The organism is Gordonia sp. PvP123 (genome assembly GCF_040547295.1).
Lineage (GTDB): Bacteria > Actinomycetota > Actinomycetes > Mycobacteriales > Mycobacteriaceae > Gordonia > Gordonia terrae.
This window is the reverse complement of the sequence record NZ_JBEPPN010000008.1, coordinates 56,902-287,587: the sequence shown is the minus strand read 5'-3', so window position 1 is coordinate 287,587 and position 230,686 is coordinate 56,902. Positions and strand designations below refer to the sequence as shown.

Annotated in this window: 215 protein-coding genes and 2 tRNA genes (2 of these 217 running past the window's edge); 119 read left to right on the top strand and 98 right to left on the bottom strand. The window is 67.3% G+C overall.

Annotated elements, in window-relative coordinates; translation table 11 throughout:
* Positions 1–184, bottom strand: the 5' portion of a protein-coding gene (gene rpsF / locus ABIC25_RS17990) for a 30S ribosomal protein S6 (RefSeq protein WP_004020660.1). It extends 98 nt beyond the left edge of the window; only the first 184 of its 282 coding nucleotides appear in the window; the start codon lies at positions 182–184; its stop codon lies off the left edge, out of view.
* 167 nt (positions 185–351) lie between these two features.
* Here rpsF and ABIC25_RS17985 point away from each other — a divergent pair, with 167 nt between their 5' ends.
* Together ABIC25_RS17985 and ABIC25_RS17980 are read left to right on the top strand one after the other, a co-directional pair.
* Positions 352–1,836 carry a glycosyltransferase family protein gene (locus tag ABIC25_RS17985; RefSeq protein ID WP_354562524.1) on the top strand — a complete coding sequence of 495 codons (1,485 nt, stop codon included), beginning with the start codon at positions 352–354 and terminating at the stop codon, positions 1,834–1,836.
* Complete coding sequence (locus tag ABIC25_RS17980) at positions 1,833–2,405, top strand: GNAT family N-acetyltransferase (RefSeq protein ID WP_354562522.1); 573 nt, start codon at positions 1,833–1,835, stop codon at positions 2,403–2,405. Before ABIC25_RS17985 ends, ABIC25_RS17980 begins: the two co-directional genes overlap by 4 nt.
* Before the next feature lie 7 nt (positions 2,406–2,412).
* Here ABIC25_RS17980 and ABIC25_RS17975 read toward each other — a convergent pair whose 3' ends face one another.
* The 4 genes from ABIC25_RS17975 to ABIC25_RS17960 all read right to left on the bottom strand — a co-directional run bounded on the left by ABIC25_RS17975 (position 2,413) and on the right by ABIC25_RS17960 (position 7,348).
* Positions 2,413–2,820 carry a hypothetical protein gene (locus tag ABIC25_RS17975; protein ID WP_064569645.1) on the bottom strand — a complete coding sequence of 136 codons (408 nt, stop codon included), beginning with the start codon at positions 2,818–2,820 and terminating at the stop codon, positions 2,413–2,415.
* 36 nt (positions 2,821–2,856) lie between these two features.
* Positions 2,857–4,527: a glycosyltransferase family 87 protein gene (locus tag ABIC25_RS17970; protein ID WP_354562520.1), complete on the bottom strand. Its 1,671-nt coding sequence runs from the start codon at positions 4,525–4,527 to the stop codon at positions 2,857–2,859.
* Entirely contained in the window at positions 4,487–6,829 is a 2,343-nt protein-coding gene (locus ABIC25_RS17965) for a transglycosylase domain-containing protein (RefSeq protein WP_354562518.1), read from the bottom strand. The genes ABIC25_RS17970 and ABIC25_RS17965 overlap by 41 nt, the downstream gene beginning before the upstream one ends.
* Before the next feature lie 126 nt (positions 6,830–6,955).
* On the bottom strand, positions 6,956–7,348 hold the full coding sequence (locus tag ABIC25_RS17960; RefSeq protein WP_010844588.1) for a DUF5318 family protein: 393 nt from the start codon (positions 7,346–7,348) through the stop codon (positions 6,956–6,958).
* Between the two features lie 285 nt (positions 7,349–7,633).
* Here ABIC25_RS17960 and ABIC25_RS17955 point away from each other — a divergent pair, with 285 nt between their 5' ends.
* The 4 genes from ABIC25_RS17955 to ABIC25_RS17940 all read left to right on the top strand — a co-directional run bounded on the left by ABIC25_RS17955 (position 7,634) and on the right by ABIC25_RS17940 (position 11,575).
* Entirely contained in the window at positions 7,634–8,395 is a 762-nt protein-coding gene (locus tag ABIC25_RS17955) for a PadR family transcriptional regulator (RefSeq protein WP_354562516.1), read from the top strand.
* On the top strand, positions 8,388–9,479 hold the full coding sequence (locus ABIC25_RS17950; RefSeq protein WP_004020652.1) for an inositol-3-phosphate synthase: 1,092 nt from the start codon (positions 8,388–8,390) through the stop codon (positions 9,477–9,479). Before ABIC25_RS17955 ends, ABIC25_RS17950 begins: the two co-directional genes overlap by 8 nt.
* A 222-nt stretch (positions 9,480–9,701) precedes the next feature.
* A complete protein-coding gene (locus ABIC25_RS17945; RefSeq protein ID WP_004020651.1) occupies positions 9,702–10,277 on the top strand; it encodes a TerD family protein in 576 nt (191 codons plus the stop codon).
* 143 nt (positions 10,278–10,420) lie between these two features.
* Entirely contained in the window at positions 10,421–11,575 is a 1,155-nt protein-coding gene (locus tag ABIC25_RS17940; RefSeq protein ID WP_354562515.1) for a DUF475 domain-containing protein, read from the top strand.
* 157 nt (positions 11,576–11,732) lie between these two features.
* Here the strand turns inward: ABIC25_RS17940 and ABIC25_RS17935 are convergent, their stop codons facing one another.
* From ABIC25_RS17935 to ABIC25_RS17925, 3 genes are read right to left on the bottom strand one after another with little or no spacing between them, the layout of a single operon-like run.
* Positions 11,733–12,497, bottom strand: a complete 765-nt coding sequence (locus ABIC25_RS17935; RefSeq protein WP_004021133.1) for an AIM24 family protein — start codon at positions 12,495–12,497, stop codon at positions 11,733–11,735.
* A complete protein-coding gene (locus ABIC25_RS17930; RefSeq protein ID WP_064569648.1) occupies positions 12,494–13,210 on the bottom strand; it encodes an AIM24 family protein in 717 nt (238 codons plus the stop codon). The genes ABIC25_RS17935 and ABIC25_RS17930 overlap by 4 nt, the downstream gene beginning before the upstream one ends.
* Positions 13,211–13,226: 16 nt before the next feature.
* The gene (locus tag ABIC25_RS17925; RefSeq protein ID WP_033204169.1) at positions 13,227–13,847 is read right to left on the bottom strand and encodes an AIM24 family protein; all 621 of its coding nucleotides are present in this window, start codon (positions 13,845–13,847) and stop codon (positions 13,227–13,229) included.
* A gap of 247 nt (positions 13,848–14,094) precedes the next feature.
* Between ABIC25_RS17925 and ABIC25_RS17920 the strand changes: the two genes are divergently transcribed.
* The 5 genes from ABIC25_RS17920 to ABIC25_RS17900 are packed head-to-tail and all read left to right on the top strand — an operon-like array spanning position 14,095 to position 19,691.
* Entirely contained in the window at positions 14,095–15,207 is a 1,113-nt protein-coding gene (locus tag ABIC25_RS17920) for a hypothetical protein (RefSeq protein ID WP_354562514.1), read from the top strand.
* Positions 15,204–16,421 carry an HpcH/HpaI aldolase/citrate lyase family protein gene (locus tag ABIC25_RS17915; RefSeq protein WP_248644059.1) on the top strand — a complete coding sequence of 406 codons (1,218 nt, stop codon included), beginning with the start codon at positions 15,204–15,206 and terminating at the stop codon, positions 16,419–16,421. Before ABIC25_RS17920 ends, ABIC25_RS17915 begins: the two co-directional genes overlap by 4 nt.
* Positions 16,418–17,716 carry a phosphoribosyltransferase family protein gene (locus ABIC25_RS17910; RefSeq protein ID WP_248644060.1) on the top strand — a complete coding sequence of 433 codons (1,299 nt, stop codon included), beginning with the start codon at positions 16,418–16,420 and terminating at the stop codon, positions 17,714–17,716. The genes ABIC25_RS17915 and ABIC25_RS17910 overlap by 4 nt, the downstream gene beginning before the upstream one ends.
* Entirely contained in the window at positions 17,716–18,840 is a 1,125-nt protein-coding gene (locus ABIC25_RS17905; RefSeq protein WP_248644061.1) for a cysteine protease StiP family protein, read from the top strand. Before ABIC25_RS17910 ends, ABIC25_RS17905 begins: the two co-directional genes overlap by 1 nt.
* Entirely contained in the window at positions 18,837–19,691 is an 855-nt protein-coding gene (locus ABIC25_RS17900; RefSeq protein WP_248644062.1) for an HAD family hydrolase, read from the top strand. Before ABIC25_RS17905 ends, ABIC25_RS17900 begins: the two co-directional genes overlap by 4 nt.
* Here the strand turns inward: ABIC25_RS17900 and ABIC25_RS17895 are convergent, their stop codons facing one another.
* Complete coding sequence (locus ABIC25_RS17895; RefSeq protein WP_064569652.1) at positions 19,692–20,474, bottom strand: MSMEG_1198 family transcriptional regulator; 783 nt, start codon at positions 20,472–20,474, stop codon at positions 19,692–19,694.
* A gap of 221 nt (positions 20,475–20,695) precedes the next feature.
* On the opposite strand from ABIC25_RS17895, the gene ABIC25_RS17890 reads away from it, so the two are divergent.
* On the top strand, positions 20,696–21,367 hold the full coding sequence (locus ABIC25_RS17890; protein WP_435529101.1) for a helix-turn-helix transcriptional regulator: 672 nt from the start codon (positions 20,696–20,698) through the stop codon (positions 21,365–21,367).
* 78 nt (positions 21,368–21,445) lie between these two features.
* The gene (locus ABIC25_RS17885; RefSeq protein WP_354562511.1) at positions 21,446–21,904 is read left to right on the top strand and encodes a hypothetical protein; all 459 of its coding nucleotides are present in this window, start codon (positions 21,446–21,448) and stop codon (positions 21,902–21,904) included.
* A gap of 18 nt (positions 21,905–21,922) precedes the next feature.
* Here ABIC25_RS17885 and ABIC25_RS17880 read toward each other — a convergent pair whose 3' ends face one another.
* The 4 genes from ABIC25_RS17880 to ABIC25_RS17865 form a co-directional block, all read right to left on the bottom strand.
* Positions 21,923–22,174, bottom strand: coding sequence for a DUF6480 family protein (locus ABIC25_RS17880; protein ID WP_033204173.1), 252 nt, complete (start codon positions 22,172–22,174; stop codon positions 21,923–21,925).
* A 44-nt stretch (positions 22,175–22,218) separates the two neighbouring features.
* Positions 22,219–23,220, bottom strand: a complete 1,002-nt coding sequence (locus ABIC25_RS17875; RefSeq protein ID WP_239402969.1) for an alpha/beta hydrolase — start codon at positions 23,218–23,220, stop codon at positions 22,219–22,221.
* Positions 23,217–23,627, bottom strand: coding sequence for an ester cyclase (locus tag ABIC25_RS17870; RefSeq protein ID WP_239402970.1), 411 nt, complete (start codon positions 23,625–23,627; stop codon positions 23,217–23,219). Before ABIC25_RS17870 ends, ABIC25_RS17875 begins: the two co-directional genes overlap by 4 nt.
* A gap of 94 nt (positions 23,628–23,721) precedes the next feature.
* A complete protein-coding gene (locus tag ABIC25_RS17865; RefSeq protein WP_239402971.1) occupies positions 23,722–25,023 on the bottom strand; it encodes a glycosyltransferase in 1,302 nt (433 codons plus the stop codon).
* A 189-nt stretch (positions 25,024–25,212) separates the two neighbouring features.
* Here ABIC25_RS17865 and ABIC25_RS17860 point away from each other — a divergent pair, with 189 nt between their 5' ends.
* The 3 genes from ABIC25_RS17860 to ABIC25_RS17850 all read left to right on the top strand — a co-directional run bounded on the left by ABIC25_RS17860 (position 25,213) and on the right by ABIC25_RS17850 (position 27,156).
* Complete coding sequence (locus ABIC25_RS17860) at positions 25,213–25,836, top strand: TetR/AcrR family transcriptional regulator (RefSeq protein ID WP_239402972.1); 624 nt, start codon at positions 25,213–25,215, stop codon at positions 25,834–25,836.
* Positions 25,837–26,078: 242 nt separating this feature from the next.
* Positions 26,079–26,462, top strand: a complete 384-nt coding sequence (locus ABIC25_RS17855) for a hypothetical protein (RefSeq protein WP_354562509.1) — start codon at positions 26,079–26,081, stop codon at positions 26,460–26,462.
* A gap of 181 nt (positions 26,463–26,643) precedes the next feature.
* Entirely contained in the window at positions 26,644–27,156 is a 513-nt protein-coding gene (locus ABIC25_RS17850) for a hypothetical protein (RefSeq protein ID WP_239402974.1), read from the top strand.
* Between the two features lie 35 nt (positions 27,157–27,191).
* Here ABIC25_RS17850 and ABIC25_RS17845 read toward each other — a convergent pair whose 3' ends face one another.
* Entirely contained in the window at positions 27,192–27,512 is a 321-nt protein-coding gene (locus ABIC25_RS17845) for a nuclear transport factor 2 family protein (protein WP_354562507.1), read from the bottom strand.
* Between the two features lie 29 nt (positions 27,513–27,541).
* The gene (locus ABIC25_RS17840; protein WP_086536017.1) at positions 27,542–28,318 is read right to left on the bottom strand and encodes an SDR family oxidoreductase; all 777 of its coding nucleotides are present in this window, start codon (positions 28,316–28,318) and stop codon (positions 27,542–27,544) included.
* Between the two features lie 84 nt (positions 28,319–28,402).
* Between ABIC25_RS17840 and ABIC25_RS17835 the strand changes: the two genes are divergently transcribed.
* The gene (locus ABIC25_RS17835; RefSeq protein ID WP_354562506.1) at positions 28,403–29,299 is read left to right on the top strand and encodes a LysR family transcriptional regulator; all 897 of its coding nucleotides are present in this window, start codon (positions 28,403–28,405) and stop codon (positions 29,297–29,299) included.
* A gap of 53 nt (positions 29,300–29,352) precedes the next feature.
* Here the strand turns inward: ABIC25_RS17835 and ABIC25_RS17830 are convergent, their stop codons facing one another.
* Entirely contained in the window at positions 29,353–30,525 is a 1,173-nt protein-coding gene (locus ABIC25_RS17830) for a low temperature requirement protein A (protein ID WP_354562504.1), read from the bottom strand.
* A gap of 173 nt (positions 30,526–30,698) precedes the next feature.
* Here ABIC25_RS17830 and ABIC25_RS17825 point away from each other — a divergent pair, with 173 nt between their 5' ends.
* Positions 30,699–32,090 (top strand): acyl-CoA synthetase, encoded by a 1,392-nt coding sequence (locus ABIC25_RS17825; RefSeq protein ID WP_354562503.1) that lies wholly within the window; start codon positions 30,699–30,701, stop codon positions 32,088–32,090.
* A gap of 154 nt (positions 32,091–32,244) precedes the next feature.
* A complete protein-coding gene (locus ABIC25_RS17820; protein ID WP_354562502.1) occupies positions 32,245–33,099 on the top strand; it encodes a hypothetical protein in 855 nt (284 codons plus the stop codon).
* A gap of 78 nt (positions 33,100–33,177) precedes the next feature.
* Here the strand turns inward: ABIC25_RS17820 and ABIC25_RS17815 are convergent, their stop codons facing one another.
* Both ABIC25_RS17815 and ABIC25_RS17810 read right to left on the bottom strand, forming a co-directional pair.
* Positions 33,178–34,365, bottom strand: a complete 1,188-nt coding sequence (locus tag ABIC25_RS17815; RefSeq protein ID WP_354562500.1) for an alpha/beta fold hydrolase — start codon at positions 34,363–34,365, stop codon at positions 33,178–33,180.
* Positions 34,362–35,480, bottom strand: a complete 1,119-nt coding sequence (locus tag ABIC25_RS17810; protein WP_354562498.1) for a homogentisate 1,2-dioxygenase — start codon at positions 35,478–35,480, stop codon at positions 34,362–34,364. Before ABIC25_RS17810 ends, ABIC25_RS17815 begins: the two co-directional genes overlap by 4 nt.
* Before the next feature lie 141 nt (positions 35,481–35,621).
* Between ABIC25_RS17810 and ABIC25_RS17805 the strand changes: the two genes are divergently transcribed.
* Positions 35,622–36,242 carry a TetR/AcrR family transcriptional regulator gene (locus ABIC25_RS17805; RefSeq protein WP_354562497.1) on the top strand — a complete coding sequence of 207 codons (621 nt, stop codon included), beginning with the start codon at positions 35,622–35,624 and terminating at the stop codon, positions 36,240–36,242.
* 55 nt (positions 36,243–36,297) lie between these two features.
* Entirely contained in the window at positions 36,298–36,873 is a 576-nt protein-coding gene (locus ABIC25_RS17800) for a GNAT family N-acetyltransferase (RefSeq protein ID WP_354562495.1), read from the top strand.
* A gap of 13 nt (positions 36,874–36,886) precedes the next feature.
* On the opposite strand, the gene ABIC25_RS17795 is transcribed toward ABIC25_RS17800, so the two are convergent.
* From ABIC25_RS17795 to dinB, 6 genes are all read right to left on the bottom strand, one after another.
* Complete coding sequence (locus tag ABIC25_RS17795) at positions 36,887–37,615, bottom strand: DUF429 domain-containing protein (RefSeq protein WP_180819540.1); 729 nt, start codon at positions 37,613–37,615, stop codon at positions 36,887–36,889.
* A 26-nt stretch (positions 37,616–37,641) separates the two neighbouring features.
* Positions 37,642–38,949: a TrpB-like pyridoxal phosphate-dependent enzyme gene (locus ABIC25_RS17790; protein WP_239402983.1), complete on the bottom strand. Its 1,308-nt coding sequence runs from the start codon at positions 38,947–38,949 to the stop codon at positions 37,642–37,644.
* A gap of 60 nt (positions 38,950–39,009) precedes the next feature.
* Entirely contained in the window at positions 39,010–39,675 is a 666-nt protein-coding gene (locus tag ABIC25_RS17785; protein ID WP_239402984.1) for a response regulator, read from the bottom strand.
* Positions 39,672–41,408 (bottom strand): sensor histidine kinase, encoded by a 1,737-nt coding sequence (locus tag ABIC25_RS17780; protein ID WP_354562493.1) that lies wholly within the window; start codon positions 41,406–41,408, stop codon positions 39,672–39,674. Before ABIC25_RS17780 ends, ABIC25_RS17785 begins: the two co-directional genes overlap by 4 nt.
* Before the next feature lie 113 nt (positions 41,409–41,521).
* Positions 41,522–43,126, bottom strand: coding sequence for a CitMHS family transporter (locus ABIC25_RS17775; protein WP_354562571.1), 1,605 nt, complete (start codon positions 43,124–43,126; stop codon positions 41,522–41,524).
* Positions 43,127–43,185: 59 nt separating this feature from the next.
* Positions 43,186–44,394, bottom strand: a complete 1,209-nt coding sequence (gene dinB / locus ABIC25_RS17770) for a DNA polymerase IV (protein ID WP_354562491.1) — start codon at positions 44,392–44,394, stop codon at positions 43,186–43,188.
* Positions 44,395–44,532: 138 nt separating this feature from the next.
* On the opposite strand from dinB, the gene ABIC25_RS17765 reads away from it, so the two are divergent.
* Positions 44,533–45,270, top strand: a complete 738-nt coding sequence (locus tag ABIC25_RS17765) for an SDR family oxidoreductase (protein ID WP_354562489.1) — start codon at positions 44,533–44,535, stop codon at positions 45,268–45,270.
* 82 nt (positions 45,271–45,352) lie between these two features.
* Here the strand turns inward: ABIC25_RS17765 and sigJ are convergent, their stop codons facing one another.
* Complete coding sequence (sigJ, locus tag ABIC25_RS17760; protein ID WP_004021107.1) at positions 45,353–46,270, bottom strand: RNA polymerase sigma factor SigJ; 918 nt, start codon at positions 46,268–46,270, stop codon at positions 45,353–45,355.
* A gap of 148 nt (positions 46,271–46,418) precedes the next feature.
* On the opposite strand from sigJ, the gene ABIC25_RS17755 reads away from it, so the two are divergent.
* The gene (locus tag ABIC25_RS17755) at positions 46,419–48,146 is read left to right on the top strand and encodes an FAD-dependent oxidoreductase (protein ID WP_354562488.1); all 1,728 of its coding nucleotides are present in this window, start codon (positions 46,419–46,421) and stop codon (positions 48,144–48,146) included.
* Between the two features lie 57 nt (positions 48,147–48,203).
* Here the strand turns inward: ABIC25_RS17755 and ABIC25_RS17750 are convergent, their stop codons facing one another.
* Entirely contained in the window at positions 48,204–48,818 is a 615-nt protein-coding gene (locus ABIC25_RS17750; protein WP_354562486.1) for a TetR/AcrR family transcriptional regulator, read from the bottom strand.
* A gap of 95 nt (positions 48,819–48,913) precedes the next feature.
* Here ABIC25_RS17750 and ABIC25_RS17745 point away from each other — a divergent pair, with 95 nt between their 5' ends.
* Both ABIC25_RS17745 and ABIC25_RS17740 read left to right on the top strand, forming a co-directional pair.
* Positions 48,914–50,671: a CocE/NonD family hydrolase gene (locus ABIC25_RS17745; RefSeq protein WP_435529102.1), complete on the top strand. Its 1,758-nt coding sequence runs from the start codon at positions 48,914–48,916 to the stop codon at positions 50,669–50,671.
* Between the two features lie 68 nt (positions 50,672–50,739).
* The gene (locus ABIC25_RS17740; RefSeq protein WP_354562484.1) at positions 50,740–51,582 is read left to right on the top strand and encodes a class I SAM-dependent methyltransferase; all 843 of its coding nucleotides are present in this window, start codon (positions 50,740–50,742) and stop codon (positions 51,580–51,582) included.
* Between the two features lie 126 nt (positions 51,583–51,708).
* On the opposite strand, the gene ABIC25_RS17735 is transcribed toward ABIC25_RS17740, so the two are convergent.
* The 4 genes from ABIC25_RS17735 to ABIC25_RS17720 form a co-directional block, all read right to left on the bottom strand.
* On the bottom strand, positions 51,709–52,113 hold the full coding sequence (locus ABIC25_RS17735) for a VOC family protein (protein WP_354562483.1): 405 nt from the start codon (positions 52,111–52,113) through the stop codon (positions 51,709–51,711).
* 156 nt (positions 52,114–52,269) lie between these two features.
* Positions 52,270–53,610 (bottom strand): carboxylesterase family protein, encoded by a 1,341-nt coding sequence (locus ABIC25_RS17730; protein ID WP_354562482.1) that lies wholly within the window; start codon positions 53,608–53,610, stop codon positions 52,270–52,272.
* Positions 53,603–55,744, bottom strand: coding sequence for a heavy metal translocating P-type ATPase (locus ABIC25_RS17725; protein WP_354562568.1), 2,142 nt, complete (start codon positions 55,742–55,744; stop codon positions 53,603–53,605). Before ABIC25_RS17725 ends, ABIC25_RS17730 begins: the two co-directional genes overlap by 8 nt.
* 87 nt (positions 55,745–55,831) lie before the next feature.
* Positions 55,832–56,119: a DUF1490 family protein gene (locus ABIC25_RS17720; protein ID WP_004021099.1), complete on the bottom strand. Its 288-nt coding sequence runs from the start codon at positions 56,117–56,119 to the stop codon at positions 55,832–55,834.
* A 347-nt stretch (positions 56,120–56,466) separates the two neighbouring features.
* Between ABIC25_RS17720 and ilvD the strand changes: the two genes are divergently transcribed.
* From ilvD to ABIC25_RS17705, 3 genes are all read left to right on the top strand, one after another.
* The gene (ilvD, locus tag ABIC25_RS17715) at positions 56,467–58,182 is read left to right on the top strand and encodes a dihydroxy-acid dehydratase (protein WP_239402991.1); all 1,716 of its coding nucleotides are present in this window, start codon (positions 56,467–56,469) and stop codon (positions 58,180–58,182) included.
* 175 nt (positions 58,183–58,357) lie between these two features.
* Complete coding sequence (locus ABIC25_RS17710) at positions 58,358–59,299, top strand: manganese catalase family protein (protein ID WP_354562481.1); 942 nt, start codon at positions 58,358–58,360, stop codon at positions 59,297–59,299.
* Positions 59,300–59,388: 89 nt separating this feature from the next.
* Positions 59,389–59,655, top strand: a complete 267-nt coding sequence (locus ABIC25_RS17705; RefSeq protein WP_354562479.1) for a lipopolysaccharide assembly protein LapA domain-containing protein — start codon at positions 59,389–59,391, stop codon at positions 59,653–59,655.
* 31 nt (positions 59,656–59,686) lie between these two features.
* Here ABIC25_RS17705 and ABIC25_RS17700 read toward each other — a convergent pair whose 3' ends face one another.
* Positions 59,687–60,940: an esterase/lipase family protein gene (locus ABIC25_RS17700; protein ID WP_354562478.1), complete on the bottom strand. Its 1,254-nt coding sequence runs from the start codon at positions 60,938–60,940 to the stop codon at positions 59,687–59,689.
* Positions 60,941–61,062: 122 nt separating this feature from the next.
* The gene (locus ABIC25_RS17695) at positions 61,063–61,707 is read right to left on the bottom strand and encodes a class I SAM-dependent methyltransferase (protein ID WP_354562477.1); all 645 of its coding nucleotides are present in this window, start codon (positions 61,705–61,707) and stop codon (positions 61,063–61,065) included.
* A 139-nt stretch (positions 61,708–61,846) separates the two neighbouring features.
* On the opposite strand from ABIC25_RS17695, the gene ABIC25_RS17690 reads away from it, so the two are divergent.
* The 9 genes from ABIC25_RS17690 to ABIC25_RS17650 all read left to right on the top strand — a co-directional run bounded on the left by ABIC25_RS17690 (position 61,847) and on the right by ABIC25_RS17650 (position 73,424).
* Positions 61,847–62,638, top strand: coding sequence for an LLM class F420-dependent oxidoreductase (locus ABIC25_RS17690; protein WP_101820508.1), 792 nt, complete (start codon positions 61,847–61,849; stop codon positions 62,636–62,638).
* A 57-nt stretch (positions 62,639–62,695) separates the two neighbouring features.
* Positions 62,696–64,738 (top strand): TPM domain-containing protein, encoded by a 2,043-nt coding sequence (locus tag ABIC25_RS17685; protein ID WP_354562475.1) that lies wholly within the window; start codon positions 62,696–62,698, stop codon positions 64,736–64,738.
* 221 nt (positions 64,739–64,959) lie between these two features.
* A complete protein-coding gene (locus tag ABIC25_RS17680; protein WP_239403000.1) occupies positions 64,960–67,050 on the top strand; it encodes a PhoX family protein in 2,091 nt (696 codons plus the stop codon).
* Positions 67,051–67,314: 264 nt separating this feature from the next.
* Positions 67,315–68,118, top strand: coding sequence for an SDR family NAD(P)-dependent oxidoreductase (locus ABIC25_RS17675; RefSeq protein WP_101820533.1), 804 nt, complete (start codon positions 67,315–67,317; stop codon positions 68,116–68,118).
* Between the two features lie 82 nt (positions 68,119–68,200).
* The gene (locus tag ABIC25_RS17670) at positions 68,201–69,328 is read left to right on the top strand and encodes a DUF5938 domain-containing protein (RefSeq protein ID WP_165629353.1); all 1,128 of its coding nucleotides are present in this window, start codon (positions 68,201–68,203) and stop codon (positions 69,326–69,328) included.
* A 7-nt stretch (positions 69,329–69,335) separates the two neighbouring features.
* Positions 69,336–70,868 (top strand): acyl-CoA synthetase, encoded by a 1,533-nt coding sequence (locus ABIC25_RS17665; RefSeq protein ID WP_354562474.1) that lies wholly within the window; start codon positions 69,336–69,338, stop codon positions 70,866–70,868.
* A gap of 95 nt (positions 70,869–70,963) precedes the next feature.
* Positions 70,964–71,593 (top strand): TetR/AcrR family transcriptional regulator, encoded by a 630-nt coding sequence (locus tag ABIC25_RS17660; protein WP_239403002.1) that lies wholly within the window; start codon positions 70,964–70,966, stop codon positions 71,591–71,593.
* 90 nt (positions 71,594–71,683) lie between these two features.
* Entirely contained in the window at positions 71,684–72,130 is a 447-nt protein-coding gene (locus ABIC25_RS17655; protein ID WP_354562473.1) for a MarR family winged helix-turn-helix transcriptional regulator, read from the top strand.
* Positions 72,131–72,146: 16 nt separating this feature from the next.
* Positions 72,147–73,424 (top strand): MFS transporter, encoded by a 1,278-nt coding sequence (locus ABIC25_RS17650; RefSeq protein ID WP_239403003.1) that lies wholly within the window; start codon positions 72,147–72,149, stop codon positions 73,422–73,424.
* Positions 73,425–73,427: 3 nt separating this feature from the next.
* On the opposite strand, the gene ABIC25_RS17645 is transcribed toward ABIC25_RS17650, so the two are convergent.
* On the bottom strand, positions 73,428–74,069 hold the full coding sequence (locus ABIC25_RS17645; protein ID WP_239403004.1) for a YoaK family protein: 642 nt from the start codon (positions 74,067–74,069) through the stop codon (positions 73,428–73,430).
* 68 nt (positions 74,070–74,137) lie between these two features.
* A complete protein-coding gene (locus ABIC25_RS17640; protein ID WP_239403005.1) occupies positions 74,138–74,527 on the bottom strand; it encodes a hypothetical protein in 390 nt (129 codons plus the stop codon).
* A gap of 68 nt (positions 74,528–74,595) precedes the next feature.
* On the opposite strand from ABIC25_RS17640, the gene ABIC25_RS17635 reads away from it, so the two are divergent.
* Entirely contained in the window at positions 74,596–75,513 is a 918-nt protein-coding gene (locus ABIC25_RS17635) for a dihydrodipicolinate synthase family protein (protein ID WP_354562471.1), read from the top strand.
* On the opposite strand, the gene ABIC25_RS17630 is transcribed toward ABIC25_RS17635, so the two are convergent.
* Genes ABIC25_RS17630 through ABIC25_RS17620 form a run of 3 tightly spaced genes read right to left on the bottom strand, consistent with a single transcriptional unit; the run spans position 75,503 to position 78,464 of the window.
* Entirely contained in the window at positions 75,503–76,132 is a 630-nt protein-coding gene (locus ABIC25_RS17630) for a TetR/AcrR family transcriptional regulator (RefSeq protein WP_239403007.1), read from the bottom strand. The two genes, ABIC25_RS17635 and ABIC25_RS17630, sit on opposite strands and share 11 nt — an antisense overlap.
* An 8-nt stretch (positions 76,133–76,140) precedes the next feature.
* Positions 76,141–77,028 carry an alpha/beta hydrolase fold domain-containing protein gene (locus ABIC25_RS17625; RefSeq protein WP_354562469.1) on the bottom strand — a complete coding sequence of 296 codons (888 nt, stop codon included), beginning with the start codon at positions 77,026–77,028 and terminating at the stop codon, positions 76,141–76,143.
* Between the two features lie 11 nt (positions 77,029–77,039).
* The gene (locus ABIC25_RS17620; RefSeq protein ID WP_354562467.1) at positions 77,040–78,464 is read right to left on the bottom strand and encodes an APC family permease; all 1,425 of its coding nucleotides are present in this window, start codon (positions 78,462–78,464) and stop codon (positions 77,040–77,042) included.
* A gap of 215 nt (positions 78,465–78,679) precedes the next feature.
* Here ABIC25_RS17620 and ABIC25_RS17615 point away from each other — a divergent pair, with 215 nt between their 5' ends.
* The 3 genes from ABIC25_RS17615 (at position 78,680) to ABIC25_RS17605 (ending at position 82,450) form a co-directional block, all read left to right on the top strand.
* Positions 78,680–79,789, top strand: a complete 1,110-nt coding sequence (locus ABIC25_RS17615; RefSeq protein WP_354562466.1) for an FAD-dependent monooxygenase — start codon at positions 78,680–78,682, stop codon at positions 79,787–79,789.
* Positions 79,790–79,904: 115 nt separating this feature from the next.
* Positions 79,905–80,567: a GntR family transcriptional regulator gene (locus ABIC25_RS17610; protein ID WP_239403011.1), complete on the top strand. Its 663-nt coding sequence runs from the start codon at positions 79,905–79,907 to the stop codon at positions 80,565–80,567.
* Between the two features lie 71 nt (positions 80,568–80,638).
* Positions 80,639–82,450, top strand: a complete 1,812-nt coding sequence (locus ABIC25_RS17605) for a gamma-glutamyltransferase family protein (RefSeq protein WP_239403012.1) — start codon at positions 80,639–80,641, stop codon at positions 82,448–82,450.
* A gap of 24 nt (positions 82,451–82,474) precedes the next feature.
* Here the strand turns inward: ABIC25_RS17605 and ABIC25_RS17600 are convergent, their stop codons facing one another.
* Positions 82,475–82,969 carry an Lrp/AsnC family transcriptional regulator gene (locus ABIC25_RS17600; RefSeq protein ID WP_239403013.1) on the bottom strand — a complete coding sequence of 165 codons (495 nt, stop codon included), beginning with the start codon at positions 82,967–82,969 and terminating at the stop codon, positions 82,475–82,477.
* Between the two features lie 143 nt (positions 82,970–83,112).
* Here ABIC25_RS17600 and pdhA point away from each other — a divergent pair, with 143 nt between their 5' ends.
* The 6 genes from pdhA to ABIC25_RS17570 all read left to right on the top strand — a co-directional run bounded on the left by pdhA (position 83,113) and on the right by ABIC25_RS17570 (position 89,872).
* Positions 83,113–84,204: a pyruvate dehydrogenase (acetyl-transferring) E1 component subunit alpha gene (pdhA, locus tag ABIC25_RS17595; protein ID WP_354562464.1), complete on the top strand. Its 1,092-nt coding sequence runs from the start codon at positions 83,113–83,115 to the stop codon at positions 84,202–84,204.
* Positions 84,201–85,190, top strand: a complete 990-nt coding sequence (locus tag ABIC25_RS17590) for an alpha-ketoacid dehydrogenase subunit beta (RefSeq protein WP_239403015.1) — start codon at positions 84,201–84,203, stop codon at positions 85,188–85,190. The genes pdhA and ABIC25_RS17590 overlap by 4 nt, the downstream gene beginning before the upstream one ends.
* Positions 85,191–85,207: 17 nt before the next feature.
* Positions 85,208–86,569: a dihydrolipoamide acetyltransferase family protein gene (locus ABIC25_RS17585; RefSeq protein ID WP_354562462.1), complete on the top strand. Its 1,362-nt coding sequence runs from the start codon at positions 85,208–85,210 to the stop codon at positions 86,567–86,569.
* 31 nt (positions 86,570–86,600) lie between these two features.
* Positions 86,601–87,983, top strand: coding sequence for a dihydrolipoyl dehydrogenase (gene lpdA, locus ABIC25_RS17580; RefSeq protein WP_354562461.1), 1,383 nt, complete (start codon positions 86,601–86,603; stop codon positions 87,981–87,983).
* A 34-nt stretch (positions 87,984–88,017) separates the two neighbouring features.
* Entirely contained in the window at positions 88,018–89,112 is a 1,095-nt protein-coding gene (locus ABIC25_RS17575; protein ID WP_239403018.1) for a Glu/Leu/Phe/Val family dehydrogenase, read from the top strand.
* Positions 89,113–89,185: 73 nt separating this feature from the next.
* Positions 89,186–89,872, top strand: a complete 687-nt coding sequence (locus ABIC25_RS17570) for a hypothetical protein (RefSeq protein WP_354562459.1) — start codon at positions 89,186–89,188, stop codon at positions 89,870–89,872.
* 9 nt (positions 89,873–89,881) lie between these two features.
* Here ABIC25_RS17570 and ABIC25_RS17565 read toward each other — a convergent pair whose 3' ends face one another.
* The 15 genes from ABIC25_RS17565 to ABIC25_RS17495 all read right to left on the bottom strand — a co-directional run bounded on the left by ABIC25_RS17565 (position 89,882) and on the right by ABIC25_RS17495 (position 105,691).
* On the bottom strand, positions 89,882–90,529 hold the full coding sequence (locus ABIC25_RS17565) for a helix-turn-helix domain-containing protein (protein WP_374206393.1): 648 nt from the start codon (positions 90,527–90,529) through the stop codon (positions 89,882–89,884).
* Between the two features lie 69 nt (positions 90,530–90,598).
* A complete protein-coding gene (locus ABIC25_RS17560; RefSeq protein ID WP_239403021.1) occupies positions 90,599–91,792 on the bottom strand; it encodes an NAD(P)/FAD-dependent oxidoreductase in 1,194 nt (397 codons plus the stop codon).
* Between the two features lie 57 nt (positions 91,793–91,849).
* Entirely contained in the window at positions 91,850–93,097 is a 1,248-nt protein-coding gene (locus ABIC25_RS17555) for an allantoate amidohydrolase (protein WP_239403022.1), read from the bottom strand.
* Positions 93,094–93,738 carry a HutD/Ves family protein gene (locus ABIC25_RS17550; protein ID WP_239403023.1) on the bottom strand — a complete coding sequence of 215 codons (645 nt, stop codon included), beginning with the start codon at positions 93,736–93,738 and terminating at the stop codon, positions 93,094–93,096. Before ABIC25_RS17550 ends, ABIC25_RS17555 begins: the two co-directional genes overlap by 4 nt.
* A gap of 148 nt (positions 93,739–93,886) precedes the next feature.
* Complete coding sequence (locus tag ABIC25_RS17545) at positions 93,887–95,218, bottom strand: FMN-binding glutamate synthase family protein (protein WP_239403024.1); 1,332 nt, start codon at positions 95,216–95,218, stop codon at positions 93,887–93,889.
* A gap of 213 nt (positions 95,219–95,431) precedes the next feature.
* Positions 95,432–96,190: a GltB/FmdC/FwdC-like GXGXG domain-containing protein gene (locus tag ABIC25_RS17540; RefSeq protein ID WP_239403025.1), complete on the bottom strand. Its 759-nt coding sequence runs from the start codon at positions 96,188–96,190 to the stop codon at positions 95,432–95,434.
* Positions 96,178–97,074 (bottom strand): class II glutamine amidotransferase domain-containing protein, encoded by an 897-nt coding sequence (locus ABIC25_RS17535; protein ID WP_101820493.1) that lies wholly within the window; start codon positions 97,072–97,074, stop codon positions 96,178–96,180. Before ABIC25_RS17535 ends, ABIC25_RS17540 begins: the two co-directional genes overlap by 13 nt.
* A gap of 66 nt (positions 97,075–97,140) precedes the next feature.
* Positions 97,141–98,499, bottom strand: coding sequence for a type III glutamate--ammonia ligase (glnT, locus tag ABIC25_RS17530; RefSeq protein WP_373194789.1), 1,359 nt, complete (start codon positions 98,497–98,499; stop codon positions 97,141–97,143).
* A 229-nt stretch (positions 98,500–98,728) separates the two neighbouring features.
* Positions 98,729–100,099, bottom strand: coding sequence for an ammonium transporter (locus ABIC25_RS17525; RefSeq protein WP_101820492.1), 1,371 nt, complete (start codon positions 100,097–100,099; stop codon positions 98,729–98,731).
* A 64-nt stretch (positions 100,100–100,163) separates the two neighbouring features.
* Positions 100,164–101,195: a heme-dependent oxidative N-demethylase family protein gene (locus tag ABIC25_RS17520; RefSeq protein ID WP_354562566.1), complete on the bottom strand. Its 1,032-nt coding sequence runs from the start codon at positions 101,193–101,195 to the stop codon at positions 100,164–100,166.
* A gap of 2 nt (positions 101,196–101,197) precedes the next feature.
* The gene (locus ABIC25_RS17515; RefSeq protein ID WP_354562456.1) at positions 101,198–102,199 is read right to left on the bottom strand and encodes a PDR/VanB family oxidoreductase; all 1,002 of its coding nucleotides are present in this window, start codon (positions 102,197–102,199) and stop codon (positions 101,198–101,200) included.
* A complete protein-coding gene (locus ABIC25_RS17510; protein WP_354562454.1) occupies positions 102,196–103,734 on the bottom strand; it encodes a heme-dependent oxidative N-demethylase subunit alpha family protein in 1,539 nt (512 codons plus the stop codon). The genes ABIC25_RS17515 and ABIC25_RS17510 overlap by 4 nt, the downstream gene beginning before the upstream one ends.
* On the bottom strand, positions 103,731–104,732 hold the full coding sequence (locus ABIC25_RS17505) for a PDR/VanB family oxidoreductase (RefSeq protein ID WP_354562453.1): 1,002 nt from the start codon (positions 104,730–104,732) through the stop codon (positions 103,731–103,733). Before ABIC25_RS17505 ends, ABIC25_RS17510 begins: the two co-directional genes overlap by 4 nt.
* Positions 104,729–105,298: a dimethylamine monooxygenase subunit DmmA family protein gene (locus tag ABIC25_RS17500; RefSeq protein ID WP_354562452.1), complete on the bottom strand. Its 570-nt coding sequence runs from the start codon at positions 105,296–105,298 to the stop codon at positions 104,729–104,731. The genes ABIC25_RS17505 and ABIC25_RS17500 overlap by 4 nt, the downstream gene beginning before the upstream one ends.
* Before the next feature lie 9 nt (positions 105,299–105,307).
* Positions 105,308–105,691, bottom strand: a complete 384-nt coding sequence (locus tag ABIC25_RS17495; protein ID WP_101820487.1) for a cupin domain-containing protein — start codon at positions 105,689–105,691, stop codon at positions 105,308–105,310.
* Between the two features lie 308 nt (positions 105,692–105,999).
* Here ABIC25_RS17495 and ABIC25_RS17490 point away from each other — a divergent pair, with 308 nt between their 5' ends.
* Together ABIC25_RS17490 and ABIC25_RS17485 are read left to right on the top strand one after the other, a co-directional pair.
* Entirely contained in the window at positions 106,000–106,353 is a 354-nt protein-coding gene (locus ABIC25_RS17490) for a WhiB family transcriptional regulator (protein ID WP_239403034.1), read from the top strand.
* A gap of 83 nt (positions 106,354–106,436) precedes the next feature.
* Entirely contained in the window at positions 106,437–106,811 is a 375-nt protein-coding gene (locus tag ABIC25_RS17485; protein WP_239403035.1) for a hypothetical protein, read from the top strand.
* Here the strand turns inward: ABIC25_RS17485 and ABIC25_RS17480 are convergent.
* Positions 106,808–108,283 (bottom strand): MDR family MFS transporter, encoded by a 1,476-nt coding sequence (locus tag ABIC25_RS17480; RefSeq protein WP_354562451.1) that lies wholly within the window; start codon positions 108,281–108,283, stop codon positions 106,808–106,810. The genes ABIC25_RS17485 and ABIC25_RS17480 overlap by 4 nt on opposite strands.
* Positions 108,284–108,405: 122 nt before the next feature.
* On the opposite strand from ABIC25_RS17480, the gene ABIC25_RS17475 reads away from it, so the two are divergent.
* On the top strand, positions 108,406–109,029 hold the full coding sequence (locus ABIC25_RS17475) for a TetR family transcriptional regulator (RefSeq protein ID WP_275448019.1): 624 nt from the start codon (positions 108,406–108,408) through the stop codon (positions 109,027–109,029).
* 84 nt (positions 109,030–109,113) lie between these two features.
* Here ABIC25_RS17475 and ABIC25_RS17470 read toward each other — a convergent pair whose 3' ends face one another.
* The gene (locus tag ABIC25_RS17470; protein ID WP_354562450.1) at positions 109,114–110,403 is read right to left on the bottom strand and encodes a DUF1214 domain-containing protein; all 1,290 of its coding nucleotides are present in this window, start codon (positions 110,401–110,403) and stop codon (positions 109,114–109,116) included.
* Between the two features lie 82 nt (positions 110,404–110,485).
* Between ABIC25_RS17470 and ABIC25_RS17465 the strand changes: the two genes are divergently transcribed.
* Together ABIC25_RS17465 and ABIC25_RS17460 are read left to right on the top strand one after the other, a co-directional pair.
* Positions 110,486–110,857, top strand: a complete 372-nt coding sequence (locus ABIC25_RS17465) for a YidH family protein (protein ID WP_354562448.1) — start codon at positions 110,486–110,488, stop codon at positions 110,855–110,857.
* An 11-nt stretch (positions 110,858–110,868) separates the two neighbouring features.
* Positions 110,869–111,231, top strand: a complete 363-nt coding sequence (locus ABIC25_RS17460; RefSeq protein WP_239403645.1) for a DUF202 domain-containing protein — start codon at positions 110,869–110,871, stop codon at positions 111,229–111,231.
* 48 nt (positions 111,232–111,279) lie between these two features.
* Here the strand turns inward: ABIC25_RS17460 and ABIC25_RS17455 are convergent, their stop codons facing one another.
* On the bottom strand, positions 111,280–112,353 hold the full coding sequence (locus ABIC25_RS17455; RefSeq protein WP_435529100.1) for an ABC transporter substrate-binding protein: 1,074 nt from the start codon (positions 112,351–112,353) through the stop codon (positions 111,280–111,282).
* 84 nt (positions 112,354–112,437) lie between these two features.
* Between ABIC25_RS17455 and ABIC25_RS17450 the strand changes: the two genes are divergently transcribed.
* Positions 112,438–113,841 carry a DUF1254 domain-containing protein gene (locus tag ABIC25_RS17450; protein ID WP_354562447.1) on the top strand — a complete coding sequence of 468 codons (1,404 nt, stop codon included), beginning with the start codon at positions 112,438–112,440 and terminating at the stop codon, positions 113,839–113,841.
* A 13-nt stretch (positions 113,842–113,854) separates the two neighbouring features.
* Here the strand turns inward: ABIC25_RS17450 and ggh are convergent, their stop codons facing one another.
* Positions 113,855–115,195 carry a glucosylglycerate hydrolase gene (gene ggh, locus ABIC25_RS17445; protein WP_004021049.1) on the bottom strand — a complete coding sequence of 447 codons (1,341 nt, stop codon included), beginning with the start codon at positions 115,193–115,195 and terminating at the stop codon, positions 113,855–113,857.
* A gap of 85 nt (positions 115,196–115,280) precedes the next feature.
* Between ggh and ABIC25_RS17440 the strand changes: the two genes are divergently transcribed.
* Positions 115,281–115,961 (top strand): SDR family oxidoreductase, encoded by a 681-nt coding sequence (locus tag ABIC25_RS17440; protein WP_064572123.1) that lies wholly within the window; start codon positions 115,281–115,283, stop codon positions 115,959–115,961.
* Positions 115,962–115,964: 3 nt separating this feature from the next.
* On the opposite strand, the gene ABIC25_RS17435 is transcribed toward ABIC25_RS17440, so the two are convergent.
* Positions 115,965–116,354 carry a nuclear transport factor 2 family protein gene (locus tag ABIC25_RS17435; RefSeq protein WP_064572124.1) on the bottom strand — a complete coding sequence of 130 codons (390 nt, stop codon included), beginning with the start codon at positions 116,352–116,354 and terminating at the stop codon, positions 115,965–115,967.
* 146 nt (positions 116,355–116,500) lie between these two features.
* Between ABIC25_RS17435 and ABIC25_RS17430 the strand changes: the two genes are divergently transcribed.
* The 6 genes from ABIC25_RS17430 to ABIC25_RS17405 all read left to right on the top strand — a co-directional run bounded on the left by ABIC25_RS17430 (position 116,501) and on the right by ABIC25_RS17405 (position 123,817).
* Complete coding sequence (locus ABIC25_RS17430; RefSeq protein WP_354562445.1) at positions 116,501–117,643, top strand: glycerophosphoryl diester phosphodiesterase membrane domain-containing protein; 1,143 nt, start codon at positions 116,501–116,503, stop codon at positions 117,641–117,643.
* Positions 117,640–118,320, top strand: a complete 681-nt coding sequence (locus ABIC25_RS17425) for a DUF4129 domain-containing protein (protein ID WP_239403641.1) — start codon at positions 117,640–117,642, stop codon at positions 118,318–118,320. The genes ABIC25_RS17430 and ABIC25_RS17425 overlap by 4 nt, the downstream gene beginning before the upstream one ends.
* The gene (locus ABIC25_RS17420; RefSeq protein WP_354562443.1) at positions 118,317–119,582 is read left to right on the top strand and encodes a DUF4350 domain-containing protein; all 1,266 of its coding nucleotides are present in this window, start codon (positions 118,317–118,319) and stop codon (positions 119,580–119,582) included. Before ABIC25_RS17425 ends, ABIC25_RS17420 begins: the two co-directional genes overlap by 4 nt.
* A complete protein-coding gene (locus ABIC25_RS17415; RefSeq protein WP_354562441.1) occupies positions 119,579–120,661 on the top strand; it encodes an AAA family ATPase in 1,083 nt (360 codons plus the stop codon). Before ABIC25_RS17420 ends, ABIC25_RS17415 begins: the two co-directional genes overlap by 4 nt.
* Positions 120,661–121,953: a DUF58 domain-containing protein gene (locus tag ABIC25_RS17410; protein ID WP_354562439.1), complete on the top strand. Its 1,293-nt coding sequence runs from the start codon at positions 120,661–120,663 to the stop codon at positions 121,951–121,953. The genes ABIC25_RS17415 and ABIC25_RS17410 overlap by 1 nt, the downstream gene beginning before the upstream one ends.
* 184 nt (positions 121,954–122,137) lie before the next feature.
* Positions 122,138–123,817: an HNH endonuclease signature motif containing protein gene (locus ABIC25_RS17405; RefSeq protein WP_354562438.1), complete on the top strand. Its 1,680-nt coding sequence runs from the start codon at positions 122,138–122,140 to the stop codon at positions 123,815–123,817.
* 13 nt (positions 123,818–123,830) lie between these two features.
* Here ABIC25_RS17405 and ABIC25_RS17400 read toward each other — a convergent pair whose 3' ends face one another.
* Complete coding sequence (locus ABIC25_RS17400; RefSeq protein WP_354562437.1) at positions 123,831–124,241, bottom strand: RidA family protein; 411 nt, start codon at positions 124,239–124,241, stop codon at positions 123,831–123,833.
* 81 nt (positions 124,242–124,322) lie between these two features.
* On the opposite strand from ABIC25_RS17400, the gene ABIC25_RS17395 reads away from it, so the two are divergent.
* A complete protein-coding gene (locus ABIC25_RS17395; RefSeq protein WP_354562436.1) occupies positions 124,323–124,706 on the top strand; it encodes a winged helix-turn-helix transcriptional regulator in 384 nt (127 codons plus the stop codon).
* Here ABIC25_RS17395 and ABIC25_RS17390 read toward each other — a convergent pair.
* Both ABIC25_RS17390 and acnA read right to left on the bottom strand, forming a co-directional pair.
* The gene (locus tag ABIC25_RS17390) at positions 124,703–124,996 is read right to left on the bottom strand and encodes a hypothetical protein (protein WP_354562435.1); all 294 of its coding nucleotides are present in this window, start codon (positions 124,994–124,996) and stop codon (positions 124,703–124,705) included. The two genes, ABIC25_RS17395 and ABIC25_RS17390, sit on opposite strands and share 4 nt — an antisense overlap.
* A 94-nt stretch (positions 124,997–125,090) precedes the next feature.
* Complete coding sequence (gene acnA / locus ABIC25_RS17385) at positions 125,091–127,685, bottom strand: aconitate hydratase AcnA (protein WP_354562434.1); 2,595 nt, start codon at positions 127,683–127,685, stop codon at positions 125,091–125,093.
* A 106-nt stretch (positions 127,686–127,791) separates the two neighbouring features.
* On the opposite strand from acnA, the gene ABIC25_RS17380 reads away from it, so the two are divergent.
* From ABIC25_RS17380 to ABIC25_RS17355, 6 genes are all read left to right on the top strand, one after another.
* Entirely contained in the window at positions 127,792–128,472 is a 681-nt protein-coding gene (locus tag ABIC25_RS17380; protein WP_354562433.1) for a GntR family transcriptional regulator, read from the top strand.
* Positions 128,473–128,728: 256 nt separating this feature from the next.
* Positions 128,729–129,775 carry a Bug family tripartite tricarboxylate transporter substrate binding protein gene (locus tag ABIC25_RS17375; protein ID WP_354562432.1) on the top strand — a complete coding sequence of 349 codons (1,047 nt, stop codon included), beginning with the start codon at positions 128,729–128,731 and terminating at the stop codon, positions 129,773–129,775.
* A 58-nt stretch (positions 129,776–129,833) separates the two neighbouring features.
* On the top strand, positions 129,834–130,232 hold the full coding sequence (locus ABIC25_RS17370; protein WP_354562431.1) for a universal stress protein: 399 nt from the start codon (positions 129,834–129,836) through the stop codon (positions 130,230–130,232).
* A complete protein-coding gene (locus tag ABIC25_RS17365) occupies positions 130,222–130,785 on the top strand; it encodes a tripartite tricarboxylate transporter TctB family protein (protein WP_354562430.1) in 564 nt (187 codons plus the stop codon). Before ABIC25_RS17370 ends, ABIC25_RS17365 begins: the two co-directional genes overlap by 11 nt.
* Positions 130,785–132,290 carry a tripartite tricarboxylate transporter permease gene (locus ABIC25_RS17360; protein ID WP_354562428.1) on the top strand — a complete coding sequence of 502 codons (1,506 nt, stop codon included), beginning with the start codon at positions 130,785–130,787 and terminating at the stop codon, positions 132,288–132,290. Before ABIC25_RS17365 ends, ABIC25_RS17360 begins: the two co-directional genes overlap by 1 nt.
* Positions 132,290–132,961 (top strand): RraA family protein, encoded by a 672-nt coding sequence (locus tag ABIC25_RS17355; protein ID WP_354562427.1) that lies wholly within the window; start codon positions 132,290–132,292, stop codon positions 132,959–132,961. Before ABIC25_RS17360 ends, ABIC25_RS17355 begins: the two co-directional genes overlap by 1 nt.
* A gap of 229 nt (positions 132,962–133,190) precedes the next feature.
* Here the strand turns inward: ABIC25_RS17355 and ABIC25_RS17350 are convergent, their stop codons facing one another.
* From ABIC25_RS17350 to ABIC25_RS17330, 5 genes are read right to left on the bottom strand one after another with little or no spacing between them, the layout of a single operon-like run.
* Positions 133,191–133,937, bottom strand: coding sequence for a TetR/AcrR family transcriptional regulator (locus tag ABIC25_RS17350; protein WP_354562426.1), 747 nt, complete (start codon positions 133,935–133,937; stop codon positions 133,191–133,193).
* A complete protein-coding gene (locus ABIC25_RS17345) occupies positions 133,934–135,565 on the bottom strand; it encodes an FAD-dependent monooxygenase (protein ID WP_354562425.1) in 1,632 nt (543 codons plus the stop codon). The genes ABIC25_RS17350 and ABIC25_RS17345 overlap by 4 nt, the downstream gene beginning before the upstream one ends.
* A gap of 10 nt (positions 135,566–135,575) precedes the next feature.
* Positions 135,576–137,291 carry a (2,3-dihydroxybenzoyl)adenylate synthase gene (locus ABIC25_RS17340; RefSeq protein WP_354562423.1) on the bottom strand — a complete coding sequence of 572 codons (1,716 nt, stop codon included), beginning with the start codon at positions 137,289–137,291 and terminating at the stop codon, positions 135,576–135,578.
* Positions 137,288–139,609, bottom strand: a complete 2,322-nt coding sequence (locus tag ABIC25_RS17335; RefSeq protein WP_354562421.1) for a hydantoinase B/oxoprolinase family protein — start codon at positions 139,607–139,609, stop codon at positions 137,288–137,290. The genes ABIC25_RS17340 and ABIC25_RS17335 overlap by 4 nt, the downstream gene beginning before the upstream one ends.
* Positions 139,610–139,643: 34 nt before the next feature.
* Positions 139,644–141,752 (bottom strand): hydantoinase/oxoprolinase family protein, encoded by a 2,109-nt coding sequence (locus tag ABIC25_RS17330; protein ID WP_354562420.1) that lies wholly within the window; start codon positions 141,750–141,752, stop codon positions 139,644–139,646.
* A gap of 265 nt (positions 141,753–142,017) precedes the next feature.
* Here ABIC25_RS17330 and ABIC25_RS17325 point away from each other — a divergent pair, with 265 nt between their 5' ends.
* Genes ABIC25_RS17325 through ABIC25_RS17310 form a run of 4 tightly spaced genes read left to right on the top strand, consistent with a single transcriptional unit; the run spans position 142,018 to position 144,963 of the window.
* Positions 142,018–142,773 carry a maleate cis-trans isomerase family protein gene (locus ABIC25_RS17325; protein WP_354562419.1) on the top strand — a complete coding sequence of 252 codons (756 nt, stop codon included), beginning with the start codon at positions 142,018–142,020 and terminating at the stop codon, positions 142,771–142,773.
* Between the two features lie 29 nt (positions 142,774–142,802).
* Entirely contained in the window at positions 142,803–143,465 is a 663-nt protein-coding gene (locus ABIC25_RS17320; protein WP_004021023.1) for a VOC family protein, read from the top strand.
* Positions 143,462–143,707, top strand: coding sequence for a hypothetical protein (locus tag ABIC25_RS17315; RefSeq protein ID WP_004021022.1), 246 nt, complete (start codon positions 143,462–143,464; stop codon positions 143,705–143,707). Before ABIC25_RS17320 ends, ABIC25_RS17315 begins: the two co-directional genes overlap by 4 nt.
* The gene (locus tag ABIC25_RS17310) at positions 143,704–144,963 is read left to right on the top strand and encodes an alpha/beta hydrolase (protein ID WP_354562417.1); all 1,260 of its coding nucleotides are present in this window, start codon (positions 143,704–143,706) and stop codon (positions 144,961–144,963) included. Before ABIC25_RS17315 ends, ABIC25_RS17310 begins: the two co-directional genes overlap by 4 nt.
* A gap of 80 nt (positions 144,964–145,043) precedes the next feature.
* On the opposite strand, the gene ABIC25_RS17305 is transcribed toward ABIC25_RS17310, so the two are convergent.
* The 3 genes from ABIC25_RS17305 to ABIC25_RS17295 form a co-directional block, all read right to left on the bottom strand.
* Positions 145,044–145,319, bottom strand: coding sequence for a DoxX-related protein (locus tag ABIC25_RS17305; RefSeq protein WP_004021020.1), 276 nt, complete (start codon positions 145,317–145,319; stop codon positions 145,044–145,046).
* A gap of 84 nt (positions 145,320–145,403) precedes the next feature.
* Positions 145,404–146,381 (bottom strand): alpha/beta fold hydrolase, encoded by a 978-nt coding sequence (locus ABIC25_RS17300; protein WP_354562415.1) that lies wholly within the window; start codon positions 146,379–146,381, stop codon positions 145,404–145,406.
* A gap of 8 nt (positions 146,382–146,389) precedes the next feature.
* On the bottom strand, positions 146,390–147,385 hold the full coding sequence (locus ABIC25_RS17295; protein ID WP_354562413.1) for a stage II sporulation protein M: 996 nt from the start codon (positions 147,383–147,385) through the stop codon (positions 146,390–146,392).
* Between the two features lie 111 nt (positions 147,386–147,496).
* Between ABIC25_RS17295 and ABIC25_RS17290 the strand changes: the two genes are divergently transcribed.
* Together ABIC25_RS17290 and ABIC25_RS17285 are read left to right on the top strand one after the other, a co-directional pair.
* Positions 147,497–148,339 carry an RDD family protein gene (locus ABIC25_RS17290; protein WP_239403631.1) on the top strand — a complete coding sequence of 281 codons (843 nt, stop codon included), beginning with the start codon at positions 147,497–147,499 and terminating at the stop codon, positions 148,337–148,339.
* Positions 148,340–148,678: 339 nt separating this feature from the next.
* Complete coding sequence (locus ABIC25_RS17285) at positions 148,679–149,644, top strand: lipase family protein (protein ID WP_354562412.1); 966 nt, start codon at positions 148,679–148,681, stop codon at positions 149,642–149,644.
* 30 nt (positions 149,645–149,674) lie between these two features.
* Here ABIC25_RS17285 and ABIC25_RS17280 read toward each other — a convergent pair whose 3' ends face one another.
* Entirely contained in the window at positions 149,675–150,868 is a 1,194-nt protein-coding gene (locus ABIC25_RS17280) for an acyl-CoA dehydrogenase family protein (RefSeq protein WP_354562411.1), read from the bottom strand.
* Positions 150,869–150,940: 72 nt separating this feature from the next.
* On the opposite strand from ABIC25_RS17280, the gene ABIC25_RS17275 reads away from it, so the two are divergent.
* Positions 150,941–151,273: a TfoX/Sxy family protein gene (locus tag ABIC25_RS17275; RefSeq protein ID WP_064572148.1), complete on the top strand. Its 333-nt coding sequence runs from the start codon at positions 150,941–150,943 to the stop codon at positions 151,271–151,273.
* Between the two features lie 134 nt (positions 151,274–151,407).
* On the opposite strand, the gene leuS is transcribed toward ABIC25_RS17275, so the two are convergent.
* Positions 151,408–154,290 (bottom strand): leucine--tRNA ligase, encoded by a 2,883-nt coding sequence (gene leuS / locus ABIC25_RS17270; protein ID WP_354562409.1) that lies wholly within the window; start codon positions 154,288–154,290, stop codon positions 151,408–151,410.
* Positions 154,291–154,398: 108 nt separating this feature from the next.
* On the opposite strand from leuS, the gene ABIC25_RS17265 reads away from it, so the two are divergent.
* Both ABIC25_RS17265 and ABIC25_RS17260 read left to right on the top strand, forming a co-directional pair.
* Complete coding sequence (locus ABIC25_RS17265) at positions 154,399–154,908, top strand: SdpI family protein (protein ID WP_004021012.1); 510 nt, start codon at positions 154,399–154,401, stop codon at positions 154,906–154,908.
* Positions 154,909–154,951: 43 nt separating this feature from the next.
* Positions 154,952–155,959, top strand: coding sequence for a bile acid:sodium symporter family protein (locus ABIC25_RS17260; RefSeq protein ID WP_004021011.1), 1,008 nt, complete (start codon positions 154,952–154,954; stop codon positions 155,957–155,959).
* Between the two features lie 44 nt (positions 155,960–156,003).
* Here the strand turns inward: ABIC25_RS17260 and ABIC25_RS17255 are convergent, their stop codons facing one another.
* From ABIC25_RS17255 to ABIC25_RS17240, 4 genes are all read right to left on the bottom strand, one after another.
* Positions 156,004–156,399: a hypothetical protein gene (locus ABIC25_RS17255; protein ID WP_354562408.1), complete on the bottom strand. Its 396-nt coding sequence runs from the start codon at positions 156,397–156,399 to the stop codon at positions 156,004–156,006.
* Positions 156,400–156,590: 191 nt separating this feature from the next.
* Positions 156,591–157,679: an AAA family ATPase gene (locus ABIC25_RS17250; RefSeq protein WP_354562406.1), complete on the bottom strand. Its 1,089-nt coding sequence runs from the start codon at positions 157,677–157,679 to the stop codon at positions 156,591–156,593.
* 428 nt (positions 157,680–158,107) lie between these two features.
* Positions 158,108–160,159 carry a CocE/NonD family hydrolase gene (locus ABIC25_RS17245; protein WP_354562405.1) on the bottom strand — a complete coding sequence of 684 codons (2,052 nt, stop codon included), beginning with the start codon at positions 160,157–160,159 and terminating at the stop codon, positions 158,108–158,110.
* A gap of 148 nt (positions 160,160–160,307) precedes the next feature.
* Positions 160,308–160,901, bottom strand: coding sequence for a YqgE/AlgH family protein (locus ABIC25_RS17240; protein ID WP_354562403.1), 594 nt, complete (start codon positions 160,899–160,901; stop codon positions 160,308–160,310).
* A gap of 145 nt (positions 160,902–161,046) precedes the next feature.
* Between ABIC25_RS17240 and ABIC25_RS17235 the strand changes: the two genes are divergently transcribed.
* Positions 161,047–162,381, top strand: a complete 1,335-nt coding sequence (locus ABIC25_RS17235) for an MFS transporter (protein WP_354562402.1) — start codon at positions 161,047–161,049, stop codon at positions 162,379–162,381.
* On the opposite strand, the gene ABIC25_RS17230 is transcribed toward ABIC25_RS17235, so the two are convergent.
* Positions 162,362–162,919 (bottom strand): hypothetical protein, encoded by a 558-nt coding sequence (locus tag ABIC25_RS17230; RefSeq protein ID WP_354562400.1) that lies wholly within the window; start codon positions 162,917–162,919, stop codon positions 162,362–162,364. The genes ABIC25_RS17235 and ABIC25_RS17230 overlap by 20 nt on opposite strands.
* Positions 162,920–163,039: 120 nt before the next feature.
* On the opposite strand from ABIC25_RS17230, the gene ABIC25_RS17225 reads away from it, so the two are divergent.
* A complete protein-coding gene (locus ABIC25_RS17225; RefSeq protein WP_354562399.1) occupies positions 163,040–164,131 on the top strand; it encodes an aminotransferase class V-fold PLP-dependent enzyme in 1,092 nt (363 codons plus the stop codon).
* 31 nt (positions 164,132–164,162) lie between these two features.
* Here the strand turns inward: ABIC25_RS17225 and ABIC25_RS17220 are convergent, their stop codons facing one another.
* Together ABIC25_RS17220 and ABIC25_RS17215 are read right to left on the bottom strand one after the other, a co-directional pair.
* Positions 164,163–165,692, bottom strand: a complete 1,530-nt coding sequence (locus ABIC25_RS17220; protein ID WP_354562398.1) for a glycerol-3-phosphate dehydrogenase/oxidase — start codon at positions 165,690–165,692, stop codon at positions 164,163–164,165.
* Positions 165,693–165,728: 36 nt separating this feature from the next.
* Positions 165,729–166,325 carry a TetR/AcrR family transcriptional regulator gene (locus tag ABIC25_RS17215; protein WP_033204208.1) on the bottom strand — a complete coding sequence of 199 codons (597 nt, stop codon included), beginning with the start codon at positions 166,323–166,325 and terminating at the stop codon, positions 165,729–165,731.
* A 49-nt stretch (positions 166,326–166,374) separates the two neighbouring features.
* On the opposite strand from ABIC25_RS17215, the gene ABIC25_RS17210 reads away from it, so the two are divergent.
* Complete coding sequence (locus tag ABIC25_RS17210; RefSeq protein WP_239403621.1) at positions 166,375–167,283, top strand: diacylglycerol/lipid kinase family protein; 909 nt, start codon at positions 166,375–166,377, stop codon at positions 167,281–167,283.
* Positions 167,284–167,311: 28 nt separating this feature from the next.
* Here ABIC25_RS17210 and ABIC25_RS17205 read toward each other — a convergent pair whose 3' ends face one another.
* The gene (locus tag ABIC25_RS17205; protein ID WP_354562563.1) at positions 167,312–168,778 is read right to left on the bottom strand and encodes a CCA tRNA nucleotidyltransferase; all 1,467 of its coding nucleotides are present in this window, start codon (positions 168,776–168,778) and stop codon (positions 167,312–167,314) included.
* A gap of 207 nt (positions 168,779–168,985) precedes the next feature.
* Here ABIC25_RS17205 and ABIC25_RS17200 point away from each other — a divergent pair, with 207 nt between their 5' ends.
* The 14 genes from ABIC25_RS17200 (at position 168,986) to ABIC25_RS17135 (ending at position 189,460) form a co-directional block, all read left to right on the top strand.
* Positions 168,986–170,233 (top strand): NUDIX hydrolase, encoded by a 1,248-nt coding sequence (locus ABIC25_RS17200; RefSeq protein WP_354562397.1) that lies wholly within the window; start codon positions 168,986–168,988, stop codon positions 170,231–170,233.
* A complete protein-coding gene (locus ABIC25_RS17195; RefSeq protein WP_354562396.1) occupies positions 170,124–172,958 on the top strand; it encodes a DUF6049 family protein in 2,835 nt (944 codons plus the stop codon). Before ABIC25_RS17200 ends, ABIC25_RS17195 begins: the two co-directional genes overlap by 110 nt.
* 359 nt (positions 172,959–173,317) lie before the next feature.
* Positions 173,318–176,974: a murein biosynthesis integral membrane protein MurJ gene (gene murJ / locus ABIC25_RS17190; RefSeq protein ID WP_354562561.1), complete on the top strand. Its 3,657-nt coding sequence runs from the start codon at positions 173,318–173,320 to the stop codon at positions 176,972–176,974.
* Positions 176,975–177,185: 211 nt separating this feature from the next.
* Positions 177,186–178,385 carry a TetR/AcrR family transcriptional regulator gene (locus tag ABIC25_RS17185; protein WP_354562394.1) on the top strand — a complete coding sequence of 400 codons (1,200 nt, stop codon included), beginning with the start codon at positions 177,186–177,188 and terminating at the stop codon, positions 178,383–178,385.
* 602 nt (positions 178,386–178,987) lie between these two features.
* On the top strand, positions 178,988–179,845 hold the full coding sequence (locus ABIC25_RS17180; protein ID WP_354562393.1) for a glycosyltransferase family 2 protein: 858 nt from the start codon (positions 178,988–178,990) through the stop codon (positions 179,843–179,845).
* The gene (locus ABIC25_RS17175) at positions 179,766–180,950 is read left to right on the top strand and encodes a glycosyltransferase family 4 protein (RefSeq protein ID WP_354562559.1); all 1,185 of its coding nucleotides are present in this window, start codon (positions 179,766–179,768) and stop codon (positions 180,948–180,950) included. Before ABIC25_RS17180 ends, ABIC25_RS17175 begins: the two co-directional genes overlap by 80 nt.
* On the top strand, positions 180,947–181,972 hold the full coding sequence (locus ABIC25_RS17170) for an NAD-dependent epimerase/dehydratase family protein (protein ID WP_354562392.1): 1,026 nt from the start codon (positions 180,947–180,949) through the stop codon (positions 181,970–181,972). Before ABIC25_RS17175 ends, ABIC25_RS17170 begins: the two co-directional genes overlap by 4 nt.
* Before the next feature lie 7 nt (positions 181,973–181,979).
* Positions 181,980–182,747: a glucose-1-phosphate cytidylyltransferase gene (rfbF, locus tag ABIC25_RS17165; RefSeq protein WP_239403615.1), complete on the top strand. Its 768-nt coding sequence runs from the start codon at positions 181,980–181,982 to the stop codon at positions 182,745–182,747.
* Positions 182,744–183,925, top strand: a complete 1,182-nt coding sequence (locus ABIC25_RS17160) for a DegT/DnrJ/EryC1/StrS family aminotransferase (protein ID WP_354562390.1) — start codon at positions 182,744–182,746, stop codon at positions 183,923–183,925. The genes rfbF and ABIC25_RS17160 overlap by 4 nt, the downstream gene beginning before the upstream one ends.
* Positions 183,926–184,030: 105 nt before the next feature.
* Complete coding sequence (locus ABIC25_RS17155) at positions 184,031–186,136, top strand: hypothetical protein (protein WP_354562389.1); 2,106 nt, start codon at positions 184,031–184,033, stop codon at positions 186,134–186,136.
* Entirely contained in the window at positions 186,133–186,327 is a 195-nt protein-coding gene (locus ABIC25_RS17150) for a hypothetical protein (RefSeq protein WP_354562388.1), read from the top strand. Before ABIC25_RS17155 ends, ABIC25_RS17150 begins: the two co-directional genes overlap by 4 nt.
* The gene (locus ABIC25_RS17145) at positions 186,324–187,157 is read left to right on the top strand and encodes a glycoside hydrolase family 16 protein (protein ID WP_354562387.1); all 834 of its coding nucleotides are present in this window, start codon (positions 186,324–186,326) and stop codon (positions 187,155–187,157) included. Before ABIC25_RS17150 ends, ABIC25_RS17145 begins: the two co-directional genes overlap by 4 nt.
* 24 nt (positions 187,158–187,181) lie before the next feature.
* Positions 187,182–188,177, top strand: a complete 996-nt coding sequence (locus tag ABIC25_RS17140) for a glycosyltransferase family 2 protein (RefSeq protein WP_354562386.1) — start codon at positions 187,182–187,184, stop codon at positions 188,175–188,177.
* A complete protein-coding gene (locus ABIC25_RS17135; RefSeq protein WP_354562385.1) occupies positions 188,174–189,460 on the top strand; it encodes a polysaccharide biosynthesis protein in 1,287 nt (428 codons plus the stop codon). Before ABIC25_RS17140 ends, ABIC25_RS17135 begins: the two co-directional genes overlap by 4 nt.
* Here ABIC25_RS17135 and ABIC25_RS17130 read toward each other — a convergent pair.
* Positions 189,374–190,375 (bottom strand): sterol desaturase family protein, encoded by a 1,002-nt coding sequence (locus ABIC25_RS17130; protein ID WP_354562384.1) that lies wholly within the window; start codon positions 190,373–190,375, stop codon positions 189,374–189,376. The genes ABIC25_RS17135 and ABIC25_RS17130 overlap by 87 nt on opposite strands.
* 103 nt (positions 190,376–190,478) lie before the next feature.
* On the opposite strand from ABIC25_RS17130, the gene ABIC25_RS17125 reads away from it, so the two are divergent.
* From ABIC25_RS17125 to ABIC25_RS17085, 9 genes are all read left to right on the top strand, one after another.
* Positions 190,479–191,195, top strand: coding sequence for a TetR/AcrR family transcriptional regulator (locus tag ABIC25_RS17125; RefSeq protein WP_354562382.1), 717 nt, complete (start codon positions 190,479–190,481; stop codon positions 191,193–191,195).
* A gap of 165 nt (positions 191,196–191,360) precedes the next feature.
* Positions 191,361–192,218 carry an SH3-like domain-containing protein gene (locus ABIC25_RS17120; RefSeq protein ID WP_354562381.1) on the top strand — a complete coding sequence of 286 codons (858 nt, stop codon included), beginning with the start codon at positions 191,361–191,363 and terminating at the stop codon, positions 192,216–192,218.
* On the top strand, positions 192,215–192,931 hold the full coding sequence (scnC, locus tag ABIC25_RS17115) for a thiocyanate hydrolase subunit gamma (RefSeq protein ID WP_354562379.1): 717 nt from the start codon (positions 192,215–192,217) through the stop codon (positions 192,929–192,931). Before ABIC25_RS17120 ends, scnC begins: the two co-directional genes overlap by 4 nt.
* A 4-nt stretch (positions 192,932–192,935) precedes the next feature.
* Complete coding sequence (locus ABIC25_RS17110; RefSeq protein WP_354562378.1) at positions 192,936–193,304, top strand: thiocyanate hydrolase; 369 nt, start codon at positions 192,936–192,938, stop codon at positions 193,302–193,304.
* Between the two features lie 97 nt (positions 193,305–193,401).
* Positions 193,402–193,968, top strand: coding sequence for an RNA polymerase sigma factor SigM (gene sigM, locus ABIC25_RS17105; protein ID WP_004020981.1), 567 nt, complete (start codon positions 193,402–193,404; stop codon positions 193,966–193,968).
* A 147-nt stretch (positions 193,969–194,115) separates the two neighbouring features.
* Positions 194,116–194,910 (top strand): anti-sigma factor family protein, encoded by a 795-nt coding sequence (locus ABIC25_RS17100; protein ID WP_354562377.1) that lies wholly within the window; start codon positions 194,116–194,118, stop codon positions 194,908–194,910.
* A 142-nt stretch (positions 194,911–195,052) separates the two neighbouring features.
* The gene (trxB, locus tag ABIC25_RS17095) at positions 195,053–196,069 is read left to right on the top strand and encodes a thioredoxin-disulfide reductase (RefSeq protein ID WP_064571929.1); all 1,017 of its coding nucleotides are present in this window, start codon (positions 195,053–195,055) and stop codon (positions 196,067–196,069) included.
* 58 nt (positions 196,070–196,127) lie between these two features.
* Entirely contained in the window at positions 196,128–196,466 is a 339-nt protein-coding gene (gene trxA / locus ABIC25_RS17090; protein WP_064571930.1) for a thioredoxin, read from the top strand.
* 270 nt (positions 196,467–196,736) lie between these two features.
* Positions 196,737–197,915, top strand: coding sequence for an N-acetylmuramoyl-L-alanine amidase (locus ABIC25_RS17085; RefSeq protein WP_239403604.1), 1,179 nt, complete (start codon positions 196,737–196,739; stop codon positions 197,913–197,915).
* Here the strand turns inward: ABIC25_RS17085 and ABIC25_RS17080 are convergent.
* The 9 genes from ABIC25_RS17080 to rpmH form a co-directional block, all read right to left on the bottom strand.
* Complete coding sequence (locus ABIC25_RS17080) at positions 197,860–198,699, bottom strand: hypothetical protein (protein WP_354562375.1); 840 nt, start codon at positions 198,697–198,699, stop codon at positions 197,860–197,862. The two genes, ABIC25_RS17085 and ABIC25_RS17080, sit on opposite strands and share 56 nt — an antisense overlap.
* A 148-nt stretch (positions 198,700–198,847) precedes the next feature.
* A complete protein-coding gene (locus ABIC25_RS17075) occupies positions 198,848–199,918 on the bottom strand; it encodes a ParB/RepB/Spo0J family partition protein (RefSeq protein ID WP_101820447.1) in 1,071 nt (356 codons plus the stop codon).
* Between the two features lie 61 nt (positions 199,919–199,979).
* Positions 199,980–200,933, bottom strand: coding sequence for a ParA family protein (locus ABIC25_RS17070; RefSeq protein ID WP_354562557.1), 954 nt, complete (start codon positions 200,931–200,933; stop codon positions 199,980–199,982).
* 169 nt (positions 200,934–201,102) lie between these two features.
* On the bottom strand, positions 201,103–201,810 hold the full coding sequence (rsmG, locus tag ABIC25_RS17065; RefSeq protein WP_354562373.1) for a 16S rRNA (guanine(527)-N(7))-methyltransferase RsmG: 708 nt from the start codon (positions 201,808–201,810) through the stop codon (positions 201,103–201,105).
* Positions 201,811–202,557: 747 nt separating this feature from the next.
* Positions 202,558–203,229: a Jag family protein gene (locus tag ABIC25_RS17060; protein ID WP_354562372.1), complete on the bottom strand. Its 672-nt coding sequence runs from the start codon at positions 203,227–203,229 to the stop codon at positions 202,558–202,560.
* Between the two features lie 45 nt (positions 203,230–203,274).
* Positions 203,275–204,483 carry a membrane protein insertase YidC gene (gene yidC / locus ABIC25_RS17055; RefSeq protein ID WP_004020971.1) on the bottom strand — a complete coding sequence of 403 codons (1,209 nt, stop codon included), beginning with the start codon at positions 204,481–204,483 and terminating at the stop codon, positions 203,275–203,277.
* A 27-nt stretch (positions 204,484–204,510) separates the two neighbouring features.
* On the bottom strand, positions 204,511–204,933 hold the full coding sequence (gene yidD / locus ABIC25_RS17050; RefSeq protein ID WP_435529099.1) for a membrane protein insertion efficiency factor YidD: 423 nt from the start codon (positions 204,931–204,933) through the stop codon (positions 204,511–204,513).
* A gap of 2 nt (positions 204,934–204,935) precedes the next feature.
* Positions 204,936–205,361 (bottom strand): ribonuclease P protein component, encoded by a 426-nt coding sequence (gene rnpA, locus ABIC25_RS17045; protein WP_354562371.1) that lies wholly within the window; start codon positions 205,359–205,361, stop codon positions 204,936–204,938.
* A 46-nt stretch (positions 205,362–205,407) separates the two neighbouring features.
* On the bottom strand, positions 205,408–205,551 hold the full coding sequence (gene rpmH / locus ABIC25_RS17040; protein WP_004020968.1) for a 50S ribosomal protein L34: 144 nt from the start codon (positions 205,549–205,551) through the stop codon (positions 205,408–205,410).
* A gap of 500 nt (positions 205,552–206,051) precedes the next feature.
* On the opposite strand from rpmH, the gene dnaA reads away from it, so the two are divergent.
* From dnaA to ABIC25_RS16995, 9 genes are all read left to right on the top strand, one after another.
* Positions 206,052–207,560, top strand: coding sequence for a chromosomal replication initiator protein DnaA (gene dnaA, locus ABIC25_RS17035; RefSeq protein ID WP_354562369.1), 1,509 nt, complete (start codon positions 206,052–206,054; stop codon positions 207,558–207,560).
* Positions 207,561–208,204: 644 nt separating this feature from the next.
* Positions 208,205–209,374, top strand: coding sequence for a DNA polymerase III subunit beta (gene dnaN / locus ABIC25_RS17030; RefSeq protein WP_064571351.1), 1,170 nt, complete (start codon positions 208,205–208,207; stop codon positions 209,372–209,374).
* Between the two features lie 42 nt (positions 209,375–209,416).
* Complete coding sequence (gene recF, locus ABIC25_RS17025) at positions 209,417–210,655, top strand: DNA replication/repair protein RecF (protein WP_239403598.1); 1,239 nt, start codon at positions 209,417–209,419, stop codon at positions 210,653–210,655.
* Positions 210,648–211,235 (top strand): DUF721 family protein, encoded by a 588-nt coding sequence (locus tag ABIC25_RS17020; protein WP_354562368.1) that lies wholly within the window; start codon positions 210,648–210,650, stop codon positions 211,233–211,235. The genes recF and ABIC25_RS17020 overlap by 8 nt, the downstream gene beginning before the upstream one ends.
* Before the next feature lie 342 nt (positions 211,236–211,577).
* Positions 211,578–213,641 (top strand): DNA topoisomerase (ATP-hydrolyzing) subunit B, encoded by a 2,064-nt coding sequence (gene gyrB, locus ABIC25_RS17015; RefSeq protein ID WP_004020963.1) that lies wholly within the window; start codon positions 211,578–211,580, stop codon positions 213,639–213,641.
* A gap of 46 nt (positions 213,642–213,687) precedes the next feature.
* Entirely contained in the window at positions 213,688–216,177 is a 2,490-nt protein-coding gene (gyrA, locus tag ABIC25_RS17010; protein ID WP_101820438.1) for a DNA gyrase subunit A, read from the top strand.
* A gap of 117 nt (positions 216,178–216,294) precedes the next feature.
* Entirely contained in the window at positions 216,295–217,254 is a 960-nt protein-coding gene (locus tag ABIC25_RS17005; RefSeq protein ID WP_354562367.1) for a DUF3566 domain-containing protein, read from the top strand.
* A 66-nt stretch (positions 217,255–217,320) separates the two neighbouring features.
* A tRNA-Ile gene (locus tag ABIC25_RS17000) sits at positions 217,321–217,394 on the top strand.
* A 61-nt stretch (positions 217,395–217,455) separates the two neighbouring features.
* Positions 217,456–217,531 (top strand) — tRNA-Ala (locus ABIC25_RS16995).
* Between the two features lie 71 nt (positions 217,532–217,602).
* Here ABIC25_RS16995 and ABIC25_RS16990 read toward each other — a convergent pair.
* Complete coding sequence (locus ABIC25_RS16990) at positions 217,603–218,166, bottom strand: helix-turn-helix domain-containing protein (protein WP_354562365.1); 564 nt, start codon at positions 218,164–218,166, stop codon at positions 217,603–217,605.
* Between the two features lie 68 nt (positions 218,167–218,234).
* On the opposite strand from ABIC25_RS16990, the gene ABIC25_RS16985 reads away from it, so the two are divergent.
* On the top strand, positions 218,235–219,197 hold the full coding sequence (locus ABIC25_RS16985; RefSeq protein WP_354562364.1) for an NAD(P)-dependent oxidoreductase: 963 nt from the start codon (positions 218,235–218,237) through the stop codon (positions 219,195–219,197).
* A gap of 8 nt (positions 219,198–219,205) precedes the next feature.
* Here the strand turns inward: ABIC25_RS16985 and ABIC25_RS16980 are convergent, their stop codons facing one another.
* Positions 219,206–219,772, bottom strand: coding sequence for a dihydrofolate reductase family protein (locus ABIC25_RS16980; RefSeq protein ID WP_101820436.1), 567 nt, complete (start codon positions 219,770–219,772; stop codon positions 219,206–219,208).
* Between the two features lie 73 nt (positions 219,773–219,845).
* On the opposite strand from ABIC25_RS16980, the gene ABIC25_RS16975 reads away from it, so the two are divergent.
* Positions 219,846–220,415 (top strand): TetR/AcrR family transcriptional regulator, encoded by a 570-nt coding sequence (locus tag ABIC25_RS16975; protein ID WP_101820435.1) that lies wholly within the window; start codon positions 219,846–219,848, stop codon positions 220,413–220,415.
* 24 nt (positions 220,416–220,439) lie between these two features.
* On the opposite strand, the gene ABIC25_RS16970 is transcribed toward ABIC25_RS16975, so the two are convergent.
* Both ABIC25_RS16970 and mrf read right to left on the bottom strand, forming a co-directional pair.
* Positions 220,440–220,700 carry a type B 50S ribosomal protein L31 gene (locus tag ABIC25_RS16970; RefSeq protein WP_239403593.1) on the bottom strand — a complete coding sequence of 87 codons (261 nt, stop codon included), beginning with the start codon at positions 220,698–220,700 and terminating at the stop codon, positions 220,440–220,442.
* A gap of 30 nt (positions 220,701–220,730) precedes the next feature.
* On the bottom strand, positions 220,731–222,086 hold the full coding sequence (gene mrf / locus ABIC25_RS16965) for a ribosome hibernation factor-recruiting GTPase MRF (protein WP_354562362.1): 1,356 nt from the start codon (positions 222,084–222,086) through the stop codon (positions 220,731–220,733).
* 104 nt (positions 222,087–222,190) lie between these two features.
* Between mrf and rpmB the strand changes: the two genes are divergently transcribed.
* From rpmB to ABIC25_RS16940, 5 genes are all read left to right on the top strand, one after another.
* Positions 222,191–222,427 carry a 50S ribosomal protein L28 gene (gene rpmB / locus ABIC25_RS16960; protein WP_004020952.1) on the top strand — a complete coding sequence of 79 codons (237 nt, stop codon included), beginning with the start codon at positions 222,191–222,193 and terminating at the stop codon, positions 222,425–222,427.
* Entirely contained in the window at positions 222,427–222,591 is a 165-nt protein-coding gene (rpmG, locus tag ABIC25_RS16955; RefSeq protein WP_004020951.1) for a 50S ribosomal protein L33, read from the top strand. The genes rpmB and rpmG overlap by 1 nt, the downstream gene beginning before the upstream one ends.
* Positions 222,591–222,896 carry a 30S ribosomal protein S14 gene (gene rpsN, locus ABIC25_RS16950; protein ID WP_354562360.1) on the top strand — a complete coding sequence of 102 codons (306 nt, stop codon included), beginning with the start codon at positions 222,591–222,593 and terminating at the stop codon, positions 222,894–222,896. Before rpmG ends, rpsN begins: the two co-directional genes overlap by 1 nt.
* A gap of 28 nt (positions 222,897–222,924) precedes the next feature.
* Positions 222,925–223,188 carry a 30S ribosomal protein S18 gene (rpsR, locus tag ABIC25_RS16945; protein ID WP_004020949.1) on the top strand — a complete coding sequence of 88 codons (264 nt, stop codon included), beginning with the start codon at positions 222,925–222,927 and terminating at the stop codon, positions 223,186–223,188.
* A gap of 390 nt (positions 223,189–223,578) precedes the next feature.
* Entirely contained in the window at positions 223,579–224,643 is a 1,065-nt protein-coding gene (locus ABIC25_RS16940) for an IS110 family RNA-guided transposase (RefSeq protein ID WP_239404135.1), read from the top strand.
* 117 nt (positions 224,644–224,760) lie between these two features.
* On the opposite strand, the gene ABIC25_RS16935 is transcribed toward ABIC25_RS16940, so the two are convergent.
* The 3 genes from ABIC25_RS16935 to ABIC25_RS16925 form a co-directional block, all read right to left on the bottom strand.
* Positions 224,761–225,480, bottom strand: a complete 720-nt coding sequence (locus tag ABIC25_RS16935) for a type 1 glutamine amidotransferase domain-containing protein (protein ID WP_004023331.1) — start codon at positions 225,478–225,480, stop codon at positions 224,761–224,763.
* Between the two features lie 87 nt (positions 225,481–225,567).
* Positions 225,568–226,401 carry an SDR family NAD(P)-dependent oxidoreductase gene (locus tag ABIC25_RS16930; RefSeq protein WP_064571344.1) on the bottom strand — a complete coding sequence of 278 codons (834 nt, stop codon included), beginning with the start codon at positions 226,399–226,401 and terminating at the stop codon, positions 225,568–225,570.
* Positions 226,401–226,649: a hypothetical protein gene (locus ABIC25_RS16925; protein ID WP_004023329.1), complete on the bottom strand. Its 249-nt coding sequence runs from the start codon at positions 226,647–226,649 to the stop codon at positions 226,401–226,403. Before ABIC25_RS16925 ends, ABIC25_RS16930 begins: the two co-directional genes overlap by 1 nt.
* Positions 226,650–226,727: 78 nt before the next feature.
* Here ABIC25_RS16925 and ABIC25_RS16920 point away from each other — a divergent pair, with 78 nt between their 5' ends.
* On the top strand, positions 226,728–228,212 hold the full coding sequence (locus ABIC25_RS16920) for a DHA2 family efflux MFS transporter permease subunit (protein WP_354562358.1): 1,485 nt from the start codon (positions 226,728–226,730) through the stop codon (positions 228,210–228,212).
* Between the two features lie 301 nt (positions 228,213–228,513).
* Here ABIC25_RS16920 and ABIC25_RS16915 read toward each other — a convergent pair whose 3' ends face one another.
* Together ABIC25_RS16915 and ABIC25_RS16910 are read right to left on the bottom strand one after the other, a co-directional pair.
* The gene (locus ABIC25_RS16915; RefSeq protein WP_354562357.1) at positions 228,514–230,214 is read right to left on the bottom strand and encodes a dipeptide ABC transporter ATP-binding protein; all 1,701 of its coding nucleotides are present in this window, start codon (positions 230,212–230,214) and stop codon (positions 228,514–228,516) included.
* Positions 230,211–230,686, bottom strand: the 3' portion of a protein-coding gene (locus ABIC25_RS16910) for an ABC transporter permease (protein WP_354562355.1). 436 nt of this gene lie beyond the right edge of the window; 476 of the gene's 912 nt are visible here — the last part of the coding sequence; the start codon falls outside the window, past its right edge; its stop codon occupies positions 230,211–230,213. The genes ABIC25_RS16915 and ABIC25_RS16910 overlap by 4 nt, the downstream gene beginning before the upstream one ends.

Below are 230,686 nucleotides of genomic sequence, written 5' to 3'. Positions count from 1 at the left end.
CGGCGTAGATGCCCTCGTTGTGCTTGAGGATCTCGTAGGCAAGACGGCGCTTGCCCCAGATGTCGACGCCGTCCACCGAACCGCCATCCTTGCGGACAACATTGAGGAAAGTATCAAGTGAGGGTGCGACGGTGCGCTCGTCCAGATTCGGATCGAGGATGACCATCAATTCGTAGTGACGCATAAGACCACATCACCTCCTATGGGCTAGGTCGGCCACGGACTGTCCGTGGCAGGAGGGTCGCCTGCGTCGGCAACCGGTCCAAGATACATGACCTGCCCGTTCGCAGTGAAATCCGTGGTCACGGGTCGCTGCGGCGACCTACTGCCGGACCACCTACGCTGTTGCCCATGTCGGAGCGGCGGACAACCCCGGGAAGGTGGTCCGCACGGTTGTCCGGCCGTGGCGAGACGGCCGTCATCGTTCTGGTCTCGGTGCTGGCGACCGCGGCCACGATGTTCTGGAGCTTCCAGGCCAAGCTCCGGTGCGGCGGCGCCCCCTTCGACGAGTACGGGCGCAGCGACAACTGGCCGACGGGTGATCCCGACGCGGTGATCCCCTGCTACTCGGACCTGATCTACCTGTGGCTCGGCCGCGACATCAACACCCACGTCTTCCCCTACATCCACGGCGGGATCGCCTCCGACGGCACCCTGTTCGGCGGCGTCGTCGAGTACCCGGTGCTCTCCGGCGTGCTCATGTTCTTGGGCGCGAGCGGGGCCGACACCGACACCGACTTCTTCATCCAGTCCGCACTCCTGTTGGCGCCGTTCGGTTTCGCGATCACGGTGATGCTCGCGCTGATGGTCCGATGGTGGGCGTTGCTCTGGGCCGCGACACCCCCGCTGGTGCTGTACTCCTTCCACAACTGGGAACTGCCGGTTGTCGCGACGGCCGTCGGGGCGATCGCCGTGATGGCCTGGGGCGCGTCCGTCCAACCCGGTACAGATCGACGACGGCTGCCGCTTCGCACGTCCGCGGTCATCGCGGCAGTCCTGCTCGCGGTCGGCTTCTGCCTCAAGCTCTACCCCGGCATCCTCGTATTGCCGCTCGCCGCATACGTTCTCACCCGCGGCGCCGGTGGTGCACGCACAGGCGGGCAACGACGGCGCGGTGGAAGCGGCCTGGACTGGACGGGCGCCGGTTGGGTTGGCGGCGCCGCCGTCGTGACGGTGGCCGCGATCCAGTTGCCGTTCATGGTCCTCGGATTCGACGGATGGAAGGCGGCACTGTCCTTCCAGGGCCGCCGCCGAGCCGACGTCGACACCAATTCCATCTGGTACTGGGGTCTGCGCTACCTCACCGGGACCGGAGACACCTACAACTCGGTGGTCAGCGTGCTGTCCCCGCTGCTGATCCTTGCCTCGTTCGCTGTCGCGATGTATCTCGGGTGGCGCCGGTTCGAGCGCGTCGGCATCTTCCCGTGGATCGGCGTGAGCGGCGCGATGCTGGCGGGTTTCATGCTGTTCCACAAGGTGCACTCGCCGCAGTACACGCTCTGGATTCTGCCGTTCTTCGTCCTGATCAAAGTGCGCTGGCCGGTGATCCTGACCTACCTGCTCGCCGACCTCGCCCTCGACCTGACGATCTTCCGCCTGTTCCCGATCCGGGATGCCGGCGATCCGCTGCCATGGTGGATCGTCACCGGCGTCGCCGGTTCGGTGTGGGTGCACGCGGTTCTGCTCGCCTACCTGATCGTGACCTTCGTGGGCACCCCGCTCCGTGAGCCGCTGGCTTCCCGAATTGCCGCACGGGTTCCCGGTGCCGTCGATCCGTCCTCCGACGGCGAGCGGTTCCGTTCACCGCGCGACACGATCACGAGAGGTTCGGCATGAGTACATGGTTGGCGACCGGCCCACTGATGCACGATCGAGTCACCCTGCGGCCGATCGGCATCGAGGACATCGGACCGTTGGCGCGCGTCGTCGACGACCCCACCCTCTTCCAGTGGGTTCCGGGCGTGCCGACCGATGAGGACAGTGCGCGACGGTACGTCCGGTCGGCTCTCGACTCACGCGTCGCCTTCACCGTCGTCGACAACGCCGACGGCAGCGTGGTCGGGTCGACGAGTTACTACGAGATCGACGAGACCAATCGGTCCGCGTGCATCGGTTACACGTTCTACAGCGAACGCGTCCAGGGGACCGCGGTGAATCCCACCGCCAAGTACCTGTTGATGCGCCACGCATTCGAGGAGTGTGGCGCCGTCCGCCTGACGTGGCACACCCACGAGAGCAACGCGCGGTCGCGCGCCGCGATCTCGAAGCTGGGTGCGAGCTTCGAGGGTCTGCTGCGCAAGCACCGCCGATTCGGCGACGGCTGGCGCACGACCGCCCTGTACGCCATGACCGATGACGATTGGCCCGCGGCCAGAGATCGCCTGCTGCAGCGGATCACCGTCTGAGCGAGACCTACGGGTTCTTGGTGTGTTCTGAATGTCCCCGGGTGCGCCGATCTTCTTTCATCCGCGCCTCGTGCACGTGCCGCTCGCCGTCGGTCAGATCGGCTCGCACCCGGTCGACGTACTCGCGCAACGGGCCCCAGTAGGTGTCGTCGAATTCCTCGACGACCTGGAACGTCCAGCGACCCTCCAGCACATTGCGACCCACCAGCTCGGTGGACAGCTCATCGGCGAACTCGGCATGGCCCGCCTCGCGCAGTTCGTCGACGGCCTCCCCCAGCAGCAGATCGCCACGCCCGATGAGCTGATGGAAGGAGTAGAGGTGGCCGCGGGCGCGCTCGATGTACTCCAGCGCCTCCCCCACCTTGCCGACCGCCTCCGCGGTGTCGTCCGAGATGTGTGGTGCGGTATCCGACATGACCGGTCATTACCCAGGGACGCGGTCACCCAATCGTCAGGAGACCTCGAACGTGCGTGACCGCTGACCGAGCACCGGCTCCGGTTCTCGCGCTGTGTCTGCCGCCCTGGTCGTCGGCGACCGTCGACCGATCCGGTCCGGCGCGCCGTCGAGGACGCCACCCGCCGGATCGTCGTACCACTTTCCGCCGTTCCCGCGACGGACCAGATCGTCACGTGGGTGCCAGATCTGCCACAGGACGACGGCGCAGAGTGCGAGCACCATCAGTCCGCGGAGCACCACGGCGGCGGTGAACCACTGGTCCGGGAGCCAACGACGCTCGGCATCGAGGAACAGACTCATCCGCGGCACCCAGATGAGCGCGTCGACCGCCATCCAGGCCAGCAGCAGGCGAGCGTGTGGAATGGCAAGTACCGCAAGTGGAACCAGCCACAACGAATACTGCGGACTCCACACCTTGTTCACCAGCAGGAAGCCGGCCACGGCGAGGAACGCCAACTGCGCCACACGAGGCCGGTACGGCGCCAGGACACCGATCGCGGCCACCGCGGCGATCACGACCACGGTCAACCCCACCGACAGCGCATTCAGATAGCCGGTGTTCCAGGTGAAACCGGCGGCGTCGGCGACGACCCGGTAGATCGTGTCGGGGTCCGCGGACCGGTCGCCGTTGAACCGGAAGAACTCCCACCACCCCGACGGGTACGGGATCAGGATCGGCAGATTCACCGCGAGCCAGGCGGCGATCGCTGTCGCGGCCACGACGCCGAACTCGCGGACCTTCCCGGTTCGCAGGCACAGCGCGCCCAGCACCACCAGCAGCAGCGCCGGATACAGCTTGGCCGCGGCGCCGAGTCCGATGAAGACACCCGCCAGCCAGAAGTGCTCCCGCGACCAGGCCAGCAGCGCGACCGCCACCGCCGCGGTGGCGATGGCGTCGAAGTTGGTGAACGCATGCACGAAGACGAGCGGGGACAACGCGGCCAGCCACACCGACCACATGCGGGTTCGCGCGGTGAGCGCGGTTGCCCAGATGGTCACCAACCAGAATGCCGCCAGTCCCAACGCGACGATCGTGAAGAACAGCACGACGTCGAGCGCCCCGGGCACGCCCCAGTGGGTCTCGGCCCAGAGCCACCCCTGGGTCAGCTGCGCCGCGCCGTACATGAACATCCCGGTGAGGACCGGGTACTCCATGTACCGCTTGATGGTCTGTCCCGCGGAGTCCTCCTGGAACCAGAAGTCCCGGTAGGGCAGCGCGCCCTGGTTGAGCCGCTCGGCGCCGAACAGGCTGATGACGTCGGAGTAGCAGAGGTTGGTGAACTGGCGCTGATCGTCCCAGTCGAGCCGCATCTCCGCGCCCGCGGTGGTGCCGCCGTCAACCGGTGCCTGTTGCAGGCACGCGGCTTTGCCGAACCATCCGAGTGCGAGTCCGCACAGCGCCAGGACGAAGAGCACCCGCAGGGGTGTCAGATGCCGGCTCCGGCCGATGACAGCGTGTGCTCCCACCGGTCCACCGACGAGCGAACTCGCCTCGCGCACCATGCCGTCCGTGCGTGTCGGCAGAATCCGCGCGTCGTCGACACGCTGATCACTCGCAAGGGGTGCAGGGCTGTCCCAGACGGGGTCGGGGCCGCTCGCCGCGGAGTCGGCCGCCGAATCCGGGTCAGCCGATGGGCGGTTCAGGGACTCCTCCGCCTCCGTCACCGCCGCCGGGTACACCGTCGCCGGAGTCGCCGCCGCCGTCACCGCCGTCGCCGGGGGCCAATCCGCCGCCGCCCGGGCTGTTGCCACCGCCGCCACCGCCGCCGTTCCGCGGGGCGCCCGGGATGGGGATCGTCACGCCCGGAGCGAGGGTGAGGTTGCCGTCCCCGCCCTGGTCGGGGATGTCGAAGGTCGGCACGGAGGGTCCGCGGGTCCGCGTGGGCGCCTCGGTGGTGACAGGGGCCTCATAGGGCACGCCGGCCACACCGCCGACCGATTCCGGCTCGGGGAACTGCTTGATCTCCTTGCCCTCGAGGGCGGCGTCCATCGCCGACTTCCAGATCGACGACGGCAGCCCGCTGCCGTAGATCGAGGCACCGTTGTAGTTGGTCAGGGCCGTGCCGTCATTGGTACCGACCCACACCGCGGTCGACAACTGCGGTGTGTAACCGACCATCCACGCGTCCTTGTTCTGCCCGGTGTCGCCGAGCTGGACGGTGCCGGTCTTGGCGGCCGAGGGACGCGAGCCGAGTGACGAGTCGTACAGCGAGTTCCCGTTGGAGTAGGCCGCGATCGGCTGCAGGGCGGCGCTCACGTTGTCGGCGACCTTCGCGGGGAAGACGCGCTTGCCCTCGGTCTTGCGCTCGTAGAGGACCTGCCCCTCCGAGTCGACGACCTTCTGGACGAAGTACGGCTCGTGATAGACGCCCGACGCCGCGAGGGTGGCGTACGCCGAGGCCATGTCGATCACCCGCGACTGGTACTGACCGAGCACCACGCCGCCCTCGGGCTGTCCGTTCGCCTCCTGCAGCGTCTTCTCGATGTTGCCGAACGACTCCGCGACACCGGCCTTGTGCGCGGCGTCGGCAACCGCCCGGGCACCACCGTCGAGATCCATCATCAGGCGGTAGTACACGGTGTTGAGCGACATCTTCATCGCCGTGGCGAGGTTGCAGGTGCCGCAGCTCTCACCGTCGGAGTTCTCGACCGTCAGACCACCACTGGCCTCGAACGGCGCCGAGCTGTAGGTCTTCGACAGCGGGATGTCCTGTTCGAGCGCCGCGACGAGTGCGAACACCTTGAACGACGAACCGGTCTGGAGACCGGCCTGGGCGAGGTCCCAACCGCCCGGGTTGTCGCCGCCGTAATAACCGCGCACACCACCGGTCTGCGGATCGATGGACACCGCCGATGCGAGCAGATCGTCGGGCTCGCCGTTCAGTTCACCGTTCGGGCACTTGTAGATCCGGTTCTTGCGACAGGCTGCCTGCACGACACCGTTCTGAACCTGCGGATCGATCGTGGTGCTGATCTTCAGGCCACCGGTGCGCAGCTGCTTGTCGGTGATGCCGATGCGGTTGAGCTCGGCGAGCACCTGCCGCTTGATGAGCCCGTTCGGGCCGGGGGTCTCGTCGGAATCGCTGACGCGGGCCTTGACCGTCTTGGGGAAGACGGCGCTGTCGGCCTGCGCACGGGTGATGGCACCGGTGGCGACCATGCCGTCGAGCACGTAACGCCAGCGCGCCTCGGTGACCTCGCGGTTGGTGTCGGGATCGTAGTACGACGGCGCGCGGATGACGGCCGACAGCAGCGCTGCCTCCTCGAAGGTCAACGGATTGCGCTCGGCGCGACGCTTGTCGGTGATGGACTTGTTGAAGAACTTCTGCGCGGCGACCGCGACGCCGTAGGCACCCCGGCCGAAGTAGATCGTGTTGAGATAGGCCTCGAGGACCTTCTCCTTGGACCAGCCGTGCCGGTCGTTCATCTTCGCCGCGATGGCGAGTTCTTTGAACTTGCGGTCGAAACTGCGCTCGTCACCGACGATCGCGTTCTTGACGTACTGCTGCGTGATGGTCGAGCCACCGCCGGCGGTCTGGTTGCCGGTGATCTGCCCGATCGCCGCACGGGACAGACCGCGCGGCGAGAATCCGTTGTTGGTCCAGAATTCGCGGTCCTCGGCGGCGACGATGGCCTGTTTCATCGTCTCGGGGATCTCGTCGAAGGGGACGACCGTGCGGTTGCCGTCCGGCGAGGTGACATCGGCCAGCGTGCGTCCGGAGGTGTCGACGATGGTGGCCTTCTGGCTCACCTCGGGTTCCGGGATCTCGGCGGTGAAGTAGGTGAACGCGAACGCGACGATGAGCACCAGCACGATCGCCGGGACGATCGCGCCCACGATCCCCAGCGCCCATGCGAACCGCCGATGTCTGGTCGCCGTCTCACTTCTGTTCTGACCGCCACCGCCCGGACCGGGTCGGATGCCGGTGCGCCGGGGCGTGGGCGAAGACCCGCGTGCCTCGCTCATCGTCCACCTTCCTACCGGATCGGGCGGACGTCATCGTCCGTGGATCTCGGTTACCTTCTCTGGCCTCGTGCCGCTCCACTGTGACAGCAGGCAACGGCCCGGGCAAAAAAACCGCAGGCCGGCGCCCTACTTGGCGACGCGTCGGGAGCGACGCGTGGACTGGGGCGGCAGCCCGGCAACGTATGACTGGACCAGATGGTTCCAACTACAGGTCCGGCACACCTCGACGACATGTACCGAGAACTCCTCGGCGGTCGTCGCGAGTCGCGCGATCTCCTCGTTGCTCCGTGCCGAGCCGCTGACCTGGCCCAGACGTTCGCCGAACACCCATGACACCAGGGTGACCTGCTCTTTTCGGCAGATCGGGCACATCGTGGTGCTGGGCCGACCATGGAACTTCGCCGCGCGCAGGAGGTACGGACTCGCGTCGCAGACCTCGGCAACGGCGGTCCGGCCCGCATGGACCGAGGACAGCCGAGCGCGCCGCTGCAGGGCGTAGTCGACGATCTGGCGTTGCACGGTTTTCAGGGTACGTGGTCTCTGCCGGGGCGTCGGCGCGACGGGTCCGGCGAGGAGGCCCCGGAAACCGGCCCGTGCGCGTCCCGAGATGTCCGTCACGCCACCGCCGGATGCCCTCCGGCCATCTGTCCTTCTCCTGACCGACCGCTCGTGGACACCAGTTATATCGGTGCGATACATTGGCAAATACATCGGAATGAGGTGTCGGCGCGTCAGAGCGCGTCGGTACATCAAGTCCGAGGAAGAAGTGACAGATCATCGGCAGGACGTGAAGGGGGTGGCGAAGTGCTCGAGCTGGCCATTCTCGGATTGCTTCTCGAATCCCCCATGCACGGCTACGAGTTGCGCAAGCGACTCACCGGCCTGCTCGGCGCCTTCCGTGCGTTCTCGTATGGATCGCTCTACCCGACGCTGCGTCGCATGCAGGCCGACGGCCTCATCGATGAACCCGAGACGCCCCTGGGCGTCAAGGTGCGGCGTGGCCGGCGTGTCTACCAGCTCACCGACGCAGGCCGGGAACGGTTTGCCGAGCTGGTCGCCGACACCGGACCCCAGAACTACACCGACGACGGTTTCGGTGTGCACCTGGCGTTCTTCAGCCGCACCCCCGCGGTTGCGCGTATGCGCATCCTCGAGGGCCGCCGCCGGCAGGTGGAGGAGCGTCGGGAGGGGTTGCGGGAGATCGTCGGACGGTCCAACCGGACCGTCGACCGGTACACCCGTCAGCTGCATCAGCTCAGCCTCGAGTCCAGCGAACGCGAAGTCCGCTGGCTCAACGAGCTGATCGCGGCCGAGAGCTCCCAGCAGGGCGGGGCGCCCGACCCGTTCGACACACAGTTCGACGACGACCTCGCCGACAGCGAACGGTCACAGTTCGATTCGGGGAAGCCCACGGCCTCCACCGGACGAGCCGATGACGAATATCAAGACCCGGACTCGATGCAGAGCCGGGACGCACAGCTCGACGAACCCGAGCAACGGAAAACACCGGTTGCGCAGCGAACGACTGCGATGCCGCGAGAAGAAGGAGAACCCGACCATGGGTGAGCCCAATAAGGTGCGCGTTGCCATTGTGGGCGTAGGAAACTGCGCTTCATCCCTGGTGCAGGGCGTGCAGTACTACAAGGACGCCGACGAGAACTCCAGCGTTCCCGGCCTGATGCACGTGAAGTTCGGCCCGTACCACGTCCGCGACGTCGAGTTCGTCGCCGCGTTCGACGTGGACGCCAAGAAGGTCGGCTTCGACCTGTCCGACGCGATCTTCGCGAGCGAGAACAACACCATCAAGATCGCCGACGTCCCGCCGACCGGTGTCACCGTCCAGCGCGGACACACCCTCGACGGTCTCGGCAAGTACTACCTCGAGACCATCACCGAGGCCGACGGTTCGGGTGTCGACATCGTCCAGGCCCTGAAGGACAACGAGGTCGACGTCCTCGTCAGCTACCTCCCGGTCGGCTCGGAGCAGGCCGACAAGTTCTACGCCCAGTGCTGCATCGACGCCGGCGTCGCCTTCGTCAACGCACTCCCCGTGTTCATCGCCTCGGACCCCGAGTGGGCCCAGAAGTTCGCCGACGCCGGTGTCCCGATCGTCGGCGACGACATCAAGAGCCAGGTCGGTGCCACCATCACCCACCGCGTGATGGCGAAGCTGTTCGAGGATCGCGGCGTCACCCTCGACCGCACCTACCAGCTCAACGTCGGCGGCAACATGGACTTCAAGAACATGCTCGAGCGTGAGCGTCTGGAGTCCAAGAAGGTCTCGAAGACCCAGGCCGTCACCTCCAACCTGACCGGCTCGCTCGCCGGCAAGGTCGAGGACAAGAACGTCCACATCGGCCCGTCGGACCACGTCGCGTGGCTCGACGACCGCAAGTGGGCCTACGTCCGCCTCGAAGGCCGCGCCTTCGGCGACGTGCCGCTGAACCTCGAGTACAAGCTCGAGGTCTGGGACTCCCCCAACTCGGCCGGCATCATCATCGACGCCGTGCGCGCCGCCAAGATCGCCAAGGATCGCGGCATCGGCGGACCGGTCATCCCGGCCTCGGCCTACCTGATGAAGTCCCCGCCGAAGCAGCTCGCCGACGACGTCGCGCGCGCCCAGCTCGAGGAGTTCATCATCGAGGCCTGAGCCTCGTAGAACGCAACCCGGCGGCGCTTCCTGATCTGATCAGGGAGCGCCGCTTCTGTTGTCGCCGTCCCGCCACCCCACTCGACGGAAACCGCAGGTCATCCAACCAAATCAGTGACCGCGTCAAACCCTTCACATAGAGTGTTGTCGATTGCTCCGAGTGGCCCGGTATCGGGCACATCGGACATCACGAGACCCCGTACCAACAGAAAGGCGCAAACCATGGGCGTGAGCCTGAGCAAGGGCGGCAACGTTTCCCTCAGCAAGGAGGCTCCGGGCCTGACTGCGGTCTCCGTCGGCCTCGGCTGGGACATCCGGACCACCACCGGAACCGACTTCGACCTGGACGCCAGCGCCATCGCGCTCGGTACCGACAAGAAGGTCGTCTCCGATCAGCACTTCGTCTTCTTCAACAACCTGCGTTCGCCCGACGGCTCGATCGAGCACACCGGCGACAACCTGACCGGTGAGGGCGAAGGCGACGACGAGGTCATCAAGGTCGACCTCGCCGGCGTGCCGCCGAACATCGACTCCATCGTCTTCCCCGTCTCGATCTACGACGCCGACGCACGCTCGCAGTCCTTCGGTCAGGTGCGCAACGCGTTCATCCGCGTCGTGAACCAGGCCGGCGGTGCCGAGATCGCCCGCTACGACCTCAGCGAGGACGCCTCCACCGAGACCGCGATGGTCTTCGGTGAGCTGTACCGTCATGGGTCGGAGTGGAAGTTCCGCGCGGTCGGCCAGGGCTACGCCTCGGGTCTCGCAGGCATCGCCCGCGATTTCGGTGTGAACGTCTGAGTCCTCTCGGACTCCGGCTGTCCGCCTGACATGCCCGTGGATGCCGCACTCGCCCTACTGGCGGGTGCGGCATCCGCATGTCACACTCCTCTCCGACGATGCGGTCGGCTGGACCACACGCACCCTAGAAAGGCCACAATCCGGTGGTAGTAAGAATTTTCGGCCTCTCGGTCGTCGTGACGATCGTGTCGCTGATCATCGCGTTCCTCTATGGCGGTGTCGAAGCGCTGATCCTGACCGCCATCCTCGGCGTCTTCGAGATCTCGCTCTCCTTCGACAACGCGGTCATCAACGCCACGATCCTCCGTCGGATGAGCGAGTTCTGGCAGAAGATCTTCCTCACCATCGGCATCCTGATCGCCGTCTTCGGCATGCGCCTGGTGTTCCCGCTGGTCATCGTGTGGCTCGCCTCGGGCCTCAATCCCGTCGATGCACTCGACCTCGCACTGAACCCGCCGCCCAACGACGCGGCGTACTTCGCCAACGGCGATCCCAGCTACGAGACGATCATCACCGACGCCCACCCGCAGATCGCGGCGTTCGGCGGCATGTTCCTGCTGATGCTGTTCCTGGGCTTCGTCTTCGAGCAGAAGGAACTGACCTGGCTGACCTGGATCGAGCGTCCGCTCGAGAAGATCGGCAAGCTGGAGATGCTCGAGGTCGTCATCGCGATCACCCTGCTCGTGCTCACCGCGAGCTACATCGCCGCGCCGGACGAGCAGTCGACGGTCATGATCGCCGGCTCGCTCGGCATGATCACCTACATCCTGGTCAACGGCCTCGGCGAGTACTTCAACGTCGAGACCGGAGAGGACGACGAGGCGGCCGAGCCGGGAACCGATGCGGCCGAGAAGTCGGCGGTCGAGAAGTCCGACGGCAAGTCCGGCCCGTCGGATCTGGCCAAGGCGACCGGTAAGGCGGGATTCTTCCTGTTCCTCTACCTCGAGGTGCTCGACGCGTCGTTCTCCTTCGACGGCGTCATCGGCGCGTTCGCCATCACCGCGGACCCGATCATCATCGCCCTCGGCCTCGGCCTCATCGGCGCGATGTTCGTCCGTTCGCTCACCGTCTACCTGGTGCGCAAGGGCACGCTGTCGGAGTACGTGTACCTCGAGCACGGTGCGCACTGGGCGATCGGTGCGCTGGCGTTCATCCTGCTGTACTCGATCGGGACACACGTGCCGGAGATCATCACCGGCCTGATCGGCGTCGCGCTGATCATCGCCGCGCTGATCTCCAGCATCATCCGCCGCAACCGCCTCGCGGCGAGGGGCGAAGTGGAGAAGGTCGAGGTCTGACCTTTCGTGACGCTCGCAAGCTCGCTCCTCAAGGAGCGGTGAGCGCCCTCCGCACGCTCCAGGCGCTCCTCAGGGAGCGGAGGGCGGGAACGCGTGAGACAACTGCGCCGCAGGTCCTCGACGGACCTGCGGCGCAGTCTTTTTCGACGGACCGGACTCAGCCCTGTTGCTGACCGAGTTGCTGGCTGATCTGCTGGTTGATCTGCTGCAGACCAGGGACCGACATTCCGGGTAGGTGGCCCTGGATGGTACGCACGATGGACGAGTCGTCGCGCACCTTCTCGCTGGACTGGACCAGAACGGTTCCGGCGCCGGTGAAATCGAACTGACGCTCCTCGCCTGAGTTCAACCCCATCCGCCGGCCCGCGGCGGCGATGAACCCGTTGACCCACGCCTCGTCGTAGTGGTGACTCGGTGACGGGCAATCCGACCACCCGACAAGGGCTTCCGGGTCGACGCGCACGGGCGGTTCGACGAACATGACCGGACCGTTCGACGACGCGAGGAACTTGCCGGTGCCGATGAGCGTCAGAAAACCCGGCACGATGGATTGGTTCAGCGACAGGTTCGGCTGGAACGCAAGCAGATTGGCTGCTCGGATGGTGAGGTTGCCGTCTTCGAGGTCGTAGGCGTTGATGTCGTAACCGCGGTCACCGATGATCAGCTTGCCGTGGCCCTCGGCGACGACATAGTCACCGAGGTACAGCGGGGCGGAGAACTGCTGGGCCACCATCTGCAGCATGTTGCCCTGCAGCCCCTGCGTGAGCGCGGTGAACTGCATCTGACCGTAGTAGGCGATCATCGCGCCCTTGGACATGAACCAGGGCTGGTTGAGATCGATGCAGAACGAGTAGTTGTTGTCCGGAACGTTGTCGTCCGATGGCAGATTCATCGGACTCCACACGGTGTTGAGTTGGCTCACAGCTTCTCCTCCGATGCCTGCACGTACACGATGCCCTGTCCGGAGCACTCCAATTGCATTGCCTCACCGCCGGTTCGGCCGACATTCCGCCAGCTCATCGACGATCGCAGAGTGGTGTTGACCTGCCCCGCCGATCCGACGAAGGCCTGAGGATCGACGCTCACCGGCGGCTTCTGCGGCGACACCTCGAGCTCGAAGACCCCGCCGTGCCCGAGGAGGACCGCCGAGCCGGGACCCGACAGCTGCGTCGTGAACATGCCCTGGCCGGTCACTGCGCCGGCCGCCGCGTTCCGCAGCGCCCCGAACAGCCCGCCGCCACCGCCACCGCCGCCGCCCTGTGACGCGACCGAGACGACCGACGCCTGCAGGTTGGCCCCGTAGGCGAGCAGGCGTGATGCTTCGACGCGCATCATCCCGCCGACTGCGCCGAGATCCACGACGTGGACCTCGATCCCGAGGAAGCCGTAGTGCACCTCACCGTGCCCCTGGGCGATCATCGTGGACTCGTGCTCGCCGGCGAGCATCCGACCGGCCATGCCGCCCATCCCGCCCAGTCCCGGCATCCCGCCGCCCATGCCGCCGGCACCCGCGATCTGGTGGGGCTGGAAGTGCACATCGCCCTTGTAGAAGAGCATCGCCCCACGTCGAGCGATGACCGGACCGGTCCGACCGATGTCGACGGAGACGACCTTGCTGTTGACCTTGGTGAACATTCTCGCTACCTCACCCTCACCGCTCGGCCGGCTGGATCGACACGACGCCGCTGCCATCCCAGCGCAGCGAGAACGCTTCCCCGCCACCCTGTCCCAGCGCCGACCGCCAGGACACGTCGGTGACGAAGGACTGACTCAGCTGCCCACGGGCGCAGACGAACGCGTCCGGATCGACCACGAGGGGATACTGCGGTGACACCTCGAGATGGATGAGCGGGCCGCCGTTGGACAGCAGCGCGATCTGTCCGTGGCCACTCACCGTCGTGGTGAACAGGCCCTGACCCGACGACGCGCCGCGCAGACCGGCGAACGTGACGTTGGTCTGCAGGTTGCCGTTGAGCACCATCAGCTGCTCGGACTCCACCTGCAGCGTCTCGTTGTTCAGCTCGATGACCGTCGTCTCCGCAGCGTTGTGCGCGAAGTAGACGATGCCGTTGCCCGACGCCTCCATGAGCGACAATGCCTCCCCGGTGGCACGCTGCTTGAGGCCCGCGAGCACACCGTCACCGCCGCCGAAGCCCGCCGATTTGAAGGTGACCTGTCCCTCGTAGGCGACCATCGACCCGCTGATCGCGCGCACCGCAGAATTGTTCAGCCTGGCTTCCACCACGCGTTTGGACCGTTGTACCAACTGCATTCGACGTGCCTCTCTCGCGCCGCGGGGAGGTCGCCGATCGACCGTCCCTCGTTCGTCTCCCGACGCCATCCCCGCACCACGGCACCCGCAGGCGACCGGCATCCCAGCCCGCCGTGCGCCGGGGAATCCGGCCTCATACGGAGATGAAAATAGCCGATAGCATCGTGTGGTGCCCGGAAACTTCGTACGTCGATGGTTCGGGAACGATTCACGCACGAATTCCGCACCACCTGCATCATCGGAACAAATGACAGCGGCGTTCCTGGAGTCCGAATCCGTCCTGGCCGAGATCGATCCGGCCGTCGGTGTGACCGCCACCCTGGACCCGCGATCGCGGCTTCGCACTGTGTGGTCGGAACTCCGTGAGCAGCACGCCCAGGCGACGTCGGACTATCTCAGCCTGGTGTCGCCGCCCACCGGCACACGTGTCGACCCGCAGGATCTCGAGCGCTCGACGCAGGCGTTGCGGGCGATCACCGCGTCGATGCGCGACTTCGCCCAGACCAACGCCGGCACCCTCGAACGGGCGCGGGCCACGATGCGCGCCGCCGACGTCCAGGACCACGAAGCCCGGGTGGCGGCCAACCGGGCGATGACCGCCCTGGAGGGCGCGACCCCGGCGGTGGCGCGGCTGCAGTCGGTGTCGGAAGCCACCGATGAACTCGCGCGGGCGCTCGCGGGTTTCGACCAGGGCACGGGCCTGCGCGAACGGCAGTCCGCCGCGGCGGCCGTACTCGGCGCGGCGCGGCGCCTCGAACAACTGCTGGCCGAAGCACCCGCGTTCGCCGAGCGGGCACAGCAGGTCATCCGTTCGGTGGAAACCCGCCGCAGCGCGGTGTCGACCCGCAGCGCGCAGGTCCCCGACACGCTGTCGGCCCTGCGCCGGGAGTTCAGTGCCGACTGTTCTCTCGATCTCCAGCGCAACGGCACGGTCGTCGACGAGCGACTCGTGCATGCCGACGCCGAGCTGGCGGCCGCACGCTCGATGGTCGCCGACGCCCCCGACCAGGCCATCGATCGCGCCGATGCGGCCCGCGACGACCTGGCGGTGGCCGAGAAGGCCGTCGACGCGGTGCTCGACCGGCTGCGCCTGCTGCGGGAGGTCCGGGCCGACCCCAAGGGCGCCGAGCAGCGGGTGCGCTTCCGTCTGCGTGACGCCCAGCTCTTCGCCGTGAACCACACTCTGGTTGACGAATGGGGTTCGGTCCTCGATGCTCAGGCCGACCGGATCGAGCGCGCCGAGGGGGAGCTCGACCGCATCCACCCCGACTACTGGAGCTATCTGACCCAGCTGCGTGCGGTGGACGACCGGATCACCGAGATCGTTTCGCGGATGAGAGGACAGGTGGCCGCAGGATGACCACCACTGCACGACACGACGCCACCGGTCTCGAGCCCGGGACGATCCGGCACTTCGACCACCTGGAGCCGTCGGTCGCCGAGCACCTGTTCTACCGGCAGCCCGAGCCAATCGAGCCGACCTGGCCCGCCCAGCGTCTCGCGGTCGCCCTCGGTGCCACCCTGTATGTCCCGGCGACCCGCCCCGATCTCGCCGACGTCATCCGCCGACGACGCGCCGAGGGGGTCATCTCGATGGTCATCGACCTCGAGGACGCGGTCGCCGACGACGAGGAGGCCGAGGCGATCGACCATGCCGTGGCCGCATTGCGCAGCATCGCCGAGAACCCGGGCCGGCCGATGCTGCTGTTCGTCCGGCCGCGTTCGGCCGATCGGATCGTGCCCATCGCCGAGGCCCTGAGCACCCCGTCGGTGCTCACCGGGTTCGTCATCCCGAAGTTCGCCTCGGACACCGCGGCCGCGGCCCTCGATGCGGTGACCCGGGCGAGCGAGATCCTCGGCAGGCACCTCTGGGTGATGCCGGTCCTCGAGTCGGCGTCGGTCGTGCACCGCGAGACCCGCGACGACGAACTGACCGCCCTGGCGTCGCTGCTCGGCGAACACCGGGACCACGTGCTGGCGGTTCGCATCGGGGCCACCGACATCTGTGGCCACTTCGGCATCCGCCGGGATCGGGACCTGACCATCTACGACGTCCGGGTGGCTGCCGACGTGATCGCCGGCATCGTCAATCATCTCGGCCGCAGCGACGAGAGCGGCTTCGTCGTGACCGGCCCGGTCTGGGAGTACTTCGCGGATCACGAACGCATGTTCCAGCCTCTGTTGCGGCACACGCCCTTTCGCGAGAGCGACGCCGTCTACTTCCGGCAGCAACTGGTCAGCCGCGACATGGACGGCCTCCTGCGCGAGATCACCCTGGACCGCGCCAACGGGCTGCACGGCAAGACGGTCATCCATCCGGCGCACGTCGCGGCGGTGCACGCACTGTCGGCGGTGACCCATGAGGAGTATCACGATGCACTCGACATCCTGGCCGGGGAGTCCGGCGGGGTACGGGCCTCGTCGTACCGCAACAAGATGAACGAGCTGAAGCCGCACCGCAACTGGGCGCTGCGTATCGTCGACCGCGCTGCCGCCTTCGGGGTGACCCGGCAGGGAGTCTCCTTCGTCGACCTGCTCACCGCGCTCGCCTCGCCCGGATCGGCGGCCTCATGAGCGACCCCGGCGCCGTCGGTGTCGACTGGGTGACCGCGCGTTTCGGTGTCGAGATCGTCGCCGCCGACGACACTCCCCGCGTACACACCGTGCACGATCTCGTCTCACTCGGGTTGCGCCACAATCGACGCCGTGCGCATCTGCTGGTCTCGACCGTCCTGGGCAAACACATCCCGACATCGCCGGCGATCGTCCGCCGCGCCGCCGATGACCTCGGCGCGGCGATCATCGCCGAGATCGGGGCGGATGCGGCGCGCGATGCGGTCGTCTTCGGTTTCGCCGAGACCGCGACGGGTCTCGGACACTGTGTGGCCGAGCGAATCTCCGCGTCACGCTATCTGCATTCGACGCGGCGCCGACGACGCGGCGTGACGGTGTCGGGCACCTTCGAGGAAGGGCACTCGCATGCGACGACGCACCTGCTGCAGCCCAGCGATCCCACGTTCCTCGACGCGACGACGCCGCAGGAGGTGCTGATCCTGGTCGACGACGAGGTCTCGACCGGAAAGACCGCACTCGGCGCCATCGAGGCCATCGTCGCCGACCGGCCCCGCACACGATTCGTCGTGGCGTCCCTGGTGGACATGCGAACCGCAGCCCAGAAGTCCGAATGCGAGTCCTTTGCAGCGGAATCGGGTGCCGAGATCGCCTATGTGTCACTCGCCCACGGATCTGTCTCGCTTCCGCCAACCCTCCTCGAGGACGTGTGGGAGCTCGAGTCCGACGATCTCAATCCGGTGGCACCCCGCCGCGGCGACCAGGTCGCGGTCTCACTCGACTGGCCCCGGACGGTTCCCGACGGAGGCCGGCACGGAATCCTCCGCGCCGACTCGACGCACTTCCACCGAGCCGCGGCCGATTCCGCGGACACCGTGGCGGCACACCTCGATCCGCGGCGTCCGGTCGTCGTGATCGGGCACGAGGAGCTCATGTACGCGCCGCTGTGCATCGCCGAGGCGCTGGAGCGTCGCGGTTTCGCCACCGCGTATCAGACCACGACGAGATCACCGGCCCACGTGCACGACGTCCCGGGATACCCGCTCCGCCGCGGATTCCGGTTCATCGCACCAGAATCCGACCCGGCCACCCCTCGGTTCGTCTACAACGTGTCCTCCGTCGAACACCCAGACCCCCAGGTCGTACTCGTGATCGACACACCGGCCGACACCGACGAGTTGCGTGCACCCGGCGGACTCGTGGACGTGCTCACCGCCGCCGGACATCCGGTCGTCCTGGCCGTTCTGCCCGAGACCCCCCAGCGTTCGCTGACCCAAGCGCGGGAGGCGGTGCGCTGATGGACATCGCCGCCGCCACGCCGCCACTGTGCGGACCGGAGTTCGGTTCGTACGGGGCCGACGAGGTCACCTGGCTGCTGAAGGACTTGTCCGATGTGGCGCTGGAAGGTGAACTGCGCGAACGGGAACGCCGTATCCAATCCGGGCAGGCGCATTACGCCGAATCCCTGCCGATCGAGTATCAGCCGGGGCACGAGTACCAGGAGTTGTTCCACGCGACCCTGCGATCCTCGGCTCAGCGCCTCGCCGAGGCGGTCGGCGTCGTGGCCGAACTCATCCTGGCCGAGCGTCACTCCGCTCCGACGCTGGTATCGCTCGCCCGAGCGGGGACCCCGATCGGCATCCTGATCCGACGATGGATGCTCGCCGTCCACGGCGTCGAACCCCGGCACTACACGATCTCGATCGTCCGCGGCCGCGGGATCGACACTGTAGCACTCGATCACATCGTGGCACGTCACCCGGCCGAGTCGGTCGTCTTCGTCGACGGCTGGACCGGCAAGGGCGCCATCCAGCGCGAACTCACCGCCGCCGTCGACCAGTACGCGCGGTCCGGCCGGCCGCGATTGCACGACGAACTCGCGGTCCTGGCCGATCCCGGTTCCTGCACGACCCTGTACGGGACCAGAGACGACTTCCTCATCGCGTCCGCCTGCCTGAATTCCACTGTGTCCGGCCTGGTCTCGCGCACCGTCCTGAATGCCGACCACATCGGTCCCGGCGAGTTCCACGGCGCCAAGTTCTATCGTCATCTCACCGACTTCGATGTCTCGGGAGTGTTCCTCGACACCGTCAGTGCGGAGTTCGACGCGGTGGCCGACCGGGTGCAGGCGATGATCGCATCGATGACGCCCGGGTCGCGCCGGCCCGACTGGTCCGGCTGGCGGTCCGTCGAGCGAATCCAGGCCGAGTACGGTTTGTCGTCGATCAACCTGGTCAAGCCCGGTGTCGGCGAGACGACGCGAGTCCTGTTGCGCCGCGTGCCATGGCGGATCCTGGTGCGTGCCGACGACCTGCCCGAGCACCGTCACATCCGGCTCCTCGCCGCCCAACGGGGTGTGCCCGTGGAAGTCTCGCCGGATCTCGCATACTCGTGTGTCGGGCTCATCAAGGAGGACTCGTGAACGCCCTGGTCGCCACGGATCTCGACCGGACCATGATCTACTCCCGCTCTGCGATGGGCGAGGAGCAGTTCGCGACCCTGGAGACGGTGTGCGTCGAGATCTACCGTGATGCGCCGCTGTCGTACATGACCCAAACCGCCGTCGAGCTGATGACCCGGCTGGCGCACGAGGCCGTCGTCGTACCGACGACCACCCGCACCCCGGCGCAGTACGCGCGAATCGCCCTGCCGGGCAGACCGTTCCGCCACGCCGTGGTCAGCAACGGTGGTCGGATCCTCGTCGACGGCGACGACGATCCCCGGTGGCGTGCGCACATCGACCGAGAGGTGACCCGTGCGGGCGCCACCCTCGAGCAGGTCCGGGACGAGCTCCGCACACGCATCGACGACTCCTGGGTCACGGCGTTGCGTACGGCCGACGATCTCTTCTGCTACCTCGTCGTCGACCCGTCTGCCCAGCCACCGGAGTTCCTCGAGCGATGGCAGGCGTGGTGTGACGCGCGGGGCTGGACAGCATCCCAGCAGGGCCGGAAAATCTATTCGACCCCGCAGCCGGTGACCAAGTCGGCGGCCATCGCCGAGGTCCGGCGCAGGCTCATCGAAGACGGGACGCTCGACGACTCGGCGACCCTCTGCGCGGCCGGCGACGGCTGGCTCGACACCGATCTGCTGCTCGCCGCCGATCACGCCATCCGCCCCCGGCACGGCGAACTGGAGTCGCTCGGGTGGTCGGCGCCGGGGCTCACGATCACGGCCGAGACCGGGGCCCTCGCCGGTGTCGAGATCCTGCGGTGGTTCGGCGAGCGGAGCGGCCTGGACGAGAGCCGGGACGCCCGAGTCCACGCACGCTGATCACGCGGGCGTTGGCCCGAGGACATCGGAATGCCCGTGGCGTCGGCACCAGCTGATCAGGTACCGGGCGTGCAGGCCACACCACCGGTAGACGGCGGCCTGTGTCATCGGCAACGATGCCTCGTGCTCACCGCGCTCGACGATGATCGGTCCGAGGTAGTGACTCGTCACCTTGTTGGCGGTGTTCGGCGACACGGTCGCCACCCGGGCGAGTGACGAGTTGTCCGACGCGCTGCCCGAGGCGATCGCCCCGGCGAGTCGACCTGCGGTGTGGCCGCGACGCCCGGTGAACAGCTCGTAGAGCGGTGGGCGTGGCCCGTCGGGCGTCTTGTCCGGCAACCCCTGACCGTGAGCCACCGATCGCACGACGCCGACCAGCGTGGCGAATCCGTCGGACCTGGCGATGATGCCCACCACCTCGTCCCGCAGTCGGGCCTCGTCGAGATGATCCTGTTCCATGCCGAGGCCCTGGGTCACCAGGACGACCGGGGCGTGCCGATCGTGCTCGTCGAGGACGTCGATGACGTCGAGCCCGTCGAAGGTCCACTCCACATCGGGCCGATTCCAGACCAGATCCGCGACCACGACATCGAATCGCACGTTGCCGGCGACGCAGTGGACGAACTCGTCCCGACCCGCGGCAACGGTGACCGTGGCCTGATCGAGCGACTTGGCCAGCGGCACGGCGATCACGTGCCCCAGCGGCGAAGCGATCAGTACCCGCAAATGGTTCGGCACAGCATGATCATGCTCGAACCACTGGTGGTGTGCGCGATTACGCATGTTTTTCACCGAGTGCGTACGTATTTACCCGGATGAGCCCACATCCGGTCCGAGATACCGGTGACAAATCGTCTCAACTTCGTAGGCTGGAGAAGTCGACGTTCGGGAAATGCACATTCTCGGCGTCCGATCGCGAGCCAGGTCGATCACCCGAAGGAACCCGCCGACGTCCACATCGGACTCGCGCGGTTCGAAACGAAGTCGACGAGGAGAGCCGGCCTGTGTCCGTACCCCTGAACGACGTCCGCCGATCGGCCCCATCATCCGACAGCATGCCCATCGGGCGAGGGTCGCAGACGCCTCGCCCCGAACTCGCCGTGACCTCGGGCCCGGCACCGCGCGTCACGGCCGTCGTCGCCGAGGGCGACATCTTCGACGCCGCCCTGGTCGCGCTCGTCGAGAGTGCCGGATACGAGGCGACCGTCGTCGAGCCCGCTCAGCTCGCCGCGCTGCGGAACCCGGCAGCGATCCTGGTCCGGTCCGCCGCGATGCTCGGGTTCGTCCGCCGCGTGCCGGCGTTGCGTTCGATCCGGGTCATCTTCGTCGGCAGCGGGGTCGCGGGGTTCGAGCACATCCGGATCCCCCCCCGCGCCGCGAGCGCCGAGGAGGCGCTCCAGCGGGCGTTGGCAACGGTCGCGGGCCCGCCGACGCCGCAGTCCCCGCCCGAGCTCGCGAACCGGGTACGACTCACCGACCGAGAGCTGGAGATCCTGCAGACCTATACGCTCGGGGCCACGCTGCGTCAGACGTCGCGCGTCCACGAGATCGCGGAAAGCACCGTGCGCGAACACTATCGGCGAGTTGCGCGACGTTACGAGGAAGCCGGGCGGCCGATCGGGAACAAGGCCCAACTGCTCGTCGAATTGATGAACGACGGGTGGGTGCGACCCTGAGCTCGCCACGACCGGAGATGAATCCATGATGTCTTTCGCCTCACGACACGACGCCCCATCTGCGAGAGACTGTGGAGCGTGACCACGACCTCTGACATCTCCGGCGACGGCAATCACCGGCTCGCCAACCGACGGACGGTTGCCGCCTGGGCGCTCGCGGTCGTCGAGGCCGTTGTCGCATTCGCGGCCGTCGCCGGCGGGCTGGCTCTCATCGGCGACCAGTGGGCGATGTCGCGGGAGTGGCTGCACAACACGCCGTTCAACACGTGGACCGGTCCCGGGATCGCGCTGATCGCCGTGATCGCGATCCCGCACCTCGTCGCAGTCGCGGCGATCGCCGTGCCCTCCGCACCCGCTCGTCTTGGCGTCCTCGGCGGCCTGCTCGCCGGCGGATCGCTGATCGCGTGGATCGTCCTCCAGCTCGCGCTGCTCCAGGTGTTCTTCTTCCTACAGCCGGTGATGTTCGTGGTCGGAATGGTCGAGGTGGGGCTGGCCTTGTGGTGGCGCCGCGGCGTCGAGACCTCCGCGGCGCGGTGAGGGACGCGGGGTTCGCGCCTAGAACAGTCCGACCGCACGCCCGATCAGGCCGAGCGCGACCAGCAGGAAGATGACCGCGGCGATGGCGATGACGATCACACCACCGGCCCGCCTGCGCTGAGGCGGCTCGTGCTCCTCGCCGCCGACGGCGGATTCGGCGGGCGGGGTGTCACCGGGCGCGACACCGCCTCCGGGCTCGAGGCCCGGTGTACTCGCCGGGTCGGGGTTCTGCGGATTGAACGGTTTCCGAGCGGGGTCGTTGTCTGCCATGGGGGTCGGTGTACCCGGAATGGCGGGAACTCACTCGTGGTCGATCAGAGACCCGTCGCGAGCACGGGGTACATCACGGTCAGGTCCTGCGCCCAGTAGGGCCACGCATGGGTTCCCACCGCCCGGAAGTGGGTGACGGGCCGCAGACCGTCCGCCCGCATCGCTCGCGCGAACTCCGTCGAGCACGCGTTCACCGAGCTCTCGAGCACCGCCCCCGACGCGATCTTCTCCGCGCGGTGGCGACCCGGGTCGAGCCTGGTCTCCTGGTCGAGAGGGCCGGGCACGCCGGTCCCGGACGCGAGGAACACACGCTTGCCCGTGAGGGCCCGGAGCCGACGGCCCGGGTCGTGGTCGGCCCATCCCGGCGCCCCCCACGGTCCCCACATCTTGGTGGGGTCCCCGCCGTCTCGGGTCACCGCGGCACGGATCTGGGATTCGTGCAGCACACCGGTGGTGAACGGACATGCGCTGATCGACCCGACGCCCGTGTAGAGCCCGGGTCGGCGTGTCGCGAGGGTGAATGCGGCTTGCCCGCCCATCGAGAGCCCGGCGATCGCGTTCTTGCCGTTGCCGTGGAACCGACCGTCGATCAACGGCGGGAGTTCGACGGTCAGGAAGGTCTCCCACTGCGGACGGCCGAAGGTCGCGTCGACGTTCTGCCAGTTCGTGTAGAAGGCGCCTTGACCGCCGGGCAGGACCACGTTGACGTCCTTGTCGCCGAAGTACCGGTCTGCGCGGGCGTCGCCGATCCAGTCACTGACCGCCGTCTTGCGACCGCCGCCGTCCAGGAGGTACAGCGTGCCGCGGGGTCGGGCGTGAGCCGGATGCAGCACGGTCACCGGCACATCCCGGCCCATCGCGGGCGAGCGGATCCACAGGTCATGGCGCTGGTGCCCCACCGCCGCACTGCCCACCACCCATGCCATCGACGGGCTCGCCCGCGTGGGCGCCGACGATGCGATCCCCGGCTGCGCGACCCCGACGATCATCCCGGCGGCGATCGTCGTCGACAGAAGCCGGACGACCAGGCGCCACGCACCACTCATCCCGGGAGGACGCCCAACTGCCCGAGGAAGTCGAGCTGGTCGAAGTAGAGGTGCTCGGAGAGCAACTGGGATCCCGCCACAAGGTAGGTCGCGCTCCACCGGAACGAGACCGTTCGCCCGGTGGGTTCGATCGGACCCGACGGACTCTGCAGCACTCCGTCGTGCACACCGTCGAAAGTGCCCTCCACCGAGGCGTTGTCGGCGTCGATCACAGATGAGCCGACAGTGAGGCGACCATCGGAGAATGCACCCTGAAAAACCGAGAGGAAACCGAGGACGCCCTCGCGACCGGTGAACACCCCTCCCGGTGAGACCAATTCGGCGTCCGCCGCCCAGGGTTCCTTCTCCGGGGTGCGATTGTTGAACGCGTCGATGTGCGCGTCGATCACTGCTCGGGCATCAGTCATGTCGGGTTCTCCTTCGGGTTGTCTGCGGTAGGCGTCACGATGCAGTCGGGGGGTGGTCGGCTCGGCGCTCGGCCATGCCTGGAGGGATGAACTCTCAACTCTCCGAGCGGCTTCGGTCACAGCTGCGGATCACGCGATCGAGCTCGCCGAGCAGGGTCGCGGCCGTGTCGTACTCGGCCATCGCGCGCGCCATCCGCCGGCACCGGTCGGTCACAGCGTCGTCGGCGAGAACGCGTAGCACCGCGTCGGAGACGGTCTCGGGAGTCGGGCGTCGGGTCCGCAGATCGATCCCGACCCCGAAGTGTGCGACCCTCGCGGCGACTTCGGGCTTGTCCTCTCCGCCCGGTGCGACGATCACCGGCACTCCGGCCCGCAACGCCTGGAGCACCCCACCGTAGCCTCCGTTGGTGATCAGGACCGACGTCCGCGGCAACAGTTCGTCGTAGTCGAGATACCGCGCGACCCGCGAATTCGCTTCGTGCGGAACTGGTTCCGGGTCGGCACCTCCGGTCGTGACGACGACCTGGACATCGTGCTCCGCCAGCCCGGCCACCGCGGGTTCGACCAGTTGCGAGAAATCGTCGTTGTCGAGCGTGCCCTGGGTGACGTGGACGACCGGGCGGCCGTCGGCGAGCATCTCCGGCCACCACGACGGTGCAGCCACATCACCGCCCCCCGCGAACACCGGACCCGCGAAGACCGTGTTCGGGTCGAGATCCGACCGCGGATACTCGAATTCGGACGGCCCCAACTGAACGAACCGGTCGAACGCCCGGGAGATGTCGAGGACGAAGTGGTCGAGGGTGCCCCCGGCGCGTCGAACCAGACGTCGCGCGGACCTCTGCGTGGATGCGAACAGCACACGCCGCACCGCGGTGTGGGCCAATCGGTTACGCACCCGTCCCAGCCGACCGGCCATCGGGGGCAGGCCGCTGTTGAACGGCGCGACGTCGACGCTCGTCTGCGCGAGTGGCATGGTGCCGATCCCGATGACGGGTGGACGCCGACCGGGAGGCCGGGACAGCAGGGGGATGATGCCGGCGAAGGTGCCGTCACACAGGATCGCGTCGACCGCGCGACTGCCGACAACCGATTCCACAGCGGCCGCCTGCTCCGGCAGCGGCGTGATGAACGTCCGCTCCACCTGGTAGCGCGACAGCGCCAGTCCGCGGTACCGGTGCCGGTCCGGGGTGAAACTGTCGGGATCCCGTTCGTCGAGATCAGCAGCGCCGCCCAGAGGTACGAGAGCAAGCCCGGCGTCGGCAACCCGGTCGGCAAACCGTGAGCCGGTCACCATGATCACCTCATGGCCCCGTTCGGCCAGCACACGTCCGACGCTGGTGAGCGGTCCGACGTGCCCGGCCAGCGGCGTGGCACACAGCAGAACGGTCGCCATCGCGCCTCCAATTCGATAGACCCAGACTCTATCGAATTCAGGGGAAAGCCGCGCATCTTCCACCGATCGGTCTCATCTTTGCAGTTCGAGACCGGTTCGGTTCCCGCGACGGAGGATCTGGGTCTACAACCAGTTCGTCGTCGACGCTATTATTGATGCTGTTGGAGTCCGATCCAAGCGGAGGCCGGCGTGACCAAGCGCCCCTACACAGCGCGTAAGCGCGCGATCAGCGCGGCGCAGACGCGCACGCGCATCCTCGACGCGGCGCAGGCGTTGTTTGTCGAGCACGGGTACTCGCGAACCACAGTGCAGCAGATCGCCCAGCACGCCGGCGTCGCTGTGGGCACTGTGCACCAAGCGGGGTCGAAGGCGTCGCTCATGATGGCTGTTCTCGAGCGCGGGTTCACGGGTGACGAGAAGTTCGTGTCGCTGCTCGAGCGCCCGGAGTTCGTCGCCATCATGAACGACTCCGACACCGACCGCGCCATCGGCCGGTACGTCGACCACATCATCGCGGCGAACAGTCGGATCGCGGACCTGTGGCACGCGGCGACGCTGGCGGCCGACACCGACCCCGCCATCGGCGAACAGCTCGAACGATCCGAGCTCCGGCGACTCGACGACGTGCACACCGGGTGCCATTGGTTCGTCCACCGCGGCCTCATCGCCGACACCCGGATCGACGAGTTCGCCGACATCCTGAGCTATCTCACCAGCCCCGTCACCTACCGCTATTTCACCGTCGAGCGGAACTGGACCGCGGCGCGCCTACGGAGCTGGTTGCTCACCAGCATCGCGGCAACCATGCACTGAACACCGAGGCTCACAACGAATCTGAGTGTCGGCGTTGTCAATTGCGTTGTGCGCGACGCGTACACTCGGCGCGGAAGCTCGACGAGGCCTCCTCGATCCGGTCGGTCACCCCGATGACCCGATCGAAGTGGTCGGCCCCCTGCCGCACGCACCGCGGGAGGCCACGCACTGCGATCCCTCGATGTGACAACGGACCCGTGAACCGGTAGACGATCGCCCCCACGTGACAGCGGACGGTGGACGTGCCGGACAAGTTGGTTCGCGCTCTGAGAAGAGTCGTCGTGGTGCTGGTGGTCGCGCTGGCCGTCGTGATCGCCAGTCCGGCCTGGGTGGTCGTCCTCGCACGATTCGACGACCATCCCGTGTCGGCCGGCTTCGCCGTGCTCGCCAACCTCGTGACGATCGCCTTCTTCGGTGTGAACACAGCCCTTTTCGCACTGTCGGCCGGCGCGGCGGTACGCACCTCGACCACTGAGGCACCACAGAAGCGGGAGACGCGGGTCGTCACGGCCGTCATCGGTGCGATGACGGTCGTGATGTCGGTGGGAACGGTCCTCGCAGCGATCGTGTTGGTCACGCTCCTGACGTCCTCGAGCGCCTCGCTGGCACCGTGGTCGGGGCCCTGACCCCGCCGATCTGAGTCGTAGGGGCCGCAATCAATCCTCGCGACCTGAGCCCAGCCTTACCCGCTCGCCTCGATTCCGCACTCGAGCGAAGAACCGCCTTGTTCGCCACACTGATCAGCCGGGAGTTCTGTGCTTGAGTGAACACACGCATGGATAAGGAAAAGAACGGAGAGGATCGATGATGCAACTCGCGAAAACCGGAGCAAGGATCGCCGCCACAGCAGCCGCTGTGCTGGCCATCGGAAGCCTTCCCGCGCTGGCCGAGGCCGCACCACGCGCGGTGCCGACCCTGCCCGATCTTGACCTCGGGTCACTGTCTCCGGCCACGCAATCCGAGCTGTGTACCTTCACCTTCTACCAACCGGGCGGCACCGAGCGAACCGAATCGGCGCAGGTGAGCGTCTCGTCCGCGGGCGAGGGGAAAACGACGTTCGTCTTCCGCACCGAGTCCGTGGCGACTTCGCCGTACACCCAGGCCGCCGCAGTGACGTGGAGCAATCTCGACACCGGGCTCAGCGGCGGCGGTTACGACTCCCGCACCGAGGCGCAGGTCGAGGCAGGCACGACCACGATCACGCTCCCCGCCCAGAACGTCGGCAAGGGGCGCGTCACCGTGGTCGCCAGCGTGTCGAATACGCGAGGCAGCACCGCAACGTCCTACGACGACTGCACCGCCGAATACACCGCCCCCTGACCCCGGACCTCGCGCAGCCATTCACCGGTACACGGCTATTCGCGGATGGTCATCTGGGTCACCTCGTCACCGTCGATGGTGAATGTGAATGTCGAAGGGCCGTTGAAGCCGTGACCGCCCACCGTGGCGATCATGGTGACCACTTCGGCGTCACGGAGCGCCGCGAGGGGAGCCAGGGTGGCTTGCTTGCCGATGAGTTCGGCATCACTCCAGCGCCTGATCTCCTCACGACCGGTGAACAGCCGGCCCCAGTCATCGACACGACCGGTCACGCCGAACGCTGCCAGAAAGGCGTCCGTGTCGCCGTTGTTGACGGCGTCGAGTAACCGCTGCACTGCTGCAGGTACGTCGACCATGGACTGCCTCCTCTCGTCGTCGGCGGGAATCAGCGTGTGGTGTAACCGCCGTTGGCAAAGAGTGTTTGTCCGGTTATCCACCAGCCCTCGGTGCACAAGAACGTGACGATCGGCGCGATGTCCTCGATCTTGGTCAGCTGATCGCCCATGGCCTGCGACTTGTGGAACTCGACGCGCTCGGGCGTTTCCTGCGGATAGAAGAACGGCGTGTCCATCGGGCCGGGTCCGATCGCGTTGACCGAGATGCCACGGTCGGCGAACTCCTTCGACGCCGCGCGATTGAAGTGCTCCACCGGGCTCTTGCCACCCGCGTAGGTCGAGTACCCGTCCGTGTAGGCGGCGAGCAGGCTCGTGACGATCGTGATCACCTTGCCACCCCGTTCGAGGTGCGTCCCGGCCTCCTTGAGGAAGAAGTACGCGGCCTTCGAGTTGATGGCGAACATCGCATCGTACTCATCCTCGGTGGTCTCGAGGATCGGCTTGCGCAAGACCTTGCCGACGGTGTTGATCGCGATGTCGAGCCGACCGAGATCCCTGGTCGCGGTATCGAACAAGTCTGTGACCGACGACGCCGTCGTGAGGTCGCCCTGATAGGCGGCGGCCTCCACACCCAGCGCACGGATCTCTGTGACCGTCTCGTCTGCAGCTGTCTTCGTCGCGTCGCTGTTGTAGTGGACGAACACGTTGGCGCCCCTACGCGCCAGATCCAGGGCGACAAGCCTTCCCAGGTTCTTCGCGCCGCCCGCTACGAGAGCGCTCTTGCCATCGAGCCGAGTGGATTCTGTTGCTTTCTCCTGTGTGGTCATGCCCCCAGTGTTGGAGCACAACGCACAAAGTTCAATCGATAATGCATGGTGTTATCACAAACCACACTTGTATGATCGATTCTCATGACACCACCAGACCTCGAATTGATCGATACGCGACGACTCCATCAGTTCGTGGTGGCGGTCGAATCCGACACATTGTCCGCTGCGGCCCAACAGCTCTACCTCACCCAGCAAGCCCTGTCCGCGTCGATCCGTCAGCTCGAGCGCGAGGTGGACGCCGCAGTCTTCGATCGCAGCCGGCGCAAGTTGCACCTGACCGACGCCGGAAACGCGCTCTACTCGGGCGCCAAGTCCCTACTTGCGGGCAACAGCGCCCTCCTCACCCACGTTCGCGAGTCCGCTCGTGGCGTGGTCAGACCTTTCGTCGTCGGGCACTCTCCCGCCATCTCGGGCGAAGAGGTCTACCACCTCATCACCCCCGCAATCGAGTCGATGCCGCACCAGCCGATCACGGCCCGGCAAGTCTTTCCCGGGCAGCTCCACGAACTGCTGTTCGCCGACGAGATCGACGTCGCACTCCGCCGCGGCGTCGATTCGCCGGCAAATCTGACCTCGGCCGTGTTCGCCTATCACGAGCTGCGCATCGCGGTCGTCGCCGACCATCACCTCGCCAACCGTAGCTCCGTCAGTGCGCCCGACCTCATCGGCACTCCCATCGTGGTCTGGGCACCCGAACGCCGGTCGTTCTACACCGACTTCCTCATCTCCTACTGCCGCCGTAAAGGCTTCGAGCCCACCCTCATCGTGAACCCGATCCAGGGAACACCACCTTTCACCGCGGTCCAGCGATACCCCGAGGCATGCGCTTTCGTCACCGACGTTCCCGGGGACCTACAGGGCGGAGCGGTCCGTGTCGTCGCCTTCGACGATCCGCCGCTAGCCCCCGTGCAGGCGATGTGGTTGCCGCACACTCACTCCGCTGTCCGTGATGCGATGGTGCGCGGGGCCGGTGTCTGACAGTTCCAGCAGTCGTCCGTCCACACCACTTCAGCGTCGTGATGGGCGTCAGTTCACCCGTGCGCGCCGCCTTCCACGCTCAGCGGCGGCCGCAGGACCAGCACGACGACGATCGCGATGAGGAACACCGCGGTCAACGCGAACGGAACCGGGATGACCGGGTCGAGCAGCACGAGCAGCGCGCCCACCGGGACCACGGTGTTGACCACGCGATCGGCATTGGCGCGCAGGGCGATCCACCAGATGCCGATGATGAAGACCGCGATGGGGATCGTCACGGTGAACGACGCCTGGGTCTCGGTGAGCTCACTGTGGTGCGTCAAGACGTCGATCTCGACTTCGATCCCGGCCGAGAACGCACCCGCCGCGGCGAAGACGAAGTAGTGCACGTATCCGTATCGGAGTGAATTGGCGAGCATCCCGCCGATGGCCCGGTGGTGCGGGGGCCAGAAGTAGATCCACCACAGCGCGGCGGTCGCGATGAACGTGAGGATCGCGATCGAGATGAGTGGCGCGAGTTCCTGCTCACTGTGCAGCGCCTCGATGATCGCGTTCGACGAGGCCAGCAGACTCTCGCCGAGCAGGATGAGCGTGAACAGGCCGTACCTCTCGGTGATGTGGTGCGGGTGCCACGGTGTGTTCCCCTGCCGTTCGGCGATCACGGGCACCGCGAGCTCGGCACCGACGAGCACCACGAACCCGACCGTCGCCGCGGCACCCGACGGGACGAGCAGCCAGAGCAGCCAGAGAACCTGGACGAGCGCGATCCCGGCAGCGTAGATCTGGGTCGTCCGGCGACGGTCACCGGCCGAGCCGGAAGCGCGCAGCCACTGGGCGACCATCGCGACGCGCATGATCACGTAACCGACGACCACCAGCCCGAACTCGTGGTCGACGAAGGCGGGCTCGATCCCCGCGGCCAACACCAGCACGCCCGCCATCTGCACGAAGGTCAGGACCCGATAGAGCCAGTCGTCGGTGCCGAACGACGTCGCGAACCAGGTGAAGTTCATCCACGCCCACCAGATGGCGAAGAACACGAAGGCGTACGACACCACACCGTCGACGATGTGGTCCTCGGTCAGTGCGTGATGCAGCTGGACCGCCGCGATACTCACCGCCACCACGAAGACCAGATCGAAAAACAGCTCGAGCGTGCTCGCGGCCCGACCCGGTTCGGCCGGGTCCCGCGGGCGCATGGTGCTCAGGTGAAATCGCGTGGACATCGTTGCCAACCCCCGATCGGTCACTGCGTGTGGACGAGATCATGCCACCGGAGCCTCAGCGGACGCGGGTGCGGCGCCGTGGGGCGACGGCTCGGCAGTCGGCGCACGCCGCGTGACCTCGACGATCAGTGCAGGTGACGGGGAGAATCGCCCCGCCGTGGCACAGTGAAGACGTGCTGCTGCCCACCCTGACCCCCACCGCGCCGGACGACCCTGCCGTGATCCGCGTCGGCGACGACAAGCTGTCGCGCGAAGACCTGGTCGGGGCGGCGACCGCGGTGGCCGAACGGATCGCCGGCGCGCGCACCGTCGCAGTCCTGGCCACGCCGACCGTGGAAACCGTGCTCGCGGTGGTCGGCGCCCTGATCGCCGGAGTCCCGGTCGTCCCCGTTCCGCCCGACTCGGGTCCGCGCGAGTTCGAGCACATCCTCGCCGATTCCGGCGCCCAGGCCTGGCTCGGGCAGGCCCCGGCCGAGCCGACCCTGCCGGTCATCCCGGTCCGGCGGTACGCGAAATCGTGGCACCGACACCCCGAACCGCACGCCGACTCGACGGCGCTGATCCTCTACACGTCCGGAACGACCGGCCTCCCCAAGGGCGTGCCGATCACCCGCCAGAGCATCGCCGAGGGGCTCGATGCACTCGCCGACGCCTGGCTGTGGACAGCCGACGACACTCTGGCGCATGGCCTTCCGCTGTTCCACGTCCACGGACTGATCCTGGGGGTCCTCGGCCCGCTGCGGCGCGGTGGGCGACTGATCCACACCGTCACGCCGACGGCCGACGCATACGCCGCCGCTGCTGGTGCAGGCGCGAGCATGTTCTTCGGGGTGCCGACGGTCTGGAACCGCGTCGCCGCCGAACCTGCTGCCGCGCAGTTGCTCTCGTCGGCCCGGGTGCTCGTGTCGGGAAGCGCCCCGCTACCCGTTCCGGTCTTCGACCGCATACGCGAACTCACCGGGCACCAGATCGTCGAGCGCTACGGCATGACCGAGACGCTGATCACCGTCAGTACCCGCGTCGACGGGGAACGACGCCCCGGGTGGGTGGGAGTGCCTCTCGCCCATGTGGAAACCCGACTCCTGGACAACGGCGAGCCACTACCGCACGACGGCGAGAGCGTCGGCGATCTCCACGTCCGTGGGCCGATGTTGGCGTCGGGGTATCTCAATCGCCCGGATGCCACCGCCGAATCATGGCTTCCCGACGGATTTTTCGCGACCGGGGACGTCGCCGTCATCGGCGCGGACGGAATGCACCGGATCGTCGGCCGACGTGCGACCGACCTCATCAAGTCCGGCGGGTTCCGCATCGGAGCCGGTGAGATCGAGACCGTGCTGCTCGCCCACCCGGCGGTCCGCGAGGTGGCCGTGATCGGCGTACCCGACGACTACCTGGGACAGCGCATCGTCGCCTATGTCGTCGGCGACGAGGTCGCCGGCACCGAACTCATCGAGTTCGTCGCCGGCGAGTTGTCGAATCACAAACGGCCGCGCGAGATCCGGTTCGTCGAGTCCCTTCCGCGCAATGCGATGGGCAAGGTGCAGAAAAAGCTGCTGGACTGAGCCACTCGTCTCTGAAAACCGCCCGGTGGGCCCGACCCGGCAACGCGCTGCGGGGTGTCCGTTTTCCAGGGGTGGTTTTCAGATCGCGATGCAGTTGTCCACAGGCGCCGCCGGCCCCGATCGCTGACCGGCGACATGATCGACACTGTCTCGCATGGACTTCGACGAGCTCATCGAGCGGTTCGGCGGCGTGGTCGCCACCCACCAGCTCCTCGCCGCAGGTGAGACCACCGCGTCGATCCGAGATGCCCACCGTTCCGGCAGGCTCACGTCCATCCGGCATGGGTGGTACCGCACTCCCACCGCCGATCCGGAAGTGGTCGGCGCCGTCGCGGATGACGGCGTCGTCTCCTGTGCGAGTGCGCTGCGGCGCCATGGCCTCTGGATACCCGAACATCCCACAGCGCTCCACTCTCGTGTGACACGCCATCAGCGTCGACGGTCCCACGACCGATGCCGCCGATACGGCCGGCCCACCCCTGCCCGCGGCGCCGTCGACGATGTGGCGACAGCACTGCAGTACGCCGCCCGGTGTTTCGACGTCGAGGGTTTCGTCATTCTCTGCGACTCCGCGCTCAACAGCGGCAAGATCACACCCGAACGCCTCCGTGCCGAATTCGACGACGCGCCGATGTTCATCCGGCGCGCGATCGGCAAGACCAATCGCCTCGCGGCGTCGGGAACCGAGACCGCGGCCCGACTACGGCTCGAGAGTGCCGGACTGCGGGTCGCTGTCCAGCATCGGGTACCCGGGGTCGGTTGGATCGACCTGGTGGTCGGACAGCGCCTCGCGCTCGAGTTGGACAGCGTCGAACACCACACCGGTGTCGAGAAGTACGAAGAGGATCGTGCCCGAGATCGCAAGTTGATCGCGCACGGTTACTTTCCGTTGCGACTCACCTACGCGCAGGTGTTCAGGGACTGGGCCACCACCTACGCCGACATCGCGCAGATCATCGCGGGCGGCTATCACCGCAGCCGATCACCGGCCTGGCGGACGCCCCACTGAACTCCGCCCGTCAGAAACGGACAGTCTGCGATGTGTCGCCGAGAGCCTCCCGGCGGGCGGTTTTCAGAGGCCCCGACGTCACTGAGCCCACGACCGTTCGGCCAGCCACTCCGTGATGATCGCGACCGCCTCCTTCAGGTGCGGGATCTGTTCGCGCCCCGAGTAGTAGTGCGTCGCACCGACTATGGTGTGCAAGGTCTTGTCGGGATGACCCACCGCGTCGAACAGGCGGCGGGTGTGACTGGGCGTGCAAGCATTGTCGGCGGAGTTGCCGATGACGAGTGTCGGGATCGCGAGGTCGGCCGCGCAGCGCGGGCCGTCGCCGTAGGCGTCATCGAAACTCCACTGCGACAACCAGCTTCGCAGGGTGGTGAACCGGGCGAGGCCGACGGGACCCATGTTCACGATCCGCGGATCGCCCAGGTAGCAACCGAGCTCGCGGTCGTTGGGGTCGACGGTGAGATCCAGCCACCGCGGATCGGCCATCGTTCCGTGGACGATGAACCCGCGCTCCATCAGCGGTTCGCCGTGATCGCGGAGGTCGGCGAGTTGTTCCTTGACCCAGGCGGTGATCCGGCGGTTGCGTGCGATCTGCGCAGCGCGGTACCGGTCGAGGAACTCCGCCGAATACGGCGGTTGATTCGGATTCGACGGATCGTACAGATCCAGCTCCGGGTCGCGGTGGTGTGGATCCGACTCGTCGAGAATCGACGGATCCATCCATTCGGTCAGGGTTCCGTGTCGCGACACGTGCGCGGCGAGCAACATCATGCCGTCCGCGGCGGGCAGGTCGAGGGCGGTCAGGTCGGGCGGTTCACCGGCAGGCGTCTCGGTCACCGTCGCGTGCTGGGCCTGCTGCTGGTAGTAGAGCGACAGCGCCCCACCACCGCTCCAACCGGCGAGGATCACCTTCTCGTAGCCCAGCCGTTCGCGCGCATCCCGTACACAGGCACCGAGATCTTGCACCACCTTCTCCATGATCAACGCACTGTCGACGCCGCGATACCGGCTGTTGCAGTAGATGACGTGATGGCCGGCACGGGCGAGCGCATTGGTCATCGGCAGGTAGGCCCCGCCCCCGATCGGATGCATGAAGACGATGACGTTCTTCGACGGCACACCCTTGGGCCGGAGCAGGTAGCTCTCGAGAACCACGCTCTCGGTGACCCCGCCATAGGTGTCCTGGTATGCCGAGAGATCGTCGAAGACAACCAGATAGGGGATGCGGTCGTATTCATGCCGGGTCGGGTCGGTAGCGGCGCTCATACTCGCGACCCCTCGCCGGACTGAGCGGCGTCGGGCAGGCTCGAGGCGAGCATCGCCGGTGCGGCGATGAGTCGACGACGCGTGTCGATCGAGATCACCTGCCATTCCACCCGATCGAACTCGTCGAACTTGCGACGGGACCGTTCCCGCGCCCGCTCGGGGATGCCGTGGTGCATGCCCTGGGGTGCGTGGGAGATCAGCCCCGGCGGCATGCCGACGCCGAACATGCTGCCGCCGTGGAAGAATGCGATCTCGTCGAAGTCGGTGTTGCGGTGGTACCAGGGCAGTCGTTCGGCGCCCTTGCGCGCCTCGGCCGGGCGCGGCAGGAAGTTCATCACGTACACCCCGGTCGCCTGCATGAACAGATGGACCGTCGGCGGTAGGTGCACGGTCTCGGAGGTGATGACGTCGTAGTCCTCGATGTTGAAGGCAAACGGGAAATTGTCTCCGCGCCAGCCCTCTACGTCGAGCGGATGGAAGGGGTAGAACAGCGAGGTCTGCCCCTCACGCTGGCGGAAGCGGACCTCGTACTCGTCTCGACCGTCACCGTCGAAAGCCTCGGCTTCGGGAACGACGACGAGCGACGAATCAAAGGGAAAGAACCTGCCGAGGACGCCGGGCTCGGGGACCCGGAACTCGTCGACCGCCTCGATGATGAGCAGCAGCGACGGGCCATCGGGTATCTGGCGGTAGGTGCATCCCTTCGGGATGTACACGTAATCACCGGGGCGGTAGGACAGTCGGCCGAACTCGGTCTCGAAGTAGCCGGAGCCCTCGTGGACGAAGACGAGTTCGTCACCGTCGACGGGCCGAAACCAGAAGGGAGCGGCTTCGTTTCGACGACTCAACGAGATTCGGCAGTCCTCGTTGTGGAACATCAGGAGCGGTTCGCCGGCGGGGTCGGACTGATCGGTGGGTGTGAGGTCGGTGACGATCCGGTCGACGCCGGTGTGTGTGCCCACCGCGCGGAACTGCGTCGGGTCGTTGCGGCGGTACAGGTGCGCCGTGCGGCCGGTGAATCCATACCGACCGAGCTCATCGTCTTTCAGATCGTCGACATCTCGGTGCACCTGCCGAGGCGTACGCCCCTTGCGGTGCTGGATGAACGATTCCATGCCGAACTCCTGTCTCTGCGATTTTCTGATGCTAGATTCAGTTTCAGGGGATGACAAGGGTCACACTCGTTCGAGATCCACGTGCCGCGACCGTCGGACCACGTGGTTCGATGAGGAACCGGTGCGTGGAAGGAGCTCACGGTGCCGCCGACCAACAAGGGACGCCAGACCGAGGCCGCGTTTCTCGACGCGGCGCGTCGGACGTTCGCCGAAAAGGGCTACCTGAACACCAAGATCGCCGACATCTCCGCGGCCGCGGGACGTTCGACGGGTTCGTTCTACAACTATTACGACAGCAAAGATCGGTTACTCGAAGCCCTCCTCGACCAGTTCTCCGAGGAAGTGGTCGAGCAATCGCTCGCGACCAGACACACCGACCCGGAGGCGAGCGTCCGCGCGGCCGTGACCGCGTACTGGACGACCTACAAGAAGTACTTGCCCGAGATCATCGGGCTGTTCCAGATGTCGATGCTCGACGACGACTTCCGCGCCCGATGGCACGCCAACCGCGTGTCCGGCGTCAAACAGGTGCTGTCCGGACTGCGCGGCGCCGAACGCGCGGGCTACGCGGTCGGTCTCCCGCTCGAGCCGCTCGCGTCCGCCCTCGTCGCGACCCTCGAGTCCACCTGCTGGACCTGGCTCGCGGTCCGCGGGGACGAGGCCGGACCCGTCCCCGACGACGACACCGCCATCGACATCCTCACCGCCATCTGGTACCGGACCGTGTTCGGGGCCGGCCCAGCCGCTGGGGCGGGCAACTGACGAAGAGGCGCCTAGCGGCTTGCCCTCCCACGGCGCGGCGGCGACGATGGAACGCATGCCCATCGAGGTCCGTCCCGCGGAGAACTTCGACGACATCGCCACGATGGTCGGTCCGAAGAAGCCGACGTCGAACGTCTGCTGGTGCCTGAGCTACCGCATTCCCAGCGCCCAGAATCAGCAGCTGGTCCGCGAGCAGCGCGGCGAGTTCGTCAAGGAGTTGTGCGACACCGGGGTTCCGCTGGGTGTGCTCGCCTACGACGACGCGGGCGAGGTCGTCGGTTGGGCGGCCGTATCGCCGCGCGCGGACACGACCTTCGCACGGACCCGGAAGATCCCACACGTGGACGACCTCCCGGTGTGGTCGGTCTGGTGCATCCGCGTCCGCCCCGGCCATCGCAAACAGGGAATCTCGCACGCGCTGCTCGCCGGGGCCGTCGACTACGCGCGGTCGAACGGTGCGCCGGCGATCGAGGGATACCCCGTCGACAACAAGGGCGCCAAAGTCGATCTGACGATGGCGTACGTCGGGACCCGCGGCCTGTTCGAGAAGGCCGGCTTCGTGCGGGCCGCCGACACCTCGTCGGTCCTCGCCGGGTTCCCGCGCGTGCTCATGCGGTTGTCGCTGGCCTGATCGAGGCCACCACTCAGATCAGGTCTGCCAGTTCGGCGGTGGGAACGTGGATCCAACCCTCCCGCGCGGCGACCGGCCGGTCGGCGGCGGCGGGTCGCGTGGTCCGGCCGAGCTCTGCGGCGCGCGCGATCAGCGCGGTGATCACGGCGTCGAACGCGTCGTCGTCGCGGGCCATCCGCTCGGCGTGATCGCCGAGTTCGAGCCACGGTGCCGCCGCCTGCAGGGCGAGCACCAGGTCGGCGAGAACCGGTGCGTTGGCGGCGCGTTTGTATCCCCGTGAGGTCAGTCCCCAACGCTTGAGTGCCCCGGCGGGATACGCCTCGACCGCCCACCCGTCGACGCGGTCGTCGACACCCAGGTCCGCGAGCAGGCCGGCGCATCGGAACGCGACATGCGCGATCTGGTCGGCCGACACACTGAGCGGGCGACCCGCGCCGTCGTCGATGATCCGAAGATCGGTGCGACGCAAAGCAAGTGGACGACGACGAGCGATGTCGTCGAGCCCCCTCCCCGGCGACAACCGGTTACCGTGATGCGCGACGACGAAGTCGACGAACTCATCGGGCCAGCCGAAGGGCGAGTCGATCCCGATCCGGGTCGCCCCGTCCGTGCGGCGCCGGATCGCGGCGTCGTCCGCGCCCACGACGAGCTCGGTCAGCACCGCCCGGCCAGAAGACCAATCCACGCATGCGACAGCAGTTTTCGCCGGTGACGCGGACAGGTCGACGCCGACCGTCCGCATCACCGGGATCACTGCGCCGGGTCGACTCAGAAGTTGCCCTCGAGGAACTCGGCGTAGGCGGGCAGATCCAGCTGTCCATGACCCGACAACCCGATCACGACGACCTCTTCCTTGTCGCTGTCGGCAACGTGCGCGGCGCAGGCCGCGATCGCGTGCGTCGACTCCGGGGCCGGGACGATGCCCTGGGTCCTTGCGAACTGCACACCCGCGGTGAACGCGTCGTGCTGGGAGATGGCGACGCCCTGCACCAGTCCGAGCTCCACCGTGTGACTCAGAGCCGGGGCCATGCCGTGGTAGCGGAGACCACCGGCATGGATCGGATCGGGCACGAAATCCATTCCGAGCGTGTGCATCTTGAGCAAGGGTGTCAACCCGGCCACATCGCCGTGATCGTAGCGGTACTCCCCCTGCGTGATCGACGGACATGCGGCGGGCTCGGCGGCGACGACCCGCGGATTCGAGCGCCCGTGCAGCTTCTCCCGCAGGAACGGGAACGACAGCCCGGCGAGGTTCGAACCGCCCCCGGCGCAACCGAACACGACGTCGGCGCCGTCGGGCTCCACAGAGTTCAGCTGGTCGACGGCTTCCTGCCCGATCACACTCTGGTGCAGCACCACATGGTTGAGCACGCTGCCCAGCGCGTACCGGGTGTCGGGATTCGCGGCGGCGACCTCGACGGCCTCACTGACGGCCATGCCGAGGCTCCCGGTCGTGTTCGGATCCTTGGCGAGCATCGCACGCCCCGACTCGGTCAGCTCCGAGGGACTCGGGTGGATGGTGCCACCGTAGGTGCGGATCAGGAACCCCCGGTAGGGCTTCGAGCTGTAGGAGGCGCGGACCTGCCACACCTCGACATCGATGCCGAACTGCGCGCCCGCGAACGCCAGCGCGCTGCCCCACTGACCGGCCCCGGTTTCCGTGGTCAGTTTGGTCACGCCGTCGAGGCTGTTGTAATACGCCTGTGCGACAGCCGAATTGGTTTTGTGGCTGCCAACCGGGCTCACGCCCTCGTACTTCACGTAGATCCGCGCCTTGGTGTTCAGCGCCTCTTCGAAACGGCGCGCGCGGATCAACGGCGACGGCCGCCACATGCGGTAGATCTCGCGCACCGGCTCGGGGATCTCGATGTAGGCCTCGGTGGAGACCTCCTGCGCGATGAGTCCGCTCGGGAACAGCGCGGCGAGATCGTCGGGACCGACCGGCTCCTTGGTGCCCGGATGCAGGTGCGGTGGGATCGGGGTGTCGAGCTCCGCCGCGAGGTTGTACCAATGTGTAGGGACGCCCACCGTGATCAGATCCGGATTCTCGGCACCGGTTCGAACATGCGTTGTCATGGGTCACCACTCTAATCCTCGCGCCCACGCCGGTGACCGGTGCCGAACGATCCCCGCGCCTCACGCCCCGGGAAGCCGATACTCCTGCCGCGGCCTGCCCGTGGTGCCGTACTGCAGCGACATCGTCAGGCGCCCGGCGGCGACGAGGTTCGCCAGGTGCCGGCGCGCGGTCGGTGCCGCGATGCCGATCTCGCGGGACACGTCGTCGGCGAACAACGACGTACCGGCGTCGAACAACGCCAGGATGCGCTGTTCGGTCGACGAGCCACTCTCCGCACGGTCCGCGGCGCGGGTGCCGAAGCGCAGTGCCGACAGCGCGGAGTCGACGGCGTGCTGGTCGACGTTCGCCCCCGCCAGCACCCGCCGGTACTGGGCGTAACCGGCGAGGCGGCGCGCGAGGTCGGCGTCGTCGAAGGGTTTGATCAAGTAGGCGAGCGCACCGGCACGCATCGCGGTGCGCACCGCTGACGCGTCGGTCTCGGCGCCGACGATGAAGCAGTCGCAGTCGAGCTCGGCGACCAGGTCGATGCCCGAACCGTCGGGCAGATAGACATCGAGGAGCGCGAGATCGATGTCGGGGTGCTCGGCCACCGCCTGCCGGGCGGCACCGATGCTCCCCGCACGCGCCCGGACGGTGAACCCCCGCACCGCGTCGACGATCATCGAATGCAGTGCGGCGACCCGGAAGTCGTCGTCGACGATCAGGACGCCGAGGTCATCGGTCATGAGAGGCCTCCCGGCTTGTCGGTGTCGTTCGATCCAGCGGTGGCGCCGAACTCGTCGAGGCCTTCGAATGCCTCGGAACCGTCCGTCGGCGCGAGGACGCCCGGCAGTCGAGCGACGAACACGGCCCCGCGCGGTCCCGCGTCACCGTCGTGAGCCGCCCCGCCCGCATCGGCGACCCACACGTCACCACCGATCCGACGCGCGATCTGGCGGGCCAGGGCGAGGCCCATCCCGCGGCCGCCGGGGACGAGCGCGCCCGACTTGGTCGTGGCGCCCTCGGCGAAGACGTCGTCCGGCTCGTCGAAGGAGATGCCCGGCCCGGAGTCCCCGACGGTGACCAGGATGGTGTCGCCGTCGGCGATCACCTCGACCTCGACCTCGCCCGTAGCGGGGCCGGGCCCGACTGCATCGACCGAACCGGCAGCCTCGATGGCGTTGTCGACGAGGTTGCCGAGCACGGTGGTGACGACGACGACGGGCTCGGTGAGGAAACCCTGCAGCCAGGTCTGGTCACCCAACCGCAGGGTGACCCGGCGTTCGCGTGCCTGGGCCGCCTTGGCGTCGAGGAAGGCGTGCAGATGTGGTTCGCGCACGTTGTCGAGCCCGGCGAGCAAGGGCCCTCCCGGCCCGGTCCCGGTGACCTCGTCCAGGTAGGCGAGCGCCTCGTCGGCGTGCCCGTGCCGGAGGAGGCCCGCGAGTACGTGCATCCGGTTGGCCGTCTCGTGGCGCTGCGCACGCAGGGCGGTGCTCATCGATCGGATCGAGTCCACCTCGCGGCTGAGCGCCTCGACGTCGGTGCGGTCGATCACCGACAGCACCATGCCGAGGTCGCGTCCGTCGGCGCGCACGCGATGTGAGCTCACCAGGACGACCCGCTCGCCGACACTCGCGGCGAGTGGCTCGTCGGTCGGCGTGGCGAGGACTGCGGCCACCCGCGGAGTGAGGCCGAGTTCGGCGGCCGGGGTGCCGACAGGCGCATCGATGTCGAGCAGTCCGCGTGCTCTGTCGTTGACGACCCGGACGATGCCGTCCGCATCGACGGCGAGCACGCCGTCGGCCATCGAATGGAGCACCGCACCCTGCTCCCGGACGAGTTCGGCCAGTTCGTCAGACTCCAATCCAAGGGTGAGCCGACGCCAGCGCCGGGCCAGCAGTGCCGAACCCACTGCGCCGATGCCGAGTGCCGTGAGTGCGAGGAGCGAGGTCGCGATGATGTCGCTCCGGGTCTCGGAGCCGAGCCGTTCGGTGGAGACCCCGACGCTGATGAACCCGACGACGGTGCCGTCTGCACTCAGCACCGGGACCTTCGCGCGGACCGACTCACCGAGGGTGCCCCGGTCGGTGTTGACCTCGTCCGATCCGGACAGCACCTTCGACGGGTCGGTGGAGACCGTCTTGGCCAGCTCCGACGCCTCCGGATGAGCGAGACGAATGCCGCGATCGTTGCCGATGACGACGAACAGGGCCCCGGTTCGGGCCCGCACCGCCGCGGCCTGCCGCTGGAGGGGTCCGTCGAGCAGGTCGGCCGCATCCACCTGGGTGCCGGGATGGGCGGCCACCTCGCTGCGGACCTCGGCGTCGGCGGCGACCGACTGGGCGATCGCCAGCGCGCGCTGGGCATACTCGTCGCGCACCCGGTCGTCGGCTCCGGCGATGAGCAGACCGAACCCGACCACGAGGCTGACCGCTATCACCGCCAGCTGCAGGAGCAGCACCTGCGTCCGCAAACGCATGACGTCAGCCTAGTGCTGTGTCGTCGGGCATGGCGGGCGCGCCGACACGGCGACCCGTCGGGGACGGATCGCCGTGTGCGGGTGGAGGTGGACCCTCGTCACCGGATGCCGGGTCAGAACGGGACGGCCCCGACCAGGACTCCGACAGCCAGCATCACGAGGGAGACGACCGTGGCCCGCCACAAGACCTTCTTGTGATGGTCGGCGAGGGTGACCCCGGCCAGCGCGACCAGCAACAGGATCGCCGGGACGAGCGGGCTCTGCATGTGCACGGTCTGACCGGTGATCGACGCGCGGGCCATCTCCGTGGGGTCGATGCCGTAGCGGGTCGCGGTCTCGGACAGCACGGGCAGCACTCCGTAGTAGAAGGCGTCGTTGCTCATCAGGAAGGTGAGCGGGATCGACAGCACGCCGATCACGATGGCCATGTGGGGGCCCATCCAGTCGGGGATGCCGTCGGCGAGCCAGTGTGCGATGGCATCGACCATTCCGGTGCCGTTGAAGACGCCGGTGAGCACGGCGGCGGCGAGGACCATGGCGACGACCGACACGATGCTCGAGCTGTGCCGGGTGATGGCCTCCTGCTGCTGCTTGATGTGCGGGAAGTTGATGGCCAGGGCGATGCCGGCGAAGACCATGAACAGTACGGGGATGGCCACGATGTCGGCGCCGAGGATGGCCAGCAGGGCGACGGTGAGGCCGGCGTTCACCCAGAAGAGCTTGGGACGCAGGGTTTCCCGGTTGGGGTCGAGGACGCCCGAGAAGGATGCGTCGCGGTCGTCGTCATCCGGGTTCGCGACGGGGCGGCGGAGGTCGTGGTCGCCGGTGGGGGCGTCGTCGTGACCGGCCGAGCCGGTGTCCGCCGAACCCGAACCACGTGCCCGACGACCTCTGGGCGGCAACCCGGTTCCGCCACCGGCGGCGACCAGCACCTCTTCCTTCGGGGCGAGCAGCGAGTCCCTGATCTCCAGCTTGCCGATGCGGCGACGTTCGAGGACACCGAGGTGGTACGCGAAGAGCAGTACGACGACGAGGGCAGCCGCCAGCGCAGGGATCATCGGGACGAACACATCGTTGGTGTCGATGTTCAGCGCGCTCGCGGCGCGGGCGGTGGGACCGCCCCACGGCAGGATGTTCATCGTGCCGTTGGTGAGTCCGGCGACGACGGTGAGGACGACGGGGCTGACACCGAGCTTCAGATAGAGCGGCAGCAGTGCGGCCGTCGTGATGATGAAGGTCGTCGAACCGTCACCGTCGAGGGATACGACGCCGGCAAGCACCGCGGTGCCGACCACCAGACGTGCCGGGTCGTCGTGCACCGCGCGGACGACCGCCCGAACCACCGGGTCGAAGAGCCCGACGTCGATCATGATGCCGAAGAAGATGATCGCGAAGAACAGCATCGCCGCCGTCGGGGCGAGGTCCTTGATGCCGTCGGTGATCATGTCGCTGATGTCGAGACCGGCACCGGCGAACAGGCCGAATGCGACGGGGACGAGGATCAGCGCCACGACGGGCGTCGCCCGCTTGGTGATGATCAGCACCATGAAGGTGGCGACCATCCCGAGGCCGAGTGCTACCAACATTGTCTTGCTCGTTTCTGAAGCGGATGTGAGGACGACCACATCGGTGGTCACAACAGAAGTGTTGGCGTAGCGGCCATCACAGTCACGCTTGAGCGCATAAGAATCGTTGTGCGCTTTTCGCGCGCCCCCGATCCGTGACTGCGATGCGTGGTCACCATGCGGACATGGCGCGCTCTGTTGCCACGAAATCCTCAGTCGGGCAGCATCGGCGCGTCGTCACCGTGGTTGCGACCGATCAGCACCGCGCGGGTGACCGAATCGCGCCCGAACCGGTCGCGCAGGAGATCCATCGTCGCGTCGAGTTCCTCGGCATGATCGGTGTCGAAGGGCAGGGCCAGCTGGATGTTGTCGTGGTCGTCGAGGTTGGTCAGCGACAGCCCGACCAGGGTACAGCCGCGCTCGCGGATGATCGGCATGGCGTCGGCGAGGAGTCCGCGCGCCGAGGCCATGACGATGTCGGTGCGGTCGGTCGGCTCCAGCAGCGTCCGGGATCGGGTGGCACGGGTGAAATCGTCGAAGCGCAATCGCAGAATGACTGTCCGACAGACCCGTTCGGCCGATCGGAGGCGTTTGCCCAGACGCTCGACGATCGCGGTGACCGTCGCCTCGAGGTCGGCCTCGGATTTCGGGCGCCGGCCGAGCGCACGTTGCGACCCGATCGAGCTGCGACGCTTGCCGGTTTCCACCCGGCGCGGGTCCTGGGCGAGCGACAGGGCGAAGAGATGCCGTCCGGCCCCTGAACCGACGATGCCGCGCAACGACCGCTCCCCCAACTCGGCCAGCTGACCCACCGTCTCGACTCCGGCGTCGTGCAGCTTGGCCTCGGTCACCGGACCGACTCCCCAGAGCCTGCGGACCGGAAGCGGATGGAGGAAGTCGAGCTCGGTTCCCGGTTCGACGATCAACAGGCCGTCGGGTTTGCCCACCGCACTGGCGACCTTGGCGAGGAACTTGCTGCGTGCGCCGCCGACCGTGATGGGCAGTCCGACCTCGTCCCGGACGCGGCTTCGGATCGTCGTCGCAACGTCGCGTGGCGTACCGCTGATGCGACCCAGCCCGCCGACGTCGAGGAACGCCTCGTCGACCGAGATCCCCTCCACCACCGGTGTCGTGTCGTGGAAGATGTCGAAGACCTCACGGCTGGCCTCCATGTAGGCCTCGAATCGTGGGGCGACCACGACCGCATCGGGGCAGAGCGCACGCGCCTCGTGGCCGGGCATCGGCGACCGCACACCCCGGGCCTTGGCCTCATAGCTCGCGGCGAGGACCACACCGCCGCCGACGAGAACGGGCCGACCACGGAGCGAAGGGTTGTCCCGCTGCTCGACTGACGCATAGAAGGAGTCGAGATCGGCGTGCAGGATCGACGCGTCACGCCGCTCCCGCCGCTCGATGTGCATAGAACACATGTTCGCATGGCGGTCGGACACGCACCAGCGTGGTGACTCACAGACCCGCCACCTGGGGCTCACATCCGAGCGGGCTGCGTCGTCAGAGACGCAGAGCATCGGACGATGCCGTGAGAGGAGTAGTGAGACGTGAGGATCTTCATCGCCGGAGGCCGTGGCCGCGTGGGCGGACCGTTGGCAGAGGTGCTGCAGCAGAGGGGCGTCGACGTCGTCCTCGGTGGCCGCAACGACGGGGTCGATGCCGTCACCGGTCACGGACTGGCCGAAGCGCTCGTCGGGGTCGACACGATCGTCAACGTGCTCAACACGAACCAGTTCGACGCCGAGGCGGCCATCGACTTCTTCGAGACGACGACACACAACCTGACCGCGGCGGGCGAGAGCGCGGGAGTCGGACGCCACGTCGTGTTGTCGATCGTCGGTGTCGGTGCGGGGGACGCTTCGGCGAACGGCTACTACGCGGGCAAGGTCGCGCAAGAACGAGCCCTGCGGGAGGGACCCATCCGCTCGACGATCGTTCGGGCGACGCAGTTCCACGGTTACATCCCGGTTCTCGCCGAGCAGTTCGTCCACGACGGCAAGGTCGTGGGGTCGCCGTCGCTCATACAACCGGTGGAGCTCTCCGAGGTGGTGGCACTCCTCGCCGAGGTCGCGACGAGTCCGGAAGTCGACGACGTCGTCGAGATCGCGGGACCGGACCGCTTCCACCTCGACGACCTGCTGCGCGCCACGCTCGCGGCGAACGGTGACCCACGCGAGGTCATCACCGCGGACGACGACGGCGCACCCGATGCTCTGGTCCCGCGCGGTCCGCATCGCACGGGGACCGTTCGCTACCCCGTCCCGGGCATCCCGACGGTCGACTGACCGCGAATGACGTTCCCGAGCCCGTCGCGGACAGTCCACGACGGGCTCGGCGAACGGTCCGCGCAACCGGTGGGTGGGCCGCTCACACGGCTTCGTGCATCCAACTGGTGAGTTTGTCCGGGTTGACGACGAACCAGACGTCGGCGATCCGGTCGGCGACGACACGGAAGTTCACCACTCCATACAGCATGTCCTCGGAGAACAATCGGTATGCGAGACCGTCGGGGGTCGCCACCGGATCGAACCGCAGGTCCGGTTGTTTGACGAGGACCCCGAGGATGAAGCGCGCGACGTTCTGTGGCCCGAGCACGGGACGACGCGCGGCGTTGACGACACCACCACCATCGGTCCGCAACTCGACGTCGGGTGCGAGCACCTCCAGCAGTTCGATGAGGTTTCCGCCGCGGCTGGCCGCCAGGAACTTCTGCACAGCCGCGTCGTGGGCGGACCTCGGCACGGCCACCGACCGCTGGGCGCGAACGTGCCGTCGCGCGGTCGATGCCAACTGACGGGTCGCGGCGGACGACCGCCCCACAATGGCAGCGACCTCGTCGAAAGGCATCGCGAAGACGTCGTGCAGCACGAAGGCCACGCGCTCCGCGGGTGTCATCGCCTCGAGCACCACGAGCAGGGCCGTGCTCACCGATTCGTCGAGGGTGACCCTCTCGGCGGGGTCCGTCAGTGGGGCGGTCCCGGCGAAGAGGTCTGCCGGGACGGGTTCCGGCAGCCACTCTCCGACGTAGCGTTCACGCCGGACTCGCGCGGAGCCGAGCAGGTCGAGGGCGACCCGGCTGCCGACTCGGGTCAACCAGGCCGCCGGATTCTCGATCTGGGCCCGCTCGTCCTCGGACATCCGATACCACCGCAGGTACGTCTCCTGCACCACGTCCTCGGCGTCGGCGAGCGTGCCCGTCATCCGATACGCCATCGCCTGCAACCGTCGACGTTCGTCCTGCACATCGCCCAGATGTGCCGGTACCGCGTCGATCCCGTCGCTCATGACCGGATCATGCCACCTCGGCGGCCGGCTGCCTCTGCCACGACGCGCCGGCCAGGCCGGTGAGGTGGGGCTACTCACAACCGCGAGGCCTCACATCCACATGCCCCACGTCGTCAGAAGTGTTGAGAACGATTCGAGGAGGGTCACAATGAAGACCAGGGAACATCAGTTGTCGACGTCGGTGCTCGTCATCGGTACCGGGGGTTCGGGTCTGCGGGCGGCCATCGAACTCGCGGAGAACGGCGTCGATGTGATCGCCGTCGGCAAGCGACCGCGGATGGACGCGCACACGTCCCTGGCGGCGGGCGGTATCAATGCTGCACTGGCAACGATGGACTCGGCCGACACCTGGCAGCAACACGCGGCCGACACCATCAAGGAGAGCTACTACCTGGCCGACCCGCAGACGGTGGAGATCGTCACGCGTGGCGCCGAGCGCGGCATCCGGGACCTCGAGCGCTACGGGATGGGGTTCGCCCGCGAGGACGACGGCCGGCTCTCGCAACGGTTCTTCGGCGCACACACATACCGCCGGACCGCGTTCGCCGGCGACTACACCGGTCTGGAGATCCAGCGAGCGCTCGTCCGCCGCGCACGGCAACTCGACCTGCATATCCTGGACACGGTCTACATCACCCGAATCCTGGTCCGCGACAATGTCGTGTTCGGCGCCTACGGCTTCGACCTCGAGGACGGGACCCGGTACCTGATCCACGCCGACGCCGTGATCCTCGCAGCCGGTGGGCACACCAGGATCTGGCGGCGGACCTCGTCGCGGCGCGACGAGAACACCGGCGACGCCTTCCGGCTCGCGGTGGACGCAGGCGCGCGGATCCGTGATGCGGAACTGGTGCAGTTCCATCCGTCGGGTCTCCTCGAACCGGAGAATGCCGCGGGCACACTGGTTTCCGAAGCAGCTCGCGGCGAGGGCGGCATCCTGACCAACGCTGTGGGCGAGCGGTTCATGGCGCGGTATGACCCGGAACGAATGGAGCTCTCCACCCGAGATCGGGTCGCGTTGGCTGCCTACACCGAGATCCGTGAGGGCCGAGGGACACCGAACGGTGGTGTGTGGCTGGATGTCTCACACCTGCCCCGGGAGACGATCATGACCCGCCTGCCCCGCGTCTATCAGGCGCTGCTGGAACTACAGATGCTCGACATCACCGAATCGCCGATCGAGATAGCGCCGACCGCCCACTACTCGATGGGCGGGGTGTGGGTACGTCCGCAGGACCACGGTACCGGGGTGGACGGTCTCTACGCCCTCGGCGAGGCCGCCAGTGGTCTGCACGGAGCCAATCGGCTCGGCGGCAACTCGCTCATCGAACTCCTGGTCTACGGGCACCTCGTCGGTCGTGCGGCAGCCGCGTACTCGGCCGGGCTCGACGCGCAGCGGCGCTCGCCGGAAGCGGTTGCCGAAGCCCGGTCCGAGATCGACGCGCTACTCGCCGCCGACGGGCACGAGAACGTGCGGGCACTGCAGCGGGCGATCCGCACGACCATGACAGACCACGCCGGCGTCGTACGAGACGAGACGGGGCTGCGAAAGGGACTGACCGAACTGGACGAGATCGAGACCCGGATGAGCGACGTCGGTGTGCATCCCGACATCGCGGGCTTCGCAGACCTCGCCCACGCCTTCGACCTGAAGTCCGCGGCACTCGCCGCGCGCGCCACGATGGAGAGCGCGATCGAACGCCGTGAAACGCGCGGGTGTCACAACCGCAGCGACTACCCGGACCTCGATCCGAGCCTCCAGATGAACCTGGTCTGGTCGCCCAATGGGATCGTGCGCGAAGCCATCGCACCGGTTCCCCCAGAGATCGCCGACCTGATCGGCGAGGTGTCCACCGTCGGCAAACTGGTCGAGTAGCGCACCCACGGAGGAACCGGGAATCCCTGCCGGCTCACACCCGGCAGGGAACGACCCTCATCCGGTCAGGTCCCCCTCGATGTAGCGCTGGAGATTCGGCGCGATTGCCGCGACCGCCTCATCAGGGGTCATCGACGCCATCGGTTCGACGGCCCAGATGTACCGCATCATCGCGAAACCCGTGATCTGCGTGGCGATCATGCCACTGCGGAGGCGGAGCTCCTCGTCGTCGGCGCCCAGACCCGACACACCCATCAGGCTTCGTTCGACGATCATCCGGAGTTTGGCCCGGGTGGACTCTTCGTGCGCGGCCGTCTGCAGCACCGCCCGAAGGATCGGTCCGATCTCCTCGTCGGCCCAGCTGTCCATCATGTAGCGCAGCAGCGTCGCCCCGAGTTCGTCGCGCGGCGCCTCCCAGGTCCGGGCGACCCCCTCCAGCCACACCGCGGGCGGGTTGGTACACGCGTCGAGCAGGCCCTCCTTGGACCCGAAGTAGTGGTACACCAGCGCGTGATCGACGTCCGCGTCCCGCGCGACTCCACGGATCGTCGTCCCAGACCAACCGGTCGTCGCGAACGCGTTGCGGGCCGCCGCCAGGATCCGGCCCGAGAGCACCCCGCGCTCGTCCCGCGGCCCGGGTGTCGCCCGGCTTCTCGACTCCGCCTTAGCCATGAGTCTCACCATAGCGTGAAATTTCTCTTGCCCCTCGTCAGAGTTTCACCGTATGGTGAGACAATCTTCCGCAACGACCACCTCCGAGGTATCCCATATCAGAGACAGCGCGGGACAGCGCCGGTACACCGTTCGCCGGGGCAGCCCCGCAGCCGGCCGACGCCGCGGCACCCGACAGACCGTGGCGCCGCCCGGGCGCCGGGCGCTACGCACTCACGCGGCTGCGTGGAATCGCCCGGCCGCCGGTCGAGGTCATCGAGCCCGATGCGCAGTCCCTGGTGGTCGAGCGGGATGTCGAGGTCGGCACACGAGACGGAACAGTGCTGCGGGCCAACGTCCACCGCCCCGTCGGCGATGGGCCGTTTCCGGTCGTCCTCTGCGCCCACCCGTACGGCAAGGACAATGTCCCGACGAGGAAGCGGTTCGGCAGGGGTTACACGTTGCCGTTCCAGTACCGCGCCCTCCGGCAGACCGCGCCGGTGCGCTTCTCTGCGCTGACCAGTTGGGAGTCACCGGATCCCGCGTTCTGGACCGCGCAGGGATATGCGGTGGTGAACGCGGACCTGCGTGGCTGCGGTCATTCCGACGGCGTCGGCCGCCCCTTCGCCGACCAGGAGGGCGAGGACGTCCACGACCTCATCGAATGGGCCGGCATCCAGCCGTGGAGCACCGGCCGGGTGGCGATGATGGGGGTCTCGTATCTCGCGATCACGCAGTGGAAGGCGGCGGCGACCCGGCCCCCTCATCTGGTCGCCATCGTCCCCTGGGAGGGTTTCTCCGATGCGTACCGGGATCTGTTGCGTCCCGGTGGAATTCGTGAGACGGGCTTCGTCAAGATGTGGAGCCGGGGCGTGAAGAGCAACCGCCTGGCCTACGACATCGGCGCCGAGTCCGCCGAACATCCCACCCGCGACGACTACTGGCGTTCTCTCGTACCCGACCTGGCCGCCATCGAGGTACCGGCACTGATCTGCGGAAGCTTCTCCGACAACAATCTCCACAGCCGCGGATCGATGCGCGCCTTCGAGAACATCAGCTCCACCGAACGACACCTGTACACCCACCGCAGCGGCAAATGGGCCACTTTCTACTCCGACGAGGCGCAGCGATCCCAGATCGACTTCCTGGCACGACATCTACGCGCAGATGACACGGCGCCTGCGTTGCCGACCGTCCGGCTCGAGGTCCGTGACAGCCGGGACTCGGTGGTCGAGGTCCGCGACGAGTCCCAGTGGCCACCGGCCTCGACGCAGTGGACATCGCTGCACCTCGGCAACTCCGGACTCACACCCGATGCGCCCGAGGCCGGTTCGGTCTTCTTCGATCCGGTGAAGACCGGAGTGCGGTTCGGAATCACGTTCGATGCCGACACCGAGATCTGCGGATCGGCAACTCTACGCCTGTTCGTCTCCGTCGACGGCGCGGACGATGTCGACCTGTACGTCGGCATCGAGAAGTGGCGCGGCGCAGAGTATGTCCCGTTCGAGGGTTCGTACGGGTTCGGCCGCGACCGAGTGACCACCGGCTGGATGCGAGCCTCGATGCGGGACCTCGACCCCGGGCTGTCGACACCCACCGCGCCTGTCCCCACCTACGAGCAGAGGCGCCCACTCGCCGCCGGTGAGGTCGTGCCGGTCGACATTCCGCTCGGCCCGTCCGCCACCCTGTTCCGCCGAGGCGATCAACTGCGACTCGTTGTCGCGGGACGGTGGTTGTGGCCGCGAAATCCGCTGACCGGGAACGCACCCGCAGCGTACGAACGCGGATCGCGCGGACGGACCACGGTCCATTGGGGTGGCGATACGCCATCACGACTGCTGGTACCGGTGACGGCGGTCCGGCCCGCGCACTGACACGACATGCGGCGTGAGACGTCGACCACTTTATCGGAAATCGTTCTCAACACGGCTACGCTGACGACATGGCCCGACCCAGCATCGCCGAGACCTTCAACTCGGCCAGTTCCGACTTCGATCTGGTGACGCCACTTGTCTGGGGCCCGGCCGGCGAGACGTTGGTCGCGCGGGGGCGGACCGCCCTGGGCGACCGGGTACTCGACGTCTGTTCCGGCACCGGAGCGAGCGCACTGGCCGCGGCGCGCGTGGTCGGCCCCGACGGACACGTCACAGCAGTCGATTTCGCCGCGGACCTGGTCGACCGCGGGCGGATCAGCGCCTTTGCGGCGGGACTGCGCAACATCGATTTCCGGGTCGAGGATGTGACGACCCTCGCCGGTCGAGGTGATGACACCGGTGGGTACGACATTCTCACCTGCGGTTTCGGGGTCTTCTTCCTCCCGGACATGGACGCGGCCGTGCGCGATCTCCTGACGCTCCTGCGCCCGGGTGGGCGGATCGCGGTCGCGGTCTGGCACGACGACGCCCTCTATGACTTCACCGGGGCCTACTTCGACGAGGTTGCGCGGGTGACCAAGACGCCTCCGCCACCGGGGCCGCGCGCACCGTCGGATGGTCCGCCGCACCCGATCACGCGCATCGACACCGAGGAGAAGATCACAGCGTGGTTGGAATCAATTGGTGCCGTGGAGGCTTCAGCATCCGTTCTGGAGTTGCGCATTCCGCGCACCGACGAGTTCTCGTGGTCGATGGTCCTGGGCAGCGGGTTGAGGGGTGCGCTGACAGGTATGGACGCCGACGCCATCGCCGACGTGCGGGCCGGCTTCCTGCAGCGTTTGGTCGACGAGGGCATCACCGAAGTCGACTGCGACACGCTGATCGGGGTCGGCCGGCGCCCCGAAAACTGATCTCGACGCGCACCGTTCCTGCCGCCTGCCCCCCCCGCTGGCCGAGCAGCGTCGGCGCCAGCTCAACCAGCAGAAGGCGACACGGCGCAACCAGCGGGGGTAGGGCCGGCTCAACCGCAGATCGTGTCACTCCGTCATGGCCGCGAGGTCCATGTAGGAGACCTCCCATGCGTGACCGTCGAGGTCGCGGAAGCTCCGCCCGTACATCCACCCGTGGTCCTGCGTGTCCTGCCACGGACTGCCACCGGTTGCAAGCGCCTTGTCCACCAGAGTGTCGACGGCGTCCCGCGACTCAGCCGAGATCGCCATCAGGACTTCGCGTTCGGTCGCAGTGTCGCTGATCCCGCCGGTGATGAAGCCCTGGAACTTGTCCGGGGTCATGATCATCATGAATGACGATTCGTTGACGACCAGGCACAGCGTGGTGTCATCACAGAAGTCGTCGTTGAACGCGAACCCGAGACCGGTCCAGAACTCCCGCGTGGCCGGGATATCGGTGGCGGTGGTGTTGACGAACAGCATGCGGGACATCGGATCTCCGTTTCGTTGAGGCGGCGCCCCGAGGTGGGACGGTCAGAACGGTAGACAGGTGCAGCGTCGAGAACTCATCGGCGACTCGACGATGGTGCGGATACGGTTTCGTCACGGGGCAGGACAAGCCTGGGGCCCTCGACGGGTCGCCGCGGATCAGGGAAAGCGGATGAGGCCGGGGACATCCGACGGCGCGGTCCACCCGTCCCGCGCGAAGTCGGCCCAGATCTGGCGCAGCCGGCTGCCGTCCGCTGCGGCCCGTTCGGCGTCGTGGCCGGCCAGGATCGGGGCGCCGGTCCAGATCTCCGGGGTCCCGAACAGCAGCGGGATGTCCACCGTGTGCCCTGAGCGCAGTGGGTGATCGGCTGCGCCCCAATCGATGACGTACTGGGCGGCCTTTCCACCGGCCCGTCGGTGACGCCGCGCGAAGCGATCGGCGGCCGACGTGTAGATGGCGCGGGTGAGTTGCTGGACGAGGCACTCGTACAACCGGGTGCCGACCACGGGGATCGCAGGCAGCGACGACACCCCACCGATCGCGGCGGTGAAGAACGCGGCCTCGCGGCTGTTCCACCCGATCAGGAGCTCGACGTCGCGGGCGCGCTGCTCCCACACCGCGTCCACCTCGCCCTCGGGCGGCAACGGATGGTGGCCGTACTGGGGACCGAAGGACATGAACGCGGGAAGGCCGTGCTGCAGCACCGCTTTGAGGCCCATCATCGATTCCTGGAGGGCCAGGACCTCGTCGACGGTCGCCGACTCCGACACCTGGTGCGACGCGGCGAACATGTCCGCATGCAGCCGCTCGCGCCGGCGGGTGATGCCGAGCGGTGCACTCTGCACGATGGCGCGGTGGAACAGACCCGACACACCGTCGGCCGCCATCAGCTGTGCGATCGCGTCTCCGCCCGCCGACTCGCCGAAGACGGTGACGGTGTCGGGATCGCCGCCGAACGATGCGATGTTGCGCTGAACCCAGCGCAGGGCCTCGATCATGTCGAGCAGGCCGAGATTCGCCGGGCGACTGACACCGTCCCCGAGGAATCCGAACAACCCCAGGCGGTAGGTCACCGATACGACGATGACCCGCTGCTCGGCCACCAGCGCCGCCGGATCGTGGCACGGCGCGTCCGCGGCGCCGATGATGTACGACCCACCGTGGATCCAGACCATCACCGGAAGCACCTCGTCGGGGCGACGGTCGGCGGGCGCGGTGACCGAGACATATTGCGCATGCTCGTCGCCGACCATCTCGCCGAGTGCGGCGTCGCCGAAGGTGCTGTGGACGATTCCCTCACCGTCGCGCTGGGGACAGGCCGGCGACCACGACGTCGCGTCGATCGGCTCGTCAGCGGGCGGCTGCGTCGACGGCGCTTCGAAGCGCGCCGCGTGCGCGTAGCGGATACCGGTGGCGCGCAGGACGTCTCCGTCCACACGAGCAATGATCGTCCCCGCGGGACACTCGACGGTCGGGCTGGTCAGCGGTAGGTCAGGCACGGTGGGACTCCTCGGTGCGGCGTGGGGTCGCCTCGACCTGGTAGCGGATGAGTCGAGAACTGTTGAGCACCACCGCAACCGACGACGCGTTGTGCAACACTGCGGCCAGTACCGGGGACAGTGCGCCGCCGGCACCGATCACCAGCCCCAGCGCGTTGACGGCGATCGACATCCCGTAGTTCTGGCGGATCACCTCCACCGTGTGCGTGCCCAGATCGCGGATGTCGAGCAACTTGCGCAGATCGTCACCGGCCAGTGCGACATCCGCGGTCTCGACCGCGACGTCCGTACCCGCCAGGCCCATGGCGATGCCGATGTCCGCAGCGGCCAGTGCGGGTGCGTCGTTGACGCCGTCACCCACCACGGCGACCACGTGACCGAGCGCCTGCAGTTCACGCACGACCGCGAGTTTGTCGTCGGGCGTGACCTCGGCGGCCCACCGCTCGATGCCGAGCTCTGCCGCGATGGTCGCGGCGGTGACCGGGTGATCGCCGGTGAGCATGGCGATCTCGGTGACTCCATCGGCGCGCAGCGCGTCGAGGACCTCGCGCGCCTCGGGACGCAGCTCGTCGGACAGGCTCACCAACCCGACCAGGGTGCCGTCGACGGCGAGCAGGAGCGGGGTCTCGCTCGCATGCCGCAGTCGATCCACCCAGTCGATGGCGGCATCGGAGATGGCGACGCCGTGCCGGTCGAGAAGCGACGGGTTGCCGAGCAGGAGCACGCGCCCGTCGTCAGCGCGGGTGCGCATGCCGAGTCCGACGATGACCTCGCACTCGGCGTGCGTCGGGATCTCGATCCGACGCTCCTCCGTGGAGCGGATGACCGCTTCGGCAAGCGGATGACGCGAATGGATCTCGGAGCTGGCGGCATACGCGAGGATCTGTTCGGGCTGCCAGGCGTCGGAGAAGGACACCACGTTCGTCACGACCGGACGGCCGACGGTCAGCGTGCCCGTCTTGTCGAAGACGACCGCCGAGATCCGCCCCGAGATCTCCAGGTGCGATCCGCCCTTGATCAGGATGCCGCGGCGGGCACCGTTCCCGATGGCCCCGCTGATGGCGGTCGGGGTGGACAGTCCCACGGCACACGGGCACGCGATGAGCAGCATCGTCATCGCTCGACGGAGATCGCGCGTCGCCAGCAGGGTCAGCGCCGACAACGCGAACGACGCGGGTACGAAGCGTCGGGAGAAGTTCTCCCCGACCGTCTGGATGGGAGCGCGGTCGCGCTGTGCTTCCTCGACCCGGCTGATGATGCGACCGATCGACGTGTCGTCCCCGACGGCGTCGGCCTCGATCACGACGCGGCCGGTGAGCACCACCGAGCCCGCCTGTACGCGATCACCGACGTGCTTGGTCACCGGAAGGTTCTCGCCGGTGAGCGCCGATTGGTCGACGACCGCCTCGCCGTCGACGACCACGCCGTCGACCGCGACGGCGACCTGCTCGTGCACGATCACCGCATCGCCGACGTGAAGGGCGTCGATGGCCACCTGCACCTCGGTGCCGTCGGCGAGGCGCACCCACGCGATGTCCTGGGTGCCGCGAAGCAGGTCGGTGATGGCGCGGCGGGTGCGGCGCAAGGTGAGGTCCTGGAGGAATTCGCCGATGTTGAGCAGCCACAGCACTGTGAGCGCGACCACGTTCTCACGAAGCAGCAGGCTCGCGATCGTGGCCGCCGAGACCAACGCATCGGTACCGGCCCGGCCCCCGCGCAGTGACCGAAGCGCACCCCGGAGGAACGGGTAACCAGAGAAGATCGTGACACCGGTGGCGACGGTGCGGGATGCCGGACCGAGCAGCGGCGGACGCCGGAAACCGTAGCGACGAAACCCGAGCAGGACCAGTGCCCCGGCGCCGATGCCCATCCGCAACAGGTCGGCGTTGGTGACGTCAGCCGAATGCGGCGCGCGATCGGGCACATTGGCGAAGTCTGCGTGCGTGGCCGCCGCGATCGCGTGATCGATGGCTTCCGGGTCGGTGTCGGCTCGGAACCACACGACGACCGAGGCCGTCCGCGGATAGGCGTGCACGGCCCGCACGCCCGCCACCCGGGCGACACTCTCCTCGACGGCCACGGCACGACGGTCCGCCGCGGCCCGATCGGGAATCCGCAGCCACGGGACCGTCATGCGGACCCGTCCCGCCGCCGACGACTCGACGAGGATGTCGATCGGTGGCAACTCCGGCGAGTACGTCGGCGCAGACGTGCTCACGACTCAGTGATCGTGATCGTGGTCGTGCGCGACCGCTGTTCCCGGCGGGGTCGACTCCTCGCCCAGGCGTTCCTTCGCCTCGGCGACGATGTCGGCGGTGTTGAGCCGCATCGACTCGGCGACCTCTTCGGCCTTACGGGTTCCGCGGATACCCCACGTGGTGGCGACGACCGCGCCTTCACGCAGCGGAGCGCGCCGGGCGACGCTGCGGACGGCGTCGTAGGCAACGGCGCCGACGAATCCCGTCGCGACCGTCGCGCCGGCCTTGGCGAGCAATGCATGAAGGGCCATGTGGAGTCCTCGCTATCCGATGTGCAGCGCACGTGGTTACCGGACACCACGCTACATGCGTGCACCGACGCTCGCCTGCATGAAGGAAATGGTTGCAAGACATGCACATTCACTTATCGATACGTGAGCTAAGCCCGGTTCGAGAGCCGGCCGCCAATTCGATGTGCACGCCCGACCGCCGCGTGCGCCCGTTGCTGCCGATGCCGCCATCGGCCGCGCAGTTGATTCTCGCACCTGCCGTGACCATCTCAGTGAGTATCGGAACGGAGCAAAAGACTCCGCAACCATCCGTCCGTTCCGGTGCGGACTCCGACCGCGTTCGAACGATCACCACTACTCTTGCCCTCATGACCAAGCGAACCGAACCGGACGCCGAGATCGACATCAAGCCCCGTAGTCGCGACGTCACGGACGGCTTGGAGAAGACCGCTGCCCGCGGCATGCTCCGCGCGGTGGGGATGGGCGACGACGACTGGGTGAAACCGCAGATCGGGGTGGGGTCGTCGTGGAACGAGATCACGCCGTGCAATCTGTCGCTCGACCGGCTGGCCAAGGCTGTGAAGGACGGCGTGCACGAAGGTGGCGGATATCCGCTCGAATTCGGCACCATCTCGGTCTCCGACGGCATCTCGATGGGGCACGAGGGCATGCACTTCTCGCTGGTCTCCCGCGAGGTGATCGCCGACAGCGTGGAAACCGTGATGAGCGCCGAGCGGCTCGACGGCTCGGTCCTGCTCGCCGGATGCGACAAGTCGTTGCCCGGCATGCTCATGGCAGCCGCTCGCCTCGATCTCGCGTCGGTCTTCCTCTACGCCGGGTCGACACTGCCCGGTTATGCGACGTTGTCCGACGGCAAGGAGCGTCAGGTCACGATCATCGACGCGTTCGAGGCCGTGGGCGCGTGCTCGCGCGGACTGATGAGCCGCGAGGACGTGGACACCATCGAACGCGCCATCTGTCCGGGTGAGGGCGCGTGCGGCGGCATGTACACCGCCAACACGATGGCCAGCGCCGCCGAGGCGCTCGGGATGTCCATCCCCGGCAGCGCCGCTCCCCCGGCCCCCGACAAGCGCCGCGACCAGTTCGCGCGTCAGAGCGGGATCGCCGTCGTCGAGATGCTGCGTCGCGGTATCACCGCGCGCGACATCATGACCCGCGAGGCCTTCGAGAACGCCATCGCCGTCGTGATGGCGTTCGGCGGATCGACGAACGCGGTGCTGCATCTTCTCGCCATCGCCAGCGAAGCCGAGGTCGAACTGTCGCTCGACGACTTCATCAGCGTGGGCAGCCGCGTTCCGCACCTCGCCGACGTCAAGCCCTTCGGTCGGCACGTGATGACCGATGTCGACCGCATCGGCGGTGTGCCGGTGGTGATGAAGGCGCTCCTCGACGCGGGGCTGCTGCACGGCGACTGTCTGACGGTGACCGGTTCGACGGTCGCGGAGAACCTGGCGCACATCGCACCGCCGGATCCGGACGGCCAGGTCTTGCGGGCCACGAAGTCCCCCATCCATCCCACCGGCGGCATCACCATCCTCAAGGGATCACTGGCCCCCGAAGGTGCGGTGGTGAAGTCGGCCGGCTTCGACTCGGACGTATTCGAGGGCACGGCACGGGTTTTCGATCGCGAACGCGCCGCGATGGATGCACTGGAAGACGGCACGATCACCGCGGGCGACGTCGTCGTCATCCGGTACGAAGGCCCCAAGGGCGGTCCGGGCATGCGCGAGATGCTCGCGATCACCGGCGCGATCAAGGGCGCGGGCCTGGGCAAGGACGTGCTGCTGATGACCGACGGGCGATTCTCGGGCGGCACCACCGGCCTGTGCGTCGGACACGTCGCGCCGGAAGCCGTCGACGGCGGCCCGATCGCGCTGGTCCGCGATGGCGACCGGATCCGACTCGACGTCGGCCGCGGCCTTCTCGACCTTTTGGTCGATGACGCCGAACTCGCATCACGCGCAGAGGATTTCACTCCCCTGCCGCCGCGCTACACGCGCGGCGTGTTGGCGAAGTACTCGAAGCTCGTCACCTCGGCATCGCAGGGGGCGGTCTGCCGCTGACCGCGGCGTCGATCGCTGTCGGCTCGCCGGTCCGAACCCGGGTAACCCTCGGACAGGTCTGAGCCGGCACCGCGTGTTTGTGTGGTGGCCCCACGGGTATGGCTCGACGTACACCAGTTGCTCCAGAAGTGCGGCCTCTGTTGATCCGCGTCCACACGAACTCGAGGAGTAATCCGTGTACCTATACACTCAGCAACTGATCAACGAGATCGCCGTCGACGAGCCCGATCCGGCCGCCGCCAACGCCTTGCAGGAGGGGCTGGGCGGGCAGTTCGGCGAGATGCGCACGATGATGCAGTATCTGTTCCAGTCCATGAACTTCCGCGGTGATCCGGCGTCCAAGCCGTACCGGGATCTGCTTCAGGGGGTGGGAACCGAAGAGATCAGCCACGTCGAACTCATCGGCACCACCATCTCCCGCCTGCTCGACGGATCGCCGGAGTACAGCGGCAAGAAGACCGATCCGGTCGACAAGCCGGGCGCCAAGGGAGCCACTCCCCTCAAGATCGCCTTGGACACCAGCAACATCCACCATTACCTCGTCGGTGCACAGGGTGCGCTGCCGGTCGACGCCGCCGGAAATCCGTGGTCGGGGTCGTATGTGTACAACAGCGGGAACCTCGTTCTCGACCTGCTCTACAACCTGATGCTCGAATCCACCGGGCGACTGCAGAAATGTCGGATCTACGAGATGACCGACAACAAGACAGCTCGTTCCACGATCGCCTATCTGATCGTCCGGGATCAGGCGCACGAGAACGCCTTCGCGAAGGCACTGGAGAGCCTCGGGGTCAACTGGGGATCGATCCTGCCCATCCCGAAGACCAACGCCGAGCGGTTCCCCGAGGTCAAGAAGCTCGTCGACCAGGGGCTGCAGAGTGTCCAGTACACCTTCAGTGCCGACGACCAGAGCGACGCGGCGAAGCTGTACCGCGGCGCGTCCCCCAGCAATGACGGAACCGAACTGAGCACCGCGATCATGCCCGAGGGATTCCCCATGACCATCGCCCCCGAACGACGCGAAGAGTTCGCGCCCGGACTGGACAAAGATCTCCTGGCGCTGATCCAAGCGACCGCTGAGGTCGAGATCGCGGCCGCCGACGACCCCAAGAAGTAACCATGTCAGGTTGCGATTTGTCCCGGTTTCCGGGACAAATCGCAACGGGATCCCGGGTGACCGCCGACGGATGCTCCTAGAGTCTCACCATGGCCAAAGACCGAGGCGCCCCCAAGCCGGTATCCGGCACCCGTTCCCCATTGTCGAAGGTGTCGCTGCCGCAGTGGATAGCGCTCGGCCTGACAATCCTCGCGGTGGTCTTCATCATTCAGAACCGGACCACCGTGCGCATCGAGCTGTTCTGGGTGAGCGTCGAGTCGCCCCTCTGGTTCATCCTGGCCGTGGTCTTCGTCGTGGGCTGGATCGTCGGAGTGCTTGCCGCCCGCGGCCGATATCGTCAGCGCCGAACACACTGAGCGGACCGCCGTCCTTCCGAGGTACTCGTGTCTACGACGACGACCGGCCGGCCGGCAATGCCTTCCGCGGGGTGAGGTGGCCGAGGAGCCAGTCGTAGATCGCGTCGCTGTTCAACAAGGTGAAATGGTGTGCGCCGCCGATGTGGAAGCCCTCCTGGAACTTCAGCCCACGACGGGCTCGCGTGTGCTGGCCGCGGCCGCTCGGCGCGAGTACCAGACCGTCACCGAGCAGGCGGCCCAACGGATTGTCGGGGTCGCGGGTGATCGTCGCCGTGACGAAAAGATGCCGAGCGCCGTCGAGCAGCGGGACGTCGGCCCCCGGCGGTTGCGACCACGCGTCCGGGTCGTGACCCACCCAGTCGTCGTCGGTCAGGCTGCCGTGGAACAGATCTCGCACGCCCGCGCTGCGTCGTCGCAGGAGTGAGCCGATCGGACGCGTGACCGGCGTCCGGCGCAGTGCGTTCGTCGCGAGATGGACACCGCGGGCCAGTGGCGCGCCGAGATGCGGGGTGCCCAGGCACACGGTCTCCGACACCAGGCCCGTCCAGTAATCACCGCGCTGATCGGCTGTGTGACAAGCACTTCGGACGACGAGCCCACCCATCGAGTGGCCGATGAGGGTCAACCGCGTCACCGGGGTCGGCCAGAGCAGCACGAGGGCGTCGAGCAGATCGGCGAGGGCACGACCGTTCTCGCTGATATGACGCCCGGTGTTGTAGCGGACCTGGACCTCGGTGGCGCCGAGGTCGCCGGTCAGTCGCTCACCGTACGTCGGTTGGTCACCGAGTGCCCATGCGAACTCGGACTCCATGAGTCCGTGCAGGAATACGACGACGTGCCCACCCGCATCAGGGAAACCGTCGTAGAGCGACTCTGCGTCGAGTGCCACCGGGCGACCGCCGACGCGGATCGACATGTCGGTGGTCAGGGGTGAGCCCGCGGTCTCCAGCTCGTCGCCGATGAGTCCGTTGAGGATGCCGAGCAGCACTGCACCGCGGTGGGTCTGCGACGGTGCGCGACCCTCAGACCACGGCGCGTATTCGGCCGCCGACCGACCGGCGTCGAGCGCCGCGGCGATCGAGTTGTAGGCGCCCTCGCTGATGGCGTCGTGCACCATGCGCGCCGAGTCGACCGAGCTTCCCAACACCGGCCGGAGCATCCGGAAGACACCACCGGCGATGACGCGGTGCATGGATCCGACTCCGCGCGCCGCGGCGCCGGCTTCGTAGAGCCCGAGGTCGGTGAGCGCCCGCAGCTCGGCCTCACGCGTGGTCGTGGCGGTCATGCCCCGAGTGTACAGATGTGCACTGAATTCGTGGTGCGATCGCAGCGCACCCCTCCAGCCGGCGCTGCCCGATCAGGTTGCGGGTTTCGCCCGGCTATCGGACCCACACCGCAACTCCGATCTCAGGCTGTACGGCGTCGGGCCCGGAACACCACGTCGTGCGTGTGGTGACCGCCTCCTGCCGCCCGCCCACGCTCCCGCGTCTCATCGGTCACGACCTCCCAGTCCTCTCCGAGCAGATCCACGAAGTCGCCGGGCTGCACGTAGGCGTCTGGGTCGAAGCCGTGCGCCCGCACGCCCTCGGGGGCGTGCGCGACCACCAGCAGGGACCCGCCGGGTCCGACGGCCTCGACCAATCGGCGTGCGGCGTCGATGTTCTCCTTCGGGATCGGGAAGTAGTGCGCCGTCACGAGACCGACGTCGGCGGCGGGCACGTCATCGGCGATCACGTCGGCACGCAGCCAGGTGATGGACGGTCGCGGGTCGATCTCGCGGGCCCGGTCGACCGCGACCTGCGAGATGTCCAGGGCCGTGACCTGCCATCCACGGTCGGCCAGCCACCGGGCGTCGGCGCCCTCGCCCGACCCGACGTCGAGTGCGGTGCTCGGGTCGAGGTCGGACACCTCGGCGACGAGTGCGGGGTTGACGTCGGACGTCCAGAGCCGATCCGCGCCGCGGTAGCGCGCATCCCAACCCTCGGCAGATCCCGGATCGTGGGGCTTCGCGGGCTGGGTCATGGTGTCGGGGCTGCTGTCGTCGGTGGCCATGCCCTCGACTGTGGCATGCGAGATCGCGGGTCGCCAGAACGGTTGCCGATGCGGCAAGAATCGACCCGGGGTCCGGGTCGACCCGGGTCTCCCGTCACGTCCGTCGACGAACCTGCCGACAGCGGGCAGACTGGTCGACATGGCCTTCCCCATTCGCATCGGTGTCCAACTCCAGCCCCAGCACGCACCCGAGTACTCGCTGATCCGTGACGCGGTCCGCCGCGCCGAGGACACGGGTGTCGACGTCGCGTTCAACTGGGATCACTTCTATCCGCTGTACGGCGCCCCGGAGGGCGAACACTTCGAGTGTTGGACGATGCTCGGCGCGTGGGCCGAGCAGACCTCCCGCGTGGAGATCGGCGCGCTCGTGACCTGCAACTCCTACCGCAATCCGGAATTGCTCGCCGACATGGCCCGCACGGTCGACCACATCAGTGGCGGCCGCCTGATCCTGGGCGTCGGAGCCGGCTGGTTCGAGAAGGACTACGACGAGTACGGATACGACTTCGGCACCGTCGGGTCCCGTCTGAACGATTTCGGCGCGGCGCTGCCGAGGATCAAATCGCGTCTGGCCAAGCTCAATCCGGCTCCCACCCGCGACATCCCGATCCTGATCGGCGGCAGCGGCGAGAAGAAGACCCTGCGCTACATCGCCGAGCACGGCGACGTCTGGCACGGTTTCAACGACGTCGAGCAGTACCGGCACAAGGCCAAGGTGCTGGCCGACCACTGCGCCGCCGTGGGGCGCGACCCCGAGACCATCGAACGGTCCTCGGGTGTCCAGTTCGACGGGGACACCGACGCCCTCCTGCGCGACGCGGACGCGCTCGCCGACGAGGGCGTCACCTTGCTGACCGTCGGCGTCACCGGCCCCGACTACGACCTCACCGCACTCGAGGCGCTCTGCCGCTGGCGCGACTCGCGGAACTGACCCGCGTAGCGTGCGGCGTCGACGACACCGCACGTCCGCACGGCTAGGTTTGTGATCATGCATCGAGTGCCGGCACTTCGGGAACTGCTGACACGCGTGGCCTCGGCGGCCGCGCTGGTGGGATTGCTGGGCTTGATCGTGGCCCTGGCATCACCCGGCGCGGCGTCGGCCGAACCGCCGACCCGGCTGCCCACCTACGTCGTCGACTCCGCCGACGCGATCACACCGGAACAGCGCACCGAGCTCGAGGCGGCGATCGACGCGCTCTACAACGACCACGCGGTCCAGATGTGGATCGTGTATGTCCGCGACTTCGACGGCCTCACCAGCGAACAGTGGGCCGATCAGACCGCCGTCGCCAGTGAGTTGGGTGATCACGACGCCCTGCTCGCCGTCGCGACCGAGGACCGGGCGTACCGGTTGTTCGCCCCCGACAGCGTCGGCGGCCTGGATCAGTCCACGCTCGAAGAGGTGGCCAACGACGACGTCGTCCCGCAGCTGCGCGACGGCAACTGGGCGGGTGCCGGGCTCGCGGCGGTCAACGGGCTGTCCGGAGCGCTCGAGCCGAGCCACACCGGCGTGATCGCGGCCGGGGTCGTCGGCGGGGTGATCGTGCTCGGCGGCGGCGGCGCCTACCTCTACTCACGACGACGGAGGCAACGTCGGATCTCCGAAAGCGTCGAGACCCTGCGTGAGCAGGAACTGACCGTGGACCAGTTGGCCGCCCAGCCCGTCGAGGTGCTCGACCCGTGGTCACGCGAAGTGCTCACCGACCTGGACAACGCGATCCGGACCAGCAAGGAAGAGCTACAGCTTGCGGTGGGCGAGTTCGGGGAGGTCGAGACCGCGCCGTTCACGGACACCGTACGACGGGCCGAGGAGGCTCTGGCACGGGCGTTCGCATTGCGGCAACGGCTCGACGACAACGTCCCCGAGACCGACGACGAGCGCCGCTCGATCCTGGTGCAGATCATCACCACGAGCACCGAGATCGACGGCGTGCTCGACGATCAGGTCGAGAACTTCGACGCGATGCGCAATCTGCTCATCAACGCGGACTCGAGGTTCGATTCGATCACCCAGCAGTTGATCGGCCTCCGCGCCCGGCTGGAATCGGCGTCCCAGCAGCTCACCGACCTCATCGGCAAGCACGGCGAAGCCACCCTGACCTCCGTTCTCGACAATGTCGATCTCGCCCGGTCCCAGATCGACTTCGCCGAGGCCACCGCGGACCAGGGCCGCGCCGCGATCGCCGCGCCGGTGGGTCAGCAGGGCCCGGCGGTTGCCGCGATCCGATCGGCGGAGGGTTCGATCGAGCAGGCGACCGTGCTCCTCGACGCCATCGACCACGCGGATGCAAACATCGCCGCCGCCCGCTCCCGGATGCCTGCGCTCATCGCCGAGGTCGAGGAGGAGCTCGCCGAGGCGGACGCCCTGGCGGAGGCCGGTGGACCGTCACTGGTGAGCGCGATCAAGACCGCGCGCACGGCGGTTGCCGGCGCGCGCGGCAACTTCGACGCCGACCCCCTGGGCACCTTCACCGCGCTGGTCGACGCCGACGCCGACCTCGACGACGCGCTCGCGGCCGCTCGCGATGCCGCTGCCGAACGCATCCGCCGCGCGCAGGTCCTCACGGCCGCACTCGAGTCGGCCGGCGCGAAGGTGACCGCGGCCGCGGATTTCATCGGCACCCGCCGCGGTGCCATCCAGTCCACCGCTCGCACCCGGCTCGCCGAAGCGCAACGCCTCCTCCAGTCCGCCACGGACCTTGCTGCCACCGATCCACCCGCGGCGACGGAGACGGCGCGTCGTGCCGGTTCGCTCGCCGATCAGTCCTTGATGGCCGCCCAGGGTGACGTGGTCAGCTGGCAACAGTCGCAGCAGCGGCACCCGACCGGCGCGTCCACCGCCGGCGCGGTCCTCGGCGGCATCCTCGTCGACAGTTTCCTGCGCGGCACGATCGGCGGTCGCGGAGGGGGATTCGGCGGCGGCTTCGGCGGCGGCTTCGGGGGAGGCGGCTTCGGCAGCGGTGGCCGCAGTCCGGGATCGTTCGGCGGCTCCGGGTCCTCGGGCCGGATCGGCACCGGCGGTCGCTTCTGAATCGCCGGCGCCGGGAGCGAAGCGAGCGGGCCGAATCAGAACACCGGCGCCGGGAGCGCAGCGAGCGGGCCGAATCAAAAGCCGCGATGTTCCACGTGGAACCAACAGGGGTGTTGGGTTGCCGTTCACAATCGGGTAGCCATCGGTTCGCTTCGCCCTCCTAACGTGCTCCTCGTCGTGCGCCGGCCCCGTGGCGCGACCATGCTTTCAGAGGAGCCCGTGTGCGTATTCCGTTGCAGCTGTTCATGTCCACCGGTGAGGATGCCGGGCGCTCGTCTCGCGCCTACGTGACCTGCCGCTACAAGTGCGGCGACGCCTGCCGGCACGATCCGGGCAACTCGAGCGACAACACCTACTTCCGGGACGTCGTCCGGACAGCGGTGTCGCGTCGCAGCGTCCTGAAGACCTCGGCCGGCGCCGCCGTGGCCGTCGGCGCAACATCCCTCCTCGCGGCGTGCGGGGATTCCGGTTCGTCCGACCCGGCGTCGTCGAGCGGCACCCCGTCCGGAGATGCACTGCCCGGCATGAAGTTCGATGCCGTGGCGCCGAACACCGAGGACGCCGTGGTGATCCCGGACGGATATCGCCAGGAGGTCGTGATCAGGTGGGGCGACCCGATTCTGCCCGGCGCACCCGAGTTCGACTTCGCCAACCAGACCCCGGAGGCGCAGGCCGGGCAGTTCGGGTTCAACAACGACTTCGCCGGGCTCATCCCGGTCGACGGGGTCGCCGACCATCACTACCTGGTCGCCAACCTCGAGTATCCGACCGAACCGTTCATGTTCACCGGGTACATCGACGGCGAACCCACCGAGCAGCAGGCCAGGATCGCGATGGCGTCGGTCGGCATCGCGATCGTCGAGGTCACCTCGCAATCCGGGAGTGGTGCACTCAAACCCGTTGTGGGTCCGCGTAACCGGCGGCTCACCGCGTCCAGCCCGTTCCGCCTGACGGGTCCTGCCGCGGGCAGCGAGTTCGTCAAGACCGCAGCCGACCCGGCCGGGACGACCGTCCTGGGGACCTTCGCGAACTGCTCCGGCGGACTGACCCCGTGGGGCACCATGCTCTCCGGCGAGGAGAACTTCAACAACTACTTCGCCAACCCGAGCACGATCACCGAACCCAAGGCGGCGGAGCGACTCGAACGCTACTCCTTCGAGGACGACGGGGACGAGCACCACTGGGGACGGTTCGACAAGCGCTTCGACCTGGCTGTCGAGCCGAACGAGGGCAATCGCTTCGGCTACATCGTCGAGGTCGACCCGCATGATCCGAATGCCGTTCCGGTCAAGCACAGTTCGATGGGCCGGTTCAAGCACGAGTCGGCGAACATCTACGTGGTCGGCAGCGGCCCGGACAAGGGCACCGTCGTCGCGTACAGCGGCGACGACGAGCGTTTCGAGTACATCTACAAGTTCGTGTCGAGCCGGAAGATGAAGTCCGGACTGTCGAAGACCGCGCGTGAGCACAACATGGGCATCCTCGACGAGGGCACGCTCTACGTCGCCACCTTCACCGGCGACTCCCCCGATCCGGTCGACGGCTCCGGCACTCCGCCCGCCTCAGGGAAATTCGCGGGCAAGGGATCGTGGAAACCGCTGTTGACGGTCAACGCCGACGGTTCGGCACGCTCCTACGTCTCGGGGATGTCACCCGCTGAGGTGGCGGTCTTCACCCGTCAGGCCGCCGACACCGTCGGCGCGACCAAGATGGACCGGCCCGAGGACATCGAGCCGAACCCGAAGACCGGCAAGGTGTACTGCGCACTGACGAACAACGACGACCGAGGCACCGACGGGAAGGCCGCCGCCGACGCCGTGAATCCCCGCAACGAGAACAAGAACGGCCAGGTTCTGGAGATGACCGACGACCACACCGGTACCGAGTTCACCTGGGAACTCCTGCTGGTGTGCGGTGATCCCGGCGCCGCCGACACGTACTACGGCGGCTTCGACAAGACCAAGGTCAGCGCCATCTCCTGCCCCGACAACGTCGCCTTCGATCCGCACGGAAACCTGTGGATCTCGACCGACGGCAACGCGCTCGACAGCAACGACGGCCTGTTCGCGGTTGCGCTCGACGGCGAGCGGCGCGGCGAGACCAAGCAGTTCCTCACCGTGCCCAAGGGCGGTGAGACCTGCGGCCCGATCATCGACACCGATCGCGTCCTCATCGCCGTCCAGCACCCGGGCGAGCTCGACGACCACTCCGCCGACAACCCGGCGTCGCACTGGCCCGATGGCGGTGACTCCCAGCCGCGACCCGCCGTCGTCGCCGTGTGGCGGGACGGTGGCGCCGAGATCGGCGTCTGATCACGGCTTCCCGATCGCGGCGCCCCTGAACTCTCCATCCGGGTGAGTTCGGGGGCGCCGTCGTCTGCCGGGATCGCTCGACTGCTCACCTTCATCGGCACGACCCGACCCGACGCGCCGGGGGTTCGTGACAGTCGTCAAGTTTTTTCTTGACGACTGTCAAGCTTTCGACTTAGTGTGGCGTGCGACACAGATCGCATCGACTGTGTTTCGCTCTCCGCCGGCGCTGACGGCTCGCGGCGGTTCCTACTGGAGGTGTCAACGATGACGAGTTATGACCTGACCGGACGAACCGCGCTGGTCACCGGCGGCGCGCAGGGTCTCGGGGCCGGAATGGCCGAGGCTCTTGCCGCTGCGGGTGCCTCCGTCGCGATCGGCGACGTGAACGCCGACGGCGGTCGGCAGACCGTCGAATCCCTACGCGCGCAAGGCGCGAAAGCCGAATTTGTCGCTCTCGACGTCACCGACGACTCGGCCTGGGAGGCGGCGGTGGCGTCGACCGTCGAGGCCCTGGGAGGTCTCGACATCGTCGTGAACAACGCCGGCATCGAGGTGACGAACCTCCTGGTCGACCTCGATGCCGGAGAGGCGTCGAAGATGCTGGACGTCAACGTCTTGGGTACGGCCCTCGGCATCAAGCACGCGTTCCGCGCCATGCGTCCCGGCGGTCTCGCGGGCAAGGGCGGCGCAGTCGTGAACATCGCATCCGTCGCTGCGACAATCGCTTTCCCGGGGATCAGCGTCTACTCCGCGACGAAATCGGGGATCGATCGCCTCACCCGCGTCGCGGCCGCGGAGTCGGGCAAGCTGGGGTACGGCGTCCGCGTCAACTCGATCTATCCCGCGCTCACCCCGACCGCGATGGGCAACAAGCTCGCCGTCGAGACCGCCGCGCTGGGTCTGTTCGAGTCGCCGGAGGCGGCTGCACAGGCCGTCGCGGAGCTGACTCCCCTGGGCCGGCTCGGCCAGGTCGACGACATGGCCGACGCCGTGGTCTTCCTCGTCTCCGACGCCGCGAAGTTCATCACCGGCGCCGGCCTGCCGGTCGACGGCGGGATGGGGATGTAGCAAGCTCATCGAACCCCGCACGTCACAACGCTTTCCACGAACATCCGAACCAAAACCGTTTCCAGACACGAGGAGTCCCACCATGCCCACTGACAAGCGCGTCGTCGTCTACGGAGCGTCCGGTTACACCGGTCGGCTGATCTGCGAATATCTGCGCGAGTACAACATCCCGTTCCTGGCGGCGGGTCGCGACCATGCCCGGCTGAAGAGCGCGGTCGAGGCGGTGCCCGGCATCGACACCGTCGCCTACGACATCGTCGAGGTCGAGCACACGGTCGAGGCACTCACCGAGGCGTTCCGCGGCGCCGACGTCGTACTGAACACGGTCGGACCGTTCGCCCGCTACGGTCACGAGGTCGTCCAGGCCTGCCTGGAGATCGGGGCCCATTACACCGACACCAACGGTGAGCAGAACTGGATGATCGACGCCGAGGCCCGGTACGGTGCCGAATTCGCCTCGCGCGAACTGGTGTTGACCCCTGGGCTGGCTCAGATGTACTCGATCGGCGAGATCGCGGCGAACATCTGTCTGGAGAACCCGGGACTGGACACCCTCGACATCCAGGTGTTCTGGAAGGGCCACCCGACGGTCGCGTCGACCAACACGATCCTCACGAATGCCGCGTTCGCGAAGGCGTACTACCTCGAGGAGAACGAGTACGTCGAGTGGCCCGCGGACGAAGGTCTGTACACCGTGAGCGTGCCCGGCCAGCACGATCTCGGGCTCGCGCTGCCCTGGGGCGGAACGTCACACCCGGTGTGGTTCAAGAACGATCCGCGCGTGGCCACCGCCAAGGCGCTCGGTGGCGTGTTCAATCGTCCGCTGATGCAGGGCGTTCCGGTCCTCGTTGCGGCTGCGCTCGAACAGATGGAGGGCAAGTCCGAGGAGGAGAAGTATCGCATCATCGACGAGCAGTCGGCCGCCATCCGCAGCGAGATGCCGCCGCGGGAGAATCCGCGCCTGAACACCTCGCTCGACTCGGTGTACGCGTCGGGACCTCTGGGTCGGGCGCACTGTGTGATCCACGGCAACTCCAACTACAAGCAGACTGCGCTCCTCAACGCGCATGCCGCCAACGAACTGCTGCAGGCACGTCCCCGCCGCGTCGGCTTCGTGTCCAGCTGCCAGGCCTTCGGGCACCGCGAATTGCTCGGTACACTGCGGGCTTTCGGTCTGGTGCTGGACCCGATCGTCTCCGTTCACCGCTGAGGTCGGCGTGCGACTCTCGGAGTACCTCGACAAGGGCGCCTCGATGGGACGCGATGCGCCCTGCCTCACCACCGGCGGCGTCACCGCGACCTACGGCGAGGTTCAGGACCGTTCGTCCGCGATCGCGGGAGCGTTGCAACACAACGGGATCGAGGCGGGCGATCGGGTCGCCGTCCTGTCGTCGAACGACCCGCTGGCATTGACGTGCGTCTTCGGTATCTCGCGCGCCGGCGCGGTGTGGTGCCCGGTCAATCCCCGAAACGAGGCCGACGAGAACCGGCAGCTGTTCGACCTCTTCGGGTGTCGGCTGCTGTTCTTCCAGGCGAAGTTCGCCGGGTTGGTCGAGAAGATCAAAGATCAGCTACCTCAATTGGATCGGCTCGTGTGCCTGGACGGCGACGTCGCGTGGGCGACCTCCTTCGACTCCTGGCTCGACGCGCACCGCGCGGAGCCGGACGAGAGCCGACGACCCGACGGCGGCCTGTGCATGCTGGCCGGTACCGGCGGAACGACCGGGCGTCCGAAGGGGGTGCGACTGACCGAGGACAACATGATGACCTCGACCGCGCTGGCGCTGATGAGCTACCCCTTCGGCGACCGGCCGCGCTACCTCGCGCTGGCCCCACTGACCCACTCGGCGGGGGTGCTGACGTTTCCCATCCTCAGCCTCGGCGGCGAGGTCGTGATCATGCCGGCACCCGACATCGGCGAGTTCCTGGCGCTGATCGAGCAGCACCGCATCACCCACGCGTTCCTGCCGCCGACAGTGATCTACGGGGTGCTCGACCATCCTGATCTCGACAGTCGGGACCTGACCTCGCTGCGATGTCTCTGGTACGGCGCAGCCCCGATGTCGCCGACCCGCCTCGAGGAGGCGCTGACGCGGATCGGTCCGGTTCTGGGCCAGCTGTTCGGACAGACCGAGGCACCCAACATGATCGCGACCCTGGCGCCGGCGGAGCACTTCCACGACGACGGCTCGATGGCGACCGAGCGGTTCAGCTCGGCCGGCCGGCCGACACCGCTGACCACGGTGGCGATCATGAGCGACGACGGAACGCTGCTGGGTCGCGGGGAACGAGGCGAGATCGTCGTCCGCGGTCCGCTGGTCATGGACGGTTACCACCAGAACCCCGCGGCCACCGCCGAGGTCAGTGCACACGGCTGGCATCACACCGGAGACATCGGCTACCTCGACGACTCCGGCTACCTCTTCGTCGTCGACCGCGCCAAGGACATGATCATCACGGGCGGCTTCAACGTCTACTCGGCCGAGGTCGAGCAGGCGCTCCTCGCGCACCCGGCGGTCAAAGACTCGGCGGTGATCGGTCTACCCGATCCCAAGTGGGGCGAACGGGTGACGGCCGCCGTCGAATTGCGCGCCGGGCAGCAGGTCGACGCCGCTGACCTGATCGTGTTCGTGAAGGAACGGATCGGCAGCGTCAAGGCCCCGAAGGAGATCGAGATCTGGACCGAGCTGCCGCGGTCGAAAGTCGGCAAGATCCTGAAGACGGAGGTTCGCGGCGCGTTCGGCCGGTGACGCTCAGCCCGCCGGACTGGACGAGTGTCAAGTCCGGCGGGGTGGGTACACTGAGGCCTCGTAACTCCAACGATTTCTCCAGCAAGGACGGCGAGATGACGCAGGTCGTCGACCGGCAGGCCCGTATCGAGGCCCGCTCGCGCGACAAGTTCCAGGCGAAGCGTGACGAGCTCGCCATGGCAACTCTGACGACGCTTGCCGAACTGGGTTACGCACGCACGAGCCTGCGGGAGATCGCCCAGAACTCCGAGTACTCGCACGGGGTGCTGCACTACTACTTCACCGACAAACTCGACCTCATCGCCCACGCGGTCCGGCAGTACGAAGCCGTCTGCGTGACCCGCTACGACGAGGCCGTCGCCAACGCCACCGATGCCGCGCACCTGCGCGACGAGTTCGCCGACACGTTCTTCGCCGGCATGCACTCCGAGGCCTCCATCCACCGACTCTGGTACGACCTGCGCAACCAGAGCATGTTCGACGACTCGTTCCGCTCCGACGTCATCGAGATCGAGAGCCGGCGCGAAGAGATGATCTGGCGCGTGGTCGAGCGGTACTGCGAGTTGTCGGGAACAACACCCGTGGTGACACCCGCAGTCGCGTACATCGCACTCGACGGCATCTTCCAGCGCGGTCTGCTCAGCGAGATCGACGGCAGGCCGGAGGGCGTTGCAAACGCCCGACTCGACCTCATCGCCTTCTTCGACGTCGTGGGGCACCTCTGACCGTCTGACCACTCCGTTCGCGCGTTCGTGCGCAGCATCACAACCCCCTGCCCTAATACTTCGAAGTCCTAAGTATTAGACTCTCTAAACGTGTCCGCTTCCGAACCCGCGCAGCTCGCCCAGACCCTGCGGCCGACGATCACCAGGCTGTACCTGGCACTTCGCCGACGCGCACCGTCGGTCGAGCTGACCGCCGCGCAGACCTCAGCCCTGAGTGTTCTCGCCGACCACGGGTCGATGCGCATGGGTGAATTCGCCGACCGCGAATCCATCCGCATGCCGACAGCGACGTCGGTGATCGACGGACTCACGAAACACGAGCTGGTCGACCGCAGCCCCGATCCGACCGACCGTCGCGCCGTCCTCGTCGGCCTCACCGATCACGGACACGCCTTGGTGAAGCAGATCCGCAAGGAGCGGGACGTCATCCTCACGGGTGCGCTCGCCGAGCTCACCGATGAGCAGCGCGACGCCATCGCCGCCGCGGGTCCCGCCCTGCAGGCGCTGCGCGACCGACTCGACAACCATTCCGCCTGATCTGGCAAAGGACCCCATGACCGTCACCGAACACACCCCGAGCGACACCCTCGCGAGCACGGCTCAGACCGAGCCGTCGATGCTCGCGTCCTTACGAGCGCAACCGCGTGCCGTGTGGATCACCGCATTCGCCGCCGTCATCGCCTTCATGGGCATCGGCCTCGTCGACCCGATCCTGCACAGCATCGCCGAGGCGCTGAACGCCCCGCCGGAGAAGCTCACGCTCCTGTTCGGCGTGTATGTCGGCGTCCAGTGCGTCGCGATGCTGCTGACCGGTTGGGCCGCATACCGTTTCGGGCCGAGGCGCACGCTCACCGTCGGGTTGGGACTCATCGTCGTCGCTGCCGGCGTCTCGGCCTTCGCCGACAACATCGACCAGCTCATCGCCTACCGCGTGATCTGGGGTCTCGGCAACGCGCTGTTCCTCGCCACCGCACTGGCTTTCATCGTCCAGTCGGCGGTCGGGAACCGGAACAGCGCCATCATGATGTACGAGGCCGCGCTGGGCATCGGCCTCGCGGTCGGACCGCTCCTGGGCGCCACACTCGGTGAATGGACCTGGCGCGCACCGTTTGCCGGGACCGCACTACTGATGCTGGCCGGCGCTGTTCTCTGTGCGGTCATGCTCCCCGCCGACGGCCCGCGATCCGAGCGCGTCCGGGTGCGGATCGTCGACCCGATCAAGGTCCTGCGCAACCGCACCCTGTTCGTCACCTCCGTCGGGTCCGCGTTCTACACGGGCGCACTGTTCACCGTGATCGCCTGGGCACCCATCGCGATGGGACTCCGGCCCATCTATGCGGGACTGGTCTTCTTCGGCTGGGGTCTGCTCACCGCGGTCGCAGGCGTCTTCGTGGCACCGCTCCTGGCGCGGCTCGTCGGCGAGAAGGCCGGGGTCATGGTGGCCATCTCGACGTACGGGCTGGTCATGGTGCTCGCCGGGGTCGGCACGGCCACCGGACAGGTCTGGCTGATCGGGCTGGCCGTCATCCTCTCCGGCTTCCCGTCCGGCGTGCTCAACACCCTCTTCACCGACGTCGCGATGTCGGCGGTCGGCGGCGACACCCCGCGTTCGGTCTCCAGTGCCGGATTCAGCTTCCTGCGCTGGATGGGCGCCGCCATCGCAGCGGTCCTCGTTGCGTACCTCGCGAAGTGGACCGGCTCGGAGGCGACTCCGTGGTGGTTCGCCACCGGGTACTGCGTCGTCGCCCTCGGCGCGGTGTCGCTGGCGAAGGTCGCCCACGACCGCAAGGTCGCCGACGACGCCGCCCTCATCGGGGCCGAGGAGTTCTGAGGCTCAGGGGGCGGGGATCGGCCTGACGTTCCGATGCCCCTGGATGCACACCACCGCGGTGAGCACGGCGGCCAGCCCCATCGCCCAGGACATGTGCGCGTAGCGCAGCAGCACAGCACCGACGACCGCGCCGGCGAACAGGGCGAGAATGGCCGCCGACCGCCTGTTCCACCAGCCGCGCCACCCTCCGGTGAAGAGGTCCGCGGACAGTTGGGTGAGCGTCGACGTCACGACGACGGTGGTCATGTCCTTGATCGCGAGCTTGCGCGCCACACACGCCTGCACACCCATGACCCCGGCGGTGGCACACGCCGCCACGATCTCGAAGTGCGCCGAGTCCGCGACCCGGGGAACCGCGAACAGCGCGGTGAGAGTCACCAGAACCGCGCTACCCATCCCCAGTAACCCGGTGGTGAGCGACGTCCACGACGTGTCCTGACGCCGGAGCAGGAACCCGGCGACGGCTGCTGCCAACGTGAACGTCGCCAGTGCCGCCAGCGGCCCGGCCACCGGCAGATCATCCGCGCCGGCCGCGCCCATGCCGAGGATCACGACGTTGCCGGTCATGTTGCCGACGAAGACGCGGTCGAGACCGAGGTAGCCCACCGCATCGACCAGTCCGGTGACGAAGGTCAGAACGACCATGAGAGACACCGCGTGGACGGGTCCCCGCCTGCTTGCCTGGGCAGATCTCGACAGGGTTGCGCCCGCGGTCATCTGGTGAAGGAACCGCGGTCGTTGTGCTCCCATGGGAGTTCGTGCTCGCTCGGCGATTCGTCGAGCAGTTCGACGATGAAATGGGTGACGCTGCGGTCCTCCAGATTTCGGATGCGATGTGGTTTCAGAGGCAGTTCGCGCCCCACCGTCTTGTAGAGGACAAATCCCGCCTGGGCGACCTGGCTGATCCCCCACTCGTCGTCACCCAGGTCCTGGCCCTGCGCGGTACCGGGTTCGGGCCACACGACGACGTGGTCATGGTGATGCTGGTGGAAGTCGAACATCCCGTGCGGCTCGAGCGTCATGGACCAGACGCGCACGCGGTCGTTCTCGAAGAGAAGTGTGTCGCCGGGCGTCGGCGGGATGTCGCGATCTGCGGTGGACATGGGACCTCCTGTATTGGATGCTATTTTTGGAGAATAGCATCTTCTTACTGGAAGGCTCCCCAACTCCGATGAAACGTCAGCAGGGCGCCGGCGACCCGAGAAACATCACAGCCTGGGGCATGGTGCCGACTCCCTTCACCCGGACCGGCGATGTCGACCACGCCTCCCTGCACCGCGTCGTGACACACCTGCGCAGTTGTGGCTGCGACGGTTTCATCGCGCTGGGTGCCATCGCCGAGCCGGGCACCCTCAGCCGAAGTGAGAAAGTCGATATCGTGCGGACCATCGCCGTGGCGGCGGGTAGCGCACCGGTCGCCGGTGCGGTTCTCGCACTCGAGCCCGAGCGGTTCGACGCCGACCTGAACGCTCTGAGCACACAGACCCGAGACGTTCTCTCCGCGATCATGATCCCGGTGAACAGCCCCGATCCGGACCTTCTCGAGGCGGCGATCGAACACGCCGGCCTCGCCTCTGGACTCCCGGTCATACTCCAGGACCTGCCCCGGTTCTCCGGTGTCCACATCGACACCTCCGACCTCGCCGCGGCGGTGTCGGCGAGCTCGTGCTGCATGGCCGTGAAGTGTGAGGCGCCACCGACGTACGAACGGATCCGGTTTTTGTCGGAGCACACCTCCACTGCCCTCATCAGTGGGTTCGGCGGCCTCGGCCTCGTCGACGACGTGATCGCGGGTGCATCATCGGTCGCAATAGGATCCACCCCGACGCGGGAGGTCGTCGAGGCGATGAGGCGGGCGCTCGACGGCCGTTACGAAGAGGCATCCGCGATGATCGGAACGGTGGCGTCGCGAATCCACTTCGAGACCCAACCAGGCGCGAATGTCGCCATCCGCAAACGATATTGGCAACGGGCCGGCGTCATCGAGACACACGTGGTACGACAACCGACCCGCGGATTCGGTCCCGAACTCGAAGAGCATTCGCTCGTTCACCACCCGGCGGTCTCGCCGTTCGGCCTCACGACCTGACGTCGTCCAACAGGCGGGTGGTGACGTCGATCAACGAGTCAGCGTACTCGTCCGGGCTCGGAAAGCCGTCGTAGGGAACGGTTCCGGGGGCCAGATGACCTAACGAGATGACCCGCATGAGCAGACTCTGCACGATGACTTCATAGGCCGTCGCGACAGCCCGCTCGTCATGGACGCCTTGAGCTCTCAGGCTGTCGACGAGAACCGATCGAATCTGCTCGTGGAAGGCGAAACCCCGACTCCGCAGCCGCTCATCGTGGGCGGAGTGGACGAAGATGAACGCGTACAGGCGTTCCGCGCCGAACAGGGTGCGGCTCAACGTGCCGATGTAGGCACGCAGAATCGCCTCCGGCGTCGGCCGCGTCTCCGCGAGACGTCGCTCGATCTCGTCGGCGAGGTCGGAGAGCGCCTGGTCCTTGACCGCGTACAACAACGAGTCCTTGTCCGGGTACCGGCCATACACTCCCCCGACGGACACCGCCGCACGGGAGGCCACCGCCGCCATCGTGAAGTCCTGGATTCCGACGTCGGTGATCACCTCGATGGCGGCCTGCAGGATTCGTGCCGCCGATTGCCGACTACGGCTCTGTTGTGGCTCCAGCGCGGGGCGAACGGTCATCGAATCGCCTACTCCTTCCAGGACTGTCGCAAGAACGACACCGCGTCCTCGGTCCGTGTGTCGTCGGAGAACTCGGCCGCTCCGTGATCTGCGCCCTCGACGATACGGAGCGTGCTGCGGAAGCCGGCCTCCTGGAGTGCAGTATGCAGGTTGATCGACTGCGCGTGTCCGACGCGCGTGTCCGCGTCTCCGTGGCCCAGGAGGTAATCGGGCCGAACGCCCGCCGTGAAGTGCGCCGCGACGGCGGGCACGACGGCGCTGCTAGCGGCGAACAGGTCGACGATGTCGGACAGGTCAGCAGCCGCCCGTGCTCCCGTCGGTGAGGCGTCGGCTCGCAGAGATCGCGCATCGGCCACACCGTAATGCGCGATGACTGAACGAACGACCGCCGACTCGCGGCCCTCGTCGACGCCACGCCCCACCAGCCTGTCCCCGGTCACAGCGGCGATGCCGGCGAGCAGCGCGCCCGCGGAGCTTCCCCACAGCGACACCCGCTGGGGGTCGAGATTCCACTCGTGGGCGTGCCGGCGTAGCCAGCGCACGGCGGCCCGCACGTCTTCGACCGGTTCGGGGAAGCCGACTTCGCCCGCCAGTCGGTACGACGCGGATGCGACCGCGATCCCGCTGCGGGGCAGGGAGTTCCACGGTCCCATCTCGCGCACTCCGCCGACGAAGCTGCCGCCGTGGATGTAGACCACCACCGGCCACGGACCGCCGGTGGTCGGAAGATGGAGATCGAGCCGCAGGGGTCGCCAACCGGGTATCGCCGCGAAGATCAGGCCGCGGTGACTCGCCGTCGCAGGCAGTACACCCACCGGAGGCGGTGACAACAGTTCGGGAGGAGTCACCGACTCGTAGTCGATCGAGGGTGCGACGTCGGCGATGGTCCGGGGCATGGTCGTGACTCCTAGTCGAGGACGGACAACTCGTTGCGATTGCCGATGTGCTTCTGCCGCGCTGCGCCGTAGACCGCCGCGGCGATGGGGAGAAGTGGCATGAGCAGGACGATCAGCTTCGTACTACCTGTGACATCGGAGTAGTTGGCGATGATGACACCGAGGACCACCAGGAGGCACAGGCCCGACACGATGGGCGCGACGAGGACCGCCCAGACATTCGCCCGGGGGAGCTTCCCCAACCGGGCCGCCACGAGGATGCTCACGCAGCATCCGAGCATGAGGGCGGTCAACGAGATGCTGGTGACACCCGACACCATCGGAAAAAGGTTGACGATGGGATCGGCACCTGCGACGACGAAGGGTGCGAGAACCACCACCGAGATTCCCGTCTGCACCGCTCCGGCCACGGATGGCGTTCCCCATCGCGGATGCACCGACGCCAACACCGATGGCAGCAGGTCCGCGCGGCCGAGGGCGAAGTGATACCGGGCCGCCATGTTGTGGAACGCGACGCTGGCGGCGAAGAAGCTGATGGTGACCAGGACGGACAACAGATTCCCCGACCACGAGCCGAGATAGATGTCGGCGGTCGCGAAGACCAGCGCGCCCGGGTCCTCGGCGGCGACCGCCTTGACGTCGTCGAACGCCGCGACCAGCGACCAGGTGGCGACGACGAAGACGCCCACGAGCAGTGCGATAGAGGCGTACGTCGCGATCTTGATGCTCTTACGCGCCGCCCTGGCCTCTTCGCCGTAGATCGCGGTCGCTTCGAATCCGACGAACGACAGGACACAGAACGCCAGCGTCAGCGCCACGTTTCCGTCCAACATCGCACCGGGTGAGAAGACGTCGAACGACCAACCCTCCGGACGCTGGACGGCGACCGCGACCGCGAGGACGAGCAGCATCACGAACTGCAGGATCGACACGACGGTGATGAGGTGTTTGGCGACCTCGACGCCGCGCCGGCCGAACCATGCGGTCAGGACGAGCACGACGGCTGCGTAGAGGTACCAGGGCGCATCGAAGCCGAACATCGATTCGATCGTCAGGCCGAGGAAGTACCCTGTCGCCGCGGCCATTCCGGCCGCCGCCATGTTGTAGGCGGTGGTGGCGACGAACGCCGCACCGGAGCCGACGAGACGTCCGAGCCCGAATCCGATGAAGGCGTAGTACGCACCGGCATTCGTGACGTACCGAGCTAGGGTCACGAACGCCGAGGCGAACACGGTCAACGCGAGTGCGACCACCACCAGAAGTCCCACGGTTCCGGCGCCGACACCGAACCCGAGGCTCAGGGAGAGATTCGACGCCATCGCGGTGAGGGGCGCGGCGACGGCCACCACCATGAACGTCAAGCCGAATGCGCCGATCGTGTTGCGCTTGAGATGTTCGGTATGCGGGACTGGTGGCCGGCTGGTCTGTGAGGACATGGTGCCTTCGATTCCTGTGGGTTGGGGCCGGTCGCTCGAGTCTGCGAGCCGGGCCGTCGAACGGACTGCAGCGGTATACGCGAATCCGAATTCGTGTTAGAACTATTGCATCCAATTCGAATCACCGTCAATGGCGAAAGTGATTCGTAACACATCGGAAACACGCCACCGCACGGAGCGAGCTGGTGGTTCCGCACTCGGAGGAGACCCACACGATGCGAGTTCTGATTTCTGGCGGCTCGGTGGCCGGCCTGACCGCGGCGGCTCTGTTGAGCCGTGACGGTCACGAGGTCACCTTGTTGGAACGTGCTTCCGGACCGCGGCAGGGCGGGGTCGCCGTCGACGTTCGCGGACCGGCGCTCGATGTTGCTCGGAGGCTGGGCCTTCACGAACTGTTGCTCGACCATCGCGTCGACTACGAGGACCGCTTCTCGTTCGTGGACAGCGCGGGGGTGCCCCAGGCCCTCGTGACGCCCAACACCGATGTCTACGACAGCCCCGACGACATCGAGATCTCGCGCGACCGGCTCGTGGACATCCTGTCCGATGCCGTCCCCCGAGCGGTCACCACGTTGTACGGGTCCTGGATCGATGAACTCGAGGACGAGGACTCTCATGTCACCGTCGGGATCCGGGGTGCCGAGACCCGGCCTGAGGAGTTCGATCTGGTGATCGGGGCCGACGGTCTGCACTCCGGGGTTCGACGACTGGCCTTCGGGCCCGAGCACCGCTTCGTACGTCACCTCGGTCTGTATGTCGGCGTGATCCGGAGCTGCTCGACAGATCTGGGCGTTCGGGACACGACGGTCTACAACGAGCCGGGGAGGATGGTGATGGTCCGCGGCGACGGTCGGGAACAGTCCGTCATCCTCGGATACCGATCCCCACTGATCGACTACGACTACCGCGACGTCGACGCGCACCGAAGAATGCTCTTGAACGCTTTCACCGGCGACACGGGCTGGAGGTTCGGTGAGATCCGCAACGAGATCGCGTCCACCCCGGACCTCTACTTCGACGCCGTCAGCCAGACCGTCATGGACTCGTGGACGACCGGACGCGTCGCACTCATCGGCGATGCCGGGTACTGCGCATCGTTCTTCTCGGGTATGGGCACCACCCTCGCCATGACCGGCGCAGCCGCATTGGCGCGGGCCCTCGCCGAGGAGGCCACGGTGCCGAAGGCGCTGCACGCCTACTGCTCGACGATGCGTCCCGTGGTCGACGCCGCGCATGCGTTGGCCGGCGAGGGTGCCGACATCCTGTTCCCGACGACGGATGAGGACATCACCCTCCGCAATCGCCGATACGCGCTGAAGGTCTGATCGCCGCATGTCCCGCCCGGCGCCGACGCTGCCGTAAGATTGGCGCTCGTCCCGACGAGCCTGGGTGGAGGACGAGCAGGTGCTGGTGGAACCTACCGCTGACGAGCCGCTGTCGATGAGCGACTCGTTGGTCGCCGAACTCCAGCGCCGAATCCTCGACGGTCAGATCGCCGTGGGCTCGTGGCTCCGGCACGAAGCACTCGCCGAGGAGTTCGGTGTTAGCAGAACCCCTGTCCGCGAGGCTCTCCGGGTGCTCCAGGCACAGGGGATCGTCACGATCGTCAAGAATCGCGGCGCGCTCGTCGAGGGGCTCTCCGGACGCGACATCCGCGAACTCGGCGAGGTGCGTGCGGAATTGGAGGGTTTGGCGGCCGCGCTCGCCGCGGAGAACATGTCCGACGACCTGCTCATCGTCGTCAACACGGCGTGGGACGCCTTCGAGTCCGCACTGGACGCCGGCGACACCGATCGCACAGCCCTCGAGGGAACGTGGCGAGAAGCCAACCGGCGCTTCCATTCCGCCATCCTGAACGGATGCGGCAACCGTCAGCTGGGCATCACGATCAGAGAGGTCAGTCGTCGACTGCCGACCAACTCGTCGTTCGCGATCTACGCCAGGAGTTCGAGGCTGCTCCGGGACAACCTCGAGCAGCACCACGACATCGCCCGCGCGATCGAGGCGCACGATGCCCGTAAGGCGCGCGAAGCCATGTCGTGGCACATCCGATCGACGGCCGAACATCTCGCCCGATGGGTCGAGGACCAGGACCGGGCCTGACCGGTCTCTCCAGGCCACACCGGCCCGAGCAGTGATTGCATCCAATTGGCTCCGGTGTGCATACTGCTTGCATGACCCTGGCCTCCTCGACCACTCGCTTCCGTACTCCGTCTCCTGACGTCAGCAGGCCTACCCTGCGCGGGTGGTTCGGCATGGCCGCGTCGACCCACTGGATGGCCACCGGCGCGGCTCAGTCCGTGCTGGAGCGCGGCGGCAACGCATTCGATGCGGCTGTGGCCGCGGGTTTCGTGCTCCACGTGGTCGAACCCCACCTCAACGGCCCGGGAGGCGACCTGGTGGCTCTCATCGCACCCGCCAATCGAGGCCAGGCCGAAGTCGTTGTGGGACAGGGGCCCGCACCCCGGGGCGCCTCCATCGAGGCGTTCACCGCCATGGGGATCTCCGAGGTCCCCGCGGCGGGCGCCCTCGCCGCAGCGGTACCCGCGGCCGTCGAATCGTGGCTGTCGATCCTCGAAGAACACGGCACATGGCACCTGGCCGATGTACTCGCCTACGCGATCGACTATGCCCGCAACGGAATCCCGTGCAGCCCCAAGCTGGCCGGAGTCATCGAGACGATGGCCCCACACTTCCGCGAGCACTGGCCGACCTCGGCCGAGGTATGGCTGACCGACGGCATACCGGGCGAGGGGGACCTCATCCGGAACCCCGCGTACGCTTCAGTCCTCGACGAACTGGCGGCTGCCTCGTCCGCGACGTCTCGAACCGAAGGCATTCGACGCGCCCGAGAACTCTGGCGCGGGCCGATCGCGCGGTCGATCGTGTCGTTCGCATCGCGGCCTCATCGACACTCCGACGGGCGGGATCACGCCGGGGTGATCACGGCACACGATTTCGCCGAACTCAACGTCCCGCGCGAAGAACCGCTCGTCCGGAACTTCCACGGGGTCGAGGTGGTCAAGGCGGGGTTCTGGTCCTCGGGACCGGTGTTGCTCCAGGCGTTGGGCATCCTGGAATCGGCCGGCCAGACCAGGAGCATCGATCCGTCGACCGTCGAGGGCATCCACACCATCACCGAGGCGATGAAGCTGGCGATGGCCGATCGCGACGCCTACTACGGCGACGCCCGCGCCCTGCCGGACATCGTCGCCGAGTACCTTCTCTCCCCCGAATACTGCGCTCGACGTGCGGGCCTGATCTCCGACGAGGCCAGCGGCGACTTCCGTCCGGGCCCGGTTCCCGGATGTCGGCCCTTCATCCCTCCCGTGTCCGAACCCGACGATGTCCCGACAATCGGGACCGGTGAGCCCACCGTCTCGCGAGATGGCGAAACACGGGGCGACACATGCCATGTCGATATCGTCGACCGCTGGGGGAACTTCGTCTCCGCGACTCCGTCCGGCGGGTGGCTGCAATCCTCGCCGGCGATTCCCGGCCTCGGTTTCTGCCTCGGGACGCGGCTGCAGATGACGTGGCTGGATCCGACCTCGCCGTCGGCGTTGACGCCCGGCCGCCGCCCGCGGACCACGCTCAGCCCCACGATGCTGTCGAGTGCCGGAACGCCCGTCGCCGCGCTGGGTACGCCGGGGGGAGATCAACAAGACCAATGGCAGTTGCTCTATCTCCTGCGCACCGTTGTCGGCGGCTACACGCCCCAGGAGGCGATCGACGCGCCCATGTTCCACACCACGGCGATCACCAGTTCTTTCTGGCCTCGGGTGAGGTCGGAGCGCGGTCTGGTGATCGAGGACCGCGTGGATCCCGGAGTGCTAGACGGTCTACGCGAACGGGGACATGACGTCGCCGTGTCATCCGGATGGTCGCTCGGCCGCCTGTCCATGGTTGGACGAGATCCGTTGAGCGGCATGCTCAGCGGAGCCGCCAATCCCCGCGGGGGTCTCGGATATGCCGCCGGCCGGTGATGCGGTGAACCGCGCGTAGTGGCTTCACGGGGCACCTGTGGCCGGCGACTCGCCTGTCGCGGCCCGTCTCAGCAACTGATGCGTGCGATAGGGGACGAGTTCCTGCATGGCGAGGCTCACGTTGGTCCGCTCCACCCCGTCGACGTCGAGGATGAGTCCCGCGACGCGGTACAGGTCGTCGGTGTCTGCGGCGACGATTCGGATGAGAAGGTCTGAGGGGCCGGATAATCCGATCACCTCGACGATCTCCGGGATGCCCGCGAGGCTCTCGGTGACCTCCGCGAGTCGGCGCTGATCGACCGTGGTGATCACGAAGGCGAGCAATGGCAGACCGAGGCTGCGCGGTGAGACCCGCCGGTCGTAACCCCCGAGCACATCGTCCCGATCCCACCGATCGAGCCTGGACTGCACGGTGTTTCGCGATACCTTCAGCCGGGCCGCGAGATCCACGCCGGTGGCTCGAGGGGTATCGCACAGGGCGAGGAGTAGGCGCGCGTCGGTGCGATCGAGATCAGGCATACCGCTCAGTGTGCCACACCACATACCCATTCCGCCTGAGCATGATGCGCAATCAGAAATAGAGCGGTTGCGCATTCAGTGCGTCGATGTTTGTCTCGAACGAACAGACTGCCCAATGGCACCAACCGTTCTCAGGAGGAACCATGGCGTTCGAACTCCATGCCACCCCCGCCCAGCTCATCACCGCGGACGGGACTCGCGTCGAGGACGACGACCTGTCGCCCGCGATCGTCGACATCGACGGCGAGGCCCTCCGTGATCTCTACGAGGATCTCGTCGTGGTTCGCCGGATCGACTCCGAGGCAACGGCTCTGCAACGCCAGGGCGAGCTCGGACTGTGGGCTCCGCTGCTCGGCCAGGAAGCCGCACAGGTGGGATCCGCACGGGCACTCGACACGTCCGACTTCGTCTTCGCCAGCTACCGCGAACATGGCGTCGCCTACTGTCGCGGCGTCGATCCCACGCATATGCTGCGGTTCTGGCGCGGTTCGACCCACTCGGGATGGAATCCGCTCGAGTACCGGATGACCACTCCGGCAATCATCGTCGGATGCCAGGCCCTGCACGCGACGGGTTACGCCATGGGTTCGGCACTCGACGGAGACACCGCCGCGACGATCACCTACTTCGGCGACGGCGCCACCAGCCAGGGCGACATCTCCGAAGCCTTCCTGTTCGCGGCCAGCTACCGGGCCCCGGTGGTGTTCTTCTGCCAGAACAACCAGTGGGCCATCTCCGAGCCGGTGTCGCTGCAGACGACCGTGTCGATCGCCGAACGCGGCCGCGGGTTCGGCATCCCGTCGATTCGCGTCGACGGCAACGACGTGCTCGCCGTGCTGGCGGCCACACGACTGGCGCTCGCCAACGCGCGAGAAGACAACGGGCCCAGCCTGATCGAGGCGGTCACCTACCGGATGGGCCCGCACACGACGTCCGACGACCCCACCCGCTACCGGGACGCCGCCCTCGACGACGAATGGAAGCAGAAGGATCCCCTCGATCGGGTGCGCGCTCTGCTGGAGCGCGAAGGGCTCGTCGACGACGCGTTCCTCTCCCGCATCCAGAAGCGGGCGGACACCACCGCCGCCGCATTGCGCAAGGGCTGCCTGGAAACCGTCGAACCCGAACCCATGTCCCTGTTCGATCACGTCTATGCCGACCCGCATCCGCTGATCGACGACGAACGCGCACAGTACGCGAGCTATCTCGCCGGATTCGAAGGATCGACACGATGAGCAACACCACCACGCTCCCCCTGGGCAAGGCACTCAACGCCGGTCTGCGGCGCGCGCTCGAGGACGACCCACGAGTCCTGTTGATGGGTGAGGACATCGGGGCGCTCGGCGGGGTCTTCCGCATCACCGACGGACTGCAGAAGGACTTCGGACCGCATCGTGTGGTCGACACGCCGCTCGCCGAGTCCGGCATCCTCGGAACGGCGGTCGGGCTGGCCATGCGCGGCTACCGGCCGGTCATCGAGATCCAGTTCGACGGGTTCATCTACCCGGCCTTCGACCAGATCGTGTCCCAGGTCGCGAAGCTGCACTACCGGACGAGCGGTAACGTGAAGATGCCGCTCACGATCCGCGTCCCCTACGGGGGCGGCATCGGCGCCATCGAGCACCACTCCGAATCCCCCGAGGGCTACTTCGCCCAGACCGCGGGTCTGCGCGTGGTCACGTGCAGCACCGCCGCGGATGCGCATCTGATGATCCGGCAGGCGATCGCATCCGACGATCCGGTCCTGTTCTTCGAGCCGAAGCGGCGCTATTGGGAGAAGGGTGAGGTCGATCTGCAGGCCCCCGCCGACTCCTACCCACTGCACCGTGCGCGGACCGTCGTCGAGGGCGACGACATCACGTTGCTGACCTATGGACCTCTCGTCACCACAGCCCGTCAGGCCGCGAAAGTCGCTGCCGAAGAGGGCACTTCGGTGGAGGTGATCGATCTGCGGTCACTGTCACCGCTCGACATGGACACCATCGAGAACTCCGTGCGCAAGACGGGGCGACTGGTCGTGGCGCACGAGGCGCCGGTCTTCCTGGGTATCGGCGCGGAGATCGCCGCCCGCGTCACCGAGCGATGCTTCTACCACCTCGAAGCCCCCGTTCTGCGTGTCGGCGGCTTCGCCATCCCGTACCCGCCAGCCAAGCTCGAGGAACACTTTCTCCCCGATGTCGACCGCATGCTCGATGCGGTCGACAAATCTACGGCCGCGTGACGGCAGAGGACCTGACGATGAGCACCATCAACACCTTTCATCTGCCGGACCTCGGTGAAGGACTCACCGAGGCCGACCTCGTCACCTGGACGGTCGGGGTCGGCGACACCGTCGAACTCAATCAGGTGATCGCCGAGGTCGAGACAGCCAAGGCCTCGGTGGAACTGCCGTCCCCGTACGCCGGGACCGTCGTCGCACTGCACGCCGCCGAAGGCGACACCATCGACGTCGGCCGGCCCATCATCGAGATCGATACCGCCGGGGAACCCGTCGATCGATCTGACGTCGAGGCCGAGTCCGCGGCCGCTGCCTCCGAAGGGGAAACGGAACGTGTCCCCGTCCTGGTCGGTTACGGGGTCGCCGGCGAGGGCACGAGCCGCCGGCGTCGAACCGGGACCACCCCGCTGGTCGACGACGCACCGTCCCCCGACACCGCCACCCGGGACATCACGCCGGTGACCACCGAAGGTCGCCGACGTCCGCTCGCGAAACCGCCGGTCCGGTTCCTGGCCAAGCAGAACGGGGTCGACCTGGCCGCGGTCACGCCGACCGGCCGGCACGGAGAGGTGACCCGTGCCGACGTGGCCGGGTACCTGTCCGACCGGACGGCGCCGTCCGCAGACGACTCCCACGTCGCTGCCGACGTCGTCGCAGATTCACCCCCGGCCACACCGCATCTCGAGGAAACCCGCACGCCGATCAAGGGCGTACGCAAACACACCGCGGCAGCGATGGTCTCCTCCGCGTTCACCGCGCCGCACGTCACCGAGTTCGTGACGATCGACATCACCGAGACCCTCGAACTACTCGATCGTCTTCGCGCCCACCGCCGGTTCGCCGAGACCCGACTGACTCCCCTCGCACTGATCTCCAAGGCGTTGCTCATCGCCTTGCGGTCGAACCCGAGCCTCAACTCGTACTGGGACGAGGACGCACAGGAGATCGTCACGAAGCACTACGTCAATCTCGGCATCGCGGCCGCCACGCCGCGCGGACTGATGGTGCCCAACATCAAGGGCGCAGAACGCATGTCGCTCCACGAACTCGCGGGGGCGCTGGTCGAACTGACCACCACGGCGAAGTCGGGCAAGACCCCTCCGGCCGACCTGGCGGGCGGGACCATCACGATCACCAACGTCGGAGTGTTCGGCGTCGATTCCGGTACGCCGATCCTCAATCCCGGTGAGGCGGCCATCCTCTGTGTCGGCGCGATTCGTCGTCAGCCATGGGAACACCAGGGCGAGATCGCCCTTCGCTCGGTCACGACCCTGAGTCTGTCCTTCGACCACCGGCTCGTCGACGGCGAACAGGGTTCACGTTTCCTCGCCGACATCGGACGCATCCTGTCGGACCCGTTCGAACTGATCGCGCTCGGATGACCGGGCGCAGACCGAAGACAGGAGAACCCTCATGACCCGCACCCCTGATGTCGTCGTCCTCGGCGGTGGTTCAGGCGGTTATGCCTGTGCGATCCGTGCCGCACAACTCGGGCTCGCCGTGACGCTGGTCGAGTCCGCCAAGCTCGGCGGCACGTGCCTGCACCGGGGTTGCATTCCGACCAAGGCGCTCGTCCACGCGGGCGAGGTCGTCGAGACCATTCGGGACAGTTCGCGATTCGGCGTGCTGGGATCACTAGACGGCATCGACATGGAACGGGTCCACTCGTACAAGAACGGAGTCGTCGGCAAACTGTTCCAAGGGCTCCAGGGCCTGATCCGGCACCACGGCATCGAGGTGGTCTCCGGCCATGGCCGGTACGTCGGCAACAAGACCGTCGACGTCGACGGCGAGCCGATCGAAGCGCGACGCGCTGTGGTCCTGGCGACCGGTTCGCAACCTCGGACCATTCCCGGCCTCCCGATCGGCGACCGGATCATAACCAGCGACGACGCCCTCGAGCTGTCGCAGATCCCCTCGCGAGCAGTCATTCTCGGCGGCGGTGTGATCGGGGTCGAGTTCGCCGGTCTCCTCGATGCACTCGGGACCGAGGTCACCGTGGTCGAAGCGCTCCCGCGACTCGTCGCGTCGGAGGACGAGTGGTCGTCGAAGAGACTGGCTCGGGCTTTCCGCAAGCGCGGGATCGACGTCAGAACGTCGACGAAGGTCCTCGACGCGCACCAGACCGGAGCCACCGTCACCATCAGCACGGATGCCGGGGAGAAGATCGACACCGACCTCCTTCTCGTCGCAGTGGGTCGCGAACCCCGCACAGTCGACAGCGGTGTCGCCCAGGCGGGCGTCGCTCTCGATCGAGGCCACATCGTCGTGGACGATCAGCTGCGAACGAACCACGACGGGGTGTGGGCAGTCGGAGACGTCGTCGCTGGACTGCAACTCGCGCATCGCGGTTTCCAACAAGGTCTGTACGTCGCCGAGCAGATCGCCGGTCACAATCCGCCCCCGCTCGACGAGACCGGAATCCCGCGTGTCACCTACACGAGTCCCGAGATCGCGTCCGTCGGGCTCACCGAGGCGCAGGCCCGAGAGAAGTACGGCGACGTCACCACCGCCGAGTACGACCTCGCGGGCAACGGCAAGAGCCAGATCCTGGGCACCGCAGGAGGAATCAAGCTGATCCGCGCTGGCAACAACGACCAAGACGGCCCGGTCGTCGGCATCCACATGGTCGGGGACCGTATCAGTGAACTGGTGGGTCAGGCCCAGTTGATCGTCAACTGGAATGCCCACCCGGAGGATGTGGCCGCGCTCATCCACGCCCACCCGACCCAGTCCGAGGCTCTCGGCGAAGCGCATCTCGCACTCGCCGGCCAGCCGCTCCACGCCCATGGCTGACACGATCTGCCACCCCATCGAAGAAGGAACCACCTTGTCCGTCACCGTCGACACCCGCCACGATGCCCCCGACGCCGCCGTGTTCGGCCGCACCGACGCCATCCCCGGGCTCCCCCATGAACAGGTGGTCTTCTGCGAGGACGCGGCCACCGGCCTCCGAGCGATCATCGGTATCCACTCCACCGCACTCGGTCCCGCGCTCGGTGGGACCCGATTCCACCCGTACCCTGATCAGGGCGCAGCGCTCACCGACGTACTCCGACTCTCCCGCGGAATGACCTACAAGGCGGCGGTCGCGGGGGTCGATCTCGGCGGCGGGAAGGCCGTGATCATCGGTGATCCGGCGCGGGACAAGACACCCGAGCTGCTGCGGGTCTACGGCCGCTTCATCGACACCCTCGGTGGTCGGTACATCTCCGCGGGTGACGTCGGCACCGGCACCGAGGACCTCGACATCATCGGTGAATTCACCGACCATGTCGTCGGACGATCCGCGTCGGCGGGCGGCTCCGGGAACAGCGGGCCCATGACCGCTTTCGGTGTGTACCAGGGCATGCGGGCCGCGGCCGCGGCAGCCTGGGGGTCGCCGGATCTGGGCGACCGTGTTGTCGGCGTCGAAGGCGTCGGAAAGGTGGGCGCCGAACTCATCTCGTTGTTGCTGGCCGACGGGGCACGCGTCGTGGCCACCGATGTGAACCACGAGGCGTTGGCCGCGGTCGCGAACCGGTTCTCGGGGGTCGCGACATCAGGTGACCTGTTGGGCGAGGCGCTGGACGTCTATGCGCCGTGTGCCCTCGGCGGAACCCTGCATCCGCTGTCGCTGGAACGCATGACCGCGTCGGTGGTGTGCGGGGCCGCGAACAACCAACTCCTCGAGCCAGGCGTCGACGAACTGTTGCATGATCGCGGGATCACCTGGGTGCCCGATTATGTCGCGAACGCCGGCGGGTTGATCCAGGTCGCGGGTGAACGAGAGGGAGTCGAGCCCGACGCCGTGCGCAGCCGCGTGGCGACCATCTACGGAACGGTGACCGGGATCTTCGAACGCGCAGCCGCGGAATCCATCGCCCCCGGCCGTGCCGCCGATCGGATCGCGCAGACGCGTCTCGCCGAGGCCCGCGCCATGTGAGCAGACCGCGTCATCAACCCCGGCGCGCCCGAATCCCGTCCACGTACGTCAGTCGCCCGGTACCGTGCGCGGGATGACGGATTCCAAGGTGATCGTCGCCATCCGGGGCGGTGGACCCGCACGCGCCAACGTCAACGCCCTGGTCGAGCGCTGCGCGACAGCGGGCGCCACGCGCGTCCAGGTCAACATCTGCGACGACCTGGTGTCGGGCGCCATGCGCATCGACGAGCTCGACCCGCCGATCGGCGCGGTGGTGTCGTTCTGGGCGCTCGAAGCGGCGACGGTGCTCGACGCCATCGATGAGGCAGTCGACGGTCCGATAGCCGCGTGGGAGGTCACCGCGCGGACACCGCTGAATCCGGACCTTCCCGCCGACGGGTCGCGCATCGACGCGCTGTCCAACATCGCGTTCCTGCGCCGCCCTGACGACCTCGACCGCGACGAGTGGCTCCGTCGGTGGTTGGACGATCACACCCAGGTCGCCATCGACACCCAGGCCACGTTCGGATATGTCCAGAACATCGTGGATCGACCGCTGACCGAGAACGCCCCGCCGGTCGCGGCCATCGTCGAAGAACTGTTCCCGATGGCGGCGGTCAACGACATCCACGCGTTCTACGGAAGCGACGGGGACCAGCGGGAACTCGAGCGCCGGATGACCTCGATGCTGGAGAGTGTGTCGCGGTTCGGCGCGGACCGCCACCTCGACGTGGTGCCGACGTCGCGTCATGACTTCGACCTCAGCCGGTCGCGGACCTGAATCAGGCTGTCACACAGCCGAGTCCGGGAACGCGATCACCGACAGGAAGCGCACCGGCAGTTCGACGAGTTCGACGGGCCCGTGCGCCCCTTCACCGTCGAGCTGTAGCGAGTCGCCCGGTTGCATCCGATACACCGACCGACTGTGCGCGTAGTCCATGACGCCCTCGAGGACGTGCAGGAACTCGGTTCCGGCGTGCTGGAACAGCGGCTGGGTGACCGACTTCTCGGTCAGGGTGACGAGCAGGCACTCGAGGCGCTTGTGCTCGCCACGTAACGAACCCAGCAGCTCGTACTCATGCCCCTCCCGGGAGCCCTCACGAATGATCTCCGAACCCTCACCGGCTTTGACGAACACCGCCGACCGCTCCATCTCGGCGCCGCGGAACAGCGAGGTGACCGACACGTCGAAGCCGTTCGCCAGGCGGGCGAGGGTGCTCAGACTGCAGGAGGTCTGGGCGTTCTCGATCTTCGACAGCATCGCCTTGGAGATGCCGACGCGAGTGGCCATGTCCCCCACCGACAGCCCCTGCTGGCGTCGCAGGCGCCGCACGTTGTGCGCGATCGCGGTCTCGAGCTCCAGCTCCTCGACCGACTGGTCGACGGGCCGCTCCCGCGCGGTGCCGGATTGATTCCGGATCAGAGGGTCGTCCGTCACGCTGACAGCATAGAGAGAAACATCGTTTCCTGACAGTTGACACACGATGACACCCTGTGGGCGGGGAGATCAGCGCATCTCGCCGGCTCCCTCATACGGATGCAGACTCACCAGCAGGTCGTTCTCGGCGAAGCGCGAGTAGCGGAAGTCCCGCGGGTCGACGTTCTTCAGGGTGGTCGAACCGGTGAGGAGCAGATCGGCGACGAGCTTGCCGACGGCCGGCGAGATCTTGTAGCCATGGCCGGAGAATCCGGTGGCAAGGAACAGGCCGTCGACCGGTGCGGGACCGATGACGGGGTTGTAATCCGGCGTGACGTCGTATGCACCGACGTAGCTGCTGGTGATTCGTGGGTCGGGCATGTCGGGGAGTCGGTGGCCCATTTTCATCACGATCTTGTCGATCGTGCTCGAATCCGCACGATTCGCGTAGTTGTCGGGATCGATGTATTGCGGCGCGGCATGATCCGAGTTTCCCACCAAGAGTTCACCGTTCGGTTCCCGGCACACATACGACAGTCCTGCGAGATCAGACAGGACCGGCACGACCGGGGTCGGTTCCCCCTGATCGACGAGAACCAGCTGGGCGCGCTGGGCCAGGACGTCGACGGGCACTCCGACGGGTTCGGTCAGCGCGGGTGTCCATGGTCCCGCTGCCACAATGACGGAGTCGGCGTAAATGAGCTCGCCGTCGGCCATCTCGGCCCCGATGACACGACCGCCGGCGCCGGTCAGCAGCCGGGCCACCGGCGAGGACTGCCTGATCTTGACACCCAGTTGGCGGGCGGACGCACCGAACGCCATTCCTGCCATGTAGGCCTCACCGCGTCCACCAAGTGGCTCGTAGGCGAAGGCCGCGAAATCGTCTAGGTGCAGTCCCGGCCAGAGCTCGGCCATCTTGTCGTGGGCGATGAGCGAGACGTCGATGCCCAGTCCTTGCATCATCGCGACATTCGCCTCCAGCGGGGCGACATTGTTCTCGCCGACACCCACGACGTACCCGCATTGCTGGAAGGACATGTCGTCGCCGAATATCTCGGTGGCGCGCGTGAAGATGTCGATCCCGTACCACGACATCGCCGCCAGCGATGGGGTCCCGTAGTGGCAGCGCACGACGCCGCTCGACTTTCCGGTCATCCCGGAACAGAGGGTGTCGCGTTCGACGACGAGGACGTCGCTCACGCCCTGGTCGGCCAGCGACCAGGCGATGGCCAGGCCCTCAAGTCCTCCGCCGACGATGAGGAATCTTGTTGTGGTGATGGTCATGTGGGTCACGCTTTCGGGGTCGGGGGGCCGGGTGGAGGGTCGGTCGGGGTGGAATGCTCAGGCGTTGGCGGGAGAGGTGAGCAGGTCTTCGAGGACGGTGGCGAGCGCATGCCCACCGGCGTCGGCATCGGGGTCCTCGACAAACTCGTCGGGCGAATGCGAGACGCCGGTCGGGTTCCGGACGAACAGCATGGCGGTGGGAAGCTCGTCCTTGAGAACCCCGGCGTCGTGCCCGGCTCCGGTGGGCAGGATCGGAGCGTCGGGCAGCAAGCCGGCCAGGCGCCCCCGCAACCCGGGATGGAAGTCGACCCGCGGGCTCATCGACGCTTCGGCCAGCGTCACGGTGCAACCTTCGGCTCGCGCGTGTCCCCCTGCAGCATTTGCGATTTCGGCGACCAGCGCGGCGACGACGACATCGTCGGAGTGGCGGACGTCGAGCCACACGTCGACACGCGAGGCGATCACATTGGAACCGCCCGGCACCGGATCGAGTTTGCCGACGGTGGCGCGCGCACCGTCGACGGATCGGGCGAGGCTGCGCACGTCGAGCACGGTGGCAGCCGCGGCCACCATCGGATCTCGACGGTCTGTCATCAGGGTGGTGCCCGCGTGATTCCCCTGGCCGCCGAACGACAATCGCCAGCGGCCGTGCCCGAGGATCGAGGATCCGATCGCGATGGCACGATCCTGATCGACAAGGCCTCGACCCTGTTCGACGTGGAGTTCGACGAAGCAACCGATCTGGGCGAGGCGTTCGTCGTCGCGGCCGATGCCACGGATGTCGAGGCCGTTGCGCGTGGCGAGGTCGGCGAAGGACGTGCCATCCGAATCGACGAGGGCCGCAGCACGTTCCGGGGTCACCGCTCCGGTCATCAGTTGCGAGCCGAGACAGGCCAATCCGTACCTCGAGCCCTCCTCCTCGGGAAACACGGCCAGCGCCAGCGGGCGTGCCGGCGCGATCCCGCGGTCTTGTAGGACATCAACGGCGGCCAGAGCGGAGGCGACGCCGAGCGGGCCGTCGAAGGCACCACCGCCGGGCACCGAATCCAGATGACTGCCGGTAACAACGGCGTCGGACAAGGCCAGCCGGCCCGGGTTCCACCAAGCCCAGGTGATGCCATTGCGGTCGGTCTCGACATCAAGGGACCGTTGCGCGGCCGCAGCGATGAACCACTCGCGCAGCTCCAGTTCAGCCGATGAGTACACCGGTCGGCTGTATCCGCCGCGTGCGTTGTCGACGCCGATGTCGGCGATCTCGGCGAGCAGTCCGCTCACCGATGGAGGGTGTGCGCTGGATTCGGTCACGCGGGTGACTCCTCATCGTTGATTGGCGACCGCCGAACAACGTCGGCCGATGAACTGATGTGCACGACCGCGACGGTCGCGGCGCCGGAGATCTCGTTTCTCTGCCTTCCCAAGAGCACGGTGTCCCAACGGCATAGTTCCGCACCGTTGACCCGAAGCGCCCCGGTGAGGACCACCCACGCACGACCGTTACCCGGACCGACCGCGACCCGCCCACGGATGTGTCGCAGGTTCAGTGCGCCGACGACAACGCCTCGACGGGTCATCAAGTTGAGCAGATAGGTCGCGCCACGCACAGGCCCGGCTTCGACGTCGTCCTCGCCGGCGAACGAGACACGGTCCAGCAGCCCGAGGGTGCGCGAGGTCCCGTTGATCGTCATGTCCACCGGGTCATCACCGACGACCACAGCGGCGCGGTCGACGCCGGCAAACGTCGAGAAAGCGGATCGCTTCTCGATGTCGGCCAGGCTGAGGGCCCAGTCAGGCTCGTGCCCGCCGCACCCGGCGGCGATGCGACGGGTCGTCCCGCCACCATTGCGCCACGAGGTCACGTCGAGCGACGACAGCGGGATGACCTCCGCAACAGTGGAGTCGATGGTTGTATTCGTGCCGTGCGCATTCGATGCGCGGTCCAGCGTCATGTCGATGATCCATTCCGAAGTGGTCGATTGCAGCGACACCGTGGTCGGCCTCGTGCCGGCAGGAGTGGGAATCCTGGAGTGCCGATGTGGCCTACGACGGCGATCACCGCCGGGTTCTCACGCCGCGCACAGTGTCATTCGCACGACGTCAGAAGCCGGCCCCCGGAATCCAGTTCGTTCCGGCGAGCGGCACCCGGGCCATTGCCGACGCCTCGATCGAGATGGCGACGAGGTCTTCGGGCTCCAGATGCTGCAGATGCGCCTTGCCGCACGCACGGGCGATCGTCTGGGCCTCCATCGTCATCACACGAAGGAAGTTCGCGAGACGCTTTCCGCCGAGCACGGGATCGAAGCGCGCCGACAGTTCGGGATCCTGCGTGCTGATGCCCGCGGGGTCGCGCCCGTCTTGGAAGTCGTCATAGAAACCGGCGGCCGAACCCAGCGCCTCGTACTCCTCGGAGTATCGAGGATCGTTGTCGCCCAGCGCGATCAGCGCTGCGGTACCGATGGCGACGGCATCCGCGCCGAGCGCCATCGCCTTGGCGACGTCGGCGCCGTTGCGGATTCCGCCCGACACGACGAGTTGGACCTCGCGATGAACACCCAACTCCTGCAAAGCCTGCACCGCCTGCGGGATGGCGGCGAGCGTCGGGATGCCGACATGTTCGATGAAGACGTCCTGGGTCGCCGCCGTTCCGCCCTGCATGCCGTCGACCACGACGACATCGGCACCGGAGTGCACGGCGAGCTTCACGTCGTAATAGGTGCGGGTGGCACCGACCTTCACATAGATCGGCTTCTCCCAGTCGGTGATCTCCCGCAGTTCGTTGATCTTGATCGCGAGGTCGTCCGGACCGGTCCAGTCGGGGTGGCGGCAGGCGCTGCGCTGGTCGATACCCTGCGGCAGCGTACGCATCCCGGCGACGCGCTCGGAGATCTTCTGTCCCAGCAGCATTCCACCGCCACCGGGCTTTGCGCCCTGGCCGAGCACGATCTCGATCGCATCGGCTTTGCGCAGGTCGTCGGGGTTCATCCCGTACCGCGACGGAAGGTATTGGTAGACCAGGTTCTTGGACTGCCCACGCTCCTCCGGCGTCATCCCGCCGTCACCGGTGGTGGTCGACGTACCGACCTCTGACGCGCCGCGTCCGAGAGCTTCTTTCGCCCCGGCCGACAGCGCACCGAAGCTCATCCCGGCGATCGTCACCGGGGTGGAGAGATGCAACGGGTACTTGGCATTTCGGCTGCCGAGGACGACGTCGGTGTCACAGCGTTCGCGGTAACCCTCGAGCGGATACCGGGACATCGACGCGCCGAGGAACAGCAGGTCGTCGAAGTGTGGCAGCTTGCGCTTGGCGCCCCAGCCGCGGATGTCGTAGATGCCGGTCTCGGCGGCGCGCTGGATCGCGGCGATGGTGGTGCGATCGAACGTGGCCGACTCGCGCAGGCCGCGCTGTTCGGTGCTCAGGTTGTTCGTCATGGTGGTTCTCTTTCGTCGTGTGGTCGTGCGACGTCGCGGCCCTTCGTGGCTCGTCGCTGGCGCTCCTCGCACCTCAGGGAGCAGAAGGTCGGGCCGCTGGCGCTCCTCGCACCTCAGGGAGCAGAAGGTCGGGGCCGCTGGCGCTCCTCGCACCTCAGGGAGCAGAAGGTCGGGGCCGCTGACGCTCCTCGCACCTCAGGGAGCAGAAGGCGCTCAGTACGCGGCGGTGTTGTCGACCTTGAAGTGGTAGAGCTCGCGGGCCGATCCGTAGCGGGTGTAGTCGCGGGGATCGTCGTCGCCGAACCCGGCGGCCTTCAGGAGTCCGGCCAGTTCCTCGAGGTGTTCGGCGCGCATCGGCTTGGCGATGCAGTCGGCGCCGAGGGATGCGACCTCGCCGCGTACGTAGATTCGGGTCTCGTAGATGGAGTCACCGAGTCCGTCGCCCGCGTCTCCGCGGACGACCAGGCGGCCGGCCTGGGCCATGAAAGCGCTGTTGTGCCCGACGTTTCCGCCGACGACGATGTCGACGCCCTTCATCGAGATCCCGCAGCGGGCGGCGGCGTCGCCCTCGACGACGAGAAGCCCGCCGTGCGCGGTGGCACCGGCCGACTGCGAGGCGTTGCCCTTCACGATGACGCTGCCGCTCATCATGTTCTCGGCGACACCGGTACCGGCGTTGCCGTTGATCGTGACCTCGGCCTGCTGGTTCATGCCGGCCGCGTAATAGCCGACGTGGCCGTTGATCGTGATCTTCAGGGGGAGGTTGACCCCGGCGGCGACGCTGTGTGCGCCGGCCGGATTGTCGATGACGATCTCACCCGAGATGTCACCGTGGAGCGTCGAGTTGATCTCGCGCAGTGCGGTGCTCGCGAGGTCGAAGGTGTGGTTGGGACTCATCGTCTCAGCTTTCGCCGTGCCGGTGGAGGCGGGTACGGAGGTTGTCGAGGCCATGTCGGCGGTCATCGTGTCCATGCGTAGACGACCTCCGGCTCGGGCTCCCAGATGCGGGCGTTCTCCACGCCGGGCAGCTTGGCCAGCGCTCGGTACTCACTTGCCATCGCCACCCAATCGTCGGTCTCGGCGATGACGGCCGGTTTGCACGCGATCGCGTCACGGACCACGGCGAACGAATCCCGGTTGGACACGAGGAGGGTGTAGAAGCCGTCGAAGTTCGCGCACACCTCCTTCAGCGCGGTTTCCACATCTTTGCCCGCCGCCAGCTGGTGGGCGACGAAGCGAGCACCCACCTCGGTGTCGTTCTCACTGTCGAATTCGACTCCCGCGGCGCGCAGTTCCCGTCGGATGGTGGCGTGGTTGGCGAACGAGCCGTTGTGGACCAGGCATTGCTCCGGACCGACCGCGAACGGATGCGCCCCCGAGGAGGTGACGGCCGACTCGGTCGCCATCCGGGTGTGACCGACCCCCTGCCATCCCGAAGCCGCTGACAGACCCCAGGATTCGGTGAGGTCTCGGGGAGCTCCGACACCTTTGAGCACGGTGAGGTCGGCGCCGAAGCCCGCGACGAGAGCGTGCGGGTAGGCCGCTCGGGCGGCGGCCAGCAGTTCGTCGGACGTCACCGGGGCGGAGGCCACGAGAGTGACGTCGATCGACTGTGCCGCGACGGGCACGCCGAGGGCCGCGCTCAAGATCGCGGACACCTCGTCGGGCACCGCGTCCAGTTCGAGCAGGGAGATGCAGCCGTGACCCGGCGGCGCCCACGCGGGGTTGCCGTAGACGGCGATTCCTGCCGAATCCGCACCGCGGTCCTGCATCTCGCCGAGCATCTCGGCGAGCATCTCGCCGAGCCGGGGGTGGAGGTCCGGGTTGCGCAGATGCAGCCCGACGATTCCGCACATGGTCAGATCCTTTACGTCGAGGGGTGGATGATGCTGTCTGAGAGATGAATCGGTCGAGGTGGACGGTCAGAACGCCGTCAGGTACTTGTCGACCTCCCACGGCGTGACCGCCGCGTGCCAGTCGAAGAACTCGTCGCGCTTCAACCCGGCGAAGTACGCCGAGACCCGCTGCTGATCGGCCGGCCAGTCCTCTGGCAGTGCGGCGTCGAGCGTTCCGGTGACCACTGCGTCGGCCTCCAGCGCCTCCACGGCGTGCAGGAGGGTGAGCGGGAGTTCGGCGATGTGACCGGGACAGTTCCCGACCGCACCGGGGTCCAGACTCCGCTTGATGCCGTCGAGTCCGGCCCCCAGCAGCGCGGCGGCGGCCAGATAGGGATTCGCCGATCCGTCGCCTCCCCGGAGCTCGACCCGCTGGTCGTCGGGCACTCGGATGTAATGGGTGCGATCGTTGCCACCGTAGGTGGCCCGCCGGGGAGCCCAGGACGCACCGGAGCGGGTCGCTGTCGCACCGGTGCGCTTGTAGGAGTTGACCGTCGGCGCGATGACGGCCTGGAGTGCGGGTGCGTGCTCCAGGATTCCGCCGATGAACCCGTAGGCGGTCTCCGACAATCCGAGGCCGCGCTCGTCGTCGGTGACCTGGGGGAATACCGCGTCACCCGCCTGCGTCAGGGACAGGTGGAAGTGCAATCCCGATCCGGTGCGCTCGGCGAACGGTTTCGGCATGAACGTGGCGATCATGCCCTTCTCGGCGGCCAGGGCGGAGAGCAGGTAGCGGAGGGTGACGACACGATCGGCGGTCGTCAACGCATCGGAGTAGGCGAAGTTCTGCTCGAACTGGCCGTTGCCGTCCTCGTGATCGTTGGCGTAGTTGCTCCAGCCGAGCTGGTTCATCGCGGTGGAGACAGTCGTGAGATGGTCGTACATCCGGGTGAGGCCGCGCACGTCGTAACACGGCTGATCGGAGTCGTCGGCGGCGTCGGCGGTCACCAACGAACCATCCGCGGCCCGCTTGAGCAGGAAGTACTCGACCTCCGCCCCGACCCACGGTTCGAAGCCGGCGTCCGCGGTCTGCGCGATGAGCGCCTTGAGGATGTTTCTCGGCGCGAAGGGCCACGGCTTGCCCTCGACATGCGGATCGCACTGGACGACCGCGAGCCCCTCTTTGATGAACGGGATGGGGAGGAACGAGCGGACGTCCGGGATCGCGATGAGATCGGGGTCCTTCGGTTCCTGCCCGATCGCGCCGACGGCGTAACCGGCGAAACCCACACCGTCGGAGGCCAGTTCGTCGACCGCCTCCACCGGCACCAGTTTGGCGCAGGGTTTGCCGCGGAGGTCGACGAACATCGCGAGGATGAACTTCGTGCCGTGCGTGGCGCAGAGATCGGCGAGGTCGCCGGTCGTCGTCTCGGTGGTTGTCATCATGTGCTCCGGGGGTCGACTCTAGGGGCTTCGGTTGCGTCTGTCCACTCACGTGAACCTTTGTCTACTAGTAGTAGACCTGTTGGATGTTTCGGCCCTGTTTCGACTCAGTGAGCGGTGGGTGTCGGTTTGCCCGCACGATTTCGGCGTCGCACAACGCAGACGCCTCGGGGGCCCACCGTCGAACGGTGGGCCCCCGAGTGGTCGGGTCGAGAACGACGACCGGCGTCGATCAGACCCCGGCCGGCGGCGCCGATGTCGGAGCGCTCGTCGGCATGGCCTCCTCCACCTTCTCCGCAGCGCGAGCGGGCGACATGGTCGCGAGCCCACCTGCGTGTCCGACTGAGGCGCTGGGGATCTCGTAGGCGGTCTCGGCGTGCAACGCGGTGTCGAGGCCGACCATCTCGGTCTCCTCGTCGACGCGCATACCGATCAGCTTGTCGAGCCCCTTGGCGATGAGCCAGGTCATTCCGAACGAGTAGGAACACGTGATGACGATTCCGGCGAGTTCACGCCAGACGATGTCGACGGGTCCGCCGAACAGGATGCCCTGGACACCGGCGGGTGCCGCCTCGGTGGCGAAGAGCACGATGCAGATGGTTCCGACGATGCCGCCGATGCCGTGCACCGCGAAAGCGTCGAGCGTCTCGTCGATCTTGATCTTGCTCTTGAAGCTGAGCAGGAACGCCACGACCGCAGCGGCGAAGATGCCGACGAGCAGGGCACCGAGCGGGGCCATGCTGCTGGCCGCCGGGGTGATGCCGACGAGGCCGGCGACGGTACCGGTGATCATCCCGAGGGAGGTGACGTGTCCCTCGCGCCACCTCTCGATGATCGCGAAGCCGATCATTCCCGCCGAGCCGGCCAGCAGCGTGTTCAGGATGACGGCCTGCGCGAGGAAATTGGCACCGAGCGCGCAACTACCGTTGAACCCGAACCACCCGAAGAACAGGATGCCGCCGCCCATGATGGTCATCGGCACGTTGTGCGGACGTTCCATCCGGCGCTTGCGCGCGCCCAGCACGACTGCCAGCGCGAGTGCCGCGACACCGGCGTTCATGTGGACCGCGGTTCCGCCTGCGTAGTCGACGATCTCGAGGTCGTTGAGCAGGAAGCCGCCGCTGTGGTTGTCGTCGACGTCGGCCGCGAAGACCCAGTGCGCCACCGGGAAGTACACCACCAGCAGCCAGATCGGCGCGAAGACGAGCCACGCCGAGAACTTCATCCGTCCGGCCGCACCACTTGCCACGATGGCAATGGTGATCGCGGCGAACAGGATGAACCACGCGGCGAAGTACAGGTTCTGGGTGGCGCCGGAGGCGTCGTCGGTGAGCCAGTTGGTCAGGCCTATGTAGTCGGTCGGATTGCCGATGAATCCCCACCCGCCCACCGACGGGCCGGACACCAGTCCGTGCCCGATCACGACGTAGAGGACCGCCGTGATCGCCAGGGTCGACATGACCATCGTCATGATGTTGAGGACGTTCTTCGATCCGACCATGCCGCCGTAGAAGAAGGCCAGGCCGGGGAACATCAGCAGGACGAAGACGAAGGCCGCCAGCATCCATGCCAGGTCGGCATTGGCGGCGAGTATGGGTTCCATGAGCGATCTTTCGGTTCAGGGACTCTACGAGAAGTCGGGTGTTCGGGACCTGAGCTCACGGGCGTCATTGACCGCGCAGATATGCGACGACGCTGTCGCGGTAGTCGAGAAATCCCTTGTAGGCGGCGATGTCCTCGCCGAGCGTCTCGATGACGGTCGCCAGTTGACCGGCCCACTCGGGAATGCGCTTCACGTCCTCGAGCGAGGCCATGAATGTCCGAATATTGAACGTCACCGCACCCGACATCGGCAACCGGACGAAGTGTTCCAACTCGATTCGCAGACGTGCGCGGCCGAAATCGCCGTCGGCGACCATGCCCGGGACGTCGGTCGCCCACTCCGGGAGTTCCTCGAGGCTGACGTCGAGCTTGTGGGAATCCGACGCCGACAGCGTCCAGTTCACCCGGCGGTACACCTGATCGGCGGGTAGCCTGCGCAGGAACTGCTCGGCGCGGGCGACGATGCCTTCGCGGAGCATCCGGGGAACGGGTGCGTGGATCTCGTACATGTCCATGCCGACGTCGAACGAGACCGACCACGCCGCGGCGAAGGTGACGACGCCGGCGTCGAAGTACAGGTGTCCGTCGCGCTCGGTGACGAGCAGCAGGTCGTCGGGGACCTCGCGGGCGAGGAACCCCATCGGGCCCCACGGCAGGGTGGCCGGGTCGCCGAGGACGAATCCCTGGTCTGTCCCGAGAAGGTCGTTGCGCCAATGGAATCGGCCGTCACCGTACTCGGTGAGCCGCATGTCCGCGGGATAGGCGTGGCCGAGATCCCGGAGGTAGTACAGGAGAAGGTCCCAGCACGCGAGTTCCATGCCCGGACGCACCCGGACACGCGTCGGATCGGCGTCGAGGATTCGGCGTCGCTCGGCCATGATCGCCGGGTACTCGACACCGCCGAGGTCGACGAGGTGCCGCCCCCATTCCCCGGCGCGGGTGGGGCGCGGGATGCGTGCCGGCTCCACGTTGACGCTGTAGGAGAACTCCTCCAGTTCGTCCGGGAACGGCCAGGGCAGGTTCGCCAGATGGTCGACCCGCCGGTCACATTCGGCTCGCTCGCTTCGCTCCCGGCGCCGGGTCGGGAACGAGTCGATGCTCACAGGTCCACCTCGATCTCCTCGCCACGCGACACGCAGCACAGCATTGCGTCGCCGGTGGCCTTCTCGTCGTCGGTCAATACGAAGTCACGGTGCTCGATACGCCCGCGTCGCACCGGGATCCGGCATTCGCCGCACACCCCCTGACGGCACAGGTTGGACACCGGCACACCGTGGTCGAGAAGCCGCTGCAGCAGCGACACCCCGGGCGGTACGTCGATCCGGACCCCGGTGGACGCCAGGGTGACGGTGAACGGGTCACCGGGATCCTGCTCGGGCGCACTGAAGCGCTCGAGATGAACACGTGCGCTCGGCCAGCCGGCCGCCTCGGCGAGTTCCGTATACGCCGTCAGCATCGACGCCGGGCCGCAGGCGTAGGCATGTGTGCCGAGCGGCTGGGCACGAAGCCGCTCGGCGAGCAGCGCGGCGGTCGCGGCGGCACCGGACACCTCGTGCAGCGTCACGGTGGGTTGCTCCGCGAGCGCGCGCAGGTCGTCGGCATGCGCATCGCACCCCGGGCGATACGAGTAGACGATGTCGGCGCGACGCCCGTCCCGGGCCAGAGCTCGGGCATGGGACAGCACCGGCGTCACGCCGATGCCACCGGCCACCAGCAGGGCGCCGCGCTGATCGAGCACCGGCGCGAACATCGAACGCGGACCCTCGATCTCGACGACGGAATCCTCGACGAGGTTGTCGTGCAACCAGTCCGAGCCACCGCCCGCGCCTCGTCGCAGCACCGAGATGCCGTAGCTGGTCGGGTACATCCCGTCGTCGACGAGCGAGTAGGCGTTACGTTGTCCACCCGCGGAGATGATCAGATGGCTGCCCGGCTGATACGCGGTCAGAGCCGGCGCATCGGCATCGAGGGGCCCGAACCGGAAGTGGGTCACCTCATCGGTGAGTCGTCGCACCGAGACGACGCGCATCGGTCTCGGACCGGTGACGTATGCGGGGTGGAGGTGAGCCGGATACGCCACCCCGACAGTGGCCGCGGTCATGCCTCGCCGCCCGACGCGGAGCCCAGAAAGCTACCCAATACCGGCGAATGATGCTCGTGCACTTCGAGATCCCGTGCGCAACCGGGGCACCCGACGGTACCGCCGGCAGCGGCGACGACCCGAAAGGTGTCGCGGCAGTGTGCACAGTACAGTGGCAGATCGCGCGTGTGCGTGACATACGACGACAGTTCGGCCGCCACCGCGCCGGCGGCCCGGGCCATCGCGAGTGCGGTCATCACGTCGTACTGTCCCCCGGTCACCAGGATGCGGGTGCCGGTGCGGCACTCGTCGAGAGCCGACCGCAGCGCCGACCGGTCCGCTGCGTTGACGAGTGCGTCCAGGACCAGCAGACGCGTCGCGCCGATCGCCTCGGCCTCACCCACCCAGCCCCGGGACACGTGCGCGACGTCGGCGTCGTCTCCGATCGCCACGACGAGAAACGCTGATCCGGTGGTGTCGACGGCCGGCGGCCTCGTGGGCCAGACCGGCATCCCCGGTCCAGGCGTCGCGGCCGGCACGGGTGCGGCCGCCCGCAACCACTGCGCCGCTCGATCCCGGAACTTGATGATGCCTTTGTAGTCGGCCATGTCGGCCGGCAGCTCGGACAGGACGTCGGCGGCGCGGCGCCGCCAGGGTTCGACCGTCGCGAGTTGGTCGAGCGGCAGCATGTAGGTCCGGATCAGGAACATCACCGCACCCGAGTCCGACAGGCGGATGAGGTGTTGCACCTCCACGCGCAGATGCACCCGCCTGCCGAACTCGTCGTCGGGCACCCGCTGAATGGCCTCCCGGTCGGGTCCCCACTCGTGGTAGATCTCGGTCGAGACGTCGAGGCGGCGGTCGATGGTCAGGGTCCAGTTGGTCCGCCGGTACGGCTGATGGGGTTGCAAGCGCTTGAGGAACTCGTGCGCGCGGGTGATCACGCCTTCCTTCCGGATGCGTGGCACCGGTCCGTGGATCTCGAGGAAGCTCATCCCGACGTCGAACCCGAAGCTCCAGTCGGCGGCGAAGGTCACCACCCCGGCGTCGACATACAGCTGGTCGTTGCGCTGATCGAGGAGCGCGATGTCCTCCTGCACCTGAGAGGTGATGTACCGCAATGGTTCCTCGGGCAGAGACGCGGGATCGCCGTAGCGGAAGTGCTGCTCGATGCCCAGGATCTCGTTCCGCCACAACCAGGTGTCGGTTCCTGTTGTCCGGAGCTGCATCTGATCGGGGTGGGTGACGTCGAGTTCCCGCATCAGCGTCAACATCGCGTCCCAGGCGGCCGGCACCATGTGCGGCAGCACCGCGTGGCGGGTGGGATCGGCGGCCAGGATCATCGCGCGCCGGTCGAGTTCGGCGCGGTACTCCGAGTCGATGTCGACCACCGCTGCGCCCCACCGGCCGGCCGCGGTGGTCACCGGCGTCCGGGCCGGCTCGACGTTCGTGCTGTATCGGTAACGGTCTTCGGGGAACGGGAACGGAAAGCCCGCGAGGAGATCATCCGCGGACGGCACACCTGTTCCGGCCGCCGGTTCGAATGTGGTCGTCACAGTGGAACCTCCAAAGTGCTTGCGGCAGTGGCGCGCGAGACGCACGGCATGATGGCGTCCCCCGCGTCTTTCTCCTCGGTGCTGAGATACAGGTCGCGATGGACCGGGGTACCGCCGGCGAGCGGGATGCGGCATTCTCCGCACACCCCCTGCCGGCAGAGATTCGGCACTGCGATGCCCTCGTCCTCGAGTGCCTCCAACATGCTGGTCCCCGCCGGCACGTCTACCGTGCGTCCCGAAGCGGTCAGCTCCACGCGGAACGGGTCGCCGGGATCGAGGGCGTCGACACCGAACCGCTCGAAGTGGACGCGCGATTCCGGCCAGCCCGCGTCGACGGCGGCACCGACGACCGCGTCGATCATCGACGACGGTCCGCACACGTACAGGTGGGTCCCGACGGGTTGGGCTCGCAGTGCCTGCCCGAGACGATCAGTGAACGACGCACGCTCGGTGAACAATTCGGCGCGACGACCGGCCAGACGGGTGACGTCGTCGAGATGCGCGGCCGACGAGTCGCGAAAGACGTAGAGCAGCTGCACATCGCGACGCCACCTGACCGCCGCCCGAAGGTGCGACACCATCGGGGTGATGCCGATCCCACCGGCTATCAACAGGTGCTTGCGCGCCCGGGCGATCGGCGCGAACGCGCTGCGCGGCAGTCCCACCGTCACCGTTGCGCCGACCTCGAGTTCGTCGTGGAGCCACCGTGATCCGCCCTTGCCCCCGGGGAGCCGCAGAACCGAGATCGAGTACTGCGACGGGTGCGCGCCATCACCGGTGAGGCTGTAGGCGTTGGTGGAAGCGCCCGCGTGCACGACCAGGTGGCTGCCCGGGACGTATCCGGGCAGTGCGTTCCCATCGGGGTCGGCAAAGGTGATCGTCCGGATGTCCCGAGAGGGCGCGTCGACAGCGGTCACGACGAGTTCCAGTGTCGTCGCGGCAGATGCACGACGCAGGACGGGCTCGGACGGGCTCATCTCGGCCACTCCGCTGATCATGAGACGGGTTCCTCGTGTGGTTCGTTTGCTGGACAGGGCGATTGGGCGGTCTCCGCGTCGATCATGAATCCCAGGTAGTGACCGGTCCGGCGCGAGACGTGGTGGTACACGAGGAGATCGCGACGACATCCGGCGCAGGCGACGACATCGTCGATCGCCGCCGCCGTACGCGTGACCGAGCGGCAGTGCGCACAGAAGACCTCGACGGTGACCTCCGCTGCGGACGCCGCGGGAACGACGGTGATCTCGTCGTCCTCGAGGCCGGCACCGAGCGCCACCGCGCGCAGGGTCAACGCCGATCCCGCATCGGCTGCGATCCAGACCCGTACGCCGACAACGGCTTCGGTCAGCGCACTGCCCAGTTGGGCGGCGGCGGTGTCGGTGTCACCGTGGATCCGGGTCGTGGCTTGCGGTGGCAGTGCGGACTCCCAACGCGCAAGTGTCTCGGCGACGTCCCCGACACCGACCAGCACGTAGGAGTTGCCGGTCGGTGTAGGCGTCGTGGCCTCGATCGGATCACCGGGACGTGCCCACACGGGCACGCTGGAGTAGGCGATCTGCGACATGGCCGCGGCTCAGAGGAGGGTGGCGTCGCGCAGCCCGGTGTAGAAGGCGAGCGCATAGTCGGGGGTGCTGAAGTAGATCTTCGAACCCTTCGGGAAGAAGATCGCGTCCTTGGCCTTGGCGACCGTCTTCTGGCCGGTCTCCTTGTTCTCGAGGAGGAACTCACCTTCGAGAACGACCTTCATCTCGTCGTACTCGTATTCGTAGTACAGCGGCTCGTCGGTGTGGCGCAGCTCGAAATAGCCGCTGCACATGGGACTTCCGTCCGGATTCTCGTAGACGTCGCCGATGAAGCCCTCGGTTCCGGGGTACTCGGCTTCCGGCATCTTCGGCAGGTCTTCGTGTCCGCCGCTGGTCACGCGGAACTCCAACGCCTTGGCACTCTCGATGGTCACGATGCTCCTTCACAGTTTTCCGATGCGTACTCGCGGGCGGCGGTACGTCGACGATGTCCTTCGGATCGTCCGCGGTGCGGATCTACGTCGGCCGCGTGCGGCGACTCCCCTCAGTGGACTTTGTCCCCTGTTATGAAACAAGCGTCGTGTTTCGGAAGTGTGACGGCTCTGTAATGGAGTGCTACGCGCTGAGTGAGCGGATACCCCGTTGTACATTGCGTCCCGCCTCGAAGTCTGACAACATTCGTTCTCAGTTTGATGGGAGGTGTTCGGTGAACCAGCGGCGTCAGAGGGCGACGGTGGCCGTGATGGCGGCCGCAGACGGACGGCAGGTCCGGCGAGAGGACGGTCTCGCCGGCGTGCGCGACCCGCGGCCCACCTGTTCCTCGAACCCGGACGCGTGGTTTCCGGAACAGAACGCCGGACCCCGTAGCCAGGCGAACCGTCACGCGCTCGACGGATGCGTCCGCTGCCCCATCCGTTCCAGTTGTGCCCGTCTCGCCCTCGACGACCCCACGCACCTCACCGGCATCTGGGCGGGCGTCTACGTGCCGCCGCCGGGCCACCAGCACACGGCCCGTACCCATGCGCTGAACCGGCTGCGGTCGATCGGGTTTCCCGCCACACGGGAGGATTCCGCGGACGCCCTCACCGCGGTGTGAGTCCCGGCCACTACCCGGGAGGTAGTGGCCTTTCCGACCTCCGACGCCGACTCTGGGATCACGACGATTCCAGGAGGTGTCCGATGACCACCCACCCGACCATCGCGAGCACGCGGCCCCCTGCACATGTCGCGCCCACGAGCTCCAGCCCACGCTGGCTGACGGCAGTGTTGCGGTGCGACCGGGCCCTGTCGTCCTGGTTCATCGGAGCCGGCTTCTTCTTCGCGCCGGTCCTGCTGATTCTCGATCCGTGGCCGATCGCCGTCGTGATCGCGTGGGTGACGATCTCGGCGTCCGGACTGTGGCTCGGCCTGCTCGGCGTGTTCATGGCCGCAGGTCTCGCCCAGGTGCTGCGCGCCGGTGAGGAGATACCCGACGAATTCTGGTCCGGCCTCCTGGAGTACCGCATCCGAACCGGCCGGACGCCAACCGATCGGGCGTCGGGAGCCCGTCGCTAGGCGGGATCGGTTGCGCCGACCTTCGGCGCTCCGGTCCGGCCACGGACGAGCGCGGCCGCCGCGATGAGCACGAGCGACAGGCAGGCCGCGACGACGAACGCGAGGTGGATGCCGTCGGCCCCCGCCTGTAGCGGATTCACCCCGTCGTCGATGGCCGACTGCGTACCCCGGGACATCAGCGTGATGAACAACGCGGTACCCGCCGCTCCGGCGACCTGCTGGATCGTGCTGACCGTCGCGCTCCCGTGTGAGTACAGTTCGGGGCTCAGCGAGCCCAGGGCCGAGGTCATCAGCGGGGTCAACCCGAAAGCGATTCCGGCGCTGAGGATCACGTGGGCCGCGATCACCATGCCCAACGACGACCCGGCGTCGAGCGTGGTGAGCAACCACGTACCCGCGCTGACGGCGACCGTGCCGGGAAGAACCAGCGGTCGTGCGCCGACCTTGTCGAACAGTGCTCCCACGAACGGCGCCAGCAGACCCATCACGAGACCGCCGGGCAACAGCACGAGGCCGGTGGTCAGGACATCCTTGCCCATCACGTTCTGCAGATAGAGCGGCAGCAGGATGAGGGCGCCGAAGAGCGTCAGCATGAAGCCCGCCATCAGCACCACGGCCAGCCGGAACGGTGCGATCGCGAAGGTCCGCAGATCGAGCAGCGCCAGGCCGCGGTCGGCGAGTTTGAGCTGTCGCACGACGAACAGCGCCAGCGCGACGGCGCCGACGACCAGCGGGACCCAGGGCGGGATCGGCGCGTGTCCACCCGCCGATTCCCCGATGCTGCTCAACCCGTACACGATTCCACCGAAGCCCAACGCCGACAGCGGGACCGAGATGATGTCGAGCTGCGCGGGGCGCCGCTCGGTGACATTGCGGACGAACACCCCGCCGAGGATCAGCGCGCCGATCGCGATGGGCAGCACGATCCAGAACATGGCTCGCCAGCTGAGGGACTGCAGGATCAGACCGGACACCGTGGGCCCGACGGCCGGCGCCACGGCGATGACGATGGAGACCAGTCCCATTGTCCGGCCGCGGTTCTGCTCCGGTACGACGTTGAGGATCGTCGTCATGAGAAGTGGAACCATCAGCGCGGTGCCGGATGCCTGCACCACGCGCGCGATGATCAGCAGTTCGAAGCCCGGCGCCAGCGCGGCGACGAGGGTACCGATGGTGAACAGGCTCATCGCCGCGATGTAGATGGAGCGGAGGGTGAACCGCTGCATCAGGTACCCGGTGATCGGGATGACGATCGCCATGGTGAGCAAGAAGCCGCTGGTGAGCCACTGCGCGGTGGCGGCGGTGATGTCGAGATCGGTCATCAGCGTGGGCAACGCGACGCTGAGAATCGTCTCGTTGAGAATCACCACGAAGGCCGCGACGAGCAGCACGCCGATCAGCAGCACGGGGCTGCGATCCGTGCCGGTGGCGGAGCGGTTGTCGGTGCCCTGCAGGGCGGCGTTCTCGGTCACAGGCGTTCTTCCATCGCGTCGGTCGTCCGGTCGATCACAGAACGAAGCTACCGGATAATGGCAGAGACTGCCACAGTGGCAGTAGATGCCACTGGCGCAGATCGGCGCGCTAGTCTCGACGCATGCCAGATTCCTCCGAGACCGGTGGCCTTCGGGCCCGCCGGCGGGATGCGACGCGCATGGAGATCCACGAGGCCGCGGTGGATCTGTTCGAGCGCAACGGATTCGACGAGACGACCGTCGACGAGATCGCCGCGGCGGCCGGGGTGTCCCCACGGACCTTCTTCCGCTACTTCCCGACCAAAGAAGAGTGCGTGCTGTTCGACCGCTTCGGTTTCGATCAGGCGCTCGATGACCATCTGGCGGACATCGACCCCGACACCCTGGCACTCGCCGACATCGAGCGTGTCTACCGGGCGCTGCTGGACGGATTCGGCGATCGCAGCGACGACGTGTCCGCCCACTTCATGCGCGTGCAGAAACTCGTGCTCGCAACACCCACGCTGAGTAGAGCCGCACTCGGACGCTATGCCGACAAGTCGCGCCGCCGTCCGGAGGCTCTCGGCGACCGGAGTTCGGCGCGCACCCGGGGCCAGATCCGGATGATCCTGGAGATCGCCAATCTCGAGGTCCAATGCGCGTTTGAGGAATGGGTCGAGATCAACGAGGGCGCAGGCGCAGCGGGGACGGCCCGCGCGCTGGTGGACGTCTATGACGACGTGTGCCGTCGGATGCGGGAGCTGTAGGCGGAAACGACTCCCGCACCTGGATCACAGGCGATCACCCTGGCCGGGACCGGATACCGATGCGCAGCGACGCTGCGTCGAGGACTACCCGACGCGCACGATCGCAGGCGGCGACCAGGACGGGTCCCGCGGCCCGTACAGCCGAAGCATCACCCGGAACTCGTCGGGCGGACACGGAAGCCAGTTCGCCCCGGACGACGGTCTCGCATGCTGGAGGAGGAGAGCGAGCGTCCCGTCGTCGTTCACCTCGAGACCGGGCGTCCGATCGGTGATCGCATGGCGTCCGATGACGTTCTCGCACAGCAACCCTCGCCGGTGATACATCGTGAGCGACCAGAAGTGGTCCGCAGGAGGGAGATCGTCCGACGCGAACGTGATCGAGTAGTTGTGCGCACCGGTCAGGGAACGCCCGAGGTGGTCCGTCTCGCATACCGGGTACACCGCCTCGGCGGCCGGGTTGATGTAGATCTGCGAGTACGCCACTGCCGCTCGGAGAAGGTGGTCGCCGCCGAAGTCGGTCCCTCCGTCGTTGATCGCCCAGCCGTTCACGGTGCGGCCGAGCACCGAAACGTGCTGCGCGATCCGGTCCAGTCCTGTGGCCAGGCCCTGCGCGACCATGTTGCTCCCACCGCCCGATTCGTCGTCGGCCAACCACTTACGCAGTCGGAGTCGTGCCTCGACGACCCAGGAAGGTATGTCCGCCGTCGACAGGCCGGCCATCGCAGTGTCGAGCGATTCGAGAAACCCTTCTGGAGTGCGGACTTCGTCGTCGCGACCCCGGTTGACGAGGGCAACGGTCCCCGGGGCGGACGGAGTCGCGGGCGACGGCGGCCCGGTCAGTTCGATCAGGTCCTGAAGCCGTTGCGCCGCAAGCAGGTCCCCGGACATACCGGGGTCGACGAGGATGCGGATCGCCACCATGACATACCGCGACCGGCACTCCACACGGTCGTCGACCTCGGAACGTCCGGCCCCTCGGGTCAGTAGGAGTGGCGGCAACGTCGCTCCATGCGTCCGACACCCCACGACGGCGGCCGTCGACGAGTCCGCCTCCCCGATCTGCACGCTGTAGTAACGACTGCCGAAGTCCGGCATCCGCAGCTCGAAATCCCCGGAGTCGAGGTCGAGAAATGCCAGCGAATAGAGTGTGTCGACGTTGGGCGCCACGCCGGCCGTCAAGGTGTGGTCGGACAGGCGTCGTTGATGCCCGAGTTCGTTGAGCGGCGCTCCTGCCGAGGTCGGCGGGCGCGGGGTGCGCGGGTCGAGCGGACAGGTGAATCGGAGACGCAGTCGCTGCGCAAAGATCAAGGGGTAGCCCCAGATCTGTAGATCGCGTGCCGCGTCCATCACGGCAGCGGATTGGCTGGAGGTCATGAGTTGACTCCTGTCCGGGTTCTTGAAGTAAGTTCAATTCGGTCGAGTTGACGAACGACGAGGGTTTGACGAGGGAGCGACGTTGCCGCAGAACCGATCAGCACCCCGCCGACCTCGGTGGGTCTATGCCGCGGGCGGGGAACCGGATGCTCGATTCAGCCTGGCGAACGAGCGGACGTACCTGGCCTGGATTCGAACGTCACTGGCGCTCATGGCATCCGGCGTGGCGTTGCAGGCCTTCGACATCGGTGGCGGGTCCGTCGCGGGCATCGTGGCATCCTTGCTTCTCGTCGGCACATCCATCTGGTTGCCACTCCAGGCGCTGTGGAGCTGGGCACGCACCGAGCGTCAGCTGCGGCGCGACAACCCACTTCCGGCACCGCACGTGGCCGTGCCGCTCTCGGTACTCCTCGCCGTCACCGGTTGCCTCGTACTCTGGGCGGTTCTGGATTGACCGCGGCGGCCGTGCCCCCGAACCGAATCGCCGACGGTGGGCTGCAACTCGAACGCACGAGTCTGGCGTGGCAGCGCACAGCGTGTTCGATCGTCATCCTCGCCGCCGTCGGGATCCGTCTCGCCGCACATCTCGATTCCGTGTGGATCACGGTGGCCGCATCGGTTGTGGGCGTCGGCGCCGCGCTCGCCGTCCTCGTCGCCATTCGCCAGACCATGCCGGACCGGCGGGACCTCGCCCTCGACGACGATTCGGGGCTCGTGTACCTACAGGCCACCGCTGCGAACCGCGGCCTGCTCATGAGCGCCGCTGTGTCCGCGATGGGTGCCATCGCACTCCTCGGTGTGCTCACAGTGGCGTCAACCGGTCGATGACCGCACCCCGAGTGGAGGCCTCGCCGGCTCCGAGGCCTCCACTCCGTACTACCCGGTGAACATCTGCTGCCAAGCCTGCGAGCGCTGCTTGACGTAGTCCGGAGTCAACTGTCCGGGGTCAGGGGACCGGATGTCCTTCGCATCGGCGGTCGACCCGGGAATTCCCGGTAGCGCGGTGGCCACGCCGATCGCCTGCGCCGCTTGCCCTTCCGGACTGACCAGGAAGTCAGCGAGCAGCTGAGCCGCGTTCGGATGCGGCGCGACTGCCGTGATGTGCCCGAAGAACGGTGTGCCCCAAGACGGATCGGGCAGCGCCCAGTCGACCGACGCACCGGTGGCCGCCTCCTGCACGAGCGGTTGGACCATCGGCGACACGACGACCTCGCCAGACGTCAGCGCCTGGGCGACACCGATCGCACTGGGGAAGATGCGCGGCTCGAGACCTGCCAGCTTCTCCTCGAAATCAGCGCCGAAGTGCTCACCATAGAAGTCATACAGGTCGACGAAGGAAGCGATCCCGTTCGGGTTCACGATCCCGATCCGGCCCCGGTACTCGGGTTTCAGTACATCCTGCGGCGTCGTCAGACCGGCGGGAACCGCGTTCGTGTTCCATCCCATGCCGAAGGTCGCGGCCACGGTGAGAAAGAAGTCACCGGCGCGGACACTCGTCTCACGCGCGTAGTCGGGATTGTCGAAGGCCGGCCCGCGCACCGCCTGGGAGAAGTCACCGGATTCGCCCGCGGAAGTGATCCACGAGGTGTCGGTCACCACGTGGACGTCGGCCGCTCCCCGACCGGTTCGGTTCTCGGTCTCGATCCGCGGATTCAGATCCGCGTCGGTGCCTCGGACGAACTCCATCGTGATGCCGGGATACTTCTTGTTCCAGGCCTTCTTGACGTTGTCGAGGATCACCGAGTTCTGACTCGAGTACAGCAGCACCGAGCCTTCCTGTTCCGCGGCAGCGACCACCTCGTCCCAGCTGCCCTCGACGGCAGACGTAGCGCCCGAACTGCCACCGCACGCGGCCGTCGTCATTGCGACGGCGGCGGCAACGGTGGCGCAAGCGACGTGTTTGACCAGCCTTCTGACCCGCACGTTCTCCTCCTTGTGTTGAACTGACATCAGTTCACCAGCTAGACTGAGTGATGTCAATCACGCTGTGGCAAGAGTTGTGATCAGCCTGATTTTTAAGAGAATGGAGCCGAGATGCGCGTCGACGACGACCGGAGATACACCACCTACGATCCGGCGGCCGCAGATCAACTGACCAGCTCGTCCGCGCCCGACATCCGTCCGATGTCGTCCTGGGCGCGACGCTCGCTGGCGCGTGCGGCCTCTCAACAGGCGGTCATCTATGGCCTGCCGTCGGTGTACCAATACGCCGCGATGTGCGCGCAATGCGCGCCGGACGGCGAAGGAGAACCGTGGCGTCTCGACGAACTGGACCACGCTCGTCGTCCCGCGGATGCCCGTTACCAGCCGTTTCGGGTTCCCAACGTCGACACCCTGTACTCCAACGGATGGCTGGACCTCACCGCCGGGCCCGTCCTCATCGATCTTCCCGACTTCGGGGATCGCTACTACACACTGAACTTCCTGGACGCCTACAGCAACGCCAGCAACGTGAGCGCGCGAACACATCCGGTGCAACCCCGCCGACTCATGGTGGTCACCTCTGCGTGGACCGGAGACGTCCCACCGGGTACCACCCTGCTACGCGTGGCCACACCGGTGATGTGGCTGCTCTTGCGGATTCAGTACTTCGACGTCGACGACGACCTACGCGCGGTCCACCGGCTTCAGGATGGCGTGCACCTCAGCTCACCCGCCGCCGGCTCACGGTCCTGGCCGGTTGTCGACCAGGGTGCTGTCGAGACCTCGCCGGGAGAGTTCCTGACCGCTCTGGACGCGTCGTTGCGGATCAATGGTGTGCCGCACGCCGATGCCGCCCACGTCGACCAGTTCCGCATTCTCGGCGTGGGTGACTCGCCGACCGACGGCCGGCCGGAGCCCGATCCGGATGTCGCGCAGGGAATCCAGGACGGTTTCGATGAGGCGATGCGGTTGCTGCGCGAGTCCAGACCGCTGTTGGGACGCAGGATCGCCAGCGGATGGACCAGGGTGCTCGACAAGGGCGCCCACGGCACCAACTTCGTCGCCCGGGCCGTGATGAATCTGGTCGGCCTCGGCGCGAACGTCGTCGAGGAGAACTGCTCGTACAACACCTACGTCGACTCCGACGGGGACACCCTCGATGGGGCTGCGGCCGCCTATCGGATCTGTCTGCCGACACCACCACCTGCGCATGCCTTCTGGAGCGTCACCCTCTACGACGCCGACACCGGCCTGCTACACGACGCGCCCGACGCACGTCACAGCATCGGCACCGCGGTCAACCGCGATCACGACCAGGACACGTTCCCCGACATCGTCATCTCCACCGCTCCGCCGACGACCCCCGATGAGGAATGGTTACCGTGCCCGGCGAGACCCTTCTTCCTCGTGCTGAGGATCTACCAGCCCGCGCTCTCGGCACTTCGGGAGGAATGGACCCCACCACCGGTCGAGCGGATCGATGTGCACGGTGCGGCGAAACCGGTATCCGCATGACCGAGTTGGTCTGTCAGTCCAGCCAATCCAGCACGGACGCCGCGGTCCAGCTCTGCTGCATGCTGCCGAGCGGCTCACCGGTGAACGGTTCGTAGTACTCGGCGAACGTGCCGTCGGTCGCTTGCCGGAGCCCCTCCTCACGCAGGCGTGCCGACCGTTCGGTCCAACCGCGGCGGGCGAATGCCCAACTGAAGAGCCAGGTCATCACCGGCCAGACCGGGCCACGCCAGTACTCGCGGGGACGGAAGTCCGCCGAGATCGGCGACGTCGACGGCGGGACCGCGTAGCGCAGGTCCGGGTGACCGCAGTACCGCGGGCCGTCGAAGAGTCGGAGCAGGGCGCGTTCGCGGTCCCGGGAGAGGCCGCCGCACAGCAGCGGCGCGAACACCGCGATCGTCTCGGTGTTGATCCACGAGTTGGCGCGCAGGTCGAAATCCCGTGCGGCCCCGTTGCGGTCGTTGGCGGCGGAGACGACCCCGGCCCGGAAACGGTCGGCCCACGCGCGGAGGTCGCGCACATCCGACCGCGGTTTGGAGTAGTCCTCCCCGATGGTGGCCAGCACGTCGCAGGCGACGGCGAAGATGGCGCTGACGAAGACGTCCTCGACCGCGAAGTCCATCACCTTGGGAAGCAGCTCGTCGTCGTATCCGGCGCGCTTCATCTGTTCGACGAGCCAGATGTACCGGTCGTACTCGAGGTCGGTGGGGCGCATCGACGAATCGTCGACGTGGTCGAGGTCGGCCCGTCGATACGGCGGAAGGTCGAGGCCGGGAACGACATTGGCGTACGCCGAATCCCAACGGGGCGAATTGTCCATGCCCGACTCCCACCCGTGGAAGATCGTGATCCGACCGCGCCCGTTGGGATCCCGAGCGTGCGCCAGCCAGCGATGCCAGCGGACGAGCGAGCTCCAGCGCCGGTCGATGAACTCGTTGGCCACGGCGCGGGTGGTGCGTCCATGGCGTCGGGAGTGATCGAGGATCCGCTGCACCGCGATCGCATGTACGGGCGGCTGGGTGATGCCGGAGGTGTCGGGGAAGTCGGGCGCGCACTCGGCCAGTCGGGCGCACTCCCATCGGGCCGGCCCGGGGAAGTATCCGTCGCGGCCGTTGGCGAACACGATGTGCGGGATCATGCCGTTGCGCCACTGCGCCGACAGCAGGGTGTCCATCTCGATGACGGCTCGTTCCACCGACAACGGCGCCAGACCGACCGTGACGAATGCCGCGTCCCAGCTCCACATGTGCGGATACAACTTGGGCGCAGCGCTTGTCATCGTGCCCAGGTCATTGCCTCGGAGCAGGTACGCGGCACGTGCCGAGAGCTGCGTTGGGGTGAATCCGTACCTGGCCACGTCGACGATTGTGCCCCGCGACGTCGGCGTGTGCTCATCGAGCCCGACGCGGCTCCCGGTCGCCGATTCCCAGTAGGGTCGAGGCGTGCCCACCGCGTTGATCACCGGGGCGAGCCGTGGCCTCGGAGCCGAGATCGCCCGCCAGCTCGCGCCCACCCACGACCTCCTCCTGGGCGGACGACCCTCTCCCGAACTCGACCGACTGGCCACCGAACTCGACGGGGCGAGCACCTTCGCCGTCGACCTCACCGACTACGACGAGGTCGAGGCCGCCGTGGAGGCGATCAACGAACTCGACGTACTCGTCCACAACGCCGGAGTGGCCAGCAGCCTCGAGCCGGTCGCGGAGACCCCCGTCGAGGAATGGCAGCACGTCCTCGAGGTGAACCTCGTCGCGGTCGCCGAACTGACGCGGCTGCTCCTGCCCGCGTTGCGAGCGGCCGGCGGCCACGTCGTGTTCATCAACTCGGGCGCGGGACGCCGGGTGAACCCCGGCTGGACCCCCTACGCCGCGAGCAAGTTCGGGGTGCGTGCGCTGGCCGACGGATTGCGGGCCGAGGAACCGACTCTTCGCGTGACGTCTGTCTTCCCCGGGCGCATCGACACCGACATGCAGCGTGACATCGTCGCCATCGAAGGGGACGACTACGACGGGTCGCGGTTCCTGCGTCCCGCGACCGTCGCCCGCGCCGTCGTGCAGGCCGTCTCCACCCCGGCCGACGCCCACCCGGAAGAGATCATCCTGAGGCCGACCGGGCGGGGGTGACCCTCAGAGCTGCTTGAGGTCCGACTGCTGCCAGACCGCGCGCATCGTCGACACCTTGCCCTCGGCGTCGAAGACCATGATGTCGACGGGGGTGATCTCGAAGGCGAGTCCGGCGGTCTTGGTGACCAGGGTGAACTCGAAGACGGCGGTGTCGCCGGCGATCTTCTTCCACTTGAGCGTCGCGGTGCGCTCGTCCATCCCGGTGATCACCGAGTAGAACTCGACAAGCTGCTCCCGGGTGTCGCGGATGTCCGCGCCGATGGGGTCCTCGACGGTCGCGTCGGCCGCGTACAGGTCGGCGATCTGTTCGGCGGTACCCGAGTTGAGCAGCTCGATGTAGGCATCGACGGCAGCGTCGATCTTCTCGGCGAGCCCGGCTTGTTCCACGGTCATGAATCCTCCAGAAAAGTAGAACGTGTTCTAGTTCGGCACGGTAGCACGGCGTCCGTCAACCGGTGGATGATTCCGGTGCGCCGTCGCAGTTGTTTGATACGTTCGCCGCACAGTTCTCCAGCGCGGAAAGGCCGGTGCACTTCTCGATGACCGAGCCGCCGCGCGTCCCGCACCCGCCGTCCGGCGAACCGCCCTGGCAGCCACCCGATGTCTCCGACGAGTGGAGCCCGGTCCCATCTGCCGAGGCGTCGGACCGTCCGCGGACCCGTCCGCCGGCACCGCCGCAGCAGCCGTCGACCGAGCCCGGACCGCAGCCCGCGTGGGGGTCAGCCCAGAGGGGTTCCACACAGTTGGGTTCCACACATTGGGGTTACGGAGGTTTCACACCGACCGCCCCGTGGGCGGGATGGGGGCCGCCACCGTCGGCATCGGCCGGCGTCCTGCTGCAGCGGATCTTCTCGACGGCAGTCGCGGCACCTCGTGTGTACCTCGGCCTCGTCGGCCTGACCTGGATCGTCGCGGCCGCCCCTCTCGCGCTCGCCACGTTCTGGCTGGTGAACGCCGAGGCCACCTTCGACGATCCGAGCGAATGGGCCTCGACCGTCGCACCGATCGCCGCGTTCGTCGGTGTCATCTTCGCCCAGTGGGTCGTGGTGGCGGGCATGGTCAGCGGCGTTGCCGCCCACTCCGTCACCCGACGTCGCGGCGGGTCGCGTCCGACCCTGGCCGACACGCTGCGCCATGCACGGGGGTCGCTGCCCCGGCTGCTGGTGTGGACCGCGCTCCTGGGGCTCGCCATCGCGGCGGCCTTCGCACCGGGCCTCGCGCTGTTCGGTCTGGGCGTCGGCTCCGGCGGGTTCGTCCTGCTCGCCGGGAGCCTCCTCCTCACCGTCGTCGCGCTCATCCCGGTGTCGTGGCTGCTGGTTCGCACGGCCTTCACCGCACCGGCGATCGTGATCGACGGGCTCGCCGTCAGAGACGCGATCGCCCGATCGGGTTCGCTGACGGCGGACCGGTTCTGGCGGACCTTCGGCATCCTGGCGGTCATGCTCGTGCTGGCGTGGGTCGCGATGACGACGATGATGTACCCGTTCGATCTGCTGGGATCGATCGCCGACACGTGGTTCGGCACCTCGGACTCCGGCATCGCGGCGACCGTTCTCTCGGTGATCGGCACCGTGGTCGCATCGATGGTCGTGCAACCGGCGCTGACGGTCGTGCCGGCAGCCCTCTACGACGATGCCGCGTCGGTACCGACAGCGTTTCCCCCGGGACGGGTCGACCGGTGATCGAAATCCTCGCGGCGCCGTTGGATCCCGACAACGAGCAAGCACGCCGGTGGGCCGAGCAGGAACTCTCCGAGTCCGACTACCAACCGCCCGAGCCGTCCTGGCTCGACCGCTTCGGTGAACGTCTCTGGGAGTGGATCGCCGACAACGTCTTCGGCTGGTTCGGCGGCTCCGACACCCTTCGCGCGATCGTCATCGTGCTCGCGATCGCACTCGTGCTCGGTCTCGTCGTCGCGGTCGTCCGTCACCTCCGCCGCAACCCGCGGCTCCCCCGGACCACCGGCTCGGCGTCCTCCGAGACGGTGCTGATCGGGCCCGCCCGGTCGGCGGCCGACTTCAGGTCCGACGCCGAGTCCGCCTTCGCCGCAGGCCGGTACGACGCGTGTGTCATCGCCGCCGTACGTGCCGTCGCGCGCCGCGGCATCGAGCGCGAGTTGCTGGCCGACGAGCCCTCACTCACCGCTCACGAGGTGGCTGTCGACCTCGGTCCTCGATTCCCCGCACAGGACGACCGGTTACGAAGGGCGACAGACCTGTTCGACGCCATCGCCTACGGCGACCGGCATGCATCCGCCGAATCGGCCCGCGAGGTACTGGAACTCGAGCAGGCAGTCTCGTCCACCCGGCCGGTCGAGGCCGACGCCTCACGTCCGCACCGCCTGGCGGTGCCCCGTTGACCGGCACCGTGCAGGCGACGCCGGCACCCGGGCCGGTCAAGAACCGGACCCCGCCGTGGGTCTGGGTGGTCATCGTCCTGGTGATCATCGTCGTGGTCGCCGGTGTCGGTCTACTCGGGATCACCGCGCTCACCGGTGTCGGGGGTACCCCCGGGCCCGGGGTCAACAACGACCCCGACAACGCCCGTCCCACCGGGTCACGCGCGCTCGCGCAGATCCTCGACGACCGCGGGGCCGACCTCCGGCAGATGCGCGGACTCGACGAGTTCACCGACGCTCCTCGTCCCGGCCGGGGAACAACGGTCGTGGTGAGCTCGACGTCGTCGCTGAATCCCGGTACCACTCAGCAGTTCCGCGAGCGCGTGCGAGACGCCGACCGCGTGATCCTGATCGCGCCGGACAACACTCTCCTGACCGCGCTGGATCTGCCCGTCACCTCCGGTTACGGTGCCGGCCCGGCCGCGGTCGCCGCCGGGTGCCGCACATCCGACATCGACGAGACCGACATCGTCGACTTCACCCCCTTCGGTTACTCACCGACGTCGACGTCGGCCACCGCCTGCTTCACCTCCGGTGGGGCGTCGAATCTCGTGATCGTGCCGCGGACGGCGGGGCGCCCCGAATTCATCGTCCTCAGCGGCGAGATGCTCACCAACGAGCGACTCGCACAACAGGACAACGCGGGCGTTGCGATCCGGGTCTTCGCGAGCTCCGACGAGATTCTCTGGTATGTGCCGTTTTTCACCGACCAGGTGGCATCCGACGACGACGAGTCCGACATCCCGGCCGCGGTCGGACCGCTGATCGTGCTGGGCGTGTTCGGCGTTCTGGCCCTGATGCTCTGGCGTGGTCGGCGTTTCGGGTCGCTGGTCGCCGAGCCTCTCCCCGCGGTTGTCAGGGCTGTCGAGACCACCCGTGCGCGGGGCCGGATGTATCACCGCGCCGGTGCCGACGCGCGGGCCGCGGGTGCGCTGCGCATCCACACCCTCGGTTCGCTGGCGTCGTATCTCGGTCTGCCGTTCGACGCGGCGAAGGCCACCGACGCACTCTCACGACCCGACTGGGAGACCGTCATCGCGCCGACCGAGACCGCGGATCCGTCGGTGTCGGCGATCGTCATCGCCGTGGCCGGGGCGACACACCGCGACCTCGCCGAGGTCCGTGCGCTGCTCGCCGGTCCGCTCCCCACCACCGACGCCCAGCTCGTCCACTTCACCGCCGAACTGACCGTCCTCGAGAAGGAAGTCCGACACACACCATGACCGTCGACCCATCCCGCAACCCCGGCCCCGGTCCGTACGCCCCGGCCGGACCCCCATCGTCGGACCCCTTTGCGAAAACGTCCGCCGGGCCGCCGCCGGAGAACGCGCACCACCGGCCGGGCGGACCGCCGAACCGCGCCCGCGACGCGCTCGGCGCAGTGCGCGGCGAGGTCGCGAAAGCCGTTGTCGGGCAGGACCCGGCAGTGGCAGGCATCTTGATCGCGCTGCTGTGCCGCGGGCACATCCTCCTCGAGGGTGTGCCCGGCGTCGCCAAGACCCTGCTCGTCCGGTCGGTGGCCGCCGCGCTCGACGTCGAGACCAAACGTGTGCAGTTCACGCCGGACCTGATGCCCGGTGATGTCACCGGATCGCTCGTATTCGATTCCGCCAGCTCGGAGTTCACGTTCCGCGAGGGGCCCGTGTTCACCAATCTCCTGCTCGCCGACGAGATCAACCGCACTCCGCCGAAGACGCAGGCATCCCTGCTGGAGGCGATGGAGGAACGGCAGGTGACCGTCGACGGCGACCCACGCCCGCTACCGAGTCCGTTTCTCGTCGCGGCGACACAGAACCCGGTGGAGTACGAGGGCACCTACCCGCTGCCCGAAGCCCAGCTCGACCGATTTCTGCTGAAGGTCACGCTTCCACTGCCCCCGCGCGACGACGAGATCACCGTGCTCACTCGACACGCATCCGGGTTCGATCCGCGGAACCTGGCCGCCGCGGGACTCCGACCGGTCGCCTCGGCCGCCGACGTGGAGGCCGGCGCCGAACAGGTCCGCCGGGTGACGGTCGCTCCGCAGGTCACTGCCTACATCGTCGACATCGCCCGGGCCACCCGGTTCTCCCCGTCGCTGGCACTCGGCGTCAGCCCGCGAGGCGCCACCGCCCTGCTGGGCACGAGCCGCGCATGGGCGTGGCTGAACGGCCGCGACTTCGTGACCCCCGACGACGTGCAGGCGCTCGCCCAATCGACGCTGGCGCACCGGTTGTCGTTGCGCCCGGAAGCCGAACTCGAAGGCGTGTCGGTGGGTTCGGTGCTCGACGCGGCGATCAACTCGGTGCCCGTACCCCGCTGATGTTCCTCACGGGCCGCTTTCTGATCCTGGTGCTGCTCGGCGCGGTGCCCATCCTGATCTGGCCGAATTACGCGGTCCCCGTGCTGTGGGCGCTGTTCTGCATCCTGCTCGTCTGCCTCGACATCGCGTTGGCGGGATCCACGAAGTCGATCACCATGTCGAGGTCGGCGCCCGGTCCTCTCCGACTCGGGCAGAGCACGACGTGTTCGATCGCGGTCACCAACCACGGCTCGAACACGTTCCGAGGCGTCCTGCGCGACAGCTGGCAGCCCTCGGCCGGCGCGTCGGGAAACACGCACCGCGTGACCGTTCCACGAGCGGAGACCCGCTCGGTGACAACGACTCTGGCCCCCACCCGGCGCGGTGACCGGCTGGCGGTCCGGGTTGCCGTTCGTCGCGTCGGTCCGCTCGGCCTCGGCGGACGGCAGCGGTCCGTGCCCCTGCCCGGCCGCGTCCGCGCACTCCCGCCGTTCGACTCCCGGCGGTTGCTGCCGTCGCGGCTGGCACATCTCCGTCAGCTCGACGGCAGGTCAGCGGTGCGTGTGCGCGGTCAGGGCACCGAATTCGATTCCCTGCGCGACTATGTCGAGGGTGACGACGTCCGCAGCATCGACTGGCGCGCGACCGCCCGGCGTCGATCGACGGTGGTCCGCACGTGGCAACCGGAGAAGGACCGGCACATCGTCATCGTGCTGGACACCTCCCGGACGTCGGCCGGGCGCGTGGGCGACACCCCTCGACTCGACGCCGCGATGGACGCCGCATTGCTCCTCGCCGCGCTCGCGTCGCACGCCGGTGACCGAGTCGACCTCATCGCCGGTGACCGCCGGGTCCATCGACGGGTGGTCGGCGTCGGCCGCACCATGCTGCTCAACAGCCTCGTCACCGCGATGGCGGATCTCGAACCCGCTCTGTTGGAGGCTGATTGGCCGCTGCTCGGAGCCGAGGTCGCCAAGATCGGGCGGCAGCGCGCACTACTTGTCCTGCTGACGCCGCTCGAACCCGCAGCCGTCGAGGAGTCGCTACTGCCCCCGCTGGCGGTACTGGCGCAGCGGTACAAGGTCGTCATCGGCTCCGTCGCCGACCCCGCGCTGGACGCCATGCTGATCGAGCGTGCCGACACCACGCAGATCTACGACGCCGCGGCCGCAGCCCGCACGCTCACCCTGCGGGACCGCACCGCCACCGCGGTGAGCCGGCTCGGCGTCGACGTGGTGGACGCGGCGCCCGACAAGCTCCCGGCGAAGCTCGCCGACCACTATCTGTTGCTCAAGTCACGCGGGTTGCTCTGAGCCACCCCGGGATGGACCCGGCACCGAGCGAAGCCGCCGGGCCGAGCAAGCGACGAAGGAGCGCGTCGAGGTCGAGGCGCCGAGTCGAAACCACCTCGCAACCAAACCACCCTTCTCTCAACCACTCCCGGCATCGACCGCGTTTGTCGGTGGGGTGGTTTACCTTGGTGGGCAGAGGGCCGGGATGGGGACCGGTCCGCGAGAGTCCGGGGTCATCGTGCGGGTGTGGACCGATCTACCGAGCGAGTTCCTCGCCGGGATCGAGCCTGCCTACGTCGACGAAGACGACATGGTCACCCTCACGAACGGGCTGTCCGCCACCCACCGGGGCCAGTCCTATCTCGCCTGGAGTCGCTACCAGACGGTCGCGGTCCTCTACGACCGGCTCGTCGCCGCGCGCGAGCACACCGATGCGTTCGTGATGGACGGCTACGCCGACTGCACCGCACGCATCGCCCGCCAGTCCGCCATCTCACGACGCCGCGCCGAAACACTGATCGACGAGGCCCTCACCCTGCGCGACCGACTCCCCGAAGTCGCCACCACCCTGCGCGACGGCATCATCACCGACGACCAGATCCGCCTGATCATCTCACGCACCGACCTCATCCCCACCGACAGTTCCATCACTCCGATCATCGACGCCGAGATCGCCGCCACCCTGCGCCGCCGACGCGGCTCCTGGGACCGGGCCCGCCTACGCGACATGATCGACCGACACGTCTTCCGCCACGACCCCGACCTCGTCCGCCAACGACGCCAAGACGCCCTCGACGCCCGCGGGGTCTGGACCGACAACTTCCACGACGGGGTCGGCGAGATCACCGCGGTCATGTCCGCCGAGAACATCCGCATCTCGGCCACAGCAGTACGCGTACTGGCCGATTCGGTCTGCGAACACGACGGCCGCAGCCGCGGCGCCCGCACCTCCGACGCCATGTTCGCCCTACTCACCCGCACAGCATTCGAGTGTCTGTGCGACCGTGGCGACTGCACCGCAACCATCCCCGACCCCGACGAGGTCCTCGCCTCACTGACCACCGCGGTCGTCGTCCACGTCGTCACCGACGCCGCCACCCTCGCCGGCTCGGCCGGGCCCGGTTTTCTCGACGGGTATGGCGTCATCTCCGACGACCACGTCCGCGACCTCGCCGCCCGCCCGGACGCGACCCTCAAACCCGTGACCCCGTCACGCACCCGACCGATACCCGCCCCAGCCACCTCCGACCGCCACACAGCCAACCGAAGCGCACCAAGCGAAACACCGGAACCTGCTTCGGCTTCGTCAGAACCCGACATGGTGGTGGTGTATCCCGGTGCTCAACCCGCCGACCCGTACCGGCCCACCTCGGCATGCGCCGACTTCGTCCGCGTACGCGACGGCTACTGCACCGAACCAGGCTGTGAACGCACGGCTTTCGACTGCGACCTCGACCACGTCACCGAGTACGACCCCACCCACCCTGCCGCCGGTGGCACCACCTCCAGTGACAACCTGAACGCGAAATGCCGCGCGGGTCACCTCCTCAAAACCCACGGCGAGTGGATCGACGAGCAATACCGCGACCACGACGGACGCCTGGTCACCGAGTACACGACACCCGAAGGCGTCACCATCGCCGGCGACGCCGAAACCCTCGAAGACCTCTTCCCGAACCTACGTCGCATCCGGTTCGAACAAGCCGCGCAAGCGCCACCCTCACCCCGAACGATCGTGCCCGCGGACAAACCACGGCGCACCACCAGCCGACTCGCCGCAAAGCTGGCCCGTCGGCGAGCCGAACGTGCCCGCAACAAACGACAGCGCGAAGCCAAAGAAGCCGCCGAACGTCAGGACTACCAGAACAGCCCACCGCCGTTCTGACGCCACGCTGCCGTCAGTCGAGGATCGCAGTGGCCTCGACTTCGACGAGGACATCCGGTTCGAAGAGGTAGTCGACGCCGATCAACGATGCGGGTGGCATCGGAGACGGCAACCCGATATCCGTCGCGACGCCTTCGACACCGGCCATGAAGTCGGCGATCTTCTCGGGCGCCCAGTCGGTGACATAGAAGGTCAGCCGAAGGACGTCGCCGAACGACGCGCCCGCCCCGGCCAGTCCGGTCGCGGTGTTCCGCAATGCCTGCGCGACCTGGCCCGCCAGGTCACCCGGCGCCACGGGCGTTCCGTCGGCAGTACGGGCGATCTGGCCACTGACGTGGATATGCCGCGTCCCCGTGCCCACGGCAACGTGGTGGTAAGGCGTCGGTTGCGTCATGCCCTCCGGGGTCGAATATGCAACTGCCATCGTGTTCTCCTCCGAGTGAATTCGATCAGGTATATCGTTGATACCTGGTTGTCGAAGGACACTTCAAGGAGACGTGGTTTCATGACCGATACCGGTGGGCGGGCCGCCGAACTCGCGATCAGCGCACCGCATCGCGAGCTGCTGGATCAGGTGCTCGACAAGTGGTCGTTGGCAGTGTTGAACGAGCTCTGTGAACAACCGAGCCGCTTCAACGGTTTACGGCGGGCGATACCGACGGTCACGCAGAAATCGCTGACCGCGACCCTGCGGAAGCTCGAGCGGAACGGCATCGTCGAACGGGTACTGCTGAGCTCGCGTCCGGTCGCGGTCGAGTACCGAATCACCCCGCTGGGCAAGACACTGCGTCCGCCGATCGATGTGATCCTCGAATGGGCGACGGCACACATGCCCGACATCGAACGTGCCCGGGAAGCCTTCGATTCCGCCGAAGACGACCAGACCTAGACCGCCACCGCAGGGAGGTCCGCTGCGTAGCGGATGACCGAATCGACCCTGCCGAAACGGCGTTCGCTGATCACGATCGCCTCGGCGAGCTGGTCGGGATCGTCGACGTCGGCGACCAAGGCCGCGGTGTGTCCGTTGTTGCCGAGCATGAACGGAAGGACCGCGGAGTACTGGCTGCTGACGACGGCCAACGGGATGTCATGACGGAACAGGTCGTAGGCGTGGTCGATCGCAGCGGGGTTCTCGAGGACGACCAGTGGGACTGAGGTAACGTGCTTGTTCTTTCTCATGTTCCGAGAGTGAACGCCCAGCTTATGAGGCGGTTGACGGATCACTGTGAGTTCGCTGGCAGCTGCATTCCGCCGCCGTCGAGGCCCGACGAGGTCACCTGCCGAGTTGCTCGTCCAGAATGCTGGGGATGACCCCGCCGCGTCGGAGCAGGCGGCGGTCCAGGTCGGTCTCCGCGGCGACCTGTGCGTCGAAGCGGAGATCGGTCCCGTCGACCCGCCGAACCACAACCGGCACCGTCCCGCGGTCGACAGCATCGGCGGTGCCGACGATGTGCAGCCGATCTCCCGGCCGCAGGTCCTGCAGGCCGCCGTCGACGTCAGCGGGGATGAGCAACGGCAGGACGCCGACGCCGATCAGGTTGGACCGGTGGATGCGTTCGAAACTGCGCGCCAGCACGGCCCGCACTCCGAGTAGACGCACCAGCTTCGCCGCCCAGTCGCGCGAGCTGCCCATGCCGTACCGTTCACCGGCCACGATCACCACCGCGTCGCCGTCCTGCGCGTACCGGTCGGCGGCCTCCGGAAGGGACATGACCTCGCCGGTGGGTGCATGCACGGTGTGTGCAGGACCCGCATCCGGGACGAGCGCGTTGCGGACAGTCTTGTTCTGAAAACCGCCCCGCAGCATGGCTTCCCAGTTGCCGCGTCGGGACGCGTAGACGTTGAGATCGCCCGGGGCCGCGCCCCGCTCCACGAGGTATCGCCCGGTCGGACTCTCGACGTGGATCGCCCCGGCCGGCGAGATGTGGTCGGTGGTGATGTCGTCGGCAAGGACGAGCAGCGGGTGGGCGTCGTAGTCGCCCAGCATGCTGCGCGCGAAATCGTCATCGGCGAACGGGGGACGCCGCAGCGCCGTCGACGACGGGTCCCAGGGAAAGAGCGGTTCATCCGGTACATCGAGTGCGTCCCACGCGGGATTGCGCGACGCGGAGACGAAGTCGCCGACGACATCGCGCGGCCGCCGCGACGAATCCGTGAGGGCGTCGATCTCCTGAGGGCTCGGCCACAGATCGGCGAGCATCACGGCCCGTCCGTCGGCGTCGACACCGATCGGTTCGGCGGTGGGGTCGATGGCCGCATCACCGGCGAGCGCGAAGACGATCACCATCGGCGGTGACATCAGCAGTCCCAGTTCGAGGTCCGGGTGGACGCGGCCGGGGAAGTTGCGGTTGCCGCTGAGTGCGGCAACCGGTTTGCGTGTTCCGTCAGCGGCCACCTCGGCGATCTCACGAGGTAGTCCACCCGAATTGCCGATACACGTCGCACAACCGAATCCGACGATGTCGAATCCGACGGCGGACAGGTCGTCGACGAGACCGGCTCGCTCGAGCACGCCGGCAGCCGAGGGCGAACCCGGCGCGAGGGAGGTCTTCACATATGGCGGCACCCGCATCCCTCGCTCCCGTGCACGGCGGGCGACCAGGCCCGCGGCGATGAGGAGGCGCGGGTCGGAGGTGTTGGTACAGCTCGTGATCGACGCGATGGCGATGGGGAAGGCGGGCATGTCGATGTCGTCGTCGCACGGAGAAGGCGCCTCGGCGCGGAAGGTCGCCGGTAGATCGGTGAGCGGCACGAGATCCTGCGGACGGCGCGGGCCGGCCACCGAGGGGACCACGGCGCTCAGATCGATGTCGATCGTGCGGGTGAAACGCGGCACGGCGTCGGGGTCGAACCAGAGTCCGAGACGTCGTGTCACCGACTCGACGAGGTCGCAGTGCTCTACCGAACGCCCGGTGTCGGCCAGATAGTCGAGGGTCCGTGCGTCGACGGGGAAGAACCCGGTGGTGGCACCGTATTCCGGCGCCATGTTGGCGATCACCGCCCGCTCGCCCACCGTCAGTGTCGATACGCCCGGCCCGAAGAACTCGACGAACTCACCCGTGACCCCGATGTCGCGCAGACGGTGGGTGACCACCAGCGCGAGGTCCGTGGCGAGCACGCCCGCGGACAACGCACCGGTGAGGCGCACACCGACCACCTCGGGGATCCGCAGGGTGGTCGGCATGCCGAACATGACCGTCTCGGCTTCCAATCCGCCTATGCCCCAGCCCAGTACACCCAGACCGTTGATCATGGGCGTATGACTGTCGGTGCCGAGCATCATGTCGGGGACCGCGTGATCGACGCCATCGACCGCCTCCACTGTCACCACGGTGGCGAGCTGTTCGAGATTGATCGTGTGCATGATCCCGGTGCCCGGCGGGTTGATGTGCACGGTGTCCATGGTCTTCGACGCCCAGGACAGAAAGCGATACCGTTCCGCGTTGCGGCGCATGTCGTGGGCCAGGTTGACGACGGCGGCATCGCGGCGCCCGAACGACTCGACCGCAAGCGAATGATCCACCGAAACCTCCACCGGCAGGCGCGGACTCAACGCCGTCGGATCCCCACCGCGGGCGGCGACCGCGTCCCGCATCGCGGCGATGTCGACGAGGGCGGGCGTGCTGGTGGTGTCGTGCATCAGCAACCGACCCGGTGCATACGGGATCTCCGCGTCGCTGCTGCCGGTCTCGAGCCACTGCGCCATGTCTCGCAGGGCTCGATCGCTCGTGTCGGGGTCGGCTCGGCGGGTCACGTTCTCGGCGAGCAGACGGATCACCGTGGGCCATTGCCGGTACACATCGACGCCGACTCGCTGCTCGACGTCGACCACCGGCAGCTCGGACCCGCACTGTTCTGATCTGCTCATTCGCTCAACATAGGTTATAACCTATAACTTGCACCACCGGTGCTAGTATCTCCGCGTCCGGGAGCGCCGGACCCCGACGCCCACGACCACCACCCGGAGGCCCGCCATGACGACTCCCGGCGGGATGTTCACCAAGAACGACTACGCATACGCCGAGCTCCAGCGACGCATTCTCACCGGCGTCCTCCCGGCCGGCGCGGTGATCCCCCAGGCCAAACTCGCGGCCGAGATCGGCGTCAGCACCACGCCCCTCCGTGAGGCGATCCGGCGCCTGTCCGCCGAGGGCATGGTCGAACTCGAGGCCCACCGGGATGCTCGGGTGACCCCCGTGTCGGCCGACGAGGCACGTCACCTCTACCAGGTGCGCGAGAATCTCGACCCGCTCGCGGCGGCGCTCGCCGCGCAGACGCGGACAGCGTCCGACATCGCGGCCATCAGCGCGGCCTTCGATCGCCTGTCGCCCATCGCCAGCGCATCCGATCTCGATGCCCTTGTCCGACACCGGGAATTCCACCGCACGGTGTACCGCGCATCGGGCAATCCCGTCCTGATCGACATCCTCGAACGACTCTGGGACAAAGCAGACCGCTACCGGGTCATCGGCCTCTCCCACCGCGGCGACTCCCCCGAAGACCGGTCGCGGGTCACCGCCGAGCACCGGGCGATCATGGAGGCTGTCGCCGACGGCGACGCCGACCGAGCGAACGCGGTCATGCGCAAGCACATCGGCAACAGCCTGGGGCGTCGCGCGATCGATGCGCTCGCCGAGGATTCCGCAACCGCCTGACAGCCCACATCTGCGCTTTGCGCGATGTGGTCCGCGTCACGGTCATAGGTTATAATCTATAACCAGCGCACAGGGTTGAGCGCGCGAAAAGCGCAAAACGATACTTATGCGCCTAAGCGTGACCGTGATGCCGGTTACATCAACACTCCTGATGTGACCACCGACGTGGTTGTCCTCACATCCGACCCAGAATCGAGAAGACGATGTTGGTAGCACTCGGCCTCGGCGAGCGACCCCGAATGGAAACGAGGAACGCATGACCTCACCACCTCCCCGTGCCGACGAACCGGCCGAGACACCGCCGGCACCGTCCACTCCGAGGCGTCTACCCACCGTCGTCAAGGCGCTCGGCGCCCTGGTCGCCGTCGCGATCGTCGCCGTCGGGGTCATCGACGCGGCCGGGAGTGAGGGTGGGGCCGACGCACGGTCTCAGCTGACCCTGATCGCACCCGCCGCCGCCGGCGGAGGGTGGGACGGCGCGGCGCGCGAGATGCAGCAGGCCATGCGAGCCCAGAACATCGTCAACAACTCACAGGTCATCAACATCCCCGGCGCCGGCGGCACCATCGGGCTCAGTCAGTTCGCCGGGATGGCCGGGGACGCCACCACGATCATGGTCATGGGCATCACGATGCTGGGGGCGATCAACATCAACGGGTCCGATGTGGATCTCGGGGACGTCACCCCGATCGCGCGCCTCGCCGATGACTACGACGTGGTCGTCGTACCGGCGGATTCGCCGATCACCAGCGTCGACGAGCTGATGGCCGCGTGGAAGAAGGACCCGAAGGGATTCACGTTCGGTGGCGGATCGCTGGGCAGCGTCGATCAGATGATCATCAGCCAGATGGCCCGCGAGAACGGTATGGACCCCGCTGCGGTCAATTACATCGCGTACTCCGGTGGCGGCGAGCTGGCGACGTCGCTCATGTCCGGGACGATCAAGGCCTCGGTCAGCGGTTACGAGGACTTCGTCGACCAGATCACCGCCGGAAACCTCCGCGCGCTGGCGATCTCGGCTCCCGCCCCGGTCCCGGCCATCGACCTGCCGACCCTGTCCGAACTGGGTTACGACGTCGCCCTCACCAACTGGCGCGGAGTGGTTGCGCCGCCGGGCATCACCGATGACCAGCGCACCGAACTCGAAGCGATCGTCACCGAGGTCGTCGAGTCACCCGAGTGGCGAGATGCGCTGCAGCGCAACAACTGGTCCGACACGTTCACCCCGGGGAACGGATTCACCGAGGTCATCGACCAGCAATCGGAATTCGTCCGCGGCATCTGGGCCGATCTCGGGTACTGACCGACGACCCGGACCTCCACCGCACAACCCCTGCCTCACGAGACATCACGGAGACACCATGACCATTCTTGTCGCCTTCGCCCACACGCCCGAAGGCCGCGCGGCGCTCGATCACGGCCGGCGCGTCGCGCACAGCGAGAACTCGCAACTGATCATCTTCGACATGGACACCCCCGCCGTCGACGACGACGGCGGCATCCCCGAGCCGGACTTCGCCCGTGCCGGAAACATCATCGACGACATCGCGATTCGCTGGGTCGGCCATCGCCGGGAGGACTCCGATCCGGCCGCCGAACTCATCGACGTCTCCGAAGAATTGTCCGCCGATCTCATCGTCGTCGGCCTGCGCCGACGGTCGCGGGTCGGGAAGCTCCTGCTCGGGTCGAACGCGCAGCGCATCCTCATCGACGCCGAGGTCCCGGTCCTCGCGGTGAAGGCAGCCCATCATGACGACTGACAACGCAGCGGCCCAGCCCGCCGACACATCGATCGACGACAGACCGGTGCGCGCCCGCCGACCCCTCACCGGACGGAGCGGTCTGGTCGTCGCTGGCCTGATGCTCGCGCTCGCCGTCTACCTGACCGCCGGCATCATCGGTATGGAGATCCCGGGAAGCGCGGCCACTCCCGGGCCGGCGTTCTTCCCGATCATCCTGACGATCTGCGCCTACCTCATCGCCGGTCTCCTGACCGTGCAGACGCTCCGTCACCCCGACGAGCCCGATCCCGACATCGTCCCACCCGAAACCGGACAGTGGCGCACCCAGAGCGACTGGCGTGCAATGGGTCTCGTCCTGGCCGGGCTCATCGCCTTCACCGTGCTGCTGATCCCGCTGGGTTGGATCCTGTCCGCCGCACTGCTGTTCTGGATGGTCGCCCACGCCATGGGTTCCACCCGCCCGATTCTCGACATCGCGGTGTCCCTCGTCGTCTCCTGTGCCGTGCAGGCGTTCTTCTCGGCGGGCCTCGGTCTGAATCTGCCCGCCGGCATCCTGGGAGGGCTGTTCTGATGGACAACGTCTCGCTTCTGCTGGAGGGCTTCTCCCAGGCGCTCACGCCGATGAACCTGCTCTGGGTCTTCATCGGCGCGCTGCTCGGTACCGCGGTGGGGGTGCTTCCGGGTCTCGGTTCGGCGATGGCCGTCGCGCTGCTGCTCCCGGTCACCTTCACCCTCGACCCCACCGCCGCGTTCATCATGTTCGCCGGTGTGTACTTCGGCGGTCTGTTCGGTGACTCGACCATGGGCATCCTGATGAACACGCCCGGCGGGTCCACTGCCATCGCGACATCGTTCGAAGGACACCGGATGGCCAAGCGCGGGAGGGCCGCACAGGCGCTCGCCACCGCCGCCATCGGCGCCTTCATCGGCGGGATGATCGCGACGACGATCGTCGTGTTCTTCGCGCCCAAGCTGGCCGATCTCGCCATCCAGTTCGGTCCCGCCGAGTACTTCGCACTGGCCGTCTTCGCGTTCATCGCGATCGCCTCGGTCGTCTCCGACTCCGTCATCAAGGGCCTGACGGGCCTACTCATCGGTCTGATCCTCGCGGTCGTCGGGATCGACGGGATCTCGGGTACGCAGCGCTTCACCATGGGCGCACCCGAGTTGTTCGACGGCATCAGCATCATCGTGATCACCGTCGGCACCCTGGCCCTGGGCGAGGTCATCTACGTCGCCTCTCGCATCCATCGCACGCGTGCCCCGGACGCGGACGCCGTCATCGGCCGTCCCTTCCTCAAGCGCGCCGAGTTCCGCGAGGCGCTCCCGGCGTGGTTGCGCGGCACCGGTTTCGGTGTTCCGTTCGGCGTCATCCCGGTCGGTGGCGCGGAGGTTCCCACGTTCCTCGCCTACGGAACCGAGCGGCGTCTCGACCGCAAGCGACCCGACCCCCAGTTCGGACAGGGCGCCATCCGCGGCGTCGCCGGACCGGAGGCGGCGGGCAACGCGACGTCGGGCACCGCGATGGGAGCCCTGCTCGCCATGGGCCTGCCGACGTCCGCCACCGCGGCCATCATGCTGGCAGCGTTCCAGCAGTACGGCCTGCAGCCCGGACCACTGCTCTTCGAACGCAACGCGGACCTCGTGTGGACCCTCATCGCCAGCCTGTTCATCGGCCTGGTCATGCTGTTGATCCTCAACATGCCGTTCGCCGCCATCTGGGCGAAGCTCCTGCTGATCCCCAGGCACTACCTCTACGCGGGCATCGCGGTGTTCTGCGTCCTGGGCGTCTACGCGACCTCGGCCGCGATCACCGACCTCATCCTGGTCATCGCGATCGCCTTCGTCGGATATCTGCTGCGCCGTTACGGTTTCCCGCTCGCGCCGGTCATGATCGGCGTCGTGCTCGGCCCCCTCGCCGAGACCAGCCTGCGCAACGCGATGATGTCGAGCGGCGGCGATCCGAGCGTGTTGGTGGGCAGCGCGATCACCTGGGTCCTCTACGGCGTCCTCGCTGTTGTCGTCCTGTTCACCGCGTTCCGCCGCCTGCGGATGCGGACGCGTCAGGACACGTGATGCGTACAACCACCGACCGCGCACTCATCCGTTCCCGGTTCCTCGCCGTCGACGTCGCCAATGTCGCCGATGTCCTCGACGACCTCGGCCACCGTGATCAGGCGCTCGGGACCGACTTCTCCTGCGTGGCGGGGCGCGAACGTCTGGCCGGGTGGGCGTTCACCATCTCGGGCGCGATGAGCGACGAGCCGGGTCGGGACCCGCTGAAAGCGCAGGCGTGCAATGAGATCGGCCCGGACGAGGTCTCGGTGTGGGAGGGGAATGGACGTGGTGTCTGCTACTTCGGTGAACTCGTCGCGATCGGGATGATGCAGCGGGGTTCCCCCGGCGCAGTGCTCGACGGCGGTGTCCGCGACCGGAAATGGTTGCACGAGATCGGCTTCACGGCATTCTCGCGCTACCCGACGTCGGTCCAGACCAGCGGCCGCTGGCGCGTCAGCGCGTGGCAGCAGCCCGTCACCCTGCCGGGCGCGTCCGGGCAACCGGTCGTCATCGAACCCGGGGACTTCATCCTCGGCGACGACGACGGTGTCATCGTCATCCCCGCCGCGCTCGTCGACGTCGTGGTCGAGGCCGCCGAGACCATGACGGACAAGGAGATCGACGTCCGTGCGGCGATCCGCAACGGTATGACCCTCGCCGACGCGATGACGAAGTTCGGCCGCATCTGAACTCCCGTCCTCTGCGGAGCGCAGCTTCAGCTCCGCTCCCTGAGGAGGCCGGAGCCTACGGAGGCCGTCTCGAAGGGTCGTGGCGAGATGGGTCGCCAACCCTTCGTGGCTCGTCGCTATCGCTCCTCGCACCTCAGGGAGCAGGAGCTATGCGGCCCATTCGGATCAGGGGCCAGGAGTTACACGGCCCATTCGGATCAGGGAGCAGGAGTTACACGACCCTTTCGGATCAGGGAGCCGGGGGTGACGCGCGGTCCCGGACCTCCCGCTCCAGGTAATCCAGGTTCTGCCGCATCTGGGCGATGAGGCGATCGGCCCCGGAGACCGCGGTGTCCGCTTCCGGATCGACCACCGTATTGACCGCCATGTCGGCGAGTTGCCGCGCGACCTTCCGGTCGGACTCGGCATCGCCCGGATGATGCCACCAGGCAAGCCAATTCAGCATTCCGATGATTCCGAGCGCGGAGACCCGCGGATCGGCGGGACGGAACCTTCCCTGGGCGATCCCCTCCTCGACGACCGCGACCAGCTCTTTGAGGACCCGCCGGCGGCTCTGGCGGTAGGTCTCGGCCAGAGCCGGCGGCAGCTCGGCCTCCGACCGGATGAGGAGACGGAACCGGTCCAGGGTCTGGGTCTGGTGGAGTGCGATGGACATCGCCATCTCGTGGACCTTCCCGACGGGGTCGAGATCCGTGCGCTGATTGATCTCGTGCAGCAGGATCGCCGGTTCCTCGGCGATCTCGCTGACCAGCCGGGCGAACAGTTCGTCCTTGTTGGCCACATAGTGATAGAGCGCCGGGCGGGTGAGACCGGTGGCGTCGGCGATGTCCTGCAACGTGGTGCTGGCCAGCCCGCGCTCGGCGAACAAGCGGGTCGCCTGCTCCATGATCTCGCGTTCGACCAGCTCACGACGAGAATTGCTGCGTCCACTCCGCCCACCTGGCGTGGACGATTCCTGGGGGGTCGAGCTGGTCATAGGCGAAGAATAGTGCGTTCGGCCTCGGTGTTCCGTTCCACCTCGCGCAGTTCATCCACCGCAGCGCCATCCCCCACAGCTTCATCCGCCACGGCCGCGTCGGTCACGAACACCAGATCGGCGCGGAGGCTCACCAGACCGGCGACGAGATCGTCGTACGAGCTGTCCGGGGCTTCGACGACGACGAGAGCGCCGGTCTCGCGACGCAGGCGCTCCCCGACGTCGAGTCTGGTCAGCACCGCGTCCCGATCGCCACGCCCGGTCAACCACACGACGGTCGCGTGCGCCGCCTCGGCGACCAGACGTCCTGCCCCCGGGCCCCACGCGGAGTCGACATCCACGTCGATCCGCAGGGTTCCGGGCTCGGACCGCAGCTGCACGGGGGCTCCACGGCTCGGGAAGGACCACGGTCCGCGTACCAGCGGTTGTGCGACGATCCACTGCGCGGTCGCGGCGTCGGGGACGGACGCGGGATCGACGTCGGCGTAGGCGGCCAGACCTCGCCGGGCCACCTCGGGTGCCGAGGCCGCGAAGCGGTCGATCCCCACCTTCCCCGCGCGGGTCATGTAGGCGATCATCAGCTGGTCCACCGGCATGTCCGCACGACGCGGGAACGATTCCCACCACTGCTCGCTCCGGGTCGCTATCGACTGCAGGTATTCGACATTCGGCCGCCGCGCCGATTCGTAGGCCGACAGGGCCTCGTCGAGCGTCGTCGCATGCCGCACCGCGCGGTCGAGCTCGATCGCGTCCTCCATCGCGAGTTTGGTTCCCGACCCGATCGAGTAGTGCGCGGTGTGCGCCGCATCCCCGAGCAGCACGACGTTTCCGGTGTGCCACCGGTTGCACGTCACGGTGCGAAAGCGCAGCCACCGGGTTCGGTTGCCGATGAGACGATGACCGTCGAGCGCGTCCGCGAACGCTTCCTGGAGATAGGCCAGTGCGGTCTCGTCGCTGTCGGCGACGCCCGTAGCCTCGGTCGAGACGTCGAAACCCGCTCGACGCCAGGTGGTCTCGTCCGTCTCGATCAGGAATGTGCTGCGGTCCGACGCATACGGGTAGGCGTGGGCGACGAAGGTGCCGTGTTCGGTGGTCACCGGCGTGAAGATGGCACTCGGCAACGCGAAGTCCGTTCCGCACCAGAGGTACAGGCCTTCGCCGGTGCTGATGGCCGGACCCAGGTCGTCGGCGAGATCGGTGCGGGTGGCGCTGTTGACGCCGTCGGCGGCGACGATGAGGTCGGCGTCGAGGTCGACGACCGACCTGCGCGCGCCGAACTCCAACCGCACACCCGCGGCCGTGGCATGGTCCTGCAGCACCTCCAGCAGCGTCGTCCGTGCGATCGCGAGCAGCTCGCCGTGCGACAGGCGCGCCACATGGTCGCCCACCCGCATCGACATCTCGTGCGGATGTGACACGGCGACGATCGCGTCGAGCGAGTCGGGATCGGCCTGGCGGAGGTTGCGTTGGGTCCGAGACGCAAGGCCGACGCCGAATCCGAAAGTGGTGTCGGGCGAGCCCTGTTCGTACACGGTCACCTCGGCATCGGGGTGGCTTCGCTTGAGCAGGCGCGCTGCGTACAGCCCACCCGGACCGCCACCGAGCACGGCGATTCGACTGAGTTTCATCGTTTCTTCCTCACTGATCAGTTCGCTCGAGCTTCGCCACGACGTCGGCGCGGAGGCGCTTCTTGTCGATCTTCCCGACGTTCGTCTGGGGTAATTCCGGTACGTGCTCGAGCCGCTCGGGCCACTTGAACTTGGCCACGCCCAGCTGTTCGAGGTGTGCGCGAACACTCGCCATCGACACCGGCTCGCCGTCCGCGGTGACCAGGTATGCGCACGTCCGCTCACCCAGTCGCGGGTCGGGCATGGCGACGACAGCGGCATTGCGCACCCGCGGATGGGTGACCAGCAGCTGTTCGATCTCCTCCGCGTTGATCTTCTCGCCACCGCGATTGATGAGGTCCTTGATTCGCCCCTCGACGGAGACATGGCGCTCGCCGTCGACGAGCACGATCTTCGCGAGATCCCCGGTCCGGTAGAAGCCGTCGGTCGTGAACGCGGCCCGGTTGTGTTCGCGTGCGTCGAAGTAGCCGGGGATCGTGTACGGACCCCGGCAGGACAGCTCGCCGACCTCACCGTCGGCCACCTCGACCTCCGAGCCGGGTTCGAGAATCCGGATCTCGTCTCGCGAGGCGATCGGGGTGCCGACCGTGGTCAGCCGCGACTCCTCCGGAGCGTTCCGGGGAGAGACCGTGAACATGCCTTCGGACATCCCGAAAAGCTGTCCGACCCAACGTGTTCGGCCACCGGCCCGGTCGAAGAGCTCGCGACCGGGCTTGGCGCCGGACAGGATGACGTTGCGCAGGAACGCGCTCGGCTCGTCGAACTCGGGGCCGGCGACGGCCTGATAGTGCCCGTGTCCGATCAGGACATCCGTCGCCCGTTCCCGTGCCATGAGCGGGAACGCCTTCGACACGTCCGCGGTCGCGAGGACGAGACAAGCTCCCACCGAGTGCGCGGCATGAAGTCCACAGCTGATGCCCGCGTTGTGGATGATCGGGATCAGGTGCGCGACGCGCGTCTCCTCGGTCCACCCCAGACGCCGTGCGTACAGCAGGGCGTTGTCCCAGTACTCGACGTGCAGACGTGGGATCACCTTCGGCACACCGGTGGTGCCGCCCGACAACTGGAACGCGCAGACGTCGAGCGGGTCGATGCCGGACTGGACCGACTCGACCCGCGCTCGCGCCTCCGCCGGCGGCGTGTCGGCCCCGAGGGTCTCCACCGGGTGCGCTCCATCCTCACCGCCGACTGCGCCGATCGTGAGGATGGAGCGCAGCGTCGGGTGGCCCTGGGCCTGCTGCCGCGCGAACTCGACGAGGTCGAAGCCGAGTCCGGCCTCGACGACGTGTCCGACCGCGCCGACCGCACGGGAGATGTGGCCGATCTCGTGCGCACGGTGCGCCGCCAGCGTCGCCACCGGCACCAGTCCCGCTTTGAGACACCCGTACCAGACGAGGACCGTCTCGATCCTGTTTCCGGTCTGGAAGAGCACCGGGTCGCCGGGTACCAGGCCGAGATCGAGCAGTCCCGCCGCGATCCGATCGGTGCGGGTTCCCAACTCGGCGTATGTCATCGAGGCCACATCGGTCACCACGGCGGGACGATCGGGGAAGCGGTCGACGGTGTCCTGTAGACGTTGAGCCAACGGACGGTCGGTCCACTCCCCCGCCTGCCGGTAGACCGCGGCGCGGTCCGCCGGGTACCCGACCAGTCGGTCGCCCCAGCGTGACCGACCAGGTCCCGGAGTCCGGGCCGACGATCGCTCGGGGGTGGAGGTCACCGTCATCGACCCGCCACCGCTGGGAGCAGTTGCGCGAGCTCGGCGACGTGGTCGGGATGGTCGACCGGCACGATGCCCGAGTAGACGGCCGTGAAGCACCCCGGGCAGCACTGCTGCCGGAACACCACGTCGGTGTCGACGTATTCGCGGGGATCGGAGGTGACCTGCGGACCGGCGTCGCTCGACGGGCCGTCGTAGCGTGCCAGGTCGAGCCGGCCGGACTTGCTGTCGCCCAACAGCCTTCCGCAGTGTGCGCAGCCCACGACGCGAGCATCGCCGATCGTGGCCTCGACCAGGTTGTCGTCCAGACGTCGGGCGCGATCCAGGTCCAGGGTCGCCTCTTGTCCGGACGGGAGCTCCGAGCGGTTTCGGCGAATCTCGCGCAATTGTGCCCGCTTCTCCTCGGTCCGCGAGTCGTCGACCCGGCCGTCGGCGAGTACGACGCCGTACGTCTCCTCGGCACCGGCGAGGGTCACTTTGCCGTTGCGCACGTCCGTCGCCACGGCTTCCGGCTCGCGGTGCAACGGGTCGCCATAACCGCCCCCGCCCTGCCAGTGCATGTACAGCACCTCACCGGGGGCGAGGTAACTCTCGTCGTAGCACGCGCCGATCTCCTTGTTCCCGGCCAGTTCGTCCATCGAACCGGGAATCCGCCCCTGTGCCAACAACTCCTGCACACCCGAATCACGCGCGAGAATCTCCAGGCCGGTGTTGCCGGGCAGGCCGCCCGCCAACCCGGAGTTCTGGGCCACCGCCTTGCCCGCCGAGGCGAACACGAGTCCCATCGGCAAACTGGTGCCGTACGGCGTCACGGCCAACGACGCCGACACACCGCCGCGATGCCGCCCCGGGCCGCCGGAGTCGGGCTCCTCCCGGCGCCACAGGGTGAGCAGCGGGTAGAGGAACTCCGTCATCTCGGTGTCGGGGATGCGCCCCATCGGGATGCAGAACAGGCCACCGGTGTCCATACCGTCGGCGACCGGCCTCGCTCCGTACCCGCCGGCCATCGGCTCCATCATGATGTTGAGGAACGGCACCGGTTGCTCACCGCGCTCGTCGAGGCCCGCGACCACCGCGGTGTCCCACGTACCGCAACACGACGCCTGCACGTTCTTGCCGAACTCGAGGTGGCGATCCAACATCTGGGCCAGACACTCCGCGATCAGGTTGCCGGTGAGCCAGGCCGGGCCGATCGGTCCGCGGCTCACCGCGGCCGGGAAGGTCGCGTTGTTGATCGTCCCCTCCTCGGCCACCAGATCGAAGCATCGCATCAGACCGCCTGCCGACCAGGGAATGTCACCGGCGAGGATGGGGAGCAGCGCCAGCATCACCCCGCCGCGCATGCCCGCGTACGTGCAGTTGATGACGCCCGTCTGCGGGTCGGTACCGGTGAAGTCGAACTCGAGGTGGTCATCTGTCTTGGTCATGGCGACGGTGATCTTGTGGACACCGCGGTCGCCGGTCTGGGACTGGTCCTGGTACCCGGTGGCATGCCAGGTGCCGTCCGGCAGGTCGGACAGCTTCGTTCGCAGCCGCCCCTCGGCGTCGGACATCATCCGCTTCATGACGGCCTTGACCGTGTCTGCCCCGTACTGCTCGATGACCGCGAGCAACCGGTCGCGGCCGACGCTGTTCGCGCCGATCTTGGCGCGCAGGTCGAGCCCGACGAGCATCGGGACCCGACTCCGCCGGACCCACACGTCGGCGACGTCGCGCTGCAGCTCGTAATCGCGAACAACTTTGATGGGCGGCGTCGGAAGCGACTCGGAGAACACGTCTTTGGCTGCCGGGTCGAATGAGCCCAGTCCGGATCCGCCGAGGTCGGGCTCGTGGCAGATCGCACTCGTCCAGGCGAACAGCTTGCCGTCGTGGAAGACGGGCTGGTAGACGATCACATCGCTCTGATGCAGTCCGCCGCCGACCCACGGGTCGTTGCACAGGAACATGTCACCCTCGGCGATGCCCGGATTGAGCGAACGGTGCTGCAGGGTCCAGTAGATCGCGAGATCCACGGCGCCCACCAGCATGGTGTTGTACAGCCCGACCTGGACCTCTTGGCCCAGTTCGTCGCTGACGGCGAAGTCGAAGTCGTTGGCATCGGTCACGATCGGCGATCCCGACATCCGTTTGAGGGCTTCACCCATCTCGTCGGTGACCGACCACAACCGGTGCCGGATCACCTCGTACGTGAGCGGGTCGAGTGCATCGATCTGTTCCTGCGAGACGGTGTGCACCGGCAACGACGGCGGCAGGGATCGGGCCAGCGCGTCGAGATCGGTGGGTCGGCTCGAGAAGACCTCCGAGCCGGGAATGGGTGCGGTCATGAGAGCGACTCCTGTGATTGCTGCGTGTGGTCGGTCATGCGGGATCGACGGTGATGTTCAGGTTGCCGAGGCGGTCGATCTCACCGGTGGTGTCGTGCGGGACCACCACCGTCGTGGTGGGCACCTCGATGACGGCGGGACCGCGGATGATGTGGCCGGCTCGTAGTCCGGCGTAGTCGTAGATGTCGGTGTCGACGAAGCCGCGCCGGCCGTCGAGGCAGACCTTTCGCACACCCACGTGCGCCGACGACGGGTCGGTGGTGTCGGCGGTTGCCAGTTCGGGCAGCTCCGGCGAGAACGGCAGGATCCCCGTGCCGCGCACGCGGTAGGTGATGGCTTGGATGCCCGCCTCGCGGAATCCGCTGTCCTTTCCGTAGAGATCCGCGTACTTCTTCTCGAATGCCTCTGCTGCGTCGACGATCTCGGCGGATGTCAGCGAACCGTCCGGTAGCGGGGTCGCGACCTCGGCCAGCTGCATGCTGTATCGCATGTCGATCTCGCGCTCTATCTCGACCGCGGCGAACTGCAGGCCCTGACGGTCGAGCTGACCGCGTACCTGTTCCTCGAGGACCTTGAAGTTCTCCTCCACCCGGGCAGGGTCGACCGGCATCGCTGCCGGGTCCGAGAGTTCCTTGGCGAGAACGATGTTCGACGATGCCAGGCCGTAGGCGGAGAAGGCGGACGCCACCTGGCCGAGCGGGACGACGACCCGGGACACCCCGATCTCCTGCGCGTACAGGCCGCAGTGCGCCGGGCCCGAACCGCCGAACGCGTAGACGATGAAGTTGCGGGGGTCGTGACCGGCTTCGACGACCGTCTTGCGCAACAGGTCTCCGGTCTGGGCGTTCTGCACCGCGTAGATGGCCGCGGCGGCCTCTTCCACCGACAGGCCGAGGGGTTCGGCGATGCGGGTACGGATCGCCTCGCGGGCGAGCTGCAGATCGAGCGCCTTGCGACCACCCAGCAGGCCGCGCTCGGGCAGGATGCCGAGGACGAGATTGGCGTCGGTGTTGGTCGGTTCGGTCCCGCCCTGCCCGTAGCAGGCCGGACCCGGCACGGCTTGAGCGCTGTGGGGTCCGATCTGGAGGTTGCCGCCGGCATCGATCCAGGCGATCGCGCCGCCGCCGGCGCCGATCGCATGGACCTCGAGCGTGGGGACGTTGATCGGGTGATGGTTGATGATCGTCGTCGACGACCGGACCGGCTCGCCGTCGACGACGAGCCCCACGAGGAAGGTCGTGCCGCCCGCGTCGGTGGCGATGATGTTGTCGTGGCCCAGCTGCCGACCGAGGGACACCGACCCGACCACCCCGCCGGTCAGCACCGAACCGACGGTCGAGATGGCGTTGCCCGGCGCTTCGGACGCGGCGACCGCGCCGCCGTTGCTCTGCATGACGAGGAGGGGACCGGCGAGCTGATGGTCGCGCAACCTGCCCTCGAGTTCGCCGAGGTAGTCCCGGAGGCCGGGGCCGATCTGGGTGCTCATCACCGTGGTCGCGTTGCGCGCGAACTCACGGATCCGTGGACTCACCTCACTCGACAGCGAGACGAACACGGTGGGGTCGACCTCGGCGACGATCTCGCGAATCCGCTGCTCGTGGGCCGGGTTACGGAACGACCACAGCAGCGACACGGCGATGGCGGAGATCCCGTCGTCGAGCAGCTCACGGACTGCGGCGCGCACCTCGTCCTCGTCCAGCGTCACCACGACACGACCGTCACGGTCCATGCGCTCGGTGACCTCGAGCGCGTGACGCTTGTGGATCAGACCGTGGGATTTGTTCTGCGCGAGCACATTTTGCAGCTGTTCGGGTGACCGTCCGAGGTAGCGGCCCTCGACGTTCATGATGAAGATCGAGTCGCGGTGCCCCTTGGTGGTGATGAATCCGACGTCCGGCACCCGGCCCATGACGAGCGCGTTCAGCGACGATGTGGTGCCGTGCGCGATGTGGTGGGTGTCGGCGAGCATGTCGTCGAGTGGACGGCCCAGCTGCTCGGCCAGAACGGTCAGGACGTCGATCACGCCGGCCGAGTAGTCCGGCGGAGTCGATGGCGCCTTCCCGGCGACGACCAAGCCGTTGCCGTCGTCGAGGACGGCGTCGGTGAACGTCCCGCCGACGTCCACACCGATCACGTATGCCATGGCCAGGTACTCCTTCGTTGTCCGGGCTTCGAGGCCCTTCAGGTCCGTTTACGTTGGCGTTGAGTATTCGACGTGATCGACCATGTGTCAAGCATTTGATATGAGCTGGATCACCCCTGATTGTCCCCTACTCGCCCATCGCTGCAGGTCAACACGATCGAGACCAGCACCTTGACGAATCATCACTAGCGTCGAATAATCATCATCAGCGTCAACTTGGCGCGATCGACCCGCTGCACGGGTCGCGATCGAAAGGACCGGACCCATGGGTGTCCACCGCATCGGCCTCGTCGTGCCGAGTTCGAACGTCACGGTCGAGACCGAGATGCCGGCCCTCCTGAACCGGCACCCGATCTCGCAGTTCTCGTTCCATTCGACCCGGATGAGGATGCACACGGTGTCCCCGGAACAGCTCGCCGCGATGAACGCCCAACGCGAGCGGTGCGTTATGGAGATCGCCGATGCCTCGCCGGAGGTGATCCTCTACGCCTGCCTGGTTGCGCTGATGGTCGGTGGACCGGGCGAGCACCAGCGCGTCGAGGGTGCCGTCGCGGAACAGCTGGCCACCGGCGGCTCCGACGCGATCATCCGGTCGAGCGCGGGCGCTCTGGTCGAAGCGCTCCGTGCGCTGGATGCCCGGCGCATCGCCCTCGTGACCCCGTACCTCCGGCCACTCGCCGAGAAGGTCGTCGAGTATCTGGACGCCGAGGGCTTCGAGGTGATGGATTGGCGGACCCTCGAAGTCGCGGACAATGCGGAGGTCGGATGCATCCCCGGTGACCGCGTCATGACCGCCGCCCGGTCCCTCGAACTGGACGGCGTCGATGCGCTGGTGCTGTCTTGTTGCGTCCAGATGCCGTCGCTGGATCTGATCGACGACGCCGAACGAGAGTTCGGCCTGCCCGTTCTGTCGGCCGCGACGGCGGGCGCCTACAGCATCCTGCGCGGACTCGGCCTGCCGGCGTCCATCGAGGGCGCGGGGAGCCTGCTGCGCGCCGACATCGCCACCGTCCCGGCCTGATCACTCATCCCGATTCTTCTGGAGCTCTCATGAATTCACTCCCCCACAAGGTTCGTGGCGTCGACCACGTCGCCTATCCCACCTTCGATCCGGCCGCGACGGTGCGCTTCTACCGCGACGTCCTCGGTTTCCCGGTCGTGCACTCGATCTGCGCGGCCGGCTGGGGACCCGACAAGCATCCCGACTTCATCCACTTCTTCTTCGACATCGGCAACGACGACCGGCTGGCGTTCTTCTACTACTTCGGTCTGGAGCCGTTCGACGGTGGCCCACAGGGTGATTCGTATTCACGATTCGCCGAGGACGTGCCGATCTGGTTCATCCGCTCGCGCCATCTCGCCATTCACGTCGACGACGAGAGCGACCTGTTGGAATACCGACGACGCCTCGACGCCAGTGAGTGGCCGGTCGAGATGCAGATCCAGCACGAGACCATCGAGTCCATCTACACCCACGACCCGAACGGTTACATGATCGAGATCACCCGCGCCATGCGACCGGTGACGCCGCAGGAGGACCTCGACGCCAACCTCACCATCGAGGCCCTCATCGACGTGGTGTCGCAACCGAATCCGAGCATGGATGCCCTGCTCGTACGCAAGGCGGAACGGATCCTCGAGCGTGCATCAGACTGGCAGGACCAACAGACGACCGGCAGCGTCCTCGCCGGTGGGGAGGTATCGTCGCGATGACGACGTTCTTCGTGCTCGACGTCCCCGAGAACAAGGCGGTCGCCGCGGTCGCCGGCGAGGCACCGGGTGTCACCGTGGATCACATCGGCCCCTACTTTCGCATCTCCTCCGACGACGCCATCGTCGTCGACCGGCGTGCAACCGGGTGTCGGCATGCCGTCTGGTACAGCAGCGTCGCGGGTCTGCTCGATTCGCGGATCACGCAGTGGGACAAAGACGCACTGAAGGTCCAGGCACGGTGAGCGCGACCACGACCGCCGGCGCGAACAGGTTGGGAGCCGGACGCTACATCGAAGCCGCCGAGCAGCCGTCGGACACCACGACCTCCGTCCACGAGCTGACCACCGCCGACGGCGCCAAGGTCACCGGGGTCCTGCGCACCGTCCCCGGCGCGACCGTGGTGGTCGCACTCATGCACCCGCGTCAGGACCTCACGCATCATGTGCTCGTCCCCGAACTGCTCGCCCGAGGGTTCGCGGTGTGGACGCAGGGCACGCGTTCGGTCAACAACGACCTCACATTGATCCACGAACAGGCCATCCTCGACGCCGCGGCGGGACAGGCCTTTCTCCGCGAACGCGACTTCGGATCTGTGCTCACACTGGGTCATTCGGGTGGCGGCGCGTTGTTCGCCTTCTATCACCAGCAGGCCGGACTGGCGCCCGGTGACCGACTGACCACGACTCCCGCCGGGCGGCCGGTGGACCTGGCCGGCGCCGACATGCCGTTGCCCGACGGCGCGATCTTCCTGGCCCCGCACCCCGGTCAGGGCGAACTGCTGCTGCGCCTCATCGACCCGTCGGTGACCGACGAGGACGATCCGCTCGCCGTCGACCCGGCGCTCAATCCGTTCGATGCGGCCAACGGATACGCCGAACCGCCGGAGAGCTCTTCTTATACAGCTGATTTCGTCGAGAGGTACCGGGCTGCGCAACGCGCTCGCGTCGAACGTCTCGACGCTGTCGCACGCGAACTCGTCGCCGAGACCGGCCGCGCCCGTGGCCGTTTTGCCGACAGCGCGGATCCCGTCGACCGCCGGGCCGCACTCGCACCGCGCGTCATGACGGTCTACCGCACCGACGCCGACCTGCGATTCCTCGATCTGACACTGAGTCCCAACGACCGGCCGTACGGGTCACTGTTCGGCCGGCGTCCCGATCTCACGGATTACGGCCTGGTCGGGTTCGGTCGGCTGGCGACCCCGGATGCGTGGCTGTCCACGTGGTCGGGTCTGTCGAGCAACGCCGGATTCCTCCGCTGCGCCCCCGGTGTCCGGGTGCCCACGCTGTTCGTCGAGCTCACCGGCGACCAGGCGTGCTTCCCCGAGGATGCGGTGGCGATGGTGAACGCCCTCGGCGCGGGCGATGTCACGCACGTCCGCGTCGAGGGAACCCATTTCGGCGGTCCGATCCGCCGAGATGCTCCGAGCGGCGCAAGCCTGGCCGCCGCCGAGATCGGCGGCTGGCTCGCGCAGCGGTTCCCGCAGTTCGCCCCCTGAGGTGCGAGGAGCGCAAGCCGCCGGTCCGAGCAAGCGACGAAGGAGCGTGTCGAGGTCGACGAGCCACAAGGGCGCCGTCGTCACTTCTTCGCAAGCGCCGCCCGGTAGCCGAGGAAGCCCACGTAACCGGCCAGCCCGACCAGGCCCAGGCGTCGGGTGCGCTTCGACACCAGCGCCGCACCGATTGCGGTCTCGCAGGCGCCGTTGCGGTAGGTCCACGTGGTGGTGTCGTCGGGGAACACCGGCGCGGTGATCGGCGCGAACGCTTGCGGGGCGACGAAATGCGCGAGCCCCATGGCCGCGAGTCCCCCGCCCACCAACGAGACCTTGTCCAGCGATTGCTTGCCTGCGGCCATCAGAGTGTTCCCTCCGTCGTCGAGTCTTTCCGGTGATCGTATGCACTCAGGTGGGTCCGGTTGCGGCGACCCACTCCTCGGCCGTCAGTGACCGCCGGCCTCGAGTGCGCGGCGCAGACCCCAGATGTAGTCGTCCGGCCGCTCCCACGCGGCGAAATGCCCACCGCGATCGAACTCGCGCCAGTCGGCGACAGCGAAGTGACGGTTCGCGAACTGCCTCGGGGCGTTGACCAGATCGTGGGCGAACAGCGTGAACACCGTCGGCGTCTCGACCCGCGGCCAGTCTTTGGCAGCCCTGGTCGCGTAGGGGCCGAACGATGTCGCGATCGTGCCGGTCAGCCAATACGCGGTCACCCAGGTGAGGACCTCGTCGTAGGAGAACACGCGGGTGATGTCACCGTCGCAGTCGGTCCAGCGCAGAAGCTTCTCGACGATCCACGCCGCCAGTCCGACCGGAGAGTCGCCGAGTCCGACCGCCAGGGTGTCCGGCCTCGTCGACTGATACTGGGATACATCAGTGAAGTGCAGTGATGCCACGCGCTCCGGGTGGCGGGCGGCCAGGGCTTCCGCCACATCACACCCGACATCGCCGGCCGAGACGGTGAACCGGTCCACACCGAACTCCGTCATCGCGGCAGCGACGGCATCGGCCATCTGAACCGAGGACAAGCCACGCTCCACGGGCGCGGAGAACGGGAACCCGGGGAGCGCGGGCGCCACGTAGGACACATCCCCCAGGAGGGGAAAGAGCCGCTCGAACCGCAACACCGAGTCGGGCCAACCGTGGAGCAGCAGCACCACCGGGGCACGCCCGCCGTCGGCCTCGGACATCACAGCCCGCACGGGCACCTCGGCCCGCTCTGTCTCCACCCAGCCGAGCTCCGCTATCCGATCCTCGTGGATCCGCCAGTCGAACCCGGTCGTCCAGTGATCGACGAGGTCATCGAGCAACTCCGGATCGAATCCACCGGTCCCGGCGACGTCGGCGCGCGGGATCGACCGGAAGCGGAGCAGCCGGTCCCGGAGATCGTCGAGCGCGGCGGTCGTGCTGCGACGGAACATGTCCCGGGTCACCGCACCGTCGGTGCGGTGAGTCCGCGGTCGGCCTCGTCCAGATCACCGGTGTCGCCGTACTCGTACGCTCGGCGGCCGGCGACGAAGACGTATGCCATGAACAGCGACCAGGCCGTCACGCCGATCCCGATGCGCGCCCAGGTCGGGAGCGGGGACGGCGTGACGAACGCCTCGATGACCCCGCACAGCAACAACACGACGACCAGGCCCAGTGCCACGCCGACCGCCGCCCGGCCCTCCTCGCCGAGAGCCGCTGCGCGCGTCCGATTTCCCGGCGACACCCACGCCCAGAAGATTCGCAGTCCCACCCCCGCGGCGACGAACAGGCAGGTCAGCTCGAGCATCCCGTGCGGCAGGATCAGTCCGAAGAACAGGTCGCCACGGCCGTGGCGGATCATGATCGACGCCACGACGACCAGGTTCAGGACATTCGTGTGGAGCATCCAGATCACCGGAAAGCCGAAGACGCCCAACGCGATACACAATGCGGCGAGCCAGAAGTTGTTGGTCCACACGCGCGCGGCGAACGACGTCGCCTCGTATTCGCTGTAGTAGTTCTCGAAGTCGTTGGTCACGAGGCGCTCGATCTCGCCCGGTGACGCGAACGAGCTCTCGATCCGCGGGTGCTCGAGGACCCACCACGTCATGATCACGGCTGCACCGAGCGACCCGCCCATCACCGAGAGCCACCACCAGCGCATCCGGTACAGGGCGGCGGGGAACGACCTCGTGAAGAACTCGATCACCGTCGCCGGCGTGCTGACCCGGGTACCGGTCGCACGACCGCGAGCGCGTGCCAGCAGAGCCGACAGGTACGCGACGAGCGACGCATCGGGGGCGGTCGAGCGGATGACCGACAGATGGGTGGCCACCCGCTGGTAGGTGTCGATCATCTCGTCGGCCTCGGCACCGGTGAGTCGGCGGTGCCGCGAGAGCGCGTCGAGCCGCTCCCACGTCGCGCGATGCGCGGAGACATAGGCGTCGAGGTCCACGCGGCCAGCGTATCCGGCATTCTCGCGCCGGCGACGCGTGTCATTCAGCGGACGTCCGCGCTGTGTGTTCCCGATGCCGCCTCCCGGGACCGCGTCGTAGGGTGAGGCGTGATGACTCATCCCGTGCCGCCGCGACCCCCCGCCTGGGGATCCGGCGCCACGGCGACGGTCGGAGTCGGGCGCGACGACCTCGTCTCCGGCGAAGCGGTCGCGCTCGCACTGCCGCCCGCGAACCTCGGCTATCGGATTCTCTCCGGCATCATCGACGTCCTGCTGGGGTTCGGGCTGTGGCTGTTCTTGTGGTGGTTGTCGTTCAAGGTCGCCGGCGAGGCGAGCGAGGCGTGGCGGGGAACCATCAACACGCTGATCCCGATCGTCGCCGTCGTCGCGCTCCCGACACTGCTGGAGACACTGACCCCGGGAAAGTCCGTGGGCCACCTCGTCCTCGGTCTCCGGACGGTCCGGGACGATGCCGGACCGACGGGCTTCCGGCACTCGCTGACCCGCGCCCTGATCGGTTTCGTCGAGCTCTACGCCTGCCTCGGGCTCCCCGCCCTGATCTCGGCGGCCATCTCCCGCAGGAACAAGCGTCTGGGTGATCTGCTCGCCGGGACCTACGTGATCCGCGACCGTCATCGGCTGGTCGAACAGGCACCCATCGACATGCCGCCGGGCCTGACGTCGTGGGCCGTCTCGGCCGACATGGCCGCACTTCCCGATCGGCTCGCCGTGATCATCCGCCAGTTCCTCAACGGCCGGCACGGCATGAAACCCGAACCGCGGGCCCACGCCGCGCGACGGATCGTGTTCGACGTCGCACCGTTCGTCGCCCCGGCTCCCCCACCCGGGGCCCCGTTCGAGGACGTGTTGTCGGCGATCATGGCCGAGCGCCGGCGCCGCGACACCGAACGCCTGGCGCGCGAGGCGGAACTGCGCGCGCGTCTGTTGCGATGATCCGTGCCTCGGGCCGCTCGGCTCGCCACGCGCGGTGACCGTGGCGGTTACGCTGCTGGGGTGACGGTGCCGGCCCCCTCCGCGAGGGACACGAGACGAGCCGGCGGGCGGCGCCCGGTCTCCGTCTTCCTCGCCGCCGGAATGGCCTGTGCCGCGGTCCTCGCGGGCGGCGGACCGTCATGGGCGGCGCCGGCCGAGGGGGCACCGGCGGTCCAGCAAGTGATCCCCCGCATCATCGATATCGAGAGCGTGACCGACCGGACCATAGCCCTCCCCCAGGCTGATTCGACGCTTCGCGTGCGATACACCTCGACTTCCGTGCGAGGAGTGCCCACGGTGATGTCCGGTACCCTCCTCACGCCGTCGACCCCTCCCCCGCCCGGCGGCTGGCCTCTTGCCGTCTGGAACCACATGACGGTGGGCGCCGCCGACGTCTGTGCGCCGTCCGCGGCGCACGCCGGGCACCCCGAACTGCCTCGGATGGTCTCCGGCGACGCCATCGTCTCGCGCCTGCTCGACGCCGGATTCGTCGTGGCCCGGCCGGACTTCGAGGGAATCGGTTCGCCCGGTCCGCACCCCTACCTCATCGGGCGTTCGCTGGCGCGGTCGACGATCGACATGGCGCTCGCCGCGGCCGATCACGACGCACGCATCGGTCGTGACGTCGTCGTCGCGGGCCACTCGGAGGGCGCCGTCGCCGCCTTGTCGGCCGCCGGCCGTCCCTCCTCGGAATGGGGACATCTGCGGCTGCGCGGTGTGTCGGCGCTCGCACCGCCGACACGGGTGGCCGACCTGCTCGACGGGGCGTCGAACATCCCGGTGGCCGGGCCGGCGATCGATGAACTCATGGGGTTGGCCGCGCTGATCGGAAGTGGCGCGGCCGCAGCAGATCCCGGCTTCGATGCGTTGATGGAGAACGGGGGGATCAGTGCCCGAGCGCGTGCGCTACGTCCACAGGTGGAGACCCGCTGCTACGCCGACCTCACAGCGCCGGACTCCTTCGGGGGTCTCGCTCCGGCACAACTCCTCGGCCCCCGGGGCGACGAGATGAAGCGGGAACTGCTCGAGGTGCTCAGGGCGAACGACGTTGCCCGTCTGCGGTTTCCACCAGGACTCCCGGTGCGCATCGACTCGGGAACCGTGGACACCGTGTCCCCCCAACCCCTGGTGTCCGGTCTGGTCGACACCTACCGACGGGCAGGGGTGTCGGTGACCTACTCCGACCACTTCACCGGACACCCGGGAGTGGCGACCGACCCACGAAACGCCGCGACCATCGCCACCTGGCTCATCGCTCAGAGGTGAGAACGTCCGGCGACGGCCCGACTCGGGGTCCTACCTCAGATCGGTGGAGGTCTTGCCGAGTACCCGTCGGGCGATGATCAACTGCTGGATCTGCTGTGTGCCCTCGAAGATGTCGAGGATCTTCGAGTCGCGCGCCCACTTCTCCACCAGCGAGGTCTCGGAATAGCCTGCGGTGGCGCCGATTTCGACGGTCTTGTTGGTGATGTCGGTGACAGTACGGCCGGCCTTCGCCTTCGACATCGAGGCCTCGGTCGAGTTCGGCTGCTTGTTGTCGGCCATCCACGCGGCCCGCACCGTGTGCAACCACGATGCCTCCCAATCGGATTCGAGTCGGATGAACTCGGCGACGGTGGCGTGCTGCGACGTCGCGGGACGGTCGTAGTCGATCTGGTGACCGGCCTCCTCCAACATCCGCCGCAACTCCTCGAGGGACGCGCGGCCGAGCCCGATGGCCATCGCCGCGACGACCGGGCGGGTGTTGTCGAAGGTCTGCATGACCCCGCCGAAGGCCTTCTTGGTGTCGATCTCCGGCGAACCCAGGAGGTTCTCGGCAGGCACCCGCGCATTCTCGAAGCGGATGACCGCCGTGTCGGAGGCCTTGATGCCCAGCTTGTGCTCGAGACGGGCGACGGTGACACCGTCGGTGGTCATCGGGACGACAAAACTCTTGATGGCCGCGCGTCCGACGCTCTTGTCGATGGTCGCCCACACGACGACGTGGTCGGCGCGCGAGCCCGCGGTCACGAAAATCTTCTCGCCGTTCAGGATGTACTCGTCGCCGTCGAGCGTCGCGGTCGTCGACACCGCCGCCGAGTCCGAGCCGAAGCTCGGCTCGGTGATGGCCATCGCCGCCCACACATCGCCGAAACGCTCGAACTGCTCGGGGTTGGCCACCGCCGCGATCGCCGCGTTGCCGAGGCCCTGGCCCGGGATCGAGAGCAGCAGGCCGACGTCGCCCCAGCTCATCTCGAGAGCGGAGAGCAGACCGCGCATGTTGGCGCCGTTCACCGACGGCGCGTCGGAAGCCGGCTTCTCGGCGTCGTCCGACTTCTCCGAGGATCGGCCCTGCTTGGCGAGCTTCGCCAGTTCGTCGAGTTCGACCGGATACTCGTGCTCGGCCTGGTCGTACTTCCGCGAGATCGGCCGGAAGAGGTGCTCGGCAGCCATGTGGGTGCGCTCGACCGTCGAATCGAACTTCTTCGGGAGCTCCAGGTTGATCGCCATGTCAGCACCTTACTGCGCAGTAAGTTCCTTGCCAAGTCCCGGTCCGTGACCGAAGCCGAATAGCCTGGACCGGTGGCGTACGACGAGGAACTGGCCTACCGCATCCGCGCTCTGCTGGCGACCGAGTGCGGCCTCGACGAGAAGACCATGTTCGGCGGTCTGGCGTTCCTGATCAACGGCAACATGGCCGTCGCTGCCAGTGGCAAGGGCGGGATCATGGTCCGCGTCGCACCCGAGGAGACCGAGAGCCTCCTCGAGTACCCGCACACCCGGCCGATGGTGATGTCCGGCCGTGAGACCCGCGGGTGGCTACGCGTCGACGACGCGGGCATCGCGACCGACCGACAGCTCTCCCGCTGGATCGCAATCGGTTCCGACTTCGCGCGGAAGCTGCCGCCGAAGTAGCTCGCATCGCCCTTCGAGGCTCGTCGCTTACGCTCCTCGCACCTCAGGGGGCAAAGGGGCGTCGCCATCGCTCCTCGCACCTCAGGGGGCAAAGAGGGCGTCGCCATCGCTCCTCGCACCTCAGGGAGCAGAGGTCAGGGGACGATGTTCACCATCCGGCCGGGCACCACGATGACCTTGCGGGGCTCGGCGCCGTCGAGGATCGCGACGATCTTCTCGTCGGCGAGGGCGGTGGCGCGCACCGTGTCCTCGTCGGCGTCGGCGGGGACGGTGATCCGGCTGCGGACCTTGCCCTTGACCTGGACCGGGATCTCGACGGTGTCCTCGACCAGCCACGCCTCGTCGGCCACCGGGAACGACGCCCGCACCACGAGCGTGTCGTGACCCAACCGGTGCCACAGCTCCTCGGCGATGTGCGGGGCCAGGGGAGCGAGCATGGTCACGAGCGGCTCGACGGCATCCCGCGGCGCACCCGACTTCTCGAAGTTCTTGGTGAGGTGGTTGGTCAGGACCGTCAACTTGGCGACCGCGGTGTTGTTGCGCAGCGCGTCGTAGTCCTCGCGAACGCCGGCGATCGTCTTGTGTAGCAGTCGCTTCGTCTCGTCGTCGAGTTCGGTGTCGGCGACGCGCAGCGAACCGGACTCCTCGTCGACGACGAGCCGCCAGATGCGCTGCAAGAAGCGCTGGGAGCCGACGACGTCCTTGGTCGCCCACGGGCGCGACTGGTCCAGCGGACCCATGAACATCTCGTAGACGCGCAGGGTGTCGGCACCGTAGTCACGGCAGATGTCATCGGGGGCCACCGAGTTCTTCAGCGACTTGCCCATCTTGCCGTACTCCTGGCGGACCTTCGCACCGTTGTAGAAGAACTCGCCGTTCTCCTCGGTGACCTCCTCGGCAGGCACGTAGACCCCGCGCGAGTCGGTGTAGGCGTAGGCCTGGATCATGCCCTGGTTGAACAGCTTCCGGTACGGCTCGCGACTGGTGACGTAACCGAGATCGAACAGGACCTTGTGCCAGAACCGCGAGTACAGCAGATGCAGCACGGCGTGCTCGACACCACCGATGTACAGGTCGAGACCGCCCGGATCGTTCGCACCGTGCAGTGCCGGGCGCGGACCCATCCAGTACGCCTCGTTCTCCTTGGCACACAAGGTCTCCGAGTTGGTCGGGTCGATGTAGCGCAGCTGGTACCACGAACTGCCCGCCCACTGGGGCATGACGTTGGCGTCACGCGTGTAGGTCTGGACGCCGTCGCCGAGGTCCAATTCGACGGTCATCCAGTCGGTGGCCTTCGCCAGCGGGGGAGAGGGCTCACTGTCGGCGTCGTCCGGATCGAAGGACACCGGCGCGTAGTCGTCGACCTCCGGGAGTTCAACGGGCAGCAGTGATTCCGGCAGCGCGTGCGGCTGACCGGCGGCGTCGTACACGATCGGGAACGGCTCGCCCCAGTACCGCTGCCGCGCGAACAGCCAGTCGCGCAACTTGTACTGGATTCGTCCGGAGCCCACACCGTCGGCCTCCAGACGTTCGACGATGGCCGCCTTCGCGTCCTCGACGTTGCGACCGTCCAGGAACCCGGAGTTCACCAGGGGACCATCGCCCACGTAGGCCTCGGTCGCGATGTCGGTGTCGGAGCCGATCACCTCGCGGATCGGCAGTCCGAAGACCGTCGCGAACTCGTGGTCCCGGGCGTCGTGGGCCGGAACCGCCATGATCGCACCGGTGCCATATCCCATCAGCACGTAGTCGGCGACGAAGACCGGAACCCGCTCGCCGTTCACGGGATTGACGGCGAAGCTGCCGGTGAAGACGCCTGTCTTCTCCTTGTTCTCCTGCCGCTCGAGGTCGGACTTCGCGGCGATCGACGCGCGGTATTCCGCGACCGCGGTCGCGGGATCTGTTGCACCGCGGGTCCATCGGCCATCGGTGCCGGCAGGCCATTCGCCTCCGGTCAGCTCGTCGACGAGCGGATGTTCGGGCGCGAGGACCATGTAGGTGGCGCCGAAGAGCGTGTCGGGACGGGTCGTGAACACCTCGATACCGCCGACACCGGGCACGTCGAAGCGAACCTGCGCGCCGCGCGAGCGTCCGATCCAGTTGCGCTGCATGGTCTTGACCTTGTCCGGCCAGTCCAGCAGATCCAGATCGTCGAGCAGGCGGTCGGAGTAGGCGGTGATCCGCATCATCCACTGCCGCAGATGCTTCCGGAAGACGGGGAAGTTGCCGCGGTCGCTGCGACCGTCGGCGGTGACCTCCTCGTTGGCCAGCACGGTGCCCAGTCCCGGGCACCAGTTGACCAGCGAATCGCTCAGGTACACCAGGCGATGGTCGTCGAGGATCTCGGTGCGCTCGGCGGGGGAGAGGTCGGCCCAGTTGCGCCCCTCATGCTTTCCGCTCAATGCTCGTGCACCCGAGGCGAATTCGTCGACCAGCTCGGAGATGCGCCGGGCCTTGCCCTGGTCGGCGTCGTACCAGGCGTTGTAGATCTGCAGGAAGATCCACTGGGTCCAGCGGTAGAAGTCGACGTCGGTGGTGGCCACCCGACGACGCTCGTCGTGGCCCAGCCCGAGCCGGCGGATCTGGCCCAGGTAGCGCTCGATGTTCTGCTCGGTCGTGGTCCGCGGGTGCGTACCGGTCTGCACGGCGTACTGCTCGGCCGGCAGGCCGAAGGAATCGAAGCCCATCGTGTGCAGCACGTTCTTGCCGGTCATCCGCTGGTAGCGGGCGAAGACGTCGCTCGCGATGAAGCCGAGTGGGTGGCCGACGTGCAGACCCGCACCGGACGGGTAGGGGAACATGTCCTGCACGAAGAGCTTGTCGGCCGCGTCGGCAGAGCCGCCGCCGAAGGCGGACAGGTCACCGGCGAGCGGCCCGACGGGATTCGGCGCCTCGTAGGCATGCTCGTCGGACCAGGTCTGCTGCCAGCGCTGCTCGATCTCCCCGGCGACCGACGCCGTGTAGCGGTGTGCGGTCGTGCCGGCGGTGTCGCCGCTCGTCTTCTCGGCTGAAGTCACGCGACCAGGGTAAATCCTGTCGGTCGCAGCCCCCCAATCCGGTCGCTTCCGCGGTGGCCGGCGCCGGCGCGTCCGATACCGATTCTCCGGCGTACGACGCACGGTCGTATGCTGTGGGTCGTGAATGCCGTGTCCGTCGCCGTTGCCGTACTGCTCTTCGTGCTGGCCGGACTCTGGGCGGTGGTAGGAATCCGTGGACTCCGCGGCACCCTCCCGCGCAATCGTTGGATCGGCGTCCGCTCCGCGGAGACCATGCGATCCGACGAGGCGTTCACCGTCGCCAACCGCATCGCCGGGCCCGGCACCCTGGGAGCCGGTCTGATCCTCGCGCTGGGCGGCATCGCGACCCTCGCGGTCCCGAGCGGGTGGGCCGTTGCCTTCGGCCTGGTCTCGCTGGTCGTCGCGCTCGTGGTGATCGGGCTGGTCAGCGGCATCGGCGTACGTGCCGCGGCAGCCGTACCCGTCGACGACGACGGCTGTTCCTGCTGTTCGGGCGGCGACGCCCACGGTCATGCCGCCGACGAGGACACCTCCGGCCCGGCGGCCGATTGCGGCACCAGCAGCTGCGGTGCCTGCTCGTTGCGCGGCGTCTGCGCGAGCGACTCGGCCCAGGCCTGAGTCGGCCCGCGTCGTCTCACACCACTGATCTCGGGGCACATCCATGCGTACTCTCAAGAATCTTCTCGATCGCTCACCGATCGACGGCTTCATCCTGGCCATCATCATCGCCGTCGTCGTCGCCGCCTTCCTGCCGGTTCGCGGTGCGGCCGCGGAGGCACTGGACTGGGTGGTGATCGTCGCGATCGCCGCGCTGTTCTTCCTCTACGGCACGCGATTGCATCCGCGCGAGGCACTCGAAGGCCTCCGGCACTGGCGACTGCACGTCACGATCCTGGCGTTCACGTTCATCGTGTTCCCGATCGTCGGGCTCGCGCTCAAACCGGTCGTCGAGCCGCTGATCGGCGAGGATCTCTACGCCGGCCTGCTGTTCCTGTGTCTGGTGCCGTCGACTGTCCAGTCCTCGATCGCCTTCACCTCGATGGCCCGGGGCAACATCGCCGGTGCCATCGTCAGCGCGTCCACGTCGAACATCCTCGGCGTCTTCCTGACCCCGCTGCTCGTCGTCGCGCTGATGCAGAACGCAGGCGACATCAGCATCGACGCGACGTCGGTCCTCAAGATCGTCGCGCAGATCCTGGTGCCGTTCCTGATCGGGCAGCTCGCCCGCAAATGGGTCGGCCCGTTCTTCACCCGGCACGCGAAGATCACCAAGCTGGCCGACCGTGGCGCCATCGTGCTCGTCGTCTATGTGGCGTTCAGCGAGGGGGTCGTCCAGGGCATCTGGTCGACCGTGGGCGTCGGCCAGGTCATCGCAGTGACCGTCATCTCGCTGCTGCTCGTCCTGGTGATGCTCGCGATCACCGGCTGGCTGCCGAAGCGGCTCGGCTTCGATCGCGCCGACACGATCGCCATCCAGTTCTGCGGCACCAAGAAGAGCCTGGCCACCGGCCTGCCGATGGCGACCGTCCTCTTCGCCGGGACCACCGTCGGCCTCATCGTGCTGCCGCTGATGATCTTCCACCAGATCCAGCTGATGATCTGCTCGTGGCTGGCCACCCGGTACGGGCGTGAGGCGGACGACGCCGAAGTGGCCGGCGCGCCGGTCTGATCAGTTGGAATCGCGGCAGGCGGTCAGGGCTCATGTGAATCGGTTCAGTCTCCGAGGGCTCTTGCGTTTAGCTCTCTGACACGGTTGTACGCCCGCAGCAGACTATCGCTCCGTGAGGACGCCGCGCTGACATTCCAGTGCAGGAGGGCAAATTCATTAACGTGGTCGACGTACAGAGGCCCAGCCTTGCCATCATTACGAACAACTTCCTCGCGTATGTCCTTCTTCTTCGAGCTCGAACATAGCGAAAGGAGCGTCGCCTTGGGATGCTTGAGCGCCTCAGGGTCGGAGGGAATATTCGATTTCACCACCCCGAAGTACTGAGCGAAGCCGTCCGCGTCCGCAAGTAGCCACGCCTCCGTCATCGGATGAACCACTCGTAGTTGAAACAGCGCCGATAGAGACTCGATGTCCCTCGTCAGGGTCTTGTGCAACTCCATGGGGCATTTGGTGTCGGAGTCTCTGAGTACCAAGTAAGGTGCTCGCGTCGCCGCACGATTATAGTTCTTGATCAGCGGGTCTAAATTAGCCTTCCCGCGCTTCACGATGACTTTCGCGACTTGCCCGCCCGCTTCCCGTACTAGAGCACGGGCCACCCCCTCATCCGAGGTACCCTCAACCACTACGGATATCAACGCTTCTTCCCGTCACGCCCTACAGTTACCAGGTCCGTGAGGTCTCGAGGATCGATCAGCCCTTGCACAATGTCGGATGTAGGTAGCTCTGCCTCTAGGTCATCTGCAGCTTCATTGATCTCAGACAGCAGTTCCGCTTGGGTCCCCTCCCGAGCAGGGCGGAGCACCAGAACCTCGTCTGGATGGACTCCTTCATCGTCGAGCAACTCCGGCGCGTGCGTCGAAAGAATGACCTGAATGTCTTTTGTTCGCTGTGACACCGACAGCATTGCGGGAAGTTTTCGAACTACAGACGCATTCAGAGATAGTTCTGGCTCCTCGAGCAGCAAGACGCCGCCGTTCGCTGGCGTACTCACCATTGTCCATAGCAGCCCTATCAACCTAAGCGTTCCGTCAGAAAACTCAGCTTCGGATTGGCGCGCTGGGTTCTTGCGCCAATTCTTGTAACCCGCCATTAGATGGGGTTTCCCAGCATCGTCAACCTCGATATCGAGCGACTCGAATTCAGGAACTGCCGCTCGCAGGGCGTCCCGCATACGTCTGAGCCAAGCGTCCCGTGTCTTGACCGGCACGGCATTCATCTGAGCGATGAACTCGCCTCCAAACTCACCGGGCATGTCGTAGCGGGATGGTTCTCGAATGATCTGCGGAACAAGATGAAAGTAGCGAACCTTCGCAAAATATTCGGCCAGGACTCGAAATTTTTGGTTCGCAGCTATTTGCTCGAGATGAGTCTGTGTAAGCAACTCCGAGTCTTCTCTGTCATCAGCATTCGGACGCTGAAGTACCGTATTTCCATTGCAAGTTACTACCTCTTCAAATACGATTGGTCGATTCTTGCCGCCTTTTTCTCCCCGGATAGCCAGCCGATAGCTCCACTGGTCTTCTCCATCCGTAAGTTCTACGCCTATTACGAGCCTCCCGCCCTCGATGTTCCGTGCGAAGAGACTTCGGACCTTGGAAAGGCCCCCTCGCTTCTCCAAGGCGCCTGTGAGCCCTCCACTGGGGCCGGCAATGTCGCCTAAGAAGCGTAGTAGGTCGATCAAATTCGACTTACCCGCGGCGTTTGGTCCGACAACGAACAATCGAGAGTCGATCGGAAAATCGAGGGACTTGAAATTCCGCCAATTACTTGCACTTATCCGGACTAGTCGCACGTGGTTGCCATTCCTCTGCTGATTGCCTGCTGAACTCGATGCTAGTCGAGTGCTTAGAACATGAACCCGCGGAGTGGACCGTCCGAACCGAGAGCTGTCATGGACCGAGCCGAACCCCGCTCGGCGACCCGACCGGCCGTGTAAGTCACTCGCCGTGCCTTGCGACGACAAGCAGCGCCCCACTGCTCGGTATCGATTCTTTCGTTGTCAGGGATAGCGACATCGACTCTCAGTGCAGGACTGACAGACTTCAACTCGACTGCCAGACTTCGATTGACGTCTGGCAGTCGAGTTGAAGTCGAGCGGTCAAGTCACCCACAGCGAACGCCGCCGAAGCGGCCGACACACCAACCCGATCAGCCGACCGGCCGACCCACCGGCGTCGACAGCGGCAGGTTCACGAAGCTCGGCCGGTTCGGGTCGAGTTGGATGTGCTGCGGCCGCAGCCCGGACTCGTTCAGCAGCGGACGCAAGGGCAGACCGCGCGGGAAGTTCATCGCGAACACGTCGACCCGCAGACGGTGTCCCGGCTTGATGAGGGCCTCCGTCGGCAACAGACCGATGTCGACGCTGATCGGACGGCCCGGTACGACCGGTTGCCGCGACGCCAGGGTCAGCTCGTAGAACGGGTCGATCACGTCACCGTTGGGTGCGAACTGCGAGGCCGCCTTGTCGTACCCGCGCAGTGACGCCATCACCTGACCGGAGGTGAGGACCTTCGATGTCCCATCGGGGGCAACGTCGTTCAGGGTTGCGGTCCAGTACCCGTCGGTGGCGTCGAGCACGGTGTTCAATCGCACGTTCGAATACCCGGACACGCTGCGCGTCGTGGTCAGCGGGGGAGTGGTGAACGACAACGCCGCGCGCTCGGAGATGCGGGCGTCGTCGGCGCAGAAGGGGAAGATCGCGAGGGCGCCGGCCAGCTGTTGCGCGGCGTCGCGCGAACACATCGGTGCCAGACCGGGCGCGATGGTCATCCGGGCACGCGAGGCGGGTGGGGTGGGGGTCAGGCTGCCGTCGCGGACCGCGTGCGCCGCGGTGCCGCTGCGCCGGTCGCCGAGATAGAGCCGCTGACGTTCCATCCCGGCCCGCGGGAACTGCTGCGCGGTGATCCACGAGTCGCCGACCTGCTTGAGGTTGACCGGCCCATAGGAGTCGACACCGTTGTCGATTCCCCTGAGCCACTTGTCGAACCACGCCTTCTGTAAGACGTCCAACCGTGGCGGGGTGTTCCGCCGGCCCTCCTGGCCGCCGCCGATCGTGAGGTGATACCCGTCGCCCATGATCAGTTGCTTCTGGCCCGGCGGCAGCGGGATCTTGTTGTACATCCGGACTTCACTGTTGGTGAAGAGGTCGAACCAGCCGCCGTAGATGAGCGTCGGGGTGGTGATGCGATCGGCGTGGTCGAGCCAGGACGACCGTGGCTCGGAGTCGTTGTCCAGCAATGCCTTCAGGTTCGGCGGCACCGACGGGATGTCGGGGGTCAGCAACGCGGCGAACAATTGCGGGTAGAACGTGAACGGGTCGGAGATCCGGTCCGCCAACCACTTCCAGTCGAACGTGCCGTTCAGCATCGACGCGACGTTCGGGATCATCTTGGTGGTGTTGACCAGTGTCAGCCACAGCGGGAGGAATCCGACACCCAGAGCGCCGCCCGGGGCGACGATGTCGCGGATGAGGTCGCCGCCGGGCTCGACCGGGAAGATCGCCTTGAGTGCCTTCGGGTTCTTGTTGGCGGCCTGGATCTGGTTGATCGCCGAGTAGGACACACCCGACATGCCGACCTTGCCGTTGGACCACCGCTGCTTCGACGCCCAGTCGATCACCTCGATGGTGTCGCGCTGTTCCCGCGACTGGAAGACGTCCCAGACGCCCTGGGAGAAACCGGTGCCCCGGACGTCCACGACCACCTGCGTGTAGCCGCTGCGGACGAGGTCGAAGTCGACGAGGAAGGTCTTCGCACCGCCGTCGCGAATCGTGTGCGCGATGTCGTTGATGCCGTCGATCGGCGTCCCGGACAGGTTGATCGACCGCGCGATCTGCAGCAGATAGGGCTCGAGGACCGGGTTCTGCATCACCGCGGATCCGACGGTGGTGATGAGCTTGGTGTACGGCGTCATGTTGACGATGACGGGCGTCTTGGTCGCCGTCGGTCGCTCGCGGACGTCGGCCGGGCGGTACACGTTGGCCCGGAGCACCGTGCCGTCGCTCATCCGGATCGGGACATCCCAGGTGACGTTGACGCCGGCGTACGGCTGCGGGCCGTCATGGCTCGCCGCCCACCGTGCCGCATCGGCTCCGCCTGTCGGTCCGACCGGTGCGGCGCCCGCCACGGCGATCGGCGCGACCAGCGCGACCACCGCCAGGACCACCGCGATCAGGACCCGAGCACTCTTCGACCCACTCATGCACACCCCCGCATGTCATGCGCTGGAGAACCCACGGTTGATCCAGCGAGCTTGTGATCAAGCGTCCACAACCTAACACCTCGGGGGTGACGTGGATCACCGGGTGTCTCAGGGAATGCTCAGCATCACCGACGGGTGCCGGGACGACTCAGTTCAGACTGAGATCGATCGGGTGCGTCGCGAGGAGTGGCTTGGGCCAAGCCTGCCTGCGCAGGACGTCGAACCACACATCGGACGCCGGCGGTGCGAGCAGATCGCGGGGGAGTGCCGACGCGGTCATCCAGCTGAACTGGTCGAGCTCGTCGTCGAGCTGCCCGACCCCCCAGCCGCTGTAGCCCGCGAAGATCCGGACGCCCTCGAGGACGTCGGCAAGAGGTTCGGGGTCGGCGTCGAGGTCGACGAGGACGACCCGGCCGTCCACCGGACGCAGGGCGGGTACGTCGTCGACGTCGACGCCCGGTTTCACCACCCCCAGGCACAGCGCGGCTTCCTGGTTCACCGGCCCGCCCACATAGAGGGCGCGCGGCGAGGCCGCGATGTCGGTCCACTGGGGCAGGAGATTGTGGACGGCGGTCTGGCTCATCCGGTTGAGGATGACACCGAGGCTGCCCGACTCGTTGTGCTCGATCACGTAGATGACGGTGCGCGCGAAGGTGGGTTCGACGAGGTCGGTCGACGCGATCAGCGCGGTGCCCGCCCGCACCCTCGGCGTCGGGTCGGCGTCCCACGGAACGCCGGGCATACGTGCACCACCACCGGCACCCGCCGAGTGCTCTCCGGGGCGGGATTCCGGTGTGGGATCGTCTGCGTCGTCACCTCCGGCCACCCGACCATCATCGCACGTCCGTGGCCGACGGGGTCCATCGTCAGCTCGGTACCCTGGATCAGTGAGCAGCACCCAGGTGACCCGTGACCGACGCGGGTGGTCGGTGTTCGTCCACTCCCTCCGTTCCTCGCCTGGACTCGGCCGCCTGCTGTCGGTGCGACTGTCGAGTCAGATCACCGACGGCATCTTCCAGGCCGCGCTGGTCGGCAGCATCCTCTTCAACCCGGAGCGTCACGCCGACCCGCTCGCGGTGGCCGGTGGCCTGGCAGTGCTGCTACTGCCGTATTCGCTCATCGGCCCGTTCGCGGGGGCGTTGCTCGACCACTGGGATCGACGCAACGTGTTGCTGTACGCGAACCTCCTGCGCGGACTGATCATCGGACTCGTCGCACTCTCGGTCGCCTCCGGCGCGCCCGACGTCGTGGTGCTGATCTCCGCGCTCGCCGCGACGGGCGCGAGCCGGTTCGTCGCCGCCGGGCTGTCCGCCGGACTGCCCCACGTCGCCCGGCGAGAAGTGCTCGTCGCCACCAACGCACTGTTCACGACACTCGGTGGCGCGATGCTCACCGTAGGGCTCGGCGTCACGCTGGGTCTGCGTGCGATCTTCGGGGACGACAACGTCGGTAGCGCCCTCACGATGCTCTCCGGGATCGTGCTCGCCGTCGTCTCCGGCGGGCTGGCACACGGGTTCCGCCCACTGCAGCTCGGTCCCGACGAGCCCGACGATCCGGGTCGTTCGGCGGTGCACGCGGTGTCCGTCGGGCTGTGGCACGGCGCGCGTGCCGTCGCGCACCACAAGACCGTGGCCGCCGCGCTCTCGGCGATCGGCGCGCATCGGCTCGTGTTCGGGATGAACACGCTGATGATCCTGGTGCTGACGCGCCAGATGGGTCCCGGCGACGGCCTCGACCGCGTCAGCGTCGTGATCGGCTTCACCGGCGCCGGTGCGCTTCTTGCCGCGGTCGTGACGCCGATCGCGGTGGCACGCGCGGGCCGGTACGCGACCATGCTCGTGGCGCTGGGCGTCGGGGCGGTCGCGGAACTCTCCGTGCTGAGTTTCGAGTTCGCGGTGATATGCGGTTCGGCATTCGTGCTGGGGCTCATCGGCCAGATCACGAAGCTGTGTGGAGACGTGGCGATGCAGGTCGACGTCGACGACGCGGTACGCGGTCAGGTGTTCTCGGTTCAGGACGCCGTGTTCAACATCGCCTATGTCGGTGCGGTGACGGTCGCGGCCCTCGCGATCCCCGACAACGGGCGGGCGACCGGGCTCGTCGTGCTCGGGGTGGTGCTGTACCTCCTCGGGATGCTCGTGGTGCGCCTCCTTCATCCGCGCGGGCACGGGTCCACCCAGCCCACGACCGTGCGGCCCACCGTCACCGACCCCGCCGCGTGAACCGCGGATCCCGCTTGTCGTAGGTCGCGTCGGCGATCCCGTCACCGTTCGTATCGACCAGGACCACATCGTGTCTGCCATCGGCATCGGAATCCACGTACAGACGTTCGCCGACGATCCGGCCGCCCCGGTCGGCTCCGACGATCTCGGCGTCGGGGTCACCGTCATCGTCGAGGTCGATTTGGGTGACGAGCGCCGCCGGGGGTCGCGAATTCTCGTCGGGGACGTCGCGCCGCGGCAGCTGGTCGCCGGCAAGGTCGGCTCGCGCGACGGGCCGGTCCCAGAGTCCCGCCCCGGAGTCGCGGTAGAACGCATCGGGCACTCCGTCGTCGTCGGTGTCGAGAGCGGCCACGTCAGCGACACCGTCCGCGTCCGTGTCCCACATCGCGTCATCGCGGTGTCCGTCGCCGTCGAAGTCGAGCCGGATGGCATCCAGGGCTTCGGACCGCGGGGTCCCGAGCGCGATATCGGCGGTGCCGGACCAGCGCGTCGTCCGACCGTCGCCGGTCCCGAAGAAGTACTCGATCGCCGGGTCCATGAGGTCTTGGACGCAGCGGGGCGTCGTCCGGTTCCCTGGAGTGGACACATCGCCGGGCCGGGTTTCACCGACGCACCCGCCGGGTGACCCCGCACCCGACCACCCGGTAGGTTGTGGCCCATGTATGTCAGCGATCTCGGCGAGCAGTGGCACGCGGCCCGGCTCGAACCAGCCCTGGCACATCTCGACTCTGCGTCGGCGGGTCGCTCCTCCTACGCACTGATCGGCGCGATGACGGCACATCTGTGGCGGGAGACCGAACGCGGTTCCTACGTCGCCGCTGACGACCGCGCCGATGAGATCGCGCGGGACACAAGGAATCTTGCCGCGCTCATCGGACACACCGGCGACGAGGTCGTCTTCCGTGAGAGCGCCCGCGCCGCACTGCGTGCCCTTCTCACCAACTGGAGCCTGCCCGTCACCTCGACGGTGTGGGTGGCCAAGAACGAATTCGGGCCCAACCTCGAGGAGTTCGAGCGCCGCGGCTACGCGGTGCGGACGATGCCCGACGGCGACGTCTACGGTCATGTCGACACCGACGCACTCGAGAACATGCTGCAGTTCGAGCAGCCCGACTTCATCCACGTCTGTCACATCGGCTCGATGTCCGGTGTGGTGCAGCCGGTCACGCGGATCGTCGAACTCGCGCACCGGGCCGGTGTGCCCGTGGTGGTGGACATGGCGCAGTCGGTGGGTCACGTCCCCACCGTCACCGGCGCCGACGTGGTCTACGGCACCAGCCGCAAATGGCTCACCGGCCCGCGCGGCGTCGGGTTCGTCGCGGTGCGCCGGGACTCGTTGCGGCCGGTCCGGATCGACGGCTCGGAGGCATTCATCGCCGGACGCCTCGGACTCGGTGTCGCCGTGCGCGAGCTGCTCGAGATCGGTCAGCAGCGCGTCTTCCGCGAACTCGCGAAGATCGGTCAGGCCACCCGGGAACGGCTCCACGGCATCGCGAGCTGGGAGGTGCTCGAACCACTCGACGAGCCGTCCGCGATCGTCACCCTCGCGCCGCCGCCCGGGTGGCAATTCGACGACATCGCCGCCGCCCGCGACAAGTTGCTCTCACTCGGCGTCCTGGTCACCGCCGCCGACACCTGGCGCGCGCCGCTCGCGACCGAGCACCCGGTCCTCCGGATCAGCCCGCATCTCGACGTGCGCAGAGCCGACCTCGACCGCGTAGCCGACGCCTTGCGCACGATGGGTTACTGACACACCCGGGAACGCCTCGACACCGGACTCCTCACCCGAGGACCTCGCCGACGATCCGCTCGATCTCCGGGCGGGCCGCGTCGGCGTCGCGCCGGACGAGTCCGATCCGGGTGCGCCGGTGCAGGATGTCGTCGGCGTCGAGGGCTCCCTCATGAGTCATCGCGAACTCGATCTCGGCGCGGGTGACGTCGATCCCGGGGACGATCGGATCCAGCGGACGGTCGATCGTCGCGGCGTCCACGACGGCCGGCGCCTCCCCACCGAAACGCTGCACCAGCGAAGGCGGCAGGCCCTGCTCCCGCGGAGTCCGCACCGCCCCCACCAGCGGCGTCGTGGTCGTGACACAGTCTCCGGCCGCCAGATCGGTGGTCGCCAGCGCGGCGTCGACGGCGTCCTGCGCCATGCGCCGGTAGGTGGTGAGCTTGCCGCCGAGGACGCTCACGAGACCGTCGCCGCGGACACCGACGTGGTGCTGCCGCGAGACGTCGGCCAGGGCATCGGCGTCGCGGCCGGCGGTGCCGCCGCGGGTGTCGACCAGGGGTCGCAGACCCGCGAACGTGCCGACGATGTCCGAGCGGTCGAGTGGCCGCGCGAGCGCGGGGTTGATCGCGTCGAGCAGGAAGTCGATCTCCGACTCGTCCGGCGTCGGGACATCCGGGATCGGTCCCGGCGCGGCGACATCGGTGAGGCCGACGTAGACGCGACCCAACTGGGCGGGTATCGCGAAGACGAACCGCGACACCGAGCCGCCCAGCGGGCTCATCAGCGCGGCGTCGGGATGGCCGAGCCTGGCCGCGTCGACGACGAGATGCGTTCCGCGACTGGGATAGACGGCGATGCCGTCGTCGATGCCGCCGGACCAGACCCCGGTCGCGTTGACGACCATCCGGGCACCGACGTCGAACCTCTCGCCGGTCTGCCGGTCGGTGAGGGTGGCCCCGCGGCCGTCCACGCGTTCGGCCCGGACCCTGGTGCAGATCGATGCGCCGTAACCCGCGGCCGTCCGCGCAAGTGCGATGACCAGTCGGGCATCGTCGATAAGCTGGCCGTCAGCGGCGGAGATCCCGCCGCGCAGACCATCGGGGGACACCGCCGGACAACGGCCGAGGGTCTCCAGCGCCGACAGCCGCGAGGGTGGGGGCAACAACGAATCGGAGGTACCGGCGTTGCGTCGGAGCACGTCTCCCGCCCGGAGACCCACACGGATGACAGAGCTCTGCCGGCCGCCGCGATCGGGGATGATCTGCCGGAGGGGGGCGATCAGATGTGGGGCGATGGCGGTCATGAGGTGATGACGCTCGACCGCGCTCTCCCGCGCGATCCGGATCTCACCCTTCGCCAAGTAGCGCAGGCCGCCGTGCACGAGCTTGCTGCTCCAGCGGGAGGTCCCGGCCGCCAGGTCGTCCTTCTCCACGAGCGCAACGCGCAGGCCACGGGTCGCGGCGTCGAGCGCCACGCCGGCGCCGGTGACACCGCCTCCGATCACCAACAGGTCGAGAGGTTCATCGGATGCCAACCGGTCCAGCGCACGGCGGCGGGTCTCGGCGGACAGCGTGGCCATCAGTGCCGTCCCGCCGCGGGATCGGTGCTCACGTCGTCACCCGTCGCCGCCCGGTCCGACCGGACGCAGGTAACCGGCCAACATCTCGTGCAATTCGACGCTCCAGCCGTCGGCGAGAATGTCGGACACCAGCGCCCCCGACTGCAGGAACGACTGCGCGATCAGCAGCACCATCGCGGCCATCCGCTTGGTGTCACCAGCACGCACCTGTCGCCGTTCCTGCCCCTGCGACAGCATGTCGGCGAGAATGGCGAGGATTCCCTGCTGGCTCGTACCCAGACGCTCGAAGACGTACGGCGACATGAACTCTCGCTGCTCACGCCACAGCGAGGCGATCAGTTCGTCGTCCCGGAGCGCGCCGACCACCGCCACCACCTGCCCGACGAGCGCGTCGAGATCGGCGGGCTCACCGGTTCCGCCGATGGCATCTTCGACCACCCCGAGGACCTCCCGGGTCAACAGACCGCGGATGATCTCGGTGATGTCGGGCCAGCGGCGGTACACCGTCGGTCGACTGACGCCTGCTTGTCGGGCCACTTCGGAGACAGTCACCTTGCGTCCGCCGCTACGCAGCAGGCAGCTCCGCGCTGCATCCAGAACGAGATCCCCGATCTCCTCGTTACGGATTGCCATGATGTGTAACACTGTAACGGATCACTTGAACGGCGGGGGGCCGACTCATATGACTATCGAACACGCCACAGTTGTGGCCAGTCCGTACGCGCGTCACGGAACGGGACTCCGTGTGGCGCACGACGCTGCGGAACTCCTGCGCGCCCGGGACGTGGAGGTGGAGGTCATCGTCGGCGAGGACATCGCCGACGCCGCCGATCTCGCGGGCAAGGCAGCACGGGGAGACACCGACGTCATCGTCGTCGTGGGGGGCGACGGCACGGTGCGTCTGGCGGTCGAGGCCATCATCGGATCCGGCAAGCCACTGGCCGTCATCCCGGCCGGCAGCGGAAACGACTTCGCGCGCAACCTCGGCATCCCGCTCGAGCCCGCCGATGCCGTCGAGGTCGTCCTCGCCGGACACCGCCGGCCCATCGACCTCGGCCGCGTCAGCTTCCCGGACGGTCAGACCGCGTTGTTCAGCACGGTCGCCGCCACCGGGTTCGACGCAGCCGTCACCGCCCGGGCGATCGACATGCGCCGCCCGCGCGGACAGTCGCGGTACACGATCGCGGCGCTGCTCGAGCTGCTCGCGCTGCGCTCGCGCCACTACCAGGTCCGAGTCGACGACCAGGCCGTCGAATCCGACCTCGTCTTCGCCGCGATCGGCAACACCACGTCGTACGGCGGCGGCATGAAGATCACTCCTGCGGCCTCGATCACCGATGGGCAGCTCGACGTGACGCTTGCGCTCACCCCGCCGCGGCTGGCCCGCTGGACGATTGCCCGCGTGTTCCCGAAGGTGTTCTCGGGCAAGCACATCGACAGTCCCAGCGTGCGGACCATGCGCGGCGAGGAAGTCGAGCTCTACTGCGATCCGCCGGCGCTGGTGTCGGTCGACGGCGACCTCGTCGGACAACTCCCGGCGGTCTTCGAAGCGGTGCCCCACGCGATCGAGGTCTTCGCACCCGCGAGCTGAGCCGGCCGGGGGGAAGCCGCGGGCGGCGTCACTTCCCGCCGCGGGCCGCCCACCATTCCCGCAACGCGTCCTCCGCCTCATCGCGGCTCAGTGGTCCGCGGTCGAGTCGCAGTTCTTTAAGGTGACGCCATGCCTGACCGACGATCGGACCGGGCGGCACACCGAGGAGCTCCATGATGGCGTTGCCGTCGAGGTCGGGACGGACCTTCTCCAGGTTCTCGGCCGCCTGCAGGGCGGCGATCCGCTGCTCGAGGTCGTCGTAGTTCTGTTGCAGACGCCGCGCGCGCCGTTTGTTGCGCGTGGTGCAGTCGGCGCGCACCAGTTTGTTCAGCCGGTCGAGCAGGGGACCCGCGTCGGTGACGTACCGGCGGACGGCCGAATCGGTCCACGCGCCGTCACCGTATCCATGGAACCTCAGATGCAGGAAGACCAGCTGCGCGACATCGGACACCACCGCTTTGGGGTACTTCAGGGCCCGCATCCGTTTGCGCACCATCTTCGCGCCGACCACCTCGTGATGGTGGAAGCTGACGCCGCCTCCCGGCTCGTGGCGGCGCGTCGCGGGCTTGCCGATGTCGTGCAGCAGGGCCGCCCAGCGCAACACCAGGTCCGGATCGCCGTCCTCGAGGTCGATGGCCTGGCGGAGCACGGTCAACGAGTGCTGGTAGACGTCCTTGTGCTGATGGTGTTCGTCGATGGTGAGCTTCATCCCCGGCACCTCGGGCAACACCCGCTCGGCCAGGCCGGTCTCGACCATGGCGTCGAGGGCCTCGATCGGGAACTCCCCGCAGATCAGCTTGTCCAGCTCGGTGCGAACGCGTTCGACGGTGATGCGTTCGATCTCGCCGTTCATCTCGGTGACGGCCTGCCACACCCGCGGCGCGAGCCGGAACCCCAGCTGGGAGACGAACCGGACCGCGCGCAGCATCCGGAGCGGGTCGTCGCCGAACGACTGCTCCGGGGTCGCCGGGGTGTCGATGACCCCCGCCAGGAGTGCGGTCAGACCGTCGAGTGGATCGCGGAAATCCTGGGCGCCGGAGGAACCGACCTGCACGGCCATCGCGTTCACCGTGAAGTCGCGCCGGATCAGATCGTCCTCGAGCGACTCCCCGAAGGTGACATCCGGATAGCGGCTGACCTGGTCATACGCGTCCGCGCGGAACGTCGTGATCTCGATCAGGTGGTCACCCTTTCGGACCCCGACCGTGCCGAACTCGATGCCGACGTCCCAGAACGCGTCGGCCCAGCCGCGGAGCAGCTGCGAGACCGCCTCCGGGCGCGCGTCGGTCGTGAAATCGAGGTCGTTGCCCAGCCGGCCGAGGACGGCGTCGCGCACCGAGCCGCCCACCAGGTACAGCTCGTGGCCCGCGGTCTCGAACAGTTCCCCGAGCGGCACGAGGACATCGTCGAGTCCGCGCAGCGCGATCGCGGCGGAGGCGAGCAGGCGCGTGCGCCGTTCCGGGTCCGTCGCGCTCGATCGCCCGTCCGAGCTCACCTGGTCCGAAGAGGCCGTCGTCCCGGACGAGGATGTGTCGTTCACGGCTTGTCACCCTACCGTCGTGACCCGCGCCGATGACGCCGCGCAGTTCGACGCCGACCACTCATACACTTCCCGCGCACTCTCGACACCCCGAATCCACAACCTACGCGCCCGGGGAGGCGTCCAGACAAACTGCAGGTGACCAGCCGCTAGCATCGTGGAGTGTCCACCGATTCCTCGACCAACCCTTCAGACGTCAGCGGCGTCTCGTCGGGTGCACATGGCGAGGGCGGCGGACAGGGCGAGCAGAACCCCGCCGGCCAGGGCCGTCGTTCCCGTCGCGGCCGCCGACGCCGGAGCCGTCGCAAGTCCGAGGCCCGCGGTGCCACGGCCGCCCACACGTCGGCATCGCACAAGCAGAGCGGCCACCCGCAGTCCTCGAACAGCCAGCCCAAGAACAAGCAGCCGGGTTCCGGCCAGGCGGGTTCCCGACCGGGCCACAAGCCGGGTTCACCCAACCCGGCGTCCGAACCGGCACCGTCGACACACCACCCGACGCCGAACGACCTCGCGCGCGCCCGGGCGTCGGATCCGGCGTGCCCGGACCCCGTCGAGGCCGAACCGGTCGACAAACTCCCTGTCGATCCCGACCGCGCACGGCCGCGGGTCACCCCGCCGAAGCCGTCGGACATGGTCTCCGTCAGCGCCAAGCTGACCAAGACCGGTCTGGCCCAGACGGGATCGGCGCCATCCGGAGGCAAGGCGTCGAAGGGCCGACGACGCTCATCACGACCCGACCGCGGATCCGAGCGTCCGGCCACCGAACGCACCCACTCCGACCGCGCCGGCACCGAGAAGCTCCGGACCGTGCGCGAGACCTCGGCGGGTGGCCTCGTCATCTCCGACCTCGACCTCCCCGTCGATCAGTTGTCGGCGGCGCTCATCGGCCGGGTCGACCGGCGGGGACGCACGATGTGGTCGTTGCCCAAGGGCCACATCGAGACCGGCGAGACCGCCGAACAGACCGCGATCCGTGAGGTCGAGGAGGAGACCGGCATCCAGGGCACCGTGGTCGCCCCGCTCGGCAAGATCGACTACTGGTTCGTCAGCGAGGGGCGTCGAATCCACAAGACGGTGCACCACTATCTCCTCCGGTGCACCGGTGGCGAACTCTCCGACGCCGACTACGAGGTGTCCGAGGTGGCCTGGGTGCCGTTGCACGAGCTCCCGCGCCGGCTCACGTACTCTGACGAGCGACGACTCGCCCGGATGGCCCGCGGCGTGATCGCCGAACTCGCCGCCGACCCGACCCGGCTGGCCCAGTCCGAGGCCGACAGCATTCGCACCGAACCCAACGCCTATGAGAAAGCCGCCGCCGCGCGCAACCAGCGCCGCAACGAGCCGCCGCCCCCGGCTCGTCCTCGTCGGCGCCGGCGCCGTCCACGACGGCCCGCGGCCGGCGATGGCTGAGCCGCGTCCGTCCGCCGCCGCACCTCGTTCGTCTCGTTCATCGGCGCTGTCGCGCGCGACGCGGTCCCGTGCGCGCACAGCCCTGGCCGCGGCCGTGGTCCTGGCCGTTCTCGGTCTGACGCTCCTGTCCGGCGCGGTGGGATCGGGACCGGCCTCGGCGGCACCCGAGACGAGCACCAGCGGATCCGACACCGGATCCGACACCTCGGACCAGCAATCCCCGAGCAGGTTCGCCCGCATAGTCATCGATTCGATGACGCCGAACATCGTGACCACGACCAGCCGACCGGTGGTCACCGTCAGCGGCCGCGTCGACAACGTCGGCGACCGGTCCATCACCGACCTCACCATCCGGCTCGAACGCGGGGATCCGGTCACGTCGGCCGCCGGCCTGCGGACCGATCTCGCCGACGAGGATCCCGCGGTCGCGGTGGCCGGTCCGTTCGAGGCGCTGTCCGACTCGCTCGCCCCCGGCGAGAGCGTCGGATTCCGCATGTCGATGGCCCTGTCGGCCAACAACGGCCCCGACGGTCAGGGCCTGGCCATCTCCCGGACCGGTGTCTACCCGATGCAGGTGAACGTCAACGGCACGCCCGAGTACGGCAACACCGCGCAGGTCGCGGGATCACGCATGCTCTTGCCGGTGTTGTCCCTCCCGCCCGACGAGACCCGCGCGGAAGGGTACGTCGACCCGTCCACCGAGTACTCCGACACCGACCCGGTCGCCGGGCTCGGACCGGACGGGTCTATCTCGGCGAACCTGTCCAGCCCGGCGCGCATGACCATGCTGTGGCCGCTGGCCGCACCGCCCCAGCTCGCCCCCGGCGTGCTCGGGGGCAACACCGAACCGGTCCGGCTGATCAACGAGAACATGGCCCGTTCCCTCGCCGACGGTGGTCGTCTCGACGAACTGCTGACGGCACTGCAGAAGGTCGTCGGCGAACCCCCACCTGCGCAGTCGGATTCGACCGCGTCGGGCTCAGCTCCACCGGAGACGTCGGAGAGCCCTGAACCCGCCGCACTGCCAGGGTCGGAGAAACTCGCCGACAGCATGTGCCTCGCCGTCGATCCCGACCTCATCGTCACGGTGCGCGCGATGTCACTGGGATACGAGGTGTCCGACAATCCCGCCGATCCGAGGTCGTCGACCCGCCCCGGCAGCGGAGTCGAGGCCGCCGGACGCTGGCTCGACACGCTGCGCTGGACCGCGCAGCGGATGTGCGTCGTGGCGCTGCCGTACGCGCAGGCGGACCTGACCTCGCTCTCCCGGATCGGCAACGCCGGACTCACCGAAGCCGCGCTGCGGTCGCCCGCCGACATCGTCGACACCGTCCTGGGTGTGCGGAGCGTGCGTGGTCTGTCGATACCGGCCCTGGGCGCCATCGACTCCGACGGTGCGGCGACGCTCACCGGGGCCGGGCTCGCCGCGACCGCGGTGGCGTCGAATTCCGTCGCACCGACGGGCCGTCGTGACGACGCCGGGCGCTACCGGATCGGCGACCTCGCGGCGCAGACCTACGATGCGCCGGTCACGGCGTCGTTCGCCGCCATCGGTACCGCGCCGTCCACCCCCGCGCTGACGCCACCCGACCAACGCGTCGACCTGTCCGACGAGTCCGAGGGAAGTCGCAGGCAGAGTGCGATCGGCGCGCTGGCGTACCCGGCGATCGCCGCCCCGGAGGCCGCACCGACCGGGTCCGATTCCCGGCCGTCGCCTCGCGACCCGGTCGTCGGGAGATCGGCATTCCTGCTGCCACCGACGTACTGGTCTCCGACGACCACCGACGCCGAGGCCCTGTTCGCCACCGCGCGCCTGCTGCTCGAGTCCGGTGCCGCGACGCCGACGCCCCTGCCGACGCTGGTCGCCGAACTCGGGTCCGCTCCCGAGCAGGCACGACTGATCGACCCGCCCGGGGTCGGGCCCGTCGGCCGCATCGGTTCGGTGCTGACAACCGACGCCACCGCGTCGATACGGCGCAACGTCGAGGACAGCTGGCAGTTCGAGGGCGCCCTGGTGCGCTCGGCGGATGTCGCCGCGACCCCCGAGCGCTACATGTCCCCGCTGCGCGAGGACCAGTTGCGGGCCATCCGCTCGCCGGATGCCTGGGGTTCGGCCGTCTACACCCATCTGCGCCGGGCGCAGGCCGAGCGCATCGACGCGGTGTCGTCGACCCTGCACGGGATGTCCCGGTCGGTCACGATCCTCGATCCCGGCGGTCGCTACACGCTGGCCTCCGAGCGCAGTCCGCTGCTGCTGGTCGTGAAGAACGACCTCGCGCTGCCGGTACGCGCCCGGATCACCACGTCCGAACCGGCCGGCATCGAGATCGGCGACCTCGGCGTCATCGAGATCCCCGCCCGCGGCACCCGGCAGATCCAGCTGCCCACGCAGGGCGAGGCGTCCGAGGCGATCAGTGTCGAGATCCGCTTGTCGACGGTCACCGGCGTGCCGCTCGGCGAGCCGATCAGTCTGTCCGTCCACACCAACGCCTACGGCAAACCGCTCTTCTACATCACGATCATCGCCGCGGCAGCACTCGTCCTGCTCACCGCCCGGCGCCTGTGGCATCGTTTCCGCGGCCAGCCCGATCCCGCCGACGCCGACCGGCCCGAACCCGACGAACTCGAGCGGATGCTCGCCGGAAGCGGGTATCAGGAGCGACGCCGTACCCTGCAGAGCGAGGGTCGGATGCACGGCGAGGAACCGGACGATGACCCCTCATGACCGACATCAGACGACCCGAGGACGGCGGCAGAAGCGACGTGACCTGGAACGATGAGCCGCGTGCACCGCGGTCGGGGAAACCCGGCCCGGTGCCGCCCCAGCGTCCCGAGCGCGCCGCACCCCAACGGATCCCGCCGAACCGGGTCGCCGGTGGACGGGTCGCGCCCACGCGGATCCCGCCCGGCTCCCCGGACCCGAGGTCGACGACTCCGCGGACTGCCGACCCGCGGTCGTCGACTCCCCGACCCGGCCGGCCCACTCCCTCGGCCGGTCGTCCGCCGACGCCCCGCCCGCCCGCACCCCCGGTGGCCCCGTCGGCCCGACCCGACGCGTCACCCGCTGAGGGCAACACGCGGATCATGACCGCGCCCGCCCCCGATCGTCCGTCGGGCGGCCCGGCGTCCACCGCCGCGGCGTCGGAGGAGAAGGCGTCGTCGACGGGTCTGGCGCGCGACTCCGACTCGAGCATCCTGCGCACCAGCGGATCCATCGCGATCGCGACGCTGTTCAGCCGCATCACGGGCTTCCTGCGCACCGTGCTGATCCTGGCGATGCTCGGACCCGCCATCGCGTCGGCATTCCAGGCGGCCGATGTGCTGCCGAACATGATCGCCGAGGTGGTGCTCGGTGCGGTCCTGACCGCGATCGTGATCCCGCTGCTGGCCCGGGCCGAAGCCGAGGACAAGGACGGCGGAGAGGGGTTCATCAACCGGATCTTCACCATCACCGTCGTCGTCCTCGGGTCGGCGACGGTGGTGGCGGTGATCGCGGCACCGCTGCTGACCTATCTCAATCTGGGCGACGGCCAGGTCGATCGCGAGCTCGCCACCGCGCTCGCCTACCTGCTGCTCCCGGAGATCCTGTTCTACGGACTGTCCGCGCTGTTCATCGCGATCCTGAATCTCCGCGGACACTTCAAACCGGGAGCCTGGGCGCCCGTCCTGAACAACGTCGTGCAGATCACCACGCTCGTGCTCTACGCGGTGGTGCCCGGCGAGATCACCCTCAACCCCGTCCGGATGTCCGACCCGCAACTCCTGGTGCTGGGTATCGGTTGCACGACCGGTGTCGTCCTGCAGGCCCTCATCCTGGTGCCGTTCCTGCGGAAGTCGGGCGTGCGCCTCCGCCTGCAGTGGGGCATCGATGACCGGTTACGCCAGTTCGGGAACATGGCGGTCGCCATCGTCGCCTATGTCGCGCTGCTCCAGGTGGGCCTGATCGTCACGTACCGGATCGCGTCGTCGGCCGACGCCTCGGGCGTGAGCATCTACTTCACGCACTGGCAGTTGCTGCAGCTTCCGTACGGCGTGTTGGGCGTGACCATCCTGACCGCGATCATGCCGCGACTTTCCCGCAACGCCACCGCGGACGACACCAAGGCCGTCGTCGACGATCTCTCGCTGGCGACCAGGCTCACGATGGTCGCCCTCGTCCCGGTCGTGTCGTTCATGACGTTCTTCGGACCGGCCATCGCCATCGCCGTGTTCAACTTCGGCAAGTTCGACGCCGCGTCCGCGTCGCAACTGGGTTCGGTGCTGTCCTGGGGTGCGTTCACGCTCATCCCGTATTCGATGACCCTCGTCCAGCTCCGCGTGTTCTATGCGCGCGAGGACGCGTGGACCCCGACGTTCATCGCGCTGGGCATCACCGTGGTCAAGGTCGCGTCGTCGTATCTCGGGCCGGTGCTCTTCGACGATCCCGAACTCATCGTGCGCTGGCTCGCTCTGTCGAACGGACTGGGTTATCTCGTCGGTGCCGTCGTCGGACACTTCCTGCTCCGCAGCCGGCTGCGCGGGGCCCGGCTCTCCGATGTGGCACGCACGTCCGTCGTGACCTTCGCCGTCTCGATCGGGGTCTCCGGGACCGTCTGGGCCGTGGCGAAGCTGAGCGGTCTCGACCACATGATCGGCTGGCTGGGCAAGGTCGGTTCCGTGCTCTACCTCGGCCTCACCGCCGCGGTGGTGCTCGCGGTGACCTACGCCGGACTGGCCGCGGCCCGCGTGCCCGACGTGGTCGCGATCGGGCTGGCGGTTCGACGTCTCCTCGGCCGGTTCATCCCCTCGCTCGCCCCGCCGGCACAGCCCGAACGTGAACAGTCACCGGCGATCACAGTTCAGTTTCCGCGGGTCACCGGCGACGAATCGCTCCCGTACTCTGGTCAGGTACAGGTGCTGCGCCGCTTCGACAGAGGTACCGCGACGTGGCAGTCGTACTCCGTGCATTCCGGTGGCGCGATCGGCGCGACCCGGGATGTGCGCCCCATCCCGGAACGCGCGCCGGTGCCGCGCGACATCAGATACCGCAGGAGAGGAGTCCGTCGCGTGAGTGACAGTGAGGTCGACACCACCGCTGCCACCGGGCCGCCCACCGAGCCCGGAGCCGGCGACACACCCACTCCACCGACTCCGACTCCCGCCGATGCCGGTACGGTCGGCACCGCCGACACCGCAGCGAGCCCCCGCCGCCGCGGACCGCGCCTCATCCCCGGCGCGGCGGTCGCCGGTGGTCGGTACCGACTGCTCGAGCAGCACGGCGGCACCCGCGGACTCCAGTTCTGGCGAGCCCAGGACATCAACCTCGACCGCGAGGTCGCTTTGACCTTCGTCGACGCCGAGCAGTTGGCGCCGCCCCCCGAACGCGGCCAGGCCGCGAAGATGTCCGACCAGGGACCGCAGGCAGTCCTGTCGCGCACCCTGCGTCTCGGCCAGATCAACTCCGACGGCGTGGCACGCGTCCTCGACGTCGTCCGCGGGTCCTCCGGCGGCATCGTCGTCGCCGAGTGGGTGCCCGGATCATCGCTGGCCGATGTGGCGCGATCGGAACCGTCACCGATCGGCGCCGCCCGCGCGGTGCGTTCGCTCGCCGCGGCCGCCGAGATCGCCCACCGCTCCGGTGGTGCGTTGTCGATCGATCATCCCGACCGCATCCGGATCAGCCACGACGGCAATGCCGTGCTGGCGTTCCCGGGGACCCTTGCCGGCGACGACAAGGCGTCCGACGTCCGCGGACTCGGGGCGGTGCTGTACGCGCTGCTGCTCAACCGCTGGGCGCTCGACCCCTCCGACGGGTCCCGGCTGATCACCACCGCCGACACCGCCGAACCCGTGGGCGGGATCCCGGTCGCCGCTCCCGGTGACGACGGCCGACCGGTCGAGCCGCGAGTGATCAAGCCCGACACCCCGTTCGAGATCTCGGCTGTCGCCGCGCGCGCTCTCGACGGGACCCGGGGTATCCGAACCGCCGCCACCGTCCAGCATGTGCTCGACCAGGCCACCGTCGTCGACCTCAACACCGACATGCTGCCGGCCATTACCGATGCAGACGCTCCACCGCCGGTGACGGTGACACCGCGTCTGGGCGGCAGCGGCGGCGAGAAGCCGCCGCGGCGCAACCTGGCGCTGCTCATCGGCGCCGGACTGCTGGCCCTGTTCATCGTCATAGCGCTGATCGTGGGCGCCACCAACGTCTTCGGTGGCAGCGACGGATCGAGCGACATCGACTCCATCCTCACCACCACCGAGCCTGCACCCTCGCCCGGCGCCAACCCGCCGCCGACCCCGGCGGCGCCGGCTGCTCCGACACCGATCGCGCTGCAATCGGTCTCGGTGGTCGATTTCTCCGCGCAGACGCCGGACAACTCGGCGAATGTCCGCAACGTGATCACCGGTGCCGCACCGCCGTGGCAGACAGACAATTACCGCGGCCGGCCGGATTTCGGCGGACTCAAGCCGGGATTGGGACTCATGTTCGACCTCGGCGCGGAGCGCACGGTCCGGTCGGTCACCATCGAGAGCCCGACGCCCGGTATCGGCGTCGAGATCCGTACCGCACCGTCGGCGCGTCCGGCCTTCGCCAGGACCACGACGGTGGCCTCGGGACAGGTGGACCAGGCGTCGACCACGATCCCGATCGCGCAACCGCCGACCACCCGTTATGTGATGGTCTGGCTCACGAGCCTGCCGAGTTCCGGAAGCGGCTACCAGGCGGAGATCTCTCGCGTCACGATGGCCGGCTGACACGCCGCCGCATGTAACCGGCCGTGGCTCGCTGCGAGTGATCGGCAGCGAGTGATCGAGATCATGCGTGCAACTTCGGGCTCCGCTCCGACTAACTCATATGGAGAACTGCAGCCCCCGCCTACACGACAATCGTGATTCCGAAGCATCAGTTCAGTCAGCTGAACCGCTGACGGCGACGACGCCGCCTCTGGAACGTGGGCAATCGGGGGTGGCGAACCCCACTCGGCCGGACCGGTTCGTCACGGCAGCCACGACCCTTTTCCAGGACCACGGCTACCGCAACGTGAGTATGGAACAGATCGGTGGGGCAGTCGGCTTGACGGGACCGGCCGTGTATCGGCATTTCCCGTCCAAACAGGACATCCTCGCGACGGCGCTGACAACACAGGTCCACACCGTGCGTGACTTCCTGTCGGATGCGCAGGATCATGGCGACACACCGGTCGAGCAACTCGGACTGTTCTTCGACGCCTTGAGTGAGATGACTGCGCATCGGGACGCCTCCACGCTCTGGAATCGCGAACGGCTGCACCTCTCTCACGCGGACCTCGACACCATGAACGCGTACTTCGGCGTGCTGACGGACAAGTTGGCATGCAAGATCTGTGCCGCCCGACACGACGTCGACTCGATGGACGCGAAACTTCTCGCCACGGCTGCCCTGAGCGTGTACTCGAACGCCGCCCAGATCCGCGGATCGCTCACCGCCAAACGGCTGATGAAAGTGCAACGCGCCGTTACCGACTCGATTCTCGGTTGCGAGCTACCGCGGGCCCCCGGCCCTCCGGTTACACAAGCGCCACATTCACGCCGCAGTCCCGCCGCGCGACGTGAACGCATCCTCGACGCCGCCACCCAATTGTTCTTCGACCGCGGGTTCCGCGATGTCCGCATCGAGGAGATCGCCGCTCGAGCCGGTGTGTCGGTGACGACCGTCTACCAGGAGTACGCCGGCAAGACCGTCATCCTGGGGACCGTGCTCCGCCGGGGCCTCGAGGGTCTCTTGTCGGCCTCCATCGCTGCGCTCGACGGTTCGTCCCGAGCAGACGCGCTCGATGTGCTGCTCGGCACCTTCGTCGAGTTCTCGCTCAGCTCGAACGGGCGGATACTCGCGGTGGCTCTTCGTGATGCCGTGTATCTGCCGGAGGAGAGTCGGATCGCGCTCGGCCGGACAGCCTCGGACTACACCGCCGAGTGGACCACGGCGATCCTCGCGCAGACGCCTGGTTTGTCGATCGACGATGCGAAGGCTCTGGAGAAGTCGCTCGCCGGATTCGCCTGCGAGGTGATCTCGTCGCCCGAACTCAGGTCCCGACCCGGCATCGACAGCGAGCTTCGAGCCCTGGCCTACGGCATCCTGAGTCCGTCCGGGCTCAGCAGATCGCACCCACGTAGGTCCGCGCACTGACACCAGCAGAGCCGATCGCGCGATCTGCACATCGATACCAAATAGTGACCTCTGCTTTTTTCGTCGGTACAGCAGCGGCGGAGCGACCACACGCGGATTCTCACGGGCGATCCGACCGCGAGGAGTGTGCCCCGAAATCGGGAATCTGCACCGGACGCGATTGCACAATGCCGACTCACTGGAACGTCCCTCCCACCGACGGTGCCAAGCGGACGAACAGCGAATTTCCGGAACCCGATTCGTCGACTGTCCTGGATCGGTTCGCACCGAGCACCCGTTACACCGGATAGCGGGCATTAACGCTCAGCTCTCTCGATGTCGGTGCGGCCTGTTCTCCGTACCGTCGGGTATCCGGGTGGTGAGCGAATCTGCATGCGCCACGGTTCTTTACGAGAAGATGTCGGGCGCCGAGCGCCGGCCGCAACCGGTACGTCCTCGCCTCGCCAACGCCGCAAACCTCTGCTAGCGTCGATTTCAGGTCGTCGGGGAGGGCGACCATCTCTACTTCAGAACACGCGACCGCTCGACTCGCTAAGTCGATGCTTCCGGGGGGAAGTCTCGTCCTTGCACTGTGGTTGAACCGTGCGCGGGATCGGAACACAATGATCGAAACAGCCAATCACAGCAATGGGTCAGCAGCCCTTGCAGCACAGTCGGATACGCACCCCCGACTCATCGACCCGAAGCCGGGCGCACAACGAGAACGCGCTCGGCCGACGCAAACGGTGAGCCTCGTCATCCCGGTGCGGAACGAGGCGCGGAACATCGGCTGGGTCCTCGAGCAGATACCCGAACGCATCGACGAGATCATCCTCATCGACGGAAACTCAACCGACGCAACGGTTATCACCGCTCGCAGTTGCCGACCCGACATCAAGGTCGTTCAGCAGCAGGGCCCGGGCAAGGGAAGCGCGCTGCGAACCGGTTTCGCATCCGCGAGCGGCGACGTCATCGTCATGATGGACGCCGACGGAAGCATGGCGCCGCAGGAGATCACCCATTTCCTGCACTTCCTCGAGAACGGTTACGACTTCGTCAAGGGTTCGAGATTCATGGGCGGGGGCGGATCGCTCGACATCACCCGGTTCCGGCGCCTGGGCAACTACGGGCTGCTCGCCTTCTTCAACAGCCTCTACCGAACCGACTTGACCGATCTCTGCTACGGATTCTGCGCCTTCCACCGTCGATACCTCGACCTACTCGATCTCCAGGCCACTGGTTTCGAGATCGAAGCCGAGATGACGGTGCGCGCGGTGCAGGCAGGTCTTCGCATCGCCGAGGTTCCCAGCCTGGAAATGCCACGTCGCACAGGACATTCCAACCTCAATGCCATCACCGATGGTCGCCGGGTCCTCCGCACGGTGTGGCGAGCTCGACGTGATGAGGGTGTGTCCGCCTCCGGCGCGGCTGTTCGCGGTCCCGCGAGCGCCCATCCCGCGTCACACCACACCGCTTCGTGAGCGACCGACGACCATGACCGCCGAAGCCGCCGCCATCCGCGGACGCCGCATCGTCGTGCTGACCGACCGAATGAGTCCCGGTGGAGTGAGTCACTTCATTCTGCAGATCGCCACCCACTTCGCTCGCCAGGGCCACCGAGTCGACGTTATTTCCCTGGCGCCAGGGGAGTGGGATCACCGCCTCACCGAGTCAGGCATCCGGCGGCATCTTCTCATGTCCCCCAGCGCACTCCGAAGACTACGGTCGGCCGATGTGATCCACTGCCAGCAGCGATTTCTGGGGTTCGTCAGTACACTCCTCGGACGTCATTCGCGCACAATCGAACACGTTCACAACGTATTGACCGACCATCCGACGGCGTCCTACCGCACCCCGCGGATCGTCGCGGTGTCGGCGGCCATCCGGGAGTCACTTCTCGCCCATTACCCTCACCTGTCACCCCACCGGGTCTCGGTGGTGCACAACGGTGTACACAAATTACGCACCGCTCCGCCGGCCTACGAGGACCGGTCCTATGATTTCGTGAACGTGGCACGGTTCGACGAGCAGAAAGACCCGTTGCTCTTTCTCGAACTGGCCGAGGAACTCTCGAGGCGGCACACCGCGCTTCGGTGCCTGTGGATAGCGCCGGGCTCCGGACCCCTGCGGGACCGATTCCTGCACCGCCGGCGCGAACTCGGCCTCGAGCGCATCGTCGACCTGAGCATCGGCGACACCCACGCACAAACTCGCGCGCAGGTCGCGCAGTCTCGCGTCTTCCTTCTCACGTCGCAGTGGGAGGGGCTACCTCTGTCCGCTCTCGAGGCGCTGGCCAGCGGCACACCCGTGGCGACCACCCCGTGCGGCGAGATCACGCGCATCGTGTCGCAACGGTCCTGTGGTCTGGTGATCGACACCGAGGCGGCCGATCGTGCCGGCCCCCTCCTCGACGTCGTCGAGGACCGGTCTCGATGGGAACGGTTGTCGCAGCGGGCCTTCGAAGTCGCCGACGACTTCAGCGAGACCCGCATGACAACGCAGGTCGAACGTATCTACGCCGGCATCGACCCGGCATTCATCGAGGCTCCACGGGACCTCGACAACCAACCGACAGGAAGACGATGAAGGTACTCGTCACCGGACATCTCGGCTACATCGGCGCCGAGCTGGTCCCCATGCTGGTCGACACGGGACATGACGTGGTCGGGCTCGACACCGACTACTATCGTGACCGCGACTTCCGTACCGAGCCGATGGATGTACCGACGATCCACATGGACATTCGGGACGTGGAGCCGCGTCACCTGGCGGGTTTCGACGCGGTGGTACACCTGGCCGCACTCTCCAATGACCCGGTGAGTGAACTGAATCCGCAACTCACCTACGACATCAACCTCGATGCCAGCGTGGGACTCGCCCGTGCCGCGAAGGCCGCCGGCGTCGCACGCTTCGTCTTCTCGTCATCGTGCAGTCTGTACGGCAGCGGCTCCGACGGGGCATTGCGCGAGGACGCCGACATGGTCGCGGTGACCCCGTACGGTGAGTCCAAGGTCCGTGCTGAACAACAGATCCGGACACTCGCCGACGAGACCTTCTCGCCGACGTTCCTACGGAACGCCACGGCCTACGGTATCTCTCGCCGCCTTCGGACAGATGTCGTGGTCAACAACCTCGTCGGCCATGCGGTGACGTCCGGGCGGGTGCTGCTGATGAGCAACGGACAGGCCTGGCGCCCGCTGGTCCACGTGCGCGATATCGCGCACGCGATGCTCACCGTGCTCGGATCACCCACGGACGCAGTGCACAACGAGGTCTTCAACGTCGGCCGGACCACCGAGAACCATCAGATTCGCGACGTTGCGAAGATGGTCGCCGACATCGTGCCGAACTGCGAGGTGGCCTTCGCCGACGAGGTGAGCGCCGACATCCGCAATTACGTCGTCGACTTCACCAAGATCGAATCGGCACTCCCGGGTTACTCGCCGCAGTGGACCCTGGCCACGGGAATCGCGGAGATCTACGACGCCTACGTCGACGAGGGTTTGGATGCCGACCGATTCGGGGGGAACGACTTCGTCCGGCTCCGAGTCCTGCACGAGCTGCTCGAGCGCGACGCCCTCGACGGCGATCTCCGGTGGAAGGAGTGATCTCGAGATGAAGGCTGTGATCCTCGCCGGAGGCAGGGGTACTCGGATCAGTGAAGAATCCGTCGACCGCCCCAAACCCATGGTCGAGATCGGCGGGCGTCCGATCATCTGGCACATCATGCAGATCTATGCGGCGGCCGGTGTGACGGATTTCGTTGTGCTGCTGGGTTACAAGGGCTACATGATCAAGGAGTTCTTCGCCAACTACTTCTTGCACGCCAGCGATGTCACCGTGGATCTGGGTAGTGGGGCGATCGAGAATCTGTCGTCGAAGGGTGTGCCGTGGCGTGTCACCCTGCTCGACACCGGCCTCGACACCATGACAGGTGGGCGCCTCCTACGCGCTCGCGAGCACATCGGGAACGAGACCTTCTCGTTCACCTATGGTGATGGTGTCGCCGACATCGACATCCGAAAGGTGGTCGCGCATCACGAGATGTCGGGCAACATCGCGACCGTGACGGCGGTGCAGCCACCCGGACGCTTCGGCACCCTGGACGTCTCGTCACCGCAGACCAGGTTCGTGGAGAAACCGCAGGGTAGCAGCGGGTGGATCAATGGCGGCTTCTTCGTCTCCTCGCCGAAGATCCTCGACTACATCGCGGGCGACGCCACCCTGCTGGAGAAGGAACCACTCGAGACCCTCTCCGCCGAAGGCCAGTTGTCGGCGTACCAGCACCACGGGTTCTGGCGCGGCATGGACACCATCTGGGACAAGGTCTTCCTGAACGATCTGTGGGAACGCGGCGAGGCGCCTTGGAGGTGCTGGTCATGACCGCCACCACCACGACCGGACGAACGACCGTACCGGTGTACCGTCCCTATCTCGGCGAGGACGTCCAGCAGGCCGCAGTGGATGCCCTCGCGGCCGGATGGCTGGGTATGGGAGCCCTGAGCCGGGAGTTCGAGGAGTCCGTCGGGGACTTTCTCGAACTGTCCGAGGACCGGGTCGTGGCCACGAACTCGTGCACCGAGGCGCTCCACCTGGCCGCACAGTTGATCGGACTCGGTCCATCCGACGAGGTGATCTGTCCGGCTTTCACCTACGTGGCGGGCCATCAGGCCATCACGCGGACCGGCGCCGACGTGGTCTTCTGCGACATCGAGCCGCGGTTTCTGAACATCGATCCCCGGCGCGTTCGCGAACTCATCACGCCTCGGACCAAGGCGATCATGATCGTCGACTACCTCGGATTCCCCTGCGAGATGGACGAACTGATGGCCATCGCAGACGAGCACGGGCTTCGCGTCATCGAGGACGCGGCGCATGCCTTCGGCAGCTTCCGCGGGAGCCGTCGCGTCGGATCACACGGTGACATCACATGTTTCAGCTTCGGGCCGGTCAAGATGATCACCACGCTCGAAGGCGGGGCCATCATCACGTCGAATCCCGCCGACGTTCCGGTCCTTCGTGAACTCCGGCATCTCGGTATCGACTCGGACACCGATGCGCGCTATCGGAATCAGCGCAACTGGGATTTCGACGTCGTACGGCAGGGCTACCGGTGCCACCTCGGTTCGGTTCCGGCCGCCATCGGACTGTCGCAGCTGAGGCGCGTCGAGGAGTTCATCGCGAATCGTCAACGCTACTGCCGGTTGTACGACTCGGCATTCGCGGATCTCCCCGAGGTCGAGTTGTTCGACACGGATTGGACCGGAATAGCGCCGTACATCTATGTGATCCGGGCCGGTGGCCGCTCCGAGCGCGCCGCCCTCATCGATCATCTCAAGTCGCACGGGGTCGCCACCGGTATCCACTTCCAGGGCGCGCATCAGTTCAGCTACTACCGGGACAGCCGCCGTGGCGACCTCACCGTCACCGAGGCCGCTGCAGATCGCGTGCTGACGCTCCCGCTGCACTCCTACATGACCGAGGCCGATCTCGACCGGGTGGTCACCGCAGTGCGGTCGTTCTACGGTTCGACGGCCGGCGCGGTTCGAGCAAGCGGGTAGGCACGCGTGTCACACAGACTCGACGTCGAGACGCGGGCGATTCCGGACAGACCCTCCGCGAACCCGCCGGTCTCCGACTCGGCGGCCGGGATTGCACTGGCCTCCATGGCGGCCATCGCACTCTCGGCCGCCATCACGGTCCTCACCGCGTTCGGGGTGTCCGACCTGTTCCCGGAGGGTCTCCGCGCGGTGGTGGTCGTCGCCGTCACCCTGGTCCTTCCGGGTCTGCCGGTCGCGGGACTGTTGGCGTTGCCGCGCAACGGGCTTCTCCAAAGCGTCACGATCGCGCTGTCGCTGAGCACGACCATCATTCTCTCGTTGGCGTCACTCGTCGCGGATCTCTGGCATCCGCTTCTCCAACAAGGTCTCGTCCTGGCCATGTCCGCCGCCGCAACCGTCGTTCTCATCCGGACCCGATGCCCGAGATCGAACCTTCGCGCATGCTTCGCGGGCATCGAACCGGCAGTGCGAACCGCGGCTCGCGCCTGGGATCCGGCCACCGGGGCTCTACTCGTCGCCTCTGCGACCCTTCTTGCGGTTGCCATCACACGACTACGTCCCGAGCAGGCCGGTGTGTACGGGCTCGTGCCGATTCTCGGAATCCCTTATCTCGCGGGTCTCGCCACGCTCTGCGTCGCGCTGTTCCGGGAGTACCGGCGGCGCCGGCTGCACCGGGCCGGTCTGGCGACCGCCAATGTGCTGCTCGTGATGTACATGAGCATGACTGTCGCATGGGCAAGTGGCGCACCGCCGTTCCCGACCGCCTACGTTCACCGGTTCCTCACCAACTGGATCTCCGAGCTCGGCGCGCTGCCACCGGCGGTCGACGGCCGGATCAGCTGGAGCGGGTTCTTCGCGGGTGCGGGTCAGGTGATGACCGCGGGCGGTCTCGACGACAGTCTCGTCTTTCTCACCAGCGCATCATTGGTATTCGGTGTGCTGCTGATGTTTCCCCTGTATGCACTCGGCCACAGCCTCTCCGGGAGTGCGCGCGTGGGGTGGGCGACCATCACCATCTACATCTTGTTCAACTGGTATCAGCAGGATTACTTCGCGCCGCAGGCGGTCGCGATGCAGTTGTACGTGACGATCATGGCTGTCATGGTCTGGCAGTTGCAGACGGCGCCGTTGCCGTCCGTCGGATCGTGGCGGACCTGGCGACGGGTGCCGGGACGGCCCGCGGGCCGCGGACCGGGATTCCTCTACAGCATCGAGGCGGTGCTCCTCGTCCTGCTCGCCGCCATGGTGGTCACCCACCAGTTGACGCCGATGGTGACGATCGCTTCCCTGGCCGGCCTCGCGATCGTCGGGTCGACACGCCACAAACTGCTGTGGCTGGGCGGCCTCCTCCTGTTCACGGCGTGGTTCACCTTCGGGGCGAGCGGATACTGGCTCGGGCATCTCGACCAGATCCTCGGCGAGATCGGGGACGTCACGGCCAGTGTCAATTCCGGTCTCTCGGACCGGATCGCCGGAGATCCGGTGTACAGCAGGATGCAGTACCTCCGGATCGGCGGCACCCTGTTGCTGTTCGGGGTGGCCGTGCTCGGTTGGTTCCGCCTCCGCCGGAGTCGATTCCGGGCCCCGTTGACGGTGTTCTCGCTCGTCCCGTTCCTGTTGGTCGTGGTGCAGAGCTACGGCGGGGAGGTCGTCGTACGGTGTTTCCTCTATGCGTCGCCGGCGCTTGCCGCACTGGCCGCGTTGGCCGTGGTCGGCCTGGCGCGGCGCCTCGAGTCCTCCGCGCGCGCGCCGATCGCCGCCGTCGCCGCGGGCACGATCACACTCACCTTCCTGATCGCGCTACTCGGAGTCTCCAACCGCGGCCTCAACACCTCGTTCGAACAGTCTCGTCCGGAGACCGTGCGAGTCGCCGACGAGCTGGTCGCGCAAGCACCGGCATCGTCCATCGCCTACTGGGGCCAGGGCACGACCATCGGATTCCCGCGGGCCTACGACATCGGTGCATCGTGCATCGCCGACGATCGGGAGCTGGCCGAGTGCACCGCGGGTGAGGACATCGACTATCTGATCGTCACCGAACAGGACGAGAGACTCCTCCATTATCGGTACGGCATCGCACCGGCCGAGGTCGCCCGGCAGCTTGATCTCCTGGTGGTCCGTGACGGCTTCGTCTCGGCCTACGACGACGGTCAGGTCCACGTCCTCAAGCGCGCGGGCGCCCGCCACCTCGATCTGGGGACGGCGCCGTGATCGCCACGATCGTCCTCTTGCTCTCCGCCGCAGCGCTTCTCGTCGTCGCCACCGTCCGGCGCGAGCACCGCGTGGATGCTCACGGAGGCACCGCATCCGATCCGGCCTCGCGATCCGTCACCGTCGCCGCCCTCCTGACGTCGGGGATCGCGGCCGCCTCGGCGCTGCTCTACATGGTGGATCGACTGTGACACGGAACCCGGCCGGCATCGTTCGGCGTACCGTCCTACAGCTGCTCGCGTTGGTTCTGCTCGCGCCACTGGCCGCGTGCGGGGACTCTCCCGCGCGTGGCGTACCCCGCGGGGACCTGCCCGGTTGGAAGCAGGTCTTCTTCGACGACTTCGATCGCGATGCCCCAGTGGGGAGCTGGGCCAACGAATGCTCTCCCTACGACGTGGCGTACACCGGCGCGCAGGGTCAGCGGTGGTTGACCTACCCGCGCTGCTACCTGGACACCTTCGACCGTCGCCCCTACCGTGCGGACGAGGTGCTCAGCGTGAGCGACGGTCGGCTCGTCTTCGACCTACACAATGTCGACGGCGTCCCGGCGGGCGCCAATCCATCTCCCGTGCTGGACACCGGCAGCCAGTATCAGACCTACGGGCGGTACTCCGTCCGCATGCGGGTCGACAAGCCCGACCTCGACGAGTACTACGTCGCCTGGCTCCTGTGGCCGCAATCGGAGCAGTGGCCGCGCGACGGCGAACTCGACTTCCCCGAAGGATGGTTGTCGAGAACGGTTGGCGGTTACCAGCATTTCGCCGGCGAGGGTGCGTGCGACGGATGCAAGATCCAGTCCCGGGACATCGGCGCGAGATTCACCGACTGGCACACCTACACGATCGAGTGGACGCCGGGGCGGGTGCGCTATCTACTCGACGACACCGTCGTCCTGGACAGCACCCAGTGGGTACCGACGACCCCGATGCGTTGGCAGCTGCAGACCGAGACCAGGGGTGACGGGGACAGTCGCGGCCGGTTGCTCGTGGACTGGGCTGCGGTGTGGTCGTACGACAGGTGACCGGCCCGAGAAGGAGGGAGTCCCATGGAGGTTCATGAGCTCGACAGGTTGTCGGTGGTGATCTGTGCGTACACCACCGACCGATGGGCCGCTCTGATGTCGTCGATCAACGCCGTCGAACGCCAACTCACCGTCGACGACGAACTCATCGTGGTGATCGATCACAACGACGAGCTGCTCGAGCTGGCGACTCGCGAGTTCGCCTCGTCTCTCAAACCTCTGATCTGGGTGGTGGCCAACGACGAACGGCGTGGTCTCTCCGGCGCCCGGAACTGCGGCATCCGTCTCGCATCCGGTCAGATCGTGGCGTTCGTCGACGACGACGCCACCGTGGAACCCCACTGGCGACAGCGACTCACTGCGCACTTCACCGATCCCGACCTCGCGGCGGTCGGCGGATACGCCGATCCCGTGTGGCCCGAGTCCCGGCCCAGATGGTTTCCCCCGGAGAGTGATTGGATCGTCGGGTGCAGCTACACGGGCTTGCCGACCACGTCGGCGCGGGTTCGCAATCTGATGGGATGCAACATGTCGTTCCGCCGCCGGTTGCTGGTCGAGGTCGGCGGATTCGACACCGACCTCGGCCGGATCGGCACCCATCCGGTGGGTTGCGAGGAAACCGAGCTGTGCATCCGCATCTCCCGTCATGACCCGGCTGCGAAGATCACCTTCGACCCCGACATCCGGGTACGTCACCACGTGAGCCCCGACCGGACCACCGTCCGGTACGTGCTGCGGCGCTCATTCGGAGAAGGCTTGTCGAAGCGACAGATCAGCAGGCTCGTCGGCTCTGGCGCTGCCACGAGGACGGAGCGTTCTTATCTGACCGTCACGGTGCCGTCGGCGATGATGCGGTACCTGCGCGACAGCCTGTCACCCGGTAGGCGCAACGCCGTACCCGGAGGACTCGGTCGTTGTGTCGCGCTGGGTGCATCGGTGCTTGCTGCGGGGCTCGGTTACTCGTTCGCGACGGTAACCGAGATGCGCAACGGTCTCCGTGAACCGAGGTCGGACACATGAGCGTGGCGAGCAAGCCCGCGGTCCTCGGTTCCCGGGCGCTCACCCTGGACTCCGTTGCCGTGGTGGCGACCTTCTTCGTCACGGCCGGGGCCGGGATGCTCTTCTGGGTGGTTGCCGCACGAGTGATCCCGCCACACGAGCTCGGCATCCAGACCGCTCTCATCTCCCTCGTCACGGCGATCGGCACCGTGACCGCGTACGGCGTCGGAAGTGCCTTCAAGGCAATGCTGTCCACGCCCGACTGTCCCCGCCGTGCGCGTCTCATCGAGGGCCTGAGCATAACCGTCGGTGCCGCTTGTGTTCTCGGCGTGATCGGTGGGCTGGTGGCGGATGATCTGGTCACCGATCGCGTGCAGAGCGTACTGCTGGTCTCCGTCGGATCCGTCGTCATGGCGCTGTTCGTCCTCAAGGACTCCGCACTGATAGGGCTGCACGCAACCCGATGGCTCCCGGTCGTCAACGTGATGTCGGTGTCCCTCAAGGTGGTCCTGGTCTGCGCCCTGGCGGGTGTCGTCTCCATCGCCGCGGTGTGGGCGACGATCGTGCCCGCCGCGCTCAGCGCCCTCGCGGTGTTCGTTCTCCTCGTGCCGCGAATTCTGCGCCGCCGCGAGACCCGCCCGGACCGGGACCGTGTCGCCGCGTCGGACAGCACGCGGTTGCGTACGTTCGCTCTCCGCGACGGCGTCGCGAGCACGACATCCTTCGGACTCATTCTCGCCCTGCCGTTTCTCACGACGAGCGTCGCCGGGCCCGTCCCCGGTGCAACGCTTGCGTTGGCTCTCGCGGTGGCTCAGGTGCTCGACTTCGTCCCCGACGGTATCGGTGCGGCGCTCACCGCACATCTGGCCCGCGAGCCGATGGGACTCACCGGGCAGATCCGCAGGATCTGGACGATCTCGCAATGCCTCGTCGCCGCAGGCGCGGTACTGTTGGTGGCCGCGTCGCCGCTCATCGGGAAGATCTTCGGCGCGGCCTATTCGAGCCCCGAGTTCTCGGCCACACTGTGCCTGCTCGCGATCGCCTCGGTTCTCCGCGTCCCGTACTCCATCTGGATGTCGGTGTTGCGAGCAGCGATGGACACCAAGACGATCCTGCGGAGCAACGCGGCGGTGTTCGCCGTCACCTTCCCGATCACACTGGCACTGGCCGGGATCTGGGACAGCGCGGGCGCTGCCCTGGGTCTGGTGATCAGCTCGCTACTGCTGAGTGCGGTCGGCATCCGGGATCTGCGACGCCGATGGTTGACGACCGGGCAGACACTGGGCCGCAACGACATCGGGTGACCGACGCGGCGTCCATCCCGGAGGTCCGAAAACGTAGCCGAGGCGGGAGCGCCACGATGACGCCGCGCGGACGTCACGCGCGATCGCCGCGTACTCGTGCGTCTGCAGACGCACGATGTTGTAGGTGTCCACCGGCTTGGTCAGTCCGTAGCGGGGGCGTCGGACCTCCGGTGCGAATGTGCCGAACATCCGGTCCCACACGATGAAGACGCCACCGTAGTTGCGGTCGAGGTATTCGGGGTCGCATCCATGGTGCACGCGATGATGCGACGGTGTGTTGAATACGAATTCGAACGGCGCCCAGAGTCTTCCGATCCGCTCGGTGTGAATCCAGAACTGGTAAACCAGGTTCAGCGAGTAGGCGGCGAACACCAGCGCGGGCGGGACGCCGAGCAGGGGGAGCGGTATCCACATCACCACCGCGGCACTGATGTTCCATTTCTGCCGGAGTGCCGTGGCGAAATTGAAGTACTCGCTGGAGTGGTGGGCCTGGTGGGTCGCCCACACCAGGCGGACCCGATGCGAGACGCGATGGCTCCAGTAGAAGAGGAAGTCGACACCGACGAACGCGATCACCCACGTGTACCACTCGTCGGCGGGGAGTTGCCACGGCGCGACGTAGGCGAACAGCGCGCTGTACAGGAGTAGTCCCAGGAACTTCCAGAAGGTGCTGGTCGCGATCGACACCAGACCCATCGACACGCTGGAGCGTGCGTCCCGGGCGTCGTAGGCGCCCGGCGGTGCTTGCGCGGGACGCCCGGAGGGGTCCGAGTCGGCCGCTCCATCCGCGGTCAGCGCGTGTTCGTCGTGCTCCAGTTTGGCCGCGGCGAACCATTCGATGGCGAGCAGGGTGACGAAGAACGGGATCGCGAGCACGGTCGGCTCGCGCATCGGCTCCGGCAAGAACTCCAACACGGTGTACCCCTCACGACATCATCTGACACGAAGCCGTGTCAGTTGGTTCTGACAAGGTATCGTGTCAGAAGCAGGGCTGTAAAGACCCCGGGAGGGAGATCGCGTGGCGTCCGTGCCGAAGCCGACCCCATCGACATCGGAGAATCCGCCCGGACGCCGCTATGGCGGTGTCGACCCGGCGCAGCGCAGGGAACGACGCCGGGCCGCACTCATCACCGCCGGACTCGACGTGTTCGGCACCGACGGATACGCGAAGGTCTCGGTCAAGAGCATCTGCGACCAGGCCGGCCTGACGCAGCGTTACTTCTACGAGTCGTTCGCCGACCGCGCCGCACTGCTCGTCGCCGTGTACGACGACTGTGTGGCCTTCGTCCGTGCGGCGACCGTGCAGGCCGCCGCCGACATCGCCGAGGCCGACCCCGAACGGTTGGAGGCCGCCGAAGGTGTTGCCGCCGATCGTGTTCCGGACGTCACTCGTGCCGCCCTGGGCGCCTTCATGTCCTGCCTCGCCGACGATCCCCGACGCGCACGGGTGATGCTCGTCGAAGTGGTCGGTGTGTCCCCGGAGATCGAGCGGGTCCGGATGCGCGCGATCCACGACTGGGCGGCACTCATCCTGGCGCTGGCCCGCGGCGCGCGACCGCCGACGGACCGCGAGCGCCTGGCGTCGGTGGGCCTCGTCGGAGCGGTCACCCAGCTGCTCGTCGACTGGTACGTCGCCGGCGCGGAGGACGCCGACACGGAGCGGTACGCGCTCGACGAGATCCTCGACGTGTGCGTCGAGCTCTTCGTCGCCGCCTACGGCCGACTCCTGACCTGACGGCCGACTCCTGACCTGACCCGTCGCGGCTCGCTTCGCCCAGTACTCGTGAGCTGAGGAGGGTCAGCGAGCCGTTGGCGAAAACGCTCCGAGAACCGGTTGCCGGGGAGTACATTCTCGTGCAACTGCGCTACAACCGTCGGACGTGGGTCCGGGAGGTGTCCGGTGAGCACTGCCGAAGAACGTGCGAGACAGCTCGACCTTGTTGCGCGACTTCACTCCTCGTATCCCGAGCTGCCGGACGCGCCGACACCCGATCTCCTCGATCACAGCCGGTTCGTCGCCTACATGAAGCCGGTGCATGACGTCGGCGGCGAACCCGACGCTCCGATCACCTACGAGGGCAAGGCGTACGAGGAGTGGGAGCACATGACGTACGTCATGTGCGAAGTCCTCGCCTGGCGCGGGATCTGGCTGTCCGAGGAGCGTCGTCGGATCGGCAACGTCGATGTGGGGCGTGCGATCTACCTCGGTATTCCGTACTACGGGCGCTGGTTGCTCGCCGTCGCCAGGATTCTCGTCGAGAAGCACCACATCGCACTCGGTGAGCTCAGCGAGCGCATGCTCGACGTCCGGCAACGATACGCCGGGGGACTGGACGGTCGGCGCCTCGAGGCCCGACCCCGCGGCGTCGGAGACGGATCCGACGTTCCGCGGAACACCCATCATCGTCACGCGGTCGGGGTCGGCGACCCGCAGATCTACGCCGGCCGGGCCGGCGACGCCGCATTCCGGATCGGCGACCGCGTCCGAGTGCGCGAACTCCCCGTCCTCTTGTACACGCGGACACCGGAATACGTTCGAGGCGCAATCGGCGAGATCGCCGCCGTCGCATACGAGAGCCCGGCGCCCGAGGACGAGACCTGGGGTCTGTCCGATGCCCAGCCGGAATGGTTCTACGTGGTCCGGTTCCCCATGGGCGACCTCTGGCACGGCTACACCGGACCCGCAGACGACACCCTGCAGACCGAGATCCCCGAGCGCTGGCTCGCCTCGGCCGGGGGAGAGGACGAACGCCGATGAGCGACGGCCACGGCACGCACGACCACGACCACGACCGCACGGTCAAACCGATGGTCGACGAGATCACCGACTTCGAGGTGCTCGAGATCGCACTGCGCGAACTGTGCATCGAGAAGGGCCTTTTCACCGCCGAGGAACACCGCCGCTTCACCGAGTTCGCGGAGCAGATCGGGCCGACCCCCGCCGCCACACTGGTCGCGCGAGCCTGGCTCGACCCGGATTTCGCGGAGCTGGCGCTCGACGATCCCATGGCGGCCAGCAAGGAGGTCGGCGTCGATTGGCTGGAGCCGACCGGGTTCGGAACCCCGAGCGACTTCACGGCTTTCGAGATCCTCGCCGACACACCCACGGTGCACCACGTGATCGTGTGTGCGCTGTGCTCGTGCTACCCACGTCCCATCCTGGGGAATTCCCCCGAGTGGTACCGCACCCCGAATTACCGTCGTCGCATGGTGCGGTGGCCCCGACAAGTCCTGTCCGAGTTCGGCCTTCAGCTCCCCGACGGCATCTCGGTACGCGTGCAGGACTCCAATCAGAAGCATCGGTTCATGGTGATGCCGCAACGCCCCGAGGGTACCGACGGGTGGACCGAGCAGCAGTTGTCGGAGATCATCACCCGCGACTGCCTCATCGGCGTCGCGCTGCCCAAGCCGGGTGTCACCACCAATGCCGTCTCCACCATCCGGCCGGCCGTCCACCCGGCGGGGGAGTAGGCCGATGACCGACGAGGGGAACTCCGGGTCCCACCGGCCGCTCGACGAGATCGTCGAGCGCAACCAGGTGTGGCACCGGATGGCGGCGAAATACGGTGTCGAGAACCCGGTTCCACCGTGGAAGACCAGCCTCGACGGGCTCTGCGACGCCCTCGATCGGGTCGCCGACTCCTCGTCCGTCCGCGCGGATACTCCCGGCGTCGTCGAACGACGGGACGAGGAGGACCGGTTGTCGTCGACGATCTACGCCGAGCTGCCGTACCCCGAGAACCAGCTCGTGGCACTGGCGCACACCCTGCTGGACCGCGGTGTCATCGACGAGGGGGAGTTGCGGACCCAGATGGACGCGGTGCGCGCACGCCTGCAGTCCTGACCCGTCCCGCCTGAGGACTAATCCACTTCGCTCCGGCAGCTGTGCACAGACGTCGCTTCATCGGATGACCCGGTCCGGGCTCCATTACTCTCAGCCCATGCCCGGGGGGAACGACGCGATCGACACGCGTACCGACGAGCAACTCCTGCACGCCCACCTCGCCGGTGATCCACACGCGTTCACCGACCTGATCAACCGCCACCTCGAGTACCTGTGGTCGGTGGCGTTGCGGGCCAGCCAGAATCCGGAGGACGCCGCCGACGCCCTGCAAGATGCCCTGTTCGCCGCTCACCGGACCGCGCAGGACTTCCGGTCCGACGCCAAGGTCACCAGCTGGCTGCATCGGATCGTCGTGAACGCCGGTCTGGATCGCATCCGGCGCAACAAGGTTCGCAGGACGGTGCCCCTGCCGGAGTGGGATGTCACGGCGATCGCCGACACCGCCGACGAGCTCGCCGCCGTCGACCTGTCGGTATCGATCGGGCGCGCCCTCGACGTCCTCACCGACGGACAGCGAGCGGCCATCGTCGCGGTCGACATCGAGGGATACACAGTCGCGGAGGCGGCGACGATCCTCGGCGTCGCCGAGGGCACGATCAAGAGCAGATGCGCCCGCGGGCGCCTCAAGCTCGCGCAGGTGCTCGGCCATCTGCGTGACGGGTGAGCGGAGCCCGCGGGGTGGCGCCGACCCGTTCCCGGCCGATCGCGATCACCGGGAACCGAATCGCAGCGGGGCGCGTCCAAGTATCCGACGCCGACCCGACGCGAACTCCACGAACGCCCGCGACCCCGGAAATGGAAGACTGACACCATGACCCCTCGGGGACCAGATGACCACGAGACGAGTGATCTACCCGATCCGCCGTACTCGGCAGACCTTCTCGCCGACTTCCACGCAGGTGCGCTGCCCGACCCGGTGGCTGCCCACATCCGTGCTCATCTCGCGGAAGATCCTGCAGCGCAGTCGATTCTGGACGCGCTGGATCGCACCGTCGGCGATCTGCGCTCCGCGGAAGCGGCGCGGGAACCCGTACCCGCCCGTGTGCGCGACGACGTTGCCGCCACTCTCACCGCGCTGGGAGCGAATCCCGCCGAGCCCTCGATCCGACAGCCCGGGGGATTCCATACCGGGTCTCAGCCCGTGGCATCTGCGCCCGTCGACATCACCACCGCACGCCGAGGGCGCCGCACGGCCACCCGGCTCCTGCTGGCCGCAGCCGCGGTCGTCGTCGTGGCGGCCGGGTCGATCGGGGTGTCGCGACTGATCTCCGCGTCCGACTCGTCTCCCGGACCGGCACCTCGAGCCCAGTCGTCGGCCCCAGCCCCGACCGGGCCCGCCGATGCCGCGGTCGCACTCACCGTTCTCGGCCGGACCGACGGAGCACCATTCGGCTCCGTCGAGGCACTCCGTCGCTGCACCGCCGCCCACCTCGTGCCGACGACTGTCGTGATCGTCGGCTCCGGCCGCATCGTCGTCGACGGCTCCGGCGCGGCGGCGATCCTTCTCTCCACCGGGGTGGCGGGACGTTTCGACGCACTGATCGTCGGCCTCGACTGCGACCTGGGGAACCCGTCGCTGATCTCGCGGGGCATCGTCGGCGGGTGACCGAGGCGTCCCCCGCCCGCCGGCGGCCGACGGGCCGGACGCGCGGCACATCCGAGGGAACATCTCCGCATACCCTGGTGTTGAAGCAGCCGTGACCCGCCGGGATGGACGGGTCTCGCTAAACCCACAGCACGGAGGACAAGTGAGCCAGCCAGAGACCCAGCAGATCCACGAGTTGATCATCATCGGATCTGGTCCTGCCGGGTACACCGCAGCGATCTACGCCGCGCGCGCCGAGCTATCACCCATCGTCTTCGAGGGCACCCAGTTCGGTGGCGCTCTGATGACGACCACCGAGGTCGAGAACTTCCCCGGTTTCCAGACCGGTATCCAGGGTCCCGCGTTGATGGACGAGATGCGTGAGCAGGCGATCCGTTTCGGCGCTGACCTGCGCATGGAGGACGTGGACACGGTCCGGCTGTCCGGCCGCGTCAAGGAGGTCGAGGTCGGCGGCGAGGTCTACCGGGCCCGCGCGATCATCCTCGCCATGGGTGCCGCGGCACGCTACCTCGGCGTCGAGGGCGAGCAGCAGCTCCTCGGGCGCGGAGTGTCGGCCTGTGCGACCTGTGACGGATTCTTCTTCAAGGACCAGGACATCGCCGTCATCGGCGGTGGCGACTCCGCGATGGAAGAGGCCACCTTCCTCACCAAGTTCGCACGCAGCGTCACGCTGGTCCACCGCCGCGACGAGTTCCGGGCGTCGAAGATCATGCTCGAGCGCGCCCGCGCCAACGACAAGATCCGATTCGTCACGAACGCCGCCGTGCACTCCGTCGTCGGCGACGGGTCGGTGTCGGGCCTGAAGGTCGAGGACACCCGGACCGGCGAGGTCAGCACTCTCGACGTGACCGGCATGTTCGTCGCGATCGGCCACGACCCGCGCAGCGAACTCGTCCGCGGGCAGGTCGACCTCGATCCCGAGGGCTACGTCCTGGTCCAGGGACGCACGACACTCACCTCGGTGCCCGGTGTGTTCGCGGCGGGTGACCTCGTCGACCACACGTACCGTCAGGCCATCACCGCCGCCGGTAGCGGCTGTTCGGCCGCCATCGACGCCGAGCGCTGGCTGGCCGAGCAGGGCGAAGCCGCCGACCTCACCGTCGATGACGCCGAAGCTGCCACCGTTTCCGAGATCGACGCTGTTCAGGCACCTGCCTGAGCCGTCAACCACATTCACCCGGGCCATCGCGGCCCGGTCCGACCAAGGAGGTCACATCATGGGCGCACACACCGTCGCCGTCACCGACACCACGTTCAAGGACGCCGTTCTGGGCGCCGACAAGCCGGTCCTGGTGGACTTCTGGGCCACCTGGTGCGGTCCCTGCCGCATGGTCGCCCCGGTCCTCGAGGAGATCGCACGCGACCATGGCGACAAGCTGACCGTCGCCAAGCTCGACGTCGACGAGAGCCCGGCCACCGCGCGAGATTTCCAGATCATGTCGATCCCGACCATGATCCTGTTCGACAAGGGTCAGCCGGTGAAGACGATCGTCGGCGCCAAGGGCAAGGCCGCGCTGCTGCGCGAGCTGGACTCGGTCGTCGGCCAGTCGGCCTGACCACCTGCTGTTTTCCTCATATCGTCGCGACAGTCCGACGGGTGAACGACGCTGCCGTTCCACCCGCGGACTGTTTGCGTTGGTAGTGTCGGCCGTGGTCTCGACCGGAGACCCCTGTGCCCGGAGTCGGAATGCTTCGACCATGGACAGTTTGGTGTAGTGAAGTCCACCTGCGAGAATGCAGGCTGACGTTTGACCGATGTACCGCTTGGCGTACATCGCACATCGCGCAGAGCCGCACCTGCCGCGATTCGTACGAGGGGTGACGACATGCCATTGTTCCGACTTGGTGATCACGGCTCGGCGGTGGCCGAGATCCGCGCCATCTTGGTCGGACGCGGTCTGTTGCCCGACGACGGATCCACGAACACCGCCCACGGTGGTACGACGAACGGCTGGAATCCTCCCGAGGCCGTCTTCGATGAAGCCTGCGACCGGGCTGTCCGGGCGTTCCAGCAGGAGCGGGGTCTGATCGTCGACGGCATCGTCGGTCCGGCCACCTATCGAGTCCTGCGCGAAGCGTCCTACCGTCTCGGAGCCCGGGTGCTGTCGTACCAGCTGTCGGCTCCCATGGTCGGCGACGACGTCGCCACGCTGCAGAGTCGGCTGCAGAATCTCGGCTATTTCACCTCGCTCGTCGACGGCGTGTTCGGCCTGACGACGCACAACGCCGTGTGCCTCTATCAGAGCGAGTACGGCCTCGCCTCCGACGGGATCTGCGGCCCGGCCACGCTGCGGTCGCTCGAGCGCCTCGGTACACGGGTGACCGGCGGGTCTCCGTATGCGATCCGTGAAGAAGAGCACGTCCGACGATCGGGACCGCAGCTGTCCGGCAAGCGAATCCTCATCGATCCCGGAACAGGCGGACTTCACGCACTGTCGACGGGTGATGTCGCCCACCGCGAGTCCGAACTGCTGTGGGACCTGAGTGCCCGCCTCGAGGGCCGGATGGCGGCCGCGGGGATGCAGACTTTCCTGTCGCACGACGGGCGTGGACGCCCCGGCGACGACGAGCGCGCCCGGGTCGCCAATCTGATGGACGCCGATCTGATGATCTCGCTGCGATGCGGTCACTACCGGAATACGCGCGCGAACGGCGTCGCGTCGTTCTACTTCGGCAACAGCAACTCGTACTCGACGATCGGTCGCAACCTCGCCGGCTTCATCCAGCGTGAGATCGCAGCGCGGACCCCGTTGTCGGACTGCCGAACCCACGAGCGCACCTGGGATCTCCTCCGGCTCACGAAGATGCCGGTGGCCCTCATCGACGTCGGATACATCACGAACCCCGATGACGCTGCAGTGCTTGCGGATTCAGACTGGCGGAACGTGATCGCCGATGCCATCGTGGTGGCCGTGAAACGGTTGTACCTGCTCGACCGGGACGATCGCCCTACCGGCACCTACACATTCGAGGATCTGCTGGCCGCGGAGAACAGCTCCCGCTGAACCGATGCGGCCCGGCTCCCACCGGGACCGCCGTCTGCTGCCGTCCGGCCAGATCGATCTGCGCCATCACCACCAGCTTCTGCAGCGCGCTCTCGACTTCGAACTTCCAGCCGAGGCCCTCGTCGAGTTCGAGTCGGAACCGTGGGAAACGCTGATGCGACGACACCACGTCGAATCCGGAGTCCTTCAGGAACGACGCGTCGTTCATGCAGGAAGTGCAGAGATCCGTTTGCGGATCGTCGAGGATCTCCCGCGCGACTTCGACAATGGCCTCATCCGACCACAGCTCGAGCTCGTCGGCCAGTCCGCCTGTACTGCCGACCGACTCGAACGGATCCACGCCGATCCCGTTCCGCACCAGACCGAATGACTCGACCGCTCGGACACCGCGACGGATGAGATCACCCAGCACTGCGTCCAGAAGGATCGTCGCCACCTCGTCATAACCGGGTTCGGTACGGATACTCGTGAGCAGCACCGCGTCGTGACTGACCGGCGAAGTGGGGAAGTGCTGCGACCGAGGAACACGATTGGGCGGCGCATAGAACGCCGTACCGACAACACTGTTCGTTCCGGACTCGATCGCGACCTGACCGCATGCACCCCACTCGAGGAGCAGACCCGAGATCCACGCCTCCTTGTCGAACTCGCTCTCGTAGGGCTCGAAGTCAGGGAGGCCGGTTGTCTCGGTCGCCGGCTCGACCTCCCAGAAGACGCATTTGCGCGTGTGCTGGGGGAGCGATCCGAAAAATCCGAGATCCAATCGACTGACAGACACACTCATGTCAGCGCACTCCGCGTCACAGCGCTCGATTGAACGAAAATTACTGAGCAACAAGCCCTTTCGCGATGAATGCGCCCGTCGGCTTCCTCTATCGTCACTGTGACATTACTTCCGCGTCTAGGTGGTACCGGAAATCCCGCGCCAGAATTCACTTCTTCGGATCGATGAACTGAACGATGCGTTCCAGGTCGTCGACCGAGCCGAACTCCACCACGATCTTGCCTTTTCTTTTCCCTAGACTGACTGTAACCCTGGTGTCCAGGCTGTCGGACAGCCTCTCCGCGAGATCCTGCAGGCCCGGCATCTGCATCGGTCGGCGCTTCGGTGCGGTGGGAGATTTCGCATCCGGCCCGTCTCCTCGATTGGCGAGTGTGACCGCCTCCTCCGTCGCCCTCACCGACAGACCTTCGGCAACGATCCGCGCGGCGAGCGCCTCCTGCGCGTCGCTTCCGGTCTCGAGGGAGAGGAGAGCGCGAGCATGGCCGGCCGACAGCACCCCGGCCGCCACGCGGCGTTGGACGGGGATCGGCAATTTGAGTAGCCGGATCATATTGCTGATCAGCGGGCGAGAGCGGCCGAGGCGGGAGGCGAGTTCCTCGTGCGTGACCCCGAACTCCTCGAGAAGCTGTTGGTAGGCCGCGGCTTCTTCGAGGGGGTTGAGTTGCGCGCGATGGATGTTCTCGAGCAATGCGTCCCGCAGCATGTCGCCGTCGGGTGTCTCCCGGACAATCGCGGGGATTGCGTCGAGTCCCGCCTCCTGGCTGGCTCGCCAGCGACGCTCACCCATGACGATCTGGTACGCGATCCCGTCCGCAGTGGGCTCCTTGAGGCGCCTCACCACGATGGGTTGCATGAGGCCGAACTCGCGAATCGAGTGCACCAGTTCGGCCATCGCCTCGTCGTCGAAGACGGTACGCGGCTGATTGGGATTCGGCTGGATTTCTTTCGGAGGCAGTTCGCGATACACCGCGCCCGCCTCTTCTGGACTGAGGGGTTGCGTTCCCGCACCCGTCGACGTGGCGGTTGCCGAGTCCTTGTCATTGCCACCGGTGGTGGTATCACGACCGGCAGTCGTCGGGCCCTTACCGATCACGACGTCGGCCGCGGCGTTACCGAGACGGGGCGCGCCCGACTGATCGTCGGCCGGTCCGGTCGGAATCAGTGCGGCCAGCCCACGACCGAGTCCGCCCCGGCGCTGAGCGGTATCCCGTTGACTCATTGGTGGTTCCCTTCGCGGTCCTGGTGCCCGATCAGCGCTTCACGTGAATCGTGGATACACATCACGCCGGCGCCCCCTCGGACGCACGTAGTGCCAACTCGCGCGCGGCGTCCAGATAGCTCATCGCCCCTCGGGAGCCCGGGTCGTATTCGATGATCGTCATCCCATATCCGGGCGCCTCCGACACCTTGACGCTGCGGGGGATGATCGTACTCAGCACCTTGTCGCCGAAGTGTCGACGTACTTCCTCCGCGACCTGGTCCGCCAGCTTGGTCCGGCCGTCGTACATCGTCAGCACGATCGTGGAGACGTGGAGGTCGCGGTTCAGGTGTGCTTGCACGAGTTCGATATTGCGCAGCAGCTGTCCCACGCCTTCGAGTGCGTAGTACTCGCACTGGATCGGGATGAGAACCTCACGAGCCGCAACCATCGCGTTCACGGTCAGCAGGCCCAGCGATGGGGGACAGTCGATGAAGACGTAATCGATCTGGTACTCCGCGAGAACATCGTCGGACAGCGCGTTGCGGAGCCGGTTCTCCCGCGCAACGAGCGAAACGAGTTCGATCTCGGCGCCGGCCAGATCCAGGGTGGCCGGGACGCAGAACAGACCTTGCTGACTCGGCGACTCCTGAATTGCTTCTCTCAGCGTCACCTCGCCGAGCAACAGTTCGTACACCGAGGCTATGTCCTGCGCCCGATGATCGATACCCAGCGCCGTGCTGGCATTGCCCTGCGGGTCGAGGTCGACCACCAGAACCCGAAGACCCCGCAGCGCGAGACCCGCCGCCAGGTTCACCGTCGTGGTGGTTTTTCCGACGCCGCCCTTCTGGTTGGCAACCGTCATGATCCGCGTGTGCGGAGGTCTCGGCAGCTGGCCGGCTCCCCCCGGAGTCAGGACTTGGCTCGCACGTTCGGCGGCCATCGCGATGGGGGTGTCGGCGAATGGCTGACCATCCACTTCAGGGCGTGCCCCGACCGGGGTTTCACGTGAAACATTCGGGTCTTGATCGACCACGCGTGGACTCCTTTGACCGACCTCGTAAGGACTCGCGTCAGTACCGTCGACGGCAGGGGCCGTCGATCCGACTACCGCGGAAGCGTCGATTGCGGCACCTTCGGGGGTGCCGACAGAACGCTTCCTATTCTGCGCCCTCCGCGGACTCCACACCAATTCGATCGCCTCCTCAACGTCGTCCGGCGCGGCCGCTTCGCGACCGCTCGCTCTTCGTTCCCGTGATCACCGTCGTCGGTGTGTCGAGGAACCGCTCGCCGCATGTGCGAACCGACAGGTCGGTGATTCCAGAGCGCCCGACAACCGCGCGGTCGCGCTCGATCTCCTCGGCCGCTGACGACCCCTTGATCGCGATCATCCGACCGCCCGGACGGACCAGGGGAGCGGACCACTTCGACAGTCGTTCCAATGGAGCGACCGCCCTCGACGTCACCACATCCGCGAGACCGACTGTTCCGCGAACAGACTTCTCCTCGGCTCGCCCGCGAACGACGGTCACGTTGCCGAGCGAGAGCGCCTCGGTCGTCCGCTCCAAGAAGGTGCTGCGTCGGAGTAGGGGTTCGATCAACGTGATCGACAGGTCGGGACGCGCGATTGCCAGAGGCACGCCAGGGAGCCCGGCTCCGCTCCCGATGTCGATGACGCTCGCACGCTCCGAGATCAATTCGCCGAGTACTCCGCAATTGAGAATGTGGCGATCCCACAACCGGGGGATCTCACGCGGACCCATCAACCCGTGATCGATTCCGTCGGTCGCAAGGATTCGCCAGTAGTCGGCGGCCAGGTTCAGCCGATCGCCGAAGACGTCTACGGCAGCGGCCGGCGAAACCGCCAACGCATCGAGATCTCGATCGTGCTCGGGTAGTGCGTCAGACGGCACTTCGCCTCCGTTTCAGATGGTCGTTCGCACCCAGTGTTTCACGTGAAACCTCGGCGCGGTCCCGTCGGTGCACATCGCGCCGCCGCACGTCGTTTCACGTGAAACAACATGGATGTGATTCAGCGAGAAGCCGCCTGCCGGGTGTCCGGGATCGAATTGTCACGTGACGGACCATAACGACCCGCCCCAGTCCGCCCACGGGGCCTGGCAGCGAACGGAACAGGCGACGGAGCGTGCGGGGCCCGACTGTCCACACCCACGGACCGTCGGCTGCACGGCCAGAGGGTTCCACAACGAGAGAGTGTTCCACGACGAGGATCTGACGATCCCAACTACTGCGACGACGCCGCGGTCGAACTACTACGGCACCCGGCAGGCTCCGTGGCACCCAAGATCTCGGCACCATCGATCTCCATTGCGCCACACCTCGCCATGACCGGATCGTGCTCTCGGACCGATCTGCCACACCGGTCCCTCACGCCGCCGTACCGAACAGCCGCCATGAGCCGAGGAGGTGACCCGCTACCCCTGTGGCAAGGCGTCGGGCATGATCACGGCGACCGGGTTGCTGTACGCGGTTGGTCCGACCGATCCTGTTTCACGTGAAACAACACGTGTGTAAGTAACGCACCTGCCCGCTTCCGACGGCTGGTGGACTCACGCCCGCAACGAGACAGCACACAGAAACAGATCAGGCCCCGACCGAGGGTCGGGGCCTGATCTCCTCCGTGGGGGAGGGGAGTTCTACTACGAGGGGAGGACAACCACGCGGCGCTTGGGCTCCGCGCCCTCGCTCTCGCTCACGACGCCGTCGACCACTGCCACCGCGTCGTGCACGATCTTCCGCTCGAACGGTGTCATCGGATCGAGAGCCTCACGCTCGCCCGACGACAGCACCCGCTCCGCAACTTCGCGACCCAGACGCGCCAGACGATCACGGCGATCCGAGCGCCAGCGCGCGATGTCGAGCATCAGACGGCTGCGCTCACCCGTCGCCTGCTGGACCGCCAGGCGGGTCAGTTCCTGGAGTGCGTCGAGCACCTCACCCTTACGACCCACGAGCTTTGTCAGGTCGTCGCCACCGTCGATGCTGACGACCGCCCGGTCGCCATCGACATCGAGATCGATGTCGCCGTCGAAGTCGAGAACATCGAGCAGCTGCTCGAGATAGTCGCCGGCGATCTCGCCTTCTTCGACGAGACGGTCTTCGTCGTCCTCGTCGTCGTCGACGTCATCGGTCTCGTCAGACGCGTCATCACCGGTGTCGTTCGCGTCGGCGTCCGCGTCGGCGGCTTCACTCACCACGGCGGCCTCGGTGTCCGCAGCGTTCTGCGCGGTATCGTCGGTCGGATCCTCGGGCTGGGTCCCGGCCGTTGCCTCGGCGTCTGTACCGGCTTGAGTTGCAGTCTCTGCTGTCATCTCATTCACCTAACTTCTGTGCTTCATCGAACAAGTCTGGGGCGGTCACCGTTTGCCACCGCGTTTGTTGCCGCGTTTGGCCGTCGACCGGCTTCCGCGGTTGTGGTTCTGTTTCTTGCCCGGTGCGGCGCCTGCTCCGGGACGCGTGGGTTTCTGGCCGGGCTTGGGTTTGGCGCCGGCCGCGGTGTCCGGTGCGGCGGGCGTGGACTCGCCGGCCGGAGTGGCGTCGGTCTCCACCGCGTCGGCGTCGGGCTCGTCCGTGGACCCGTCCTTGGACAGCGAGACACCGGTCGAATCCGTGCCATTGCTGTTCGTGGCAGCGTTGCGCTTCTTCCGGTCGGGCCGCACACCCGGCTTCGGGGCGTTCGCCTTCAGCTTCTCCTGCTTGAGGAGCTTGGCCTCTTCCTCTTCCTTGGCGATGTTGCCGAAGACGATGTGCTGCTGGCCGTAGGTCCAGATGTTGTTGCTCATCCAGTAGAGGAGGATGGCGACCGGGAAGAACGGACCGGTGATGAGGATGCCGATCGGGAAGATGTACAGCGCGAGGTTGTTCATCATCCGCGTCTGCGGGTTCTCCAGCGCCGCCTCGGGCTGACGGGCAACCGAAGCTCGGGAGTTCATGTGCGTGGCGATCGACGCGATGATCATCATCGGCACGACGACGTACGCGATCTGCGGCCGGGTGAAGTCGATGGGGGAGCCCGGCTCGACGAACGCCTGGAACTCGGTGGCCGGCTCGACCAGATAGGACGACAGCGGAACCCCGAAGAGGCGGGCGTCGAGGAAGTTCTGCACCTGATCGGCGCTGAAGACATAGTTGCCCTGCGAACGGGTCTCGGCGGCACTCATGCCGAGCTGGCCCATGCCGGTACCCATGCGGTTGAACGAACGCAGCACGTGGAACAGACCGATGAACACCGGGATCTGCAGCAGCATCGGCAGGCACCCGAGCATCGGGTTGAACCCGTGCTCCTTCTGCAGCTTCTGCATCTCCTCGGTCATCTTGACCCGATCCTTGGCGTACTTCTTACGAATCGCCTGGAGCTGCGGATTGATCTCCTGCATCTTCTTCGTGGTGCGGATCTGCTTCACGAAGGGCTTGTAGAGAATCGCGCGCAGGGTGAACACCAGGAACACCACCGACAGAGCCCACGCGATACCGTTGCCACCCGGGGTGTCGGGCGTGACATGGCTGAAGAGCCAATGCCAGACCCACATGATCCCGGAGACCGGGTAATAGATGAAGTCGAGCACGGGTCAGTTACCCCTCACTTGTTGTACTCACAGAGCATGCGTCTCGCCGGACGCCTGCTGATGGTTTCGAGGTCGGTGCGCTCCGGTCATCCCGCCCCACAGGTCGCGGCACAGTTCGCCGAAGCCGCGTTCGGGGACCGGGTCGTAACCGGGTTTGTGCCACGGCCCGCACTTGGCGAGTCGGACGATCGACAACACCGAGCCGTACAGGAAGCCGTGTCGGTCGAGCGCTTCGACCGCGTAGCCCGAGCAGGTGGGCTCGAACCGGCAGGACGGTAGGCGCATCGGGGACACCCAGGTGCGATACAGCTCGATGAGGAAGATGACGGTGCGGCGGGGGAGGAGACGCACCCCCCGCATGAGGCGCGCGCCGGCCGCGGCCGAGGACTCGGAACCCGGCGGCGTCTCGGCGTGGTGTTCAGACGACGTGGCGTCGGGGGATCCGCTCATGGCTACGACCCCACCCTCTCGGCCGAGACCGCAGCAGCAGCGGACAGGCCTGCGACCCGCTTGCTCGCGAACGCGTCACGGAGCTGATCGGCGAGATCATCGCTGGATCGGTCTGCGGCACTGCGGCGAGCCCGGATGACCACGTAGGTCTCCGGGGGAAGGAGATGTGATGCATCCGTGAACGCGGCACGCAGACGTCGTGCCACGAGATGGCGGGTCACCGCGTTGCCGACGGACTTGCTGACGACGAGCCCGAGCCAGGGGCCGCCGACCATCGCGACATCCCGACGCAGACCTCGCGGGTCCGGCCAGTTCCGACCGACCATCGCGAGATGCACGACGAAGTCACGACTGTTCACCCGCGCACCGGACTTCAGGGTGCGAGAGAAGTCGGATCCCCGTGAGATCCGATGAAGGGGCGCAGTCATCGAACAGCTGACCGGATCCGCGAACGGATCCGGTGAGAGCCGACGATCAGGCGGTGAGCTTCGCGCGGCCCTTGGAACGGCGGCCGCTGACGATGGCACGCCCGGCGCGGGTCCGCATGCGCAGACGGAAACCGTGCACGCGTGCGCGACGACGGTTGTTCGGCTGGAAAGTACGCTTGCCCTTGGCCACGGTGACTCCTTGTGCTCCCTGTGGGCACGCCGGTTACCCGGGCATGACCCACATGTTGTGGTTGGTCTGTTGATCCAGGACGGTGCCGAACTGGTGTCGGTGATGACTCGGCGAACACGAACGATCGCCGCGCAAATCCGCAACCTGGATGACCAGTCGAGACTACTGACACCGAGCGTTCAAATCAAACGACGGGATCGCCTCGGGGGTACCGCCCCCGACCAGTGTGTTCTGAACCACGAAAGCAAGATTCTCAGCAGATTCGAGTCAAACGTCCCGATCGCTTTGTGGCCCCCGGTCACCTCTGTTACGTTCCTTCACAGCGTCGGCCACCCGCCTGCCGAGGAACACCCTCGGGGGCCTGGCTCAGACCGAAGTCCCCAGCTCGTCGTCACCTTTGTACACAGGTGTGGATAACCCTGTGGAAAGATGCGGTCTCCGGCGCCGATGTCACCAGTCTCGTCAACGCTGGTAGTTTTCCGGACCAGGAGGCCAGCCCCGTGACTTCAGACCGAGACACTTTCGGCGAGGTGTGGCAGCAGGTCGTCGCCGAACTCAACGACGACGAAGCCGCACGCGACCACGAACCACTGACACGCCAGCAGAAGGCGTGGCTGTCGCTGGTTCGACCCCTCACACTCACCGAGGGTTTCGCCCTGCTGACCGTGCCGACGGCATTGGTCCAGGAACAGATCGAACGAAATCTCCGCGAGACCATCCGCTCGGTCCTGAGCCGTCACCTCGAGGAGCCCGTCGACCTCGGGGTACGTATCGCGACCCCGCGCAACGACGAGCCGGTGCCCGAGGCGCCGGTACCCGACGCTCGTCCGATCGGTGGACGCGCCGCGACCGCCGACTACGCTGCTGCCCCGGTCACTGCCGGTCTGGGCTCGGCCCCGGTGTCGGAGTCCCCGCGGCCGTCCGGCGACTGGGCGTCCTACTTCGCCGAGCGACCCACGTCCACGCCGCCGGCAACCGGGGCAAACCTCAACCCCAAGTACACCTTTGACACATTCGTCATCGGTGCGTCGAATCGTTTCGCGCACGCCTCGGCGGTGGCGGTGTCGGAAGCCCCGGCACGGGCCTACAATCCGTTGTTCATCTGGGGCGAGTCCGGTCTGGGCAAGACGCACCTGCTGCACGCCGCGGGACACTACGCACAGCGTCTCTTCCCGGGCATGCGGGTGAAGTACGTGTCCACCGAGGAGTTCACCAACGATTTCATCAACTCGCTGCGCGACGACCGACGGGTGGCGTTCAAGCGCCGGTACCGCGACGTCGATGTCCTGCTCGTCGACGACATCCAGTTCCTGGTGGGCAAAGAAGGTATCCAGGAAGAGTTCTTCCATACCTTCAACACCCTGCACAACGCGAGCAAGCAGATCGTCATCTCCTCCGATCGACCGCCGAAACAGCTTGCGACACTGGAAGATCGGCTCAGGACGCGGTTCGAGTGGGGACTGATCACCGATGTCCAGCCGCCCGATCTGGAGACGCGGATCGCGATCCTGCGCAAGAAGGCGCAGATGGACAACATCGCGGTGCCCGACGACGTCCTCGAACTCATCGCGTCGAAGATCGAACGCAACATCCGCGAACTCGAGGGGGCGCTGATCCGCGTCACCGCGTTCGCCTCGCTCAACGACGCCGCACTCGACAAGTCCCTCGCCGACGTCGTCCTGCAGGCGCTGCTGCCCAATTCGGGGACCCTCGAGGTCAGTGCGGCGAGCATTCTCGCGATCACCGCCGAATACTTCGACATCTCAGTCGAGGAGCTGCGCGGTCCCGGTAAGACACGGTCGATCGCCCAGGCACGTCAGATCTCCATGTACCTGTGTCGGGAACTCACGGACCTCTCGTTGCCGAAGATCGGGGAGACCTTCGACCGCGACCACACCACCGTGATGTACGCCGAACGCAAGATCCGCAAGGAGATGGCGGAGCGACGTCGGGTCTACGACCACGTCCAGGAGCTCACCGCACGCATCAAACAGCGTGCCGTCGGCTGAGACGCCCTCTCCCGTATCTGTAGCTCTCTCGCACCCCCGAGGCCGCATCGGCCCGGGGGTGCGGTCGTCTCACGGTCCGACGCCGGCGACCGGATTCAGCGGGCCCGAAGGCCAACTCTGTTCCTCGGGTCGAGGGTCGCGGACGCCGTCCGACGACTTTTCGTCTTCGGATCCGGCAACGAACGGCCCTGGTCGCGATCGATCACCAGTTGTGGATGATCCTTGGGATAACCCCGGTCGGCATGTGCACCGACGGTGGACGCCGTGCGAACAACATGAAAACTCCACACCGGTGCCCGGATCCGCTCGACGTTGCTCCACCGGTCATGCACACGCTCGCACCCATCCGGACTGGCCCGATGGCATGGTTGTCCACAGATTGCACAGCTCCTATTACTGAGATGGATCCCCTCTAGAAAGAGAATCTTTTGTAAGAAGGTCTGTGCACAGACCGTTGCCGATCGGCGCGCTCGGACGCCGCCGGTACGAGGGCCGGACTTGCCCCCAACCACTCCGGCTCGGGCAGTGGCGTTCTACAGTGGGATTCCCGGATGCGGGATCCCACTCCAGGCCGGCCGACCCACTGTGGCGCCGACCCGGCGATCCAGGCGGGAACGAGAACGAGAGAAGGGCAACCTCCCAGCATGAAGTTTCGTGTCGCGCGTGACGAGTTCGCTGATTCCGTCGCCTGGGTCGCTCGCAGTCTCCCGTCTCGTCCGCCCGTCCCGGTTCTCGGTTGTGTTGTGCTCAACGTCGGTGAGACGGGCCTGACCGTCTCGGGCTTCGACTACGAGGTCTCGGCGCAGGAGAACCTCGGCGCGGAGGTCGCCGAGCCCGGGCAGGTGCTGGTCTCCGGCCGGCTTCTCGCCGACATCACCAAGGCCCTGCCGAACAAGCCGGTCGACGTGACCCTCGACGGCTCGCGCGTCGCGATCACCTGTGGCAGCGCGAAGTTCTCCCTTCCGACGATGCCGGTCGAGGACTACCCGCAGTTGCCCGACGTCCCGTCCATCACCGGCACGATCCCGTCGCAGCTGTTCGCCGAAGCCATCTCCCAGGTGGCCGTGGCAGCCGGCAAGGACGACACGCTGCCGATGCTGACCGGCGTGCGCGTCGAGATCGAGGGCAATTCCGTCGTTCTCGCCGCGACCGACCGATTCCGTCTCGCGGTGCGCGAATTGCAGTGGGAGCCTTCTGATCCCGACACGAAGGGTGCCGTTCTGGTCCCGGCCAAGACGCTGTCGGAGAGCGCCAAGACCGCAGGTGCCGAGGGCACCGGCGTCGTCTCCCTGGCCTTCGGCGGGGGCGCGGCCATCGGATCCGACGGCATCCTCGGCATCCTCGGCGAGACCAAGAAGACCACCACCCGCCTGCTCGACGCGGAGTTCCCGAAGTTCCGTCAGCTGCTGCCGGCCAGCCACACCGCCGTCGCCACCATCGACAGCGGCCCGCTGATCGAGGCGATCCGACGTGTGGCCCTGGTCGCCGAGCGCGGTGCGCAGGTCCGGATGGAGTTCTCCGAGGGATCCGTGCTGCTCACCGCAGGTGGCGACGAGGCAGGCAAGGCCGAAGAAGAGCTACCGGTGTCGTTCCAGGGCGAACCCCTCACGATCGCGTTCAACCCCGGCTACCTGCAGGACGGACTGTCGGCGATCAACGCCGACGCGGTGGACTTCGGGTTCACCACGCCCAGCCGGCCCGCCGTTCTCCGTCCGGCCGGCGGCGAGGATCCGGTCGCGGACGAGTCCGGCGCCTTCGTCGCCCCGGAGAGCGCATTCAGCTACCTGTTGATGCCCGTCCGCCTTCCGGGCTGACGGCCGCCGCCGGCCTCGCGTCACCAGGATTGACGCCGACTCGTGTTCGTCCGTGAGCTGCATCTGAGGGATTTCCGATCGTGGCGGGCCGTCGATCTCGATCTGGCCCCCGGTCCGACCGTCTTCACCGGCCGCAACGGCTTCGGCAAGACCAACCTGCTCGAGGCGCTCTTCTATCTCTCCACCCTCCGGTCGCATCGCGTGAGTTCCGACGCGCCGCTGGTACACGCGGGATCCGCGTCGGCCTCGGTGATCGCGACCGTCGAGAACGACGGCCGCGAACTGACCGCGGATCTACGGATCAACGCCGAGGGCGCCAACAAGGCCGCGATCAACCAGAGTCCGGCACGCCGACCCCGTGATCTGCTCGGGATCCTTCGCACGGTGTTGTTCGCGCCGGAGGATCTGTCCCTGGTGCGGGGGGATCCGAGCGACCGGCGGCGCTTCGTCGACGAGCTCGTCGCTCAGCGGGGTCCACGTCTGGCCGCGGCCCGCGCCGATTACGACCGGGTCCTCCGCCAGCGGTCTGCCTTGCTCAAGACCGCCGCCGCAGCGCTGAGACGTGGTGGGGACCAGGCGGATTCAGTAATAAGCACGCTCGACGTCTGGGACGGTCAGCTCGCGGATCTCGGTGGTCAGGTGGTGTCGGCGCGGTTGTCGGTACTCGCGGAGCTCGAACCCCATTTCACCGGTTCGTACGCATCGATCGCGCCGCATTCCCGACCGGCCGTGCTCCGATACCGGCCCGCGGGGGGTGCGGAGATCGACGAACGCACGCCCGAGGCGATCGCCGACGTGCTGGCGCTACGCCTGACCGAGTTGCGCGACAAGGAGATCGAGCGCGGCCTGTGTCTCGTCGGCCCGCATCGCGACGACATCGACATCGTCCTCGGCAGCGATATCGCGAAAGGTTTTGCCTCCCATGGGGAATCCTGGTCGTTGGCCCTGGCTCTGCGCCTGGGATCCGTTGAGCTGACCCGTGCGGAGGGTGTCGAGCCGGTGATCATGCTCGACGACGTGTTCGCCGAACTCGACGCCAAGCGGCGTGCCCAACTCGTCGAGTTCACCGCCGGTGCCGAACAGCTGCTGATCACCGCTGCCGTGGCGGAGGACATCCCCGAGCGGATCGGCGGACGGCGAATCGGTGTCGACGTCGTCGACGACGACGAGGGACGGCGTTCGCACATCGTCGACGTCAACGGCGCCGGGGTTCCCGAGGATGATGACGATGACCGCGAGGGTGACGACGAGGTGGCCGCGGGGGAGGGAACCCATGAGTGACGACCACCCATCCGCTTCTCCGGATGATCCCATCGAGCCCGCGCCGCGCCCGACGCCGCCGGGTGAGCTGGGCGGATACGAACGCGCCCGCAAGGCACTCGAAGAGGCCCGTGCGCAGGCCCGCGCCGCGGGGAAGTCCGTCGGTCGGGGTCGGGCGTCACCGGTGCGTCGGGTACCGCGGGGATCCCAGGGTCGCCGACGCTGGTCCGGCTCCGGACCCGATGCGCGGGATCCGCAGCCGTTCGGCAGGCTCGTCGGAGGTCTGGCGAAGGAACGCGGCTGGCAGGAGAAGATCGGCGAAGGCACCCTGTTCGGCATGTGGGAGCAGATCGTGGGTTCCGACATCGCTGCACACGCGAAGCCGGTTGCACTGCGCGACAACGTACTCCACGTCCAGGCCGAGTCGACGGCATGGGCGACCCAACTCCGTTACGTCCAGTCGCAGATCCTCGCCAAGATCGCGGCCGCCATCGGCAACGGTCAGGTCACCTCGTTGCGGATCAGCGGCCCTAAGGGGCCGTCGTGGCGCAAGGGCGAGCGGCATGTGCGAGGCCGGGGCCCGCGCGACACCTACGGCTGATGCGTCGCTAGCAGAGTCGCCGGCACTTTACTAGTTGCTGAGCCCCGTGGGCCGTTTTACATCCCCAAGCCACGATCGACCCGGGATGAAGCCAAGAAAATCGATCTGAGGGCCTGTTAGCGGCCCCGGATGCGCGTTCCAGGGCGAGTCAGGCAGTACACTGTGGGGAGTTGTCCCGACAGGGGTGCACAACAACAGACAGACAGCGCCTCCAGGCTACCCGGATCCACACACCGGGTATCCCTGTGTGCGTAGCCGCCGTGCGCCCCGTCGAGAAGGATCGACGACGGATCCGGAGACCCCCTGATCCGTCGATGAGCAGAACAGGAGCGGACGCACCTCGTGGCCGACACCAGCGACACCGGACCGAAGAAGAACAAGAAGAAGCCGTCAGAGTATGGCGCCGATTCGATCAACATCCTCGAAGGTCTGGAAGCCGTCCGCAAACGGCCCGGCATGTACATCGGATCCACCGGTGAACGAGGCCTTCACCACCTGATCTGGGAGGTCGTCGACAACTCCGTCGACGAGGCGATGGCCGGTTTCGCCTCTCGGGTCGACGTGACGCTCCTCGCCGACGGCGGTGTGCAGGTCGTCGACGACGGTCGTGGCATCCCGACCGGTATGCACCGGACCGGCGTGCCGACCGTCGAGGTCGTCATGACCCAGCTGCACGCCGGCGGCAAATTCGACTCCGACGCCTACGCGGTGTCCGGTGGTCTGCACGGTGTCGGCATCTCGGTGGTCAACGCGTTGTCCACCAAGGTCGAGCTGGAGATCCAGAACGACGGCTACAACTGGGAGCAGACCTACAGCTACGCCAAGCCCGGCGCCCTGGAGCAGGGGAGCGCGACGCGCAAGACCGGCACCACCGTCCGGTTCTGGCCGGACCCCGAGATCTTCACCGAGACCACGCGATTCAACGCCGAGACGGTCGCGCGTCGACTGCAGGAGATGGCGTTCCTGAACAAGGGCCTCACCATCACGCTGACGGATCAGCGCCCGCAGGCCGTCGAGCCGCCAGGTGATGCCGACGGCGACGAGGACGGCGGCAGCACCGAGGCCGCCGAGGTGGTGAAGTCCGAGGAGGAGAAGGCTGCTGCGGCGGCCAAGCCGAAGACCCGCACGTACCACTACCCCGACGGACTCGTCGACTACATCAAGCATCTCAACCGCACCAAGCAGTCGATCCACAACACGGTGATCGGATTCAACGCCAAGGGTGACGGCCACGAGGTCGAGATCGCGATGCAGTGGAACGCCGGCTACTCCGAGTCGGTCCACACCTTCGCCAACACCATCAACACCCACGAGGGCGGCACCCACGAAGAGGGGTTCCGCGCGGCGCTGACCAGCACGGTCAACAAGTACGCGCTGGACAAGAAGCTGCTCAAGGAGAAGGACGGCAAGCTCACCGGTGATGACATCCGCGAGGGTCTCGCGGCGGTCATCTCGGTGAAGGTCTCCGACCCGCAGTTCGAGGGCCAGACCAAGACCAAGCTGGGCAACACCGAGGTCAAGGGCTTCGTCCAGCGGACCTGCAACGAGCACCTGGGTCACTGGTTCGAGGCGAATCCGGCCGAGGCCAAGATCATCGTGAAGAAGGCCGTCGACTCGTCGCAGGCGCGCATGGCCGCACGCCGCGCGCGCGAGATGGTGCGTCGGAAGACCGCCACCGACATCGGCGGTCTCCCCGGCAAGCTCGCCGACTGCCGCAGCAACGACCCGACCAAGTGCGAGGTCTACATCGTGGAGGGCGACTCGGCCGGCGGCAGTGCCAAGTCGGGCCGCGACTCGATGTACCAGGCGATCCTCCCGTTGCGCGGCAAGATCATCAACGTCGAGAAGGCGCGCATCGACCGCGTGCTGAAGAACGCCGAGGTGCAGTCGATCATCACCGCGTTCGGCACCGGCATCCACGACGAGTTCGACATCTCCAAGCTCCGCTATCACAAGATCGTGCTGATGGCCGATGCCGACGTGGACGGCCAGCACATCTCGACGCTGCTGCTGACCCTGCTGTTCCGGTTCATGCGGCCGCTCATCGAGCACGGTCACGTGTTCCTGGCCATGCCGCCGCTGTACAAGCTCAAGTGGCAGAAGTCGGCACCCGAGTTCGCGTACTCCGACCGCGAGCGGGACGGACTGCTCGAGGCCGGCCGGGCGGCGGGCAAGAAGATCAACACCGACGACGGCATTCAGCGCTACAAGGGTCTCGGCGAGATGAACGCCAAGGAACTGTGGGAGACCACGATGGACCCGGCCGTGCGCGTCCTGCGCCAGGTGACCCTCGACGACGCCGCGGCCGCCGACGAACTGTTCTCCATCCTCATGGGTGAGGACGTCGCCGCTCGCCGCAGCTTCATCGCCCGCAACGCGAAAGACGTTCGCTTCCTCGATGTCTGATCGCGGATCCGCCAGTGATCTCGCCTGATCGGAGAAAGAACACACAATGACTGACACCACCCTGCCGCCCGCCGGCGGTGAAGGCGATCGCATCGAGCCCGTCGATCTCGGGCAGGAGATGCAGAAGAGCTACATCGATTACGCGATGAGCGTCATCGTGGGCCGCGCTCTTCCCGAGGTCCGCGACGGCCTGAAGCCGGTGCACCGCCGGCTCCTCTATGCATCTTTCGACGCCGGTTTCCGGCCGGATCGCAGCTACGTGAAGTCGGCGAAACCCGTTGCGGAGACGATGGGTAACTACCATCCGCACGGCGACACCGCGATCTACGACGCCCTGGTGCGTCTCGCCCAGCCGTGGTCGATGAGGTACCCGCTCATCGACGGTCAGGGCAACTTCGGCTCACGCGGCAACGACGGTGCGGCCGCCATGCGGTACACCGAGGCTCGCCTCACCCCGCTCGCGATGGAGATGTTGCGCGACATCGGCGAGGAGACAGTCGATTTCGTCCCGAACTACGACGGCAAGACGAACGAGCCGACGGTTCTGCCGGCCCGTATCCCGAACCTCCTGATCAACGGATCCGGCGGCATCGCGGTCGGTATGGCGACGAACATGCCGCCGCACAACCTCAATGAGGTTGCCGACGCGGTGTTCTGGGCACTGGAGAACCACGACGCCGACGACGAGACCACTCTCGCGGCGTGCATGGAGTGCATCAAGGGTCCCGATTTCCCCACCGCCGGACTGATCGTCGGCAGCCAGGGCATCAAGGACGCCTACATGACCGGGCGCGGCAGCATCCGCATGCGCAGCGTCGTCGACATCGAAGAGAACAAGGGGACCACCACGCTGGTGGTCACCGAGTTGCCCTACCAGGTCAACCCGGACAACCTCATCCAGTCGATCGCCGAGCAGGTGAACGAAGGAAAACTGAAGGGCATCAGCCGGATCGAGGACCAGTCCTCGGACCGCGTCGGCATGCGCATCGTGGTGACACTGCGCCGCGACGCCGTCGCCAAGGTCGTGCTGAACAACCTGTACAAGCACAGCCAGCTCCAGACCAGCTTCGGCGCCAACATGCTGTCCATCGTCGACGGCGTGCCGCGCACCCTGCGTCTGGATCAGATGATCCGCTACTACGTGGCGCACCAGATCGATGTCATCGTGCGTCGTACCCGGTACCGGTTGCGCAAGGCCGAGGAACGCGCCCACATCCTGCGCGGCCTGGTGAAAGCCCTTGACGCCCTTGACGAAGTGATCGCGCTCATCCGCCGCTCGGCGAACACCGAGACCGCGCGGACCGGCCTGATCGATCTCCTCGACATCGACGAGATCCAGGCCGATGCGATCCTCGCGATGCAGCTGCGTCGCCTGTCTGCCCTCGAGCGTCAGAAGATCGTCGACGAGCTCGCCGAGATCGAACTCGAGATCGCCGACTACAAGGACATTCTCGACAAGCCGGAGCGTCAGCGCGCGATCGTGCGCGACGAGCTCAAAGAGGTCGTCGAGAAGTACGGCGACGAGCGTCGGACCAAGATCATCGCGGCCGACGGCGATGTCAGCGACGAGGACCTGATCGCGCGTGAAGACGTCGTCGTCACCATCACCGAGACCGGGTACGCCAAGCGCACCAAAACCGACCTCTACCGCAGCCAGCGTCGCGGCGGCAAGGGTGTGCAGGGAGCCGGGCTCAAGCAGGACGACATCGTCAAGCACTTCTTCGTGTGCTCGACCCACGACTGGATTCTGTTCTTCACCACCCGGGGTCGGGTCTACCGCGCCAAGGCCTACGAGCTGCCCGAGGCGAACCGCACCGCGCGGGGCCAGCACGTCGCCAATCTCCTGGCTTTCCAGCCGGAAGAGCGCATCGCCCAGGTCATCCAGCTCAAGACCTACGAAGACGCGCCCTACCTCGTGCTGGCCACCCGCAACGGTCTGGTGAAGAAGTCGCGACTCGTCGACTTCGACTCCAACCGTTCCGGCGGCATCGCGGCGATCAACCTGCGCGGCGAGGACGAACTGGTCGGCGCCCAGCTGTGCAGTGCCGACGACGATCTGCTCCTGGTCTCACAGAAGGGCCAGTCGATCCGCTTCCACGCCGACGACGAGGCCCTGCGGCCGATGGGCCGACAGACCTCCGGTGTCCAGGGCATGCGGTTCAACACCGACGACACCCTCCTGTCGCTCAACGTCGTCCGCGACGGCACCTACCTCCTGGTCGCGACGTCCGGTGGATACGCCAAACGAACCGGCATGGACGATTACCCGGTCCAGGGCCGAGGCGGCAAGGGTGTGCTGACCATCGCCCACGATCGCCGTCGCGGCGAACTGATCGGCGCCCTCATCGTCGACGACGACTCTGAGCTCTACGCCATCACCTCGGGAGGTGGTGTCATCCGCACCACGGCGAAGTCGGTGCGCAAGGCCGGTCGCCAGACCAAGGGTGTGCGCCTGATGAACATCGACGAGGGAACGACGGTCATCGCCATCGCCCGCAACGCCGACGAGCCGGACGAGACTGAGGTCTCCTCCTAGGCGTTAGGGTGAAGACCACTGTTTCGCGGCCCGCCGCCAGTCGGCGGGCCGGGGAACAGTGGGTTCGGACCCGGCGCCGAGCGAGCAACGTCAGAACGCCTGAGTGAGGGAATGTCTGTGAGCACACCGAACGAGCCGCATCAGGACCAGAACGGGCGCCCCGCCGGGGGGCCTGGGGGCCCCGGGACCGGTACCCCGACCGGGGGACTGGTGCCGCCCTGGCAGCGCGGACCCGCCGAGGATTCGGCCGCACCGACCGAGACGTTCACTCGTGAGGGCGCGTCACGCCCCGGCACCGACGGGAATCCGGGCGGTCCGCCGCAGAACAACCCGGGCGGTCCGCCGCAGAACAACCCGGGCGGCCCGCCGCAGAACAACCCAGGCGGCCCGCCGCAGAACAACCCGGGCGGCCCGCCGCCGCGCGGCGTCGTCACCAACAGCGGCACCGCCGCCGCCAGCATGAGCGGCCAGCAGGCGCCGGTGACCAAGCTCGAGAGTCCGCGCCGGCCGGGTACGGCGACGGCCACCGAGGAACCCGGCTTCGTCGAGTCACCGACCAGCACGATCGACCGAGGGCACCTGCCGGAGAACGACCTGCCCGATCTGGATCAGATCCACCACACGGCCGACCTGAAACGACCCGAGGCACCGCAGACGCCGCCGGGAGGCAAGTCGGCTCCGCGGTCGGCGCCACGCCAGGTGCTCGCTGCGGGGACCGCGCTGCGCGCGTCGGTGCAGGTGCGTCGGATCGACCCGTGGGCGACGTTCAAGGTCGCGGCGGTCCTGTCGGTGGTCGGCTTCTTCATCTGGATGATCTCCGTGGCGGTGCTGTATCTGATCCTCGACGGCATGGGCGTGTGGGATCAGGTGAACAACAGCTTCGGAACACTCATGGCCGAGGAATCGAGCACGAGTGGTGACGTCATCGGGGCCGGCACCGTCTTCGGCGGTGCGGCCCTCCTGGGGGCCATCAACGCCATCCTGCTGACGGCGCTCGCGACGATCGGCAGCTACATCTACAACATCTGTGCCGACCTCGTCGGCGGCGCCGAGGTGACTCTCGCCGACCTCGACTGAGTGAGCTCCTGACCAGCCGTTTTGTTTGTTCGGGCATCGGTCGGGTAATCTCACTCCTCGGTTCAAGGGCCTATAGCTCAGGCGGTTAGAGCGCTTCGCTGATAACGAAGAGGTCGGAGGTTCAAGTCCTCCTAGGCCCACTGCGACAGATGTTTTCGGACATCGGAATTCGCATCCCACCGAACCCATCCGGGACGGTACGGGGCCTTAGCTCAGTTGGTAGAGCGCTGCCTTTGCAAGGCAGATGTCAGGAGTTCGAATCTCCTAGGCTCCACCAGTTCTTCTCGAAGGCGACGACGCGGCTCGACGAGCCCTCGTCGCCTTCGGCGTTTCCACGATCCGCGGCTGTCACCCCAGCCGCACAACCGGCCGGTCACCCTGCGGACCGAAGAGATGCAGGATCTCGACCGGGGTGTCGTCGGCCGGCCCGAACCAGTGCGGCGTCATCGGATCGAACTGGGCGGTCTCGCCAGGTTTCAGAACATGTTCGTCGTCGGCCAGGAGCAGGCGCAGTCGGCCGGCGAGCACATAGAGCCAGGCGTGCCCCTCATGGGTGACGAGGTGCGGTTCGCGTGGGCCGAGGACGTGCTTGAACGCCCGTACCCGCCCCGGGTAGCCGGTGAGGGGAACGACGACACCCCCGGACGACACCGACCTCGGTTCGAGATGCACACGAGGATCACCCGTGGGCGGTGCGTCGACGAGTTGATCGAGCGAGACCCGATAGACCTTCGCGAGGGGGAGCAGGACGTCGAGCGTCGGCTGCCGCTTCCCTGTCTCCACCCGGGAGAGTGTGCTGATGGGCAGTCCCGACTCCTCGGCCACAGCGGTCAGCGTGAGCGCCCGCGCGAGGCGGAGCGTGCGAAGCCGCGGACCGATCGCGCTGATCAGCTCGGTCAGGTCCGCGGTCATGGCGTCATCTTTGCAGATTCCGCAAAAGCTCTCGCCGGTCGCGACTGCCGTCGCAGACCATGGACTCCATGAGCATCGGGAACGACGCAGATGGCGTTGAGGTGGACGAATCGAACGAGCATCTACGAATCCTGCTCCTCGGTGGGCGCGGTGCGGTGAGCACCGTTGTCGCCCGCGAGTTGGCGGCCGCCGGCCATGTCGTGACCGCGACGAGCCGCACGGCAACCGGTGACGCTCGGGTCGATCTACTGGGCAACCTCTCGGAGTTGCGTGGTCTCGTTGCGCGACACGACGTCGTCGTCAATGCCTCGGGGATCGAGCGCCCGGAGCTCGGCACCGCGACCGGACCGACGCCACTGGTCGACATCTCGGCGTCGGGGGCCTACCTCGACGCGCTGCGGGAAGCCGCCGTGGGGCCGGTCGTCCTGGGAGCGGGGCTTGCACCGGGCCTGAGCACGATCCTGGCCGCCTCCCTCGACTCGCGCCCGGACGACGACCTCGATGTACTCGTGATGCTCGGGGCGGGCGAGAAGCATGGCCCGGCGGCAGTCGCCTGGACGGTCGGTCTGGTCGGCACCGACGTCCACCACCCGCCGGAAGGCCGGCCGGTGCGCAACCTCGGCGAGACCCGCCGCGCCACCGGACCGGACGGACGCAGCAGGCGCTATCTGCGCGCCGACTTCCCCGACCACGTCCTGCTCGACGACAAGCCCGGCGCGATCCGCTCGTATCTCACCCTCAGCTCGGCACCGATGACCGCGGCGCTGGGTCTGATCGGTCGGGTGCCGGTGTTGCGGAGCACCTTGACGTGGGCGCCTCCCCTCGGGTCGGACGCCTGGCACGTCATCGCCGAGAACCGGCGGTCCGGTGAACGTCGACACGCCTGCGGTACAGGACAGTCCGAGGCGACAGGTCGGTTGACGGCGCTGGCCGCTATCCGCGCTGCGACAGAGCTGCGCGATTCGTCGCGGACTGCGATGACGATGGCCGACCTCGTCTCGCTCGGCGACGCGCTCGCGGTGATGACGTAGGTCCGCTCCTACGTCGCGGCGTATTCCACGATCGAGACCCCGGTCTCGAAGTCCTGACCACTGACGCGGCGAAACCTCCTGGGCGCGTACCGACCCGGAGCCATCAGCGGGATCCCGCTGCCGAAGAGCACCGGCTGACGTTTCAGGACGAACCGGTCGATCTCGTCGGCCAGCTGGGTCGCCAGATCGCCACCCCCGCAGAGCCAGATATCCTTTCCCTCAACCTGTTTGAGATCGCGCACGACGTCGAGCGGGTCGCGGTCGGTGAACGTCACACCGTCCACGGGGTCGCGTCGTCGATGGGTGAAGACGTACTGGTCGAGGTGGCGGTACGGGCTCGTGACTTCGGGCAGCCCCGCAGCGTAGGTGCCGGCTCCCATGAGCACAGTGTCGAAGATGCCTGCGCTCTGGTCGATCCCGAGTGCGGCGGCGTAGTCGGTCGGGATCGTGTCGGCGAATCTGTCGTTGATCCCGTCCATGTGATCGCCTTCGATGAGAAAGGCGTCGAACTGCCCGTCCGGTCCGGCGATGTACCCGTCGAGACTGACGGCCACGTAGTACACGAGTTCACGCATGTTGTCCCCAATCACTTCAGATGTAGTGGTTGAGAAACTACAGCACATGTAGTGGTTGCGCTATCGTTTTCCCATGGCCCGAAACGACGACCGCCGACGCGCGCTGGCCGATGCGGGCCTCGAAGTGCTCGCCGACACCGGCGCCCGGGGGCTCACCCACCGCGCCGTCGATCGTGCCGCCGGCGTGCCTGTCGGTACGACGACGAACTACTTCCGTTCTCGCTCAGCACTTCTGACCGGTCTGGTGGAGCGCATCTATGAGCGGCTGGCGCCGAGTGACGACTTCATCGCCGAACGGGTCGGGCGCACACCGACCCGGGAGCTGTTCGCCGAGTACCTCCGCAACATCGTCGAACGTCTGATGGCGAACCGGACCGTCACCATTGCACTGATCGAACTCCGGCTGGAAGGTATTCGGCGCCCCGAGGTCGCAGAGATCATCGTCGAATGGCGCCGCACCGGATTCGCCGGGGACGTTGCCTTCAACGAGCAGGCGGGCCTGCCGGGAACCGCGCGGGAGATCGCCTTGTTCCACTACGCGGTCGACGGACTCCTCCTCGACCAGTTGACCGGCCCCCTGCTCCCGGACGTACCGGTCGACGACATCGTCGATGCACTGGTCGACGGGTTGCTGCCCGGCTGAGCCGCGTCCCGCACCGACTGTCGATCAGGACTTGTCGCGCTCGAGGTGCGCGTACCGACGGCGGAACTTCTCGACCCGGCCGGCGACGTCGGGGATCGTGTTGACGCCGGTGTAGAACGGGTGCGAATCGCTGGTGACATCGACGGTGATGAGCGGGTACTCGTTGCCGTCGGACCACGTGACGGTCGCCGACGACGTCGCGGTCGAGCGGGTGAGGAACTCCTTGCCCGTTGAACCGTCGCGGATGACGACGGGGTGGTAGTCGGGGTGGATGCCCTTCTTCATGCTGGGTGCCTTTCGAGAGATGGATGAGCGTCAGTTGTCCCGCGGGTCCGAGGCGTCGAGCCCCGGCATCGCGTCCACGGTCGACTCGGCGACGTCGAGGTCGTCGCACGGGTCGGCGTGGAACTGACCGAAGGGATCGTCGAAGGTGGACCAGAATTGTTGTCCCGCGGCGAATTCGACCTCGTTGAGACACGCGTTCCGCAGTGCCTCCTCGATGTCGGCGGGTTCGCCCGAGTGAACGAGCACGACGAGTGACGTGTGGCGGTCGCCGAACGTCTCGTCCCAGCGCAGGGCACCGAGGGCGCGACGTTCGGCGGACACCTCGGTGAGCTCGTCATCGGTCATCGAGGCCAGCCAGGGGCCTCCGTGGGCGACGCGCAGCCCGCCACCGGCCGACTCGAGCCACAGCGCCTCGTCGGGCTGCGTCGCCATCCAGAGCCGCCCGCGCGCACAGACGACCCCGTCGAGCAGCGCGTCGATCGCGTCGTGGAAACGGCCCGGGTGCAGAGGTCGGTCGCTGTGGAACTCGACCCAGGTGACCCCGCAATCGGATTCCAACGGGGGTTCACCGGCGAGGAGCGGGTCGTGCGGACCGTCGATGCGACCCCGCCGTGAACGTGGGGGCACCGCGGCGAGCAACTGCTCGGCGAGAAGCGGTGTGATCGGACGCTGGGGCAGCTCGAACATCATCGGGACATGCGGTGCGAGCCGCTTGAGGACGGCGACGAGCCGGGCCGATGCCCACGCGTCGCGGAAGGTCGGGTCGCACGCCGCGACCACGAGCGCATCGGCGAAGGCGACCTGTCCGACCGCGACCTGAGCGAGCGTGCGGTCGTCGTCGAGCGCGACGTGCCCGCCTTCTGCCAGGGAGAGGTCGCCCGTCGCCGACGTCAGCCAATCTTCCTCGGCGACACACGCAATGGTGAGGTCGACGCGGATGTCGGCGGCCGCCGGGGCGTCGTCGAACCCGGGCATGTCCGCGACGATGACGTTCTCGATCGACCAGGCGACCTGTTCGGGTTCCAGGACGGGGTCGAGCGTGAGGACGATCCGGTTCACCGACGGTCGACGATGAAGGCGCCGGAGCAGGGGAAGCAGGTCCTCGCGCAGCGTGCACGAGATGCATCCATGGGCCAACTCGACGATGCAGACGTCATGTCGGCTACGCCCGTCGGGTCCCCGCCAACTGAGGGTCCGGACGACGCGCCCATCCTCCACCTGGGTCAGGTCGTGGTGTACCTGGACGCTGCCGACGCCGCCGCACTCCAACGCATCGCCCACCCGATGGATCGACGGTGCGTCGAGTCCGGTGACCAGGACGACCGGGGTTCGATGGTCGGTCGGTCCGGCGTCCTCCGGGCGGTTCGCGAGTCCATCGTCGAACACGACTCCACTCCGATCTATTGAGAATGATTTCCATTTGCGCTCCGCCGACGGTACCGTGGCCGAACAGTTAATGCCAATCATTGTCGATAAGAAGAGGAGGCAGCATGTCCAAGAGGTGCCAGGTCACCGGTCGGGTGCCGGGATTCGGCAAGCAGGTGTCGCATTCGCACAAGCGGACGTCGCGCCGGTGGGACCCGAACATCCAGCGACGCCGCTACTACGTGCCCAGTGAAGGGCGGTATGTGACGCTGCGCGTGAGCGCCAAGGGGATCTCGACCATCGACAAACACGGCATCGAGTCGGTGCTGCGCAAGATCCGCGCGCGTGGAGAGAAAGTCTGATGGCGCGCAACGAGATCCGCCCGATCGTCAAACTGCGCTCCACCGCCGGGACCGGGTACACGTACGTGACCCGGAAGAACCGCCGCAATGATCCCGACCGGATGGTCCTCCGCAAATATGACCCGATCGCCCGCGCCCACGTCGACTTCAAGGAGGACCGCTGATGGCCAAGAAGTCCAAGATCGTCCGCAACGAGCAGCGTAAGGACGTCGTCGCGCGGTATGCCGACCTCCGCGCCGATCTGAAACGCGCGAGCGTGGCGGCAGATTCGACGCCCGACGAGCGGATGGAAGCGATGCGACGTCTACAACGACTGCCGCGCAATGCAAGTCCGACGCGGCTGCGGAACAGGGATGCGGTCGACGGCCGTCCGCGCGGGTACATCGGGAAAGCGGGTCTGTCCCGCGTCCGGTTCCGGGAGCTCGCGCATCGCGGCGAACTACCCGGGATCCAGAAGTCCAGCTGGTGAGACGGCCCTACGAGAACCAGGAACGGTGATGGCCAACAAGAGAATCCGCCAGCGCGACGACGTGCCGGCCAAACGCAAGAAGAACCTGCTCGCAGCGCAGGGTGTACGCGTCGACGGGCGTAATCCCGTCGACTACAAAGACGTCGCGCTGCTGCGGCAGTTCTTGTCCGACAAAGGACGTATCCGGAGCCGACGGCTCACCGGATTGAGTCCGCAGGAGCAGCGCCAGGTCGCCACGGCGATCCGCAACGCACGCGAGATGGCGTTGCTGCCGTACGACTCTCGGCACTGACGCGCGCCTCGGTATCTGCGGCCTGGCGGCCGTCGTGGAACAACAAAAGAACACTCGTGAGCGTCCCGATCTCTGCTCCCTGAGGTGCGAGCGAAGCGAGCCACGAGAGGCCTGGTGAGGTGCCTCGCCAGCCCTTCGTGGCAGTGAGAATGGGTGTGGTGGTCGTCATGGGTTGAGGCCTGACCTGCTTCGTGGCTGACGGTGCTGTCATGGACGAGATCTGTCGGCCTCACTGCGCTGGCGATCACCGCAACACAACGACCTTGGGAGACCGGGGCGGGTGTGACCTAATAAGGGCCGTGTTCGGGCTTGAGCCCGTGACTCCTCACTGTCGTGTCCACCCGCCCCGGCGAGGTCATCCATCACCGCAGTGAAGGAGACACCGCCAGAATGACCGAGACAGCAGTGGGTACGCAAGTGGTCGTACTCGGGGTTGATACCCATCAGCAAACCCACCACGCAGCGATCATCGACACCCTCGGCCTGCCGTTGGCCGATCTCGAATTCCCCGCCTCGGCTGCCGGCTACCAGCAGCTGCTGGACTGGGCCCGCACCCACGGTCGCCTCGAACAAGCCGGGGTCGAATCCAGCGCCTCATACGGCGCGGGACTCACCCGCGAGTTGACCGCCGCCGGTATCGAGGTGATCGAGGTCAACGCCCCGGACGTGCGGGCCCGCCGAGCCCAGGGCAAGTCCGACCAGCTCGATGCTTACGCCGCGGCGATGGCTGTGCTGACCGGGCGGGCCACTGGCCACGCCAAAGACACCACAGGCGTTGTCGAGTCGATCCGAATGCTGTACGTGGCAAGGAGAATGGCGGTCGATCACCGCACCGAACTCGGTGACCAACTCCGTGACCTGTGCACCACGGCACCCGATGAGTTCGCTGATCAACTCAAAACCCGCACCACCACGCCTCAACGACTCGCACTGGTCGAATCACTCACGGCCCCGGCGTCGTTGACCGATCCGCGCGCGGCGTTTGTGTTCGCGGCGAAGTCCATCGCCGGGCGGTACCGGCAGACCCACCGCGAGGTCACCACGTTGACCCGCGAACTCAACAAGCTGTTGAAACCATTGGTGCCTACCGTGCTGGGCCTGCCTCAGGTCGGCCCGATCACCAGCGCACGGCTATTGATCACGATCGGGCACAATGCCGAACGCATGCGCACCGAAGCCACCTTCGCCAAACTCGTCGGTGTCGCGCCGTTACCGGCATCGTCGGGCAAGACCGTGCGTCACCGCCTCAACCGTGGCGGTGACCGGGCGGCTAACAGCGCGTTGCACATGATCGTCGTCGGACGGATGAAATCCCACGACCCCACCCGCGCCTACCTCGCCCGACGCGGCAACGAGAAAACGAAGAAGGAAATCATCCGATGCCTCAAACGCTACGTCGCCCGCGAACTCTACAAAGCCTTCACCACCGACCTCGGAGCGCTTGACAATCTATAGGACCATCTCGTCGCTAACGCTCCTCGCACCTCAGGGAGCAGAGGGGGGCGCTTCTTTCGGATTAGGGAGCGGGAGGGGGCGTCGCTAACGCTCCTCGCACCTCGGCGAGCAAAAGCCCTACTTCGAGCCCTGCGGGACGTTCTCGAGTCGATCGAGCAGGGTGCGGGCCAGCGATTCCGACGATGCGGGGTTCTGGCCGGTCAGCAGGTTGCCGTCGGTCTCGATGTGGACCGTCCACGGTTCGGCGAGGGTGACCTTGAATCCCGCCTGGGTGAGCCGGTCCTGCAGGAGCCAGGGAGCCTTGTCGGCGAGCCCGGCCTGCTCCTCCTCGGCGTTGCTGAAGCCGGTCACCGTGCGACCGGCGAACGCGTTGACCCCGTCGGGAGTGTTCGCGGCGAGCAGGATCGCCGGCCCGTGACAGACGATCCCGACCGGTAGTTGCGCCTCGTCAGCTGCGATCAGGAGGCCACCTGCGTCCGCGTCGACCGCCAGATCCTCCATCGGGCCGTGTCCGCCGGGAACGAACACGGCGTCGTAGTCGGCGATGCGAACGTCGGTGAGCGCGATCGGCTTCTTCAGTTCGGGTGCGGTCTCGACCACGTGGCGGATCTCGGCCGCGCGCTCGGGCGTGCCGATGCTCTCGACCGCCAGACTGGTCTCGTCGACCGGTGGCCGTACGCCGTTCGGGGTGGCCACCGTGACCTTGTATCCGGCCGCGCGGAACACCTCCAGTGGGGCGACGGCCTCTTCGGCCCAGAACCCGGTCTTGTGAGCCGAGCCGTCGTTCAGCGTCCAGCTTCCGGCGCCGGTCATGATGAAGAGAATGTTGCGTGTCATCTGAACCTCCTGTGCCCAGGTAGACGATGTGGACATCGTCCGCCAACGTAGAGAACAACCGCGATCTCGGCCACGGTGCAGGTCAGGTCAGGTGAGACCGGTGAGCTCGGCGGAGCGCTGCCACAGACCGTCGATCAGTGTCTGGTCGTGGGCCTGGCGATTCTCCCGGCCGTTGGGCTTGTGGCGGTTGAAGTACACCCCGTTGACGCTCGGGTCGGCGCCGCGCTCGGCCAGGGCGATCAGCGGGGCGGCACCCTGCTCGGGGGTGATGGTCACCAGGCGTGTGATCGGGGACCGATAGGCGAGCCCGACGAATCGCGAGTCGCGGCCGAAGCTCGTTGCCGCGGGTCCGGGATGCACTGCGGCGGAATAGATCTTGTCGGCAGTCCAGCGCTGGGCGATCCCGCGCGTGAACAGGATGTTCATCAGCTTGGCGGTGCCGTACGGGCGCATCGCGAGTGTCCGGCGTTTCTCGAAGTCGAGATCATCGAGGTCGACCTGCCCGAAGAGATTGCCCACGCTGGAGGTGTTCAGGACCAGGGACTGCGGTGCCGCGGCCAGTCGGTCTCGCAGCAGGTGAGTCAACAGGAACGGCGCGAGATGGTTGATCTGGAAGTTGAACTCGTGCCCGTCGGCGGTGCGTTGGGACGAGTCGAACGTCCCGCCCGCGTTGTTCATCAGGACGTCGATCGTCCCCACGGCGCCGTTGATCTCGGCAGCGAGGTCCCGCACCTGCGCCAGATCCGAGAAATCCGCGGTGAACTGGGTCGCGCCGGTCTCCGCCGCGATCGGCGCGAGCTTCTTCGGTGAGCGTCCGACGAGGACGAGATTGGTATCGGGCCCGGCCAGGGACCGGGCGGCGATCGCGCCGATACCGTCGCTGGCGCCGGTGAGAACGATGGTGCGGGTCGGTTCGGCCATCACTGTCCCTCCGCCGTGCCCTCGGAACCGCCCAGAGCGTGGCCCTGATCGGAGTGACCGGTGTGGGGAGCGGCCTCGTAGGCGGCCTTCTCCTCCTCGGTCCGCTTCGTCTGCCCGATCGGGGTGTCACCGGCGGCCGGCAGAACCGACTCGGGACCGTGCTCCTCGTCCGGATCGTCCCGCAGATCGGGGTCGGTCTTCAGTTCGTCTTCGTTGGTCGTCCAGGTGGGCTTCTCGTTGTCCGGCATCTCTCCACCTTGCCCGAAGACGCGCGAATTCACAGCGGTATTGACTTCAAGTTCACTTGAGGTTGTCTGCTCGTCGTCGTGACCACACTCGACCCGGCCAGCCGGCGCATCGGCCTCATCCTCGTCGTCCCGACCCTCATGGTGATGCTCGACGTGACGGTGGTGACCGTCGCGCTCCCACAACTCACCACCGAATTCGACGCCCCGCTGTCCAGCGTGCAGTGGGTGACCACCGCCTACGCGCTGGCCCTTGTGGCGGTGATGCCGCTATCCGCGTACGCCGGCAATCGGTTCGGCGGTCGGCGCGTCTACTGCGCGGCGCTGTTGGTCTTCGTCCTCGGCTCACTGCTCACCGCCCTGTCCTGGAACATCGTCAGTCTCATCGTCTTTCGCGCCTTACAGGGACTCGGCGGCGGAATGCTACAACCCGTGGGCATGGCCATCGCGCTGCAGGCGGTGCCCGAGAGACTGCGCGGTCGGATGATGGCCATCTTGGGACTGCCCACCCTCGTCGGTCCCGTGCTCGGTCCGGTGCTGGGCGGCGTTCTCGTGGACCATGGCAGCTGGCGCGTCGTCTTCGCGGTCAACGTTCCCCTCGGACTGATCGCGGTGGCGTTGGCCTGGCGATTCTTCCCCCGGACCGGCTCTCGCCGGATGCCGCGGATCGACCTGCGTGCGGTTGCCGCTCTGTCCCCGGGTGGTGCGTTCCTGGTTCTCGGCCTGTCTCGCGCCGGCGACACCGGTTCGCTCCTCGCGGCGTCGATCCTGGTGCCGGTCGGTATTGGCGTGATCCTGTTGGCGTATTTCGTGCGCCGGTCGCTGCGCAGCCGCGCCCCCGTCCTGGATCTCCGACTCCTGGCACAAGCTCGCCTGCGTGGTGGCGTCGTGGTGATGATCTTCTTCGCCGGGGCGTACTTCGGCTCGATGACCATTCTGCCGATCTATGTCCAATCGGTCCGGTCCGATTCGGCCACGACCGCAGGCATGCTGTTCGTCCTCCCCGCGCTCCTGAGCGGCATCACTCTCCAGATCGCCACCCGCGTGGCCGATTCCGTGGACCCACGGCGGGTCGCGATCTGCGGGATCGTGCTGTCGACGACGGCGATGATCCTGATGGCGACGCTGCTCGACGAGTCCACTTCCTACCCGGTCATCGTCGCGATCCTCGCTCTCATGGGAATCGGTGTCGGAGCGACGATGTTGCCCACCATGACCGCCGCCACCCGCGATCTCGAAGGCGCCGACACCCCGGGTGGCACGACCATCCTCACGACCTCGAACCAGTTCGCCGTCGCGATGGCATCCGCCGCGATCACCGCCACCATTGCGGCGCTGATGAACTCGCGCAGCGGGGCGGTCGACGGTCGAGGAGTGGCGGGGGCGATGACGTTGAGTCCCACCGAACGCATCGACGCCGCGCCCGAGTTGGCCTCGGCGATCGCCGACACGTACCTCCTCACGGCCGGTCTGCTCGTGTGTGCCCTTCTCGCGGCCTTGTTCGTGATGCCGGCGCGGCGGGCCCTTCGAGACGCTCGCAAGCTCGCTCCTCAGGGGGCGGGGTGAGACGCTCGCAAGCTCGCTCCTCAGGGGGCGGGGTGAGACGCTCGCTCCTCAGTAACTGCGGCCGTCGTGGACTGCGAAAGCACTCGTTGTGACCGGAGCGGGCCCAATTACTGTCCCTGAGGAGGCCGGAGCTTGCGGAGGCCGTCACGAAGGGTCCTGGTGAGATGCGTCACCGAACCCTTCGTGGCTCGTCGCTAACGCTCCTCGCACCTCAGGGAGCAATGGTTGTGTCGTTCTTTCGGATTAGGGGGCGTGTTAGGTGGGCGCCGGCTCGCTTCTAGGTATCTGCGGCCCTTTTGGATCAGGGAGCGGGGGCGATCCGCGGGACCGCGGCGAGGAGTTCGCGGGTGTAGGGATGCTGCGGATCGTCGAAAACCGCGTCCGCCGAACCGTACTCGACGACCTCACCGGCACGCATCACCGCGATGTCGTCGCTCACGTGGTGGATGACGCCCAGGTCGTGCGAGATGAACACCAGCGCGACACCGGTTTCCGCCTGCAGACGAGCCAGGAGGTCGAGGATCCGTGCCTGGATGGACACGTCGAGGGCCGACACCGGCTCGTCGCACACGATGACGGCGGGACGTGGTGCGAGCGCACGGGCGATCGCGACGCGCTGGCGCTGTCCGCCCGACAGTCGTGAGGGGTGCCGGTGCCGGTACTCCGTGGGCAGCCCGACCTGGTCGAGGAGTTCGGTGATCCGGTGGTCGAGATCTGCGCTGCGCACGCCGGTCACCCGCAGGGCGTCGGCCAGGACGCGGTCGACGGTCCATCGCGGGTCGAACGAACTGAGCGGGTCCTGGTAGATCACCGAGATCAGGTGGCGCGACGCGCGGCGCCGGGCCTCGGAGAGTCCGGACCACGCCGCGCCGTTCAATTCGACCGTGCCGGAATCGGGTTCGGTGAGCCCGAGGATGATCCGTGCGGTGGTGGTCTTGCCCGAACCCGACTCGCCGACGATGCCGAGGGTACGACCGGGCGCGAGGTCGAAGCTCACCCCGGCCACGGCGGGGCGGGCAGTGATCGCCTTGCCCCTGATCGCCGGATTGCCGAACGACTTGTGCAGGTCGCGAACACGGAGTGCGAGTGGCTGGTCGGGCGTCGGTGTCACCGAAGTGGCGAGCTGCTCACCGCTGACGAGCGACGTGCCCTTGGACGCGCGGGAGGGGATCGCGTCGATGAGACCTCGGGTGTACGCGTGCTGCGGGGCGGTCAGCACCTCCCGTGCGTTGCCGTACTCGACGATCTCGCCGTCGCGCATCACGGCCACCCGGTCGGCCAGGCGTGACACGACGGCCAGATCATGCGAGATGAGGATGATGCCGTTGCCACGCGACTTCGCCTCGGCCAGCACGTCGAGGATCTGGGCCTGGACCGTGGCGTCGAGCGCGGTCGTCGGCTCGTCGGCGATGAGGAGTTTCGGGTCCTGGGCGATCGCCGATGCGATGAGAGCACGCTGGCGGAGTCCGCCGGAGAGCTCGTGCGGACGCTGACGCGCTCGTACCCGCGGTTCGGGAACGCCCACGAGGTCGAGCAGCTCGACGACGCGTTCCTCGCGGAGCGCACGACCGAGCCGTGCCGGGGTCCGACGACCGATGCTGCCGTGCGCGGTCAGCGACTCGGCGATCTCGCTGCCCACCGTGCGCAGTTGATCCAGGGACACCAGGGCGTCCTGAAGGACGAATCCGATCTCGCGGCCTCGGATGGCGCGCCACTCGCGGTCGACCAGGCCGCGCAGATCACGCCCGCCGAACGCGAGGGCGGTGGCGTCGATCTCGGCGCCCGAACCGGTGAGTCCGATGAGGGTGCGCGCGGTGACGGACTTGCCGGAACCGGATTCGCCGACGATCGCCAGGCACTGGCCGGCAGAAACCGAGAACGACACGCCCTTGACGACCTGGCGGCCGGCGAACGAGACGCGGAGGTCGCGCACCTCGGCCAGCGGTGCGTCGGTGCGGTCGACGCGGACGGAGGCCATCGCCTCTCGGGTGACGACGGTCATCGGCGGTCTCCTTCCAGGCGTGCGCCGAGGTGACGGCCCACGGTCGTGAATGCCAGTGCCACCGCGACGATGACGAGACCGGGGAAGATCTCCAGCCACCAGGCCACGGTGATGTAGGTGCGTCCGGCGTCGAGCAGGGCGCCCCACTCAGGTGCGGGTGGTGGCACGCCGAGTCCGAGATAGGCCAGTCCCGACGCCCAGATGATGGCCTGTCCCACTCCCAGCGTCACGGTCACGATCATCGGGCGGAGCGCGTTGGGCGCGATGTGCTGCAGCAGGATTCGGCGGCGAGGGTGCCCCAGGGCGGTCGCGGCCTCGATGTAGGGCGCAGTCCGGACGGCGAGCACCTGACCGCGCACGATGCGGGCGTACCCCGGCGCGATGCCGATACCGATCGCCAGGATGAGGGTCACCTGTCCGGGCCCGAAGACCGAGGTCAGGAGGAGGCCGAGAAGCACGATGGGGAAGGCTA

Bases quoted from the DNA above. Each gene is read 5' to 3' on its own strand.
- ABIC25_RS17340 (WP_354562423.1), bottom strand. From the start codon at position 137,291: ATGACGGTGACCTCCACCCCCGAGCGATCGTCGGCCCGGACTCCGGGA.
- ABIC25_RS17360 (WP_354562428.1), top strand. From the start codon at position 130,785: ATGGACAACGTCTCGCTTCTGCTGGAGGGCTTCTCCCAGGCGCTCACG.
- ABIC25_RS17345 (WP_354562425.1), bottom strand. From the start codon at position 135,565: ATGAAACTCAGTCGAATCGCCGTGCTCGGTGGCGGTCCGGGTGGGCTG.
- ABIC25_RS17975 (WP_064569645.1), bottom strand. From the start codon at position 2,820: ATGTCGGATACCGCACCACACATCTCGGACGACACCGCGGAGGCGGTC.
- ABIC25_RS17790 (WP_239402983.1), bottom strand. From the start codon at position 38,949: ATGACAACGCATGTTCGAACCGGTGCCGAGAATCCGGATCTGATCACG.
- trxA (WP_064571930.1), top strand. From the start codon at position 196,128: ATGGGCGCACACACCGTCGCCGTCACCGACACCACGTTCAAGGACGCC.
- ABIC25_RS17915 (WP_248644059.1), top strand. From the start codon at position 15,204: ATGACCACCACTGCACGACACGACGCCACCGGTCTCGAGCCCGGGACG.
- ABIC25_RS17920 (WP_354562514.1), top strand. From the start codon at position 14,095: ATGACAGCGGCGTTCCTGGAGTCCGAATCCGTCCTGGCCGAGATCGAT.
- ABIC25_RS17930 (WP_064569648.1), bottom strand. From the start codon at position 13,210: ATGTTCACCAAGGTCAACAGCAAGGTCGTCTCCGTCGACATCGGTCGG.
- ABIC25_RS17545 (WP_239403024.1), bottom strand. From the start codon at position 95,218: ATGACGAACAACCTGAGCACCGAACAGCGCGGCCTGCGCGAGTCGGCC.
- ABIC25_RS17135 (WP_354562385.1), top strand. From the start codon at position 188,174: ATGAGCGTGGCGAGCAAGCCCGCGGTCCTCGGTTCCCGGGCGCTCACC.
- ABIC25_RS17375 (WP_354562432.1), top strand. From the start codon at position 128,729: ATGACCTCACCACCTCCCCGTGCCGACGAACCGGCCGAGACACCGCCG.
- rfbF (WP_239403615.1), top strand. From the start codon at position 181,980: ATGAAGGCTGTGATCCTCGCCGGAGGCAGGGGTACTCGGATCAGTGAA.
- ABIC25_RS17195 (WP_354562396.1), top strand. From the start codon at position 170,124: ATGAGAAAGCCGCCGCCGCGCGCAACCAGCGCCGCAACGAGCCGCCGC.
- ABIC25_RS17695 (WP_354562477.1), bottom strand. From the start codon at position 61,707: ATGGCCACCGACGACAGCAGCCCCGACACCATGACCCAGCCCGCGAAG.
- ABIC25_RS16970 (WP_239403593.1), bottom strand. From the start codon at position 220,700: ATGAAGAAGGGCATCCACCCCGACTACCACCCCGTCGTCATCCGCGAC.
- ABIC25_RS17615 (WP_354562466.1), top strand. From the start codon at position 78,680: ATGCGAGTTCTGATTTCTGGCGGCTCGGTGGCCGGCCTGACCGCGGCG.
- ABIC25_RS17725 (WP_354562568.1), bottom strand. From the start codon at position 55,744: ATGACGGTCCCGTGGCTGCGGATTCCCGATCGGGCCGCGGCGGACCGT.
- ABIC25_RS17505 (WP_354562453.1), bottom strand. From the start codon at position 104,732: ATGATCAGCGGAGTGGCCGAGATGAGCCCGTCCGAGCCCGTCCTGCGT.
- ABIC25_RS17225 (WP_354562399.1), top strand. From the start codon at position 163,040: ATGTATGTCAGCGATCTCGGCGAGCAGTGGCACGCGGCCCGGCTCGAA.
- ABIC25_RS17400 (WP_354562437.1), bottom strand. From the start codon at position 124,241: ATGGCAGTTGCATATTCGACCCCGGAGGGCATGACGCAACCGACGCCT.
- ABIC25_RS17840 (WP_086536017.1), bottom strand. From the start codon at position 28,318: ATGACCACACAGGAGAAAGCAACAGAATCCACTCGGCTCGATGGCAAG.
- ABIC25_RS16940 (WP_239404135.1), top strand. From the start codon at position 223,579: ATGACCGAGACAGCAGTGGGTACGCAAGTGGTCGTACTCGGGGTTGAT.
- ABIC25_RS17290 (WP_239403631.1), top strand. From the start codon at position 147,497: ATGACTCATCCCGTGCCGCCGCGACCCCCCGCCTGGGGATCCGGCGCC.
- ABIC25_RS17800 (WP_354562495.1), top strand. From the start codon at position 36,298: ATGCCCATCGAGGTCCGTCCCGCGGAGAACTTCGACGACATCGCCACG.
- ABIC25_RS17240 (WP_354562403.1), bottom strand. From the start codon at position 160,901: ATGCCCGGCGTTCCGTGGGACGCCGACCCGACGCCGAGGGTGCGGGCG.
- ABIC25_RS17820 (WP_354562502.1), top strand. From the start codon at position 32,245: ATGGACTTCGACGAGCTCATCGAGCGGTTCGGCGGCGTGGTCGCCACC.
- ABIC25_RS17570 (WP_354562459.1), top strand. From the start codon at position 89,186: ATGACGGATTCCAAGGTGATCGTCGCCATCCGGGGCGGTGGACCCGCA.
- ABIC25_RS17705 (WP_354562479.1), top strand. From the start codon at position 59,389: ATGGCCAAAGACCGAGGCGCCCCCAAGCCGGTATCCGGCACCCGTTCC.
- ABIC25_RS17535 (WP_101820493.1), bottom strand. From the start codon at position 97,074: ATGTGCGGAATCGTCGGGCTGCATCTGCGCAACCCGGACCTCCACCCC.
- ABIC25_RS17175 (WP_354562559.1), top strand. From the start codon at position 179,766: ATGAGGGTGTGTCCGCCTCCGGCGCGGCTGTTCGCGGTCCCGCGAGCG.
- ABIC25_RS17635 (WP_354562471.1), top strand. From the start codon at position 74,596: ATGAAACGTCAGCAGGGCGCCGGCGACCCGAGAAACATCACAGCCTGG.
- ABIC25_RS17850 (WP_239402974.1), top strand. From the start codon at position 26,644: ATGCAACTCGCGAAAACCGGAGCAAGGATCGCCGCCACAGCAGCCGCT.
- ABIC25_RS17260 (WP_004021011.1), top strand. From the start codon at position 154,952: ATGCGTACTCTCAAGAATCTTCTCGATCGCTCACCGATCGACGGCTTC.
- ABIC25_RS17100 (WP_354562377.1), top strand. From the start codon at position 194,116: ATGACCCCTCGGGGACCAGATGACCACGAGACGAGTGATCTACCCGAT.
- ABIC25_RS16985 (WP_354562364.1), top strand. From the start codon at position 218,235: ATGAGCATCGGGAACGACGCAGATGGCGTTGAGGTGGACGAATCGAAC.
- ABIC25_RS17950 (WP_004020652.1), top strand. From the start codon at position 8,388: ATGGGTGAGCCCAATAAGGTGCGCGTTGCCATTGTGGGCGTAGGAAAC.
- murJ (WP_354562561.1), top strand. From the start codon at position 173,318: ATGACCGCGCCCGCCCCCGATCGTCCGTCGGGCGGCCCGGCGTCCACC.
- ABIC25_RS17630 (WP_239403007.1), bottom strand. From the start codon at position 76,132: ATGACCGTTCGCCCCGCGCTGGAGCCACAACAGAGCCGTAGTCGGCAA.
- ABIC25_RS17610 (WP_239403011.1), top strand. From the start codon at position 79,905: ATGAGCGACTCGTTGGTCGCCGAACTCCAGCGCCGAATCCTCGACGGT.
- ABIC25_RS17280 (WP_354562411.1), bottom strand. From the start codon at position 150,868: ATGGCGATCAACCTGGAGCTCCCGAAGAAGTTCGATTCGACGGTCGAG.
- ABIC25_RS17330 (WP_354562420.1), bottom strand. From the start codon at position 141,752: ATGGCATACGTGATCGGTGTGGACGTCGGCGGGACGTTCACCGACGCC.
- ABIC25_RS17490 (WP_239403034.1), top strand. From the start codon at position 106,000: ATGGCGGCCGCAGACGGACGGCAGGTCCGGCGAGAGGACGGTCTCGCC.
- ABIC25_RS17170 (WP_354562392.1), top strand. From the start codon at position 180,947: ATGAAGGTACTCGTCACCGGACATCTCGGCTACATCGGCGCCGAGCTG.
- ABIC25_RS17755 (WP_354562488.1), top strand. From the start codon at position 46,419: ATGAAGACCAGGGAACATCAGTTGTCGACGTCGGTGCTCGTCATCGGT.
- glnT (WP_373194789.1), bottom strand. From the start codon at position 98,499: ATGATGACAACCACCGAGACGACGACCGGCGACCTCGCCGATCTCTGC.
- ABIC25_RS16975 (WP_101820435.1), top strand. From the start codon at position 219,846: ATGGCCCGAAACGACGACCGCCGACGCGCGCTGGCCGATGCGGGCCTC.
- ABIC25_RS17285 (WP_354562412.1), top strand. From the start codon at position 148,679: ATGTCCGGTACCCTCCTCACGCCGTCGACCCCTCCCCCGCCCGGCGGC.
- ABIC25_RS17380 (WP_354562433.1), top strand. From the start codon at position 127,792: ATGACGACTCCCGGCGGGATGTTCACCAAGAACGACTACGCATACGCC.
- ABIC25_RS17220 (WP_354562398.1), bottom strand. From the start codon at position 165,692: ATGGCCACGCTGTCCGCCGAGACCCGCCGCCGTGCGCTGGACCGGTTG.
- ABIC25_RS17320 (WP_004021023.1), top strand. From the start codon at position 142,803: ATGAATTCACTCCCCCACAAGGTTCGTGGCGTCGACCACGTCGCCTAT.
- ABIC25_RS17980 (WP_354562522.1), top strand. From the start codon at position 1,833: ATGAGTACATGGTTGGCGACCGGCCCACTGATGCACGATCGAGTCACC.
- ABIC25_RS17740 (WP_354562484.1), top strand. From the start codon at position 50,740: ATGGCCCGACCCAGCATCGCCGAGACCTTCAACTCGGCCAGTTCCGAC.
- acnA (WP_354562434.1), bottom strand. From the start codon at position 127,685: ATGAGCAGATCAGAACAGTGCGGGTCCGAGCTGCCGGTGGTCGACGTC.
- ABIC25_RS17690 (WP_101820508.1), top strand. From the start codon at position 61,847: ATGGCCTTCCCCATTCGCATCGGTGTCCAACTCCAGCCCCAGCACGCA.
- rpsN (WP_354562360.1), top strand. From the start codon at position 222,591: ATGGCCAAGAAGTCCAAGATCGTCCGCAACGAGCAGCGTAAGGACGTC.
- ABIC25_RS17810 (WP_354562498.1), bottom strand. From the start codon at position 35,480: ATGGAATCGTTCATCCAGCACCGCAAGGGGCGTACGCCTCGGCAGGTG.
- ABIC25_RS17140 (WP_354562386.1), top strand. From the start codon at position 187,182: ATGGAGGTTCATGAGCTCGACAGGTTGTCGGTGGTGATCTGTGCGTAC.
- ABIC25_RS17265 (WP_004021012.1), top strand. From the start codon at position 154,399: ATGCTGTGGGTCGTGAATGCCGTGTCCGTCGCCGTTGCCGTACTGCTC.
- ABIC25_RS17870 (WP_239402970.1), bottom strand. From the start codon at position 23,627: ATGACTGATGCCCGAGCAGTGATCGACGCGCACATCGACGCGTTCAAC.
- ABIC25_RS17365 (WP_354562430.1), top strand. From the start codon at position 130,222: ATGACGACTGACAACGCAGCGGCCCAGCCCGCCGACACATCGATCGAC.
- ABIC25_RS17525 (WP_101820492.1), bottom strand. From the start codon at position 100,099: ATGGAACCCATACTCGCCGCCAATGCCGACCTGGCATGGATGCTGGCG.
- ABIC25_RS16925 (WP_004023329.1), bottom strand. From the start codon at position 226,649: ATGCCGGACAACGAGAAGCCCACCTGGACGACCAACGAAGACGAACTG.
- ABIC25_RS17905 (WP_248644061.1), top strand. From the start codon at position 17,716: ATGGACATCGCCGCCGCCACGCCGCCACTGTGCGGACCGGAGTTCGGT.
- ABIC25_RS17255 (WP_354562408.1), bottom strand. From the start codon at position 156,399: ATGGAGTTGCACAAGACCCTGACGAGGGACATCGAGTCTCTATCGGCG.
- ABIC25_RS17405 (WP_354562438.1), top strand. From the start codon at position 122,138: ATGGGGACCGGTCCGCGAGAGTCCGGGGTCATCGTGCGGGTGTGGACC.
- rnpA (WP_354562371.1), bottom strand. From the start codon at position 205,361: ATGACTGCGCCCCTTCATCGGATCTCACGGGGATCCGACTTCTCTCGC.
- ABIC25_RS17620 (WP_354562467.1), bottom strand. From the start codon at position 78,464: ATGTCCTCACAGACCAGCCGGCCACCAGTCCCGCATACCGAACATCTC.
- ABIC25_RS17865 (WP_239402971.1), bottom strand. From the start codon at position 25,023: ATGGCGACCGTTCTGCTGTGTGCCACGCCGCTGGCCGGGCACGTCGGA.
- ABIC25_RS17550 (WP_239403023.1), bottom strand. From the start codon at position 93,738: ATGACGCTGGACCGCGCATCGAATGCGCACGGCACGAATACAACCATC.
- ABIC25_RS17470 (WP_354562450.1), bottom strand. From the start codon at position 110,403: ATGACCTCCAGCCAATCCGCTGCCGTGATGGACGCGGCACGCGATCTA.
- ABIC25_RS16930 (WP_064571344.1), bottom strand. From the start codon at position 226,401: ATGGCCGAACCGACCCGCACCATCGTTCTCACCGGCGCCAGCGACGGT.
- ABIC25_RS17720 (WP_004021099.1), bottom strand. From the start codon at position 56,119: ATGGCCCTTCATGCATTGCTCGCCAAGGCCGGCGCGACGGTCGCGACG.
- ABIC25_RS17735 (WP_354562483.1), bottom strand. From the start codon at position 52,113: ATGTCCCGCATGCTGTTCGTCAACACCACCGCCACCGATATCCCGGCC.
- ABIC25_RS16915 (WP_354562357.1), bottom strand. From the start codon at position 230,214: ATGACCGTCGTCACCCGAGAGGCGATGGCCTCCGTCCGCGTCGACCGC.
- dnaN (WP_064571351.1), top strand. From the start codon at position 208,205: ATGAAGTTTCGTGTCGCGCGTGACGAGTTCGCTGATTCCGTCGCCTGG.
- ABIC25_RS17395 (WP_354562436.1), top strand. From the start codon at position 124,323: ATGACCGATACCGGTGGGCGGGCCGCCGAACTCGCGATCAGCGCACCG.
- ABIC25_RS17700 (WP_354562478.1), bottom strand. From the start codon at position 60,940: ATGACCGCCACGACCACGCGTGAGGCCGAGCTGCGGGCGCTCACCGAC.
- ABIC25_RS17785 (WP_239402984.1), bottom strand. From the start codon at position 39,675: ATGACCGATGACCTCGGCGTCCTGATCGTCGACGACGACTTCCGGGTC.
- ABIC25_RS17370 (WP_354562431.1), top strand. From the start codon at position 129,834: ATGACCATTCTTGTCGCCTTCGCCCACACGCCCGAAGGCCGCGCGGCG.
- ABIC25_RS17540 (WP_239403025.1), bottom strand. From the start codon at position 96,190: ATGGACACGATGACCGCCGACATGGCCTCGACAACCTCCGTACCCGCC.
- rpmG (WP_004020951.1), top strand. From the start codon at position 222,427: ATGGCGCGCAACGAGATCCGCCCGATCGTCAAACTGCGCTCCACCGCC.
- ABIC25_RS17965 (WP_354562518.1), bottom strand. From the start codon at position 6,829: ATGAGCGAGGCACGCGGGTCTTCGCCCACGCCCCGGCGCACCGGCATC.
- ABIC25_RS17305 (WP_004021020.1), bottom strand. From the start codon at position 145,319: ATGGCCGCAGGCAAGCAATCGCTGGACAAGGTCTCGTTGGTGGGCGGG.
- ABIC25_RS17910 (WP_248644060.1), top strand. From the start codon at position 16,418: ATGAGCGACCCCGGCGCCGTCGGTGTCGACTGGGTGACCGCGCGTTTC.
- ABIC25_RS17500 (WP_354562452.1), bottom strand. From the start codon at position 105,298: ATGTCGCAGATCGCCTACTCCAGCGTGCCCGTGTGGGCACGTCCCGGT.
- ABIC25_RS17560 (WP_239403021.1), bottom strand. From the start codon at position 91,792: ATGACCATCACCACAACAAGATTCCTCATCGTCGGCGGAGGACTTGAG.
- ABIC25_RS17830 (WP_354562504.1), bottom strand. From the start codon at position 30,525: ATGTCCACGCGATTTCACCTGAGCACCATGCGCCCGCGGGACCCGGCC.
- ABIC25_RS17475 (WP_275448019.1), top strand. From the start codon at position 108,406: ATGCCAGATTCCTCCGAGACCGGTGGCCTTCGGGCCCGCCGGCGGGAT.
- ABIC25_RS16990 (WP_354562365.1), bottom strand. From the start codon at position 218,166: ATGACCGCGGACCTGACCGAGCTGATCAGCGCGATCGGTCCGCGGCTT.
- ABIC25_RS17645 (WP_239403004.1), bottom strand. From the start codon at position 74,069: ATGGTCGTTCTGACCTTCGTCACCGGACTGGTCGATGCGGTGGGCTAC.
- ABIC25_RS17315 (WP_004021022.1), top strand. From the start codon at position 143,462: ATGACGACGTTCTTCGTGCTCGACGTCCCCGAGAACAAGGCGGTCGCC.
- ilvD (WP_239402991.1), top strand. From the start codon at position 56,467: ATGACCAAGCGAACCGAACCGGACGCCGAGATCGACATCAAGCCCCGT.
- ABIC25_RS17390 (WP_354562435.1), bottom strand. From the start codon at position 124,996: ATGAGAAAGAACAAGCACGTTACCTCAGTCCCACTGGTCGTCCTCGAG.
- ABIC25_RS17845 (WP_354562507.1), bottom strand. From the start codon at position 27,512: ATGGTCGACGTACCTGCAGCAGTGCAGCGGTTACTCGACGCCGTCAAC.
- ABIC25_RS17780 (WP_354562493.1), bottom strand. From the start codon at position 41,408: ATGCGTTTGCGGACGCAGGTGCTGCTCCTGCAGCTGGCGGTGATAGCG.
- scnC (WP_354562379.1), top strand. From the start codon at position 192,215: ATGAGCGACGGCCACGGCACGCACGACCACGACCACGACCGCACGGTC.
- ABIC25_RS17450 (WP_354562447.1), top strand. From the start codon at position 112,438: ATGCGCGTCGACGACGACCGGAGATACACCACCTACGATCCGGCGGCC.
- ABIC25_RS17895 (WP_064569652.1), bottom strand. From the start codon at position 20,474: ATGCGTAATCGCGCACACCACCAGTGGTTCGAGCATGATCATGCTGTG.
- ABIC25_RS17985 (WP_354562524.1), top strand. From the start codon at position 352: ATGTCGGAGCGGCGGACAACCCCGGGAAGGTGGTCCGCACGGTTGTCC.
- ABIC25_RS17925 (WP_033204169.1), bottom strand. From the start codon at position 13,847: ATGCAGTTGGTACAACGGTCCAAACGCGTGGTGGAAGCCAGGCTGAAC.
- lpdA (WP_354562461.1), top strand. From the start codon at position 86,601: ATGACCCGCACCCCTGATGTCGTCGTCCTCGGCGGTGGTTCAGGCGGT.
- ABIC25_RS17020 (WP_354562368.1), top strand. From the start codon at position 210,648: ATGAGTGACGACCACCCATCCGCTTCTCCGGATGATCCCATCGAGCCC.
- ABIC25_RS17585 (WP_354562462.1), top strand. From the start codon at position 85,208: ATGAGCACCATCAACACCTTTCATCTGCCGGACCTCGGTGAAGGACTC.
- ABIC25_RS17230 (WP_354562400.1), bottom strand. From the start codon at position 162,919: ATGGACCCGGCGATCGAGTACTTCTTCGGGACCGGCGACGGTCGGACG.
- ABIC25_RS17515 (WP_354562456.1), bottom strand. From the start codon at position 102,199: ATGACCGCGGCCACTGTCGGGGTGGCGTATCCGGCTCACCTCCACCCC.
- ABIC25_RS17245 (WP_354562405.1), bottom strand. From the start codon at position 160,159: ATGAGTGGGTCGAAGAGTGCTCGGGTCCTGATCGCGGTGGTCCTGGCG.
- ABIC25_RS17685 (WP_354562475.1), top strand. From the start codon at position 62,696: ATGCATCGAGTGCCGGCACTTCGGGAACTGCTGACACGCGTGGCCTCG.
- ABIC25_RS17660 (WP_239403002.1), top strand. From the start codon at position 70,964: ATGACGCAGGTCGTCGACCGGCAGGCCCGTATCGAGGCCCGCTCGCGC.
- pdhA (WP_354562464.1), top strand. From the start codon at position 83,113: ATGGCGTTCGAACTCCATGCCACCCCCGCCCAGCTCATCACCGCGGAC.
- ABIC25_RS17600 (WP_239403013.1), bottom strand. From the start codon at position 82,969: ATGCCTGATCTCGATCGCACCGACGCGCGCCTACTCCTCGCCCTGTGC.
- ABIC25_RS17160 (WP_354562390.1), top strand. From the start codon at position 182,744: ATGACCGCCACCACCACGACCGGACGAACGACCGTACCGGTGTACCGT.
- ABIC25_RS17650 (WP_239403003.1), top strand. From the start codon at position 72,147: ATGACCGTCACCGAACACACCCCGAGCGACACCCTCGCGAGCACGGCT.
- ABIC25_RS17795 (WP_180819540.1), bottom strand. From the start codon at position 37,615: ATGCGGACGGTCGGCGTCGACCTGTCCGCGTCACCGGCGAAAACTGCT.
- ABIC25_RS17835 (WP_354562506.1), top strand. From the start codon at position 28,403: ATGACACCACCAGACCTCGAATTGATCGATACGCGACGACTCCATCAG.
- ABIC25_RS16935 (WP_004023331.1), bottom strand. From the start codon at position 225,480: ATGACACGCAACATTCTCTTCATCATGACCGGCGCCGGAAGCTGGACG.
- ABIC25_RS17210 (WP_239403621.1), top strand. From the start codon at position 166,375: ATGACTATCGAACACGCCACAGTTGTGGCCAGTCCGTACGCGCGTCAC.
- ABIC25_RS17430 (WP_354562445.1), top strand. From the start codon at position 116,501: ATGACCGAGCCGCCGCGCGTCCCGCACCCGCCGTCCGGCGAACCGCCC.
- rpsR (WP_004020949.1), top strand. From the start codon at position 222,925: ATGGCCAACAAGAGAATCCGCCAGCGCGACGACGTGCCGGCCAAACGC.
- ABIC25_RS17455 (WP_435529100.1), bottom strand. From the start codon at position 112,353: ATGTCAGTTCAACACAAGGAGGAGAACGTGCGGGTCAGAAGGCTGGTC.
- rpmB (WP_004020952.1), top strand. From the start codon at position 222,191: ATGTCCAAGAGGTGCCAGGTCACCGGTCGGGTGCCGGGATTCGGCAAG.
- ABIC25_RS17080 (WP_354562375.1), bottom strand. From the start codon at position 198,699: ATGAGTGTGTCTGTCAGTCGATTGGATCTCGGATTTTTCGGATCGCTC.
- ABIC25_RS17945 (WP_004020651.1), top strand. From the start codon at position 9,702: ATGGGCGTGAGCCTGAGCAAGGGCGGCAACGTTTCCCTCAGCAAGGAG.
- ABIC25_RS17875 (WP_239402969.1), bottom strand. From the start codon at position 23,220: ATGAGTGGTGCGTGGCGCCTGGTCGTCCGGCTTCTGTCGACGACGATC.
- ABIC25_RS17750 (WP_354562486.1), bottom strand. From the start codon at position 48,818: ATGGCTAAGGCGGAGTCGAGAAGCCGGGCGACACCCGGGCCGCGGGAC.
- ABIC25_RS17880 (WP_033204173.1), bottom strand. From the start codon at position 22,174: ATGGCAGACAACGACCCCGCTCGGAAACCGTTCAATCCGCAGAACCCC.
- dinB (WP_354562491.1), bottom strand. From the start codon at position 44,394: ATGCACATCGAGCGGCGGGAGCGGCGTGACGCGTCGATCCTGCACGCC.
- ABIC25_RS17670 (WP_165629353.1), top strand. From the start codon at position 68,201: ATGCCCACTGACAAGCGCGTCGTCGTCTACGGAGCGTCCGGTTACACC.
- sigM (WP_004020981.1), top strand. From the start codon at position 193,402: ATGCCCGGGGGGAACGACGCGATCGACACGCGTACCGACGAGCAACTC.
- ABIC25_RS17415 (WP_354562441.1), top strand. From the start codon at position 119,579: ATGACCGTCGACCCATCCCGCAACCCCGGCCCCGGTCCGTACGCCCCG.
- ABIC25_RS17355 (WP_354562427.1), top strand. From the start codon at position 132,290: ATGCGTACAACCACCGACCGCGCACTCATCCGTTCCCGGTTCCTCGCC.
- gyrA (WP_101820438.1), top strand. From the start codon at position 213,688: ATGACTGACACCACCCTGCCGCCCGCCGGCGGTGAAGGCGATCGCATC.
- yidD (WP_435529099.1), bottom strand. From the start codon at position 204,933: ATGAGCGGATCCCCCGACGCCACGTCGTCTGAACACCACGCCGAGACG.
- ABIC25_RS17060 (WP_354562372.1), bottom strand. From the start codon at position 203,229: ATGACAGCAGAGACTGCAACTCAAGCCGGTACAGACGCCGAGGCAACG.
- sigJ (WP_004021107.1), bottom strand. From the start codon at position 46,270: ATGAGCGACGGGATCGACGCGGTACCGGCACATCTGGGCGATGTGCAG.
- ABIC25_RS17350 (WP_354562426.1), bottom strand. From the start codon at position 133,937: ATGACCAGCTCGACCCCCCAGGAATCGTCCACGCCAGGTGGGCGGAGT.
- ABIC25_RS17625 (WP_354562469.1), bottom strand. From the start codon at position 77,028: ATGCCCCGGACCATCGCCGACGTCGCACCCTCGATCGACTACGAGTCG.
- ABIC25_RS17325 (WP_354562419.1), top strand. From the start codon at position 142,018: ATGGGTGTCCACCGCATCGGCCTCGTCGTGCCGAGTTCGAACGTCACG.
- ABIC25_RS17085 (WP_239403604.1), top strand. From the start codon at position 196,737: ATGCCATTGTTCCGACTTGGTGATCACGGCTCGGCGGTGGCCGAGATC.
- ABIC25_RS17335 (WP_354562421.1), bottom strand. From the start codon at position 139,609: ATGACCGCACCCATTCCCGGCTCGGAGGTCTTCTCGAGCCGACCCACC.
- ABIC25_RS17075 (WP_101820447.1), bottom strand. From the start codon at position 199,918: ATGAGTCAACGGGATACCGCTCAGCGCCGGGGCGGACTCGGTCGTGGG.
- ABIC25_RS17300 (WP_354562415.1), bottom strand. From the start codon at position 146,381: ATGTTCCGTCGCAGCACGACCGCCGCGCTCGACGATCTCCGGGACCGG.
- ABIC25_RS17110 (WP_354562378.1), top strand. From the start codon at position 192,936: ATGACCGACGAGGGGAACTCCGGGTCCCACCGGCCGCTCGACGAGATC.
- ABIC25_RS17485 (WP_239403035.1), top strand. From the start codon at position 106,437: ATGACCACCCACCCGACCATCGCGAGCACGCGGCCCCCTGCACATGTC.
- ABIC25_RS17435 (WP_064572124.1), bottom strand. From the start codon at position 116,354: ATGACCGTGGAACAAGCCGGGCTCGCCGAGAAGATCGACGCTGCCGTC.
- ABIC25_RS17155 (WP_354562389.1), top strand. From the start codon at position 184,031: ATGGCGGCCATCGCACTCTCGGCCGCCATCACGGTCCTCACCGCGTTC.
- ABIC25_RS17410 (WP_354562439.1), top strand. From the start codon at position 120,661: ATGTTCCTCACGGGCCGCTTTCTGATCCTGGTGCTGCTCGGCGCGGTG.
- ABIC25_RS17590 (WP_239403015.1), top strand. From the start codon at position 84,201: ATGAGCAACACCACCACGCTCCCCCTGGGCAAGGCACTCAACGCCGGT.
- ABIC25_RS17180 (WP_354562393.1), top strand. From the start codon at position 178,988: ATGATCGAAACAGCCAATCACAGCAATGGGTCAGCAGCCCTTGCAGCA.
- ABIC25_RS17640 (WP_239403005.1), bottom strand. From the start codon at position 74,527: ATGTCCACCGCAGATCGCGACATCCCGCCGACGCCCGGCGACACACTT.
- ABIC25_RS17815 (WP_354562500.1), bottom strand. From the start codon at position 34,365: ATGAGCGCCGCTACCGACCCGACCCGGCATGAATACGACCGCATCCCC.
- ABIC25_RS17675 (WP_101820533.1), top strand. From the start codon at position 67,315: ATGACGAGTTATGACCTGACCGGACGAACCGCGCTGGTCACCGGCGGC.
- ABIC25_RS17605 (WP_239403012.1), top strand. From the start codon at position 80,639: ATGACCCTGGCCTCCTCGACCACTCGCTTCCGTACTCCGTCTCCTGAC.
- ABIC25_RS16980 (WP_101820436.1), bottom strand. From the start codon at position 219,772: ATGCGTGAACTCGTGTACTACGTGGCCGTCAGTCTCGACGGGTACATC.
- ABIC25_RS17215 (WP_033204208.1), bottom strand. From the start codon at position 166,325: ATGGCAATCCGTAACGAGGAGATCGGGGATCTCGTTCTGGATGCAGCG.